This is a genomic window from Saccharophagus sp. K07, assembly GCF_014336955.1.
Lineage (GTDB): Bacteria > Pseudomonadota > Gammaproteobacteria > Pseudomonadales > Cellvibrionaceae > UBA5868.
In genome coordinates, this window is the sequence record NZ_QRAI01000001.1 from 748,891 (window position 1) to 979,576 (window position 230,686).

Genomic DNA, 230,686 nt, shown 5'->3' on the forward strand with positions numbered 1-230,686 from the left:
TGCTGGAAAAAGAAGGTGTGGCTTATGACATTGGCGCCTATCGCGACGCGCCTCCCGGAATCCGCATCTGGTGTGGTGCTACAGTCGATACAGCCGACATCAAAGCTCTGCTGCCTTGGCTGACCTGGGCCTATCAACAAGTCACTGCGGCTTAATTTCGATAGAACAGAGCCGTTGCGCCGCCTTGTGCGGCGCAGATCCAAAAAACGGGCAAAAAAAACCCCGGAAAACCGGGGCTGAATCGAAGAAACAAGGTTTTACCATTCTGAAAAACGCAGCAATTGTTTTTCAGCAAGGTAATTTCCTTAAAGCAGAAATTAGGCCAACTCGAAAAACCTAATAAAATCAAACGACTGTATCTTTGCTGGTGTGCGAGTGTAAACAATCTCGACAGGCAAATTCCTCTGCTGCCAAGCAGGTCTTGTGATTGGATACGCTCCAAAAAAGTTTTGGCAAAAACAGTCTTGGCAGAGACAAATCATGTCCGCTGACTCGGACTTTGGAGTGTGTATGTTTCACGTCAGAACCTATAACAAAATCGCCCCTAAAGGGCTGCGTCGCTTTAGCGCGGATAAATATGAAGTCGGACCGGAAATTCAGAGTCCGGACGCCTACATATTGCGCAGTCATAAATTGCACGGTGAAGAAATTCCGGCCTCTCTGCTGGCGGTTGCCAGAGCGGGAGCGGGTGTTAACAACTTGCCTGTTGAGGACTACACCAAGCGCGGCATAGTGGCTTTCAACACCCCAGGCGCTAATGCCAACGCTGTAAAAGAATTGGTCCTTGCTGCCATGCTGCTCGGCTCGCGGGACATTATCGGCGGTCGCCAGTTTGTCGAAACTCTCGGTCATATGACCGACGCCAACGAAATGTCCAAGCTTCTGGAAAACGAGAAAAAGCGTTTTGCCGGTAACGAACTCAAAGGCAAGGTTCTCGGTGTTGTAGGTCTGGGTGCTATCGGCTCCATGGTTGCCGATGTCGCTCTGGCGATGGGAATGGAAGTGCTCGGTTACGATCCAGCGCTGTCTGTGGAGGCCGCTTGGCGTGTATCCAACCAGGTGCAGCGTAAAGAAAGTCTCAATGCGCTGCTGATGGCATCGGATTACATAAGCCTGCACGTGCCTGCGATTCCTGCTACCAAGCATCTGATCAACAAGGACACGCTGGCACTGATGAAGCCGCACGCAGCGCTGATCAACTTTGCCCGTGAATCCATCGTCGATCCGGATGCAATCGTCACTGCGCTGGAAGCTGGCAAACTGCGTCAATACGTTTGCGACTTCCCTGAGCCTGTATTGATCGGTCGCAAAGGCGTGATCGCTCTGCCGCACATAGGCGCGAGCACGGAAGAAGCGGAAGAAAACTGCGCGGTTATGGCGGCGGATCAGATCCGCGACTTCCTGGAGAACGGCAATATCACCAATTCAGTGAATTTCCCGCAAATCTCTATGGGACGTGTGGAAGGTACAACTCGCATCACCTTCAGCAACGAAAACGTTGCCGGTGTACTCGGCGATGTGTTGTCCATCTTTGCGGAACACAATGTCAACGTGGTCGACATGATGAACAAGAGCCGCGATTCTGTGGCCTACAATATTCTTGATCTCGCGGTTGCGCCGTCCGAGCAAGCGTTGGAGGCTTTGCGCAAAGTCAAACATGTTATCCGCGTAAGAGTTATCCCGGCGTAATTCACGCGCACCCGGAGTCTTAGAAACTCCGGTTTTTTACCTTGTCTGCAAACGGGGTGTTCGTGGTATCGACAAAGTGGCTAAAAGTGGTGGTTCTGCTGGTGTTTTTTGCCCAGACCACTCTGGCTTTGGCGGTACCATGCTCCTCTCATCTTCATTCCCAGTCCCACCTCTCTGATCAGCACTCTCCGAAGGTGGACCATCATCACTGCGATGAAATTGCTCCGGCGGATACGACTTCCGTCGATTCGCTCAGCGACTGTTGCGGCGCTGGCTTTTTATGCCCGTCGGTCAACAGCATTGGGTATGTGCCGCAGGTTGTTGCGGACGTGAATCCCCACGCGGGTTTTTCCCTCGTTTTTAATTTGCATACCTCTTTTGTACCGGATGAGCCGGTCTTCTCGCTGTATCGCCCTCCCATTGTTTGAACCTCCTAAACGTCTGGAATTATTTCCTTTGTAAAAGGCAGGCCTGGCTTGGCCTTTGGATTTGTTAGTGAGGAATGTATGAAGCGATTGTTATCCGTGGGGTTGCCGGCGGAAATTGACCGTGAGCGGCGTCAATTCGTCTTGGGAGCCGCATCGGTATGCGCATTGAGCGCGGTAGCACCTCTGACGCGGGCGCAGGTTTCTGATGTGAAGGTTCAGCAGCCTGAACCGGCGGTATTACGCGACCATCAATTGGAGCTGCAAGTCGGCGAACAGCGGGTCAATTTCACCGGTCGGCCGCGCATTGCCACTACGGTCAACCAAAGTCTGCCTGCGCCGATTTTGCGCTGGAGGGAAGGGCAGGAGGTGGTGGTGCGGGTTCGCAACGGGTTGAAGGAAGATACCTCCATCCACTGGCACGGGATTATTTTGCCGAGCGAAATGGACGGTGTTCCCGGGCTGAGTTTTGCCGGTATCAAACCGGGAGAGACCTTTGAATACCGCTTTAAACTGCGCCAGAGCGGCACCTATTGGTATCACAGCCATTCGCATTTTCAGGAACAGAGCGGGCTGTACGGCGCAATTATTATCGACCCGGCAGAGCCGGACCCGGTGCAATACGACCGCGACTACGTAGTGCTGTTGTCCGACTGGAGCGATACCCCGCCGCAGCAGATTTACACCACCCTGAAAAAGCAGAGCCACTACTACAACCGCCATCGCCGCACGCTGGGAGATTGGTGGCGGGATGTGCGCCAGAAGGGCTTTGGGCAGAGCGCCAGGGATCGGGCCATGTGGAATCACATGCGCATGAGCGAGACCGATCTCGCCGACGTCACAGGTTTTACCTACACCTATTTGATGAACGGCATTACCCCGGACAGCGGCTGGGTCGGGCTATTCAATGCCGGAGAAAGGGTACGGCTGCGAATCATTAACGGCTCGGCCATGACCTTGTTCGATGTGCGTATACCTGGTCTGAAAATGACGGTAGTGGCGGCGGACGGGCAGAACATCAAACCGGTGGAGGTGGACGAATTCCGCATAGGAGCGGCGGAAACCTACGATGTGATAGTGGAGCCTGCGGCGGATCGCGCTTATACCATCTTCGCCCAGAGTATCGACCGCTCTGGTTATGCGCGCGGCACACTTACGCCCGATCTCCTTCTGCAGGCGGAAATTCCCTCGCTGGACCCAAGGCCGGTTTTGTCGCATGCGGATATGGGGATGGGACATTCCCATCATGTGCAGGATGCGCGTTCGGATCATCCAGGTGATCATCAAGAACATTCGGCCCATCAGCATCATTCGCCAATTGACCATTCCGCCCACACAGGTCATTCCTCTCATACGGATCACTCGTCCCATATCGATCAATCGTCACATCAGCAGCATGAAAATCATGGGCACCATCACGGCACTCATCACGACCATGCGCAGACTGTTTCTGGCAAAACCCTCGCGCCCGCCGGTTTCGGCGCGAATTTTGGCGAGGCGGTTGCGGTGGTACACCCGCGAAGTGAATTCGGCCCGCAGGTGGATATGCATAGCTCCCAACCGGTCAGTGGTATTGGCGATCCGGGCGTGGGTTTAAGGGATAACGGACGGCGAGTATTGACCTATGCGGATCTGCGCAGCCTTCAGCCGACACGGGACAAGCGCGAACCCTCGCGTGAAATTGAGCTGCATCTCACCGGCAATATGCATCGCTATATGTGGTCGGTGAACGGCATCAAACATGCGGAAGCGCCGCCGATTGTGCTGCAGCACGGTGAACGGGTGCGGTTTATTCTGGTGAACGACACCATGATGACCCACCCATTTCATCTGCACGGTTTGTGGAGTGAGCTGGAGACCGGCGACCGGGATTTTATTCCGCGCAAACACACTGTGTTGGTGCAGCCGGGGTCGAAGGTCAGTTATCTGGTGACTGCTGATGCCAAAGGCCGTTGGGCGTATCACTGTCACTTGCTTTATCACATGGCAGGTATGATGAGGGAGGTGCGAGTTATATGAACAAGTTACTCGCGTTAGGAATGTCTCTGAGTGCGCTTCTGGTAACGCCAGTATTCGCTCATGAAGATGATGATCCGGTGATCGTTAGTGTGACAGTGGATCAGCTCGAGCGGCGGTTCCGGGATGGTGACGACTCCTGGGCGCTGGATGCAGAAGCTTGGGTGGGTACCGATCTCAACAAATTGTGGTTAAAGCTGGATGCGGAACGTTCCCGCAGTGATACCGAGGCGCTGGAGTTGCAACTTCTCTACGGCAGAGCCTTTTCGCCTTATTGGGAGTGGTTGGTCGGCGTGCGGCAGGATATAGATCCCGATCCTTCACGTACCTGGGGTGTTGTGGGGGTGCAAGGATTAGCCCCGTATTTTGTTGAAACGGAGCTATCGCTATTTATCGGCGACGATGGCGATGTGGCCGCACAGCTGGATCTGGAATACGAGCTCTTGTTCACCCAGCAACTGATTTTGCAGCCAGAATTGTCTTTGAAAGCATACGGGCAGGACGACGAGGACTCGGGGCAGGGTTCTGGACTTGCAGATATTTCCTTCGGTCTTCGCTTGCGCTACGAAATCCGCCCTGAGTTTGCACTTTATGTGGGTTGGCAGTGGAGCAAACAATACGGCGATACGGCGGATTACAGTCGCGCTGCCGGTAGCCCAACAGAGCAGGGTATGGCGGTGGTAGGGCTGAAAATCTGGTTTTGAGCGCTTTCTGAGCAGTTCCGCAAGGGCGAAAACTATGCCCTTGCATTGCGACGCAAAAACCGGATAATGCGCGGCTCGGCAAAAACGCTTGCCGCATCGCAATGGTGGCCCTGTCCGGTCCCCTCGCAATGGTCAACCGCGAACCCCGCCAGGCCCGGAAGGGAGCAACGGTAGTGACTTGATCGTGTGCCGGGGTGTGGCTGGGTGGGGTCATCTCCATCCTTCCCCGTTTTATATTTCTGATTTCCCTCTGAAATAAGCAAACTTGCCGACGATTTGTCATGGTGTTTGCCAGCTTGTCCCGTCAGTCCGCTATAATCCCGCGCTTCATTGAGCAGAGATCTTTCGAGTGAGTTATCAGGTATTAGCCCGCAAATGGCGTCCGCGCACGTTTCGCGAAATGGTGGGGCAAGAGCATGTGCTCAAGGCCCTGATCAACGCGCTCGACCACAATCGCCTGCACCATGCCTATCTGTTTACGGGTACTCGCGGGGTCGGTAAAACCACCATCGCGCGTATTCTCGCCCGTTGTCTCAATTGTGAAGTCGGCATCAGCTCAGCGCCTTGTGGCGAGTGTTCGGCGTGTCGGGAGATCAACGAAGGCCGGTTTATCGATCTGATCGAAGTGGACGCGGCGTCGCGCACCAAGGTGGAGGACACCCGCGAACTGCTCGATAACGTGCAATACGCGCCCACCCGGGGTCGCTTTAAGATCTATCTGATCGACGAAGTGCACATGCTCTCCAACCACAGCTTTAACGCGCTGCTGAAGACCCTGGAAGAGCCGCCGGCGCACGTCAAATTCCTGCTCGCTACCACTGATCCGCAAAAACTGCCCATCACCATTCTGTCCCGCTGTTTGCAGTTCAATCTGAAGAACATGAGCCCGGAGCGCATAGTGCAGCACCTGCATTACGTGCTGACGCAGGAAATGGTGCCGTTCGACGAAGCAGCTTTGTGGCAATTGGCGCGTTCCGCCGATGGCAGTATGCGCGATGCCTTGAGCTTGACCGATCAGGCGATTGCTTTTGGCAGTGGCAAGGTGTCATCCGAAGATGTCACCGCTATGCTCGGCACCATCGACCATCGGTTTATCGAAAAACTGATGCTGGCGTTGATCGAAGGCGACGGCGCAACGCTACTGCAGGCCGTGGCCCAGTTTTCCGAGCAGTCGCCGGATTACTACAGTGCGCTCGGCGATCTGATCACTTTGTTGCACCGTATTGCCATAGCCCAGGCTCTGCCGGAGGCGGTGGACAACAGCTATGGCGATCGCGAGCAGATTTTGAAATTTGCCCAGATGCTGACGCCGGAAGATGTGCAGCTGTTCTATCAGACGGGTTTATTAGGGCGGCGCGACCTGCCCTTGGCGCCCGATCCGCGCAGTGGTTTTGAGATGACGCTGCTGCGCATGCTGGCGTTTAAGCCGCAGGGTTTGGTGGATATACCGACGCGTCCGTTGGCGAAGCAAGCGGTTGCCTTGCCGGATCACGAAGGGGGACAACCCGCAAAAAAGTTTGAACCGGAGCCAAAAGAGTCGCCCGCACGGGCGGCTCTGATGTCGGCATTGCAGGCTCCACCGGCGCCCCGGGCTTCCAACGATTTGCCCGCTGAACCTCCCAAGCCAGCACCAGCGCCTCCACCACCACCGGTTGCGCCTCCAGTGTCAGCGGAACCGCCGGTACACCAAGCAGCGCCTGTGCAACCAGCATCAGTAGCTGCGCAATCAACACCAGTATCTGCGCCGCCAAAAGCGCCGACGCCGGTCTTTTCTGCGCCTGGCGCGGTCAAAACCTTAGGAGAATTGGAGCCGGAAAATTGGATCGCGGTGTATCAGGCGCTCAACGTGCGCGGCATTTTGCAAAGCACTGCGGCGAACTGCATTTTGGCCGAGCGCCGTGGCAACCATTTGTTTTTTGCGCTCGACCAGGACAAAGGCAGCCTGTTTGATGCATCCCATCGCCAGCGGTTGGCGGATTTGCTGCAGGAATATTTTGCTGAGCCGGTGCAGGTAACTATCGAAGTCCGCGAATTACCGGCCGGTGTGGAAACGCCGGCTATGTGGCTTGAGCGGCAAAAACGTGAAGCGCGCGAAGCAGCCATTCAGCGCCTGCGCGACGATCCGCTGGTGCAACAATTGGAGCGCGAATTAGGCGCGACGCTGGACGAAGAGTCCGTAACTTATTCATGAGCCTTTTAGGTTCGTAACGAAGTGAGGTGTAGCCATGTTTAACATGGAAGACATTATGAAGCAGGCTCAGGCCGTGCAAGAGAAAATGCAAAAAATGCAGGAAGATCTCGCCAATGTTGAAGTGGTAGGCGAGGCCGGCGCAGGACTTGTGAAAGTCACTATGACCGGACGCAACGACGTGCGCCGCGTGACTATAGATCCGAGCGTGCTGAGCGAAGAGAAAGAATTCCTCGAAGATCTGCTGGCTGCCGCAGTCAATGATGCTCTGCGCCGTGCCGATGAAGCCAAAACCCAGAAAATGGGCAGTCTGGCCGCCGGGTTCAATATTCCACCTGGATTCAAGATGCCGTTCTAAGCTTCTTTGGATCTTTGCTTCTTGGACCTTTCTGTTGACGCATTTCCATTCTGAGACTTCGCTGTGCTGAGTCCCCTGATCGACCACCTGATCCGCTCCCTGCGCATTCTGCCGGGAGTAGGACCTAAATCCGCCCAGCGCATGGCGCTGTATTTGTTGGAGCGCAATCGCGAAGGCGCCCTGGCGCTCGCTCAGGCCATTACCAATGCTGCGGAACATGTTAAACACTGCGTCAGCTGCCGGACTTTGACCGAGCAGAACCAGTGCAGCATCTGCGCGAATCCACGGCGCGATGCGAGCCTGCTGTGTGTGGTGGAAAGTCCCGCCGATATTTTTGCGCTGGAGCAGTCAGCGAGTTTCAACGGCAAATACTTTGTGCTGCATGGGCGACTTTCGCCAATTGATGGCATAGGTCCCGCAGAACTGGGAATGGATAAATTGCTGGAACGTCTGAACGGCGTTACCGAAGTGATTGTCGCCACCAATCCCACCATGGAAGGGGAGGCGACAGCGCATTACATAGCCGAAAAGGCCAAGCAGCGCGGCATTAAAGTGACGCGTATTGCCCACGGAGTGCCGATCGGCGGCGAGCTGGAATATATCGACGGCGGTACCCTGGCGCATGCCCTCGCCAGTCGGCGGGAGTTGTGATGGAAAAACAAGATTCTGAAAGCACTGTGGCCTTGGGTGAGTGCCGCCAGCCAATTGTCTGGGTTGCCGATTCCGCGCAATTAGATGTTTTGTGTGAGCGTTGGAAAAGCTTGTCGTGGCTGGCGCTCGATACGGAATTTATGCGCATCGACACTTTTTATCCGGTGCCTGCATTGCTGCAGATCAACGACGGCACGGCGAGTTATTTGATCGATCCGCTTTCTCTCGACGATGTCACTTCGCTGCGAGCTTTGATGGAGTCGCCGGACGTGCAGAAAGTGTTGCACGCCTGCTCGGAAGATCTGGAAGTTTTCCAAATTCTGCTCAACTGCCTGCCGGTCAATTTGCTCGATACCCAAGTCGCCGCAGCTTTTTGTGGTTACGGCTATTCCGTCGGTTACGCCAACCTCGTGCGCGCTGTGCTCGGCGTGCAGCTTCCCAAAGATGAAACCCGCTCCAACTGGCTGCAGCGCCCACTGACCGATGCGCAGCAGCGCTACGCGGCATTGGATGTGGAATATCTCTATCAAATCACCCTGCACCTGAAAGAGCAGCTTGCGAAATTGGGCAGACAATCCTGGGTGCAGGAAGAGTGTGATTTGATGGTGCCGGCTTTTCTGGAAAGCCAGAAATTAAGCAATGCCAGCGCGAGATTTCGCGGTGCCTGGCGCTTGAACCAGCGGCAGCTGGCGGTGCTGATGGAGTTGGCGGCGTGGCGCGATCAGACCGCACAGAGCCAAAACATTGTGCGCGGCCATGTGCTGCGCGACAAAAGCGTTTTTGCCATAGCGGAAACATTGCCCACGCATATTTCCCAGCTGCGCAAAGTGCCGGAGCTGTCGGACAAATTGATTCGTCGCTACGGTGATCGCGTAATTGAAATCGTTGAGCAGGTGCGCGCCATGCCGGAAGAGGATTTACCACCGCGCTTGCCGCGTCCGCCCGGTACTGCGCAGCAAACACGTATCAACGAAATGCGCGATGCACTGGCGCAAGTGGCAGAAGAATTAAAGGTTGCCCCGGAATATCTCGCCCGGCGCAAAGATTTTGAGTTTATTATGCGCGCCCTCCAGGAGGGCAAATCCGGTGATGATTTGTTTCCGGCGAGTTTGAGCGGTTGGCGCTCTGAATTCGTCAAACCTTGTTTGCAGAAATTTTTATGAACGGCGTTCTTTGCAACATTTATCGCAGCTCCAAAAAAGACGAAACCTATTTATATGTGGAAAAAAGCCGCGGTCTCGCCTGCGTGCCCGAAGCATTATTGGAACTGTTTGGAAAACCCGAGTTGGTGATGACGCTGTTGCTAAATGAACAACGCCGTCTCGCCAGAGCGGATATCGCCAAAGTATTGGAAGCGCTGGCGGGGCAGGGCTATTACCTTCAATTGCCTCCGCCGCCCGAAACCTATATGCAGGAAATCAATAAACACAATGACAAACTCATCTGAGCTTTCTCCGGTTGAACTGACGGAACACATACAGGATCTGCAAGCTCGTTTGGCTTTTCAGGAAGATGCGCTGCAGGTGATGAGCGAGCAGATGGCTTTGCAAGCACAGGAATTGCAGATGGTGCGTGAACAGATGCAGGTGCTGAATAAAAAACTCAACGATCTGTTTTATCAGATGGAACAGCGTGCGGAAGCTCCTCCAATCGAGCGCCCCCCGCATTACTAGGAGCTATCTCAAAATCAGTCGAGCGCAGGCGTTTTGGTGATGACTTCTAATAGATCGAACCCTTACACGGATACGACATGTACACACAAGAAGAATATTTGTACGGCTGGTTGATGTATGCAGGTGGAGCATTACTGCTGATTGTGTGCGGCTGGGTTTTGACGGCTCGCATTCCCTGGAATTCATTGCGTCAAATCATCCGAGCCTTGGGCATTACAACCCTGTGTGTGCCCTGGTATGCCGACGCCGATAAGCAATACCTCGCCCCGGCGTGGATCATTGCCGCGTTTGAAGGACTTTTTGATAAAAATTTCTGGCGTGCTGGCGGACCCCTGTTATCAGCACTCGCTGTAGCGTTTGCGATGGCGGTATTGATTTTAGTGATCGCTCGTTTTTCCGGACGTGGAAAAGCGGAACAAGCCGATAACGAATAGGTTTATGTCTTTCGCGCTTCGTATCCTTTCCTTGATTTCCAAGTAAATTAATTCCCTGGCTTTGGCCAGGGAATGTCCCTCCTTCGATAACGCCTTTCCCCAGCTATAACCACCTGCCTCTGCTATAACTAATCAAAGCTTTTTCTCTGAAAAGAACGGTGTCATCCCGGTAAAGGAAAAGCCACGACTGACGGACCAACTTTTAAAGCGGGAAGCCAAACACAATCAGTCGCACTCCGGACGGATGACTATGTCGTCGCACAAACGATTTTTCTCATTACATGCTTATCTGACCTGGCTGCTATGGCTGTGCTGTGTCAGTGCGGGCGCCTGGGCACAGGGCGACCAGAAGCCAGATGTGCGTTTAGTCATAGATGTGTCCGGCAGCATGAAGCGCAATGACCCCAACAATCTGCGTCAGCCAGCGGTGGAGCTATTGGTGCGGATGGTGCCGGACGGTGCCAAGGCTGGGGTGTGGACCTTTGGTCAGTCCGTCAATATGTTGATTCCCCATCGCACGGTAAATGCCGAGTGGCGCGCAGTCGCCGCACGCAAAGCGGGCGATATCAATTCTGTAGGCTTGTTCACCAACATCGGCGGCGCCTTGGAAACTGCGGCTTACGACCTGCAAAAGCGCGATCCGAGTTATCTCACCAGTGTAATTCTGCTGACCGACGGCATGGTGGATATTTCCAAATCCGCGGCCGAGAACGAGGCGGAACGGCGGAGGGTGGTGGAGCAGGTTTTTCCGAGTCTCAAGCAGGCGGGATATAAAGTGCATGCGGTGGCGCTTTCGGACGAGGCGGACATGGCGCTGATGGAAAAGCTGGCGCTGACCACCGGAGGTACCTTTGCTGTGGCGAATACCGCAGATGATCTGATGAAGATTTTTTTGCGCGCGTTCGATCAGGCCGTGCCGAGTCAAAAAGTCCCTCTGCAAAACAACCGCTTTTTGGTGGATTCCAGCATTGATGAATTCACCGCGCTGATTTTCCGCACAGATCCAGCTGAGCAGACCCGCTTGATCGGCCCTGATCAGCTCGTCATGCGCTCGGACAAATTCCCCAAAGACGTCAGCTGGCTGCGGACGCGGACATATGATCTGGTGACAGTAAAAGATCCTTACGAGGGCGAGTGGCAGATAGTGGCGGCCTTTGGGCCGGAAAGCCGCGTGACCGTGGTCAGCAACTTGGCCCTGCGGGTAAAAACTCTGCCGAACAACCTGTTTCTGGGGGCCTCCGAAACCTTGAGCTTTGTTTTATATGCCGATGGCAAAGCGGTAACTGATAGAACCTTCCTGGGTTTGCTGCAGGTTAACGCCAGCCTGAGATACGGCAGGACCGAAGACGCGGTGGCGGAACCTGTATGGTCGACGACGGTGGCAGGCGACAGTGCCGATGACAAAGGTGTATTCACCATCCCCTTGCCGACCCTGGAAAAAATGGGGGTGTACGATCTGCAGCTGAGCGTCGACGGCAAAACCTTTCAGCGGCAGTTTTCCCATCGCATCTCGGTGCGCGAACCTTTCAGCGTCCATCTGGAAGATAAATACGACAGCAACGGCGTTCTTCAGCATCTCCTGACCGTACGGGCCCATAGCGAACAGATTGATCCGCATCAAACTCAGGTTGCGGCCTCTGTTATCAATCCCATCCGCCGCCGGTTGGTGCGCCCAATGGAGCTGGTTGACACAGGCGAGTGGCGCACGACTGTGCCCATGGATTATCCGGGCGAATACAAAATTACCGTGCAGGTGAGCGGTACGGATACATTGCGCGAGCCCTTTAATTACGAATTGACCCCGGTTACTTACACCCGGGGAGACGAAGACCCTTTGTTTGCGCCGGAACCGAAAATTTCAGAACCAGAGCCGCAACCCCAGCCACAGCCAGAACCGCAACCCGTGGCGCCTGAACCGGAAGTTGTGGCCGAACCGGAACCCGAGGAGGAATCCGGAGCCTTGCGCTGGTTGTGGTATGCGCTTTTAGGTTTAGGCAATTTTGCGATTCTTGCCGGTGGCTATGGGCTGTGGCGCTGGTGGCGCCGCCGCAAGTCCGAAGGTGAAGGAAATCTCTTGATACCGGAGACTGCTGCCGCGTCGGGCACCCCGCCTTCTGAATCCCGTAAAAAGCAGCCTGTGAGTGCAGCCCCGGCGCGTGAAGAAGAACCGCCTATGGAAGATTTGGAAGATGACTCCGAAGATGACTATGACATGATGGCCATGGACGACTTCGAGCGGGATCTGGTCGATAAGGTAATGGCTGGAGAGCCGCAAAAGGCCAAAGATGATTTTGCCGCGGAGATTCGCCGTGCTCAGGGCTTGGATATGGGCGAGAAGGAACTGGACGAGGCGATTACGACGCTGATTGATGAGCTGGATGGCGAGCGCCCTGAAGTGACGCTGCCACCGGACGATTTGGATGACTTTCCTATGGACGACAATCCATAAAGGCTGCCGTCCGGTGATGGCGATTGGCTCCTGGTGACGCTCCTTAATGGACGAGGACGAAATAGATCACTGCACCCAGGATCAAGCGGTAGATGACATAGGGCATCATGCCGAAACGGTTGAGCCACTGCAGGAAGTAATGAATCGCCAGTATGGCCGTCACGAATGACACGAACCCGCCGATCAAGAAAAGACTCCAATCGACCGCTATATCGCTCTGCGCCAATTCGGAAATTTTGGCTGCAGCGGCCAGAGTCGTGATCGGAATTGCCAGCAAGAATGAAAAACGTGCGGCTGCTTGACGATTCAATCCCAACAACAATCCGGCAGTCAGGGTAATGCCGGAGCGGGAAGTGCCGGGAATCAATGCCAGCGCTTGCGCCACGCCTATCACCGCCACATCCAACCAGCGCAGTTTGCTCAGATCGCGAGTGCCTTTATTGGTGAGATCCGCAAACCCCAACAGCAGACCGAATACCACTGTAGTGATCGCGATAACGGCATAGGACCTCAAGGTGGTGTCGACTAGATCCATCAAGGCGAGGCCGGCTAGCCCAGTAGGAATCGTCCCTAATACGACCGCCCACGCCAGGCGGCTCTGACCAACCTGCTGGCGCCGGGCAATCGAAAGCAATCCGTCTTGTACTATGGTGATGAGGTCTTTGCGGAAATAAATCACCACTGCCAATAAGGTGCCCACGTGAACGGCCAGATCGAACGCTACCCCTTGGTCCTGCCAGCCGGTAAACACCGGCACCAGAATAAGGTGGGCTGAGCTGGAAATAGGCAAAAATTCGGTCAGTCCCTGGATAAGGCCCAGGATAATCGCTTGAAGAGTCGTCATAGAGACTGTCTGTCGCTGGTTGAAGTCGGTTGGAGATCGGAGGACATAAAGAGAAGCAGCTTCCTGTCCGGCTAGAGGTTGTGCTTAGGGTGTAGAATGCTGCGTTTGACGCCGTATGCAGCGGCGGCGAGTTTAACAAAAAACTCATGCCCGACCACCAGTTCGCGAGGTGATTTTGCTTAACGCCTTCCAGAAACTGCGCCAGGAATTGTTGGCGCGCTCCACCCGGCCCTTTCTCGCACGCGGAAAATCCGTAGCTCGCTGTGACCAATGTCAGCTGGCGCAACAGGCGTGCATATGCCCATGGCGCAGGTCATTACAGTCCTCGGTGGACTTTGTATTGCTGCTTCACCATGACGAAGTCTTCAAACCGACCAATACCGGACGCTTGATTGCCGATATTTTTCCCGCCAATACCTTTGCCTTTGAATGGTCGCGCACGGAACCGCCGCAAGAGCTGTTGCATCTTTTAGCGGACCCGGCGCGTTTTCCGGTCATTGTCTTCCCTGCGGAAGGCGGTTCGGGCCGCATTGTCTACCAGGATGCTCCACCAGCCACAGATGGGCGACGTCTGACCATGGTGTTATTGGACGGCACCTGGCGGCAGGCGAGCCGGATGTTTCGGGCAAGTCCATGGCTCAGCCATTTGCCGGCATTTACCTTTGCTTCACCGAGAGAAGGGCAATACGCCGTCCGCCAGGCGATTCGCGAAGGCCAACTGGCGACAGCGGAAGCCGCTGCGGAGATTTTGCGTCTGTGTGGTGATGAAAATGCGGGGCAGGTGTTGAGCGATTATTTCGCCGTGTTCAACGAACATTATTTGGCCACCCGCGGCAGCCGGCCGGTCCGTCCGCTCGCGGAACATGATCGACTCGCTGGAGCTATGGAGCCGGTATGAATTTGTCGTCCCTGGAATTAAAAATCCCACCGGCTGCGCAGGTGGTGGTGATCGGCGGTTTGATGTGGTTGATGGCCGCGATCAGCCGCGAATTTCTTCTGCCATTGGCGGTGCGCTGGTGGGCGGCATTCTTGTTTATAGGTTTGGGGATGGTGTTGATTCTCGCCTCGGTTTGGCAATTTCGTCGCGCCCACACCACGCTGACTCCCTTGGAACCAGATGCGGCATCGGCTCTGGTGACATCCGGCGTCTACCGCGTCAGCCGCAATCCTATTTACGCGGGTTTTTTGCTTTGGTTGTGCGGCTGGGGTTGTTATCTCGCCAATCCTTATGCCTTTATCGGTCCCGTGATCTTTGTGATCTATATGAACCGCTTCCAGATACTGCCGGAAGAGCGCGCACTGCGTGAACGCTTCGGTGCGGAATACGACAGTTATTTTCGCTTGGTGCGGCGCTGGCTTTAGCCGTCCACCGCAGCCATGGCCGCCAATTCTCCGCCGCGTTCTTCAATGTCCAAACCGGTGCTGCACTTCAATATCTCGTTGATCTCATGCGATTCCATCGACCCCCAGTTGTAGCGCAGCAGGGCATCTTCCAACTGTGTAATGTAAGTGGCGATATCGTTGATTTCGCTGGGGCTGAGGGCGATTTTGGGGGCGTTGGCTGTATGAATAACACCGATAACCCGGTTGCGCAGACCTGGATCGCAAGCGTTTAGATCGAGAATGCCGTAGTCGGAAACCTGTGACTGAATATCATCGTCGGGATTCATAAAAAGCTCCGTAAGGAGAAGAGAAGGCGAGTTTTTAGCAGATTTATTCGTCCGCGTCTCGCTTAAATAAATGAATCCTCACTTGGTTATTTCGTCCAAGTACGACAAAGAGAAAGCCAGTTACAACCAAGAGAGCGCAAGGCGAAACATTTAGGAGACAATATGAAACTTAAAAATCCTGAATTATTTCAGCAAGCCAATTATTGGAATGGCCAATGGCGCCAATCCTCCACAGGAGAGGTAATTGAGGTCGACAACCCTTCAACCGGAAAAATTATTGGTCAGGTCCCTTCCGTGAATCGCGCGGAAGTCGCAGACGCAATCGATGTGGCCGAGCGCGCTTTTCAATCCTGGCGGCAAGAACCCGCGCACACGCGCGCTAAAGTGCTGCGCAAATGGGGCGATTTATTGCTGACACATGTGGATGATCTCGCAGAAATTCTCACTACAGAGCAGGGCAAGCCTCTCGCAGAAGCAAAAGGCGAGGTGCGCTACGCCGCGTCCTATTTGCACTGGTTTGCCGAAGAAGCGCCGCGCAATTACGGCGATACAATTCCCGCTCCCAAAACCTCGCAAAAAATCATCGTACAAAAACAACCCGTAGGTGTATGCGGTTGTATAACGCCGTGGAATTTCCCTATCGCGATGCTCGCACGCAAAGTCGCCGCTGCACTCGCAGCGGGTTGTACGGTAGTGGCAAAACCGGCAGAGGCGACGCCTTTTTCCGCTTTGGCTTTGGCCTACCTCGGTGAATGCGCTGGTGTGCCTGGGGGTGTTTTTAATATTGTTACCGGCGATTCCGCCATGATTGGCGATGAATTTACCGAAAATCCCAAAATCCGCAAAATCAGCTTTACCGGCTCCACTCGGGTTGGTCGTTTATTGCAGGAAAAAAGCGGGCGCAATTTAATCAAATTATCCTTGGAGCTCGGCGGCAATGCGCCTTTGATTGTGTTTGATGATGCGGATTTGGATTTGGCTGTTAAAGGCACCATTGCCGCGAAATTTCGCAATGCGGGGCAGACCTGCGTGTGCGTCAACCGCTTATTTGTCCAGCGGTCGATTTACGATGAATTTATAAAAAAATTAAAAGTTGCTGTGGAAGCTTTGGTGGTGGGAGATGGTCACGACGAAGGTGTCACCATCGGCCCTCTGATTCATCAAAAAGCCGTGGAAAAATTTCAAAAACATTTTGATGATGCGGTAGCGCAGGGCGCGCGAGTCATTTGCGGAGACGGAAAAGCCAACGGCAATTTCGTCAAGCCTGTATTAATGACCGATGGCAAACCGTCGATGATGTTTTGCCAGGAAGAAACCTTCGCGCCTTTGTTGGTGGCTGTCCCCTTTGATACTGAGGAAGAGGCCATTCAACTCGCCAATGATACACCCTACGGACTGGCCTCCTATTTTTACTCCAATAATATTTCCCGCGTAATGCGTGTAACCGACGCGCTGGAAAGCGGCATGGTCGGCGTCAACGAAACCGCCATCTCCAACGCCACAGCTCCTTTTGGGGGTGTTAAGTGGTCTGGGTATGGCAGGGAAGGGTCGAAGTATGGGATGGATGAATATTTACAGGTTAAGTACGTGTTGTTGGGTGGTTAGGCAAATAAACGATCGTCAAGTCGTTTGGTTTAATCTGTTGACGCATTAAATATCCTTTTTATGACGTTCGTCGGTCGAATATATTTTTGGTCGACCAATTTACTCTTGTCCCAACAAATTCTTATTCCCTGTCTACACTTGTTTTTGCAGATCGCTCGGCTGCGCTTTATCGGCGTTCTGCAAAAGGTCTCGGTTGACGGTTCTACCGGGACAAACTAAACCCAAACAGGAATTTAAGATGATAAGAAAAATTACAATCTCTGTTTTAGCTGCTCTATCTTTATCCGCATGTAATCAAATTCCCCGGGATGCGAGTGGGACGGAAAAGCCTAGTGTATTGGTGGGGTCGTCTATAAATTGGTCAACTTGCACGGGCGCATATCCCAGTTATTTTCAGGATCCTGCGTTTACCAACACCGGCATGTGGGAAAATCAGGCGATCATTAATCAGCCACCTGCTGGTTGGACAGGGCCTGTATTTAAGTTGAGTGATGCTTATAGCAGAGCTGTGCCAGAGAGCAATTATCCTTGGGAAAAATTTAATCCCTTTGATCAAAAATTAAGCTCGCAGCAAAAGATCGATCAGACCGAAAAATATATTTGGTCTGTAATGAATTACATTCAGGAAGGCAATATAGGTAATTCTGATATCAGCAAGGATTGGCAGTTGTGTAATAACACAGCGCGTCAGTGGTTCCATATTCCATATCAAACCTACGAACCGCTGAGCGGCCGCGAATATGTTCACGGTTTGACTCGCGAAGCGCCGGTTACCTTTACTATCGACGGAAATAAACAAATCAATACTACGGTTTGGGCGGTTGGTTTCTATAACCCTGCAGCCGCGAAAAGTATTTCCGCAATCTGGACTGGTGCACCAGATCCGCAAATTCCTGCACAAAACTTCAGTTTTAACGAAGGCAGTGTAATTGGTAAGTTGTTATTTACTACAGCTACGCCCGACCAGATGCCATTTTTGAAAAACGTACCTTCCTGGAAAGCGAATATTAGCGATCCGCAATATTGCAAATGTGAAGGGAAAAATGGCAACGCCTGCACATTTGAAGAAGAAACCAAACAATGTCCTCGCCAAGTGCGCGATGTCTATCTCATGCAATTTGATATTGCGGTGAAAGACAAGCGTTCACCCATTGGTTGGGCCTACGGAACCTTTGTTGCTGACGGTGAAAGAAAAGCTACGGAAAAAAACCCCTGGAACCGTATTTCGCCCTTGGGATTAATGTGGGGCAATGACACTCCGCCGCTTGGAACCGGGGCGATCAAATATCCTGCGAACAGCCATGCAGACTTGAAAGAGAGCGTGATTTTCTGGGACGTCGCAGACATGTTGAATCAAAAAACCAATGCCGGTCATCTGGGTTGTAACAGCCGGTTGAATGGACCTGCGGATAATGCGAAGAGCAGCTGCTTGTCATGTCACCAGACCGCGTCCGTGCCAGATAAAAACAACAAAACGCCAGCGATTTTGTATCAGTTCGGCGGATTTGGTAACAACAATGGCCAGTGTTTAACAGGTAGTGACCCGCTTAATTTGGCTATTGACCAGGTTTATTTTAAGAACTTTAGTTGCGCCGAATCTTTTACCGGTCCCACTGCCATAGTGCCACCTCCGGTTTATGCTGGCGGTCAAAAGCAATGGATATCCACTGACTTCTCGCTGCAAGTTTCCATCAGCTTGACGCAATGGCAAGAATGGAACGAGGACAAAAAGAAAGGCTTAAAACTTCGAGTGTTTGATGGAGTGTTGCCGAACCGTGGCGAATAAGCTCAATAAGATAGCGCTACAATAAAAATACAAGAAGCAGCATGCGTAAATTACGAATGCTGCTTTTTTTAATAATTTTTATCGACTGTATCCCTTCTTGGGTTCCTGTATTTCGCCGTTTTTGATGATTTTGATATGCGCGCGCAGCCACTCGGCGAATTCGGCTTCGGTGACGGAGCCTTCAGCAAGCCCGATATATTGTGGATAGAGCTCTAAATCATCCGCCGTCAGAATGCCGCCGTTTAGCTCAATAAATACCTCGGATACGACAGCGGCTGTGCGCTTATTCCCATCAACAAACGGATGGTTGCGTGCTATCCCAAAAGCCAAGCTTGCAGCCAGGTCTGCCAGGTCCGGTGGCGGTTCACCATAGGCATACAGTTGTTGTGGACGAGCGAGCGCAGAATCCAAAAGTCCTTCATCGCGCACACCATTGCCGCCGCCATGCTCCGAGAGCTGGCGGTCATGTATTGCTAAGGAAAGCTTCTTGCTAATCCAAACAATCATGTTCCACCTCTACTGAGCTAACTTGTGCAACAAATTGCGTCGTTTATGCATGACCTTCTCCGCCACCTCCATCTGCTCTGCCAGAGTAGGGTCGTATACGGTCAGTTTGATGCCGTCCGGGGTTTCCAGCAGATAGAGTTCATCGCCTTTATCCAGGCGCAGGCGCGACAAGACTTCTTTGGGCAGTATGACGCCTGCGGAATTGCCAATAGATGTGATCTTGAGTTTCATAAGACACCTGCCTGTTGTGTTATAACGTTTGGTATAACGAGGGAGTTTAGCACCGGGATCGGGTTTAGGGGAAACTCTTTGGATTAAGGAAGCATAAAAAAGCCCGGAGAGTTCCGGGCGGATGGGAGAGCAGGGAGGGAAGAATTGGAGGGAGGACAGTTCGTTAAGGACGCGCTTCCAGAATGATGTTGAAGGGAGTTTCCGCAGCGCGGCGTACATGCTTGAAGCCGGCGTCGCGCAACACCGCACCCAGCCGTTGCTCCCCGGCCTGTGCGCCCAATGCCAGCCCCACTTCTTCGGACAGAGAGTGAGCGCAACAAAGCGCAGTGGAGGCGGAATAGTAGATACGCCCAACCGGGTTGAGGTTTTCTTCCACTTTGTCATTGGCGAAGGGTTCCACCAGCATCAAAGTGCCATCCTGCGCCAGGATCTGACGGGCGCGGGCGGCAGCTCCAATGGGGTCGCCCAGGTCGTGCAAACAATCGAAGAAACAGACGAGGTCGAATTGCAGATCCGGCACTTCCTTGCCTGACGTCACATGGAATTCGACTCGGTTCGTCAGCCCTTCGGCCTCCGCATTGGCGCGGGCGGCTGCGATGGATTCTTCATGGGTATCAAAGCCATAGAATTTCGCATTGGGAAATGCCTTCGCCATAATCAAGGTGGAGTGGCCATAGCCGCAGCCGATATCCGCAACTTTCCCGCCTTGTTGCAGTTTTTCGCAAACACCTTCCAAACTGGGCAACCAGTTTTGCACCAGGTTGGCGGCGTAACCGCTGCGAAAAAATGCCGCTACACCGCAGAACAGCCGCCCATTGTGGGCACCCCAGGGAATTCCCGCGCCGTTTTTAAATGCGTGCAGAATTTTGTCTTCGTCGAACCACATGGAAGCTGACACTTCCAAAGCGGGCGGAAAAAAGCAGGGGCCATTTTCGTCAGCTAGCACAAGTGCTTGTTCGGGTGGCAAATAATATTGTTGTGTTGCCGGCAGGTACTCCACATATCCGCCAGCCGCCTGACTGTTAAGCCATTCCCGCGTATAACGTTCGTGACATTGGGTTCGTTTGGCGAGTTCTTGTGAAGTGATGGGGCCAGCGCCAGTCATGGCGCGATACAAGCCGAGCTTGTGGCCGAGATTTGTCATAAAACCTGCAGAACAGGCGGCGAGATCGCCAGCGATTTGATGCAGAAATCCATGTAGTTTTTGTTCATCGATCTGTCCGTGATTTACAGTTGTCTGGTGTGCCATTGGTGCCTCCAAAGTGCAAAAAAAGTCCGTGCAAATATTTGCGAAACTCACCGGCTCATGTCTGATTATTTGCAATAAAAAGTCATGCGGTGAGGGTTTCAGCTTAAGTGTGGTGTCGGATAGGAGTAAGATCGGGATCTGCCAAAACCGGGTGAAAAAAGCCATTCACATGTAAAAATTCGTAAAAGCCCGGTATCTAAAATGCGAGGTAAGAAGGAACTATGCAGTCGCTCAAAACCGATATTCGCGTCGGCCTTGTGGTGTTGCCCGAGGCCGGTGCATCAACCGTCGTCAGTCTGTACGACATATTTAATATGGCTCATTTGGTAGCGCCTAGCGACGTACGCTTTGTGCCCTATCTGGTGGGAGAAAGTGGCGGCTCGGTCATGACCGTCAGCAATATTTCGCTAGAAACCAAAGCTATTTCCGAAATTAAACCGCCGCACGTCATTATTATTCCGTCGCTTTTGCTTCCTGAAGATCACTGGCCATTAGGAAAACATCAAACACTCATTGACTGGTTGCGCGCGTCTTATGAAGCGGGAAGTATTTTGTGTTCCGCATGCACCGGTGTATTTCCGTTATTGGAAACGGGATTATTCGATGATGAAGTGGTGACATGTCATTGGATTTACGCCTCCAGTCTGCGCCGCACTTATCCCAAAATAAAACTTTGCATCGACAAAACTTTGGTTGTCACGGGGCAGAATCAAAATCTCATAATGTCCGGTGCTTCCGGCTCCTGGCAGGATTTGGTTCTCTATTTGATCGAGCGATTTAGTGGTCCCGCGACTGCGAATGCGGTAGCAAAATTTTTTCTTTTAACTCGCCATCCGGATGGGCAGGCCGCATACATCACCTTTACGGAAGACACCAGTCATGGCGACGCGGAAATCGCACGCATCCAAGCGTGGTTGAGTGATCGCTGGCGCGAGATGGAATCGGTGGAGCAATTGGCGCAGGTGGCTCAGATGAGCGAGCGCACCTTCAAACGCCGTTTCAAACTAGCCACCGGTTACACCCCAAAGGATTATTTGCAACACCTGCGTGTGGAAAACGCCAAACAATTTTTGGAAACCTCCGCTATGCCTGTTGATGAAATCGCCGCGGCGGTTGGTTACCAGGAGCCGGCGTTTTTCCGCGCCCTGTTTAAGCGCATTACAGGGCTTACTCCCAGCGCCTATCGCGCAAAATTCCGCAGCAGTTCGTTAGAAGTTGCCTCTTAATTAGATCTCAGTGATCCACTGGCGGATATCACTCAATAGATAACAAATCAATTATTTTGGCGGCGAATTTTTGTGTATCGGTGCGCCAAGAATATTTCAAGTGTGCGACCTGGTTGGGTTAAATCAGCGAAAAATTGCAGTAAACTTCGCGAACTTTTTTGTAGGAAGAGCGAGCTGAACGTTAGCTTCTCTCAATTGAGACGATTCTTAGTAGTACGTTGCCATTAGGACTTTATATATGCTTCCAAACTTTTCGCTGAAAAACTCTCCGCGCAGCTGCTTAAAAATATTAGGTTTTGCCAGCCTTGCTTTAATACTTTCGGCTTGTGGCGGCAATGGCGGAAGCTCCAGCAGTAATTCATCGTCCAGTTCTTCTTCGAGTTCTAGTTCTTCATCAAGCTCGTCTTCCAGCTCAAGCTCCTCGTCAAGTTCCAGCTCTTCTTCGAGCTCAAGTTCGTCGTCCAGTTCTGGCGATGTAAGCCAGGTATTGCCGTCGGAAAATCACTACTACGCTAAACGCGCATCAACTGCACCTGTGATTGATGGTGAGATTGATGCGGTATGGAACGATGCGCCTTGGATGGAAATGACCGTTGCCTGGACCGGTTTTGAAAACCTGAAACAACCGAGCGGCCCGCAAGATTTCAGCGGCAAATACAAAGCGATGTGGACTCCAGAGCATCTGTATTTGCTGTTTGATATCACCGACGATGTCATCAATACCAGCGGCCAGTACTGGCAGCAGGACACGGTGGAAATTTTTATCGACGAAGATAAAAGCGGTGGTCAGCACAATTACAGCCACAATGCCTTTGCCTATCACATCAGCCACAACCTGGAAGTCGTCGATAACGGCGGTGATCCGGCCCTGATCGCGAGCCACATCAACGCCAAGATCAAAAGCCAAGGTACACGCCATATCTGGGAAATCCGCATAGAGATTTACGCTGACCACAACGGTTACGTTAAGAACGAGCAGGACGCGGCTCGTGTGACGCTGACCGCTGGCAAGATCATGGGCTTTACGCCAAGTTACATCGACAACGACGGCAACGGTACCCGTGAGCACTTTATGAGTTCCGTCAATACGCCAGGGCATCAAAGCAACCAGGGCTACTTGAACGCGGACTCCTTCGGCACCCTGGAACTGGTCGAATAACCTCCCACTCCCTCGTAACACTGCCCTATGTCACGGCGATATAGGGCAGTGTTGTAGAATCGGCTCTTTGCTATTTACCGCTTAGAGCCATGTCGCAACACCCTCCGTCATCTCAATCCCGCCCGCGACGTATCGCCCATTTGGATATGGATGCGTTTTTTGCGTCGGTTGAGTTATTGCGCTACCCGGAATTGCGCGGCATGCCGGTGGTGGTAGGTGGGCGGTCGATACACAAGCCGGTGGAGCAGCCGGACGGTACGCGGGTATTTTCCCGTCTGCGCGATTATGTCGGTCGCGGCGTTGTGACCACATCCACTTATGAGGCAAGAGCGCTGGGTGTGTTTTCCGCCATGGGCACCATGAAGGCGGCTAAATTGGCTCCGGACGCGATTTTGTTGCCCGCCGATTTCGAAGCCTACCGCCATTACTCCTCACTATTTAAACAAGCTGTCGTGCGTATTGCTCCGGTTATTGAGGATCGCGGAATCGACGAAATTTATATCGATCTCACCGAACATCCGGAAACCGACACGCGCGAACTGGCAACGCAAATCAAAAAAGCGGTGCGCGATGCAACGCAGCTGACCTGCTCGATTTGTGTTGCCGAAAATAAATTGCTTGCGAAATTGGGCTCGGAATTGGACAAGCCGGACGGTTTGACGATTTTGACGCGCGCCGATATTCCAACGCGAATTTGGCCGCTGGCGGTCGGTAAAGTGAATGGCATAGGACCAAAATCCGCCGCTAAATTAAACGCTTTAAATATTCTGACGGTTGGCGATTTGGCGCGCGCGGATAAATTATTGCTGCGCGAACATTTCGGCCAAAACTATGCCGAATGGTTGCATGCCGCTGCGCATGGCGAAGATGACAGGCCGATTTCCACTGGTGGACAATCAAAATCCATCAGCCGCGAAACCACATTCGAGCGCGATTTGCATGCACGCCAGGATCGTGAACAGCTGACGCCAATTTTTACGCAACTGTGTCAGCGTTTATCGGCGGATTTAAAACGCAAAGGTTATTTGGCGCGTACCATTGGCATCAAACTGCGTTACACCGATTTTCGTCGCATTACACGCGACCTCACTTTGTCGACGCCAACGGATGATCCGGTTGTGATTCGCAAAACTGCAGGAGAATGTTTGCGCAGGGTGGATTTGGAACGAAAGTTTCGCTTGCTCGGGGTTAAAGCGAGCGGCTTAATCAAATCGGAAGATTGGAATAAACAGGAAGAGATAAGGGAGCAATATCAGCCCGATTTATTTGATGAAAATGGTGGCTCCGGAAGCCTTTAGCGAAAAGCATCACCTTAATTTTGAGAACTTCGTCCAAACTAATTCCGATTCAGTTCTCCTTCTTTGCAGGCAAACCTTGAGGAAGCCGCGTAATCGGCTTACCATCTGCACAATTTTCGACCGAACAGGCAGAGCGACCATGGAATTTCTCAACAAATCTTGCCAAAACTGTCACAAACCCATGAACGGTGGCGTCTATCGCGCCTCACATGTTTGCCCTCACTGCTTGTTCGAACATGAGGGTGGGAAAAAATCACGCAAGCGCTATAAAACTGCGTCTGCGGTTTCTTCCGTCAGCAATGACCAAGCCTATGCCGGTCAACCCGCTGACGAACATACCGATCAGCAATACGCCGCTGAGGCCTACGCTTCCAATGAATCCCAAGAGCTGGAAGATACAGAGAAGCGTCAAGCCATAGTGCGCGCAGTTCCCACTCCAGAGGCCTCTGCAGGCGTTTCTGAGACAGCCACCGAAGCTCCTCAGACACCCTCTGTCACCCTGACCACCAAACCCGCCACTGATCATTCCATCCTGGAAGACATGGGTGATGTCACTGCCGAATGTGTGCTGAATTTAAAAGTCACTCCGGATATGTTCATCGACGGCAAATTTGTCGGCACCAAGAGCGACAAAGTAAAAGCCGCATTGGAGCAGGGCAAAAAACACGTGCTGAACCAACTGCGTCAAAAAGCTCAGGAAAAAGGCGCCAACCTAGTAGCCAACATCACCATGAAAAACGCCGTTAAAAGTGCTGATGCCCAAAACGTCAAAATGCTGGTACAAGCCGCTGGTTTTGCCGTAGTGGCTGAGTTGGCTGGGGAAGTGGCTGAGGTTTAATCTCGGTTAGAGAACCGACAAGGTTGTTATGCCTAAACGCCCGATGGAAATCATCGGGCGTTTTTGTTTGATAACAAATATGCCCTCACCTCAACCCTCTCCCAGTGGGAGAGGGGGACTTAAGATCTGTCCAATGTGTTACCCAGTGGTCGGTTGTACTTCCTTGCTCATACCATAACTTGTGTAACCCATGTTCCCGGTTTGAGTTGTTACCTATGTTGCCGGTTTGCACACGGCCGTCCCCTCTCCCTCCGGGAGAGGGCTAGGGTGAGGGCTGTTGGAAAGTGGTGGTGTTTTATTAGGATGGGGCACAAAACAAAAAGGCCAACCATATCGGTTGGCCTTTTCGTTGCGAGAATTTTTCTCTTAATCGATTCGCGCGTGTAATCCCAAATAAGTACCCACAAAGCCTCCCGCTTTTTGCGTACTCAGGATTTTACCGTCGAGAGTTTTGCCAACAGGCTTCCATTTTTTGTCGCCATCCGCGCGGTAATAAAACGCAATTTTTCCTTCATCACCTTCCACTTTAAAATCCACATGGCTGCGGACTTTGGGGATTTCGATGATGTGGATCGCAGCTGGTGCGGATTGTTCGGCTTTTTCCAAAACTACGCGATATTTTGGTTTTTTACCCGGCACTTTTTGTGCGGCGATAAAATAATGTGCTTGTTCGCTTTGGAAAACCACAAGTCCAGCAGTCACATTCTCTTCCAGCGGAAGTGCCAAACGAGTGGACGCTTCATAAGTGTGGTGCTGCTGACGACGGCCAATAAATGCTGGCTGGACAGAATCTGCCATGCTCACCTTACGCGCTTTCAACAATACGCCTTTGCCATTTCCTAATTCATACGGGTTGCTATCGGAGGTGCGCAACACGTTCCATTCAAAGCCCAAAGCCGGTTTGCTGAAATCGTCAACCCATTTGAAATTGCCGGTCAAAGTAACGGCATTTTCTGTAGTAGGCAGGCCTTTGGGTTTTGGCAATTGATAAGGAATTTCCGTTTTTGCAGGCAAAATATGCGGCCAGCCGTCTTTCCAGGTAACGGGCAATAAAAAGGTCTCACGGCCGATATTGAAATAATCCTGGTCGTAATTGCGCGTGGCCAAAAATACCGCCCACCATTCGCCTGCAGAAGTTTGCACCATATCTGCGTGGCCAGCGGTAGCAATCGGATTTTTGCGCGCAGGGTCGAGATCGCGTTGAGTCAGGATCGGATTATTTTCGTAAGGAACAAAAGGCTCGGCCAGAGAACGGGTACGGAAAATGACTTCCGAATGCTGATCTGCCGTGCCGCCTTCGGCGCACATCAGGTAATACCAACCATTAATTTTGTAAATGTGTGGTGCTTCGATCCAAATGGGTTTTTTGGCGAGATCAGTTCCGCCATTAACCAATAATTTCGCGGAATTTTTCACGACTTTTTGTTGTTTAACGTCGTATTCCCACATCCAGATTGCGCGGTGGCCATCGTACAGAGGTTCACCCGGCGGTGGACCGTTATGAGTGATATAAACTTTGCCGTCGTCATCAAAAAACATCGACGGATCTATACCGTCAATTTCCGGCAGAAAAATCGGGTTCGACCAATCGCCCGCGGGGTCGGTGGCCGTCACAATAAAATTACCGCCGCCGTCCACATTAGTAGTGATCATGTAAAAAGTGCCGTTGTGGTAACGAATCGCCGGTGCAAATACACCGCGTGACACGCCCGCATCTTTGATATTGAGTTGTTCCGGGCGGTCCAATATGTAGCCCAGTGGCTGCCAATTCACCAAATCCGTACTTTTAAAAATCGGCACGCCGGGGAAATAGGCGAAAGAAGAGGTCACCATATAAAAGGCATCGCCCGCGCGGGTGATGCTGGGGTCGGGGTAAAATCCGGAAAAAATCGGATTCTGGAAATGACCCTCCGCCGGTTTTTTTTCATATACCGCATCTTTTCCCTGATATTCGAACCAAGCGAAGCGAGCAGTTGGATCACTCGCGAATGCATGACTGCATAGAAGAGTTAAAACAGTGCAAAAAAAAGCGGAAATTTTCATAAGTTATTAGCTCTTTGGGTAAATTTGCTTTCTTATTAAGTTAAAGCGCCCGCCATTCAAACCTCATATCCGCCTTTCGACAAGAGGGTTATGCCAGACGTGCTATTAAGCCGACGGGCACCCGCACAAATTTTAGGCAAAAGCTGATCAGGCTTATGCAACAAGCCCATCTCGTTTATGCACCAAAGCCATCTAGCGTATGGACCTCGTATTCGAATAGGGAAGGGCACGGCCCCTATGTGACCACATTGAACCGGGTGAAGGTTCCGTTAAACTAGCGGCTTTTCCTCAAGGACATCCACCAACACGAGGTTTCCATGCCTGAATTTGGCCTAAAACTGATTTACGCCCTGTTGATCTTCCTCGCTGCCTATACCTTGCAACGCCTGGCCCGCCGTGGCGCAAGGATGGTAAAGGCGCGTCATTGGCTGCCACCCACGGTAGCGGTGCTGATCGGCAACCTGGTGCGGTGGGGTATTTGGATCTGCGCGGTGCTGTTCGTGCTGGAGCTGTTCGGCATGCCGATCCGCGCGCTGTGGGCTGGGCTGTTATCGGTGGCGGTGTTGGTTGCCGTAGCTTTTGTGGCCTCCTGGAGCATCCTCGCCAATATTCTCAGTGCCGTGGTACTGCTCGCGTTTTCCCGCGCGCGCATCGGCGACATAGTGGAGCTGCGCGATACCAAACAGGACGAAGTCGGCATGCGCGGCAAAATCATCGACATCAATTTATTTTTCGTCACCATTCAAGAATTAAAACCCGAACTCTCTATTAGCGAAACTCCTCCCTTCACCCAAATTCCCAACCATTTATTTTTCTTCCGCGTCAGCCGCTGCTGGCGTGGCGAACATACCAAGCCGCTGAAGCAGGCTTTTAAAGAAGAAAAAGTTGTGGAATTACCAGAGGATAAAGCGGAAAGCAAATCTCCATAAAACCGAGTGCATTAAGAAAATATGTGGTTACAAAAAAGCCCGGCAATAACGCCGGGCTTTTTGCATTTACAGAACTCTATTTGATGCCAAAGCTTGGTCCCCCTCTTAAAACGAACCCCAACCTGGCACGAATATCGCTAACCTGTGACCTAAATGAGCTGAGCCCCGCGCGCGGCTCAGTCGCAGATGTGAGCTGTTGCGATTCCAAGAATAACGATCAGAATTCGGAACAGCCCAATGCCAAAAACGCCTATCCAACGGATTTTTATAGCTTTTTTCTCCCCAAAGGGGATTTCACCCGAGCCAACTCCAGCAATCGCTGCTAACCTCGCCATAAGTTTCTTCCTGAAAGATTTATAGGAGTCTGGCGCTTGGCACGCTTTCTACACACAGCCGATTGGCAAATTGGTCGACACTCATTATTAAGCTCGGGCCGCATGAGTACAGGCCGCTTTACAGAAGATGAAGCCGCACTTCTGGCGGAAGCGCGATTTACCGCGATTGAACGCATAGCCGCCGTGGGAATGGCGGAAAAAGTCGATGCGGTTTTGGTGGCGGGCGATTTATTCGACGCGCAAACCGTATCCGACAAAACCATTCGCCGCGCCTTTCAGGCGATGGCTTCATATATAGGCCTTTGGCTGGTAATTCCCGGCAATCACGACGCGGCCTTGTCAGAAAGCGTCTGGACGCGCGCTCAGCGCCTCGGCGCAATTCCGCAAAACGTCCAATTATTGCTGCAGCCAGAGCCAGTGTTATTTGCCGACAAAGGTTTTGCCGTACTGCCCGCACCACTTACACAACGGCAGACCTATCACGACCTGACCCAATGGTTTGAAAGCGACAGCGCGCAAACACCGCCACATTTACTGCGCATTGGCCTTGCTCACGGCAGTGTGGAAGGGCAATTGCCGGAATCCGCCGACTCATCCAATCCCATTTCCGCCGAACGCGCACACACCGCCAAATTGGATTATTTGGCCCTTGGCGACTGGCACGGCACCAAACAAATCAACTCGCGCACTTGGTACAGCGGCACGCCGGAGCAGGATCGATTTAAAGATAACGGCGCAGGCAACGTATTAATTGTCGATATAGAAAAGCCGGGCGCGGAGCCGCAGGTAAGCGTACATTCCATCGGCCAACATCAATGGGTCAAACGCGAATACACCCTCGCCGTGGATGCCGATTTGGATCACCTGCGCACCGAGCTTGGGCAAATTGCGGATAAATCCGTTATCGCTTTAACCATTCGCGGCCAAGTCAGCCTGCACAACCACCAACAATTAATGCAGATATTGGGCGACGCCGAAGCTCGCCACCGCAGCTTTCAATGCGATTTCAGCCAATTGCGTTTGCAACCGACGGCGGATGATATAGCCGCACTGCATGCGGACGGCTACGTGGGCGAAGTGATCGAAGAATTGCGGCAGCGGCAGGAGCAAGCCGATGGCGAAACCGCACACGAAGCGCTTGCCATTCTGGCGGACCTGTTGCGCCAGCAAAACGCGGAGGCATCCGCATGAAACTTACGCGCTTAACCGTCAACCAAATCCGTCAATTCCGTCAGCCGCTGACCATTAGCGATCTCACCGACGGTATTAATTTATTTGTCGGTCCCAACGAATCCGGCAAAAGCACCCTGGTGCGCGCCATTCGCGCTGCTTTTTTTGAGCGCTACACCTCCAACAGCGCAGAAGACTTGCGCCCCTGGGGCGATTCCTCCGCCGCGCCGGAAATCGAACTGGAATTTGAATGGCAACAGCAAAAATGGAAATTAAATAAACGCTTTCTCAATAAAAAACGCTGCGATCTGCAAATCAACCAACAACATTTGAGCGGCGCAGAGGCGGAAGACAAGCTCGCAGAATTATTAGGCTTTGAATTTTCCAGTCGCGGCGGCAGTAAACCAGAGCACTGGGGAATTCCCGGTCTATTGTGGGTGGAGCAGGGCAGCATTCAGGATATTCAAAAGTCCGTCGAGCACGCAGGCCAACACCTTAAAACCGCTTTAAGCAATACCCTGGGTGAAGTCACCAGCACCGCCGGCGATGCATTGATTGAGCAAGTGGAAAACGAACGCGCAATTCTGCTCACCAAAACCGGCAAGCCCACCGGTCAATACCAAAAAATTCTGCTGGACTGTGAGCAATATCAAATCCAACTCAAAGACTTGGACGAAAAAATCCAACGCTATCGCAGCGATGTCGACCGGCTCGGCCAGTTGCAGCGCCAACGCCAGGAGCACGACAGTCAAAAACCCTGGCTGGAATACTGCCAAAAAGCGGAGGAAGCCAAAAATGCACTCGCCACCGTGCAGGATATGCAGGCCAAACAGCAAAGCGACCTGCAATTACTGCAAAACTGCCAAAACAATTTAAACCTCTGTCTTGAGCAACTGCGCGACTTCAGACAAGGTGAAGAAAAACTCGCCCAGCGCGCGCAGGATAAAACCAAAGCAGCAAAAGCGCTGGAAGACTGCAAAGAACTGAGCGCACAAATCACCCAGCGCCTCCAGCAAGCGCAGGCGGATTATCAAAAAGCCAAAGATGCATTAAGCCGCGCGCGTTTAATCGACCGCAGACAAAACCTCCAGCGCGAGCACGACCAACTCAATGCGCAATTAAATGCCCAACTGGACAATCTGCAAAAAGCCCAACAACTGCAAAACGAGCTGCAGGCACTGCGTGCAAAGCTCCAAGCGCAAACCCTGGATGAAAAACTCCTCGCCAAACTCAAACAACTCCACAACGAACTGACTGAAATCCAAATTCGTCAGCAATCCCTCGCCACACGGTTGGAATACGATTTAGAAGCCGGCAAATCCATCACCATCAGCGGACAAGAGCCTATTCAAGGCAAAGGCGAACGCCTGTTATTGGAAGCAACCGATTTATTCATTCCCGGCATAGGCAAATTGCGCCTACTACCGGGCGGTACCGATATCAGAGAACTTGCCCGTAAACAAGAGCGCCTGCGGCTGGACTACACCAACCTGCTGCAAACACTCAAGGTGCAAAATTTGGAACAGGCGGAAAATCGCCTTGCCGAAAACAAACACCTCGCCCAGCAAATCACTCATCTGCAAGCTCAACTGCAAATGCTCGCACCCAAAGGCGTGGACGAGCTTAACGTTAGTGTACAGCTGATCAAACAGCGCGTTGCGAGCCTGCAAACTGAGCTGGAAAAATTTCCGGCAGAAGGCGGAGAACAAAGCGATTTTGCCAATGCAGACTTAAAAACCTGCGAAGCCCATCTGGAAGCTAAAGACGCAGAATTAAAAACCGCCGAACGCGCCCACCAACAACATCAAAGCGATTTGCTCGTGCTGCAAAACGCGTATGAAGCTGCCAATCTGGAATGGCAAAAGCAAAATAACGAACTGCAATCCCCCGAGCGCCAAGCCCGCGAGCGCGATGCGCTGGATCGACTCTCCAATTTAAACGCGGAAGAAGCAGAGCTGCATAAGCGTATTGACGAACGCAAACAGCAAATTGAAGCCGCTAATCCGGAAGCTTTACAAAAAGAAATCGAACGCTTGTCCAAATCTGCCGATGCCTTGGAAAAAGAGGCATTGCAGCGGGAAGGGGAAATTACTAGACTCAAAATTCACTTGGAGTCGATAGGTGCAGAAGGGGCAGAAGAAAAACGAGCCTCTATTCAGCAAGAATTAGAACGCCTGCAACGCCACCGCGACGAAATGCAAAACCGCGCTGCCGCCCTGGATTTATTACTAAATCTACTAAAACAAAAACGCCAGGAACTCACCCGTCAACTGCAAGCGCCTTTGCAAAAACACCTTAACCACTATCTGAAACTCCTATTTCCCGGCGCCACCCTAACCGTAGACGAAAACCTCCGCCCCCAAATCCTCACCCGCGAGCAGGAACACGGCGATGTTATTTCCCTAAGTTATGGAGCACGCGAACAAATAGGTCTTTTAAGCCGACTCGCCTACGCCGATTTGCTAAGAGAAGCAAGCCGACCTACGCTAATAATTTTGGATGATGCACTTGTTCACTGTGATGGTGAGCGGCTGGAGCAAATGAAGCGGATTCTGTTTGATGCGGTGGAGAGGCATCAGATTTTATTGTTCTCCTGCCATCCGGAGAGGTGGAGGGGGTTGGGGGTTGTGGGGAGGGGTGTGGTGTAGCACATAGCCTTCAATCCTCGAAGAGTATTGGATAAGAAGTGCGGGAGAAGCAGATCCTTTGTCTCAAGTGGATATCGGGACTTGTGTGTTGGGCATTCAATGGAAGCTTTGTGAGGCCTTCCACCGGAAATGTAGTTTGTGTACTGGCTGTTTTATAAAAGGCATTGCTTAGATTTGAAGCGAAAGCATATTTTTTTAACCTAAATTTCTTACATCTCGATCTGGGCGGCAGCTTGATCTGCTTAGGCTGATTATTTTCGCCTAATAAACTGTTATGAAATTTGGAGTAGGAGGTGGCGACAGATGATAACTGAAATTCACATGGATGCAGTGGCAAGCTTTAAGAAAGCTACGTCGCTCGTTACAGATAAAAAAATAAATCTCATTTACGGCCTAAATGGCACCGGTAAATCAACAATCTCCCGTTTTCTTTATGACCCAAGCGATCCGGCATTTAGCTCGTGCAAAAAGGTGTCTGCAGCATCGATTCCAGTTCTGGTTTATAACCAAAATTTTATACGAGATAACTTTTATGTCGCGGACAGATTGAAAGGCATATTTTCCCTGTCTAAAGAGAATAAAATAGCTGAACGAAAGATTGCCGAAGCGACGAAGAAGCAAGGGGAGCTAGAGCAAGAACTACAAAAGAAGCGCACTGAAAAGGAAATAGCAACACAGGAATTTTTCCAAAAAGGACATCAGGCTATAGATAAAGTTTGGAGCATAAAGCAGACCTACGCGGGCGGTGATCGTGTTCTTGAGTACTGTCTCGAAGGACTGAAAGGACATAAAGACAAGCTCTTTTCCTATCTCGTGGACATCCCGAAACCAGCCAGTAAACCAAAGAAAGACGTTCAAAAGATCCGACAGGAGGTGGAGGCGCTCCAAGGTGATGCTCAGATTCAACCGCGCTTGGCAGTGCTGTCTTTTTCGGCTCACGGTGTCGAGGCAGACCCAGTTTTAGGAAAATCCATCCTTGGGAATGCCGATACCGAGGTTGCGACTCTAATCGAAAAGTTGGGGAATTCGGATTGGGTAAAGCAGGGTCTTTCATACTTGCCAGAGAGCGTAGGTGATTCAAATGCGCAATGTCCCTTTTGCCAGGAAACAACAATTTCGGAGAAGTTTATCTACCGCATAAAGGCCTACTTTGACGTGACCTATGAGCGGCAACTAGATGAGCTTGCACAACTTCTAAAGTCATATCGATCGGGGATTGATTCGTTGCCAGCGCTGATGTCTTTTACCGACCATCTATTTTCCCAAAAGTGTAAGGACTCTATAACCGACAAATATCGATTACTTTTAGATGCGTTCCAGAGTAATGCCCGCAATATTGAAGCAAAGTTAAAGAGTCCAAAGGTTCCAACTACGTTATCCGATACGACTGGTTTGATCGCCGATTTCAACTCAGTAATCGATCAGATTAACTCGGAAATCGATGAGTACAACGACAGGATCAAGAATCGTAAATCTGCGCTCGAAAACTTACGCAACGAATTTTGGCAGGAGATGCGGTGGCAATATGATCAAACAATTGCGAGCTTCGACGCCGACCAACAAGCTGCTAATCAGCGATTTCGAGGCCTAGATCTTGAGATAGAAAATATCAATGCTGACTTGGACAAGGTCAGAGGAGAAATTGCGGAGGTACAAAAGCAGACAGTGAATACTGATCAAGCTGTTACTGCGATTAATGCAGGTCTTATTGATCTCGGTATAGATGGCTTCAGTATAAAGAAGCACTCTGACAATCACTATCGTGTGGTGCGCACAGGTGATTCCAAAGACGCTTTCCACTCGCTAAGCGAGGGAGAGAAAATGATGATCAGCTTCTTGTATTTCTGCGAGCTGTGTAAAGGGAAGGCTAGTGCAGAGGACACTCATGCTCAACGCATAGTGGTGATAGATGACCCGATCTCTAGCCTTTCTCATATGTTCATCTTCAATGTCGGGCAGCTCATTCGTTCCGTTTTCTTCAGGGGAGATCGGTTCAGTCAGGTCATTGTCCTAACCCATAGTCTCTACTTCTTCTACGAGATGACAGATCCGAATCACGAGCGACGAGAGAAAATACAGAAATTGTTTAGGCTTTCAAAGCCCTCTACTGGCAGTGTCATCCAGGAGATGAAGTACGAGGAAATTCAAAATGACTATCAAGCATACTGGTCTGTTGTCAATGATCAGACTCAGCCGCCGGCACTTATCGCAAATTGTATGCGTAACATAGTCGAGTATTTCTTCAACTTTGTTCGCAAGAAAGACCTGAGTAACGTTTTCCAGATGCCGGAACTCAGGGATGCAAAGTTCCAGGCATTTTGCCGATATATCAATCGGGAGTCACACTCACTTGGCCAGAATATCGTAGATATGAAGGAGTTTAACTACGAGGCCTTCAAGGAGGGATTGAAACTGGTTTTTGAGAAGACGGGCTACACGGACCACTACAAGGCTATGTCTATATGTTAGAAAAAATCGAGGAAGGTCCTAATAATTCTACATCCGCTTTGGGTTCCAGAGGCGTCAGCTGTAATATCGGACGCCTAAAAAATTTCCGTCGTTTTTGTTTTATAGGTGAAATTATCTGCATTGAAAATAGCTTTTTTGGTCGGCCACAATTGGCTTGTTTAACTTAGGCTAAAGCTTGTTCCAAATGGGTGGATTATTTCCGCTTCATTTGCGGTTTGTGCCACATAAGGTCATTTTATGTCGTCTGAAGAAGATCAGAAATCCAATGAGCGTCGTGCTAAGGCGCGAAAACGATTGATCAAAGACATGAATATGATTTTTGATGCTGTCAATAAGATCATGCAACTTGTTTTTGGCTCTCGCGACTATGTTTTACCGGTTAAATTAATCGATGCCGATAGCTCGTTGGATGAAAGACTAAAGAAGTTGGACGTGGCTAAAGAAAGTCTCGAAGAAAGCCTTTCTGCCATAGAAGACCTAAAGCTGGAGGCAAGCAGAAATAAAGTTGAGTTAGAGGTCGCTTTGGAGCGATTAAGCTTTCTTGAAAGGGAAAAGGCTAGCGCTGAAGAGGAGCTTAAAGAAATACGAAAAATTGCTGAATCTGATTCTCAAGTGTTTAGAAAGCTAGCCGGTGTGCCTGGTCAGAATGAAATCTTCAGAGAACGTATTATTGGTCTGGTTACTGGTGTGTTTGCTTCGGTATTGGCTGCTGGCTTGCTGGCTCTATTTAGTTGGCTTCTCTAAAGAGAGGTGCGAGGAGGGGTGGGGCAGAAATCAAGGGGTCAGAGTATACTTGAAAATGGTAGGCCATAGGACGCAAACCAATGATCAAGATCTATAACCTCTGATTTGTGATCGGATGGACTATCAGCATATCTGAGGTAAATGGCCGCCCTCAGATGTTATAGACATTGGCCACCAACCAAGAGGGACGCTTATGTCATCTACAGGCGAAAAGCCCGGTATCGGCATCTACATTTGTGTTAAATGTGGTCAATCAATTTTTTTGAACGATCGGAGCGATAAACTTCCTCCTTGTCCTAAATGCCAGGGAACAACCTATCGCCCTTAATGCTGATTAGTTGTTGGCTGTTTCTCAGTGATGCGGCCAGTGCTCAACTCCTATCAAATCTTGGTTCGAAAAAATATGTTCGTCGTTTTAGCTCTGACATCGTCCATCACGCCGGCTGTTCTCGCCATTCAATCAAGGGGTCAGAGTATTTGAAAATGGCAGGTTATTAGCCCGAAAACCAGTGATCAAGGTTTCTGACTCCTTGATTTGTGAAATGAAAATGTTCGGAGAATAAAATGACGTTTTTCGGAAAACCTCCCGACAATGACGACAAGTTCGCGACCTTTACGATTTATTCAGGCCAGCAAGAAGTCAAAAGCAAAAATCGGACGGCGGGAAGTTGGATTCCGTTAGCCAGCGCTGCCAGTATCAAGAATTACACTTGCAATAGGGGAGGAATCTACTGCGGGGGGCGACTTCCTTCTTTAGATGGTTACGGAACAGAAGCGTCTCTTATAGATGACTCATTGAGTGTCACCTCAGAGTCCATGGAGTATAAAGACGAAAGTCTTGGATACTGGCCAAAATACATCACTATTTCTGACCGCTGCCGTGGTGCCTTTCTAAGCTGGCTCGCGAGTGAGCGTAGCAATCCGTCTGTACCTCTAGGATATGTCTTTATCTATTTTTACGGATTGGAACGTCGAGTTGTTGTTGATTCAATTCAGTCAAATGTGCAAGACGACGAATTTCGATCGATATTTGAAGAGATAATCCGATTGCAGAAAATTTATGGGCGATCGGGATCCTTCCGTAGTTATTCCAACCGTTTGCTCGAAATCATGTGCCTTTTGCGCCCTGGAGTTGTTACATGTCCAGAATTGGAGAGAAATCCGAAGCAGGATTCCGTACTGCTGAAATATCGGCTGGCAAAGATTGTCAATGAGAACAAGCCGGTGCCTGCCAATTTGGCTTTGGCATGGCTCAAAACTGTTCCCGGATACAGCCTTAAAAAGCCGGCTCGTAGATGTGTATTTGAGTTTGGCCAGTTATTTTCCCGGCTATATAAGACTCATTACGGAGAGGGAATAATTGTCAAGCCAAACAAAACCCGATTAAGAATTGACTATAGACCTGCAAGCTCATCGCTGAGAGGCATAAAAATTCCTCTTGAGGATCTTCCAGATCCCAGTGGACTTAGCGGCCCAGCAAATAAATTGATTGCATTGGCCGAAGAGTGTACCAATGCGCTGGAGCCGTATAGTCGATATTTGGGCAAGGAGGGCAGTTCTAGAACGGACTTGGCTGCAATTCTTTTGCTTCCCGAGCAATTAAATGATATTGCTTCGACTCTTGGATTGGGCAAGCTGAAGAGATGGGCCAAGGAGGTTATTTCGAATAGAGGTGGGCTTTGTAATGTTAAAGAATTATGGACGTTTACCAAAACTCCGTGTCCCGCCAAGCTATCCAAACGGGATTTAGACTTACTGCAATCCTTGATCGATAAAATTGGCGTTGGAATGGCGCCAGACGCGAGGTTCCACCATGCAAAATTGACTATTGATGGCAAGATTGTTCTTTTTGCGGATGGGCATGGGAGCCAGTTTGTTCCATCTAAGGCCTTCGACGAGATGTCAATGGCATTAAGATTGGGAGCGATGATAGCGGCGATCGATTTTCATATCCACAATGCTGAATACGCAATGCTAAATCAGTTCGTTGAGTCAGATTCAAGTTTATCGCCTATAGAAAAAACGTCCTTGAAAGCGTATCTGTTGTGGCAACTTGAAACTCCCGCAAATATAACCGGTATTAAAGCTCGGTTGGATAGATTTGGCACAGCTCACAAAACAGCTATCAGTCAAATGCTTGTTCGTATCGCGGTGGCAGATGGAAAAATAATGCCAAGCGAAATAAAACAGCTGGAAAAGCTTTACGGAATGCTGGGTTTGGATAAGGCGTTTGTGACGCGAGATATCCACGCATTGACGGCGACTAAGACATCTAAGGTTATGACGACAGATGTAGGCGAACCACTAGAAGCACAAACTGAAAATGGCAAAGGATTTAGCTTGGATGAGAGCATACTTGCTATCCACGATTCGCAGACGAAAGAGGTTCAAGAAATGTTGAGTGCGATATTTGCCAGCGATGACGAGCCTATTGAAAATGCATCCGTTGTCGACGATGCTCAGGATTCAACGTCTGAATCGCAAGGAATTGATTCGCAGTACTACGCTCTTTATGAAATGTTGATTGGCCGAGATCGATGGTCAAGGAAGGAAGTGGAGGAGCTTTGTCGCAATTTAGGTTTGATGCTTGCTGGGGCTATTGAGGCCATCAATGATTGGGCGTATGAAAAAGTCGCAGCGCCCGTATTGGAAGAGCATCCAGATTCAATATATGTAGATCAAGTAACCGTGGAAGAGTTAGAGGGTTAATCACTGTGGAAAAGAGAATTCGGCCCAAAGAGAGAGACGCCATTATTCAGTCTCTAAAATCAGGCGTCACACCCAAGATCGGCATTCAGCATATCCAAGTTGGCAGAATCAACGAAATCCAAGCACTTTATAAGGATATTGAGCGAATTAGTGATGGAGGGTCTGCGTTTCGTTTGATCATAGGTGACTATGGATCGGGGAAAACTTTTTTTCTCAGCGTTATACGTTCAATTGCATTAGAAAAAAAGCTCGTCACGGTAAATGCTGATTTATCACCATCTCGTAGAATTCATGCCTCGTCTGGACAAGCCAGGAGCCTTTACTCTGAGCTAATGCGGAATCTTTCAACCCGAAGTAAGCCGGACGGCAGCGCATTGCCCAGTGTGGTGGAGAAGTTTATTGCAGATGCGCAAAAGGAGGCAGATCAGAAGGGGCAAGACGTATCTCAAGTGATTCACAGCAAGCTTGCGAAACTTTCTGAATTGGTCGGTGGATATGACTTTGCCAAGGTTATCGAGGCCTATTGGAAAGGGCATGAGACCGAGAATGAGGCTTTAAAGTCGAGTGCTATACGTTGGCTTCGCGCAGAGTACACCACAAAAGCAGAAGCCAGGGCCGAATTGGATGTGAGAACGATTATATCGGACGCATCTTTCTATGATTCATTGAAGTTAATGAGCCTGTTCGTTCGGCAAGCCGGTTATGAAGGCTTGCTAGTGACTTTGGATGAGATGGTTAATCTCTACAAACTCAGCAGCACCCAGGCCAGAGTTTCTAACTACGAACAAATACTTCGGATGCTCAACGACTGTCTGCAAGGATCGGCTGAGTCCATCGGATTTCTTCTCGGCGGCACGCCTGAGTTTCTACTGGATCCCCGTCGAGGATTGTACAGTTATGAGGCACTACAATCTCGACTAGCTGAAAATAGTTTTGCGCAAAAAGCAGGTGTGATCGATTATTCTTCACCGGCTCTGCACCTCTCCAGCTTAACACCAGAAGAACTCTACATTTTGTTGAAAAATTTGCGGCACGTTTTTTCTGGGGGGGATGCATCGAATTATCTTGTGCCTGATGAGGCGTTGAAGGCCTTTTTACATCATTGTAGCCAAACCATTGGAGATGCATATTTCCGAACTCCCCGGAATACCATCAAGGCATTTCTCGATATGCTTGCCGTATTGGACCAAAATCGCAATATGCAGTGGTCCGATTTACTCAGTCAAATCACCATTGAAGAAGAGCGAAGCAGCGACGTGGAAGACATTGATCATAATGAAGGAGAGGATGAGCCGGGTCTGGATGGGCTCACTGATTTCAAATTATGATTGATGCTTATAAAGATCTCGATATACGTATTCAAAAATGGGTTTTTAAACAGGGTTGGCCGAACCTTCGGGAAATTCAAGCTAAAGCGGTCAAACCTATCTTGGCTGGCAATACCGATGTATTGATTAGTGCGTCTACTGCTGCGGGAAAAACTGAAGCCTTCTTTCTTCCGGCTTGTACTGCTATTGCGAGACAGGAGAAAGGGTTCGGAATTCTGTATGTAAGTCCGTTAAAGGCGCTCATCAATGACCAGTATAGAAGGCTAGAAGGGTTATGTGAGACACTCGATCTCCAAGTGACTCCTTGGCATGGAGATAGTTCGCAGTCCAATAAGAAGAAAGCAAAAGCGAGTCCGTCCGGTATCCTGCTGATTACACCGGAGTCTCTGGAATCACTAATGGTTCGTGAATCTGGCTGGGTTAAGAAAGCCTTCTCTCAGCTTCAGTATGTTTGTATTGACGAATTCCATGCTTTTATCGGAACTGAACGGGGGCAACAATTGCTCTCTCTGCTGAACAGGCTCGAGCATCTTCTAGATCGGTATGGAAATCCGATTCCCCGGGTTGCGTTAAGTGCCACCTTAGGGGATCTTGAAAGTGTTCCGGTTTCGTTGCGGCCAAATAAAAGCATGCCGTGCACAATACTCACCAGTAGCAGAAACGAAAGCACATTAAAGGTTCAAGTAAAAGGCTACATAGATCCCTCTAATTTGATTGGATCAGAAAATTTGCGGAACGCCGAATATCAAATTTGCGAGGAGATTTATCAACGTTGTAGAGGTGGTAATCATTTGGTTTTTGCTAATAGCCGAAACCGAACTGAAATGCTCGCTGCGCAACTCACCGATTTTTGTGAACACGATTTCGTACCTAATGAGTTCTTTCCGCATCACGGCTCACTGGCAAAAGAGTTGAGAGAAAAGCTTGAATCAAGACTGCAAAAAGAAAATTTACCCACAACGGCTATTTGTACCATGACGTTAGAGCTGGGTATTGATATTGGCAAAGTTAATTCAGTGGTTCAGGTAACCGCTCCCCATTCAGTATCAAGCTTAAGACAGAGAGTGGGTCGATCAGGTAGAAGACAGGATCCTGCGATACTGCGGATGCTGATTGCTGAGCCCGAGCTTACATCAAACTCTCATTTTGTTGATAAATTTCGACTAGAGCTCTTGCAGTCGTTGGCAATGATACGCTTACTGATTGTCGGTAAGTGGTTTGAGCCAGCTGACACTAAGCAAATGCATCTTTCGACATTTCTGCACCAAATTCTGTCGGTTATTGCACAATGGGGAAGTATTAGGGCCGACCAGCTATTTTCATTGCTTTGTGATCATGGACCATTTAAGCAAATTTCCATCGATCATTTTAAACAGATCTTGAAGCATCTAGGTGCGACTGATCTTCTTCAGCAGTTGCACAGTGGCGAGCTAGTGCTGGGGCGGGAAGGCGAGCGCTTAGTAAACAGTTATACGTTTTACGCAGTATTTAGCACTCCTGAGGAATTTCGAGTCATCGCTGGTAGTAAATCATTGGGTACCTTGCCGGTAGATTCCCCGGTGGTTAAGGATCAGCATATAGTTTTTGGTGGGAAACGCTGGAAGATTATAGACATAGATGATCTTAAAAAGGTTATCTTTGTCACCGCTGCTAAAGGTGGGAAGGCCCCGACGTTTTCAGGTTCGGGTATTTCGATACACGATGTGGTGCGCCAGGAGATGTATAGAATTTATGTCGAGGGAGACTATAGGATCGAAGTGGGACCGCAGAAAGTTGACTTTATCGATGATACGGCAAGGAATCTTTTTCAAGAGGGATTGGGTTTTTTTAGAAAATCCGGTCTTAGCGACAGCGCTTTTGTAGAAGACGGCAGAGGCTGCTTTATATTCCCTTGGAGGGGAGACAAGATAGTAAATACGCTGGCGAATATTCTTATCCGAGCGGGACTTAAATGCAGCACCTTCGCAGGCGTAGTTGAGGTTGAAGATGCGTCAGCAGAGACCACGAAAAGTATTCTCCTAGATGTTTCAAAAAATAGTTCTTTATCAGATGTTGAGTTAGCTAATGCATTATCCGCTGGCCAAAAGCGCATAGACAAATATGATGAATTTTTACCGGAATCGGTATTGTCTGAAGGATTTGGAAGGCGTGTGTTTGATGTTAAAAACACTTTGAATTGGATTTCGCAAACAATTAAGTGATGATTAGTCCGCAGTCGAAATATGGTAATCCCAACCAATTTCGAAAAATTCACCTAAGCGACGATCCACAAACACCATGAAGAAAAAGACACTAACCCTGAATCGCAAAACGGATCAGAGCGCTAAACCAATCGACCAAAAATCCGGACCTTTTGTTGAGGCTGATCCAGAGAAGCGGCTTTTGAACGGTGTGGCCGTCCATCCATCACCGGGCATTCGCTTGGAATTGGGTTCTGCGCAACCCTCTGCGCGGGCAATGGACTTGATCACGCCAATTGGAATGGGGCAGCGGGGCTTGATCGTGGCTCCTCCGGGGGCCGGAAAATCGACCCTGTTGAAGCACATATGCCAAGCAATAGAGAAGGAGTATCCCGAAGTTAAGCTTTACGCACTGTTGATCGATGAGCGGCCCGAAGAGGTCACGGATTTTAAACGCAGCGTCCCAGCTGAGGTTACGGTAGCACCGCCCGCCGCCAAGCGGGCGAGGGGCATAACGTCATGATCGTGATTGATTCTCTTACGCGGCTTGCGCGCGTTCACAATGCGCAGCAAAAGAGCGGTGGTCGTACTATGTTGGGCGGGGTTGATACTCGCGCGATGGATATCCCGCGAAAGTTGTTTGGCGCTGCGCGGAAAATCGAAAATGGTGGCTCGCTCACCATTTTGGCAACGGTTTTGGTCGATACTGGTAGCCGCATGGATCAAATGATATTTGATGGAATTCACAGGCACGGGGAATATGGAGCTGGTTTTATCAAGGGATGTTGCCAATCAAAGAATCTTTCCTGCGATTGCCCCCCCCCAAAAGCAGTACGCGCCGCGAGGAGCTGCAGTTAGATCCGAAAGACCTGGAAGCAACCAGAACATTGCGCTGGGGGCTGACTGTGCTCAAGCCGATAGAGGGCCAAAAAACTGGCTGAACTGCTACAGAAGTACCCAACAAATGCCGATTCTGAACGCCATGCGCGGAACGCTAAACGATTGAAAGCGCGCGAGCGTTTTGAATTTTATATTCGATTTTATTTCCGATAAAACGCTTCTGAAGTGCTGACTAGGATGGAGAACCTGTCAACGCCACTCGAAAACTGACCCACTTTAGGTGCTAAAACGCCAAAGTAAAACTGACCCACCCGGTTAACGAACCTTGATCGCCGGCGGGGTTATGCCGGCGGCTTTTTTGTCTTTAAGTCGATAGCTTTCTCCTGTGATTTGAGTGATGTGGGAGTGATGCAGCAGCCGGTCGAGCAAAGCGGCGGTGAGAGTGGTGTCGTCGGCGAAGGCTTTGGACCATTGTGAGAATGGCAGATTGCTGGTGACGATGACGCTGCCTTTCTCGTAGCGTTTGGCGATGACGTTGAAAAAGAGATTGGCCTCTTCGCGACCAAATGGCAGGTAGCCGATTTCGTCGATGATCAGCAGGCTCGGCGCCAACACCACACGCTTGAGATAGGTTTCCAAGCGGCCTTGAGCTTTAGCTGCTGATAGCTGCAGCATCAAATCCGCAGCGGTGATAAAGCGGATCTTAAAGCCGTTGAGCGTCGCCTGATAACCTAGACTGATGGCCAGATGACTTTTACCGACGCCGCTGGGGCCGAGGAAGACGATGTTTTCCTTGCGCTCGATAAAGCTGAGGTTGAGAAAACCCTGCAACTGCTTTTTTGGGGCGCCGGTGGCGAAGTTGAAATCGTAGTCTTCAAATCGTTTGACGGCCGGCAAGCCGGCGAATTTCAGCAGGGCCGATTGAGTCCTGCCGGTTCGGGCGGAGATTTCGATTTTCAACAAAGCTTCCAGAAAATCCGCCAGGCTCTGGTCTTTGGCCACAGCGTTATCGGCAATGGCCGACCATTCGGTGGCGATGGCGCTGAGCTTCAAATCCTCGCAGGCGAGTCGAATGCGCTCGTATTGGAGGTTCATGCGTGAGCCTCCAACAACTGATCATAAATGGTCAGCGAATGCTGAAGGCTTTCAAACGGAATGACGGACAGATCGGGGCCTTTCGGTTGGATTGGCGGTGCAGAGGGCGACGTTGCGGGCAGTGGCATAAAAGCTTGGCGCTCCTCTTCCAGGCGCACGGCGGGTTTCACTTTGGTGGTGCCATGTTCGCGCTGATGTGCCACTTCCGCGAGCCAGGGGCCTATATGGGCATTGGCTAAATCGGCGGTTAATTCCAGTCCGGCTTGACGTAGAGAAGCTGCCAGGGGCGTGATAAAACTTTCTTTCAGGTACCGATTAAACCGCTCCACTTTACCTTTGGTTTTGGCGCGGTACGGCTGGCACGCCTTGGGCTTGTAGCCATAGTGCTTGGCCTGATTCAGCAACAGGGGGTTCCACTTGTGCTGGCCGTCGCCGTAAGCGTCCCGCTGGATCATGATGCACTTAGCGTTATCGAAGAGGATTTCCCGGGCTACACCGCCGAAGAAACTCAACGCCAGCGATATGCCCTCCAGCCAGTCTTCCTGCCTCTCGGATTCGGTGAAGCGAACAAAGCTGGCGCGACTGTAGCCCAGCGTGGCGACAAACGCTTTGAGCGCATGGCGACCGCGCCGGATGGTGGTGAAATCGACTTGGAGCTGCACGCCGGGAGCGGTTTCAAATCGTGTTACGGCCTCGGTCGACTTTGGCTTCTGCTGGCTGACGTAGGCTCTCACCAGCGTGACACCGCCGCCGTAGCCCTGCGCCTTGATCTCGCGGAACAATACCGCCGCCGGTATCCAGTGCGGCTTGGCGGCGTCGATTCGCTGGAGCAGATAGGGCTTGAAAGGCTCCAGCTTGGTGGGACGCTTGGCCCTGGGTGAATAGCTGGGCATAACGATGGGCTGACGCAGATAGCGCCTGACGGTGTTTTTGGAGAGGCCCAGTTTGCGAGCGATGGCCCGTATGCCAAAGCCCTGTTTATGTAAAACATGAATGTCCACGAATGTCTCCTGAGTAATCATCTACGGCCGCCTGTCTATTCAGTCGGCCGCCATGCTGGCTCAGGTGGGTCACTTTTCGATTGGCATTAGTGGGTCAGTTTTACATTGGCGGTAACAGCTAGACTCAATATCCAGTTACATCTCATATCTGCTTCAGAATAATCGCGAGAACCACAAGCCCAATTAAAATACCTAAAGCAACGTAAATGTGCTGTGTTGCTAATGATAAGCCGAATACAATTACTAAACATCCAACTAAAGCCCAGAAAATCACTGATGCAAACTTAGATAACAGCGAGAACCACAGATCTTCCTCCACCAAATTTGAGGGTTTACTTGTCCCGTCTCCCTGCGCCAAAAATCTTGCGATGTTTGGCAAATTATCTTCACTCAAGGCGGCGCTGTGCCCTCCTTTATGAAACCAGTATTGAAATACGTTATCATCATCATGATGAAAACCTTCGTAGCCCCCCGTTCCAATATCGTTCCGAAAGATACCGGAAAGGCCTTTACACAAAATACCGACCGGCCAATCTGCATTAGCACAATCATTTCTTAATTTCTTCACCTGCGGACTCGTTCCTTTCATAAATTCACGCCATTCGAAGTCGCGCGGTAAAACACTCCCCGTCAAAACAACATTGTCGAATTTCATAGCGCTTAAGGCGCGAAGTGAATGACCAAGAATGTAAGTTCCATTACTATGCCCAACAAAATCAACTCTAGCATTCGGGTTTTCAATAATAGAGTCGCAATAAAGCTGTTGAAAAACTCTAATAGGCCGTCGATGCAGGAAGGGAACAACAAACTCTAGTGCAGAAAGGTATCCATAACTCGGTGTAATAACACTTGCGTCCGGCAATACATCCCGAATCCGCTCTTCAAGCGCCTGAACCCAGCCACGATTGCCAGCACGAATCCCATGCAGCACAAAAATAATATGCTGTTTATCTGAATTAATCGGTATTGGGTCGGAATTTCCTGTAACAGTTCCAACCAAGGCATCTTTGATAAATCGGTATCGCATTTCGGCATTGGGTCCCTCGTCCATCAGCGGCAACTGCCTATGATTAACATCGGGAATTGAAACGTGCGTCGCATTGGGAAATTGTTCCAGATCCATACTGTCTCTGCGCGTAACCAGAGAATCAACAGTGCCAAGAATCTGCGTGATTGAAGGACGCTGATTTGCTGGCAAACTTGCCATATGCTTAATCCAGGCAAGTCGAAGGTTAATCATTGAATCACTTCCGGAAATGAGATCCTCGCCGATTAGAGGCCGAAAACGCATAACTCCCAAAAAGCGTGTTATCAGATCATAAAGTCTGATCCGGAACTTAGATTGGTCTATGCCACGGTTTGGGGATGCTAGTAAAACTATACGCTTTATATTTTTTGCCCAGGCGCATTTAGGTTCATTTTTATAACATCCGCTAGCAATCAAATAACACTGCCGCACCAATATCCCGCCCAAGCTATGGCCAACTAGTATTATCTCATCGAACCCCTCAGCCAACTTCCATTCCGAATCTATAACAGCACAAAGCTCTACCGCCTTGGACATAACTGAATGTGTACTAAATAACCCGATATCGTGATCCCAACCCTTCCATTTTGTATCAACAAAATCCGACTCGGCTTGCAATCTCTTTATTAAAGGATCCCACCTTTGCAGGGTCATTCTAAATCCGGGTACATACACCACCAAACGAGATTTCATAGGGTTCTTGTTACCGCCAATGTAAAACTGACCCACTAATGCCAATCGAAAAGTGACCCACCTGAGCCAGCATGGCGGCCGACTGAATAGACAGGCGGCCGTAGATGATTACTCAGGAGACATTCGTGGACATTCATGTTTTACATAAACAGGGCTTTGGCATACGGGCCATCGCTCGCAAACTGGGCCTCTCCAAAAACACCGTCAGGCGCTATCTGCGTCAGCCCATCGTTATGCCCAGCTATTCACCCAGGGCCAAGCGTCCCACCAAGCTGGAGCCTTTCAAGCCCTATCTGCTCCAGCGAATCGACGCCGCCAAGCCGCACTGGATACCGGCGGCGGTATTGTTCCGCGAGATCAAGGCGCAGGGCTACGGCGGCGGTGTCACGCTGGTGAGAGCCTACGTCAGCCAGCAGAAGCCAAAGTCGACCGAGGCCGTAACACGATTTGAAACCGCTCCCGGCGTGCAGCTCCAAGTCGATTTCACCACCATCCGGCGCGGTCGCCATGCGCTCAAAGCGTTTGTCGCCACGCTGGGCTACAGTCGCGCCAGCTTTGTTCGCTTCACCGAATCCGAGAGGCAGGAAGACTGGCTGGAGGGCATATCGCTGGCGTTGAGTTTCTTCGGCGGTGTAGCCCGGGAAATCCTCTTCGATAACGCTAAGTGCATCATGATCCAGCGGGACGCTTACGGCGACGGCCAGCACAAGTGGAACCCCCTGTTGCTGAATCAGGCCAAGCACTATGGCTACAAGCCCAAGGCGTGCCAGCCGTACCGCGCCAAAACCAAAGGTAAAGTGGAGCGGTTTAATCGGTACCTGAAAGAAAGTTTTATCACGCCCCTGGCAGCTTCTCTACGTCAAGCCGGACTGGAATTAACCGCCGATTTAGCCAATGCCCATATAGGCCCCTGGCTCGCGGAAGTGGCACATCAGCGCGAACATGGCACCACCAAAGTGAAACCCGCCGTGCGCCTGGAAGAGGAGCGCCAAGCTTTTATGCCACTGCCCGCAACGTCGCCCTCTGCACCGCCAATCCAACCGAAAGGCCCCGATCTGTCCGTCATTCCGTTTGAAAGCCTTCAGCATTCGCTGACCATTTATGATCAGTTGTTGGAGGCTCACGCATGAACCTCCAATACGAGCGCATTCGACTCGCCTGCGAGGATTTGAAGCTCAGCGCCATCGCCACCGAATGGTCGGCCATTGCCGATAACGCTGTGGCCAAAGACCAGAGCCTGGCGGATTTTCTGGAAGCTTTGTTGAAAATCGAAATCTCCGCCCGAACCGGCAGGACTCAATCGGCCCTGCTGAAATTCGCCGGCTTGCCGGCCGTCAAACGATTTGAAGACTACGATTTCAACTTCGCCACCGGCGCCCCAAAAAAGCAGTTGCAGGGTTTTCTCAACCTCAGCTTTATCGAGCGCAAGGAAAACATCGTCTTCCTCGGCCCCAGCGGCGTCGGTAAAAGTCATCTGGCCATCAGTCTAGGTTATCAGGCGACGCTCAACGGCTTTAAGATCCGCTTTATCACCGCTGCGGATTTGATGCTGCAGCTATCAGCAGCTAAAGCTCAAGGCCGCTTGGAAACCTATCTCAAGCGTGTGGTGTTGGCGCCGAGCCTGCTGATCATCGACGAAATCGGCTACCTGCCATTTGGTCGCGAAGAGGCCAATCTCTTTTTCAACGTCATCGCCAAACGCTACGAGAAAGGCAGCGTCATCGTCACCAGCAATCTGCCATTCTCACAATGGTCCAAAGCCTTCGCCGACGACACCACTCTCACCGCCGCTTTGCTCGACCGGCTGCTGCATCACTCCCACATCACTCAAATCACAGGAGAAAGCTATCGACTTAAAGACAAAAAAGCCGCCGGCATAACCCCGCCGGCGATCAAGGTTCGTTAACCGGGTGGGTCAGTTTTACTTTGGCGTTTTAGCACCTAAAGTGGGTCAGTTTTCGAGTGGCGTTGACATTTAAGATAGTAGAGCAGGATTCTGTATATGATATTCGGGAGTAAATTATGCCATTGGATTCAATCGTTGAAGGATTTTTTGGTGGACTTTGGCGAGCTGTTTTGTGGGTGGTGGTGGAGATCGTTTTTGAATTACTGATCAAAGGATTGGGATATACAATATGCCGGCCGTTTGGCAAGGTAGATATTGACAATGGTCGCTGTGCCCTTGTAGGGATTTTGGCCTGGGTCATTCTTATTTGGGCGCTGCTTTATTTTTTGATTTAGAAGCTGAACATTAATGGGCTGATCAATGCTGCCACTGCCTGTTATCCGAACTGTTTGCCTCGGAGATAGGTAGATATTTGCCACACATCAATCATCTATCGCACATCTATCGTAAAAGGACCATTCAAGACAGGTTCCTCTCATCAAACATCCCCCAGAGTGCCTCTACAGGCACTAGAAGTTGACGTCCCAGCCTTAAAAGCCCCGGTCGACGAGCGTCTGGTGAGTCATGGTAACAGCTTACCCCTTGACCTCCCCACTCGTGTCTTGAATCCAGGTGACTAGAGTAGTCGAGGTCGGTTTCTTTTATGTCCAGAGCATGGGAAGTTCGGTGTTCTGGTGTGAACGAAGGAAATTTTTATTTAGCTTGCTATATTTATGTTAGTTGGATATCTGTCAGATTCATTGGGTGGTGAAATTTCAGCCAATAAGATATGAGGAAAATATCTAGGGAAGCTCTGATTAAGTTCAAATTTTTTCACTCATATTTTTTGAATAATTCTCAATTTCATTCATGGCGGAAAAGGCATGATTTTTCCCGTTTTTCCTACTTGTTTTGCCTTAAATCTGGCCAATTGCCAGATTTAAGGCGCACTGACCCTAGGTCAGCAAGAATTTCTTGCAGGTAAGCAGGTTTGCAAAACCCGCTAAAACATAAAGCCGGTTGGTATTTTTGGCGAGTCCCCGGTAACGCACTTTGGCATAGCCAAACTGCTGTTTGATCTTTAAAAATACGTGCTCTACTTTCGCTCGCACTTGGGCCTTGGCTTTTTCTGCCCGTGCGGCAATTCCTCTTAATGTTTTGCGAACACCGGGACGCTGACTAATTAGCCAATCCACTTCCACATCTTTTAGATCGGGTCTTTTTTCTGCGCCGCGATATCCCGCGTCGCCCCAAACGGTACCCTCTTCGCCGTGCAGCAGTTCCGACAATTGCGTTATATCGTGCTCATTGGCAGACGTGGTAGTTAGCGTATGAACAACACCCAAAGTATCATCCACGCCAATATGCATTTTCATCCCAAAATGCCATTCGTTGCCTTTCTTGGTTTGATGCATTTCGGGATCACGCTCACCATTTTCATTTTTGGTCGAGGTGGGCGCTTCGATAATAGTGGCATCAACAATACTACCTTCTTTCAGTATTAATCCCTGTTTGTCGAGATGGCGGTTCACTTCTTTAAAAAGGGCTTCGCCTAAATTGTAGCGCTCTAACAAATGGCGGAATTTCAAAATAGTGGTTTCGTCCGGTATGGAACCGCTCAAGCTCAAGCCTGCGAATCTGCGCATGGATTCGATCTCGTACAGTGAATCCTCCATAGCTGGGTCGCTGAGATTGTAAAACAGCTGCATGCAGTGAACTCGCAGCATGACATTTAACGGGTAGGGATGGCGCCCTTGGCCATTTTTGGGGTAATGCCGCTGGATCTTGCGCTCCAATTGCTTCCAGGGAATCAGCGTATCCATTTGTTCGAGAAACTTTTCCCGCCGGGTTTTGCGCTTCTTTGCGTTATATTCGGCTTCGGCAAAAGTGAGCTGATTCATAATCGATTACCCTAAGAGTTGAGCTGTGCTAATTATGCCAAATTTTTGGACTTAACCAGAGGCTCCCTAGTTATGCCATTAAGAGTGTTAATAATCTTTATTGTTTCCCTTCTACTTGCGGCGTGTCAGAGCTATCCGATGTTGGGATCTGTAGGGGCAGCACCAGTTGGAGTAGAGCCACATATAAACGATGAGGACGGTGATTCTGTGCCAGATGTATATGATCAATGCCCCGGAACCAAGGTTGGTGCGCCTGTTAATAAATTTGGGTGTGAGATTGAGGATATTTCCTCAATGCCTAGTTTTCATTGGCCGCCGCCTCAGCCCAGTGCTTATTACCGACTTTCTGGGATAACGGGGGCTACATTTGGCGAAGTATCTAATATGCTCCAAGACAAGTTGTTGGATGCAGGATATTCACAGTTTTCTTTCTACTCTGTCCCGACTGGTATAGCAATGGTCACGGAATTTGAAAGAATTAGAAAAAACGGCGTTCCGTATCCTGTGCCTCACAGGTGGAGCGATCCTGACAAGAGGTTGAAGCTTGAAGAGTGGAGTCTTCAGGCTTACCTCAATGCGCTATTAACATCAAATCCAGGATATTACCGCTCGATGGTTTTTTTGATAACTCATGAAGCCCATGCTTTTAAACTAGGTGATCCACCAAAAGATGAGAACGCAGTGAGAAGTTTCAAGCTGGATGGCGCAGTCAATCTTCCTGTATTGATTCAAGACGCACTTTTTACAAAAAATCATAAAGTAACAGTATTGGTTTATGAAATGAAAAAAGTCGAAGGTCACGAAGCCATGCTAACCAAGTTGGGCTTAACAGTGAAAGATCATTTCAAAGCGAGCAAGATAGACATTGGCGGTAACCATGACTAATTTATATCGTGTAAGAGTTAGAACCACATTAATATGGCTTTCTCTATCCGCTCTGCTGTTTATTATTTTAATTATAAAGACCGTGAATGACCCCGATTCTGCCAAAAGCCTATGGTCTTGGTATTCGGCCCTGGTTGTCCCAGGTGGGGGATTGATTATTGGGTTGTGGGTGGCTGTTGCCGATAAAGGCGTGAATAAGCAGGAAATTCCAGCATTTTCTGGAGCGCTAACATTAGGATTCACGGCAGTATATTTCCTTTGTGCGTTGACTACTGTTTTGGTTGAACCATTTGTCTCATCGACCGAAGAAGAGTGGTTAAAAGCTTCGCAAATTTGGATGGTGATTATTCAAGCTCCTACACTTGCGCTAGTAGGAAAAATTTTTGCCCAAGGGTGACTGGCGGAATTGAGACTAAAGTGGAGAAAGCGGTACGTGGGTTTTGTGATCAAGATAAATTTGATTTTAACCCTCGTATTTTTAACGCAGGCTTGCTCGTCCATTACAAATGAAACTGTAAAGAACAAGCCTGTATGGCGCTTTGGGATTGTCAGAGTAGATGTTACAGGAGACGACCGAGGAGCGAAAATAAACGAAATAACAACAGTAGGTTTATGGGTTGGTGAGACTGGTTCTGGCGTTGGCTTCAGTAAATCGAAAATGATATCTCTCGACGATTCATGCCGACTGGTCATAATAGTGAAAAATAGCGATCAATTGGAGAATCTAATGGATTTCCTCGGGAAAAGCGAAATTTTGAATGGTAACCAACTGTGCACAGCAATCGAATAAAAAACATTTTTTTGTTAATGGCGTTTATTTTTATTTCACAGGGTTGTGTTTTGCATGGAGAAAAAAATCCCCACAACGATGTCCTTGTATTCGGTACAAGCACGAAGTTTGCGCTGGATGTATCGGCGCCTATTCAGAACGGTGGGATCCCGGAGTTTACCCTCGGATATAAGCGATTAGAAGCAGTTTGGATGCCCCTTAAACCTAATGGATCAGTAGATGCTGCGCCGAGTGATGGAGTGTCAAAATTAATTAAGGATATTCAGGAATGCGACAATGGTTTGAAGGCAACCATAACGGATCAGGCCAAAAGGGCCAGCTTTTGTTTAACTGCGGCTCTTCCCGCAGGTAAATATGTATCTTTGTCTTCAGGTATAGAGGAAACAAAAGGGGGGAGGGAACTGGAAATAGATACCTACTCTGTTTTCGCTAGTTTGGGAGCCAAAGGAACTTTAGGATTTAATTCCGGTTCCGGAAATCTGGCCCAGTTTTTCGCAACAGGGGTGGCTGCCCAGCGATTAGGTTCCAATCACGCTATCGGCATGGCACTTAATGCGTCGGCGCCAGAGGCCGAAATAGAATCGGTGAAATTGGAGAAAACTAAGCTAGAGTTGCAAATCGAAAAAGAAAAAGAGAACGCAGCAGCTTATAACGATGCCATTGGAAATGGGAAATTAGTGGCGAAATCTATTCTTGGAAAAAAAGACGATCCTGTAGATTCCGCTAAGCGGAAAGCTCTTGCAGGAAAGATTGGGATTCCGGCATGTAATGATGCTTTTTTGGCGACACTTGATCAAACTTCAGTACAAATATTTATCGAGGATTTGAATAATAAAAGGTTTCAATGTTTGGCAAAAATCGGCAGAGAAATAGATCAATAGGTAGATTGTATGGCTAGAATTGAACTTTATGATAACGCAGATGAGGCTAAGGGTGCGCGGGACCATTATAACCATAATTTAAACCGGAGAGCTGTTGTTGCTAAGGTTCCTGATGATCCGGTGGATGACTTTGGTGGTGGTCCGAGAGAAGAAGTGTTTCAAGCGGACATTACGTCGTCTCGTTGGATGTTGATTGTTGAGGACTAAATCTAAACCATCTTTAGGGCTGCATGTTCCACCACTCCAGGTTTATACCCTGGAGCGGGTTTAAATGCAGTTTTAAGTAAGCTTTATCCTTCCCGGAAATGCGGCGAGACAACGCTGATCCCCGTTTTTGCAAAAACTCCCTTAAAGCCGATAAATAACCCGTACTTACAGCGCTTTCACTGCCTGCCCTAAAAACTTCTTCAATCTGTGCAAATTTTCTATTCAGTTCTTCGGTCCGTATTTGCAAATTTCTTCATCACTCGGGCGTGCACAGCGAGTGTGCTGCCTACCAGCAGCCACAGTGCGATGGAAGTGATTGTCAAACACAATGGGTAATCCCATCCGCCGCCTGTGCGGGTGTGAACCTAACCGTTATCAATATGGACCAGTGTTGCTCCCACCATAATCGGAACCTGGGCAAGGGCAATATGGCGAGCGAGCGTAATTGTCCAGCACCAACGCTATACAACCAATGAATTCTGCGAAAAATACCGGGTAGGCCAACCATCCTGCCAAGCCAGGCATTAGCGGCCGAATAAATACGGTTCTTCGCATTTGGCGAAGAATGTGGTGCTGAAGTGATTTCCATGGATTCTAATAAGTCGCGTGTGAGCGGTTTATATGATCTGATGCTTTTGATTTTTCGATGGATCCGGACTGCCTATTGGATCTAGAGATATACCTGGTTTTATAAAGAAGTCAGGATGTGTTTCTGATGGGAAGCTTGCTGATGCTGAAGATTTGAGCACACTTTGAGTTGCAATCAGCTCTGTAGCCATAAGTTGATCAGTGGGTAACACCACCGAATCCTAAGCCTGTTGGGCCCAGATTGTTGCGGTGGGGCGCAGCTGGGCGCTCCAATAATGGGGATAATTTTTATGTGGTGGAATAAACTCGTTTTTATATTAGCGACAGCCATTATTTCTGGCTGTTCAACGACTTCAAATCACTCAAACAGCATCTGCCCCGAGCGCCCAAATACCTATGTAAAAGCCATAGGTGTATATGATGGGCCTATAGCCGATCTGGCGCTATTGCTGCCGGATGAAGCAAGTGAAACGGATGGATTCTGGAATTTGGCCTATGTATATGATGCGGGCCGGACGGTGAATGTTCGTTGCCAGTATTCAGACAAAACGAATCTGGACATACATCTGGAACAGCCGGTAGATCAATGTCGCTTTCAGATCGTAAATGAGACTTCCACAATTTTTCGTTGCCGTTAATTTTGGGGGCGGTGGCATTGGTGTTGATGTTGTCGCCCCAAAAAATCCACCATTCTCCTTCTTATTTCTCTTTTGTAATGTGGCTCTTCTGACTTTGCCAACAAAGGCTAGTCGACTAAGCTAATAACTTTTAGCGGCCTTTACTTTGGGTAACACAATGGTTCCTGCACAGACTCGATCTGGCCCCAGCTGGGAAAAGTTGCTCAACCCCAATCGCCTTGGAAGGCGCAGCCCCAAGAGTGAGCTGGGGCGGTCGCCTTTTAATTCCGATCACGACAAGATCATTTTCTCCGGCGCGTTCCGCCGTTTGGCGCAGAAAACCCAAGTCCATCCCCACGCGAAAAACGATCATATCCATAACCGCTTGACCCACAGTCTGGAAGTCGCCTGCGTCGGTCGCAGTCTGGGGGTTAACGTGGGGTATCTGCTGATGGAGCAGGGGAGTTTGCCGGATGGGGTTTCGCCGACGGATATTGGCGATATTGTTCAAGCGGCCTGCTTGGCGCACGACATTGGCAACCCGCCGTTTGGGCATACAGGGGAGGAGGCAATCCGCTACTGGTTTCAGAACGACGGGGCGAAGTACCTGGAAGGGCTCGATCCTGCGCAGCGCGCCGACCTTATGCAATTTGAGGGCAACGCACAGGGATTACGCGTGCTGACCACGGCGGAATACTATCCCCACGAAGGCGGTATGCGTCTGACCTATGCGACCCTGGCTTCGTTTATCAAATACCCCTGGACATCAGTAAGCCCTGCGGAAAATCAGCGTCCCAAGAAAAATAAATACGGCGTTTTTCAAAGTGAACTGAGCCTTTTTAACGAAATTGCCGAAGAAGTAGGGCTGACCAAACGGGCAGAAGGCGCCTGGTATGATCGGCATCCGCTGGTTTATCTGATGGAGGCGGCGGACGACTTTTGCTACGGCCTGATCGATCTGGAAGATGGCTTGCAAATGGGAATATTAAATTGGGAGCAAATTTATTCGATCCTCGAACCCATTCTCGAATTGAAGGACCGCACAGGTTTTGAAAAATATCTTGGCGACGCGCCCGATGGCAGACGCCCGTCCATTATCCGCGGGAAAATTATCGAAAAATGTGTGGAATCAGCTGCCTCTGCCTTTCGCAAATACGAAAAGGAAATTCTCAACGGCGAGCATGTGGATTTGATCTCGCTGTGCGATCCGGAAATTAAAACCTATGTAGCGCAAGCCAAAGAATTGGCCAGAAGAGAAATATTCAACCACCGGCGCAAAATCGAACTGGAATTGGGTGCGTATAATTGCATCGCCTCATTGCTCAATTCTCTGTGCGATTCCGTATACGAAATCGTCAACAAAAATAACCAGTCCATCAGCTTCAGAGCGCAAAGGGTAGCGGCGCTGCTTGGCGAGAAAAATTTATATTCCAATAATCCGAGCGCTAGTGAAGCGGACAAAAAATACTTCGCCCTGATGAAAGTGATCGACTTTGTCAGCGGCATGACGGATCGGTATGCGTCCTATCTTGCGAAGCAGTTGAGTGGGACGGCGACCTAACCGCCGCTGTTCTACACTGATTAAGTGAGTTGTTACTTATCAGGTGGGATATGCGAACCCAAGGTGTAATAAAAAATTGGAATAACGACCGCGGGTTCGGCTTTTGAACTCTCGTGCTGAAGCGGAGTTTTTTATTCGTAACTGCCCCAATACCAAAATGGACAGTGATAGGGATAGGATTCCCTGTGAGAACGATTCGCGGTTTTAAAAGGCTTGATCTACAGCACATAGGAAGATAACGAAGCGGCAAGGCTTAATGACACCATTTAATGCATAAGTGTATCCTTGCTCGACTGGCGCACCACACCAAATTGAAGGGAAATAATACCATGCCCGATCAGAACACCTCACCGCTAAAAATCCATGCAACTCTGGTCGAGAAAATCAACTTTGCCTGTCATCAAAGCGCGTTAGCCATTTTGCCCGAGCTGAAAATTGAAAATCTAAGCGACACGGATTTTCAAGATTTGTCGGTTACTTTGGAATCCTCTCCTGCGTTTATCAAACCCAAAATATGGCGGGTGGATAAACTTGCGGCTGGCGGTTTATTAAATATTAGTGATCGGGATCTGCTCCTTGATGGCGGCTTTTTGTTTGCTTTGACGGAGTCTATGAGTGGCACTGTGACGATTCGTGTGCTCGGAGCTGGTGAGGTGTTGGGTGAGCAGGTGCTGCAGGTCGAACTGCTGGCATGCAATGAATGGGGCGGCGCAGGTTATATGCCGGAGCTTTTGGCGGCGTTTTGTATGCCGAATGACCCGGCGGTAGATCGTTTGTTGAATCAGGCGAGCCAGATTCTACGCAAAGCCGGTAAACCCGATTCCATGAATGGCTACACGTCAAATTCGCGCGAGCGGGTGTGGATGATGGCATCGGCTATTTATTCGGCCATCGTCAAAATGCAGGTGAGTTACGCACTGCCACCTGCCAGTTTTGAGAAAAACGGGCAAAAAATACGGCTGCCGGGAAAAATTGAATCCAACAAGGTGGCGACGTGTTTGGACACAACATTATTGTTTGCCGCCGCATTTGAACAGGCCGGATTGAATCCTTTGGTGCTGGTTACCAAGGATCACGCTTTGGTGGGACTGTGGTTGGAGCCGGAAGATCTCGCCAGTGTGGTGATGAGTGAGGCGGAAGTGCTGCGGCAGCGTATACCGCTTAAAGAATTGATTTTGATCGAAACCACCTTTGTAGCTCAGCACCCGGCGCCGCCGTTTTCTCAAGCGGTGAAGGTTGGCGAGCAGGTTATCTCTCGCGACAGAGAGCACGAATTTGTCGCTGCCATTGATATTCGCCGCGCACGAGCGCATCGCATTAATCCCATCAGTCTTAAAGTTCAGTCCGACCAGACGGCTATCGCAGGGGAATCCTTTGCGTACGAGCCTGTCCTGGAAAGCGCTCCTGATCTTCCAACATCTGTTGTTGTAGAAGAAGTGGACAACACGCCAAGTGGACGGCTGGACCGCTGGCAGCGGAAATTGCTGGATTTGTCTGCGCGCAATCCTTTGCTGAATCATAAATCGGGTAAAACCAGCCTTACCTTTGTCAGCACAGATCCTGGTTTGCTGGAAGACATGCTGGCATCTGGTGCGCGCATTTCCATTGCACCTTTCCCTAAATTGCAGGGTTTGGAACAGGATGAGCAACTTTATCGTCAACGCACCGGGCAGGCTTTAAAAGCCGAATATGCGCGCGATGCCCTAACCAAAAAACAATTGTTGGTGGAATTAAATTCCGAGGAGTTGGATAAGCGGGCAGTCGAAATTTATCGTAAAGCGCAGACCTCTTTAAAAGAGAGCGGCTCCAATACCTTATTTTTGGCGATTGGATTTTTGCTGTGGAAACAAAATACCAAAGAGGAACGTCGCTATCGCGCGCCACTGATTTTATTGCCGGTTTCCCTAGAGCGAAAATCCGTGCGCAGTGGTATTCAAGTCACGGCGAGCGATGATGAGCCCATGTTCAACACTACCCTGGTTGAAATGCTCAAGCGGGATTTCGCCATCGAACTGACCGGCCTGAATAGCGTATTACCGCAAGACCAGAGTGGTATTGATGTCGCAGGCATATGGAACCGGGTGCGGCACGCAATTAAAAGCGTACCGGGATTTGAAGTTGTCGAGGATGTGGTGCTCGGTCACTTTTCCTTCGCCAAATATTTAATGTGGAAGGATCTGGTTGATCGTTCGGAGGATTTAAAGCGCAATCCGGTGGTAAAACATCTGCTGGAAACGCCGCGAGAGCCTTATGAAAGCGATATTCGTTTTGTGGAACCAGCGGATATCGATAAACAATATTCTCCATCCGATTTGTTAACGCCATTGCCTGCTGACTCGTCCCAGATGGCTGCCATAGCCACGGCGGATCGCGGTAAGGATTTTGTGATTATAGGTCCGCCCGGTACAGGTAAGAGCCAAACCATCAGTAATCTGATTGCCCATATGCTGGGCAAAGGGAAAAAAGTTCTTTTTGTGTCGGAAAAAACCGCAGCCTTGGAGGTTGTACATCGCCGCTTAAAAGATATTGGTTTGGGCCACTTCTGTTTGGAATTGCATTCCAATAAAGCGAAAAAAGCCGATGTATTGGAGCAGTTGCGCACATCCTGGGCGACTTCATCCAAGCTTGATGCCTCCAGTTGGGAAAAAGAAGCTGCGCGTTTGAAAGCCTTGCGCGATCGTTTGAATCGGGTTGTCGATGCACTGCATACCCCTCGCCGCAACGGTTTGACGCCTCACTATGCGATAGGCATTAAAGTGAGGGATGCGGATCTTGCCGCAAAGATAAAACTCTTCTGGCCGAATGCCGATTATCACGACACGCAACAATTGCAGAGATTGCGGGAAGTTGCCCAATGGTTGGAGGTTCAGTCCAAGGCTGTCGGCAATCTCAAAAATCATTCCCTGCGCATTATTGCCAATCATGATTGGCGACCTCAATGGCAAGAAGAGGTCGTCAACAGCGCCCGTCAATTGCAGGTGCAGGCAAAACATATGGAGCGTGCATTTCCCTCTTTATGGAATGCTCTGGGTTTAAGCCTAGGCAATGTTCCACTGCATAAATTTGACGCGGTGGCTGAATTGGGTCAGGTGTTGCTGGATTCTTATCGCAAGCAGTCCGCATTCGCGCTGGAACCGGGTGCAACCGAACGTGTGGACGCTCTGGAAGAGGCGATTAACTATCTCAAAAAATATATCCAAGCCCAGGCCAAATTAAGCTGTCAGTACGCGCCTTTGGCGTGGCAAAAACTGGATGCAGATGTATTGGGCGAGCGTTGGCGCGAGGCGAACAATACTTGGTGGCCCAAAAGCTTTTTTACCAAACGCGCTGTTATTAAAGAGCTGAAGCAGGGCGGTGCCTTAGGCAACCCTGATCCCAATAACGATATTGAAGTATTGAAACTACTGCGCGATGCCGGTCGCAATATTGATCGTTTGGATCGAGCTCTAAAAGGTCTGCGTGATTGGAATTCCTACGATTCCAATCCTGAAGCGATTACAGCACTGAAATCACTTGCCATTCGTTTGCGCACTGCCGTTGGCAAACTGGCTGACGATATGGAATCCATGACGGCCATGCGTGGCAAAATTCGCGCTTTGCTTTACGACGCCAATGATCTGCTAGCGCCAGAAGCTGCCGTAGGGCGCGTGGTAACGGATTTCCTTGCATCGCTGGACGCTTTCAATTCTGCCAAACAAAAATTCGAGGAATTGATCGGCAATACATTGGTTGCTCATTTGGAGAATCATTCTGCTGGCCTGGCAGAAATTGATGTGCTTTGCAGCGGCATTATCGAAAATCAAACCGCATTAAAAGAGTGGTGTGGCTGGGTGCGCAGACGTTCCGAAGCGCTGGATTGTCAGCTTGCCCCCTTGGTTGAAGCAATTGAAAACGGCAGTGTGACTCCGGATGAAGTGACAGAGGTTTTTGAAGCCGCCTATTGCGCATGGTGGTCTGCTGCCGTGATCGGCGAAGACGAAGTGTTGCGAACATTTTCCTCGCCGGAGCACGAGGCGGATATCAAAGCCTTCCGTAAATTGGATACCGAATTTTGCCAGCTCACCGCGCGTTATATTGCAGCAAAACTCTCCGGTCAGATTCCCAATGCGGACGATATCAAGCGCAGTTCGTCCTGGGGAATTTTGCGTCATGAATTGCAAAAGAAAACGCGGCACAAGCCGGTGCGGGAGTTGATGGAAGAAATTCCGGATGTGATTACTTCTCTATCGCCCTGTTTAATGATGTCACCCTTATCAGTCGCGCAATTTCTATCGGCCAGTCAGACTTTGTTCGACGTCATTATTTTTGACGAAGCTTCGCAAATTACCGTGTGGGACGCGGTGGGGGCTTTGGCGCGTGGACAGCAAGTGATTGTCGCGGGCGATCCCAAACAAATGCCGCCGACCAATTTCTTCGCCCGCTCTGAGGATGATCCGGATGGCGAGGTGGATTATGAGGGCGATCTGGAAAGTATTCTGGATGAATTGATTGGCTCCAGCATTCCGCAGCGAGTTTTGAATCTGCACTACAGATCCAGACGTGAAAGTTTGATTGCGTTTTCCAATAGCCGTTATTACGACAGCTCGCTGGTGACTTTTCCAGCGCCTGTGCATCCGGATAAAGGTGTGTCTCTGGTCAAATGCGAAGGTTTTTATGCGCGCGGCAAAGGCCGACACAATTTGGGCGAAGCCAAAAGCATAGTGGCGGAAATTGTTAGACGACTAACCTCTCCAGATCAGGCAGTTCGCTCCCGCTCTATCGGCGTTGTCACATTTAAGGAAGCTCTGATTAAGTTCAAATTTTTTCACTCATATTTTTTGAATAATTCTCAATTTCATTCATGGCGGAAAAGGCATGATTTTTCCCGTTTTTCCTACTTGTTTTGCCTTAAATCTGGCCAATTGCCAGATTTAAGGCGCACTGACCCTAGGTCAGCAAGAATTTCTTGCAGGTAAGCAGGTTTGCAAAACCCGCTAAAACATAAAGCCGGTTGGTATTTTTGGCGAGTCCCCGGTAACGCACTTTGGCATAGCCAAACTGCTGTTTGATCTTTAAAAATACGTGCTCTACTTTCGCTCGCACTTGGGCCTTGGCTTTTTCTGCCCGTGCGGCAATTCCTCTTAATGTTTTGCGAACACCGGGACGCTGACTAATTAGCCAATCCACTTCCACATCTTTTAGCTCGGGTCTTTTTTCTGCGCCGCGATATCCCGCGTCGCCCCAAACGGTACCCTCTTCGCCGTGCAGCAGTTCCGACAATTGCGTTATATCGTGCTCATTGGCAGACGTGGTAGTTAGCGTATGAACAACACCCAAAGTATCATCCACGCCAACATGCATTTTCATCCCAAAATGCCATTCGTTGCCTTTCTTGGTTTGATGCATTTCGGGATCACGCTCACCATTTTCATTTTTGGTCGAGGTGGGCGCTTCGATAATAGTGGCATCAACAATACTACCTTCTTTCAGTATTAATCCCTGTTTGTCGAGATGGCGGTTCACTTCTTTAAAAAGGGCTTCGCCTAAATTGTAGCGCTCTAACAAATGGCGGAATTTCAAAATAGTGGTTTCGTCCGGTATGGAACCGCTCAAGCTCAAGCCTGCGAATCTGCGCATGGATTCGATCTCGTACAGTGAATCCTCCATAGCTGGGTCGCTGAGATTGTAAAACAGCTGCATGCAGTGAACTCGCAGCATGACATTTAACGGGTAGGGATGGCGCCCTTGGCCATTTTTGGGGTAATGCCGCTGGATCTTGCGCTCCAATTGCTTCCAGGGAATCAGCGTATCCATTTGTTCGAGAAACTTTTCCCGCCGGGTTTTGCGCTTCTTTGCGTTATATTCGGCTTCGGCAAAAGTGAGCTGATTCATAATCGATTACCCTAAGAGTTGAGCTGTGCTAATTATGCCAAATTTTTGGACTTAACCAGAGGCTCCTTAATTCAGAACAGCAGACATTAATCGAAGACTTATTGGATAAAGCGCGCTCGGATGATCCATCCATAGAATGGGCTTTTTCCGAAGAAAGTACTCTGGAACCGGTTTTTGTCAAAAATCTGGAAACGGTCCAAGGTGATGAGCGCGATGTGATTTTATTTAGCATTACCTTTGGCCCGGACGAAGCCGGTCATATGACCATGAATTTTGGTCCTCTCAATCGTACCGGTGGCGAGCGGCGATTAAACGTGGCTCTGACGCGCGCAAGACACGAGATGATGGTGTTTTCCACAATGCCATCGGACCGCATAGATTTATCTCGCACACAAGCGCGCGCGGTTGCCGATTTAAAACATTTCCTCGAATACGCCGAGCGCGGCCCCGTTGCTTTGGCCGCTGCCGTGCGCGGTTCCATGGGGGATTTTGAATCACCTTTCGAAACTGCCGTTGCGCGCGCCTTGCAGGAAAAAGGTTGGACCGTACATCCGCAAATCGGTGTATCCGCCTATCGTATTGATTTGGGCATAGTACATCCGGATAAACCTGGATTGTATTTGGCCGGTATTGAATGCGACGGCGCCATGTACCACAGCTCTGCATACGCCAGAGAGCGCGACAAAATTCGCCAATCCGTATTGGAAGGCTTGGGGTGGACGTTATTTAGAGTCTGGTCCACCGATTGGTGGACCAATCGCGCGAAAGCGTCAGAAACTATTGATGCGGCATTAAAACGCCGTTTGGAACAAACGAAATAAAATTGATCGTCGGCAGACGCTTGGTGATTAGCTTGGTTTCTGCTGGCGCAAAACAATTATTCGTTATTGTTGGCCGATAATAGCTGTTCCGCCCGCGCCAATGCGGTATCCAAGCTTGATTTAAGCCGTTTAATCTCTTCGGCATACTTTTCACGTACTTCGGCATCCGCACGACGTTCAGCTTCGCGTTGTGCAATGTCCAACTTTGCTGATTGAAAGCATTGTGCGTCCTGTGTGGCGATTTGGATTTCTTTTTCAACTAGAGCTGCGCGATCAAGTTCACCTTTTTGAAATTGCCGTCGCAATGAAACGCTCGGTTCACCCGGGTAAGTAAAAGTCAGGCCCTTTTCCGCCATGCAATTTTGCCAATCCTGAAGCGCCTTTTGATAATCCGCGTCCTCAACAACAATATTGTCAATTTTTTTTCGAATCTGCGTTTCCAGAACTTCCGCTTTCATCTGCTCTATATCGTTCCCATAAACCGAGCGCTGCGCGTCTGACAGGCAAGACTCTGTGTCCCAGACGACAGTGCCAAAGCCGGGCACTTCGACATTAACCCAAGAGCCTTCTTGTGGAACGGCGCTAAGATCAGGCTTTTTTCCTCCAAACGCTTCATCCCACGCAACTTGTGTTGCTTCATCGAGTTGGGCAAGCAAATCCTCATTTGCATCGGGTGGCAGAGGTAGTCCTTCACTGTCCAAGCCCGCGGAAATTCCGTAGCCTATTTCGCTTGCCGCTTTTATATCGCCAGAGCTTATGGCTTCACCCCAGGGGTCAAGCTCTTCGTTAGCAAAATAGCGGTTAGGAATATATTCAAATCCTCTTTCATTCATACAGCGCGAAATAGCAATTTCCTCCGCATCATGCAGCATGCGAGACTGTTCATCGTTGGGAATAAGTTCTTGCAAGGGGGCCTCGAATTCTTGTTCTTCATCGAGTTCTGCTTTGCTTATTTCGGGCGTTTTCATCGAAATCAGTATTTCAGTCGCAATCTCTGGGTATTGAGCTGCTTGGGCTTCTGCTATTTGAGCAACTTTCTCCGTATTTAGATCCGAAGCGGAAAGTAATCGATAAGAGATAAAGATTAAAGATATTCCGGCAAAGCTGTATCCGAGCCGTCTTAAAATTTTGCGTCGCTGCAGCATCCACAGTCTCATTACTTAAATGACTAAAGTGATTTAAATATAGATAAAATAGTCCCGCCTAAGGCGGGACTTGGAAAGAGTTATTGTTTGGGGCATTTTTCCACTTTTGTTGCGTCAGTCCATTTGTTAGATGAGACGACGTCTTTCCATTCGTGAAGCACATGCACTGTGCTAACCGGAATGACTGGTCCCCAAGTGTAAAGGGTATGTTTTTTCTTCAGCAGAAATACGTCCTCTTTTTTTTGCCCGTAGTTTTGATTGTAGCCTGTATACAAGCAATTATTCTGACTTCTTCCGTTGTTATAGAACGAATCTGCCTTGTTATCCCATTTAAAATCGCCCCAGTCATCATTGTTGTATTGGACGCTCCCCGATTTTCCTGTTTCTCTATCACTAAAACAGGTGTAGCCAGCACTACAAGCAGATGCAGTTGGGGCGCCAATAAAAGCTGAGAAAAAAGTAGCAGAAAATAGAACCTTTAAAGAATTTTTCATTTTTGTTTCCCTCCATTTGGGTGGAGGCGATTCTAAGGAAGCTCTGATTAAGTTCAAATTTTTTCACTCATATTTTTTGAATAATTCTCAATTTCATTCATGGCGGAAAAGGCATGATTTTTCCCGTTTTTCCTACTTGTTTTGCCTTAAATCTGGCCAATTGCCAGATTTAAGGCGCACTGACCCTAGGTCAGCAAGAATTTCTTGCAGGTAAGCAGGTTTGCAAAACCCGCTAAAACATAAAGCCGGTTGGTATTTTTGGCGAGTCCCCGGTAACGCACTTTGGCATAGCCAAACTGCTGTTTGATCTTTAAAAATACGTGCTCTACTTTCGCTCGCACTTGGGCCTTGGCTTTTTCTGCCCGTGCGGCAATTCCTCTTAATGTTTTGCGAACACCGGGACGCTGACTAATTAGCCAATCCACTTCCACATCTTTTAGCTCGGGTCTTTTTTCTGCGCCGCGATATCCCGCGTCGCCCCAAACGGTACCCTCTTCGCCGTGCAGCAGTTCCGACAATTGCGTTATATCGTGCTCATTGGCAGACGTGGTAGTTAGCGTATGAACAACACCCAAAGTATCATCCACGCCAACATGCATTTTCATCCCAAAATGCCATTCGTTGCCTTTCTTGGTTTGATGCATTTCGGGATCACGCTCACCATTTTCATTTTTGGTCGAGGTGGGCGCTTCGATAATAGTGGCATCAACAATACTACCTTCTTTCAGTATTAATCCCTGTTTGTCGAGATGGCGGTTCACTTCTTTAAAAAGGGCTTCGCCTAAATTGTAGCGCTCTAACAAATGGCGGAATTTCAAAATAGTGGTTTCGTCCGGTATGGAACCGCTCAAGCTCAAGCCTGCGAATCTGCGCATGGATTCGATCTCGTACAGTGAATCCTCCATAGCTGGGTCGCTGAGATTGTAAAACAGCTGCATGCAGTGAACTCGCAGCATGACATTTAACGGGTAGGGATGGCGCCCTTGGCCATTTTTGGGGTAATGCCGCTGGATCTTGCGCTCCAATTGCTTCCAGGGAATCAGCGTATCCATTTGTTCGAGAAACTTTTCCCGCCGGGTTTTGCGCTTCTTTGCGTTATATTCGGCTTCGGCAAAAGTGAGCTGATTCATAATCGATTACCCTAAGAGTTGAGCTGTGCTAATTATGCCAAATTTTTGGACTTAACCAGAGGCTCCTTAGATTGGGTGCAGCACTGCCGGAATCATTCACGAGATCCGCCAATGCAAAATATTATGTGCCGCACAATGATACCAGTTTGCAGCTTCTGCGATTTTCGATTCGTTATCTGGATGGTCAGGACTGGATATCCGATATTCGGACTACTACTTCTTCAGTGCCTCCTTTTGAGCGCTCTATCTATATCACCGTTAATAATGCAATGAAGGATCTGCCCGGATTATATAGAGCTGATATAACGGCAACTTCCGCTGTGGGCGGTCAGGATACTTTTCGAGTTGTCCGCGATCTTTACACCGGTTTTGATGACCACTTTGTCGAATTTATATTAGGTGGGGAGTCGGATGAGAGAGTGACCAGCCGCATTGTTGGAGTAAATGTTTTGAACTCTCAGCCATTTCAATGGTGGGCGGAGAAAGATGGTGATTGGTTCGATATAGACACTAAAATCACAGACATTGTTATCAGTGTTGGCTATGAAGCCATAGTCAATATGCAGAATGGTGAGGCCGCTAGAGGTTCTATCACTCTCAAAAGTGATCATCCGGAAATCGCTGATTACACTTTCCCTGTTACAGCGCAAAAAAGATTTACCGAAATTCAATTTTTTGAACCTGCAGAAGTGGTTGCTGGGCAGCCTTTTATTTTGACGGTGAGAGGAAAGTTTCTGCCAGACCCTGGCACTACTGCGTGGATTGCTTTCTCTGACGGTTCCTTTGGAACGCTTTCATACAATAATGAGTTAGCGACTTACCAAATTACTCATGATGGAATAAGTCTTCCGGGAGAATATAAATTTCATGCCCCATCCTCTCTGGAGTGGAAGGCGGACAATGATGGATTCCCTGGATTGCGTTTTGTTCCGGATTCGAGCTTGAGAGTCGTCGATGAAAGTCAGGCAAAATCCGCAGAAAAATTGCAGTGGCGTATCCAGCCCATTAAGTGAATTTCCAGCCTCGTTGTATGGAATCCGGCGAAAAATCGTCGGATTCCTTACTTCAATCATCCGTAACCAATCTTGTTTTATTTTTGATCGCCGTTTGAGCAAAAAATGGCGATTGCCTCTTCTGTTCAGTACCTCGCACATAGGCATGTAAAGGGAGCATAGAGGCGCACGCCTTTTTATGGCAGAATCCCGCCCCACTTTTATTTACAATCTTAGGGATAACACCGTGTTAGAAACGACGCTTACCACTCTTAATGGTCTTCCTCCATTTCTTGCCTATTTTGCGGTTGCAGTAGCGCTTTTTGTCGCTTTTTCGTTCATCTATTCATGGGTGACGCCGCATCACGAGTTCGAGCTGATTCGCGCCAACAACGTCTCCGCTGCGCTGGCGTTCGGTGGGGCACTGATCGGTTTTGCGCTTCCGCTTTCCAGCGCGATTAGTCACTCACTGTCCATTTTGGATTGCGCCATTTGGGGTGCGGTGGCATTGGTCGTGCAGGTTTTAACGTTTGTGGTGTTGCGTGTGTTGGTCCGGCAATTGCCGGAACGCATCACCAAGGGAGAAGTTGCAGCAGGCGCGCTGTCTGCTGCTGTGGCCATAGCGGTAGGACACATCAATGCCGCTTGTATGACCTATTAATTGGGAGATAGCAGATTATGAAACGCAGTAAAAAAGCCGCACTGGTACTTATGGCTCCTGCCGCTTCACTGTTGGTTGCAGGATGCAGCACAAATAAAGATCCGGCATTGGTATACGGGTCCTTGCAGGAGTGCATCAGTTCCGGCATCAACAGCGAAGAACAATGCCGTTTGGATTATGCGAAGGCGGAGCGACTACATCCAACTGTAGCGCCCAAATATGTCAGCCGCGCAGAGTGCGAAGCGGATTTTGGCCCGGGCAAATGCGAAGAAGCGCCGAAAGCCGGTGAGGGCGGTAGTCACAGCAGCGGCTTTTTTATGCCGATGATGATGGGCTTTTTGGCCGGTCAAATGATGAACGGCTTGAAAGGCGGTGGTGCGCAGCAGGCGAGTGGATTGGCTCCCAATGCGAATACCAACCATGTGCCACAACCCTTGTATAAAACGCGCAATGAGGATGAATACCGCACGGCGAGCAACCAGTCCGTGGGCGCCAGCAGCTACTATACCGGGGCCAAGAATATATCCCCCTCCAAGGTGGCGCCCCAACAAGGCACAGTAGTAAGACGTGGCGGATTTGGTCAGGCCAGTAAAGTCTACTCTAGCGGTGGCTAATTAATATGAGACGGATTTGTTGTCCCGAGCGCGCCCATTGGCGCGCTTTTGCTGAAGAAGTCGGATTTGGCTTTCACACCATCGATGATGAGCCTTACTGGGATGAAAGTGCGTATTACCAGTTTCGCATGCAGCAAATCGAAAATGATTTGGAAGCTCCCACCGAAGAACTCCATGAGATGGTTCTGGATATGGTGGGAGATATCACGCGCAGCGAGGAAATGCTCACCCAATTAAATATCCCGCGCGACTACTGGAGTTACGTTTGGAATTCCTGGAATAACCGCGATCCCCACCTATATGGCCGCATGGATTTTGCCTACCACGGCGTTGGTCCGGCCAAATTGCTCGAATTAAATTACGACACACCTACCTCGCTGTTTGAAACAGGTTTTTTCCAGTGGGTGTGGCTGGAAGAGCAAATGCAAGCGGGGGTTTTGCCTGCCGGTGCGGATCAATTCAATTCTCTGCAGGATAAATTGGAGCAGGCATTTCGGGAATTGTATTTGCCCAATCCCTTCCATTTTGCCAGCGTGAGAAATAGCGCAGAAGATAAAGGAACTGTCCATTATTTAATGGACTTGGCAACCCAAGCTGGTATCGATGCGCGTTATTTGGCAATAGAGGATATTGGCGAAATCGACGGGCAATTGGTGGATTTGGACAATACTCCGATTGCGGGTTTGTTCAAGTTGTATCCGTGGGAATTTTTGCTGCAGGAAGAATTTGCCGGTGTGTTGTACACCAGCGCCACCAAAATTATCGAACCCGGCTGGAAAATGCTGTTGTCCAATAAAGGCATTTTGCCGTTGTTGTGGCAGCGTTATCCCAACCATCCCAATTTATTGCCCGCGTTTTTCGAAGATGCCGCCAATGCACCTTTAACCTCAGGCTGGGTGCGCAAACCGCTGTTTTCCCGCGAAGGCGCCAATATTCAATTGGTCGATAATGAAGGTCAGCGTTTGGCTGTTGATGGTCCCTACGGCCAAGGCCGATTTATTCGCCAGGAATTTTGTCCATTGCCAAAATTCTACGACGAAAATCGCAACCAAGAGGTGTACACGCTGATCGGCAGTTGGGTTGTTGGTGATTATGCCGCGGGAATTGGTATTCGTGAGGATTCCTCATTAATTACCAAAGATACCTCACGCTTTGTGCCGCATATTATTTTGGATTGACGCAGCGCCAGGCGTGCACACAGAAATCGCAATGTGAGTTGGGCTGTTTAGAGTGGAGAGAGCGATGAGTACATATATAGAGCGGCTTTACGGTACGACTAATCCAACTCACGCGGTGATCTGGCTGCACGGGCTTGGGGCAAGTGCGGATGATTTTGTTCCGGTGATTCCTTATTTAGGTTTGAACGAGAAACTCGCGATTCGTTTTATCTTCCCCCAGGCACCGGATCGCCCGATTACCATCAACGGCGGTTATATCATGCCCGGTTGGTACGACATCAAAGGCATGGATATTACCGACAAAGAAGATCTCCCCGGCATGACGCAATCGCGCAATGCCTTGGAAGCTTTGATAGCCGAACAAATAGCAAAGGGAATTCCCAGCCAAAATATCCTGCTCGCAGGTTTTTCCCAGGGTGGGGCGGTTGCTTATTACACCGGCATTCGCAGCCCACATAAGTTGGCTGGAATATTGGCCTTATCGACCTATTTGCCATTTTTAAGCTTAGCCAAACAAGAACACTCCGGCATAAACAAAAATTCTCCCATACTCGCCATGCACGGCAAATACGATACTGTTGTGCCTTTGTCATATGGAAAAATGAGTGCGGATGGTCTGTCAGCTTTAGGCTATAACGTCGATTGGCGTGAGTACGATATGGAGCATGAGGTAGTGCAGGAGCAGCTTTTGGATATTGGAAACTGGATTAATAATCTTTTTTGAGTATCGATAAATAAAAAGGCCGCTGCGCGGCCTTTTGCGAAAGGCATAAATGTCCGGGTTATTCGGACGCAACGAGTTGAATATGTCTTTCGCCGTCAATTTCTACTAATTCAAACTCGGTATTGCCTGGGATATACAGCGGAGTGCCAGCGGCAGCCTGCCCACAGATGTCATCCTCGCAATAAACCTTCTTTGTGTAACCCGCTAGAGAAAACCAGTTTTCGCCGTCTGCCACCCGATACATTATAAGTCCGCCCCCGCTGGAACCGACGCCATTTTTATATCGCGTTCCCACTGGGTCTTCGACTTCATTATCCACGCTGATAAGAGATATTTCGTAATCGCAACCGTCCGCCACAAAAGGAGGCGTTTTTCTTTTGGATGCGGTGATCTGACGGGTGGTGCCCCAAATGATATCAAGCTGCGGACCTCCACATCCGCTGCCAGTCCTTATAACGTAGTCATTGGTATCTTCGATATTTTCGCAGAAATAGGAGTTGTTGCCGAATGACTCAACACAAAAGGCTGGAGTGCTTTGGATAGTGAGTTGCTCAATTGTTACCTCCGATCCTTGCTCACTCCCGCAGCCGCTAAAAAAAGAGCTAGGCCAGCTAGGGCAACATATTTTTGTGGTTCCATTTTTTTAGGCCTCTCTGCCATGACATTATTTTGGATGAAACACATGACAACAGATTCTTGAATTATGCTTCTAAAATCTGTATCTAAGTGTCGGAAGTATAAAATCTTTAGAGATCTTAGTAACGCCGGATCTTGTTTAGAGGCGAATAATTTGAAGTTTGTCACGGAATCTCTATGGGTGAAAATGCATGAAAACGCGAATTTATTGGGTTTTTAATGAATTATTTTAACTTGTTGATAAATACTGCGTTAATTTGAATTAAAAAGCGACATTTATCCAATGGTTTGATGGATTTCATGTTTTATTGGGTGATTTGGCACTTTGTTTCCATTGTTGTGGTCCTGGATTAGCACTTTTCTACTGGAAAATTTCGACATCCAACGCCTTTTTAAAGTGGGTGAAAAGCTCTGCCATGTGTGTTGAGTAAATATCAATATGTAAGATTTTTCAGAATTTAGTAAAGGAGGAAGTACAGTGGTGGATGCGTCCATAGCTATGATGCGGTGCTGGATAATTGTTTTTCTAATTCTGCTCTCAGCATGTGTTGATGGTTCAAAAAAAAATCCCATTGATCCAGGTTCATCATCTAGTAGTTCATCAAGTTCTAGCTCGTCGAATTCTTCTAGTTCGTCCAGCTCTTCAAGTTCCAGCTCATCTGGCGGTTCTAATCCATCCCTTGCCCTATGTTTGGCCACCGAATACGAACAACCAGCGGCGATTTCTCTGCAGGAAATAGTGCCCCAGCAGAAATTCACCTTGCCGACCGGGCTCACATTTTTCCCGGGCAACAACAAAATTATGTACTTGCTTCAGCAAGATGGGATGATTTGGCGTTTGGTTGATGACGGCGGAGAGATAATAGTAAACCCGTTTGTCGATTTGCGTGAATATTACAATGTGGTTTATTTACCTGAAGGACTGGGTGGTTGTAATGAATGCGGTCTATATAGCATGGTCTTTCATCCAAACTTCAACCAAAACGGATACATCTATATATCGTTCACTACGGATGGGGCGAATGGAAGACCGTTGCAAACACATATTAAAAGATTTCGATCATCGGATAATGGTGTTTCGTTGGCTCAGGATAATTCTGGAAAGCTGGAAGAAACGGTAATTTTTGAAATTCAGCAGCCTGCCAACTTGCATAACAATGGACAAATACGATTTGGGCCAGATGGCTATTTGTATATTGGTATGGGAGACGGTGGCTATTCTCTTGACGCACAGAACGTCCATAATCCATTCGGTTCTATACTGCGCGTAACTGATGAGGGGGAGCCTGCTCCAGGAAATTTGGTGCAAGGAGGCTTGCCTGAGCTTTATGCCATAGGGCTACGTAATCCTTGGTTTTGGAGCTTTGACCGATTAACGGGTGATTTATGGGCGGGTGATGTTGGTCATGCCAAAATTGAAGAGGTCAACCGCATTTTTAATGGCGGTAATTACGGCTGGCCGTGTTTTGAAGGTAATGCCACATATATCAATTGCGGTTCATCAGGGCCTTTTGAAAATCCCGTTTGGGATTATGGAAGAGTAGACGGCTCGTCAGTAACAGGTGGATATGTCTATCGAGGTCGAGTGATCGAGTCACTGTACGGGACCTATCTATTTAGTGATTTTCTCAGTGGAATTATTTGGGGGTTGAGAGAAATTCCTGGGGAATCCGGCTATGAGAGGGTTCAGTTGATCGCGAGTGGTAAAGCAGTGTCTGCATTTGCAGAAGATAATGATGGTGAGCTTTACATCCTGGACTATACAGAAGGTGGCATATATCGGTTGGTCCCTACGATCAATGATTCGACCAAAAAACCTTTGCCCGTCCGATTATCCGAAACCGGTTGTATGAATATACGCGATGTGACTCAGCCGGATTCGAAGTTGTTGCCCTATAGCATTAACGAGCCATTTTGGTCGGACGGAGCTGATAAAGAACGATTTATTTCGCTGCCGGAAAAAAGCCAAATAGAAGTAGACGATCAAGGCGACTTTCATTTTCCTGTCGGCACTATCCTGCTAAAAAATTTCCGTTTACAAGGTAAATTGATAGAAACGCGATTGTTGCTTAATCAAGAAAACTCAGGTTGGAGTGGTTACAGCTATGCCTGGAACGATGATGTCACGGAAGCGATTTTGCTAGAGACCAGTGAGGACAGGGAATTTGGCGGACAGATATGGCACTACCCCAGCCGCGCAGAATGTCGGCAATGTCATACCTCCGCCGCCGGATTCAGTTTAGGGCTCGAAATTGCTCAGCTCAATCGAATTAGTCCGAATACTGGGCAAAACCAGCTGGATTGGTTTGTTGAGCGAAATTTATTTTCCAGTGAACTAGGACCACATCAATTAGCTCTGAAATTACCAGGCAGCAAAGATTTATCCGCTTCTTTAGGTGAGCGAGCACGTGCCTTTTTACACAGCAACTGTTCTTATTGTCATCGCCCGGGCGGTACTAGCCAGAGTAATATGGATTTGAGATTCGGCACGGAATTGATATTTACCAATACATGTGGCGTGGAACCAATTCAGGGTGATTTGGGAATAGCATCTGCTCTTTTGCTGGCACCGGGTGTGGCTGACAGGTCTTTAATTTGGCAGCGCATATCCGCCAACAATGAAAATAAAATGCCTCCATTGGCGCGCAATCATGTGGATATGGAAAGCGCGGAATTAATTCGGGATTGGATTAATAATATGGACTTTTGCCGCACCATTGCGGGGCCTTTGGACGGCAAGTATGCACTGCACAAAGATGAAAACACTATTCTAGGTCGAACCAATTCCTTACCTGCGTTGGTCAATACGGATTCAGAAAATAAAGTGGAATGGCAGATCAAGCCTGCAATCGAAAATTTCTACCATATCAGTCTTGTTGGCGACGATGATCTATTTTTACATTACGAAAACCTCAAATTAAGTATTGGCCCTATCAGACCGGAGTGGTGGAGTGCGCACTGGGAATTGATCGCCGAAGAGGATTATTTTCTGGTTCGTAATCGCTGGTATGGTCACTACCTTAGAGTCGTAAACGACAGTGTGGGTATGGCTCCCTTATCTGACGAAGGACAGTACAAATGGCGTATTGTGCTAAACCCTAACCACGGAGGGTGAGGGCGAAAGCTGCTCGATAAGGGCGGCTTTCAATGCGTTTTCAAACAACGGTCTTAGAACTGCCTGTCTTTTAATATGCGGGATAAAAATTGGCACTTTTTTAACATGAAAGTACCAGTTTTTATCTTGCCGATTCTCGGAATAATTCTTTAAAAACCGGAATCTACGGCACAACTTTTTGCCGGAGAATGGGATAAGGTTTGGCTCCCAATCATCATATGATTATGGTCAGAACGCATATTTGGAATAAAACCTATGACAAGCAAAAAGCGGAATCTGCTCTCATTTCTTATACCAGCACTCGCATTACTTACACTCGTAGGATGTGGCAGCGGCGGCGTGAGCCCCACGTCGTCTTCCAGCTCATCCTCGAGTAGCTCTAGTTCCAGTTCTTCATCGTCCAGTAGTTCCAGTTCCTCATCATCGAGCAGCTCAAGTTCCAGCTCTTCTGGCGCAGCTGAGCTTCCGTTGGTAGTTGCCATTAATGCAGGTAGTAATTCAGCCGTAACCTTTGAAGGGGTGGAGTATCAGGCGGATAAATATTCTCGCGGTGGTACGCCCAATAGTACTCAAGACTTCGTCATGGGCGGGGCTTTGTACCAAACAGAACGTTATGGAACTTTCAGTTATGAAATTCCCGTGACAGCAAACGGTCGATATACAGTACAACTGCACTTTGCCGAAATTTATCAAAACGCTGCAAACGCACGTAGTTTCAGTGTCGCAATTGAAGGCAACACCGTAATCCGTGATCTGGATCTCTTTTCCGAAGTGGGTCACGACGTCGGTTACACCGAAACCTTCCGAGATATTCAGGTTAATGACCGCAGCGTGACGATTGAAATGATCAAAGGGGTGGAAAACCCGACTCTCGCAGGGTTTGCGATTTTTTCCGCTGATGGAAAATTGGATACAACCGTTGTTCCTACTCCGGATCTGACGAAGTTTTCCGCCTACACCGGCAAGAAAACCAGCAGAACTGTCATGACGTCAAACCATGCTACCGGTCATGTTGGAGATTTCTTCTTCACCCACTGGAAAGATGGCGGTTCCACTTCTTTAACTCTGGATACAACCGGAGATTTTAGTGTCAGCTGGCAAGGCGGTGGTTATAACTACGTCGGTGGCCCTGGTTGGCACTATGGGGATTTGAATCGTGTGATCGGCTTCCGTTTTGCGAGCGATAGCGGCGCAAGCTATATCGCTCTGTACGGTTGGGGATACGACAAAGATATGCCCAAGTCGAACCCGGCTCACTTGGTTGAATACTATATTTTGCAGCGTTGGACCTATGACCCAAGCCAGGGTGCAACCTATGGTAAAACCTTCGTGAGTAATGGCGTGGAGTATTCCACCTATCGCTCAACACGAAACCAGCAGCCTTCGATCAACGGCCGCTCGACCTTCTACCAATATTGGAGCAAGCCGACTCGCCAAGCTGCATTTGGACAGGATCACAAAATCATATTTGCTGATCACGTGAAGGCATGGGCGGATACAGGTTGGGTTCTGCCGAATACGAATAATTTGGATGCGAGCGATGACCCCACCTATCAGGTAATCGCGGTCGAAGTGTTCAACCCCGGTAGCAGTGGAACTGCATCGGGACGAGTGTGGGACGCGACTGGCCAATAATCCTAAAAAAATTGCGGATTTAAAAGGGCGCCCAAATGGCGCCCTTTTTCTTTTGCGGCGCTTCATGTTGTCGCTGCAAATTCTTTATTGTGCGCTATTTCAGGATTTATAACGAAAAGCCATATAACCTACGTAGTTTTATGGTGGCCTGCTCGTTATAGCATTTGAGAAGGCTCTCTTGCACGCTCAATAAATAAGGAGCTTGTGATGGAAATATTCAGATCCAGACTGCGGGCCTATAGTTTTTTCCCGCTGGTTGCCTGTCTGGCTGCACCTTTGCTAAGCCATTCTGCTGATGATGGCACGCAAATGAGTGAACCATTTCGCATTAATTATGCGGGCTATTTACCGCAAGCGAGCAAGTTGGCGTTTTATCTGGTCCCGAATCGCGGAACGATTCAGTGGCAAATTCAGGGCACTAATTGCGCAGGGTCTTCCAATCGTTATGTGAGCAACGATAAAAGCTCTGGCGACAGTTTTTATGTCATAGATTTTACCGACTGTACTCAGCAGGGAAGAAACTTGCGCGTACAAGTTGGTCAGCATGTATCTCTGCCTTTTGATATAAGTCCGGATCCTTACGGTGGCATAAAGTACGAATTTTTTGATTATTTTCGCGACCACGAAACCAGTGCCACATTTACCAATGCCAAAAATAACTGGGCGACCGGACTTTCGCTGCAATTTCGTTACGTGCGAGATGCGGGTGACAATGGCGCTTATCCGACAAATACCGCAGAAGCATCCTGGGCGCTGATCAATTTGTTGGAAACCTATCCGAACGTAAATAATTACTACGCCAATGGTTTGCCGGGCGCGCGCACTGTTTACGATCAGCTGAAAATTCTGACTGAACAATTCCATTATGTGCTGGCGCACGGCGGCGCTTTGGCGATTCCGAAATTTCATACCAATGTCAATCCGTTTTGGGCAGATTGTTCGCCGCACAGCAGCGGCACTTGTATTTCTGAACCTGAAACCAAGGCGACATTTGCCACTGCGCGAGCCATGGCTGCTATGGCGCGAGTGCATCATAGATTCAATGCACAAAGTGATGCAGAGTCAGCTTATTCATTGGCGCAACGCGCCTGGAATGGCGCGCGCAATAATCCGCTGAAATGTAATCAGGCGGATGCGTTTGGCGGTGAGGGCGGTTTTTATCCGGATAACGATCCCTACAGTTTGTGGCGCGATCCGAAAAAGAATCGCGATAATTGTTACCCGCACAAAAACAATACGGAAGACGATGAATACTCTGCAGCAGTAGAGCTGTATCTTGCGGCTTTAAAATTAAATCGCAGTAATGATGCCAATCACTATCGCAGCATAGTCGTCGGTCATCCGCGTTTTGATGAAGCAAGTTCCTACTGGTGGGGAGCTGTGGCAGCGGAAGGCAGTTTGTCTTTGTTGACCAACGAAGCTCTGCACGACATTGATTTGTCCAATTTAAAATCCAAACTGACGGACAAAGCCAACGCTATTTTGGGCTTTCAAAATCTCGGTTATCCCGGTGTCACCTGGGATCCAAATTCCTCTCAGTGGAATACCGGCGATCAAGACCATGTGGACAACAATGTCCGTTGGGGATCTCATCGCATGGCATTAAATGATGCGCGCATTTTAATGGCGGTTGCGGAAATTCACCGTGCGCGCAGAGATAGCGAATCAGCCATTAAATACGCTCGCGGTGCCTTGAAAGTAATGGACCATATTTCCGGGCTTAACCCCATTGGCCTTGCAATGTTTACTGCGAATGGTTATTCACAGTTCGAACATGCCATAGAGCGCACCCACGACGGTGCCGATGATAAAGACACTTGGCCCGGCAAAATGGTGCTCGGTCCCAATAACTGGACTAATGCCGATGATTCCGAGATGCCGGAATTTGGTTCTCAGCCCGGTTTGAAGATGTTTGCTGTAACTGGGACGGGATGGGCATCGAGAGAGATCTCCATCGACGGTAATGCCTCACTGGTGCCAGTTGCTTACTTCACCACAGAAGTGGCGCCAGCGATCCTCGCAGGAGAGCTGCCCCAGGAGCCAGAACCCCAAGAACCACAGCAGCCGGAGCCTGAGCAGCCTTCGCAACCAGAACAACCTTCACAGCCAGAACAGCCTGCTGCAGGAGCTTTGAGTCGCTTGCATCTGTTTGGCTTGATCGCATTGCTGTTTGCGGTGCAGTGTCGCCGCTTCGGCTGTCGTTTCTAACTCTCGATTAGTACGCTCTGGCATTTCCGATTAGCGCTCCGGCTTTTCGCTTAGATTGCTAGCTTTTTCCCGCAGGAGAATAGGGTGTTCTCCTGCGGAATTTTCCTGATCCTGCCAAAGTTGCTGCGCTGCCGCAATCCTTTTGTCTCCTTTTTCTGTACATACACCTCATTTGCCTTATGCTGCCCGGCCACCTAGGCTGAAATTCTATGCAGTCCTGGTGAAGGCATAAGGTAAATAATAAAAAACGATGTTTTTACTCGTTGGAGGTGTTTTATCCATCGAGTGTCATGAATGTAGGTCTTTTAGATCTGAGTTGTCTGCTTTACGGATACGCATCTTACGTTGATTAATTTTGATGGGACACTATGTATAAATTTAATAAAACTCTGTTTGGAATTTGGCTACTCTTGACTCTAATCGCGTGTAGCAGCGGTGGTGGAAGCGGCGGCAACAGCAACAGCTCGGGCGGAAGCAGTGGTGGGAGCGGGGGCGGGAGCGGGAACGAGCCACCAAAATCCAATTATTCGGTTGCGCTGAATGCATCAAGCATTACTCTGGAATTGCCTTATGGAGGAACAGCTGAACCTAAATTGGTATCGGTGAATTTTGTTGGCGATGGTCTGGTTGTTGGTTATCCGCCAGGCAACTCTAATGATCAACCGGTAACAGCAGAAATTCTCAGTAATTCCGGCAAATCCGCTGTCGTGGCTCTTGCTGCAGCTCCGGGACTGTCATATCCGGAGTTGGGAACTTACTCCACCGTTATCCGGTTTGCCACTGGCAGCGCGGATGGAACCGAATATGTGTACAAGGATTTGCAAGTCAGAATTGTCCAGCTGGATGGGTTTGATATTCAGCTTGCCTCGAGCCCTGTCTATAGCGGAATTTGGGGGGACGGTGGTCACTCAGCTTTTGTTGTACGAACTTTTGAGAAATCCTGGTCGGTCAGTTCGTCATCACCAGGCGTTCGTTTTACTCCTGAATCGGGAAAAGGAACCGAAACCGTTCTGGTCACCCACGATCCGGATGAGACTCCGGTAGGATCATCTGAAAAAACCATTACTTTCACAGCGGGTTCCGGTGAATCCATATCCAAAACGATTTCATATCAGTTACGGTTGCCTGAACTCTCGCAATTGAATGATCTGATCCATTTGCCGAATCATGATAAAGGACAGAGTTTGTCGCCTGTGGCGCTCAGCTTGAATTTCCAGAATGGTGTAGCCGTTCCATGGACAGCGACAGCCAGTCCATGGATTAGTTTGACTTCAGCGGAAGGTGTCACCGGTCAAAATGATATTGAGTTTTATGTCAGTAATGAGGTTTTTCCTGGTGAAGCCGAAAACATGAATGGGGTGATCACTGTTGAATTCGACATTCCTGGTGCATCATTCAGTCGTGAAATCCAAGTGAATTTTCCCTTTGAACCCTTTTATATTCAGGCTGCACCCTCGGCGATAGCCCATTCGGATTACAATACTTGGGAAAACCACGACGGAAAAATCATCGTAAACCTACCGCTCAATAATATTGAAGGGGTAACAAGCTCAGCGCCTTGGTTGATCATCCATGACGTGTCAGAAAAGTTTATTTTTTATCGTTTAGAGACGACGGATCTGCCATTTGGATATCATGAGGCCACGATATCTGTGGCGCAGCCACAACTAAATGGCGTGGTTGCAACACAAATTAATGTGGGTTACTACAAGTCTGAATTGCCTGCCACTTATGGTGAAAATGGTGAATGGAGTAGTGATGCATTCGCGGTGGCAGACAAATTGGGTCCCTGGTTATACATCGGCCGCTCGGATTCCCCGAACAGTATCGCTAAATATAATTTCATCACTAAATCAGTTGAAGAAACGGTGGTAGTGGAAGAGCTGGAGAAAATTGGCGCTTTAACCATAAGTGATGATGGCAAAACCTTATATGGTTTGTCCTACGATTGGGGGACAGGATGGGGGAAATTGCTCCAAATCCATTTGGATGATTTTGCCAACTACTCAATCGTGAATATTGATGGACCTCAATCACCCGATTTTTTGCGTTACGCGCGATTTAACGGCAAAAGTATGGTGAGCGATGGTGGTGGCTGGTTTGATGCGGATTCTGGTTCGCTGATTTTATACAGCGGCGATTATCATCCCTATAAATACAGTAAAACCGGTGAATATTTCCTGACGCCGAGTTCATATACTCCCGGTGGAATTTTTTATTCAAAATACACCTACAGCTATTTGACCAACGAACTGGCGAGAACGTCATTAGGCAGTCTCGAAATGGATATGCGCACCAATTCGCTTAATTTGTCTACGAATGAGGATTGGATGGTTCTCGTTACGGCGAATATGGAAGAGACTGAAAAAACGGTCACATCCTTTCGTCTTGCAAACGAGCTTGACTATACGCTTGAGACCTCGGGAAGAATGCATCTCCATTTCAATGATATCGAGGGATATCCCTGGGCTGATGTAAGTGGTAGAGGCGTTATAGCGGTGCAGGTTGATCGATTTCGCACGACCGATGAAGATGAAAGGGTATTATCTTTGTTTACAGCGAATCTTGAACTTATCGCCGAACATAAAATCGACTGGTTTCATTATTTTGCAGCCGATTGGCGAACATTTACCGGCGATGGAAAACTCTTTTCATCTTTTGTAAAACAGCCAGGCCGTGAGACAGGAACAATGTACCTATATTCCTCCAAATAAGAAAAATTCCGGCAAATAAGCAAAAAGGGCTAGTCATTGGACCAAATGACTGGCCTTTCTGCATCACATCTATCCTCAAATCTCGCTCCAATCCTCCGTGTCTTATTAAACGCACACTTCGCAAAGTGGTTCTATACTCAAAAGCGGACGAAATATACGAAAAAGGATAATAAGCTCCGCTGATGGGCTTGAAATTTATAACAATTGTGCATCACAGCATGCCTGTAGTCCGGCATGACGGTTAGAGGATCACTATGAGAATCCATTCTGGTTTTAAAGCAGCAATATTAATGACGGCGTGTAGCCTGGTGAGTTGCGTGTCTGCGCAAAAGTCGGTTGACGCTCAAGCAGCAGTTGTCCCCGGTATCGAGAAATTCCAGGCTTACACCCAGGTATTTCCGGAAAAAGCGCTGATCACCCAAAACCATGCGACTGGCCATGTTGGCAAATTCTTCTTTACCCATTGGAAGGATGCCGGTGCGGCTTCTTTGAGCCTAGATGCGACTGGTGCCTTTAGCGTCAGCTGGCAGGGTGGTGGTTACAACTATGTCGGTGGGCCAGGTTGGCACTACGGCGATAAAAACCGCGTTATTGGCTATCGCTTCGAGGAGGATAGTGGGGCGAGCTATATCACCCTGTACGGCTGGGGATACGACAAAGCCATGCCAACATCAGATCCCGCGCATCTGGTGGAGTACTACATTCTCCAGCGCTGGACCTATGACCCAAGTAAAGACGGTGTCTATGGCAAAACCTTTGTCAGCGACGGGGTCGAGTATTCCACCTACAGGTCTGTGCGTGAGGTAAAACCCTCGATCAACGGCCCCACGACCTTTTACCAATACTGGAGCAAGCCGACGCAACAAAGACCTCTTGGTCAGGATCACAAAATCATCTTCGCCGACCATGTGAAAGCCTGGGCCGATACGGGTTGGATTCTTCCGAATATGAACAACTTCGACGCTAGCGACGACCCGACCTATCAGGTTATGGCCGTCGAGGTATTTAATCCGCCTAAGGACGGTACTGCATCCGGACGAGTCTGGGACGCGACACCTCGCTAACACGCCCATGGGAGTGGTCAACCACCACTCCCTTGCTCGCACTTTTTTCTGGTCATTTTTACCCAATATTCCCTTGTCCTGCGCCCCTTTCCTGGTGATTTGCTACTTAATCACCGTCAAATCTCCGTCTTTTTGACTGCGTCACATTAGTTTCTTTGAAATCATTGTCACAAATCGGTTAATTGTTAGCGCCTGCACACCCTGAGATTTTGTAACATCAATGGTCATATGAAATGACAACAAAAAGTGGGTTTAACCATGATCGGAGTAGCAAGGTTTTGTCGGACAAGAAGCCACTGGCTCTTGGCCTTTTATCTAATTTTTAACTTGGCTGCCTGCGGTAGTGAGGGCGATGAGCCTTCATCAGGCGGTGCTAGTTCATCCAGCAGTTCCAGCTCTTCGAGCAGCAGCTCCAGCTCCTCAGGTTTTACGTGCTCCTCCTGCGTTGGCCTGATTCTGAATGAAGCGGTTTCGTCGAATTCGGAATTCAAAGACGAGGATGGGGACAGCGAAGACTGGTTTGAGATACATAACCACAGCAACAACCCAGTCCGGTTGGCGGGTTGGAGTGTGTCCGATGACGAGCTTGAACCGCAAAAATGGCAGTTCCCCGATATCACTTTGGACGCGGGCGGCTATCTGGTGGTGTGGGCTTCGGATAAGGACCGATCTGAGCCTGGTCGACCTTTACACGCCAACTTCAAAATCTCTTCCTCTGGCGAAACCCTGTACCTGTTTGAAAACGGAACCCTCAAGCAATTTCTGCACATTGAAGGATTGCGCACAGGCACCTCCGTTGGTCTGTCTGAGGTGAGCAAGTCGACGGTTTATTACGATCAGCCGACGCCCGGTGCGGCCAATAGCGCGCGCGAGTATCGCGGCGTTCTTAATGGTTTGGTGGAGTTTTCCGATAAAGGTGGAATAACGGAAGCCTCAATGGTGATGCTAAATGGCGCTGAGGCCAATCAAACCATTCGTTACACGCTCGATGGCAGTGTGCCCAATGAGAATTCACCGGTTTATCAGGGCGCAATTTTTCTGACAAAAAATACCGCGATTCGCGCGCGTATTTTTGCCGATGGTTATATTCCCTCGGTTGTGCAATCGCGCACCTTCCTGGTTGGTGCCCGACACGATATTCCGGTGGTTACTTTGGAAGCGGATCCATTGGATTTTTTTGATACGGAGTACGGCATCTATGTACTCGGTCCAAAATACGAGCCTATGCCACCCAACTATGGAGCTAACTTCTGGCAGGATTGGGAGCGGGAAATTCACTTTGCGTTTTACGAGCCGGATGGTGCTCTGGGAACAGAATTCAGCGCCGGTGTGCAGATCTTTGGTGGATACACACGATCATTTGCGCAAAAAGCCTTGGCTATATATGCGCGCAGTCGCTATGGCGTGGACAAATTTGACTATCGCTTTTTCCCCCAGCTGAGCTACAAAAAATTCGAACATTTAGTGTTGCGCGCATCGGGCAACGATTGGATGCGTACTATGCTGCGGGATCGCGCATTCACCACCTTGATGGAGGGAAGTGGCCTCGATTATCAAGCGGGACGCGCTGTCGCGGTTTATTTAAATGGCGAGTACTGGGGCTTGCATAACCTGCGCGAAAAAGTCAACGAAGCTTTCTTAAACTCTAAACATGATGTCAAGAAAAAAGATGTCACCATCTTGGAGGCGAATGCAGAAGTTGTCGAAGGCTCCAACGAAGAGTATTTGGCGTTAATCGATTATGTGTCGAAAACGGATCCAGAGTTGCCTGAGTTCTACTCTACAGTTGCAGAGCAAGTTGATATCGAAAACTTTATCGCCTATCAGGTTGTGCAAATATTTATCGCCAACGACGACTGGCCGGTAAGGAACATCAAGTATTGGAAAACTCCGAAAACCAAATGGCGTTGGATTTTGTACGACACCGATTTTGGTTTCGGTCTGTACGAACGCAATGTGCAGAAAAATTCCCTGGCTTACGCGACAGCTGCGAACGCCATGGGCGCTAATGTAAATAATCCGCCCTGGTCGACCTTGTTGCTACGTCGCCTGCTGCAGAATCCACAATTCCGGCAGCAATTCATCAATTATTTTGCGGACCAATTAAATACTCGTTTCCTACCCTCGAATGTAGCAGCTGTTGTAGAGCGTCTGGCAGACGAAATCCGCACGGAAATCCCACTGCAAAAAGCTCGCTGGGGAGGTCAGCGCAGTACCTGGAATTGGGAAAGCGAAATTCAAAGCCTGATCACCTATGGCAACGCCAGACCGAATTATGTGTGGCAGCACCTGCGCCAATATTTTGGGTTGTCTGATCCTCATAATCTGTCCGTAACAGCTCTCAATACGGCGATGGGCAGTGTCCAGGTCAATTCTGTTGCAGTCGCGCAGGAGAGTTGGAGTGGGCAATATTTTGCGGAAGTTCCTATAACGGTAACCGCTGTTCCCAAAGCGGGTTATCGCTTCTCTCATTGGGAAGGGGATATAACTTCAGCAGACAGAACGCTCAGCGTGTCCTTGGTTGAAGATTTGAATCTGACGCCGGTTTTTGTGGCGGAGTAATCGCGTAAAAACCAAAAACCCGGCCTAGGCCGGGTTTTTTATTTAGAAGAGAGAACTGCCGGATTATTGGATGGTTACGTCCCAATAGAACTCACGTACTTGTTCATCCGGAACAGATACTCTCAAAGTGAGAGTGCCAGTAGTTGCGGTAGAGCCTCCTTTCAAAGTTACGCCGTAGGGGCCAGTAGGCGCACCAACAATATCTTCCACTGTCCACGAGGTTATGCCTTCCAGAGTTCCCGCAGTAGTACTAAAGGAGATTTGCGTTCCTGACGGAAGTGGGTTGCCAATAGCACAGCCGGCTGGTGCTTGATTTTCTGCATTAATATTGCCGTCTGATAAATACAACCCGGTCAAACTCCTGGTTGAGTTAATTGGAACAACCACGGGTGAAGCGAAAGTTCCGGTGGAGCAAATTGTCGGATTGTTGCCTTGAGAGATAAACAACTGCGTAATCGCGGCCAAGTCAACATACTTCACGTCTGGTGAACACAAGCTGGTGTGTTGGCAGTTCAAGCCATTCCAAAGGCCATCCCCATCATCGCGAACCTTGTTGCGATTGGTATCGATAAAGTAATCGTCGGGCTGATAGTTCTCTGAATAGTCACGACTTAAGAAGGGCTCGCCTAGATCGTGCGTTGCATCGAAAGTGTCGCCATCATCAAAGATATTGTTGCCATTTCTATCGATAAAATCTTCGGTGCCTTTTACTGTAGCGAAAATACGCGCGCGACCGTTGGCGGGTTCTCTGCCGTCGGGCTTCCATTGAACAGAGCAGGTGCCGTTCTCCGTTGTACAAGATGGTGTGACATAGCCGCCGTCGATGCTAACGAAGTTAATAGCTGTGCCATCCACGACCGGGTTGCCCACGCGGTCTGTCGCGACCACGGTTACAGATGCTTCGGGGGTGTTCAATTTATTCCAGGCGTTGAGGCTATTTTTGTCCAGGCCAATATGGAAGTGATTGGCAGATGGCAATCCAGTGGATATCACAAGCCCTCCTGACAGCGCTTCGGCACCACTTTCTTCATGGCGTGCTACAACCGTAACAACGTTGGGCATAGAGCCAGACAATACGTGAGCGCGTACAAGGCCGTCACTCCCGGAAATGCCGGTTGTTTCAACGAGACGAATTGTATCGCCTGCAAGACCTTCAATGCGGAAGGTTACGCGCTGTCCGGCAACGGAAGAACCGTAAATGCCATTCAGTCGGAATGTGATCGTCGATCTTTCAGGGCCGCCGCTGCCTGCAATTGCGATATTTCCAGGTTCGGTTGATTCCCATGAAATAAAGGAAACCTTATCTTCGATGAAGATCTCAGAAGAGTAGGAGAACGATGGGAAATCGGGCGTAGTGAAGGTGACAACATCGCTACCGACGCATCCAAATGTGGTGTAGGAAAAGCTGATCTGATTTTCGTTGGTAATGGGGCCAACAATCTCGGCTAAACCGTCTCGTATACATTCAGATGTGGCTTTCCACCCGGTTCCTACTGGTTGGACCGTATTGCCATTGCGGTTGGTGAAGTTCAAATGAACGGCTGTTGAAGCGTGAGGTTCTAGTGGTTGGTTAACAATATTGGCTTCAACAAAAACCGGGTTTCCTTGTGCGTCTCGAAGAGGGCTGGTGACGGTCGTTCCGCTAGACGAACTGGCCGACGAGCTGGAGCTAGACGAAGGAGAAGAGGGAGTAAGTGTGCCTATTTTAGTTGGTCCTGAGCGATTATTGTCAGAACTCGAACAGCCCACTAGACCGATAAAACAAGCGAAAACCAACGAAGGTGCCGCCCACCGAAGTTTAGGCGAAGGATTAACAAATTCCATGATGATTCCTTTTGCGATAACAGAGCTGGTACTTAGCGAGTCCCGTGCGACCCGCCTTCATTATTGTGATCGGTTCGCTCTTCTTACGAATCACTTCATGCGGAAAATGAGCAAACCGCCGCAACTTTAATCAAAAAAAGCTTATGCAGCAAATGGCGGTTCTTCAAGCTTGCGGCAGGTATTTTTTGAGTTGCGGGGTATTGCACCCCGGCAAAAAGTCCCATCCATGCCTTAATAAGAGGTAAGGGAAGAGCAACCTTGAAATCCTGGAGAAGGTTATTTGGTTAAGTTATTGAAAATCGATAACCTATTCCCGGCCAGTCAACAAGCGACGGTTTGAGTTGTTAGTTCAAAAACTCGCAAGTATCGGACATGTCCATTGGGCAGGGTCCATTTTATGTGGTCGCCGATTCGGCTCCCTAGCAGGGCGATCCCCAGGGATGATGTCACGGAAACGACCTGTAGTTTGTCATCTCCAGTGGGTTGCTTCTTGGGATTGTCGCTCAATAAAAGCCTTGTAACAGAGCCGGTGCCCATGTCTTTCAGACTAACGATTGCCCCAATCCTGGCGATGTCATCCGGAAATAGATGATCATCGATAACTTTTGCAGTATCGAGCTTGGGATAGGCCTTACCGTAACCCTGCGCATTTCCGTTAAGCTGGGATCTTACTCGGGTGAGTTTTTTATAATCGGTTTTGCAGAGCAAAGTAATTCTGGTGCTCGATTCGAACATGATTTCTTACCAAATAAAAAAGTGGCGGATCAACCGCCACTGACCTGTTGTAAATTTGACCAATCCTTTTGCGCTGCCCGTTGTATTAGCTGGGCATTTGTTATCAGTCCTTCCCGTTTTTCTTCTCCCTTTTTTCCTTGCGCTTTTCTTTAAGAGATTTTTGTGGTGGTTTCTTGGCTTTTTCTTTACTCATAAAGTTTCCTCCTGAGTGAAAATTTCCAGAAAAATCGCGACTGCAATTTTCCTGGGCGATGCAGCAGAGCTGCGAATCTTTGATGTTTCACTCGCCGACTTAAAAATGACGCTAAGTCAGGATTTTGAGCTCAGCATCAGCCTGGTTTTCCAGGAGGCGAGCAAATGAGGAAATTAGCCGAGCGCAAGCAGCGCGCCCGGTTTAGGCGGGACAGGCGGGAGACTTTCTCCAGATAAACAAATGACTATCTCTAATCATGTCTGGTTCGGAAAATTGGGAGTAAATGTCATCATACCCAAGCAAATATTAAAGTCAAATATACGATTGGATATTGCGAATTGCAAAAAAACGGAATTTCTTTTTTTTGAAGGTTGGGAGGTTTTGGGGGGAAATATTGTGAAAAAAGGATTTTTTATGAGGGGAAATATGAAATCCGCTGGACCGAATTTGGGTCCAGCGGAAAAAGGAAATTAAATAATGCCGAATGCGAGCATTGCAACCGCTACACGCTTGAGGCCTACGATATTGGCACCGGCAACGTAGTTGTTGGCCATGCCATATTCTTTGGCTGTTTCGTAACAGTCGCGGTGAATATCTCTCATGATGGTCTGGAGTTTTTGGTCAGTGTATTCAAAAGTCCAGGCGTCTCGGCTGGCATTTTGTTGCATTTCAAGAGCTGAAGTTGCAACACCACCTGCGTTAGCGGCTTTGCCGGGACCATAAGAAATGCCGGCATCCTGGAACACTTTAATGCCGCCAGGAGTGGTAGGCATGTTGGCGCCTTCGCTCACAGCGATACAGCCGTTGGCGACCAGAGTGCGTGCGGATTCTTCGTCCAGCTCGTTTTGGGTCGCGCAGGGCAGGGCGATGTCACAGGGGACATTCCAGATATTGCCGCCAGCTGTGTAGGTGGAGTCTCTGTGAATCGCTTGGTAAGCGCTGATGCGACCGCGCTCAACTTCCTTGATCTGCTTGATGGTGTCGAGGTTCAGGCCGTTAGGATCGTAGATGAAGCCGGCTGAGTCAGAGCACGCGACAACTTTCACGCCGTACTCTTGCAGTTTTTCAATGGCATAGATGGCAACGTTACCGGATCCAGAGACTACTGCGGTTTTGCCTTCCATATCAATGCCGCGAACTTTCAACATTTCGCGCGCAAAGTAGACCGCGCCGTACCCGGTTGCTTCTTTACGTACCAAAGCACCGCCCCAAGCTGGGCTTTTGCCGGTAATGACGCCGGATTCATAGCGGTTGGTGATGCGCTTGTATTGACCGAACAAGAAGCCGATTTCGCGCGTGCCCACGCCTATGTCGCCTGCGGGTACGTCGGTGAGTTCACCGATATGGCGATAGAGTTCTGTCATGAAACTCTGGCAAAAACGCATGACTTCGCCTTCGCTCTTGTTTTTCGGGTCGAAATCCGAACCGCCCTTGGCGCCGCCGATCGGCATGCCGGACAGAGCATTTTTGAAGGTTTGTTCAAAGCCCAGGAATTTGATGGTGCCCAGAGTTACCGATGGGTGGAAACGGAGACCGCCCTTGTAGGGACCCAAAGCGCTATTAAAGCCAACGCGGAAGCCGCGGTTGATTTGGACCTCTCCTTTGTCGTCTTGCCAGGGCACGCGGAAGATGATTTGTCGTTCCGGTTCGCAAATGCGCTCGATGATCTTGTACTCGGCGTATTCGGGATGCTTTTCCAACACGGGCCCCAGCGTTTCGATCACTTCCCTAACGGCTTGGTGGAATTCTGGTTCCCCCGGGTTGCGTTTGATGACCTGATCGAAAATGGATTCGATGCGCGCTTTGATAGTCCCATTCATTTCGGTAAATACCTCATTGGTGCAGTTGTGATGTCCTGTTAATCGCAGTTGCCTGCGTGGGTTTCCGAAACATAAGGCCTCAAAGCAACAGATCGGCTCGCCACTAAATTCAAGGTTGGTCCATCGAGAGAATTTGCTGAGTCGGAGGTGAAGACTGTCCTTTTGCCACCGCCGAATGGGCGGCTAAAAAGAGACCAGGCCTTTTTAACCGCCCTTAATTATGAAAGGCGATAGCAACGGTGTGCAGCCGTCGCGGGACCGGCAGGAAGAGGCTTATGTGAGTCGGGGTCATAATCATCACCACATCATAACATGAAATTTTCGTTAAGCGATCTTAAATGGCGCAAAAGTGGCGATAAACGGTGCGTAATGGTGCATATGGCGCGTGAAATTGTATTCAGTGAAACAATCGATGATCTGATTTGGTGCGTGGATTTTTATAACTTGCGATAGAAGTCTTCTTTGGAAGAGAAAAAATGACTATAAGTCGATGTAGGTGCGAACCTTATCACGGTCTCCTTGGCGCTATTTACTTAGAATCGGTCATCGGAACATTCCAACCTAAGCTGCGTGTGCATATATAGGGCATGTAGCGAGCGCCAAACGGGGAGCAATAACGATAATGCGTAAGATACTAGTCATAGGAATGCTGAGTTTGATGTTGGCAGCGTGTGGGGACGACGAGACCTCATCCGGCGACGTCACCAGCAGTTCATCGAGCAGCAGCTCGTCAAGCAGCAGTTCTTCAAGTAGCAGTTCGTCGTCCAGCAGCACTTCTTCAAGCAGTAGTTCATCATCAAGCAGTTCATCGAATGGTGGGATGTCGAGCGGTGACGCCGTGAGAGGCAAGGCGACTTTCGCCGCTCGCTGCACCACCTGTCACAAAGACGATAACGACGACGGTTATTTTGGAACCAACGACGGCATATCCGGAGATACAGGTGTCTACAAAATTGACCCTGATGACCTGGGTTCACCCTCGATTTATCCGTCTTACAACGGCGCTTCTCGAGATGGCTTGGCAGCGTTTATCCAACAGTACATGGGGCCAGCCGCAGGCTGTGACGCTCAGTGTGCCTTGGATACCGCCACTTACATTTGGTCACTGAAAGATGGTGTTAAGGGACCAACTGCTGGAGTCATCGCGTGTACCAATCCTAATGCCATTCATTACGGCAAACGCACGCTCCATATCCTGAGTTCTTACGAATATCACAACTCTTTGAGCCAGCTGTTCACCCTCCCGTTACCAGACGACTATTCCTCTCCGGCTAAGTTTGGTCTCGACGTTACCATTGCGCGTTTGCCAAACCACGTGAGTGAAACGCTCAACGAAACTCGCGTTAACAACTTCTATGACAACGCAGTAGAAATTGCTGACTGGGCAATCTCTTCCAATGCGTTGCCGTTCTCTTGTGACGACCCTATCCAGTGCGCCACGGATTTCATTAATGAATTCGCGTACGTAGCGTATCGACGTGCGTTGACCGAGGTGGAGCAGGCTGATATCAACCTGATTTTCACTGAAGCTCCTAGCCTGGAAGATGGCTTGAAGTGGGCGATCCGCACAGTGTTGATGTCGCCTAACTTCCTGTACCGCTCAGAATTGGGAACCAAGGTTTCCGATCTGCTGGCCAATCCAGTTGTCGCGCCTGGCACCAAGTATGAATTCCAAGGTACGCCTACGACTTTCAGAAACCTGAAAATCGAGCGCTATAACCGCATTAGCGTTGATAACTCCGGAACTTACTCCTATCGCTGGACAGGCAAAGACCTGATTGCTATCAGCGTCAAAGGTGCGAAGAGTGAATTCGATCGCTGGCCGGTTCTGACTATTGGTGCAGGTTACGGCGATGGCGGCGTTCTGCAGCGCATCACTGTTAACCACAGTGGTTATCGCACTTACTACATAGTGGTCGACAAAGTTCCGAATGGTCCGATCTACTTCCTGAATGACGCCAACTACGCTGGCAACGACTACCTGATGCCGCCGATCGAAGTTGCCACTTTGAGCATCGGTGTTCAGGGTGAAGCCAAGCCGGTACAAGACGATGTCACCAAGTTGCGTGCAGCGGATCAGAACGCTTATGCGTTGGATCCTTATGAATACGCATCCGCACTCTCTTTTGCATTGACCGGTTCTGGTCCTTCCAAAGCTCTGTTGGATGCAGCGGTGGCAGGTGAGCTGGTTGATCTTGCTAAACGCGAAGCTCACGTCGATGCCTTGATCGATTCTCCGCTCGGTAAGAAACACATCGAGCGCCTCGGCGGTAAATGGTTCAGCACAGATGGTCTGACTGAGAAGACTCGTAACGTAGCCGAGTTCACTCCTGAAGTGCGTCAATCCATGATGCAAGAGATTCGCGAGATCTTTAAACACGTGTTCTACAACGGCGACTTCCCGAGCATGTACCGCGGTGACTTTACCTATCTCGACAAGACCTTGTCAGATTTCTACAAGTTGCCTGGTGGCGGTTCCTCTCACGGTGACTTCCGTTATGTCGATACCACTGGCACTCCTCGTGGTGGTGTGATCGCGTCCGGTGCTTACATGGCATACAACGCACATATGGATTACACCTCTCCGATTCAGCGTTCAGCTCACTTCCGTCAGGACGTGTTGTGTCAAGCGATTCCGCTGCCAACCAACTTGGAAGACTCTGAAGAGCGTGCCGCCGCTGCCAAGATGTTGGAAGCTCGCTTACAAGCAGGCGATATCACCACTGCGGACTGGTATGACAAGCAAACCAATATTCCAGGTTCTTCTTGTGCCGCATGCCATAACGCCATCATCAACCCCTTGTTCGGCATTGATGACTTCGACAACGTAGGCCGTCTGCGTCCTCGTGTTAACGGTAAGGTGGTACAGGACGGTCTGATCGCGATCAATGGTGTTCCAGTGCCACAAGGTGTGCGCAACTTGGAAATCACCCAGGTCAGCGAAGGCTATCTGTATGGCTATGATGCAGTGGGAACCCTGTCTGGTGCGAAAGCGGATGCCGCCAAAGCTTCTGGTGATGGCTTGAGATTCTCCGGTGCGAAAGAGCTCAGCCGCCTGGTTGTGGACAACGATTTGCCTGGCGTATCTGCTTGCTTGATCGAGAAGACAACTCGTTATGCTCTTGGATACACGCTGAACAAGGTTCTGTTGGATCCTGCAGAGAATGGATATTACGGTATCAGCAATGCACAAGCGGCTGAATTTGCCTGTGTTAAGCAGGAACTTGAAGCTGCCTACGCTAAAAACAAGAGCCCGCGCGACGTGCTGAAAGCCGTTGTTATGTCTGACTCTTTCCGATTCCGTAAATAATAAGTTTCGCGGCGGGACATAAACCGCCGCGTAGCCAAAACAGGTTATACGACCATGACAGATATAAAGAAAATGAAAGAACCCGATCAGAAAGTTGCAGAAGCTCAGCGCAAAGATGTGCAAAGATCCCGTCGCAAGTTTCTCGATCTTGTTGCCAAATCCGGTATCGCTTCATCCACCTTGCGTTTTTCCAGCCTGCTGGGCGGTATCATGACCGCACGATATGCGCATGCGCAGGAAACGCCAAAGCGCGTAGTCTATTGCTACATTCACAGTGGCTCGCCTGAAGACTGGCGTCCATCTTCTGCTTCCAACATCTCCAGCTCGGCGTCTTCTTTCCACTATGGTCCTGGCAGCTACAACGTTGCGCAGATCTGCCACTTCCGCGGTGTTGATACCGAGGTTGCGGGGCACGGTGGTGCTCGGCAGGCGCTGGGGGGCGACTACACCCGCAATACCGTGGACGTAGATCTCGGACCTATTTTGGGACCGCGTAGTTACTACACCACTATCTTCCTTGGCTCCAATGCCGCAGATGCGGGCTCTGGTCCCGGCATGATCATCAGTAAAGGTGGTTTGCCGATTGAGGATCCCAAACAAGCGTTGGGCCGCTATTTTGGTGCTCTGCCGGAAGTTGGCAAAGACGACACCTATAAGTTGTCTTTTGAAGCGCAAAAACGCGCAATCGACAGCATCAAGAAAAAGCTCAGCACTGAAGAGCATGATCGTTTGGCGAAGCACTTGACCGCGATCGAAAAAATCGAGGCTCGTATTGCGGATTTGGCGAACGCTGCGGCGCCGGACCTCAACGCTTGCAAACCAACTATTCCTGGCACTTACGATGATTCAACCAATGCGGGAATGGTGGAGCACTCCAAATTGCAGGCGGACATCATCGTCGCTGCATTCCAGTGCGACTTGACCCGAGTTGCGGTGCTGCAGATCGGTAACCACAACGGCGGTGGCTGGACCTATCGCGGTTTTGACGGACACAGCGCGGCTCACTCTGGTGGTGCTTCCGTGTGGAACCCAATGATGCGCGAGAAATTCGAGGTACCTGCGTATTTCATCAAGAAATTGATGGATACCTTGGACTCTGATGGTCAACCACTGATCAATAGCACGGCGTTCTGTCAGGTGACTTGCTTCGGTAACGGCTTGTCACACGCATCGACGGATGCGCCTTTCTTGTTGGCAACCAAGATGCCTGGATTCAAATCCGGTTTTTCATCCAAAGGCACAGCCTCGACTTCAAGAGACTTCCATGCGGAAGTTGCAAAAGGTCTGGGTATAGATCCGAAAGGATTGCACTTGGGTGGTGCAACCGGCGGCGATGTCGGCTTGACCTGATAGACGCAGATCCATCTATAGAAGTAAAAAGCCTCGCCATTGGCGGGGCTTTTTTTTGCTGCCCGAGATAGAAGGGTGGGAATCTTTGCCGAATGAGGTTCTAGGCGAACTGAGTGGAGAGTGATACCTTCCGGATCTCTAACGAGACGTCCAAGTTTATAAACGTTGGTGAGCGATGACTGAAAAAGCCGATTTTATTTTTCCTTCAGGGGTATTGATTTGCCCTATATGTGCTCAGGAATTGAGTTCATTTCACTGCCATGGGTGCAACAGCGAATTTTTTCCCTTGGGAGAAATACCTTGCGTATTCACCACCGGAATCCAGCAAAAAAATCTTTGGCAGCATCAAATGGCCATGATGGAAACCCAGGGTGCAGATGCGCTGGAGCATTTGGATTACATCCTTCAGGGATATGATGTGTCGCCGCGCAGCCGGGAGCGGTTGGAGCAGGCCTATGATGCGATGAAAGAAAGCCTGGAAATGATCATGGGCTTGCTGAAAGACGGGGGATTGCGCAGTCAGCGCAGTGAGTTATTTGAAAAAATGACCGTCGATAACCCCACCGAGTATTACCACCACATTCTGCGCGACTGGGCGTGGGATGCAGAACCGAGCAAACACTTTAAAACCCATGTGAACGACGCGAATTTGCAGCGGGTGCTCGGAATCTGGCCGGAGTTGCAGCCGGAGAAAATGTTGTTTCTTGGCGCCGGGGCAGGGCGCTTGAGTTGGGATTTGCACAAAACGTTTAAACCGCAATACACCATTGCATCGGATATCAATCCCTTTCTTTTGATTTGCGCTCAAACGCTGATCAAGCGTCGCCACTCCATTACCTTGCCAGAACTCTATACCTATCCGCAGATCGGCTATCCCTATTCCAAATCCTGGGTTATGAATCCGCCGGACGACCCAGAGGGATTGCACAAAAACTGGTTTGCCTTGGGGGCTGATGTCTGGAATATGCCGCTCAAAGAAAGCAGCGTGGATACGATAGTGACTTCGTGGTTGCTGGATGTGACGGGCGGAGATGTTAAAGACCTTATTGCGGTGATCGATTATTTGCTGAAACCTGGCGGTTACTGGATCAACACTGGGCCTTTATTATATTCCGGGCAGCTGAGTTTTGAATTGAAATACTCCGCCGAGGAAATTTTAGATTTTGCCCAGATGGCGGGTTTCGAGGTGGAAAAACAAAGCGTCGAAGAAGTTGCCCATATGGCTTCGCCCTTGAATGCGCGCTATCACCATGAGCAGGTATTTTCCTTTTCGGCCCGCAAGCGCACGGAGCCACGACCTGTGGCGAAGCCTGGAAAGACAGCTGAATGGTTGACGCCCGCCTGGCTCGTAATGCACCACCAGCCAGTTCCGCAGATCGATTTCCAATGTGAAATGGGCCACGACTTTATTCGCAATGTATTGAGTCTTGTCGACGGAAAAAGAAGCATTTATTTGATTGCGCAACTGGTGCAGCCAACTTTGCCTCCCGGTGTGGATGCAAAAGAAGCGGTGGTGGCTTTATTCGGACAAATCTTGGAACAGATGGCTGATGCGCCTGAAAAAGAGTGATTAGCTTGTTTCAGGAAGTTGGCGGGTTGAAAATCACTTGCGGGGAAGCAGGAAGGGTATTTGCTGCTATCTAGAGCATGCCAGCAGTACTCTCGGTTTGAGGCTCGTGTGTGTGGCTTGCCGAAAGGGCGCAAGCCACTGATTTATGCAACTGATTGGGTCGCTATGAACAGGGAAAAGCCACCTAAGGAGAGCGGAGATAGCTTATGAACCGTAAGATAATCTCTGCACTCGTTATTTTCTTGATGTTGCAGGCGTGCACAATAACTAAGAAGGGTTGTCAGTTTCAGTACACCGATGAGTTTAAAGAAACTTATGTCTTGCCGTACTTAAGGGAAAACGTCGGCGCTGAAATGCTGCCCTTTTTTAATGTTGACGATCCGGTTTTAACTGATAAAGGAGGCGTCACGAGACTAGTGGTTTCTCCCATCAAGGTTGTCGATGGTCGAATAGTTATGTACGAAAATAGCTTTGTGTTTATCGTCAAAAATTGTACGAGAGAGCTGGTTGATTCATTCACGGTGGTTAGGAATTAAAGTACGAAGAAGTCGAATCGAACTTTGGGCTTTGCCCCTTGCTTGATGAGCCTGGCCGGTACTCCAGCCGGGCATTTCTTTTTAACCGCCAGCCCGGCCTTATCGAGCCAATGGCCGCATTTGCTCAAGGGTCGGTTGGTATGGCGACAACTACGGTAATGAAAAGGGCATTTGGGTTGAAGTTATTTTCAAGAAAAACTGGTGCGTTATATGCCACAGTTTGGGTTGGAAGCGCTGCTAGTTTGTTGACAATATCCTCTTTGGGTAGAGGTCATAATTTGTATGATCAGGGTGTCTGAGATCCGGTATCGCTCTTATCTGGATTGGTAATTGGAACAAATTGATATGCAGTTATTGAATTGCCCGAATTGTGGAAAACATGCAATTCCCCTGGTTGAGAAACTAAAAATCGCGGTAGATGGAGAAGGCTTTCAGTGTAGTGAGTGTGGTGTAACGTTTGGAGTCTTCGCAATAGTAAGGCTTTTAATAGGCGTTGTTGCTACAGCAATGTTTTTCTTTTCTTTTGCCTATTTTTTTGGACGTTTTGGCTTTTTATATGGATTGCTGTGCTCGGTGGTAAGTTCTTTTTTTACACTCATTTTTCTGTCTTCTGCGTGCCCTTTATTCAAGTTGAAGCAGGATAATCGGAGACAGACCCCAATTAAAAAGTTGTAAATGCCTTCAGAAAGCCCTTCACAACGACCTGAATGCAAGCGGCAAGGTTTCAGCTTTAGCCGCTTTCTTTTTAGCCGTTTATCCATGGCCCAACCAATAGCTCGCCGCGAATACAAGTCAATGATTGCCGCCAGGTACAGCCATCCTGCAGTCTAGATGTAATGTCGGCCCCCACGGCAGATTTGGTGCGACTGGGTTAAACCGCCGATCAAGAATGTTCTCCGCTATCGGCAGGCTATGGTTGTTATTAGTGGTCATGCGAAATTTGCGTTTTTGTTTGCCCGTAGCTCCAGTTTATCCAGCTGTAACTGGAGCTACTTTCCCAGCTCTCCGATGCGTTTTGGCTCGGGCGTCATACCTGTTTTTCCCTTAGTAGCTAGCAGCCGGTAATCGACTGAGATTCATGCTCCTTTAGCCAGCAGCGCAGTGATTGATATCTTAAATGAGTCGATTGTAAAACTACTTCACAAATCAAAAGATGTTGTCTGGCGAAAAAACAGCCAATTAAGATTTGTTTCGTTTGGTTTTGTCCGCCATCGAATATATAGAAACTTAGGTAAGCGTCTTTGGTTACCCATATAACGCTGCCTAAGTTAAGATAGCCGGCAAACTCTACGGACTATGTTGTGATACCGAAAGATCTTCGCATTCCTGGATACGATATCGAAGCTTTGCTGGGCAAGGGCGGCATGGCTGCTGTTTATCGTGCGCGGCAACAGAACTTTGGTCGCGATGTTGCGCTGAAGGTGTTGAACCCCGCCGTCGACGATCTCGAGGAATTTAGTCGGCGGTTTTTGCAAGAGTCTGTCATTGCTGCGAAGTTACATCACAGCAATATAGTGCAGGTTTACAACGTCGGTCAGCACGAGAATTTTTTCTACATTTCAATGGAGTACCTGGACGGCGGCGACTTGAGCAATCGCTTGCAACAGGGCTTGTCGATCAGAGAAACACTGCGCATCATCACCCAGCTCGCCGATGCTCTGGATTTTGCTCATCGAAAAAATATCATTCACCGCGATATCAAACCCGCCAATATCATGTTCAGGGAGGATGGTGCTGCGGTTCTGACCGACTTTGGTATCGCCAAAGAATTGGAGAGCCAATCGGACCTCACTCAAACCGGGTTGATTCTCGGCACACCCAAATATATGAGTCCCGAACATCTGCGCGGTGAAGAGGTGGATCACCGGGCGGACATCTATGCATTGGGCATAGTTTTCTATCGTTGCTTAACCAATTATGTGCCGTTCGACGGGAAAGACATGGTGACCACGGCCTATTTGCAGGATTGTGAGCCGGTGCCCGCCTTGCCGCCGGAGGTCGCGTGTTTTCAGCCTGTGATTAACCGGATGCTGGAAAAATCGCCGCTGGATCGCTTTCAGCGCGCCAGGGAGGTGATAGAGGCCCTGGAGCAGATCGACAAATCGCAATATTCTCCGGATTTAACCAACCTTGATGTGGCTGCTGCACATAAAGCTGCGCCTCCGACTGTGACACGCAGTACTAGCGGACGTCATTCCGTTACCGGTTCCCATTCAGCCAGTGGGCGAATCGAACCTCGAATTGGCTCTGATCAAACGGTGTTTCATTTCAAGCCTGGGCTTAACGAAACGATTCGTGCGGAGCACATGACGGATTCCGGTTATGGTGCATCTACGAAGCTCGCCGTGAAGCGGAAGTCAGGCGTTAAAGCTGTTGTGTTGGGGGCGGTTGTTTTCGGTGGGCTGGTGATTCCGGCCAATCAATTGCTTCAAAGCGAAACCAATTTTGGCGGCGTTGCGGCGACGATTTGGGAACAACTGGTTAATGGCACTCTAGGTAAACAGCTTGCGCCATTAAGTGAGGAAATCTCATCTGCTCGTACAAATAATATTTCTGGTCCGGTAGATGTCCACTTGGTCAGGGCAGCGGCAGAGAAATTGGGTTTGGATTCTCATCCGGTTGTGTCGAAGATCTTGCCGCTCAATAAGGTCGAAATTGAATATGCTCCAGGCGAGCCTGCAAGCTCCGAGGATATGCTTGCTCGTGCGAAACAAAAAGAGCAGTTGGCGGCAGAGGCTGCAGCGCGAGCTGCGGCGGTCGCAGAACAAGTTTCTATTTTGTTGGCAGAGGCGGAATCCTTGCGAACAAGCTATCGCCTGCGCAGACCTGCAGGCCAAAATGCTTACAGCAAATATCAGGAGGTTTTAGCGTTGCAACCTGATAATGCCGAAGCTTTAGCCGGCGTGGAAAAAATTGCGGACGCCTATATTGCGATGATGGAACGCGCGCTCAATGAAAAAAAACTCGATGCTGCACGTTCATATCTTGATGAAGCACGAGAGATCTCGCCTCATCGCACCGTGTATGAAAATTTGGAATCCAAGCTTGCATTTGCCATTGAAGCAAAACGAGAACAGGAACTGTTATTGGCTGCGGAACAGCGCCTGACGAGAATTCAAGAATTGTTGCTTGCCGCAAAGCAGGATGAAGAAGCCGGGCGAATTCGCTCGCCTGTCGGCAACAATGCCCTAGAAAAATATCAGCAAATACTCGATCTGGATCCAAATAATATACAAGCGATCAATAAATTGATCGAGTACGGCCGATAAACCTTTAAGCCACGCTTTTCTAGAAACAAGCCAGTGTTCGTTCAGCAAAACGTTCGCGCAGCTTGCGAATGCGTTCAATTATCCTTTCATTCTTAGGATCGCGATCAAGCTTGAGTTGTAACAGGGCGACGGATTTGGCCAAATTTTCCACTTCCAGTGGACAGTTGTTCTGTGCCGCAAAACGATCGGCCATCTTCAGATATTCGTTTTCCTGATTGCGCAAAACCGCTGCCAAATTACCAGCCACGGTTCGGGCTGCCTCTGTAGTAAGGTTTTGCAAAATTTCTGCATTATTTGGCAATTTTGCCACTTTATAGGGAATCACCAATTCGCCCACTTCCAACCCTTCGCTGCTCTCGTCTTCGTGTTCGGATTGCAGTGTGATGCTGTCGGGGAAAATCACTCGTTCATTTTTCGCATCCATTAAGCGATAACTGACGGCAAGTACGCCCACCTTTCGATGCAGCGTATTGGTGATATAAATACTTTCCTGCTTGGCTTCTTTAAGCGTTTCTTCCGGCATTTCTTGTTTGGCGCGCTCTTTCGGCGGTAGTTTGAGCCATTCGATATAGGCTGGGTTGGGGCGTTCATATTCTCCGACCGTAACACGCATCTGTTTTTTATTGCGCGTCTGGGTTTCATCTACTTTGGCTTCCAACACACTGCCGCGAATAACTGCGTCCGTAGGTAGTGCGTCAGCTTCGACTATGTGAATTTGATCGCCGACAGAATCTTGCAGATGTTGCACGACCAGCGATGTGATCACATCTCCATAATTTTCGACTTCGCTGCGCGAGCGAAATTGTGTAACTCGCACACTCTTCAAGGTAGTGCTCTGTACTTGGGTAAGTTGCCTGAAAAGGTCAGCACTATTGGGGGCAATGATTTCTTGTGCATAGAGCAAGCCGAGGCCAGCGTATGAATTTTTAGGGCTCACCTCGTCATATTTTTGTGCGATTTGTCGGATCAGGTCGGGAGTGCGTGGGTTGACCTCCTGCGGTAGACCCAATATGCGTCGAACCTCAATCTCCTGGTGATACAACTGAAACAATTGGGAGAGATTGCGCCTTGAATGGATGTTGTCGGCTACATAAGCGGAAAACATGGCGGCAATTCCCGGAGCATCGGGGCGCAGTTTTTCGACAATTTTTTTGTAATCGGATTTTTCAGTGAGATCCTGCAGAACCTTATAGGCTGCATCCATATTGCCGCGTGCTTGAGCGCGAATATACCGGCCTTTAAAAAGCTTGGCGTAGGCGGCCTGCATTGCATCGACAATGTTGGTTGGTTCATCGGGGTATATGGAACGGACGAAGTCGATTTTTTCTTCCAGATTTTTACTTAAGTTGTTTTTTTCTTGCGCAGCGTAAATGGCTTTGATGATGACATCCATTTGCATGTCACGAGCATTTTGCCACTGGTTCTCGCCGGTGAGGACATGCAATTGATGATAGATGGTGGCGCGTCGCTCAGCTTTTAAATCGGAGCGATTAGATTCTGTTTTCAAGCGGGTAATTAAATTTTCTGTGGCGAATTGTTCGCGCACAATGGGAGTGTTGATCTGCGGCAGCAGTGAAGGCGAAATCTTATTGTCTTTGCTTAGTTCTTGTTTGAGAGTCTCAATATCTGGCAGTGGAATTTTGCCTTGATAATCGCCATTGGCTTTGATGCGTTTTTTATTTAGATCCCTTTCGAGTTGCTGCGTCTGCAACTCGATGGTTCGGTGATTTAATTCCTGCAACAAGGCAAATTCGTTGGGATGCTGCTGCGTATCTGTGTTTGCGAGAAAAGTCTCGAGGGAGCGTTGCCACTCTTTAATTTGCTCCACATCAGTTGTGCTCTGCACTTGTTCGGCAGTTAAACCGGCCAAAGATTGGTCGTAGGTAGGTCTGCTGCTGCAACTCGCCAGAAATATCCAGCTGATCACAATGATCAGTTTCACGTATTCACGCATAATGTTTTGTGTTTCGTTATTCGTGGTTGGAATGCCCCGGGTTGCAAACGATAGAGGGGTCAGCTTGCCGCTACTCTATTCAGTTTGATGCGCGGGTTCAAGGATTTACCCGCCATAAGAAAAAAGGCTTTATTGTAGTTGTTTCGTTCGGGTGTGTTGAGAAATTGCGCAATAAAGGTGCGGTGAGTTGGTTAAACGATCAACGAAATGTGACGCGGTTGATGGAGCAGCGGCTCCATCAACCGGAATTATTTATTGATAAGACTCAATCGGCGGACAGCTGCACACCAGGTTTCGATCGCCGTACACGTTATCAATGCGATTTACGGATGGCCAAACTTTATGTGCTCTTAAGTAGGGCAGAGGTCGGCCGGCTACATCGCGACTGTAGGGACGGTCCCAAGTTTCATCCATCACGTCATCCAGAGAATGTGGGGCGTGCTTCAACGGGTTGTTATCGCCCGGCCATTCCCCGCTTTCCACTCTGGCAATTTCCCGGCGAATTTCGATCATGGCGTCGCAGAAGCGATCAAGCTCAACCTTGGACTCGCTCTCGGTCGGTTCGATCATCAACGTGCCAGCAACCGGGAATGACATGGTCGGCGCGTGGAAACCGTAATCCATCAAGCGCTTGGCAATGTCTTCTTCACTGATGCCACTGGCTTCTTTCAACGGGCGCAAATCCAGCAGACATTCGTGGGCGACAAAGCCGTTGCGACCGGTGTAGAGCACGGGATAGTGATCCTGCAGTCGTTTGGCTATGTAATTCGCGTTGAGAATGGCGTACTCCGTAGCTTTTTTCATGCCTTCGGCGCCCATCATGCGAATGTACATCCAGCTTATCGGCAAGATGCTCGCCGAGCCCCAGGGGCCGGCGGAAATAGTGCCGTTGCGCGCATCGGTTTGCGGAATTGGTTGCACCGGATGCCCAGGGAGGTAGGGCGCCAGGTGAGCTTTCACACCAATCGGGCCCATGCCGGGGCCGCCACCGCCGTGTGGGATACAGAAGGTTTTATGGAGGTTCAGGTGCGACACGTCACCACCGAATTCCCCTGGGGCCGCGAGTCCAACCAGTGCGTTCATATTGGCGCCGTCGATATACACCTGCGCCCCTACGCTATGCACCAGCTCGCAAATTTCGCGAATCTGTTCTTCGAACACCCCGTGAGTGGAAGGGTAGGTGGCCATAAGGGCTGCGATATTGGTGCCGAACTGTTCGACTTTCGCGCGCAGATCGTCGATATCCACGTTGCCTTCACTGTCGCAGCCCACCACAACGACTTTTAATCCAGCCATTTGCGCTGATGCGGGGTTGGTGCCGTGGGCAGAGGCGGGAATCAAACAAATCTCGCGCTGTTCGCCTTTGGCTTCGAAATAACGCTTGATCACCACCAGACCAGCGTATTCACCTTGAGAGCCGGCATTGGGTTGTAAACTGATGGCGTCATAGCCGGTACAGGCTTTCAGCATCTCCTGGAGCTCATTGAACAATTGCACGTAACCGGCGGCTTGCTCGATGGGCGCAAACGGGTGCATGCGGCTGAATTCCGGCCAAGTAACCGGGATCATCTCCGCAGTGGCGTTGAGTTTCATGGTGCAGGAACCGAGTGGAATCATCGCGTGATTGAGAGCGATATCCCGCGACTCCAGGCGCTTCAAATAGCGCAGCATCTCGGTTTCGGAGTGATATTGATTGAAGACCGGGTGCGTAAGGAAAGGCGAGTTGCGGCTGCACTGGGCCGGAATGGCTTCCGTCTGCTGCGCGCGCGATTCCAGAACGCCGAGATCTTGGGCGTGCGGTGCGGATGCAAAAATCTCTAGCAGAGTTTCGACATCGCTGCTGGTGGTAGTCTCATCAACGCTGATGCCGATGGCGTTTTTGTCTACCCGGCGCAGATTGATTTTGCGCGATTCCGCGCGCTCAATCAGCGGGTTTTGGTTATCGCCAACTTCTACTGTGAGCGTATCGAAAAAGTTTTCGTAGCGCAGTTTATAGCCTTGCGCTTTTAGCCCTTGCGCCAGAATCTTGGCTGACAAATGCACGCGGTTGGCGATGCGTTTCAGGCCTTCAGGTCCGTGGTAAATCGCGTAGAAGGTGCTCATCAACGCCAACAGTACCTGTGAGGTACAAATGTTGGAATTGGCTTTTTCGCGGCGGATATGTTGTTCGCGGGTTTGCATCGCCATGCGCAGCGCTTGTTTGCCACGCGCGTCTATGGAAACGCCAATGATGCGGCCGGGTGCGGAGCGTTTGTAGGCGTCGCGGAACGCGAAGAATGCGGCATGGGGACCGCCAAAGCCCATAGGGATACCGAAACGTTGATTAGTGCCGACCACAATATCAGCGCCCATCTCTCCTGGAGCTTTGAGTACTACTAGGCTCAGAATGTCGGCGGCCACTGTGACCAGCGCGTCTTTCGCGTGCGCCACTTCGATGATCGGCGTCAGGTCGCGCACTTGGCCAGTGGTGCCGGGATATTGCAGCAGAACGCCGAAACAATCGCAGTTGGCCAGATCAGTTTCGGGATCTCCCACAACGATTTCAAAGCCGAAATATTCCGCGCGAGTGCGCACAACGGCCAGCGTCTGAGGATGCACGTCGCGACTGACAAAGAAGGTATCAGAGCGGTTTTTCTTGGCGACGCGCTTGCACATGGCCATGGCTTCGGCAGCAGCCGTGCCTTCGTCCAGCATACTGGCGTTCGCCAGTTCCATGCCGGTCAGATCGATGATCATTTGCTGGAAGTTCAAAAGGCCTTCCAGTCGGCCTTGAGCGATTTCTGGCTGATATGGGGTATAAGCGGTATACCAGCCCGGGTTTTCCAACACGTTACGCAGGATGACGTTAGGTACATGAGTGTCGTAATACCCCTGACCGAGATAATTTTTGAAGATCTGATTGCGTGCGGCGATGGACTTCAGTTCGGCCAGAGCGGCTTGCTCGGAAATAGCGGGGCGCAGCGCGCGAGTGGTTTCGCAACGAATCGCAGCGGGAACAGTGCGGTCAATCAGTTCTGCCACAGAGGCTACCTTGAGTGTCTCCAGCATCGCGGAGGTCTGGGCGCTATCCGGGCCTATGTGACGTCGGATGAACTCGCCGGAGTCCTGAAGCTGGGCAAAGGTATCAACGGGGTTGGTCATAGCAGGGGTTCCGTACTTTAAAAAATAGGGACAAAACGAAAGCAGACTGTACTTGGTCAGTTGAGGCAACACGATCAGTTGAGGGAGCAACAAGATCAGTTGTAACCGAACTGGAGGCAAGGAATCGCCGTCGGCCAAAACTAGATGCCGTATAGTAGCAAACTTCCTGGCAGTGGCGGGATGCTACGCTATGTTAGGTATACATTGTTGAGGCGATTGTTTTTGCAAAATACGAGGGGAAACTGGTGGATTACTTCACGATAGGAGCAATCATTTGGGTGGGAATTTTTCTCCTGCTCGGAATACTGAAAGGCTTTTGGAAATCCGTTGCGGCTGCAGCAAGCCTATTTTTAGGCTATTTCGCCTCTGTGTATTTCGGGGCATGGACGGCAGATTATTTCGTTGAGCAGTTTGCCTCGCTAAAAATCGGCAGAAGTGTCTGGTGGGTCATGGGAGCCACGCTCATTTTTATCGTGGTGAGTCTTGTCGTTAGATTGCTTATTTTGGCGGTCGGAAAATCTTTGCCGATTGGCAGTCGTCTTTTTGATCGCCTCGGAGGAGGGGTAATCAGCGTTGGCTACGGTGCAGTATTAGGCGCAGTGTTATTGTGGGGTGCAGCCTTTTTGGCGGACAGCTGGAATCTACGCCAGGAACGAGCGGGCGGAGAAAATGCCGCCCGTATTGATACCTCATCGCCAGCGGTGACCTGGTCGCGCCGTCTAATGGCTTATTGGGTGAATTGGAATGTCAAACAAAGCGGCGGCTCTGAGACCTTGGCTGGTATTTCGAGGGCAGTTGCTGAAAGTCCAGCACGTGTTATGGCCGAAGTTCAATCCACTGTGCGATCATCCGAATTCAAACAATTAATACAAAGTGAACATGTACAGGAACTTGTTGCGCAGCAGGATTCCGCGGCGTTACAACGCTCACCAGAATTCCAGCAATTATTGCAACAGCCCGCGGTACAAGAGTTGCGCAAAGTGATTGCGCCAGATTCCGCTGGATGGAGCGAAGAAAAAATCGCTCAGGAAGCCGTAGATATTTGGAATCGTGTAGAACAATTGAAATCCCACCCTCAGGTAGCTCAGTTATTGAATGACACGGAACTGCAAGCTTTTATGCAGGGAAGTGGAAATATCACGCCATCTCTTCTCAGCAAAGGACAAGAATTATTTTCGCTGTTGGGGCGCGACACGGCACTTATTCAGGAGTTGAATGCGCAACGCTTGTACCAGTGGCGCGATGCGGAAGGTGATGTGCATGTTACGGGCGAGCAAGATGTGCCAGAGGATAGAAAAGCCTCAGCAGAGCCACTCGATTTTTAATTCACAAGGCGTCTTATTATGAGCGATAAAAAAACAGACGATCCAGAACTCAGAGTTGGCGGATGGCAGCGCCTTAGTTCCCGTGTGGCTTATGAAAATCCCTGGATCAAGGTTTTTCATGAGGAGGTTAAAACTCCCAACGGCACCGACGGAATTTACGGTTTGGTCCATTTCAAAGGAACCGCAGTAGGAGTGGTTCCTGTTGATGACGAAGGCAACACCTGGCTTGTGCGCCAAAGTCGCTACACGCTCAATCAATTTACTTGGGAAATTCCGGAAGGCGGCGCGAAAGAGGGTGAGTCGACGCTGGAATGTGCCAAAAGGGAATTGGCGGAGGAAGCTGGCTTGCAAGCGTGCGAGTGGCAGGAGTTGCTGAGAATTCACACGTCCAACTCGGTAACGGATGAGGCCGGAGTGCTGTATCTGGCCAGAGGATTATCGCCCTGTGCGCAGAATCTTGATGCAACGGAGGATATCGAGGTGCGCAAACTGCCGTTGCAGGAAGCCATTCAAATGGTGGTGAATGGCGAAATTACCGACGCGCTCAGTATTGCGGCTCTCTTGCGCTTGGCGATTGACAAGCGTTATCTCACTACCTGATTTGTAATAAATGATGCTGAGCCGATTTTTTTGCGTTGTTGTTCTCCTCTTGTTGCAAGCCTGTGCCACGCAAACTAAATCGTTTATTACCTACGATGGATACAGGTATCTGGACGGAAAAAAAGAGTTCCAATTGGCGGAACTGTCTGCTTTGGAATTGCATCAAGTGGAGCACGCTGACGGTGTATGTAAGCCCGTAACGGAAAATCAGATTAAATCCCTGATTAATGCCGGTCATAATGCCGTGCGGGTTGTTGCATTGTCGGTCAGTACACTTGCTGATGAAACCTGCGAAGGAGAATTCCATATTCTGCCGCCTGCGCTTCCCGGAGGTCTTCCCCGCGTCAATGAAAATGCCATGCTGCATTACGACCGTATGATTGTGTTGGCGGATAAATATGGTTTGCGCCTGCTGTTGTCTTTTATTGATCGCGAAGGGAGTAACCGGCTGGCAAGGTTTTATGAGGAAAATGGTGAGGATCTGTACGATATTCACAGCAAAACCTACGTGGCCTATACCCACGTTATCAAGCAGATCCTTCAGCGACGCAATTCCATGAGTGGGCGGCTCTATCGCGATGAGCCCGCCATTATGGCCTGGGAAATTCGTGAACAGCCTGCCACCGGGGAATTTTTCACGCGTACCCTCGCATTTATCAAAATACTGGATCCGAATCATCTAGTGCTGGGCGAAACTGCGAGCCAAAATGACCCATTAATTCCTTAAAAAAAAAGCCAATCGATAAGAAAGATTTATTTAATTGGAGGACCGGTGCGATTACGCGCAAACTGACTGTGATGATGGGAAGAAGGCTCAATCTCGAGATGGTAATGTTTCGCGATAGGAGGCCAAACGGGTCTATCATTAATCAAAGGGTGGGGCGCCAATGTTGTCTTGGTAACAGTGCCCGCAAAGGTTCGGTGTGACAATCACCGCAAACGCTTAACAACGATGTTTATGCGAAGGCTGGTAAATCGCGCAAACTGCAGAACACATTTGGTTTTGTTTTAACCTGCTGAGGAAAGAGACATGCTCAAGATTGATATAGGTATCAACGAGAACGATCGTACAAATGTCGCGGAAGGCTTAAAAAAGTTGCTGGCAGACACTTACACACTCTATTTGCAGACCCATAATTTCCACTGGAACGTTACCGGCCCTCAGTTTCGCGAACTGCATTTGATGTTTGAAGAACACTACAACGAACTCGCCACGGCGGTGGATGATATTGCCGAGCGTATCCGCACCTTGGGTGTACACGCGCCGGGCACTTACAAAGCATTTGCTGCGTTGAGTTCCATCGAAGAAGTGGAAGGTGTTCCGCCTGCGGAAAAAATGGTGGAACTCCTGACCCACGGGCATGAGCAAGTCGTCAAGACTGCACGCCAAGTACTGAAAACTGCACAAGACGCGGCGGATGAATCCACCATTTCTCTGGTGTCGGATCGTATGAGAGTGCACGAAAAAACCGCTTGGATGCTGCGCTCGACCCTGCGCCAATAGTCAGCCAGCAACATCAAGCAATAAAAAAGCCCCAGAAGGGGCTTTTTTATTGGAGCGGGGTGAATTAAACCGACGGCGCCGGTTCCCTTTCCACCGGGTGGCGCGACCTCACACACATACGGTCATAAGCCAGAACAAAGATAAGCATGGCTGCCGCTAGTATCACCACAGGCAAAGAACCCCAGATGATAAACGGAGTTGCGCCGGACGCTGCGAAAACCTGGCCGACAATTGCTTCGCGGGTACTTCGCCCCCCTTTAACCACCACTTCACCTTTGGGATTGATAATGCCGCTGACGCCGTTGTTGGTCGCTCGGACCAGATAACGACCGGTCTCAAGTGCGCGCATCTGAGCCATTTCAAAATGCTGCAAAGGACCTATGGATTGGCCGAACCAAGCGTCATTGCTGACAGTAAGGAGAACATTAGCTGTGGCGGCGCGTTCCGCGACCAGATCGGGGTAAACCACTTCGTAACAAATCGACGGAGCGATCGTCACATCCTTGGCTTTCAAGCCCTGAGAATAGGGCGGACCGGGATGAATAATGGAGGTCGGCAGATTGAAAAACTCAATCAGGCCGCGCAACCAGCGCTCAAAAGGGACATATTCGCCAAAGGGCACTAAACGGGTTTTGAACGTGATTCCCGAACCTTTGCCGACGGCGACCATGCTGTTGTAGTACTCCTGTCTGTCATGGTCATCGTAAAGAATGCCGGTGATAAAGACCGTGTCCGTTTTGTTGGCTTGTTCCGCCAGCGACTCCAGATCAGCCAAGGCGTCGTGATACAGCAAAGGAATGGCTGCCTCCGGCCAGATCACCCAATCGAGATCCCAAAGGGGCGCAGAGATGCCGTGGAAAATACGGAAGGTTTCGTCCAGGTAGAGCGGGTCCCACTTGCGCTCCTGCGGAATATTGCCCTGCGCCATGCCCACGGAAATAGGCTTCTCATCCAGTTGCGTCCATTCAACAGGGCGCAGAAACGCGCCGCTGAGCCAGAGCAGAACGGCTACCGCAACTGCAGCAATCTGCCCTTTGGTCGACAAGGTTTTTGCCTGCAGTTCGAGCAGTACCGCCGCGCAATATGCAACCACGTAGCTGACGCCAAACACACCGAGGATCGGTGCCCAGCCTGCAAGGGGTGTTTCCAGATGGGCGTAGCCTACGTACAGCCAGGGGAAACCGGTGAAAATCCAGCTGCGAAACCACTCATTGATCACCCATGCTGCCGGAAATCCTATGAGCAGACTCCAGCGACGGGCGCTGAACCAGCGACCGTACGCAGCAAACGGTGTGGCAAACGCTAAAGCCAAGCCTGTGACGAACAGGCTTGTTAACAAGAGCGAAAGGGGAACCGAGGTTGAGCCAAATTGGCTGATGCTGATGTACACCCAGCTGGCGCCAAAGCCATACATGCCTAGGCCAAAGGCTGTGGCCAGAGCAAAGCAGCGACGGCCGGTCTCGCGATAGGTGACAGCTCCGAGGTAGGCCACACTGAGTAAGCCCAAGCCCCACCAGTTATAGGGCGCAAGGGAAAATGGGATAAGAGCGCCCGCAACTGGGGCTAGCAATACTCGCAGCCAGAAAGGAACGTGACGGGTTAGAGTCATACAGTGGGTTTTTCAGGAACCGTAAGGCGTACCAAATGAATTTGGCGACTATCGGCGTAAAGTACCCTGAATGTAAAGCCATCCAGTTCCACAACCTCATTGCGTGTGGGCATGTGGCCAAACGCATGGGTGAGAATTCCGCCGATGGTGTCGAATTCATCGTCGCTGAATGAGGCATTGAAGAATTCATTGAACTCTTCGATAGGGGTCAGCGCCTTGAGGATAAAGTCCCTTTCCGCCACTTGGCGGATGAAATCCTCTTCTTCGTCATCCGTTTCGTCTTCGATATCGCCAACGATCTCTTCGAGAATATCTTCGATGGTCACCAGACCGGACACGCCGCCGTATTCATCAATCACCAGCGCCATGTGATAACGCTTCTCGCGGAATTCCTTCAGCAACACGTTCAGGCGCTTGCTTTCCGGAATGATATTGGCCGGGCGCAGAATTTCGCAGAGATTGAAGTTTTCCCGCGGCTCCAGGATAAGCGGTAACAGGTCCTTCGCCAGCAGGATGCCTTTGACTTCATCCATGGATTCGCCGATCACCGGAAAGCGGGAGTGACCAGATTGGATGACTTTGGGCAGGAACTCGCGCGGTTTTTCTTCGTGATTGATCACGACCATTTGCGAGCGCGGCACCATGATCTCCCTGACTTGCAGGTGAGATACGCCTAGTGCGCCTTCAATGATTTCCAAGGCTTCTGGATCGACCACCCGGTTCTTGGCTGCTTCCTTGATGATTTTCAGCAGCTCTTCCTGGGATTTAGGCTCCGAATTGGAGAAACTCTGCAGCAAACGATCGAGCCAGGAGCGTTCATGAGACCGCCCGTGGTTTGCTGCAGAATGACTACTCGACGGATCATCCGACATGGCTGGGTCCTGTAAGGGCATTTTTCATGAGTGAGATAAAAAACGTCATGGTAAATCAAAGGGGCTCGTAAGGAGCCGGGAAACCGAGGGTACCCAAAATGCGGGTCTCCAAAGCTTCCATAACTTCAGCATCGGCATCGGTTTCGTGGTCGTAGCCGAGCAAATGGAGCGTGCCGTGCACCACCATATGCGCCCAGTGGGCGAGCAGGGTTTTGCCTTGCTCGAGCGCTTCACGCTCAACCACGCCCGCGCATATCACCAGATCCCCTAAAAGAGGGATCTGCAGTTCCGGGGGGAGTTCACTGGGGAAAGACAGAACGTTGGTTGGCTTGTCCTTCTGGCGATATTGAGCGTTGAGAGAGCGGCTTTCATCGAAGCCGACTACCCGGATGGTGAGCTCGCTGTTGATTTTGTCCGCCGGCAGGGCGGCAGCGACCCAGCTCCGGAAATCCTCTTCAGAAGGGATGTTTTTGTCAGCGGTGGCGATTTGTACATCGACCTCCGGCATGGAGGTCGAGGAAGGAGTGTTCATAAACCAAAATCAGTCGTTGGTTCTGGGTTCTTCGGCGGCATTGTAGGCTTCTACTATGCGTTGCACCAGTGGGTGTCGGACCACGTCTTTGGCATCGAAGTGGGTAAAGCTGATGCCTTGAACATGCGACAGTACCTCAACCGCATGGCGCAATCCGGACGGATGGCCGCGCGGCAGGTCAATCTGGGTCGGATCTCCCGTGATGACAGCAGTAGAGCCAAATCCAATACGAGTAAGGAACATCTTCATTTGTTCCCGCGTCGTGTTCTGACTTTCGTCCAGAATAATGAACGAATTATTTAGCGTCCGACCGCGCATATAAGCGAGCGGAGCAACTTCAATAACATGGCGTTCAATCAGCTTGCCCACGTTTTCGAAACCGAGCATTTCGTACAGAGCGTCGTACAGAGGGCGCAGATAAGGGTCAACTTTCTGTGACAGGTCCCCTGGCAGAAAGCCGAGTTTTTCGCCCGCTTCCACCGCTGGGCGTACCAGCAGAATTCTCTCGATTTCATCCTTCAACAAGGACTCAACCGCGCAGGCAACTGCCAGGTAGGTTTTACCTGTACCCGCCGGCCCTATGCCGAAGTTGATGTCGTGGTTGCGCACTGCATTGACGTATTTTTGCTGATTGCGTCCGCGCGGTTTGATGGTGCACTTTTTGGTTCGGATCAGGACAGAGGCTTCCTGGGCTTGGCCGTTCTCGGGGGCGGCTATGGCCTCCGCTCCAGCTTCCTGAAGTGCCAGATGCACTTCCGCTGGAGTGATCTCGGTATCGCTGGAGGTGTCGGAGTACAACTGGCGCAACACATTAGCGGTAACCTGAGTGCGCTGTTCTTCGCCGTGAATTGCGAACACATTACCCCGGTTGTGGATTTCCACGTCCAGGCGCTTTTCGATGTGTTTCAAATGGCTGCCAAACTGGCCACAGAGATTGGCCAATCGTCGGCTGTCGTCGGGTTCAAGAACAACATTGAGGGTGGTAGAGACTGAAGACGTGTTTTGTGCTGTATCCAAGAGGCTTGTCCATTGGTTTGATAACGGTGGCTGAGCTGGACGGGCCAGATCAACCTCGATGCAAATAAGCCTAACCCAAAAGAGGATCTATAGAAAATACTGGATATTTTTCTGCGTTCGTCAAGCTGCAATGCAGCATCGGGCTGGCAATGGCAAGCCCGATGATAATCGCGCCATGGAACCCTATTAATCCAATTCGGAGCCTAACAGTGTTCCGCGCAGAGAGTTAGGCAAGGCTTCTTCAATAAGAATGTCGGCGAAGTGACCGATCAAGGCAGGGTTGTCGCAGCGGAAGTTCACCACGCGGTTGTTTTCCGTGCGGCCGCTGAGCTGTCCCGGATCTTTCTTGGAATAGCCGGTTACCAGCACGCGCTCGGTATTGCCCACCATTCTGCGGCTGATTTCCTGCGCCTGTTGGGTGATACGTTGCTGGAGAATCGCCAAGCGCTGCTTTTTCACTTCTTCCGGGGTGTCATCCGGCAGGTCTGCTGCAGGCGTTCCTGGGCGGGGGCTGTAAATAAAGCTGAATGAGGTATCGAAGCCTATGTCCTTGATCAGGTTCATAGTGGCTTCAAAGTCCTTATCCGTTTCGCCCGGGAAGCCGACGATAAAGTCGGAGGAAAAGCTGATATTGGGGCGAATCTTTTTCAGGCGGCGCAGTTTGGATTTGTACTCCAACACCGTGTGGCCGCGTTTCATCGCCATCAGAATTCGGTCGGAACCGCTTTGGACCGGCAGGTGAACGTGGCTGACCAGCTCTGGCACTTCGGCGAACACGTCGATCAGGCGATCGGAGAATTCCACCGGGTGCGACGTGGTGAAGCGGATGCGGTCGATGCCGTCGATCTTGGCGACCAGGGTAATCAATTCTGCCAGGTCAACCACGCCATTGGGGCCTTCGCCGCGATAGGCGTTGACGTTCTGGCCGAGCAGGTTGACTTCCCGGACCCCTTGGCGCGCCAAGTGGGCGACTTCATCCAAAACGGACTGCAATGGGCGGCTGACTTCTTCGCCGCGGGTATAAGGTACGACACAGAAGGTGCAGTACTTGGAGCAGCCTTCCATGATCGAAACGAAAGCTGTAGCGCCGTCTGCTTCCGGCTGGGGCAGGCGGTCGAACTTCTCGATTTCGGGGAAGCTGATATCGACAATCACCACACCATTGGGGCGTGGCGTTTCGATCATCTCCGGCAGACGGTGCAATGTCTGTGGTCCAAAGATCAAATCCACGTAGGGCGCTCGTTTGGCAATGGCTTCACCTTCCTGGCTCGCCACACATCCACCCACGCCTATGATAAGATCCGGCTTTTTTTCCTTCAGGCGTTTCCAGCGGCCAAGTTGGTGAAAGAGCTTCTCCTGGGCCTTTTCACGAATGGAGCAGGTGTTGACCAATAGAACATCCGCTTCTTCCGGATCGTCCGTCGCTACCATGTCGTGAGACTCTCCCAGCAGATCGCGCATACGGGATGAATCGTATTCATTCATCTGGCAGCCGTGTGTTTCGATAAACAGTTTTCTGCTGCGCTTTGGCGCAATGGATTGCTCTGACATGATGATTCCGTTGGATGGTCTAACAACAGTGGGCTTGGCAAATGGGCCAGCCGGACAGCTAAAAAAGGACCTGTTGAGTCGTGGAGGTCAAAAAACGTGCGCGCATTATACTGATGCGTTACTGCATTGCCCATAAGTGGCGCAAATCCTTTGTGCTGGTTCTTGTTTCGCTGCAAAGCGCCCCCACTTAGGCGGGCCGACCAAAGATAACGGGCAGCGGTCCGTGGTAATGAGAAGGAAGTGATGGGACAGACCGGAGACGGTCAGAATTCATAAGTCGTTTGCTGAGCAAATAGCGTGGCGGGCGAATAGGTGAATAACGTAGTTTGAAGCGGCGACGAAGGTCAGCCGATTATTTTCGAGAGTGATATGGCAAAGAATCCGATTTACAAAGTTATTTTTTACAACCAGAACCAGGTGTACGAGGTTTACGCCCGCGCAATTTATCAGAGCGATATGTACGGCTTTATCGAACTGGAAGAGTTTGTGTTTGGTGAGCGCAGTCAAGTCTTGGTCGATCCTGCGGAAGAGCGTTTGAAAGCGGAATTTACCGATGTAAAACGTTCCTATATTCCGTTGCATTCCATCATTCGCATAGATGAAGTGGAAAAAGAAGGCGCCGTGCGCGTGACCGAATTGAAGTCCGGGGAAAAAGTTACCCCATTTCCATTTCCAACCCTTATTCCCACTCCGAAAGGCGATTGATGCTTCATTACAAAGTCTCGGGCGAGGGAAAGCCCTTGGTTCTGGTGCACGGGCTGTTCGGCTCCCTGGAAAACGTCGGTGCCATTGCCCGTCTCCTGTCTTCTGATTTTAAGGTTTATTCCGTCGATCTTCCCAATCACGGCCGTTCACCCCATAAAGCGGGGATGGACTTGGCGCATATGGCTGAGTGCGTTTCCAATTGGATGGGAAGCGTTGGTTTGTCCCAAGCGTTCTTGGTGGGGCACTCGCTCGGCGGCAAAGTCGCTATGGAAATTGCTTTGTCGCAACCCGAGCGAGTCGAGAAAGTGGTGGTGATCGATATAGCCCCCGTCACTTACGCGGCGCGGCATCTCGATGTTTTTGCCGGGATCAATGCGGTTGATCCGGCGGCAATAAGTAGTCGCGGGGATGCCGAGGCTATCGCCAGTGCCTATATAAAAGAACCTGCCGTTCTGAGTTTCATATTAAAAAATCTCGTCCGAACCGAGACGGGCTTTGAGTGGCGGATGAATCTGCAGGATTTGCAGGAGCAGTACCCCACGTTGATTCATGAGAATCTTTCGGGTGCCGTTTTTGCAAAACCAGTGCTATTTTTGAAAGGTGGTGATTCTGACTATATCCGTCCGGACTACCGCAACAATATTTTGCAACGTTTTCCGCAAGCTCAGTTAAAGGTCATCCCCAATACGGGGCATTGGCTGCACGCGGAAAAACCGGATCTTACCGCGACTTTGATCCGAAAATTTCTTTTGGCGGCGACAGGTGTTGGGTCGGATGCCTCAAATCCTGAATGACGGAGACAGTCTATGGCCACAACAAAACTTGAAAACTTGATGACGGAATTGCACGAGCGTTTCGGTGAAGTGGAGCCAAGTCCACAACAGCAACAACTGTTAGAGGATTTGCAGCAGCGGATTCACAATGTTTCCGCAGGTGGTGCGGCGGAACCGACGCCGCTGGACACCATCGAGGTGATGATCGAAAGTCTGGGTGAAAAACACCCAAATGTGACGGCGTTACTACGTGAGCTTCTTGACACCCTGAAAAACATCGGCGTCTAATGACGGCCTTTTTACGGTCACAATAAAAAAGCCGACCTGCGATTTTTAACTTATTTTCAAGTTAAAAAACGGGTCGGATAAGCAAAAAAATTCTGTCTGAGGTGAATGCTTTTATTTGCCCAGAATTGCTATTCGAGAGTCGTTTTACACGGGTGGTCCAATAGACCATAAGCGGGGCGAACTATAACTTGGTGCGGGATGAATGGCATTCCGTAAAAGTTAAAAATGTGACGCATTTAAAGAGAGTTTTTAACCGAGTGCAATTTCTGTCACGAAGACGAGCAGAATCGGACATCCGTTTTTTGCACTTGGTGTTTCTCCTAATTCTCACGCTGAGGAACAGGCTTTGAATAAGAAGTTAGAAGAAGCGCCGCTCACATTTATTTCCGGTGAAATCCGCACGGGACCGGGCGCTATACAAAATCTTTCGATCGACTGTGTCATTTTTGGATTTCACCAGGGACGCCTGAAAGTGTTGTGCGTGAAATACGCTATGGGCGAGCACGCAGGTCGATGGGCTCTGCCGGGTGGTTGGCTGCATAAAGATGAGAGCATCGACGATTCCGCCGCCCGCCATTTGCGCGATCTCACCGGCTTGGAAGACATCTACCTGGAGCAATTGCAGGCTTTCGGCAGCATCGATCGAGTGCCTGGGCAGCGCATTGTGACCATCGCTTATTACGCGCTGGTGCGACCGGAGGATTATGAACTCATCATTGGTTACACCACTGATGATGTGCAGTGGCGCGATGTGGAAGAAACCTCAGGTTTGATCTTCGATCACGATCAAATTCTGCATTGTGCGCTCGACTCACTGCGCCACAAGGTTCGTCATGAACCTATTGGTTTTAATTTGCTCCCCAAAAAATTCACCTTGTTGCAATTGCAAGAGCTGTACGAGGCAATTCTGGACGTCAAATTGGACAAGCCGAATTTCCGGCGCAAAATGATCAAAATGAAATTGCTGGTGCCGTCCGGTGAGAAGCAGCAGCATGTTGCACACAGAGCAGCAGAGTTGTATCGCTTCGACGAGGAAATTTATAAGCGCCTGTGCGAGCAAGGGTTTACGTTTGAAGTGTGATTTGCAGAATTTGAAATTTTTCGCGTGATAAAAAGGGAGCTTGGCTCCCTTTTTTATTTTCCGTGACTTGTTCTGAATATAGCTGACGCTGTTTGCGTACTAAGCGCGGCCAACATGATTTTTCCGCTCGTTTAAATCGGCTGCCATCGAATATGGCCCTCACTGTGCAACCGGAACATAGGTAACACTTTAAACCGGCAACATGGTTTACACCTTTTCTCCTCCATGCCGCTCGCATGCAGGTTCCCGTCGCGCAGTTTTCAGGTTGATATGGCCGAGCCAGTGGAAGCTGGGCAGTGGCAGACGCTCCTTCATCCTGATAACGCGTCACCCACTTATAAACCGTTTTGCGGCTTAAGCCATAACCTCGGGCTAATTCACTGATGCTGCTTTCCTGTCGCAGCCAGTCAGCGATCAACTGCATCTTCAAATCCATCACACAAGTCTCGTTCCAGGGCATAAGCAAGTCCTCCTTGCTCATACGATACTTGTGTAACCCATGTTCCCGGTTTGTTTTGTTACCTATGTTGCCGGTTTGTACATTCTAGCCCCCCTCTCCCTCTGGGAGAGGGCTGGGGTGAGGGCAATGGGGTAGCACCGGCGTTTGGGAAAATTAACGTCAACTTTTTCTGGGTTGGACCCTGGCAAAAAAATCCCCGCATATGCGGGGATTTTTGCAGAGCAGGGAAGCGAAAAATTAGTTTCCTGCTTGTGCCAGAGCTTGGCGCACAGATGCCAGTTTTACGCACAACACAAACACTTGCATGGCGGCGTCCACTTGGCTCACGGTTGGAACGGTTGGCGCGATACGGATATTGCGATCCTGTGGATCCTTACCGTAGGGGTAGGTTGCGCCAGCAGGGGTCAGTTTTACACCAGCTTCGCCAGCCAGACGCACGACTTCTTTAGCGAGACCCGGACGGGTATCGAAGGAGATGAAGTAACCGCCGTCTGCCGTCTCCCAGCTTCCCAAATCGTTATCGCTGAACGCGGCATTCAAGTGCTTCAACACGCTTTCGAAACGCGGCTTGATGATAGCGGCATGTTTTTGCATGTGCTCTTGCAGGCTGCCGGGTTTGGCGAAGAAACGCACATGGCGCAATTGGTTCACTTTATCGGGGCCGATGGTCAGGAAGCTGATGACTTTCTGGAAGCCTTTCAGGTTGTTCTGGCTGGCGCCCATAAAGGCTACGCCGCTGCCTGCGTGGGTGATTTTGGAGGTAGAGGCGAACTGCAGAACGGAGTCTTGCGTGCCCAGTTTTTCACACAGGTTAAAGATGTTGGCCAGTTGCGGCGGATTGCTGGACAGGTCGTGGATCGCGTAAGCGTTGTCCCAGAAAACGCGGAAGTTGGGGCTGGCAATTTTGCCGAGCGCTGCAATGCGCTCAACGGTTGCGTCGCTGTATACCACGCCGCTTGGGTTGGAGTACTTGGGCACGCACCACATGCCTTTGATGCTGGAATCTGCCTTGAGCAGAGCTTCCACTTGGTCCATGTCAGGACCGTTGCTGTCCATAGGAACGTTGATCATCTCAATGCCCATCTGTTCGCAGATGGCGAAGTGGCGGTCGTAGCCGGGAACCGGACAGAGGAATTTGACTTTGCCTTCTTTGCTCCAGGCGCTGTCTGGACCATTGAGGCCGAAGAAATAGGCCGCCATAACCGCTTGGTGCATCAGGGTTAGGCTACTGTTGCCGCCGGCGAGGACGTTGGCCGCAGGAACGCCCATGATCTGCTCGCCCAGCTTTTTGGCTTCTGGAATACCGTCGAGGCCGCCGTAGTTGCGGGTATCTACGCCTGAATCGCTTTCGTAGTTGCCCTGCAGAATCCCATCCAGCGCATCGGACAGGCTCAATTGCTCGGCCGATGGTTTACCGCGGGTCAGGTCCAGATTCAGGTTTTGCGCCTTGATGCGGCTGTATTCTTCCGCGAGTTCGCGCTCCCATTGTTGCAATTGTGCTGGTGTCGCTTGATTGAGTTGCAAGGTCGTATCCTCTGGCGTTAGACGATTGAGAAGAGTCACGTGCGATCGGCACGAAAAAAAGCGCGGCATTATAGCAAGTGCCGCGCAGTCCTTTGAGTGGTTCTGGCGATGAACTTGAAGAAAAAGCACCCAAATCGGGCATATATCCGTTGGGTGCCGGATTTAGATCAACATACCGCGCAGCATAAAGAACATAAGCGCACCTAACACCGCAGATGCAGGTACGGTGATAACCCAGGCCGCGGCAATGCGGTACAGATGTTTGCGCTTGACCAGCTCCTGTTTGTAGATTTTCTTTAAGCGCTTGCGATCTTTTTTGGTCAGCGGCACTTCTTCTGGAAACTTCTTGGCCCGCTTGAGCATGGCGCGCATTTCCTCGACATCCGCAGTCTGGAAATTGCGCAGGTAAGTGCGCAGCTGGTCCTGGTCTTCAGCTTCGTGACGCTCCAGGATGCGATGCAGTTTGCTGGCGTAACGTGTCTTTAAGTATTCGCGCAGAAAACCAACGCCGCAGATGCCTCCCAGGGCAATGTGGGTTGAGCTGACGGGAAGGCCCAATTGTGACGCGATGATGACGGTAATCGCCGCGGACATGGCGATACAGTAGGCGCGCGACTTATCGAGTTCGGTAATTTCACTGCCAACAGTGCGAATCAGGCGGGGGCCAAACGCCGCTAGGCCAATTGAAAGACCGAGGGCGCCAATTGCCATCACCCACACCGGAATAGACGCCTTTTCTGATACGGATCCCGTGACTAGCGCATCCGCGATGGCTGCCAGGGGGCCAATTGCATTGGCCACATCATTGGCGCCGTGGGCGAAACTCAGAAGTGCGGCGGCAAAAACCAGCGGGACGGTGAAAAGATCATTGACCCGCTCGCGGGTGTTTTCCATGACCTGAGTCGCACGGTTGACCGAACGGCGAGTGATTTCGTACACCGCTGCGGCCACGCCCAGGCCGATCAAGGCAGCGGTCAGGGGGCCGGTTTTCCAGATATTGGAGATCCCTTTTAACACTAGGTAGGTGGTAAAGGCCCACGCCATAAAAGCCACCAGCCAAGGTACGTAAACGCGAGCGGACTGCATTACATCATCGCGATAGAGGATGGTCTTCTTGATAAGCATCAGAAGGCTCGCGGCTATAACGCCTCCCATCACAGGGGAAATCACCCAACTCGAGGCGATAGTTCCCAAGTTGCCCCAGTTGGCGATGCCCATGCCGCCAGCCGCTACACCTGCACCCAGAACCGCCCCAACAATAGAGTGCGTAGTCGATACCGGGGCTCCAATCACAGTGGCGAAATTCAGCCAGATTGCCCCTGCGAGCAGAGAGGCGGTCATCAACCACACAAATGTTTGTGTATCACTGATCTCTTGCGGGTCGATAATGCCGGATTTAATCGTTCCCACCACTTCGCCACCGGCGATCAGCGCCCCAGCAGCCTCGAAAATGGCTGCCAATAAAATTGCCCCTCCCAGGGTCAGAGCTTTAGATCCAACGGCAGGCCCAACATTGTTGGCAACATCATTGGCGCCGATGTTCATCGCCATATAACCGCCGACTACTGCAGCAAAGACCAACAAATAGCCGCCACTGGTTGGTGATAGGGTGAGGACATAAAAAAGGGTGAGGAGAAGATAGACAAGGGAGATGCCGTACCGGACAAACCAGTGCAGCTCACCAGATTTTGAGGTGATCATTATTGATGTTCCCAAAGGTTAGCAATTTTGAGGGTCGCTATTGTCACAAAATTGTTGTGAATGCGACACCGTATTTTGTCGACCTTGGGAAAGGTTACCGGTGGAAGGTGGACCTAGAGCAACTTATTGAAGACGTCACTAAAGGCTGCGCCGCCGTTGGACTTCAGTCGGGTGACAGCTTCTTCCAGCAAAGCGTCAGCACGGACCGGCCCTAAATACTCACAGAAGCCGATGTAAAACAAGTTGATCACGCGGCGCAACTCTTGAATCTCCACCCGCGGTACGCGGATGTGCTGGTTGTCATCCTCAAGCCAGCGTTCCATTTGGATGCGGAGATCAGTGTTGATCTTGATACGCGACAGGTTCTTCTTGACGAAGTTGCCTATGTCGATGGCCGCGGCTGATTTCACCAGGCTCAACCATTTATCCACCAGCATACAAAACGCATCAATTTCGGCGAGCGTGTAATTGACATAGGTACTGGTGCCCCGGCGAGTTTTGTAAGCGGCCAAGGCTGCTGACGGATCTGGCAAGAGTTCTTCCGCTGACTTGCTCATGGTCGCCACCAGATTCACAAGCATCTGTTTGTGGTCTTGGGGTCTGCCGATTTTTTTGACGAGATCTGCCACGTAATAACGCAGACCGAATTTTGGTTGGTCGGCGTATTGGCTTTCCCACAAGATCAAGGCTTCCATTAATTCCGTGTCCCGTAGGAAAGGTTGCAATCCCGTGTAAAGGGCGCGTCTGCGCAAACTCATTTCGTTGTGGTTGATGTTCATCGTTCAATATTTTCCAGATTGCTTTTGTTATAGATGGAATGTTGGATGAACTCGGGGTAGGCGACCTCCGCGTGTTCGGTGAGGTCCAACCCGCGTTGCTCGTGCTGAGGGTCAGCGCGCAAGCAGCCGATTACGGCAAGAGCTTTGAAAAGTAAAAACGCCGCCCCGAATGACCATAGGAAACAAGCTCCAACGCCCAGCAGCTGGACCAGCATGATAGAAGGGTCAAACAATTTGCCGGTCAGGAAAGCGCCCGCACATAAAGTCCCCCAGGCACCGGCAAAAGCGTGTACCGCGACAGCGCCGACCACATCGTCCAATCCCAACCGCACTAACAAGCGTTCGCCGCCGTATGCCACAAGGCCGGCACTAGCGCCAGTCACGATCGCCCATACAGGTTCCATGGTGGCGCATCCAGCGGTGATCCCCACCAATCCCGCCAGACTGCCATTAACGGCCGCCGGGACGGTGATGGGAGAGCGACTGAGAAAACAGAAGAGGAGGACGCATGCGACGCCTGCGGAGGCTGCCAGTTGGGTGTTAAGAACTATAAGGCCTATATTGGCATCCGCTTGCAAAGTCGAACCGCCGTTAAATCCAAACCAGCCAAACCAGAGAATAAATCCGCCCAGGGCGACGAAATTGAGGTTGTGTCCTGCAATCAGGTGAGGGCGGCCTTGCGGACCGAATCTGCCGAGTCGTGGACCGAGCGCAATAATCCCTGCCAGGGCGCACCATCCACCAGTGGAATGCACAACGGTAGAGCCGGCAAAATCAATAAATCCCATTTCCGCCAGCCAACCGCTGCCTGAGAAATAGTTGCCCCAGGCCCAACTGCCGAAGATCGGATAAATCACGGCGGTAATCACCACTGAGGCAAATAAATAAGCGGGAAAACGCGTGCGTTCCGCCATGGCACCGCTGGCGATGGTCGCGGCGGTGGCGGCGAACATGGTTTGGAACAATAAAAAGCTGTAATCCCACGGTTCGGCATTGTGCAAGGCGAATCCGGAAAGGCCGATCCAGCCGGAAGGATTTGCACCGAACATCAAGCCAAATCCCACCAACCAAAAAAACAAGCTACCGACGCACACATCGGTGTAATTTTTCATCACCACATTAATGCAGTTTTTGGAACGCGATAAACCGCTCTCCAGCAAGGCAAAACCTGCTTGCATAAAAAACACGAGAGCGCCGGCAATGGCGACCCAGATAACATCCGAGGGTTGTTTTACGGAAGCGTCCGGCTCAGCAAAAGCCGGCATTGCGGAAAATAACAAAGCGACAAATAAACACGCGATAGACGCTTGCAACGAGCATCGGGCCAAGAACATAAATCGGTGATTTCCTGAGCCGGTTGGACGGAATCCATGAGAGAGCTGTTACGACGACGTGCGCCAAGAATAAGCAGTGTTCCATGTTCGGATCTCGTTGGAGCAAGCGATGTGCCACAACGGAGCATGAGGGTAGGCATTAACGCGCGAGTCGGCAAAATATCAGCTGTTTGCCGTAAACAACCGCAAAATGCGTCATTTTGTTTGATGTTGCGAATGCTTCGGTGCACTAGGTTGGGGCGGGTATATTCTGGCGGATAAAAGTTGGTGCAGTCGTTTGCAAGTTCGGCACTGAATAACGCGTTTGCATTAAATGCTGATAACAGATGTACAGGCAAAATAAAACCCGGTGAGCACAGGCTGCACCGGGTTTATTTGCGGGAACGATTTTAGCTAAACCTTGGCACTGCTTGCGCGCAATTCGATCTCCAATTGCTGTTGCTTTTTCTTCGGCGAATCAGCAAATCGACCGAGCAATTGGTAAGTGACGGGTACAACAAACAGCGTAAAAAGGGTTGCGACTATAACGCCAGCAAATAGAGTTACACCCAGTACCGCGCGAGTCTCTGAACCAGCTCCGGAAGAAATAATCAGCGGAATAGCACCGGCCAGGGTTGTAATGCTGGTCATTATGATCGGCCGCAAACGCAGTAAAGATGCCTCAATAATTGCATCGCGAACATTTTTGCCTTCATCGCGCAACTGATTGGCGAATTCCACAATAAGGATGCCGTTTTTCGCGGCAAGGCCGATCAGCATAATCAAGCCAATCTGACTAAATAAATTCAGCGTATTGCCAGTTAACCAGAGACCGAGCAGCCCGCCTGCCATGGCGAGGGGTACAGTCAGCGTAATCACGAAAGGACTGATGTAGCTTTCGAACTGCGCTGCCAATACCAGGAACATCACCAAAATGCCGAGGCCGAACATCAAAATGCTGGAGTCACCGGAATATTTGTAATCGCGCGAACGACCTTTGTAATCGATGATGGCGTAATCCGGTAAATGCTCGCGCACCAGCTGTTCCAAATGTTCCAACGCTGCGCCCAGTGCCAAATGATCTTCCAGATCCGCGCTAATCGTAATGGCGCGAGTGCGGTTGTAACGATTGAGACTTTGCGGCGCCGCCTGCTCGGAAAATGTCACTAGGTTGGCGAGCGGAATCAATTGGCCACTGCGCTCCGAGCGCACATAAATATTGGTCAAATCCTGCGGGCTGCTTTGCTGATCGCGCCGTCCTTCGATAATGACATCGTACTCTTCACCTTTTTCGATAAAAGTCGTGACGCGGCGGGAGGCGAGCATGGATTCCAGCGTGCGACCAATATTTTGCACCGACACTCCCAGCTCTGCGGCGCGGTCATAATCGATGACCACGCGAACTTGTGGCGTATTTTCTTTGTAATCCGAATCGAGTGCGAGGAAACCCGGATTATTCGCGTTGATTTTGCTGAAAATGATATCGCGCCATTCTGCCAATTCTTCATAGGTGCCGCCGCCAATCACAAACTCCACGGGTTTACTCTGGCGACCACCGATACCCTGGCGCATCACCACGAATGATGTAACACCGGGTAAATCCGCGAGCAGGCTGCGGACTTCATTAATAATTTCTTGAGCTGGGCGCCGCTGCTCCCACGGACTTAAAACAACGGTGACCTGTCCGCTATTAAAAGCGGAAATTCCACCAAAACCGCGCGGCGAACGAACCAGCAAACGCATAATTTCTCCGGATTCCACCAGCGGCATCATGCGGCGTTCGACTTCGTCCATATATTCCTTGATATATTCATAGCTGGCTCCCTGGGGCCCATCTATCATCACAAAAAATGCGCCACGGTCTTCCCTGGGAACGTATTCGCCGGGAATTTGTTGGAACAGCCAGTAAGAAAAGCCAATCAATGTGAAAAATGAGGCGAGAATCCAGACTGGGCGTGTCAGGAAAAATTGTAGTGAGACGTTATAACCGCGCCGAAGTGTTTGAAATACACGATCAATAGCAGCCACCAGGGCCGTTTCCTGCGTATTGGGTTTTAAGCAATAGGCCGCAATAACCGGCGCTAATGTGAGAGCTACAAGGCTGGAGAAAAATACCGCCGCACTCATGGTGAGCGCAAATTCAGAAAACAATCTCCCGACATCACCTTGCAGTACAGCAATGGGTGCGAATACCGCGATCAAAACTGCAGTGGTGGCGATAACGGCAAAGCCAACCTGGCGGGTGCCTTTGAACGCCGCCACCAATGGTGTTTCACCATATTCATCCATTCGCCGATGAATGTTCTCCAACACCACAATCGCATCGTCTACCACCAAACCAATCGCCAGCACCAGCGCGAGCAGGGTGAGCATATTGACGGTAAATCCCATCACCATTAACACGATAAAAGTGGCAATGATGGAGACGGGAACGGTAATGGCAGGCGCAAGCGTAGTGCGGGCGCTACCGAGAAACAGATAAATCACCAGAATTACCAGAATAATGGCGATGGCGAGGGTGTAATAAACCTCTTTAATGGCTTCTTCAATAAAGATCGAAGAATCGTAACTCTGTTTAATTTCCATGCCGGGTGGCAGGGTAGGATTGATGCGTTGCGCTACCAATTTGGCTCCGCGTGCAACATCAATGGTGTTGGCGGTGGATTGTTTGGTGATGCCAATGCCCACCATGGGTTGACCATTACCGCGAAAATCCAGACGGTGTTCTCGTGTGCCTTTAACGACGGTTGCTATATCTCCGAGACGTACCAAATGGCCGTCGTCACCGCGCTTGATGACGAGCTCGCGGAAGTTTTCCGGCGCGATAAAAACGCGGTCGAGGCGCACGCTGAATTGCTGTTTGCGCGATTCGATGCTGCCAGCAGGCAGCTCGACATTTTCCGCGCGTAAGGCTTTTTCAATATCTGCGGCTGTTAAATTGTGGGCGGCAAGTTGAACCCGATCGAGCCAGATCCGCATAGCATAACTCTGGCCACCGCTGATACGGATTTGCGCCACACCATTTACCACGGAAAATCGGTCGACCAAATAACGCTCCGCATAATCCGTTAATTCTGGCATGGTCATGGTATCGCTGGTGAGATTCAGCCACATGATTACTTCTTCGTTGGCATCCACCTTGGCGACATCCGGCAGATTCGCTTCATCCGGCAAGTCGTCCAAAACTCTGGCAACGCGGTCTCGTACGTCATTGGCTGCTGCATCTATATCGCGCGATACATCGAATTCGATGGTGATATCCGAGCGGCCATCTTCACTGGAGGATTGGATATAGCGAATACCTTCGATACCAGCAATGCGCTCTTCGATAATTTCCGTGATACGCGTTTCCACCACATTGGCGGCAGCACCTGGATATTCGGTTCTGATGGACACGATGGGTGGATCTATATCCGGATATTCCCGCAAAGGAAGGCGCTGAAATGCCAGCACGCCAAACGCGACCAAAAGCAGTGAAATAACCGATGCAAATACCGGTCGTTTAATGCAGACGTCAGAAATAATCATGGAATATTCCCTGTCTGAAGGGAGGCTTGCCGCAGCAGTTCAGCGAGACTTTCCTGGCCTTTTTGTTCAGCCTGAATGGCAACGCGGCTGCCGTGGCGCAAACGCAGAATGCCGTGCGTAATGATTTGATCGCCGGAATTAAGACCGGCAGTAATCACCACATGTCCATGACGGCGAACGCCGGCTTTCACTTCCTGTTTACTGACGGTAAGTGGCTCACTGCCTTTGTCGACGCGATAGACATAACTGCGAAACCCTTCCTGTAGCAGAGCTTCTTCCGGCAACAGCAAGCTCAGAGTTTCGGCTTTTTGCAATTCAACTGACATCAACATCCCAGGCCGCAATTGCCGTTCCGGATTTTCGATGCGTGCGCGCACGGTGACTGAACGGGTAATGGGATCAATACGCGAATCAACGGCGGTGACAAGACCAATAAATTCACCTTCGCGCTCGCGTGATCGCGCCGTAATACGCAAGCCGGGTTGTACTGCATCGAGGAAAATTGCAGGAATGGTGATGTCCAGTTTCATAACACTGTCATCATCCAATGTGGTGAGGGGAATTCCAGGCGTTACCAAACTGCCTGCGCTGATATGGCGCAAACCGACAACGCCGTCAAAAGGGGCAACGATCAAACGATCTGCCAGGCGGGATTGAGTCGCCAGCAATTTGGCCTGCGCGGAATCAAAAGCTTGGCGTCTCTCATCCAGCAAAGATTCGGTGGCGAGATTGGTTTTGGCCAACGACTGAACCCGTTCGTACTGCCGCTGTGCTTCTCCGAGAGCCGCTTTTGCTTCCTGCAGAAGGGCGTGCTCTTCGTCGTCAGTCATCTCCACCAGCACATCACCTTTGCGCACGCGCTGGCCGTCTTCAAAGTGCACCGCGCGAACCGTATCCGTCACAGTTGCAGAAATCACTACAGCTTCATTGGCTTTGAGCGTTCCCAGTGCTTCGATGGTGTCGGCAAATGGCTCCAGCTGAAGCGTCTTAACCACCACCGGCACAGCAGGCGGAGCCGCCGCCTGGGCAAGGGCGCTAAAAGCGACGCCAAAAACGATGTAACAAAAACGCGGGAGCATAGGCTTTCTCCATCAATAAAACAGAAGCGGAATTTCATGGACGCCGAAAAGCCAAGACGGATGTTCTAATGGGCAGACTGTTGCGTGTTAAGCAGTAAATGAGGGCATAACCACAAGCAAATGCGCGCGCTGCTGTCTTTTCCACAGTCGCGGAGGACGATCTCACGATAGTTGCTTTGGAATCAGTACCCAACTGGCGTGCCAGCAGTTCATCCCGGTATTCTTGTATTTCCGGCGACGGGCGCGCGCAATATTGTTTTTGGGTTCAGGATTTCAGCTGTTGAGGCAGCAACAGATTCGTGTGTAAAACTCAACAATAAAACGCTCGCATGACGGAACGTTGCAAATTGGGTTCCAATATTTCGATGTTAAAAATGGGGCGTTGGAAGAGAGGGGGGAGGTTATTTGGATGTTCGCTGAGTTACCAACTGATAACTCAGCGAATGAGGTTTAGGTATTGGGGATTAGGCGGACTTTTTGGAGATATTCCAGCTGGAGGTCGTCTACTTCCGCTTTGAAAGCCTCGTAAGTTTCTGCAGTTGCACCCCAGTCAAATTCGAGATTCAGAGAGTATTTGGAATTTAACGGTGTCCGGAAATTAATTGAAATTTCAGACCCGCCTTGAATAAAGCCTCTCTTTTCGCCAAACCATTTTCTGTCGTGAGATACAACTGAAAAAATATCGTTAGACGTTTTGGCGTAGTTTAGCAAATGTCTGGAGTCGCATTCTAAACCGCAAAGTTCCCGGTCTTTTTTGATGTCTTCGTTTAATGGTGCATATACCTCTGAATTTCTTGTCAGCATCCAGTCTTTGAAAGAGTCTTCATCCATAAAGTTAAATTTATTCGACCGGTTTTCCATAATGCTGACGCCGAGGAACAGCATGCCCATATAAGAACCGTTATCACTTCGATGAATATTCCAGCCCAGATTATAAATTAAGCTTAGACAGCCCTCTTGATTGGGATACTTGGGGTCAATCCACGGATAATTTTCTATATCCAAATCTGTTGGAGCTATATCGGGTGGGGTGCTTCCAGAATATTCTGGAAGCGGCAACACGATTTGGTGGCCTACTGCATTAAAAATAACGAGCGGGAGTGCATCGTAATTTGGTGGTTTGCTCAGCCGCAAAGTGTCCATGCTTAGCCTCATATTCGTACGCCGTTGGCTTGTTTGAGGATATCGAGGAAAGATGTAGCTCGTCCCTTAGCTGAATTGTTGGCCAATTCAAAGGCGCCAGACTGTTTTGCGGAGTCATTCAAGATCTTACTGACCAATTTTTCACGAGGTTGAAAATGAGGGTGGCCCTGCGCAACCAGAGATTTTATTGTATTTGTGAGTGTTGATCGTTGTGCGAGCAACGAAACAAGTGCCCCTTGAGAAGCGTTGTAGGAAACCACTGTTTCTGCGAGGCCTCCTTGTTTTTGTTTTATGTTGCCTAATAAATTATTCAGGTTGCCAATAGGGTTATGAAACTGAAATTGGTGTTTGGTTAGTTTGGTTGATATTTTTTCCAATGCTTTAGCTAATAGCTGGGCTCCTTCACCTGAAATATTCCAATGAACTCGCCCCGAGCCTTGATTTTCTGTTGTTTGCAAAATCGTGGCGAGTTTTTCTGCAGCGTATCGAGCGTGTTGTCCCTGCTTGGAAGGGGTAAACCAAAGCCCCATTTCATTAATTACATGTGCAGGGTTATAGAAAAATGCTGCACTGGAATCATTGGCTGAGTCTATTGCCTGTGACCCAGCTTGTTTAATGGTGGCGACATTGCCATTTATGAAAACTTTGCTGGACGATACGACAGTGCTAGATGTCTCATTGATTGTTACTTGGTTACCGCTCCTGGTTGCTCGATAAAGGCCAGGTCTTCCAGAGTCCCCCACATACCCCGGCCGAATATCCGTTATATAAACCCCAACCGGCGAACCTGAATCTGCTTGCATAATTTTGTAATGGATACGCACATTGCCTATGTGATCCATAAAGTCGAAAGCGCGGTTGGCGTTTTGGAAGCTGTCGCCGGTGCCGGCTTTGGCTCGCAGGTTTTCGATATGGCGGATAACGGTTTGGCCTTGGTGGCTGGAGGGATCGACCAGGCATAGAAAATGGGGGAGCAGTTGTGGGTCGATTTTTACCGGTCGGCCAAAGGCGCCTTGGGTTTGTGCGGAGAAGTAAACAAACTTCTTGGCTTGTTGCGGCGTAATAACAGTCGTGGAAGGGCTAATAGACGGTTTTGGAAGTGCAACATCCTTCATGGAAAACTCTTTTTTAGAGAAAAGCGGACGGGATGTTAGCACGAGCTAATGCCGTTGCCAAAACCTCAAATGATGTTTTGTTAACGATTTTTAAGGCAGGAAAAGTGAGGCGCCAAATGGCACCTCACTAGGGGTATAAATCAGGCAATTTGCCCGGTGGTGCGCACGCGGCGGCTGGCTTTTGGGGTTTGCGCTTGTTGCGCGGCGCGACGTTTTTCGATGCGGCTGTCGATAATATTTTTTATGGCGATCAATAAACCCGTGACCAAAAATGCGCCAGGTGGGAGAACGGCTACTAAAAAGCCGCGGTAATTTTCGCCAAATACGTGGATTTCCCAATTGCGCGCAAATTCACCAAACAGCAAATGCATATTGGCAAACAGAGTGCCGCCGCCAATCAGTTCGCGCACACCGCCGATTGCCACTAACACCAGCAGAAAACCCAGGCCCATCATTACGCCGTCGACTATGGCGGGAACTATAGAATTCTTGCTGGCAAACGCGTCGGCGCGGCCGAGGATGACGCAGTTGGTCACAATCAGCGGAATAAAAATTCCAAGGATTTGATACAGCTCGTAAGTAAATGCCTGCATCAAAAGTTCGGTGCAGGTGGTAAAGGCGGCGATGATCATCACGAACGCGGGCAGGCGCACGGCGTCGCTGACGGCATTGCGAATCAAGGAGACTGCCACGTTGGAACCGCAAAGCACCAACATAGTGGCCAAGCCGAGACCGAGGGAGTTGACCACTGTGCCACTCACCGCGAGAAGAGGGCAGAGGCCGAGTAATTGCACCAATCCCGGGTTGTTTTTCCACAAACCGTTGATGGTGATCTCACGATAATTCACTTGACTCATATTGGTTGCCTCTTAACCGCTGTTATTCAACCGCTTGTGTGCCGGCGCGGGACAGCAGTTCATCGCGATGGTCCTGCACATATTGCAAAACCGTTTTGACTTGTTTGACGACCGCTCTGGGGGTGATGGTTGCGCCGGCGAATTGATCGAATTCACCGCCGTCTTTTTTCACTGCCCAACCGGAAAGTGAAGGGTTACCCAGGGATTTTCCGTCGAAGCCGAGAATCCAGCGGCTTTTGGCCAGCTCGATTTTGTCTCCCAATCCAGGTGTTTCCGCATGGCGCAAGGCGCGCACGCCAGCCACTGTGCCGTCGACATTGATACCGATCAGCAGGCGGATATCGCCGCTGTAACCGTCGGGTGCGGTGCTGGTGAACAGGAAAGCCACAGGCTCGCCGTCCTGCCGCGCGACGTGTACCAGCGCAGGATCATTCAGGCGCAAGGTGGCGGCGTCTTCAGCGGGGATGGTCAGGGTATCGCTTAACAAGTCGTTGTTATGCCGGCTTTCCGGCACTACCTCGAACAGAGCGCGTTGCGCGGCGCGGCGTTCGGCGTCTGAAATTCTTCCGGCGGTGCTGGTAAACGTGAAGGCAATCAAGCCTGCGGTCGCCGCGGCAAAGGCGGCGAGCAGGGCGCTGTTTTTACTGATGGATCGACCGAGCATGCGCGTCACTTACCTCGTTTTGCAGTGGAGCGCGGCGCCTTGGAATGGCCGTAGGTGCGCGGCACGGTGTAGTAGTCGATAAAGGGCGCAGCGAAGTTCATCAGCAGAACGGCGAAGGCCACTGCATCCGGGTAATTGCCCCAGGTTCGGATGACAAATACCAGAACGCCAATAGCCGCGCCGTAGATCAAACGGCCTTTAGTGCTGACTGCGGATGTTACAGGGTCAGTCACAATAAAAAATGCGCCCAACATGGTGGCGCCGGACAGCCAATGGAAAACTGGCGAGCCTGCGCTGTTGGAGCTGCCGTTGTCATAAAACAGAATGGCGAGCACACCGAGCGCGGTCAGCATGGCGACGGGCGCATGCCAGGTGAACACTTTTTTGTAGAGCAAATAAACACCGCCAGCCAGAAACGCCAGGTTTACCCATTCCCAGCCATTACCGGCCCAGCGGCCGCTGGCAAATATAGGGGCACTGCTGTACAAGTCCGCCACCGTTTGCCCACCGCGTTGTTGCAAGGTTTCCAAGGCGGTGGCGGAGGCGTAGCCGTCCAAAGGTACGCCGGCAAACACTTTGGCGAGCGCATCGCCGATGCCCGGCAGCGATTGTCCATCCGCCAAAGCGCCTGCTGGAGTGGCCCACTGGGTCATTTCCAGCGGAAAGGAAATCAGCAGAACCACATAACCGACCATGGCCGGGTTGAAGGGGTTATAGCCGAGACCGCCGTACAAATGTTTGGCGACGACTATGGCGAAAAATATCCCGACTACCACCACCCACCAAGGGCAGTAAGGCGGTAGCGCCAAGCCCAGCAGAACAGCGGTGACCAGCGCGCTTAAATCGCGCAAATAAAACATCACCGGACGTTTGCGCAGCCATAAAATACCGGCTTCAAAGCCGACTGCCAGGGCGCACGCGAGCGCCACGTTGATCAAACTTCCGGGGCCAAAAAACGCAGTAAGAGCCGCCAATCCAGGGATAGTGGCGAGCAGCACCTGAGCCATAACACCGGATGTGGTGTTGGCGCTGCGGGTGTGGGGAGAAGAGACTCTGATAAACGCCATAACTTACACCTGGCGCTCTCGACGCGTATTCAACAACATCACGCTTGTTGCTCCGCTTCTTGTAATTTGGATTCCAGTTTTTCCAAGGCTGTGCGCAGGGCGGGCAAATGCTCGCTATTGCTGGCTTCAGCCTCTATCACTTTGGCGCGGGCTTTTTCGATGCGCGCTTGCAGTGACTTGATTTGTTCAGCTCGTTTTTCCTCTGGCGACATCTGCGCCGCTGCAGCGGCTTTGGCCTGGGCGCGCGCAATGGCTTCCGCCGCCGCATCCTGTGGTTCACTGCTGCCAGCATTGGCAGTGGGTTCTGCCGTTTGCTGTTGTTCGAGCTGCGCCAATTCCGCCTGGGCTTCGGCGAGTTTTTCCTGCAGTTTTTCTACCCCTTGTTTAAGGGCAGGCAGCGTCGGTTTTTCTTCGCGCTCGGCTTCCTGCATTTTTTCTATGGCCACCGCCAGACGTTTTTCGATGGTAGCAATGGCATTGCGCTGAGCTTCAAGCGGCGACAGCTGAACTTTCTGGGCTACTTTTTCCAGGCGTTGTTCCAGTGGCGCACTGATGCCGCGTTCAAAATCGTCGAGCTTTTTGCGCGCTTCTTCGAGTTTGAGTTCTGCTTGTTTGAGTTGCGCAGTCAGAGCGTCTTTGCGTGCCGGGTCTTCGCATTCCGCAATTTGTTGCGTCAGATGTTCCACGCGGCCTTTTACGCTTTCCAACTGGCGCGTGAGTTTTTTGCCGATGCTGTCTTTATCCTCAAGGGATTCAGCCTTATTTTGCGCAACCGCTACGGGATCAAAGGTTTGCACCGCTGGTGCGGCTTTGGGTTCTTCCATTTGCGCTTTTACAGCTTCCGCCGCTTTTTTGCGCGCTAAGCGTTTGGCTTCTTTTTCCGCCTCGGCTTTGGCGATGCGCTCTTTGCGCTGTTCGAAACGTTCGCGGGCGCGATCGGATTTTTGTTTTTCCGCTTCTTTGCGGCGAATTTCGGTTTTGGCCGCGCGGTAGTACTGCACCAGCGGAATTGCGCTCGGGCACACAAACGTGCAGGCACCGCATTCGATGCAGTCGAACAGGTTGTGATTTTCCAAACGATCAAAATCTTCCGCCTGGGCGTACCAATACAACTGCTGCGGCAACAGGTTGGCAGGGCAGGCTTGCGCGCACATACCGCAGCGGATACAGGCTTGCGCGGGTGGCGCAGGTGGCATTTCGGCGTGGCTCGGCGCCAGTACGCAGTTAGTGGTCTTAACCACCGGCACCTGCAGATCCTCGATGCTGTAGCCCATCATAGGTCCGCCAATAATCACGCGGGCGCAGTTGCGTGCGGCGAAACCGTGTTGCTCCAGCACATGAGCGATGGGCGTACCTATAAGGACACGGATATTGCGTTGGATATCGAGAGATTCACCCACCACCGTGGTAATACGCTCAATCAACGGCTCGCCATAGCGCACCGCGCGCCAGGCTGCGTAGGCGGTGCCGACGTTCTGTACCAGCACGCCGATCTGCGCCGGAATTTTGCCGCTCGGGACTTCTTTACCTGTGAGAATCTGGATCAGCTGCTTTTCGCCGCCGGAAGGATATTTGGTCGGGAACACGACCACTTCAATACCGGTGCCTTGTGCAGCCGCCTGCATGGTGGCGACGGCTTCAGGTTTGTTGTCTTCAATACCGATCAGGATTTCTTTCGGGTTGCCGACGATGCGCGCCAGCAGCAGTGCACCTTGCACAACCTCTTCGGCGTGAACCCGCATCAGCATGTCGTCGGCGGTGATATAGGGTTCGCATTCGGTGCCGTTGAGAATCAGCGTTTCAATTTTGTCGGTCGAGCGCGGATTGAGTTTGACTGCCGTGGGGAAGCCCGCGCCGCCCATGCCCGCCAGACCGGCGCGGCGAATCTTCTCAACCAAGGTTGCGTGATCCAGGGTTTCCGGCGCTTCGCAAGGCGTCAGCTCAGTCCACTGATCCAAACCGTCAGGGCGCAGAACAATACAGGGTGCGCTCAGGCCGGAGGGGTGAGCAATAGGACGATCTTCGATCGCCACAATTTCTCCCGAAGTCGGCGCGTGAATACAGGCGGAGAAAATACCTTGAGCGTCGGCAATCAACTCGCCTTTAAGAACTTTCTGGCCAACCTGGACAACCGGCGTAGCCGGGCTGCCGATATGTTGGTTGAGCGGCAACACCAGAATATTGGGCAGCGCAATAGTCGCCAGCGGATCGCGCAGCGATTGGTGTTTGTTCTCTGGAGGATGAACACCGCCGTGAATATCCCAGATCTTTCTCATGCGGCGTGCTCCTGCGGATTGGTTCTATCCGTCGCAATGATGAAGGGACCTTTGGCGGGCTTGGGCATCTGCCAGCCCCAGTCTTTCAGGGTGGTAGGCACGGGGATCATATCGATGCAATCTACTGGGCAGGGCTCAACGCACAAATCGCAGCCGGTGCATTCGTCGGTGAGCACGGTATGCATTTGTTTGGCGGCGCCGACTATGGCGTCCACTGGACAGGCTTGCAGACACTTGGTGCAACCAATGCACTCGTCTTCGCGGATAAACGCCACTTTCTTCACGTTGCTGTCTTCTTCCGCATCCAAAGTGGGCGGAGAAACACCCAGCAGATCGGCGAGATTATTGACGGTCGCCTGACCGCCCGGAGGACATTTATTGATAAGGTCGCCACCGGCAATGGCTTCGGCGTAAGGACGGCAGCCGGGGTAACCGCACTGGCCGCACTGGGTTTGCGGCAGCAGCTTGTCGATCTGCTCCACCAGCGGATCGCCTTCCACCTTGAATTTAACGGCGGCAAAACCGAGCACCGCCCCGAAAACAACGGATAGTCCGCCCAATGCCACCAGGGCGGAAATGACGGGGTGATTTAGTAATACGTCAATCATGGGTTACACCAAACCTGCGAATCCCATAAAGGCCAGAGACATTAGACCCGCCGTGATCATGCCGACCGCCGCACCTTTGAACGGTACCGGCACATCCGCCGCCGCCAAGCGCTCACGCATGGCAGAGAACAGCACCAATACCAAGCTGAATCCCAAGGCGGCGCCGAAGCCGTAAAGGGCTGATTGGCTGAAGGTATGGGCCTTATTGGTGTTTTGCAAAGCCGCACCCAACACGGCGCAATTAACCGTGATCAAAGGCAGGAAAACGCCAAGTACCCGGTAGAGCAGGGGACTGGTTTTTTCGATAAACATCTTGGCGAACTGCACCACGGCAGCAATCACCAGAATAAAAGAGACGGTGCGCAGAAATGACAAACCCAGGGGATTTAGCACCCAGGTGTTCACCATATAAGTGCAGATACTGGCCAGAGTCAGCACAAACGTAGTGGCTGCGCTCATGCCGATGGCGCTCTCCAGCTTGTTGGAGACACCCATAAACGGGCACAGCCCCAGAAACTGAGCGAGTACGAAGTTATTGACCAAAACGGTGCTAAGCAGAATGACAAAAAAATCCATAGGCCATCATGTCTTTTTGGCAGGCTTGCGGGCGGGCGCAGTTAACAGCATTCGGGCAGAAAATGAAAGGTGTCTTTACGGATATCGTCAAACGGCATTGCCGTTCATCGTGCTTCTATAAGTGCTTTTATGTTTTTTGGTTATAACAAAAGAACCAAAAAGCATTAGAGACGGCATTAAAAAATCGGTAGTCTGCGCCGCCTGTTGATTTTTAAACACCGAATGTTGATTACAGAACAAGCAGCGGCGGAATTATGGATTTTGAAATAGGCTACATCGTAGCCGGTTTAGTGGTGGGTTTTATTGTCGGCATGACCGGAGTGGGCGGCGGCTCACTGATGACGCCAATCCTTTTGCACTTCGGCATCTCTCCCGCCAGTGCCGTTGGTACAGACTTACTCTACGCCGCCATTACCAAAGCTGGCGGCATTCACGTCCATCACAAAAAACGCAATATCGATTGGCGCATTACCGGAGAGCTGGCGCTGGGCAGCCTGCCTGCTGCCGCATTGACGCTTTGGATACTGCACAGCATCAGCGTGGATACAGAGCGTTTGAACAGCTTGATCCGCACCACCCTTGGTTACGCCCTGATCTTCACTGCTGTGGCGATTCTCTTTAAATCCCAATTAATGGCCTACAGCCGCAACAACAACGGCTGGTTGACCCGGATGACCCGGCGCCAGCAGGCGATCGCTACCATTGGTACTGGGGTTGTCCTGGGCGCAGTGGTGACACTGACCTCCATTGGCGCGGGCGCACTCGGTACAGTTGCGCTGTTTATGTTGTACCCACTGCTGCCAACCGTGCGCTTGGTCGGTACCGAAATTGCCCACGCAGTTCCTCTTACCTTGGTGGCGGGAATGGGCCATGCGGGATTAGGTAACGTGGACTGGCCGCTTCTGCTCAACTTGCTATTGGGATCACTCCCTGGAATCTACCTCGGCAGCCATCTCGCCCACCGCGTCGCCGATCATTATTTAAGGCCGGCGTTGGCGGTGATGCTGATCTTTGTTGGGGGGAAGTTGGTTTTTTGATCTACAGGGTGTTGACCGGTAGTGGTGGTCGCAATTAGGCTGTGGCCGCTTCTGCAATTAACTTTCTTCAACAGCCAGCAAGTTAGGGATAACAATGCCTGAGATATTCTTTCCTTCGCAAAATCTTTCCGTTCAAGACATTTTTGGCAACACTCAACCTTCGGCAAGTCTTGTTCAAAACAACGCGTTTTCCTGCTCCAGTTTTGATGCAGGTGTGCCTTATTGCCTTGCAGAAGGCAGCTGTCCTGAGAGCAAAATCATTACCAAACCCTTGGTGACCTCTCTGTACCAGCACGACAGAATTTGGTATCTACCATAGATGTATTTGGTGATTTCACTGTAGCCTTAGCCGCGTTTTATAACGATAACCTTGCGTTTTTAGACCTCCAGAATACCGGCAGCTTGCTTGGCGCTGGTGCAACAGCTAGCGAAGTCCGCCTAAACGAATTTCAAAAAGCGTTACTTCGATATCAGAATGCGTTAATCGCCTTGAACAAACAGAAAGGCGTGGGGCGAGGCGCTAGCGCTTCCAGAATAACTCTCGAAAATGAAGTTCGCTCTGCGTATGCAGAACTACAAAAGAAATATCAGACTGAACTTAAAAAGGTTGCGCCAGCAAATAGCTTAGGTAAAAACCGTGGTAATGCGTTAGCCGGTGCGGATAGAGGTATTACGCTTGCTAGAAGACGTGGTCGAGGAATCAACGTTGCAAGTAACGCACAAGCATTGCAAATCGCGCGCATGGCAAAAGGGATTTCCTACGCAGGAAAAGGTTTGATCGCTCTTGATGCAGGAATACGGGTAAATAAAGTGCGTAATGTTCATAGACAAGGTGGTAATTGGCAGCGAGAAGCCACGATTCAAACCACTGGGTTTGGCCTTGGTGCAGCAACGGGAATGTTCATTGGCAAGGTGGCTGTGGCGGGGTTGACCACGATTGGACTTGGATTTACGCCAGTAGGATGGGTTGTCCTAATTGGGGCAGGTGTTGTGGTCGGGTTTGGAGCAGCAATGGCAATGGATAATGTAGGTCAATCAGTGGCAGCGACAATTTGGGATAGAAAATGGAAACTCCCTCTCAGCCTTTAAGCCTGTTTTTTGTCTGGTTTTTTGTGGCAGGCATGTTCTCGAGTTTTTGTATGTGGCTGCTTTTTGCTCAGATGACAATGCGCCGCATCGAAAAACAGATGAAGGAAGACGGATTGCCCGATAGTTTTATATGGGACGGTGTGGGTGGTCGTATAGTTTTTTATGCCTGCGCCCTTGGTTTCCCCGAGAAAATCGCGTACCGCATTGACAAGCGTTTGATCGATGCTCGCCTTGTCAGATCCTACTCATCACCGGGAGATAGGATTTGCGCCATTCTTTTTCTATTACTTATGAGTTGTTGGATACTGGGTACCTTTGTTGCTGTTTTATTGGGTGAGGTAGAACTTCGTTTTTAAGGCGGCTGGATTTGGCCTTACGCCAATTGGGTGGGTAGTAGTAATAGGGTTAGGCGTGGCAGCCGGATTTGGCGCCGGAAGTTATGTCGACAATAGCGTTAGAGAATTTACCGGGAGTCTTTGGGATAGAAATTTTTGACGGTTTAGGTGCATGAACTATGACCGGCTGGTTTTTCTGGGCGTTTGCGGTAGCGATTTTCCTCCCCCTGTTTTCTTGCCTGTTGTTCGCCAGAATCACCATGGCCGGTATTGACCGGAAAGTGCTCAACTCTACCGGAAAGCATCCATGTGCCTGGGATGAATTTGGGGTTCGCTCGATGTTTTACGCTTACGGAATTGTATTGCCCGAACGGCAGGCAATGAGACTTCAGCGAATCTTTGATGTTGCCAATGTAAGAAAATATGCGACTCGGCGAGATAAGCTGCTCAGTATTTTTTTTCTTTTATCCTGGTTGTTTTTTCTTGGACTTGTTTTTGCGGATGTCGTGTTCCGATCTTGACGTGTTCTGACCTACAAACAAAAACGCCGGACATTGTCCGGCGTTGGTTGATGATTACATCACTTTCATTCCCGGTTCTGCGCCGGTATCGGGTTCCAGCAAGAAAATTTCTTTTCCGCCCGGCCCTGCAGCGAGAACCATTCCTTCGGATAAACCGAATTTCATTTTGCGCGGTTTGAGGTTGGCGACCATAACGGTGTGTTTGCCGACCAGGGTGGCAGGATCGTAAGCGCTTTTAATTCCGGCGAATACATTGCGGGTCTGTCCGCCCAAGTCCAGGGTCAATTGCAGCAATTTATCCGCACCTGCTACAGGTTCTGCCGCGATAATTTTGGCGATGCGCAAATCCACTTTGGCGAAATCGGCGTATTCGATTTCTTCCGCAATAGGATCTTTTGCCAGCCAGCCAGTGGGCGCGGCAGCGGCGGGAGCGGGTGCTTCGCTTTTGCTGGCTTCGATCATTTGATTGACCTTCTCCAATTCCACGCGCCGCATCAGTGGTTTAAATGCATTGATTTTGTGCGAACTCAAAAACAAAGTGGCGTTGCGCCAGGTTAATTCAGTATCGAGAAATTCTTCTGCTGCCGCTGCAGTTTTGGGCAGCACAGGTTTGAGCCATGTCATCAAGGCAGCGAACATATTGATGCCGAGGGTGCAAACAGCCAGAACTTCTTTTTCGCGCCCGGCTTCTTTTGCCATGCTCCAAGGTGCTTGGGTCGCAATATATTCGTTGGCCGCATCCGCCAGCGCCATAATTTCGCGCATGGCACGGCCGAAGTCTCGTTCTTCAAATAATTGTGCGATTGGCTCATTGGCATCGACAAATTTTTGCCACAAAGCTGTATCGGCAATTTCCTGTGACAATACGCCGCCTTGCTGTTGCACAAATTTGGCAGTGCGGCTGGCGATATTGACCACCTTGCCGACCAGATCGGAATTGACGCGCGCAACGAAATCGTCGAGGTTCAAGTCGAGATCATCAACACCAGCGGTGAGTTTGCTGGCGTAGTAATAGCGCAGATATTCCGGATCAAGGTGTTCGAGATAGGTGCGGGCATTAACGAATGTGCCGCGCGATTTCGACATTTTTTTACCGTTGACGGTCAGGAATCCGTGCGCGCAGACCTTGGTCGGCGTGCGGAATTGCGCGGAGGAGAGCATCGCCGGCCAGAACAGAGCGTGGAAATTAATGATGTCCTTGCCGATAAAGTGATAAACCTCAGCATCAGAATCCGGTTTCCAATAAGAGGAAAAGTCGCGGCCTGTGCGATCGCACAGATTTTTCAGGCTCGCCATATAACCGATTGGTGCATCCAGCCAGACGTAAAAATATTTGTCGGGCTCGCCGGGAATTTCAAAACCGAAATAGGGCGCGTCACGGGAAATATCCCACTCCTGCAAACCGCCCTCTAACCACTCAGCCAATTTGTTGGCGACTTCCGGTTGCAAATGGCCGGCGCGCGTCCACTCGCGCAAATATTCGGTAAATTCCGGCAATTTAAAAAATAAATGTTTGGATTCTTTGGCGATCGGCGTCGCACCGGAAATCGCGGATTTGGGATCGATCAAATCCATCGGCGAATAGGTCGCGCCGCAGGCTTCGCAGTTATCGCCGTACTGGTCCGGCGTTTTACATTTCGGACAGGTGCCTTTGATATAACGGTCCGCCAGGAACAAACCTTTTTCCGGGTCGTAGGCCTGCGTGATCATGCGCTCGGCGATATGGCCATTGGCTTTCAGGCGCGAGTAGATCAGCTCGGATAACTCCTTGTTTTCGCTGGAATGGGTGCTGTGGTAGTTGTCGAAGCCGATCAGGAAGCCAGCAAAATCCCGCTCGTGTTCTGCCTTCATATCGGCAATTTGTTGCTCCGGCGTTTTGCCCAGCTTCTCTGCGGTGAGCATGATGGCAGTGCCGTGGGCGTCGTCGGCGCAGACATAGATGCAATCGTGGCCACGCATTTTCTGGAATCGCACCCATATATCCGTTTGTATGGTTTCCACCATATGGCCCAGGTGAATCGAACCATTGGCGTAGGGCAGGGCGCTTGTCACGAGAATCTTGCGTTGTGCGGTCATATTCTGCTTGCTGTTTGATCGGTTGATGGGAGCTTGCGCCAGGGCGCGGAAAGGGCGGGATCATACCAGTTTGGGGGTGCGCGTGCATGTCGCAACCGCATTCGTTCTGGGCACTGGCCGGGTTCGCGGGTAGAATGCCGCCCTTGTCAATCGGGTAGGGTTTGGGGGTGCTATGGCTTCGTTGTTTGAATCGGTCCGCGAGCGTTTGCAGCAGGTGTCTTTGCCTCATGCCGCGGGACTCTCTTTAGCCGATGCCTTGCAAAAGGCCGATAGCAGCGGCACCTCGCTCTCCCTGCAACTTGAATTTGGCTACCCTTTTACGCCGGATGCAGTCGTCGTCGATCAAGTCCAAAGCCTGTTTCGCCCTTCCTTTGAGCGTGTCGAGTTGCAAACCAGCTGGCGCGTAGGTCAAGTGGCGACGGTGAATAACCAGAGCGTGATCCCCGGGGTCAAAAATATCATCGCCGTCGCCTCCGGTAAGGGCGGGGTCGGCAAGTCGACGACCGCCGTCAATCTGGCCCTGGCTTTGGCCCGGGCTGGCGCCAATGTCGGAATGCTGGATGCGGATATCTATGGGCCGAGTCAGGCGTTGATGCTCGGTGTTGCCGACAAGCGACCGGAAATGCACAGCCCCAACAAAATGTTGCCAATTCGCGCGCATGGTCTGCAGATGATCAGCATGGGCAATCTGGTGACCGAAAAAACGCCGGTCGTCTGGCGCGGCCCCATGGTCAGCGGTGCTCTGCAACAATTGCTCAACCAGACGCATTGGCAAGATGTGGACTACCTGATCGTCGATATGCCGCCCGGTACGGGTGATATTCAATTGACCCTGGCGCAGGCGGTGCCGGTTTCCGGTGCGGTGATTGTCACCACGCCGCAGGATATTGCCTTGGCAGATGCGCGCAAAGGCATCGAAATGTTCCGCAAGGTCAATATTCCGGTGTTGGGCATAGTGGAAAATATGTCGCTGCATATCTGCAGCAATTGCGGCCATGAGGAAGCTATTTTTGGCACTGCGGGTGGTGATCGTCTGGCCGCGCAATACGGCGTGGAAATGTTGGGCCGTCTGCCGTTGCAAATGAGCATTTGTGAGCAGACCGACAGCGGCAATCCGCCGGTAGTGGCGGAGCCGGATTCTGCCGTTGCGCGCAATTATTGCGAGATCGCAGCCAAAGTCGGCGCGCTGCTGTGGGAAAAATCCCTGCGCGGAGAAGCGGCTCCCACAATTTCCATAAGCGACGATTGATCGCTGGTGCAGATTTTTATTTTTGATTTCTTCTGGAGTTGTAATACCTATGTCCATCAAATCGGATAAGTGGATCCGCCGCATGGCGGAACAGCACGGCATGATCGAGCCGTTTGAACCCGGCCAGGTTCGCTACGGCGCTGATGGCAATCGCCTGATTTCCTATGGCACATCCAGCTATGGTTACGACGTTCGCTGCGCAAACGAATTCAAGATTTTTACCAACGTTCGTTCCGTGACGGTGGATCCAAAACATTTTGATGAAAACAGTTTTGTCGACGTCGAGAGCGACGTTTGCATTATTCCCCCCAATTCCTTTGCATTGGCTCGCACAGTGGAATATTTCCGGATTCCGCGCAGCGTATTGACCGTCTGCTTGGGTAAATCCACTTACGCCCGCTGCGGCATTATTGTCAACGTAACGCCCTTGGAGCCGGAGTGGGAAGGCCACGTCACCCTCGAATTTTCCAATACCACACCTCTGCCCGCCAAAATTTACGCCAATGAAGGTGTGGCCCAGATGTTGTTTTTCGAAAGCGACGAAGTGTGTGATACCTCTTACAAAGACCGCGGCGGAAAATATCAGGGACAACGCGGCGTGACTCTGCCGAAGACCTGATGGAGACGCAACGTGAGTGACGCGGGAAAATATCAGCAGCTGATGGGGCGAGTGTATTTTGTCGCGATCATTCCCTTTTTCGGTGGCGCCATCGCACCTTGGATTCTCGGTCCGGCGGCTAACGCCGAAGTGCCGATTTTTCTTTTATGGTCATTTACGGTTCTGATTTTTTGTACGGCCGGATGGCTGGGCTTTAACGCCGCAACGCGCCCTAAACTTGCCGTATTGCACACGCTGGTTGGTTTGTTGATAACCGGGTTGGCGGTCAGTGCTTTTCTTGCCGTACAACATCAAAAACAAATTGTTGCTGCCGGTATTTTTACTTTTCTGCATTGGGCCCACTTATGGTGGGTGCGCAAAACCAATAATGTGGAAGGGGATTTTTTAAAAACCCACCAAAAATTTATTTGGACGGTATTGGCGTGTCACATGATGGTGTTGCTGAATATGGTTTACCTGGTTAAAACGGCATAACTTTAATCCTCGTTGCGGCGCGCCAGGCCCACGGTTGTGTATCTCCGCGCCGCAGAAGTCCTTACTAAAAACTTACCAAGGCAAGAAACTCCTACCTTTCGCATACCCTCCAATCATTTCTGTTTTTAAAGGATTTTCCCTAAACGGCAACTTCCGTATGTTCTTCTGACCTCCACAAACACATCAGGAGAACCAAGATGAAATTGCTAAACGAGTTCCATAAAGGTGCTGTTGCGTTTTTTCGGTCTGGAATAAAAGCGTTGTGTTGCAAGATTCTAAATGGCATTTGGATCAGCTTGCTGACGGTCGTCTGTGCGTATGCGGAACCGCGTGCAACAGAGGTGGGAAATTACGATGGCGACCCAACCAAAACGTGGGACGGAGTGGTGAAGGCGGGTGTGCAGGTGCGCACTTTCACTCAGCCCGATCTGCTCAATCCTGACCAGGCGGTGCTGCGGCGCTATTTGCAATATGTGCCGAAAGGTCTGCACCGCCATGGAAAATATCCACTCGTCATTATGCTCCCCGGTGCGAGCCTGAGCGCGGAAGTAGGGCGCGAATGGGATTGGGGTGATCGTGTCGAGCGGCTGGCGGACAGGGAAAAATTCCTGCTGGTCTACGCCAACTCCTATGCTCCGAGTGATTTGACTAACGACAACCCGAACGATCCTTTTTTTGCCAACGGCGGTTACTGGCGCGCCTGTTTCAATAAACCTGGCACTGGACCCGAATTTTTTTCCGTCGATGATGTGGACTATCTGAAAACGGTCATTCGCAAGGTTCAACAAGAAGGTCTGCCGGTAGACAAAAAACGGATTTATTTGATGGGCATGTCCAACGGCGGTGAAATGGTCCAGCGCGCTGCGCGGGAAATGCCGGAGCTGCTCGCGGGAGTGGGGGCCGTTATGCCGGTGTATTCCTTGCCGGCCAATGTGGAGTGGTTCGCCTGTGGTCAGCGCCCGCAGCTTCCATTGGATATGATGTTTATCTACAGCCCCGGAGATACATTGCTGGAGCGCATTTTTGCCGATGCCGGCTTCGCCTACTCCGAGTTGATGCAGGATTCTCTCACCGCTTGGCGTGAGGCGTTAAAAATTCCAGAACAGCGCAAAAAAATAAGCTTCCTTCCCAATCGCCATATCGAAGGCAAAGGTTATTGCCCGTCCGACGATAGTGCTCCATGGGCACAAGCCTCGGTGAATTCCAGCATCATTCGCTATGACTATCCTAGAGGCGCGTCAGGTGCGCGGTTGGCCGTTTTGGAAATTGTTTCCGCCGCTGGTCACGCTTGGCCAAATCATGCCCCACGCCTGTCGATATTGCGGTACAGCCTTACAATGGTTTTCGCAATCAAGATATAGATGCGGAAAAAGTGATCTGGGAATTTTTTAAGAAAGGACGTAAATGATATGGATTAAGCTGCTGCGTAATTCGCTGATATGGCAGTATGCAGCAGCGTTGATTTCATTTTTTATTTGGTGACTCGAATCTCAGAAAGCGAGAATTAGATTTTTCTCGCTCTATATTGCTCAGGAATCTGTTCTGCGGAATTGATAATCGGTGTGAGCTGTTTCAGCAGGCCGTCATGAATGTCGTAAATCCAGCCATGAATGGATAATTCCTGCCCCGCATCCCAGGCGTTCTGCACAATATTGGTATGGGAGACGTTGGCAACTTGTTGCGCGACATTGAGTTCGCACAGCAAATTGACTTTTTCGCGTAAGGTCAGGGAATCATTGAATTGCTCGCGATTGTTGTAATAAACATCGCGAATATTGCGCAGCCAGTTGTCCACCAGACCGTATTGACGATCTCCCAATGCCGCTTGCACACCACCGCAGCCGTAGTGGCCGCACACAATAATGTGTTTGATTTTGAGTACGGATACCGCGTAGTGCAACACGGAGAGACAGTTGAGATCAGTGTGAACAACGGCGTTGGCGACATTGCGATGGACAAACAATTCACCCGGCAGAAGGCCGACGATTTCATTGGCAGGGACCCGGCTGTCGGAGCAGCCAATCCAGAGAAATTCTGGCGATTGTTGTTTCGAGAGCTTTTCGAAGAAGGTTGGATCCTGTGATTTGATGTCTTCGGCCCAGCGGACGTTGTTTTCAAATAGAAAGCGCAAATCAGTCATAGATCCGGTTCCAGATTGGCGAGCTATAGGCAAAACGGCAAAGGACCGCAGTATAACGAAAACGGGTTGGCCATGCTAAGCTTTGTCGCTTGCAAGAGACGAGCCGAGATTATGGGCACATTTTATTGGCATGATTACGAAACCTGGGGAACGGATCCGTCAGTCGACAGGCCGGTGCAATTCGCCGGTGTACGCACGGACGAAGACCTCAATATCATCAGCGAACCTCTGCGGCTCTATTGCCGTCCCGCGCCGGATATTCTGCCCCATCCTGAAGCTTGTCTTGTCACCGGCATAGCGCCGCAAAAAGCTTTGGATGAAGGTGCTACGGAGGCGGAGTTTATTGCGCGCATTCACGCCGAGCTGGCTCAGCCTGGCACCTGCGGCGTAGGTTATAACTCCATTCGCTTCGATGACGAAGTTACGCGCTATACCCTATATCGCAATTTCTATGATCCTTACGAGCGGGAATGGGCCAATGGCAACAGCCGCTGGGACATTATTGATATGGTGCGCTTGTGTTACGCGCTGCGGCCGGAGGGGATCGAGTGGCCGGTGGTCGATGGTCGGGTCAGTTTCCGCCTGGAGCTTCTCACCGCCGCTAATGGCATTGGCCATCAACATGCGCACGATGCGTATTCCGATGTGGAAGCGACCATTCAGTTGGCGCGCTTGATCCGAAGTCGGCAGCCCGCTTTGTACGATTATGTATTGCAGTACAAAGGCAAAAATAAAGTCGCGGAATTGATCGATTTGGTTAATCGCAAACCGCTGCTGCATATTTCGTCAAAATTTTCTTCTGAAAATGGCTGTGCTGGTTTGGTTATGCCGCTCGCCATGCATCCGACGAATAAAAACGCCGTTATTGTATTTAATCTTTCTGCTGATCCAAGCGATTTGATCAATCTGGATGCAGACAGCATCGCTGAGCGGGTTTTTACTTCTCAGGATGACTTGCCGGAAGGGCAGGAGCGCATTCCGTTGAAATGTATTCATTTAAATAAATGTCCGATTTTGGCTACGCCGAAATTATTGAATGACGATGTTGCCCGCCGTTTAAAAATCGACAAGGAAAAATGTGAAAACCATTGGCGGCAATTGCTGGGTGTGGACTTGAAGCAAAAAGTGCAGCAAGTCATGAGCACAGGATTTGCGCCGCGTCGCGATCCGGAGAGGCAGTTGTACGAGGGGTTTATCTCCGATCAGGATAAGCCCGTTATGGCACAAGTGCGTGCAGCGGATGCCAGGATTCTGGCAACACAAAATTTTGTTTTTCGCGATAAGCGCCTGCAGGAAATGCTATGGCGCTATAAAGCGCGCAACTATCCGTCCAGCTTGAGCGAAATCGAAAGGCATCAGTGGCTGGAATTTTGTCGCGAGCGTTTGCAAAACGGTGATGAAGGTATTCTGTCGATCAGCCAGCTGCAGGAAAAAATTCGCCAGATCGACGAAACTCGCGAATTGAACAAAGACCAAAAAATCGTACTTCAGCAATTGTTTCGCTACAGTCGCGCGCTGACGCAGGAGTATCAGATTGGGTCTAAGTGCTGCTGGTAACAAGAAAGAATTTGAGTGATAAGAGTCAATGAAAACAATTGAATTATTAAATGCCAGCGAAGCTGAGTTGGTGCCGCAATTGCGTGACATGAAGCTCAAGGAGCTGGAGCGTCATGCGACAAAATTGTTAAAGAAATTGAATGCGGATTATGCGACGGTTTTGGCTGCAGTTACACGAGCTGTGCCGGATTTGGCAAAAACCGAAAATGCGTTCGCCCGTATTCAGCAAGTGATTCGCGAGCACTCAGGTGGCAATTCGAGTGAAAAAAACGATGTGCAGGATGAGCGGCATATAGTTGAACGCGCGGCTGTCATTATGATTGTGCTAATTAAAAAGCAATTTCTCAAAATCCACGAGCGGTCTTAAAACTGCCGTCTTTCAAATAGGGTGTGATGCCATGAGCAGTGAATCGCCAAAAGATTTTGCCTCGTCTTTGGAATGCCCGGCGGCTGTAAAGCCGGTTCTCGAGCGGGTAACGCCGCATGTCACGGATGTGGGCGGTATTGCGGTCAATCGGGTTTTGCCGAGACGTGCGCGCCGGTTGGTGGGTTCCTGGTGTTTTCTCGATCATATAGGTCCTCTGCGGAATGCCGCGATTGATCTCCATGTTGGCGAGCATCCGCATATTGGTTTGCAAACCTTTACTTGGATGATGGAGGGGGAAATTCTGCATCGCGACAGCCTCGGCAGCGATCAGGTCATTCGCCCAGGGCAAGTGAATTTAATGACAGCGGGCCGGGGTATTGCCCATACGGAAGATGCTTTGCCCGGACAAAATGCGATACACGCCGCGCAGTTGTGGATTGCCTTGCCGAAGGAACAGGCGGATACAGAGCCGCGTTTTGACCATTATGCGGACTTGCCGAAATGGCAGGCGCAGAACGCGGAATTGACCTTGCTGATTGGCGAATATGCGAATAAAACCGCGCCCACTTTGCGCTTTTCTCCCATAGTTGGAGTGGATCTGCAAATTCTTGCTGCGGGCGAAACCATCTTGGAATTGCGCGAGGATTTTGAATACGGACTTTTACCTTTGTCCGGTTCATTGAATATTGAAGGCGAAACCTTTGCTGAAAATGATTTAGCCTATCTCGGCTGCGGGCGGCGCAGTTTAACTATTTCGACAACTGGCCCCAGCCGCGCATTATTGGTCGGCGGTGCGCCGGTAACCGACGAAGTCTTAATCTGGTGGAATTTTGTCGGTCATGATCGCGCGACGATTATCCAGGCGCAGGAAGATTGGTTGGCGAAGAGCGGCCGTTTTGCGCCGGTGCCAGGGGCGACCAAACGGCTCGCGCCGCCCCCGATCCCATGGAGGTCTTGATCAGGAATTTCTGCCGTCGTAGGGAATGCGTGTCAGCTTATCCAAATCAATGCCCTCAATGCAGCGAACATTGATCGCAGCGGTGGTATTTCCTTGCGGATCTTTACCAAATCCAAACGGTGCACAGCCGCATACGGGGCAGAAGTGATGTTGAATAACATGGCGATTGAAGGTGTAAGTCGCCATATCTTCTTCAGGGGTCAAAAGTTTTACCTGATCGCGCCCGGTAAACCACAATAGATAACCTTTGCGCTGGCAATGTGAGCAATTGCACTCAATGACATCGCCGAGTTGGCCTTCCACTTCGAATGAGATTCTGCCGCAGTGGCAACTGCCTTTCTGAGTCATTGGATTTTCCTCGTTATTCAAAAGACGCAATCACCGGCATTAGTATGGCCGGTGACAAATGATTTTCTCGGATGCGGTTGAGATGTGCAATCGTCGGATTGGTGCGTCAGGATGGGATAGCTGCGGGGTCCATATAGGATAATTCCCAAACGTGACCATCCGGATCTTTAAAGCTGTGCAAATACATAAATCCGTAATCCGTTGGATCGCGATAAACAGAGCCGCCGTTGGCAACTGCTTTTTTTACCAGCTCGTCTATTTCTTCTCTGCTATTACAGCTAAGGCAAAGCAGTACTTCGGTAGCCTTGTTTGCATCGCTGACAGGATGAGGTGAAAAGGATGTGAATTTTTCTTCAGTCAGCAGCATGGTGTAAATGTCTTCGCTGATGACAATGCAGGCCGCAGTCGCATCGGTAAAGTGTTGGTTGAGAGAAAACCCCAATGCCAGAAAAAACGCGATTGAATGATCGAGATTTTTTACTGGCAGGTTGACGAAAATTTTGCGGTTCATGGTTCATTCTCCGTAATGTCAATTTTGAATGGGAATCCAGATTTCCGTTCCACCTAATCCGGTCTGCGGATTGTATTCCTCGGTATAACGTTCATATGAAGGTGCATTAGCCGCTTGCAAGCCGGATGCGGGCAGCCATTTTTGCCAAATCGCGCCTATGGTATCGGCAATAGTGGAAATATGGCCGGGGTGGATAAATACGGCGTAGTGTTGCGGTGCTAATTCGAGACGCGTGAATCCGGGTGGCAGGTCGTGTTTGCCATCGACTTCCACTGCGGTTGCATAATCGAAGGAGTCGATATTGGCGAAAGTGCAAATGCCGTAAGAATCCTTGCCAATTTGCCCCGGCACCTTGCCCAAATAAGGGGAAAAATCAATCCATTGTTGCGGAATTGTGTCGCGCTTGCTGAAGGAATAAGTGCGGCTGATTCCGGCAAATGTGCGTGCAGGTTTCTTCTCCCAGCGGTCTGGCTCGGGAACCTGCGCGCGCATTTGATCTTCCCGCTCGCGCAATTCCGGCGTCATGGCATCACCAAAATCCTCCGCAGTAAATATCGGTCGAATTTCGATTTCTGAATCTTCCGGCATAGGGTTGGGGCAGCGTTTTACCCATTCGATGGCTTCTTCCATGGATTTCACCTGCCACAACCAATAACCGGAAATGACTTCGTTGGTGGGAAATGGTCCGTGTTTAACGGAGCGATTTTTTCCGGAAAAAACAACGCGCGCACCTTTGTTGCTTGGGTGAAAGCCGTCCCCGCCCAGCATAATTCCCGCATCAATTAATTGCTGGTTGTATTCCATCATTGCGGTTATCAATTCTTCACTGGGCATCAAGCCCGCTTCGGATGACGCTGTTGCTCTAACAAATACGATAACTTTCATGCCTCTACCTTAATTGCCTAATTGTTAATTACAGGGAGATTATCGAGGTGAAAAATAGGGCGGATTTCCACAGTACCTTTGCGCGCGCCGGGAATTTTGCTAGCGATGTCGATGGCTTCATCCAGATTATCGACGTCGACTATGTAGTAGCCGCCCAGCTGCTCACGCGTTTCCGCAAAGGGACCATCGGTAATTAGCGTTTTGCCATCGCGCACCCGAACGCTGGTGGCAGTATCGACATAATGCAGCGGGGATGCACTGATGAATTTTCCCTGGGTGTGTAATTGATGCGTCAGTTGCACAGATTCTTCCATGCACTTGGCCCTTTCTTCTTCGGTCCAAAGGGACTCGGCGCTATAGATCAACATCATGTATTTCATAAGCTTTACCTTTTGTGCTAACAGGGTGTATAGGTGCTGGTTGTGCTCACTAGTCGAACATGAAGACTGAGAATCGACAAAAGCAAAAAATATTTTTGCCGCTTAAACAGCGTCTATCTCCACAAGCCGTTTTTCGAGAAATCGTTTTTCCACGTCTTGTTGCGCCAACCCTAACGCCTGCTGATAGGCAACACGTGCTTCCCGAAACTGACCGAGCCTTCTATGCAGATCGGCTTTGGCGGCGTAAGCCAGGTGATAACGCCGTAATTCGTCGCCTGCCAAAAGGTTATCTATCAAAGTCAGGCCTGCGTCTGGCCCATCCCGCATAGCAACTGCGACAGCGCGATTGAGCGCCACTATGGGTGAAGGTGTCATGCGATAGAGCACATCGTAGAGGGCGACGATTTGCGGCCAGTCAGTGGCATCGGCCGAAGGCGCTTCGGCATGGACGGCGGCTATGGCGGCCTGCACCGTGAAAGTACCGAATTGGCGGGTCAACAAAGAGCTTTCCAGCAGTTCCTGGCCTTCGCGAATCATGTCTTTGTCCCACTGGCTCCGGTCTTGTTCTTCCAAGAGAAGCAGATCCCCATCCGCAGACACCCGCGTGGCGCGGCGTGCATGGTGAAGCAACATAAGCGCCAGCAATCCGCGGACTTCCGCGTGCGGTAGAAGCTCCAGCAGCAGGCGCCCGAGTCGGATGGCTTCCACCGCCAGATCGACCCGTTCCAGGCTATCGCCGGAGGAGGCGTGGTAACCCTCATTGAAAACCAAGTAGATAACGGTGAGAACGGCGTGCAGGCGCTCGGCCAGATGTTTATGGGACGGTATTTCGTATGGAATGCCAGCATTGCGGATTTTGGCTTTGCCGCGCACTAGGCGCTGCGCCATGGTCGTCGGCGTTACCAGAAAGGCGCTGGCGATGGCCTCGGTGGTCAGTCCGCAGATCTCTCGTAACGTCAGGGCAACTTGCAGTTCGGGGGCGAGGGCAGGGTGGCAACAGGTGAAGATCAGGCGGAGTTGGTCGTCGGCAATGCTGGTATCTTCAGCGTCTTTCGTATCGGCCTCGGGTTCGTGCGGCAAATCCTCCAGAGAGTCGAGGCGAGCTTCCTTGCGCAATCGATCTATGGCTTTGAAGCGCGCGGTCGATACCAACCAGGCGCGCGGATTTCTTGGCAACCCATCCTCCGGCCATTGCTGCATGGCGATGGCGAACGCCTCTTGCAATGCATCCTCCGCCAGATCGAAGTCGCGCACCATGCGCACAACCGTGGCGAATATGCGGCGAAACTCCTGCCGATAGATGGTTTCAATCTGCTCCTGCATCAGATGCCCTCATGAGCCGGAAAGAGGGGTTTCTACCATGAGGCTGGTATCTATGCCACCCCATTTCTGTTCGAATTTGTGCAAATAGGGCAAGAGAGTAGGCGCTCAACACTTTTTGAGATAGCGTCTACATTCTATGAGGCAACAGACTTATTGCGAGGATCACTCTTTATGTCATTTCGTTTACCGCTGATTTTGTCGTCGTTATACCTTGCGTTGCAGATACCCATCAGCCACGCCGCGCCGATTGTATGGCCGGGCAATGCCAAGGCAGCAGTAAGCCTGTCGTACGATGACGCTCTCAACTCGCAGCTGGATAACGCCGTGCCAGCATTAAAAAAATACGGCATCAAAGCCAGTTTTTACCCCATTCTTTCCTCCCCCGTGCTTGCTGCCCGATTACCCGAATGGCGCAAAGTCGCCGCAGACGGTTACGAGCTTGGCAATCACACCTTGTTCCACGCCTGTGCCAAATCCAAACCGGGCCGATCATGGGTGGCAGATCACAATGATCTGGATAAGAAAAATATGGCGCAAATACAGGATGAATTATCCACCGCCAACGCATTTTTATATGCCATAGATGGCAAAACTGAACGCACACTCACGCCGCCTTGTCTGGATTGGGAAGTGAGCGATGGTAATTTCGTGGAACACTTGGCGCATATGTTTGTCGGCATCAAAGGTGCGGAGACCATTCCGTCATCCATGCTGTTGCCAGAGGGTGTCAGTGGCAAAGAGTTAATTAAATTCGTGCAAAAATCCGCAAAAAATGGCGGAGTGGTGAATATTATTTTCCACGGAATTAACGGCGATCATTTGTCCGTTAGCAACGAGGCGCACGAAGAGTTGCTGAAGTTTTTGGCAAAAAATCGGGATATGTATTGGACGGATACCTATATCAATATTATGAAATATGTCAGACAGGCAGGAAAAGTCGGGGTCGGTGAAAGTCCAAATTAATGGTTGATGCAAGATCAATCGTAATTTTTTGTCGACTCAAGGATGAGTCCGATTTATCTAAATAAGATAATTGCCTTTTAATCTTATAAATAATTTAACTTTTAGATGCGTCGGATCGAATCGAAACAAAAGCAAAAGAGGAATATGTTCTCAATTATCACGTTTTTATGAACTTGATCTCGCGGCAAATTTTGAGTGTGGAATAGACTCTGCGGAGTGTTGATGCTCTGACGGTAGAGGCGGTAAGGACGCATCGCCCTCATCACATAGGGTTTATCGGGATATTGATTTCAGATATCCGGAAGGTTTCACATTCAATATCAAGGCGGGATCAGCTATGAATAAAATCTTTGTGGTGTGCGGGTTGGCTACGTTGTCGGCGGCATTGGCAGCTTGCGGGAGTGATGGCGGTGGGGATGTGTCATCCAGTAGCAGTTCTTCCAGCAGTTCCTCTTCTTCCTCAAGCTCCAGTAGTTCATCATCCAGCAGTTCTTCGGCGAGCAGCAGTTCATCGGGTGGGGCAGACTTCACAATTCTCAGTGCATCATTTGATGCAAATGGTTCGTTGCCAGCGGAGTTCAGTTGTGAAGGAAAAGCCTTCGGTGATGGTATTTCACCGGAATTGTATTGGTCTGATGCACCAGACAATACAAAAACTTATGCCATTTCGTTTAAAGATTTGACGGCGTTGAGTGGATCCAATCCGAGCTTGGGATATCACTGGGTGATATGGAATATTCCAGAAAGTATTACCTTGTTACCAAGAAATCTTTCCGCGACTCGTAATCCGAGTGAAATGGGAGGTGCGGAGCAGAAGAGTGCCAACATCAGTAGTCCTTATAAATACTTTGGCCCTTGCCCCAGTTACAATTACTGTTCCAACGGTGGGCACCGAGATCTGCACAATTACACTTTCACTATTTATGCATTGGATCAGGCTTCTATAGAGCATGACGGCTCGGTGGAAGACCTGGATGAATACCTGGGCTCAATTGCGATAGCAAAAGCAGAGGTGAGGGTAAATTCAGATGCTGCTCCCTTGTGTGGTTCCTCGAGTTCTTCCAGCTCAAGTTCTTCCAGCTCGAGCTCGTCAAGTTCATCTAGTTCAAGCTCATCCAGTTCGAGCAGTTCTGGCGGGATAGACGGCGCTGCGTTGTATCAATCTATCTGCTCAAGTTGTCATGGCAGCTTGGCAAACTCAACAAAACGCGGTAGGACCGCACAGCAAATTCGTGCTGCAATGTTCTGGGTCGATGAGGTAGCTAACCTGAGTGACGCCGAGTTGCAGGCGATAGAGGATGCACTCAAATAAAAAGCTGAGTGTTTCATGAGGGCGGGCATTCTATGGATGCTCGCCTTTTTTATGTCCAAATATTTTCATCGTCTCCATAATTGCAATGCATGTTTTGATTTGGGAAAAACCTCTATTCCCTTTTTAATAGCAGAATTCCTAATGGCAACCGCACCGCACTATCGCCAATGGATGGACCATTAGCGCGGATATGGGGCTTCTCGCGTCTAGGTCCGACTGGTAAATGTTTGCCCTGGTTAGATGTTGATCTCGAGCCCTTTGGTTCGATAGTGCGGTATGATTTACGGCTGGGTGATCTCGAGTCAGCGGAGTCTGGTCTGTTCCATAGCTTGGGTGAATGAATTCTTGCGGGAGGACCGTGTCCAGATATTTATCGAGATCGCATATAAAATGAGGTTGCTTTACCCTTGTTGGAGAAAGATATGGCTCTTACACAATCCACAATGATGACTTTAGGCAGTCCCGCACCGGGTTTTAATCTTCCGTCGACAGATGGCGATATGGTCAGTTTGGAAAGTGTTTCGCAGAACAAGATTTTGGTGGTGATGTTTATCTGCAACCACTGCCCCTATGTCATACATATAGCGCCGACTCTGGCCTCGCTTGCAAAGGAATATCAAACAAAAGACGTCGCATTTGTTGCGATAAATAGTAACGATGCAGAAGCGTATCCTGCGGATAGTTTTGAAAATATGAAAATGGAAAAGCAAAAACGTGGTTATACTTTTCCGTATCTGTACGACGAATCGCAAGAGGTTGCCCGCGCTTATGACGCTGCTTGTACGCCGGATTTGTATGTGTTCGATAAAGAAGGAAAACTGGTCTATCGCGGACAATTTGATGATACGCGGCCAAATCGAATTTCTTCCGGTAATTATGACTCTTCGGTAAATCCTGCGACGGGGGAGGCTTTGCGAAAAGCTTTGGATACTCTGTTGAGCGGCCAAAAAATCCCTGAGAACCAATATCCCTCTATGGGATGCAATATCAAATGGAAACCCGGCAACGAACCTCGGTAACGCAGATAATGTTGCAGGCATATCGCGCTAGAATTTTTCACTTCCTTGATGACCCATCAGTGCTGGGGAAAAGTGCCTGGCAATATTTTGAAGACGGAGTTTTATTGATAGAAGATGGTCGCATTCGTGAGGTAGGGGCGGCCAAAGAGCTTATGCCGCAGTTAAACATTCCGGTCCAGCATTTTCCGGACCGTTTAATTGTGCCTGGGTTTGTGGATACCCATATTCATTATCCGCAGATGGAAATGATCGCTGCCTATGGCGACCAGCTTTTGTCGTGGCTGCAGAATCATACTTTCCCCACAGAAGCAAAATTTGCAGATGAGGAATATGCAGCGGGTGTGGCTTCGTCGTTTATGGATGAGCTTCTCCGCAATGGCACAACAACGGCATTGGTGTTCGGTACCGTCCATCCTGTGTCGGTAGATGTATTATTTCGCGAGGCACAGCGGCGCGGTGCTCGTATGATTGCGGGAAAAGTGTTGATGGATCGCCACGCACCAGCTGAATTATTGGATACGCCACAGCAGGGCTATGTCGATAGCCGAAAACTCATAGAAAAATGGCATGGTGTAGATCGCTTGCAATATGCGGTAACACCCCGTTTTGCACCTACCAGTACGGATGCGCAGTTGCAAAGGGCAGGGGATTTGCTGCAGGAATATCCGGGTGTTTATTTGCACACTCATTTGGCCGAAAACGCGGACGAGGTAGAGTGGGTTAAACAGTTATTTCCAGCTGCTCAGAATTATCTAGATGTGTACGATCAAGCGGGATTACTTGGTCGGCGCAGCGTATTTGCTCATGGTGTTCATTTGTGTGATCAGGAGTGCATGCGCTTAAAGCAAACGGATTCGGTTATCGCTCATTGCCCTACATCCAATTTATTTTTGGGGTCGGGTTTGTTCAATTTGGAAAAGGTACAACAGCACCAGGTTCGCGTTGGATTAGGTACGGATGTGGGTGCAGGCACCAGTTTTTCATTATTTCGCACAATGGGTGAAGCCTACAAAATTCAGCAGCTGCGCAATTGTAAGCTTGATCCATTTTATGCGCTTTATTTGGCGACGTTGGGCGGTGCAAAAGCGCTGGATCTTGATCGCCATATTGGCAATTTCTCACGTGGCAAAGAGGCAGACTTTATTGTTCTGGGCGCGCAAGCCACGCCTTTATTGGATTTTCGATTGCGGCACTTGTTGGATCGGCTGAAGCTTGCGGAGCAGCAGGAAGTTGCGTTGCGGGATTTGTTTTTTGTATTGCAAACATTGGCTGATGACCGCGTGGTGGAAGCAACCTATCTGATGGGTAAGTGCGCTTATAGACGAGGAGGAGTTTAATTGTGAGGCTTTGCTGCGGTTGCTCCGGCAGTGCTCAATGTTATGATGCAAAACTATTCAATCTTCGAGACTGGTCATGACTGTTGTGCGACCCACCGGATTTGCCGGTTTGCAGTTTGATAACACATACGCACGCTTACCCCCTGCATTTTTTTCCCGCGTCAATCCCACCCCTGTGGTGAACCCCGCGCTGATCAAAGTCAATCACGCATTGGCGACAGAGTTGGGTTTGGATGCGGTTCAGCTGGAGAGCGAACAAGGGATTCAGATATTTGCGGGCAATGCTATACCGGATGGGGCCGAGCCCATTGCGCAGGCGTATTCCGGGCATCAGTTTGGTTATTTGAATCCGCGTCTTGGTGATGGTCGGGCCATATTATTGGGTGAGGTGGTGGACCGCAGCGGCAATCGTCGTGATATTCAGCTTAAAGGTCCCGGGCGCACTCCCTATTCTCGCAGTGGCGACGGAAGGGCAGCACTCGGTCCGGTGATGCGTGAATATTTGGTCAGCGAAGCCATGCATCATTTGGGTATTAAAACCACGCGTGTGCTCGCTGCGGTGACAACGGGAGAGCCGGTTTATCGGGAAACTGCGTTGCCTGGGGCTGTTTTAACTCGTGTGGCTGCGAGTCATATCCGGATTGGTACTTTTGAGTATTTTTATGTCCGCAAAGATTATGACGGCTTAAAGCAGCTCGCAGATTATGTAATTCAACGTCATTACCCGGCGATTTCTTCGGCGGAAAATCCCTATCTGGCGCTTTTGGAAGTAGTCATGCATGCCCAGGCAAGTTTGGTGGCGAGTTGGCTGCAGGTGGGATTTATTCACGGCGTGATGAACACCGATAATATGACGGTCAGTGGTGAAACCATTGATTACGGCCCCTGTGCATTTATGGACATTTATGATCCGTCCACGGTCTTCAGCTCTATTGATCGCGAAGGACGTTATGCATACGGCAATCAAGGGGCAATAACGCTTTGGAACCTTACGCGTTTTGCCGAATGTTTATTGCCTCTTATAGATTCCGATATCGACCGCGCAGTTGAAAAAGCCCAAACCGCTTTGGGCGATTTTTCCGAGCTATTCAATGATTTCTGGCTGGCGGGGATGCGCAAAAAAATCGGTATTTTAGGCGCTTCTCCAGGAGATGAAGCCCTCGTCGCCGAATTTTTGCAAATTATGCGCGATGGTCGGGCGGATTTTACCTTGGCTTTTCGTTACTTGGCGGATTGCGTTGCGCCCGTTTCTTCGACTTCTCGATTTCATCAATTATTTACCTCGTGCGAATCTCTGCTGGAATCCTGGCTCACGAAATGGCGTGAGCGTTTGGCAAAGGAGAATGTGGGTGCGGAAGAAATTACGGCAAGAATGTTAAAGGTGAATCCTCTCTATATCCCGCGCAATCAAAATGTTGAGGAAGTACTGCGTGCGGCGGTGGAGGACGGGGATTACACACTATTTGAAGAATTTCTTTCAGTGTTGCAGCACCCATATACAGAACAACAAGGCAAGGAAAAATACTCTCGTAGACCAGTGCAAAGTGGCATTCCTTATAAAACGTTTTGTGGCACCTAGCGATTGGCAAGGTAAAGTGGAAGATCAGCCTTCCGGCGGTAGTGCGGATTTTTGGATGTATTGATAGATATTCCTTAAGGTCAGCTGACGACATTTGCAATTAGCGTGTTAGTAAATGTATTGCGTGGCCTGGTGCGAGAGATTATCTTATGCGCCCCTGTGCTATTGGATTGGCCAATTGAGGCTTCTTATGAGTCCTGATAAACACCTTGACCTTGGATGTGGTACGTCTCCAAGAAATCCTTACAACTGTTCCCAATTGTTTGGTGTTGATATTCGCGAAGTTCCTCCTATGGAGAAATTTCAATCGCGAGTGAGTAATTTGTCTTTGGAACCAATTCCATATGACGACAACATGTTTGGCTCTGTATCCGGTTTCGATTTCATCGAGCATATACCGCGTGTGCTTGCAGTTGATAATGGAGAAAAAACAATATTTCCATTTATCCAACTGATGAATGAAATATGGCGTGTATTGGCTCCTGGCGGTCGCTTTTATGCGGTGACACCTGCTTTCCCTCAACCCGAAGCCTTTGTTGACCCGACTCATGTCAACATCATAACGGACAAGACCCATAGCTACTTCTGTGGTGAAGAGTGTTACGGTCGTGCTTATGGATTTATAGGAAATTTCAAGCCTTTAGTGGTCGCGTGGACAAAACCGGAATGGACTTTTAAGCGCCAGGATTTTGAGTTGGAGTTGGAGGCGAGAAAAATCCGCGAGCAGAGAAAAAATCGATGGCATAAGAAAGTTGCGCACCAATTTCGTGATGCGGGTCGTTCTTTGAGGGGTAAACCCTTAATGGAATCTGATGACCGACTGACGCATTTGCTGTGGGAGCTGGAAGCGGTGAAATAAAAAAAGGCCGCATAAAGCGGCCTAGAGGTTTAAGCAAACTATCAAGCAACCTCTAAAGCGTCAGAGGTTTTCTGCTGATACACAGCTGTGAGGTAATCGCCTTCCTTCAGCAGGTATTCGAATGCAGCCAAAGATGCTTTGGCGCCTTCACCCATGGAAATCACAATCTGTTTGTAAGGCACGGTTGTAACGTCCCCGGCAGCGTAAATTCCTTTGATGGAAGTTTCGCAACGCTCGTTGATAATAATCTCGCCGAAACGTGTGCGTTCTACCAATCCGCCGAGAAAATCGCTATTGGGCACCAAACCAATCTGAACGAATACCCCGTCCAATTTCAGCGTGTGTTCTGTTTTGGTTGCCCGGTCCATATATTTAAGACCGTTAACCTTACCGTTTTCTGCCTGAACAGCTTGGGTGGCGACATTTTTCAGAATGGTGATATTGCTTTTGCCATAAGCTTTATCAACCAGAACCTTATCGGCCTTCAATTCCGGGTTGAATTCCAGCACTGTGACGGATTTGGTAATGCCGGATAAATCCAGCGCCGCCTCTATACCGGAGTTGCCGCCGCCGACAACTGCCACATCTTTGCCTTTAAAAAATGGGCCATCGCAGTGTGGGCAGTAGGCGACACCGTTACCGATGTTTTCTTTTTCACCCGGAACACCGAGTTCACGCCATTTGGCACCAGTAGCGATGATGATGGTTTTGGTCGGTATACGTTCGCCGGAAGACAAAACCACAGTTTTAATCTCATCATTTTCTACATTAGTAACCCGCAAGTGCTCCTTGATGGTAATGTCGTACTCGGCCATATGAGCTTGCAATGCACCAGCCAGTTGCGGACCGGTGGTTTTGGTTACCGAAATCAGGTTTTCGATATCCATCGTATCTTTGACCTGGCCGCCGATGCGATCAGCGATCAAAGTCACTTTTAATCCTTTGCGTGCGCTGTAAATCGCCGCGCTCACACCAGCTGGGCCTCCGCCAATTACTGTTACGTCTTGCAGCGGCATTACCGCAGTGGATTTGCGTTGAGTAATTTCTGGATAGCGGTCGATAAGTTTCTGTACCAATTCCGCAGCGGTTACTTTCCCGCTGGCGAACAATTCACCGTTGAGGTAAACGGTTGGCACGCCTTGAATATCGCGCACTTGAATAACGTCCTGGAACAGACCACCATCGATCATTTCAGACTGAATATTGGCATTCAATAAAGCAAATTGATTCAGTGCTTGTACTACATCAGGACAGTTGTGACAGCTTAAGCTGACAAATACTTCAAATTGCAAAGGTTCTGCAATTGCAGCTACCAGGCTCTTGATGTTGTCATCCAGTTTTATGGCGCTGCCACCGGCTTGCAAAACGGCCAGCACCAATGAGTTAAATTCGTGACCACCGGGAATTCCGGAAAAACGAATGCCCGTGTCTTCACCTTCCGCTTCAATTGCGAAGCTAATAGGGCTGCGTAATTGACCTTGGGTATTGCGTTCTACAAAAGCGATTTTGTCGCTGACACCCGCGATATCGGTGAGGAATTTCACCAGCTCCGGGCGCTTCGGATGCTCACCGCTTTGCAGTACAAAAGTCACCGGCTTTTGCAAATTTGCGGTGTAACTTTTCAGTGCATTCAAAATATCGGCATTCAGCATGTCTTAGTCCTGGTGTTAGTAGTGGTAATAGGGTGTAGCGAAAAATTTCGAATTGCTCGGTAATAGAGCCGGCAACTTGAGTTGCCGGCTTGATCGCACATTAGATTTTGCCGACCAGGTCCAGAGAAGGAGCAAGAGTTGCTTCGCCTTCTTTCCAAGCTGCAGGACAAACTTGGCCGGGGTTGGCTGCCACATACTGAGCTGCTTTTACTTTTCTCAGCAGGTCTTGTGCGTCGCGACCAATACCTTCTGCAGTGATTTCTACCGCTTGGATAACGCCTTCTGGGTCAACTACGAAGGTTCCGCGATCTGCGAGACCTTGGTCTTCACGCATTACGTCGAAATTGCGAGTAATGGTTCCAGTCGGGTCGCCAATCATGGTGTAGCGAATTTTGGCGATAGTGTCGGATGCGTCATGCCATGCTTTGTGGGTGAAATGGGTATCCGTTGAGACGGAGTAAATTTCTACACCACGTTTTTGGAATTCTTCGTAATGGTCAGCCAGGTCGCCCAACTCGGTCGGACATACGAAGGTAAAGTCAGCAGGGTAGAAGAAAAATACCGCCCACTTGCCCAGTACATCTTTTTCGGTAACTTGCACGAATTCGCCGTTGCGGAAGGCCGAAGCGGTAAAGGGTTTGATTTTGGTGTTTAAAATGGCCATCGATTGTCTCCTCGAAGGTTGGTGGTTGCTTGATCAGTGAATTCACTATAAAAGCTGGCCAACGATAAATAAAATTGATTTATTTGAACTTTACGATCAGTTATTTAGAATTATGGTTTAATGACAGAAAAAGGCGGCTGCCTATGATCTCCACCAAACAATTGGTTTACGCCCTGGCGGTAGAGCGCACCCTGCATTTCAAGAAGGCGGCGGAACAGTGCAACATCACCCAGTCCGCCCTGAGCACGGCGCTGGCCGAATTGGAAAAACAGCTTGGTTTTCAAATATTTGAGCGAGATAACAAGAAGGTTTTGGTCACCCCTATAGGGGCGGAGGTATTACGCCGGGCCAGGGACATTACGCTGCGCTTGGAAGAGCTTGAGCGCTTGGCTGATACCCTCAAAACGCCGCTCAGCTACCCCATCAGCATCGGCATGATTCCGACGATTGCCCCCTATCTGCTGCCCAAGGTCTTGCCGGAAATTCGCGACCAATACCCTCATTGCCAGCCGGTAGTGGTGGAAGAGCAAACTCATGTGCTGCTGGAAATGGTCCGCAATGGCGAAATCGACACTGCCATCATTGCGCTTCCTTACGATTGTGAGGGATTGTTAACCTTCGAGTTCTGGGCGGAAGATTTTTATTGGATAGCGTTAAAAGGGGAGAAATTTACCAATCGCACGGAAATCACCAGTAAGGAACTCGCGCGCAGTAATCTGATGTTGCTGAAGGACGGGCACTGCTTAAAAGAGCATATTCTTGATGTCTGTAAACTGCCTGAGCCGGAAGGCAATCAGGGATTTGGCACAGTGAGCTTAAATACATTAATTCAAATGGTGCTCAACAATATGGGCACAACGTTAATTCCCGAAATGGCCATAGACCAACTCACCTCCAATTACCCGCAACTCTCCACCATCCACCTAAACGAACCCGGCCCCCACCGCAAAATTGCTTTTGTTATTCGGCCTAATTACACGCGTATGAATAGCATTGAAGCTTTATTAAAAGTTTGTCGGGAAACTTTGGAAAAACTTCGAGATAGAGAAAATGCAGACGCCTAGTTGGCGTCTGCGATAATGGAGACTATATCGTCGATGGTCCAGATGGTGTTGTCGTCGAAGTGGATTTCCTGCAAAGGATTGTATCGATGCAAAGGGCTATCGGAATAAAACACCTATTCGACCAAGATGGTCTCTTTGGATTGTTTAAATGAAACCACCAAATTGTCGTTGACGCCTGCGGGAGAAAAGAGAGTCGCGCATGGGTTAAAGATCCTGTTTAAACCACTGTCCGTCAGGACACGGAGAGTCGCTATTTGCGCATGTTTTCACCGCTTGCATCTGGGCCTTAGCGCAATTCCTCCAGTAGAATTTGCCGCCAACCTTTTCGTGTAGGTTTGATGGGCGCTAGGGCTACATCGGTCGACTTGAGCGAGGCATCGCTGGATTGCGTGATTGCGCGCGAGTCTGCGATGACCGGGGACGAGGTAACGCCGTCGATTACCGTCCCAATGGGGCTCACTTCTGTATAAGTTATTTCACCCACGTTGACCGTATCGCTGCCCATAAACAGGGTGTTGAGGCGGTATTGAGGTAGGCCAGTGAACATATCGAGAATATATTGCGGCGAGTTACCTTTAATCTCACACTTGTCCAAAGCAGATCTATAAGTATTGAAAACCAAAGTTCCCTCGAAAAACGCGGAACGGCTGAAATTGGCTTCTCCTGCAGTGGCGAATTTTCGGTACCAACCACGTTTTGTCGCTATATCAGCTAAATACTTGTCCAATGTTTGATTGCTTGAAGAATTTTGCACCAGTAAACCGCCACTATTATTTACATACAATCGGTCATTACTGATGTTACGTAGATCAGTCAATGCAACACCGGAATTGGTAAGCCAGGGTTTATCTGCGTCCACATCGGTGTCATTGACTTTAATTCCAAAATAAAAATTATCATGATTCAGCTCTACATCGCGTGCGACAAAAAATCGCCCTGTGCCAGCGAATATCCAAAATGTACCTAAACCATCCCGCACAGCGAGGGGGGCTGAGCTGAAGGCCAGGTTGGCATCTGTTGAACTTAACACGGGTGATACTGTATCGGAGGTTAAAATATCGGAACCGTTCGCCGCTATAACCGCCTGTTTTAACGCGCCTTTATAAGCAGGTGTTGATATTGCGCTGCCGCGATTGTTATCTCCGACCAAACCGAAATAAAGCATGTCATCAATATAATCATTATTCCAATCTTTTGCGGTGATGCCACCGACAAATGAGGCCTTATCAGCTGAGTCAACTGTAATGGATGACAATTGTACGTTTCCTTCCACGGCCTTTTTTAAATCGAGATAAAACAGTTTTGCCGGTGCGTTGCTGATGGCTTCACTGACGGCTTTGGGTCCACGGGGCCCGGAACCAAATACCATAAACCAGTCGTTTGTAGTGTGTTTGATAATTTCCGGATCAGCCAAGGTAAAGCCAAGGTCAGGTGCGGATATTTCTGCAATCAACTCCGGTGGCGATTCCGGATCAGTAACGTCAAATAAAATATAGGCCGACCGCAATATGGTTTTGTCATTGGTGGATGGATCTCCGTCGCGATCAATTTCGTATTCACCGCCGCCGTAGCGCATACCTACCGCCAAAATTGTTCCCCATCCGTTGGGATATCTATCCGGATTATTTTTTGCGGCAAAAATTTTTGCATCGAAAATGCGGACATTCGCGTCGACATAATATACGTGTTCGTAATTTTTCTGCGTCAGCCATTTTAGATGGGGCAATAGGTTATAAGGGGCGTAGGCCCACATTTCCGCGCCCAAAGCGGGAGCGGAGGCATTATCACCAGTTGGCGTTGTGGTGAATTTGGCTTTCAGACTATCGAAAAAGCCTGCATTAAATGCGTGAAGCAAACCGTCGTTTGCTCCTACATATACCATATTGCGGCGTTTGGCGTATTTGGACCGGAAAGCCGCGTAGCTGGCGTCCTCATAAATGGTGTCATAACCGGCTGAGGGAGGACCTACAATCGCCGGAGTGGAATTCACTATATCGCCCAAACGCCATACTTTGGCGGAACTATTACTGTCAAACTTGACCGTTCGATTGCGATAACCACTGATTTCTTTGCCGCGAATGTAATTGATGACATTTGCAGCATCAGTATTGTTGGCCACGTCCAGATAAGGGCGTAAAGCGGCGGCAGTGGTATTGTTCGCGACAAATTGCAGGGTTTCGGTTGCGGTGATAATGCCGTCGTATTGATTTTCAGCATTGGGTTTATCTATTCCTGTGATGATAAGGCGCTTCTGATTGGCTGATTCGTTTGCGCCGCGTTGCAAGCCAATATTGGCATCGGTGATGTTGGCTAGTTGATCGCGTGCGTCCCAGAGTGTTTTTAGACGATCCAGATTCAATCCAAGCTCAACAGCATTTGCATCCGATGTATCCTTGCCACGCAATTCCTCACTATAAGGATAACGGTTAAAACCAATGATTTTGCGGGTTTCACTGACACCTTCGGAATTGTTGTTGCGGAAATCCATTGTGATAAATTCGATAACCTTGTCGCTGTTATCGAGGGTTTTATTGCTGTTGCTATCCTCACGGACATTGCCATAACGATCGAGAAATAACGCACTGAGCGTTCCCACCCAGGAGACGGAACTGGAGCCGTCCGGACTGACGTAAACGGGTTGATAAAGTGTTTGTAGAAAAATACCTTCGCCAGTGAAAGTATTGATTGATACAGGTGCCGCAGTCCCTGCGGCGCTATTTTTTCCAATAGTCGTTAAGATTTTGCCCATGCGCTCACGCAAGGTGCTGGGATTGGTCACCACTGCGTAATTCAGTGGATTTTTGCCGTCATCGGACCAAATATCTTTAGTTGGGTCAAATTGGGGATCTTCGTGTTCTGGAGAATTGGTATAGGAGCCCCACTTGGTTGCGTAAAATAGCGGTGGTTGCAAGCTTTCGGCGTCTGAAGAGCCAATGGTGTAGGTAGATGTGTTGTTTGCCACGAGAGGATTTACCTGTGTAACCAGTTTGAGCCCGTCTTGCGTGGTTCCCGAAATAATGTAGCCGAAATGGACGTTAACACCGGTGCTCACTTTAAAAATGGTGGTGGTTACCGTAAGGCTGTTGCCAGATCGGGAAAATTCGATAATGCCGTTGATATCCTGGTCATAGTCCGATCCTTGCTCCGTATCTTCCCAGGTAATGAAATATTTGGTCGGCATTTGGCCTGGCGTTGTGTAAATAGGCTGGAATCCAACCAAGGCGCAGTTGCCAATTTTCTCACTGGGTAGTTGCGGGTCTTGAGAATTATTACGACATGCGGGAACGATTTTGACATTGGTGTCCGGTACGGAGATCACAGGCTGGTTGCCAGCGAGAGTCAATCCCAGCGTATTAATATTTAACGTTTTGCCAGTGGTTGCCGTCACATCCGGGCGCACGTTATTGGCTTTAACGTAATAGGCAAGTCCAGCCGCTAAATAGCCACCTTCCAACCGCGGTGTCTCAGGACAGGTGCCGCGTACCGTAGATAGATTTGTAACTGTTTTGGGCGTGCACAGGCCATCACTTGACGTGGTCGACCCTTGCACGCTGCCAACGAAATATTTTTTGTTGCTATTGAGTTCGCCGTTTCCCACCAAATCTGTCCAGTATGCAATTGTTTGGTCGCTATTGCCGATACCGAGCTGTGCGAAAGTCAGATGACCAATATCACCATCGTAAGAAACACTGCTGGAATTTACGCCCAGCACATTCATATTGATGCAAGCTTTGTCTGTGATCAAATTGATGGGATCTTGCCAATTGGCCACAGTGGCAGATGGTAATGCGGTTCTTTCTGCTTGTATGGCGTTGTTATCCAGACGGGGCGCATTATTATTACCCGCGAGATAGCGGTAGGATTCGGCCAGAATTTCACTGAATGGATTGCCCCAACTGCGACATTTGCCTTCGTCAAATCGGCTCCTGAACCACGGACAGGTAAAATTGTAGGAACCGAAATTGTCGTGATTTGGCCCGCTTTTTTGGAAGTAGTAATCGAAAATTTTCAACGAGTCGATACTAGCGATAATGGAGCCTGTTGATGGTCGCAAAAAAACACCGTTATCAGGATTGACTTCATCACTCATGGGGCCAATATTTTTACGCAATACGCCGCCAGTTTTGTTTTTATTGGAAGCGCCGGTCATTAAACCGAACATCACAGGATTTTCTCTGTGAATACCGTGGGTCTGCAATAAACCTGTTGGTTTATATGAGGCGCCATAACGGCGGCAGTAGTGGATATTATCTTCGGTATTATCGGTGCAAACAGCGACCCTCACGATGTAATCCTCAATCCAATGGGTTCCCCAGCGGTCTTTGCCATCTGGTACATCGCTATAAGCATGAATTCCTGTGATATTAGGATCGTTACCGTTGTTGCCAAAAACACCGAATGCATATTCGTTAAATTCCTTTTGATTGGCAGCATTCAGGCCGAGTAGACATTGATATCGTTCACCGTTTGCCCATAAGGAATAATTACCGCTTACCACGCGCATAACCGGTCTGGTATTGGTTTGGTTTTGCGAGGGGATTTCATGAGCGTGGCCGAGGCTGGTATTACAAAACGTCAGGCCGTTCCTGCGCTTATCTTGATCGTTTGTCGTAAAACGCCAAGAGCTGATGCCCGTGAGTTTGGTGATGTCGTTGCCGTTGTAATATTTCGCGAAGCTGTGCGCGTCATTGGGCAAATAGGCACGTTCCAGAACGGTTCTGTTTGCCGTGTCGGTCGAGCGCATCCCGCCGTATAAAACGCTGCGGACGATATCGATACGGGTCATGGTTGCCCAGTTGAGAAAATTACCGCTCCATTCCGCACTGTTGAGACAATATTGTCTGTTCGCAAGACCAGCCGCAGTAAGCCCTGGAACCGATCCCGCGGTAGGGGCTATTGCGTCGGAGGTGGGATTGAAGCGCCCGTCATTCGCGCTGTATGTATAGCATTTATGCTCATTGAAATATCCCTTGTAGATGACATTGTGGTTGTAAGTAACATCCGGTAACCCATCGCCATCCAGATCGTCATAATCGTTGTAGGCTTTTAGAAAAATCTGGTGGTCGCCTGACAGAGTCAGCATCACCATCGGGTGGGATTTTGCTGGTTCAGACAAAGGTGGATTAATTCGGTAGTCGGCGTTTGTCGGTGTTTGAGCGCGGATTGTGGATGCTGCGCAAATCAAAAGTAGCAAGGCCGCAATCCCGGTAATAAAATTGTTATGAAGATATTGGCTAGCCATGGTTCCACCTCAGCCCGCGGATTTAAATACAGATTGCAACATAACGGCTGCGCGCCCTGCGCCGCCTTGTGCACGCACAGTCACGCGATATAAAGGAACTCCGCCATTGCGGTTGTTTTCATCGTCAGCGGTTTGATTATCGCGAGGCACATAACAGAGAAACTCGACCATATAGGGAACAGCTAGGGTTTCTGTGTCCAAGTCTTCGCTGTTGACGATATCGGTTTTGGCAATTTGGACTTTGGGCAGTGCGGCGCCATTATTTTCCCAATAACTTTTGATGGGCCAGGCTTCTGCCGCCGCAGCGGGTTTTGCGATTTTGCAATCATCTCTATACATCGCGTTGCTCAGATCGCCGGTAAAACACAAGCCATTTTTACAATCGCTGCTGAAACAACGGTTGGATGATGAGTCGCGGCAGATAAAATCTTCATCGGTGTATTTTGCGGTTAACACAAGCTGTTCAGCTTGCGCGAGGGCCGCTTCTGCCGCTTGAAAAGCCACTGCATGATCTCGCGCACTGCTCGCCATTTTTAAAGCGTTGTTGGAAGAGCGCATGCTGGAAATGCCCAGCAGTGTAGCGACGGCTAAAACAACCAGGGCGAAGATTAAAGTTGCACCGGCTTGTTTTCGATAGGGCGATTTTGGATATGGATTATTTTGTCTCATAGACCACCTCATCACAGCGCATTGCGCAGGCGTACCGTCGCCGTGATTAATTGCCGCAAGAATTTATCTTCGTAATTCCGGTTTAGATAAGATTGCGCAGTAACAGCGGGCAGGGATGGTTCGAGGGAACGGAATACCAAACTGATTTGCACTGATCGCACTTTGCTCCAGTTATCCCAGTGAGCAGCGGTGAATACATCAGGTGCGACATAAGTGTCTGGGGCGCCGTCGTTATCGGTATCAACACCGTAGCGCACTTGCAGGTCCTCAACGCCAAGAGCGAGCTCCTCCCGCGTAAGCGCGCCGTTGTCATAAATAACGCGCTGCAATGACGGCTGGCCAGGTAGAGTGGGGGACTCACCGACAAAATATCCAGAAGCGTTATAGGGCATCACATGGCTGCCGACACTGTATGCCTTGGAGCCACCGCCAGAAACACTGTCGCAGGCGCATCCCGGTTTGCAGCGAATATTTTGTTTTTTAGGTGGTTTGATCACATCACCGCAAATAGATGTATCGGAATATTTCAGAATGGTGCTGTTTTCCAAAATATCCGCCATTTTAATTAATGCCACACGCCGGCAATCTTCCGCCACCACAGTCACCAAATCTCCAGTGCTGAAATTATGTTGGCTTTTGAGGGTGAGATTGGTACCTATATGTGATTCCAGTACCGAAGAAACACCAGCAGCATTGCGCACAATCAGCGACTCCGGCGTGCGGTCACCGTCTTTCGTTTTAATTGTCCAAGAGACATAAGAGGCGGGAAAACCTGTTGCAAATCCTGTAACCGGCTGAAGTGGTTCCAAGTATCCAGAATCAGGGTTATATCCCAGCAGCCGGTTGATATCCGTTGAGTTCTCTGTTCGCGCTACCAGGGCGACAGATGGATCTCTTCCGGCACATCCCCAATACCCTGCATTTTGCAGATCCTTCGTCAGTAGATGCATGGCATAGCGGGCGTTATGCTGGATATACGACATATCCTCTTGGGCTAAAAAGGTGGTTTTGCTATTAAAAAAGACTTGCACCACACCTGCCATAATCAAAAGAGAGATCACAATGGCGATCATCAGCTCAACGACGGTCATACCTGTCGAATAGAAAAAACGCTGTTTGGCGGACATATCAAGCCCCTCCAAGTTGGGTGGGATGTTCAACCAAAAGGGTGTATTGCTTTTTCGACGGTGTACTGTCATCGGTCGCGCGACTGTCATCAAACGAGACAATAATTTGGATATAACTTTGCGTTCCCTGGGTTTTTAATGAGATTTCCCCGGAGCCTGCCGGCAAGCTTTTCTGCACGGCGTTACTCCAGTTGAATAAATCCCAGTTCACCAAGTCTGCAGGAGAGCACGCAGGTGTATCGAATGCGGATGTTGAACAAGAGGTGGGAGCGGTTGCCGGAATTGCCGTGGATGCGTAGGCAGTTGCGTTTTTCGGGTTGCCTCTGATGCGCTCGGCAATATCATTCGCCAAGACTATAGCGCGTCCGTATGTATCAGCAGATTGGTTGAATTTCATGGATTTGACCTGCATACCCAAAATCCCGAGCAGGCCGATCGCCAAAACAAAAAGAGATATCATGACTTCTATAAGAGAAGAGCCTTTCTGCTTGTACAGCTTCATGTCCATTGCCCTGCGAAAAGTTGTGTACCTACATCACACGTTCACAACCTTGGTCCAGCGTCCGATAATTCCATGCAGCAGCTCTTATAACTGAACTGTTGGGAATCAGAGGTTTTCGTTGTATTCGTTTATTTCACTATTGTGTTAAGGGGCCGCAATAGTGTTTATTTTTTTGTTGCGGACAGTAAGTGTCTGCCCACTATAGATATCAGCAAATTGATTTATTTAACGCCACCGTTTTTATGTTTTCTCCGATCAGCGGAGCATAAAGGAGATTAATGGATTGCAAATTTTAATTGTCATATCAATTACCTTAAGGTCGTTTTGTAGATTTGTACCTGGCGGCTTAAACCCTTGGGAATCAGCAGATATGCCTGGCTTAAGATGGTCTAAACCTGTAGTCAAAGTGATTCTTAGGAGAGAAGGGGCAATGGTTGGAGGAAAACAATTGTTATAAAGCGTCAGGAATTCAGATGCGAAACATGATTAAAAAATAGTGTGAAATGGGAACAGGCCGTTTGTGTCGCACCGAAATGCGGCGGATTAAAAAACAAAAGCGGACTATTGACAGCCAAAAAAATCGGCGTATTATCGCCGCCCAATTCGGCATTCGCTGGCAACAAATTTTAGAAGGGCACTCAAAATGAACTATGAGGTATATCTAAAGTCTTAAAACCCTTTTGAGTGTTTCACTTGGAAGGGCAGTCGATCCTTCCAGGTCAGAGTCAAAAGCCCTGATCGGGAAACCGTTCAGGGTTTTTTTATGGCGCTTCGGAAGGGTAAATGAATTTACGAAAGTCAATCGACTTTTGAGTGAGTTTTTATGCCTGTCAAAATTGAATTAAATAAGGGCGCTGCGAACGGACATAAGCCGGTAAAAATTTACACCAGCGATATTGAAAATCAGGCGCTGACGCAATTAAAACAAATTGCCGCTTTACCGATCGTCCATTCGCATGTGGCGGCCATGCCGGACGTGCATGCGGGGATTGGTGCAACCGTAGGCTCGGTAATTCCTACGCTGAATGCCATTATTCCGGCAGCGGTGGGTGTGGATATCGGCTGCGGCATGACGGCTGTGCGCTTGTCCGTAAAATCCTCGCAGCTACCGGATAACTTAGCGCCGATGCGCAGCGCCATCGAGCGCGCTGTGCCGGTAGGTATGCAAGCACATAAAACAGTGAGTGTGCGAGCCAGTGCTTGTAAACAGCTGGCGACGGGTGTTGACTGGTTGTTTGAGAAGCATCCTACTGTGATGAAAATGCTGAAACAGCCGCAGGCGCTCTGGACCAAACAATTGGGAACCTTGGGCAGCGGTAATCACTTTATTGAAATCTGTATCGACGAAAATAAAGACATCTGGGTGATGTTGCACTCGGGTAGTCGTGGGATCGGCAATGCCATAGGTCAATATTTTATTAAATTGGCCAAAGCGGATATGGGTAAACATATCCATAATTTGCCGGATAAGGATCTCGCGTATTTCACCGAAGGAAGCGAGCACTTTGTGGACTATGTGACAGCGGTAAGTTGGGCGCAGGAATATGCGCGAATAAACCGTGAGGAAATGCTCGGCTTGGTATTGCGTGCTATTGAGCCTTTTTTACCGGAATTTCGTGCGGATCGACATGCGATTAATTGTCACCACAATTACGTAAGCCGTGAAGTGCATTTTGGTGAAGAGGTTTATTTGACGCGCAAAGGTGCGATCAGTGCACGCGAGGGAGAATTGGGAATTATTCCTGGCAGTATGGGCGCGCGTTCTTACATAGTGCGCGGCAAGGGAAATCCAGATTCTTTCTGTTCCTGTGCTCATGGCGCAGGTCGGCGTATGAGCCGCACAGCGGCTCGGCAGCAATTTCGCCGGGAAGATTTGATCGAACAAACTCGCGGAGTGGAGTGTCGCAAGGATACGGGGGTTTTGGATGAAATTCCCGCAGCCTACAAGGATATAGATCAGGTAATGGAGAACCAGTCCGATCTGGTGGAAGTGGTACACACCTTAAAACAGGTGCTGTGTATTAAAGGGTGATATGTGTATTAAAGAGTTATGTTTAAATGAGGATATTCAATGGGTAAAAAACAAGAGCGACGTAATGGTCATGCGTTTCACCCGATTATGCGAAAGGGTGGGGTGCATGAAAAATCCAACAAGGCTAAACGTGCAGCGGCCAAACAGCAAACGAACCGCAAGGTTCAGGAGTGGTTTGGCCGCTCTTCGTTTTTCAGTTCTTCTTTTTTAATTCTCACTGAAAAAATGCCCGCATTGGCGTGATCGAATTCAGCTTAAGCTGATTTTTCAATTGGCAAGCCTTCTTTTGTTCCCCACTCAGCCCATGATCCATCGTATAAAGCTGTATGGGTGTAGCCACCAACTTGCGCTGCCAGTATTCCAATACAAGCGGTAACACCCGAACCACAACTGAAAATCAGGCGCTGATCTTTTGCGCATCCGGCATTGGCAAAAATATCGTTTAGACGATTTTCTGCTTGAAGATAAATGCCATCGATCAAATTGCCGAAGGGAATATTGACGGAGGAGGGGATATGACCGCCTTTGACGCCGGGTCTCGGTTCTGCTTCCGCACCGGAAAATCGTCCGGTACTGCGCACGTCGATAATACGCGTGGTTGCTTGATTAATTGACTTGAGTACATCTTTCGCCGTGACAACGCGCGTGCTCTCCAGTCGCGCTATAAAATTGCCAGCGTGTTGTGCTGTTTTACACTCGGCAGCAACCTCTCTCTTGCTGGCGATCCAGGCGGGTAAACCGCCGTCAAGTACAACAACCTTTTCATGCCCCATGACTTTGAAATTCCACCAAGCGCGCGGTGCGGAATAAATGCCGATGCTGTCGTAGACAACTATGATGGATTCTTTATTGATTCCCAGCCTGCGCGCTTCTTCTTGGAACAGCGATGGCGGCAGCAAAGTGTGCGGCAGGCCGGAGTCGTGTAACGACAAGGCATCTATATCGAAGCGCAGAGAATTGGGTATATGCCCGGTATTGGCGAATTCTTCTGGTTTTCTTCCTACAGGCGGCAGAGTGGCATCCAGAAGGATAAGGTTATCGTTACGGATATTGTGCTGAAGCCACTCGATCGAGACGAGGTTTGTAGGGTTGGCGTTCGGCATGACATGCTCCTGTAAGTGAAGTCGTGTCTTTGTAGCGAAGGGTGAAGTCTACAGTGCATGGCGCTCCCGCGCTACCGGCATTCCCGTTGCAAAAGCGACAACACAAGGTACTCCTCCCGGTAAAACCCTTTGGGACAATCATCGCCTGTGCATTTTTCCCAATAAGGATGTAATCGACGCTCTTCGTAAAGCTCCAGAATGCTAGGGTGGACATAATATTTTTTACACACGGATCGGGTATTGCCTAAGTGGCTGGCAACCATATCCAGTGCCGCTACCACATTTTTCTTTAGCTGCGTTTGTGTGTCACAAATGCCTATATCACGCAACGCGGTAAATGCGTGGACAGTGCCCGCCCAGGTGCGGAAATCTTTTGCGGTAAAATCTTCTCCAGTGATGTCTTTTAGATAGGCGTTCACCATTCCGGAGTCTATGCCTTTCGGATTGCTGTCTTCATCGTAATATTGAAAAAGTTCTTTCCCGGGAATATCGCGGCAATTTTTACGATTCTCGCCAAGCGTTTATTTTTGAGGGTGACTTTGTGTGCAACGCCTTTTTTGCCTTTGAATATAAAGTGCAAACGATCCTTTTCAATTTTGACGTGTTGATTTTTAAGTGTTGTGAGGCCAAATGAGCCGTAGAGTTTTTCATAGGCGCTATTGCCGATGCGAATGCTGGTCTGATCCATCAGACTGACCACTGCCGCCAACACTTTTTCCACTGGCATGCCGGGGCGGGCGAGATCTTTTTCCAGGTGCTGTCGAATGGCGGGAATTTGCTGGCCGAATTGTAAGAGGCGGTAAAACTTGGTGTGATTGCGCAGTGCTGTCCAGTGCGGGTGATATTTATACTGCTTGCGCCCGCGCACATCTATGCCTGTTACTTGCAGGTGTCCATTCTCTTCGAGACAGATCCATACATTCTCCCAGGCCGGTGGAATGACCAGTTTTTTGATGCGTTCGAGTGTTGCACGGTCGCGAATTTTTTTGTGGCCTGAAACATAGGTAAAACCATCGGCCGAACGGATTCTTTGTATGCCCGGTTGACGATCGTCGACGTAAATAAGATTGACGGCTTCTGCGCTTTTTCTTCCATCATTCAGAATTGCATCGATTTTACGTTTGCTAAGTTTGATTTCCCCATCCAAAAGCATGCGGCCGCACCTAAGTCGCTTTTGTTTAAGGCCATGCAAAAAAAGGGCTCGTTTGATGAAAAATAAGAAATTAAGAGAAGAGGGATGCTAGGTGTCGTTATGTTGAAGGCTTTGATTTTTCAAATTCGATGACGTAACCAGTTTTTCCTGGTACAGCCTGGAACAGCTTGGCTTGAGGATAAAATTCCTGCGCTAAGGCCGCAATTTCAGCCTTTATTGACTCAGGAGTATTAATACCAAAATAGATTGCCGTGATTTGTTCGGCAGCGAAGGGCAGGTCGTCATACCATTCCTGGTAATGGCTGTCGGCAATGGGAATATCCCGCGGGCTTACAGTAATGCAGCGCCATTCCTGCTCGAGTTTGCGATGGGGGCCTTTAACAAAAAAGTGATCGTTGAAACGTTCCGCTGCTGTGTCTTTACGGGTGTGCAGGATTGCTCCCAGCTGCTCGCGAAGACTGGTTAATTGCGGACGCTCTGTTTGGTACACCACGGGTTTGGCCGTGTTAAACGGCGCAGCGTTGGTCAAGGCGAAACGAATTGCAATGCCGCGGTGGCAGTCGGCAAACGTATCCCAGGCAGTCACATTGTCTGGTTTGGCGGAAAAGGAGCAGATGCGAACCTTGCGTACGTATTCCTGCCATTTGGAATGCAGGATTTCCAGCTGTGCCTGCCGGTAATCCACCATTTTGCTGAGCAAATCGCGCAAGGTGCTGTGAGATTCGTCGGCGGAGTGAAAGCGATCTTCATCGCGCCAGCGTCGTATGGCATTAATCAATGGCGATTCCCCTTTCGGTTGTTCAGGGGCAAAAATCATCGACGCTGCCAGTTTGATGGTGGAATCCAGCAAAGAACTCGTATCAAAGTTAAAACCGCTACTGGCGGACAGCTCGAATGGATCGCCAAAACGATCGGGCGAGCTCCAGCGCAGTTTTCGCTCCTTGAGAATAGCTAAAGCACCATCGCAGTCGGTGAATTTGATCAGGCTGTCAAGTTTGTCTGCAGACACTGTAATCCTTTTTGGCGGTTCCGGCTTATGTAATGAGTCTCGGTGCCCTCGTGAGGCAATTGAGGCTTCGTTTATAAGAGTAGTCGGCATCCCGCGAAAAATCTTTTGCCCTAAGTCCTAACATTGGCTTAGTTCTGTTGGAGGAGTAATTGTTATTCCGAATATCCCTAGGACTTTCTGTTCTTATAACTATCTGATGGCCAATGCGGACGAGGAAGCTGTTGGTGTTTCAATCTCCGATTATTATCCGAATGTCTGCAATTTTTTGGTCATTTTTGCGAGACGTTTATTATGGTTGGCGAATTCGCACCATAAAAATTGTTAAGTTCGTAATTGCCGTCCAAAAGGATTTCTCGAGTGACAGGTCTGGCTCTGATTCGGCCGGCCATTCTATTTATTTGCGAACTTCATTTCGCTCGCGTTTTGGTTATGGTTTGCGATTTGGAACACATTTGCTTTCCTCGTCACGAGGAGGGCAAGGGCAATAGGCGTGGCTGCGTTCAAAGAGGGCGTATTCCCTGCCTTTCTAAGTGCTTGGTTACTTACAGCGAAGTCAGTCTCTATGAAACTTAATGTTCCCGATAGTTTGCTTCAGGCAGTGGCGCCGCTAGAATAGCGCCCCAATTTGTCGATCATATTGGGGGTTCTATGGAGTTTGCCGGTGCGCATATCTTGTCGGTTGAGCAGTTCGAACGAAGCGACATAGAGCGAATCTTCGATGTGGCCGATACCATGGGTCCCTACGCGCTGCGCGAAAAGGCGACGCGAGTACTGGAAGGGGCGATCCTCGGCAATATGTTTTTTGAACCGAGTACGCGGACCCGCGTCAGCTTCGGCTGCGCGTTCAACCTCTTGGGTGGTGAGGTTCGCGAAACCACCGGTTTCAAAAGCTCCGCCATCGCCAAGGGCGAATCTCTCTACGACACCGCTCGTGTTCTCTCCGGCTATAGCGACGTCATCTGTATGCGCCATCCGGCGGAAGGTTCAGTGGCCGAGTTTGCCGCCGCCAGCCGTGTGCCGGTGATCAACGGCGGTGACGGCGCCAACGAGCATCCCAGTCAGGCACTGCTCGACCTCTACACCATTCGCAAAGAACTGCGCGGTCGCAACCGCGGCCTTGATGGTTTGCGCATCGCCATGATCGGCGATCTTAAATACGGCCGCACAGTTCACTCTCTGTGCCGTCTCTTGTGTCTGTTTAACAATGTCCATATCACCTTGGTTTCTCCAGCCGAATTGGCGATGCCGGAGTTTTATGTGGAGCTCGCACGCCAAGCCGGTCACAAAGTCACGATTTCTTCTGAACTGACTGCCAGTATCAGCAACGTGGATATCGTTTACTCCACGCGCATTCAGGAAGAGCGTTTCCCCACCAAAGAAGAAGCGGATTTGTACCGCGGACGTTTCCGCTTGAATCAGGCGATCTACACCAAGTTCTGCGAGCCCAACACGGTCATCATGCACCCGCTGCCGCGCGACTCTCGCTCCGACGCCAACGAGTTGGATAACGATCTGAACCAGAACCCTAATCTCGCCATTTTCCGCCAGGCGGATAATGGGCTGTTGGTGCGCATGGCGTTATTTGCGATGGTGCTGGATGTGGTGCATCTGGTTGATCAATACGCGCGACCCGTACATTGGTTTCATCGCCGCGACAAGATATGAAAAAAGGGCACTGAGTGCCCTTTTTTGTGTGACTCTGCGACCCGTCTGCCCTCACCTAAATCGGCGGGGACTTTGGATTCCACTCGCAAGATTTGGATTGTGCCTATCAGGGGGCCGGGCTTTTAAACGCTGGGCGAGGGCCTCTGTATTTCCAGCCCTTAAAAAAGTAAACGATTGAGTTTATCGATCAACTCAACTGGCGATTCGGCATCAGCAAAGCAGCCGTCGATTTCCAGTTCCAGACTCTGCCAGTAATTTACATCCTGACACACAGTCAGAATCGGAATCTGCGCCGTGTTGCTGTCCTCGCGCAGGCGTTTGATGGTGTCGACGGCGTCATCTCCCTTCAAATTTCCATTCATGACGATTACGTCAGGCCGGTTGCGGCTGGCCAGGGAAAGAGTTTCCTGGCCAGAGCGCGCCTGCAGCAGGGCGAAATACTGTTTGAGCTTGCTGTCGATGGAGCGCGCCAGACGCCCGGTATCATCCGCTACCAGAATGCGCACCTTGGGACTGAACAATTTGACGGTCACACGGTTGCGACCGGCTTGTTTGGAGGCGTACAAGGCTTTGTCGGCGGCGTGGATCTGGTCGCGCAGATGGGTACCAGCTGTGTGATTGATAACGGCACCGCCGATACTGACGGTTATGTGGGTGGAAGTAGGAGAGGCGCGGTGGCGGATATTGAGCGCAGCCACGTTTTGGCGGATGCGCTCGGCCACATGGTAGGCGCCATCTTCCCGGGTATTGGTCAACACCACGATGAATTCTTCGCCGCCGTAACGAGCCACTATATCTCCGGGTCGGCCCAGGCTTTGAGTGATGGCATCGGCCACTTTGACGATGCACTCGTCTCCCGCTACGTGGCCGTAGCAGTCGTTGTAGAGTTTGAAGTGATCTATGTCCATGATCAGGATCGCCAGGGCCTCGTGATTGCGCGCAGCCTGTTTCCAGGCATTTTCCGCGCGCTCATCGAAGGTCCGGCGGTTGAATAATCGAGTGAGGCTGTCGCGCTCGCTAAGTTCGATCAAACTCTGGTTCAGACGTTTGAGTTCATTGCGCATGGTGATAATGCGTTCCATAGCGCGGATTTTGGCGAGTAGAATGGTTTCGCTGACAGGTTTGATCAGGTAGTCGTCACCGCCGACATCAATCCCTTTGCGCAGGTCGTCTTCTTCATTTTTTCCGGTGACGAAGATGATGGGCAGCCAGAGATCGTCTTTTTCCAGCCATTCGCGGATCAATCGCGTGGTTTCAAAACCATCCAGGCCCGGCATTTCCACGTCCATGACGATCATATCGACCCGGCTGGCGTCAAACAGCTGCAGTGCTTCTTCACCATTATTGGCTACTATTGGGTTATGCCCGGCGTTGCGAATGTACTGGCACATGGCGTGCCGTAGAGTTGCGCTGTCTTCGACGATCAATATATTCATGCGGGGTGATGGCTCATCCGGGTCTAACGCTTCGACAAAGGCCCTTTGTCGACTATAGCACACGCTTGGTGTCGGCTGATGCAGCACAACTCACACTCTCATTTGTGCGCCAAATGTTTCGGGCCGTCTGGCCATCCAAATCCGGCTGTAAGTGGAAATTACCAGCTGTTTTCTGTATTTTTGTCCGTCATTTTTTCTGGGTCACGCTGTTTATGTCTTCTCTGACCGAATCTCATCTGGCCGCGGCCCAGTCTGCCGAGGCACAGTCCGAATTTGATGATATTCGCCCCTACAAGGATAACGAGGTGCGCCCCACCATCGCCCGCCTGATCGGCGACAACGAATTTGTCGATACAGTGGCGCGCCTCAAGTTTCCAACGCTGAGCAAGTTTGCCGCGCCCTTGCTGCGCCCGGTGGTGCGCGCGGCGTTGCGCCATGAAACCGCAGACGTTGCAACGGTTGATAACTTTCAGCAGCGCATCGAAAAGTACATGCGCCGCCTGTTGGATAGAACGGTGACGGAATTGACTGTCTCAGGTCTGGAATATCTCACCCAAAGCCGCGCTTATTGTTTTGTCAGCAACCATCGGGATATCGCCATGGACCCGGCGTTCGTCAACTGGACGCTCTACCACAACGGCTTCCAAACCCTGCGTATCGCCATAGGCGACAATCTGCTGACCAAGCCGTTTGCATCCGACCTGATGCGCTTGAACAAAAGTTTTATCGTCAACCGCTCCGCAACTGCTCCTAAGGAAAAGCTGCGTGCGGCGCGCAAGTTGTCGGCCTATATCCATCATTCGGTGGTCAACGACAACGCCAATATCTGGATCGCCCAGCGCGAGGGCAGGGCAAAGGACGGTGTGGACAAGACCAATCCCGCCATCATCAGCATGCTGGCGATGTCGCGCGCCAAAACCGAGACCCTGGGCGATTACTTGAGTCGCGCGAATATTGTGCCTGTGTCGATTTCCTATGAATGGGACCCTTGCGACGCGGATAAAGCGCGCGAGCTGACTATCCTCAAACGAGACGGCCGCTACGTCAAAGGTGAGCACGAAGACGTGCGTTCCATTGCCAAGGGCATTTCCGGTTTTAAAGGGCGTGTGCATCTGGCGTTCGGTGAACCCTTGTCGCCTGCGATCACTACAGTCGATGAGGCTGTGGCCGTGATGGACGACGCGATCATCGATAACTACGTGTTACACGCGAGCAACTGCGTGGCCTACGAAATGATTGAAGGCAAAGCGCCTGACGTGATCGTCGGTGTTAAGGGGGTGCCTTTCGCGGAAATCGATGCGTCCGCTGCGCGACGTATGTTGAAGGCACGCCTGGAAGCTTGTGATCCTGAGTGGCGTGACATGATGCTGCGCATCTACGCCAACCCGGTATATACCAAACTCCATACGCTGCAGGAGTCCGACTTTACCGAGTCGGATGATCGTCCGGCGGCGCAGGCCTAGAGATGCTCCCAGATACGGTCAAGCAAGCGATACAGTCGAGTTACTCCCGCTTCCTCAAGACCAAGCAACTCAATCCCCGCTACGGCCAGAAGTTGATGATCGCCGCGATCGCCCGCACCCTAGGGGCGATCCGTTTGGATGACGAGCAAAAGCGTTCCAACGATGGCCATATATGCGTGGTAGAGGCGGGAACCGGTACCGGTAAAACCGTTGCCTACCTGCTCGCCGCCATTCCCGCCGCTCAGGCATTAGGCAAAAAGGTGGTGGTGTCCACCGCAACTGTGGCACTGCAGGAGCAGATCGTTTTTAAAGACCTGCCGGACGTGCGCCAGAACAGCGGTCTGGCCTTTGAATACGGCCTCGTCAAAGGGCGCGGTCGTTATCTCTGCCTCAGCAAACTGGACCGGATTCTGGCGGAAAGCCACGAAGATCTGCTGTTCCTCTACGACGACGTCAGCGGCGGCATTTCCCCGCAGGACAAAACCCTATACCAATCCATGATGGAGCAGCTGTCCACCAATCGTTGGGATGGCGATCGCGACAGCTGGCCGGAAGAACTGCCGCAGGCAGCTTGGAGCCGTGTCACAACCGATCACCGTCAGTGCACCGGCCGGCGCTGCAGCTTTGTTCGCCAGTGTTCGTTTTTTAAGGCGCGGGATTCTCTCGACGATCTCGACTGCATAGTCGCCAATCACGATCTGGTGTTGGCGGATCTCGCCCTCGGCGGCGGCGCGATTCTGCCGTCGCCGCAGGACACCATCTATATCTTCGACGAAGCCCACCATTTGCCGGACAAGGCGCTTAGCCATTTTTCCGCGCACACCCGCGTGGTCTCCACCAGCCGCTGGCTCGGTATGAGTGAAGGACAGTGGAAGGGGCTGATGGAATCGCTGGCGGACGCGGTGCATATCATGCAGATCGCCGCACCCGTCGAAAGCGCGTTGAAAACCACCCGCCAGCTGCTCGATACGGTGCAGCCGCTGCTGGTGCCCTATATGGCGGAGATGGATCGCACAGCGCCGACACCGCGCTACCGTTTTCCCCAGGGACAGGTTCCCCCCGCACTGGAGGAAATTGCTCGACAACTGGCCAGCGCTTTCGGCGAGGTTTATCGTCTGCTGGACAAGTTGTGTAACGAGGTCAGCAAGCTGCTGGAGAGCGACCACTCGCCCGTGCCCATGGACGAACTGGAAGCGGTGTTTCCGCTGTTGGGGAGCTGGTGTTCCCGCGCGGAGGCGAACCAGGATCTGTGGAAAAGTTATTCCGACAGCACGCCCGACCCGAAATGGCCCATAGCCCGTTGGATTTCGTTGATTCAATACGAAGATACGGTGGATTTTGAAGTGGTATCCAGTCCGATTTTGGCCTCCCATACCTTGTCGCAACATCTGTGGCAGGTGTGCTGTGGCGCGGTGGCGACCTCGGCCACTTTGACGGCGTTAGGAAGTTTCGAGCGCTTTAAGTTGCGCGCTGGCACTCCCGCCGATGCCACTTATGAGGTGGTCCCGAGTCCATTCGATTTTGCCAGCCGCGGCGTGCTGCGGGTGCCGAAGGCAGCGGTGGATGGCAACCTCGTGGATGCGCACACCCAGGCCATAGTCGGTATGTTGCCGCGTTTGTTGAATCCAACTCAGGGGTCACTGGTGCTGTTCGCGTCGCGCCGCCAGATGCTGGATGTGCATGAACAACTGGACGATGAACTGCGCGAGCGAATTTTGATGCAGGGCAATGAATCCAAGCAGGTTCTGATCAAAGCGCATCGAGATCGCGTCGACGCAGGGCAGGGAAGTGTGCTGTTCGGTCTGGCGAGTTTTGCCGAAGGATTGGATTTGCCGGGCCGCTATTGTGAACATGTGATTATTGCTAAGATTCCTTTCGCCGTGCCGGACGACCCGGTCGAAGCTGCCATGGCGGAGTGGATCGAAGCTCAAGGCGGAAACGCCTTTATGCAAATCGCCGTACCCGACGCTGCCATCAAATTGGTGCAGGCGTGCGGACGGTTATTGCGGACAGAAGACGACGCAGGTGTTGTCACAGTGTTGGATCGCCGGCTGATCAGTAAACGCTACGGCAAGGCGATTTTGAATTCCCTGCCACCCTTTCGCCTGGAGCTGGACTATGACTGATCGCCATATCTCCGTCGGGGAGATTCTGCTCGATATCGAATGTGAACTGCGCCGTGCGCGTTTATGGGAAGACGAATTACCCAGTGAAGAGGCTCTCGCCAGCGATCAGCCCTTTGCGATCGATACTTTGCAATTTCACCAGTGGCTGCAGTTCATTCTGTTGCCGCGCATGCATATGCTGGTGGAAGAGCGCCTGCCGCTGCCATCTGCCTGCGGTATATCGCCTATGGCCGAAGAAGTCTACAAGGAAGAGATGGAGCGCATGAGGCCGCTGCTGATCCAGTTGCAGCGGCTGGACAAGCTGTTTGCAGGTTTGCCCTCACCCTAACCCTCTCCAGGAGGGAGAGGGAAAAGACAGGTTTTATTTAAACGCGGAACACTCCAAACAGAGCGCATAGGTGGTGTGGATTTTCTCGCGCAGCAACAGCGCTAGCGGTTCCGGCAGGTTGGAACTGATCTGCGCCAATAATCCCTTGTCCAGTCCCAGCCATTGAGTGATTTTGCTCTGCCAGAGCGCGTCGGCATCCGCGCCGAATAATTCGCGCACCAATTGTTCTTGTGGAGTCAGCTCCCGTTCAATCAGTTTCACACTGTAGTCTTCCAATCCTGCGCGCTGTGCTGCAGAGGCTATGGCATCGTTGAGATAGCCGATTTTGTCCACCAGTCCCAGCTCATGTGCGGCGAGCCCTGTCCACACCCGTCCTTGTGCGACTTTGTGAATCTCAGAAGGATCGGATTCGCGGTTCTTGGCCACGACACGCAGGAAGCGGTTGTAGATATGTTCAACGCTCAACTGCATTACTTGCACGGCTTCTTCCGGCATTGATTTGTCCACCCGCATAGCGCCCGCGAGGTCTGTGGTGCCAATGCCATCGGTATGAATGCCGAGCTTTTCCAAACTATGTTCCAGCGTTGGAAACAAGCCGAATACGCCTATGGAGCCGGTAAGGGTAGTGGGTGTTGCCCAGACTTCATCGGCGCCCATGGCCATCCAATAACCGCCGGATGCCGCCAGACTGCCCATGGAAACCACCACCGTTTTGCCCGCTTCGCGCACTTGCTCCAGCTCCTGGCGAATCACTTCGGATGCAAATGCGCTGCCGCCGCCGCTGTCGATGCGCAATACCAGCGCTTGCAGGGATTCGTCCTGGCGCACTTGGCGGATCAACTCGCTAAGTGATTCGCTGCCGATGGAGCCTTCCGGATGGTGTCCGTCCATGATGGTGCCGCTGGCGACGATCAGCGCTATGTTGCCGCTCTGTTTCTCCACCGGTGGCCATACGCGTTTTCCTTTGTAGTCGGCCAGTTCCATATAAAGCGGTTTTTCCGGATTGTCCGGCGCAGCGCCGAAGCGCTCGATCAGGGCTTGGGTGAGTTCCCGGCGCGAGCTGGCACGATCCACCAGACCGTGTTGCACAGCCAGTTGCGCGGTATCTCCCTGGGTGGCCAGAAGATGCTCGGACATATCGTTGATGAAGCGGGTGAGGGTACCGGGCTCCAGCTGGCGCTGCTTTTCCACCTGCTCGGTGTATTCCTGCCACAGAGCTTCCAGCCATTGGCGGTTGTGCTCGCGCGAGGCGCTGGACATTTCATTGCGCACATAAGGCTCAACGAAGTCCTTGTAGTCGCCAACTTTAAAGATGTGGAAATTCACTGCCAGCTTGTCGAGCACATCCTTGTAGTAATTGCGGTACAGGCCAAACCCGGTCAGGAACAGCGCTCCCAACTCGTTCATATGGATTTCGTCAGCGTAGCTGGCGAGAAAGTATTGTTCCTGCGAATAGCTATCGGCCAGAGCAATAATGGGTTTGCCTTGGGCGCGGAAGCGTTCAAGTGCTTGGCCAACTTCCTGCAGTTTGCTCAGACCGCCGCCTTGCAGGTTGTCGAGCTGTAACAAAAGCGCGCTCACGCGGGAATCCTGCGCGGCGCGGTCGATGGTATCCACCAGTTCCCACACAACAGTTTCCGCAGGACCTTCATTGCCAAAGCTTAATAAGCGGGCGGAAGGCGATGTGTAGGAAAGCTGATCAACCAATATGCCCGATGGACTGACCAGCAGAGGGGCTTGTTCCGGCAGCTCAGGTCCGCGCGATCCGAAAATCGCCAGCAGCACAGCAATCAGAATAATCAGGGTCAAAACATTGAGTACTGCGGTGCGCACCCAATTCAAACTGCGCCAAACCAATTTGGCCAGCCGCACTATAGGCGAGTGGTGTCTACGGTGACTCGGCATGAGATGTTTCCGTGGATGAAGAATGTTGTTGCAGCCAGCGGCTGGTGAGCATGGCAGTGATAAACAGGAATACGCTGAAGAAAAGCAGCAGATAATCAATCCAGGCGCGCGCCGGATGGAACACGCCTTCCACTCCCTTGATGAAATACAGCAACAGCACAAAACAAAAGCCGATATAGACTCGCGGTTTGTTGCGGATCAAGCCGGGAATAAAAATCCCCAGTGGGAGAACCTGAATCGCCCAGAGCACAATGTGGCTTCCGCCTGGACGAACGAATTGCCAGAGGGAAAGCGACAGTAGCAATACCGCCAATCCGGCGAGTGTGAGATGCCGCAGCAACGGCAGACGGGTTTGATCAGCCATTAACGCCGCTCCGCAAACTCAGCGCCAGCTGCGCCAGACGTTTTCCCTGGGCAAAGCACAGGCGGATTTCGTCGTCGGTCAGAGTGGGGTCGCTTTTCGCTCCCGCTGTATGCGAAGCACCGTAGGGTGTGCCACCGCTTTTAGTATGGTGCAGACCGGCTTCGGTATAGGGCAGGCCGGCGATGACCATGCCGTGGTGGAGCAGCGGCAGCATCATGGAGAGCAGGGTCGATTCCTGCCCCCCGTGCATAGACGCAGTCGAAGTGAACACGGTCGCGGGTTTATTAACGAGATGTCCGCCCACCCAGAGACTGGCGGTACCGTCCCAGAAATATTTCATGGGTGCGGCCATATTGCCAAAGCGGGTAGGGCTGCCGAGGGCGAGACCTATGCAGTTTTGCAGGTCGGCCGAGCTGCAATAAACATCGCCCGACGCCGGGATGTCTTCTTCAACCGCTTCGCACACAGTCGATACTTTGGGCACAGTGCGCAGACGCGCTTCTACTCCAACACTTTCAACACCGAGGGCGATTTGACGCGCCATTTCGCGGGTGCTGCCGTGCAGGCTGTAATACAACACCAATATGTAGGACATGCTCACCCCAACAATTGCAGGACGTTTTCCGGTGGGCGACCGAGCACTGCGCGACGACCTTTGACCACTATGGGGCGCTCGATCAATTTGGGGTGCTTCACCATAGCGGCGATCAGGTCGTCTTCGCTGAGTTTGGGATTGTCGAGTTTGAGTGCCTTGTACTCGTCTTCCTTAGTGCGCAATAGGTCGCGGGCAGTGAGTTTCAGGGTTTTGAGGAGGGTTTTCAGTGTGCTGGCGTCCGGTGGCGTCTGCAGGTACAGAACTATCTTAGGGGTTACGCCATTGGCTTCCAGAAGCGCCAGGGTTTCACGCGACTTGCTGCAACGTGGGTTATGATAAATCGTGACGGTTTCGGCCATGAGATCTATAGAACGTCTAAGTTAATAAGAAAGGCCACATTCTAGCCCGGATAAATTTTGTGGGCAGCGGGAATTTGGACTTCGCCGATATCAAATAAAAAGACGATCGGACGTCTCCGACATGCTGCGCATTTAATTCGCATGTTAACGACATCCGATCCAGAACTTTGGATGAGTCATGCCTGCGATAACCGATCTGATTCCACTGAAATGGCGTCGCCCTCTGTATACCGTCGGGCGATTTTTCCGCAACCTCTCCACCGACTATGTTGCGCACGACTGCTCCAAAAGTGCCGCCGCATTGACTTATCTTACCTTGTTTGCCCTGGTGCCGCTGATGACAGTGGTTTACGCGGTGTTTTCCTTGATTCCGGCATTCGATGGTGTGGCGGAAAAGCTGCAGAGTGTTTTGTTTGTGCATTTCATTCCGGAGAGCGGCCGGGAACTGCAGAGCTATCTCACGGAATTCTCCGCCCATGCGCGCTCGCTGACCGGGGTGGGGGTAGGGATGCTGGTGGTTACCGCCTACTGGATGCTGACCAGCATCGAAAAGACGTTCAACAACATCTGGGGAGTTGCGCGACCGCGCAAAGGTTTTACCAGCTTCCTGTTGTACTGGGCGGTGCTGAGCATTGGTCCGTTGCTGCTCGGTGTCGGCCTTGCCATCAGTACTTATGTGTTATCCCTGAAACTGGTGTTCAACAAGTGGGACACACTTGGCGTCAGCTCGGTCATATTCAGTGTATTGCCGTTTTGTCTGACGGTTATTGGTTTTGCTTTGCTGTTTGCTGCTGTCCCCAATTGTCGGGTGCCTTTTCGCCATGCGCTGATCGGTGGATTCACTACCGCCCTGGCGTTTCAAATATTGAAAGACGTTTTCAGTGAAGTGGTGGTGAGGTCGTCGATCCAAATCGTCTATGGCGCTTTTGCCGCAGTGCCGCTTTTTCTATTGTGGATCAATCTGGCGTGGACGGTGGTGCTCGCCGGAGCGATTCTGGTCCGCACTCTGGCGGAGCGCAGTTATGTGGTGCAGGAGAACAAGCTCAGCGACATGTTCGCGGCGCTTATGTGTTTGGAGCTATTGCGCGAACGCTGCCGTTCCGGGCGTACGGTATCGGATGGTGATTGTTACCGCATGGGAATAGGGGTAGTACATTGGCAGCGCCTGCGCACAAGCCTGGAAAAAGCCCACTGGCTCTCCCAAACCGCCAATGGCCGCTATGTGCTGATCCGCGATCTGCGCGATTTGACGCTTTGGGATTTGGCGAGTGTATTGAAGATCAGTTTGCAGGATCTGCAGGCCATGCCCTCCAAGTATGCCCTTGGAAACTGGCGCGAACCCTACCTGCAGCTCAGTCGCGAACTGGTTGATGAGGCACAGCGTATTCTGGGACGGTCACTGGAGGATTTGATGGTTGCGGCGAAGTCGTCGGAAGAAACTCAACCTCAGAGCGATTCGGAACACCCCGAGTTGCTGCTGCCACCGGGCAAACCTTAGCGCGGACGATTGTTAAACTGCTGGGTACTGGTGACAGCGCAAAGATTTGTAATAATCCGGCCAAGTTTGTTTCTCCGTCTATACTAAGCAGTATCACAGCGGTCCTGATTTCCCCCGTTCTATGGCAATACCTTTACTGATATGTGATGACTCCAGCATGGCGCGCAAGCAGGTTGCCAAGTCGCTGCCAGAGAGTTGGGACGTGAGCATTACTTACGCCAGCAATGGGGTAGAGGCGCTGGCAGCTATTCGGCAGGGCAAGGGTGAAATCGTCTTTCTGGATCTCACAATGCCGGAAATGGACGGTTTTAGCGTGCTGGATGCCATCCGCAAAGAAGACCTCAAAACCGTTGTCATTGTTATATCCGGCGATATCCAACCCGTTGCGCGCGAGCGAGTGTTGCAGCTCGGTGCGATTGACTTCATTAAAAAGCCTATAGATCAGGACAAGCTGCGCGAAACCCTTCTGGCGTTTGGGCTGCTCTAATACCTGCTTCCCTTTTTTGCGGAGAGGGCGTTCGGTAAGATGCCTGCCCCGTCACTCGGTTAAGCACTATGAACCTTTCTCATTTGGGAAACCTTTCCCATTTTGGCCAGCTTCTGGCACAAGACTCGCCGATCGTGCAACTGATGGAGGATCTGGGTGAAGCTCTGAGCCGCAATCCGGATATCCTGTTTCTCGGTGGTGGCAACCCCGCGCAAGTGCTCGAGGCGCAACAATGTTTTCAGAAGCATCTGCAGGCGCTCGCTGCGGATTCCAAAGCGACCAGTGATTTATTGGGTGTGTATCCAGCACCACAGGGGGCGGATTCCACCTTGCAGGCGTTGGCGGATTTTTTTGCGCTGGAATGTGGCTGGCGGGTTTCGCCAGCGAATATTGCGCTGGTCAGCGGCAGCCAGCTCGCGTTTTTTATTTTGCTCAACCTTTTTGCCGGACAGACATCTGACGGCGGGCAGCGGCAGGTTTTATTGCCGCTGGTGCCAGAGTATCTGGGATATTCCGCGCAAGGCTTGCAACACGATTTTTTTCAGGCGCGCAAACCGCTTCTCAAGCTCACGCAACCGAATCGCTTTAAATACGCACTCGATGCGGAACACCTCGATATAGACGCAACCGTCGGCTCTATGTGCGTCACTCGCCCGACCAATCCTTCCGGCAATTTATTGACCAGCGCAGAAATGGAAAAACTTGCCGCCGCAGCGCGCGCAGCGAATATTCCGTTGATCGTCGATATCGCCTACGGCACGCCATTCCCGGGATTGGTGTACGAAGCCTGCGAAAATCCCTGGCGTCCAGGCATGATCAATGTAATGAGTCTATCCAAACTCGGTCTGCCGGGCGTGCGCACCGCGATCGTGATAGCGGATGAACCCATTATTCACTGGGTGGCCCGCGCCAATACCATTATGAGTCTGGCCAATGGCAATCTCGGGCCAGCTTTGTTGGAACGCTTGATTCGCAGCGGTGATCTGGCTCGTCTCGGACACACAACTCTGCCGGATTTTTACCGCGGCCAGCGCGACTTTCTGGTCGATGCTTTGGATAAAGCGCTCAACGGCTTGCCATACCGGATTCACGAACCTCAGGGGGCATTTTTTGTATGGCTCTGGTTTGAAGGTCTGCCGGTCAGCAGCCAAGTGCTTTACGAGAATCTGAAAAAACTCGGCGTGCTGGTGATGGCGGGAGAACCGTTTTTCTTCGGTTGGGAGAAGAGCTGGCCGCATGCGCGGCAATGCCTGCGTTTGACCTATTGCCAACCGGAAGAAGTTCTTGCGCAAGCTGCGCAGATCATTGCCGCGGAAGCGCGCCGTTTGTTCGGCTGATAGGAGTGGTACAAGCCATTCCTAATCCTCTGATTAACCCTAAACCAAGCCAGGCTCTAAGTTATGGCTGTCGCCTCAATCTACCTCGCGCCAAATAAGACCTAAGAATCTTTTCTATCAAAAATCGCCTTATTTCCTTCGGTTATTAGGAAAAACCTTTCTTATCACGCTTATCGCCACTTTAGCCCGCTGGTCTTTCGCGCCCGTCGGGTGCTGTGAGGCTGCTCTAGTGTTATTTGGCGGGCTTCGTTTTTGCGCGAGGTGCGCCTGAACACCCGATTTGGGTAAGCCCAGAACACCTAATGAGAGTTGGCATCCATGAGCAGTTCCAATAGCAAGCAGCGCGGTTTCACCCTGTTGGAAGTATTTTCAGTGGTGGTTGTAAGTGGGGTGCTGGCGATGGCGAGCATGCCGCTCATCCAGGATTACAAACAACATCATGCTGCTGCGAGCATCCAGCAAAAATTCGCTGAGACTTTGACATTGGCGCGCGAACGGGCGGTTGGTGCTGGAGAAGCCACTTATGTCTGCGCAAGTCGGGATGGCAAAACCTGCGGCGGTGACTGGACCGACGGTTGGTTGGTCTATCAGGGAGGAGCGGCGAAACAGCTCGGTGAAGCTGTGCAAGACGAGGAAGTCATTCTGCAAGTCAAAAACGAAGATGTTTCCATTCCATTTCATGTCTTGAATGAAAATTTTGGTCGCGTAGCGGAAATTCGTTTTGACAATCGCGGATTTAATGCAGCGCAACAGCGCTTGATGGCGTTGAATTGCGATTCCAGCAGTCTGGCTGGAAAAGAAGCCATATTTGTCGAACGCAGCGGACGAGTGCGGATTGGTAAAAATTCCGAGGATGCGGATTTTTCCTGCCCCCAAGTGTGATAGGTGATTTATGAACCGTTTACGCCGTAATGAAGTCGGTTCCTCTCTGGTTGAAGTTGTCGTTGCATTGTTTGTACTTGCGGTGGGAATGCTGGGCGTATTGTCCATGCAAGTCAAATCCATGCAGTTCAATCAAAGCGCTTATTACTACACGCAGGCGGTTTATCTCGCCAACGAAATTCTCGAGCACATGCGTTCCAGTCCTGGTATTGCCAATACCTATTTAATTGGCCTGGAAGAAGCTGCTCCCACCGCCAGTAAAAATTGCAATGACACCAGTGTCACTTGCTCTCCTGCCGAATTGCGCAATTTCAATTTGAAACAATGGCGCGACAACGTGACCAGCACTCTGGTATCCGGCAAAGCATCGGTGCAGCGCGTCGGTGATTTTTATGCGATTACGGTTCAGTTCGACGATTCCCGCAGCTCAACCAAAAAGGACGGGACGCCGGAATTGAGTGAATATGTCTTGATGACGGAGATTTAATGATGAGTATCTCCTGCTATGGCAACCGGTCACGGAGATGCCAAAACGGTCTTTCGGTAGTTGAACTGTTGGTATCGCTGGTTATAGGTATGGCGGTGATCGCCGGCTCTGTTCAAGTTGTCGTATCAAGCAAACGCAATTTTCTCGACCAGGATGAAGTGTCTTTTATTCAAGCCAATGCGCGTTATGCGTTGGATTTGGTGAGTAAAGATATTCGCATGGCGGGCTATCTTGGCTGCGCTACAAAAAATTCTGTACAGCTTGCAAACTCCGTTAAAGATGATGCAGGTGGTTATATTTCTCTTTACGGCATCAAAGGATTTGAAGGCGAAACCAACACCGACGATTTTCCCGCAGATTTTAAAGATTTGGTTAAAGCTGGAACCGACGGAATTTTGATCCGTCGTGCCGCAGATGCTGGCGAGTTGGATGTCAAAAGTCACGTGCCAACTTCGGCCACCATACAACTTTGGGAAAATCACAATTATGCCCCTGGCAGCACTTTGATGATCGCAGATGGAAATTGCAGAAATGTCGGTCTCTTTCAGGTCAGTGGCCCAAGCGGTTTGCCTTCTAATCAAATTATTCACGATATGGGTGCAGGTAATTGCACCAAGCTTATTCGCGGAGATTTTGTCTGTGATGCCAGCTGTACTGCGACCTCATGCGGCACGGCCAATATAGCTACAGGAGAGTATGGCCCTGGTTCAAAAGTGATGGAATTTGTTGCGCACGCTTATTATGTCGGTGAATCCACTATGGTGCCGGGAATGCCAGCGTTATTTCGCCAAGTGTTTAACGCAAATGGAGCGCCAGGCACAGCTGCTGAAGAAATTGCATTGGGCGTTGAAGATATGGAAATTCTCTACGGTCTCGATACCAACAACGACGGCAATGTGGATCAATTGCGCAAAGCCAGTGAGATTGCCAATGATGCCGAATGGGACAAAGTGATCAGTGTGAAACTCAGCTTGGTTTTCCGCTCGCAAATGCCGGTTCTCAACACGGAAGAAACCAGAGTTTTGGCTGATACCGAATACAAAGATCGCTATATGCGGCAAGTCGTCAACTCCACGGTCCGCATTCGCAATAGGGGGTGATCATGTGTTGGCTGCAACAAAAACCAAATATCGTGCATGTTGGCAGAGGTAAACAATCCGGCACTGCATTAATTGTAAGCTTGATTATTCTGGCCGTGGTAACGCTGCTCGGCGTGACCAGCATGAAATCATCCAATACCGATCTGAAATTGGCGGCGAGTCAGCGCGATAGAGGTGTAGCGTTCGAGGCAGCGGAAGCCGCGTTGGTGATTGTGGAAAGCAATCTGGCTAATAGTCCTCCCAACAGAGAAAAATTATTTTCAACCTGCAGCGGGTCCGGGTGTTACAACGAAACCTGCAATGATGGTTTGTGTTTTGCGGGCAATTATCTGGCGACGGATACCGAAATTGATTGTCAGGTGGCGGATTCTTCCGAACGTCGAGTCGATTTCTGGAGTGATGCGACATTGAAAGTGTGGGAAACAGAAGGTCGCTACAAAACTGTCAAAATTGATAATTTGAAAACCGATGTGAAATACATAGTGGAATTTTTGTGTTTTGTTCCGCGGGACGCCGATACTCCTTTTGATGAAGCGGATTCACTGACCTGGAACAACGGAGCGCCTTTATTCCGAATTACGGCATTGGCGCAAGGCAATGGCGGCAGGGCGTCGGTAGCTTTGCAATCCACATACAAAGTATTGAACGGGTTCTGAGGCCGAGGTGCAGTTTATGAAAAAAAGAAAATTATTGGATGCAGCTCGAAAATTTATTGCGTTCAGCGTAGGGTTGGGTGTTGTCTCGCCTATGATGGCAAGTGCACAAACCATTGCGGATTACGCTTCAGTGCCACCTCTGCTGGCGGAAAGCGCTACACCCATGGTGATGTTGGCCATGTCCAACGATCATCAGTTGTTTTATAAAGCCTATACCGATTACGACGATCTGGATGGTGACGGCTATGCCGACACCACCTATAAAAACAGCATTGAATACGTTGGTTATTTCGATAGCAACAAATGTTACGTCTACGATACGACCAACAAGCTTTTTGTCCCTGTTGCACTGACAAATAACAGGTATTGCAATAAAACTACCCACAATCAGTGGAGTGGAAACTTCCTCAACTGGGCGACCATGACGCGCATCGATGAAGTGCGCAAAGTTCTCTATGGCGGATATCGTTCGATAGATTCAGATAGCGCGACGGTTTTGGAGCGTTCATTTTTGCCGAATGACGCCCACAGTTTTGCCAAATATTACAACGGTACGGATCTGAACAAATTAACGCCTTTTGGTACAGCTACGACTGGAATGGATACCGATACCAGCGGCATTACTATTTGTAATACAACGCGAGAATCCAGTGCTGGTGGTGTTATCTCGCAAAGTTCCACCAAACCGCCGTTGGCGCGTGTGGTGAAGGGAAATTATTCGCTGTGGGCTGCCAACGAACGTTACCAGTGCTTGTACTCCGAGGAGCAATCCGCGACCAATAGCAACCAATATTCGGTTACAGGATTGCGGGCAAAGAGTTCGAATCCATCAACCAATGATCGAATGAAAGAGGCAGATGGCACTACTGTGCCGGATTATGTGGTGCGGGTGTCCGTGTGCGTGGATGGTTTGGTCGGTGGTGAAGATTGCAAACAATATCCAAACGGCAATTACAAACCCATAGGCATTTTGCAGCGCTTTGGTGACAACCAATCGGTTATGTGGGGGCTGTTGACTGGCTCCTATAAGAAAAACAAATCTGGCGGTGTATTGCGCAAAAATATTGGTTTTATTACGGATGAAATCAACACAACAACCGACGGAACCTTTAAAAGTGCGCCGGCCACTGGTGGCATTATCAATACAATCGACAAATTGCGCTTGGCGAATTACCGATTCGGTAAAGACAAGTCGTCAGGAAACGATGACGGATCCTATAACTCCACCGACAAGTGCGCATGGGGTAAAAACAGTTTCAAAGACGGCGAGTGTACCAACTGGGGCAACCCGTTTACCGAAATTCTGCTGGAATGCTACCGCTATTTTGCCGGCAAAGGACCGAATAGCTCGTTTGATGCGGACGACAGCTCTCTGATTTCAGGTCTGACTCGGCAGACATCCTGGAAAAATCCACAAAATGCAGATACAGCATGTGCCAGCCTCAACGTTATCGCATTTAATGCCAGTACGGTTTCCTACGATAACGATCAATTGGATGGCGTCAGCGATTTGAATACCAATAAAACAGCGCGCCAACTTACCAAGATCGTCGGCGATGGTGAGGGAATTACCGATCAATACTATTTCGTCGGAACAAATGGTGGCACTGGAGACAATGCCAATCAGCTTTGTACCGCGAAACAAGTCACCGATCTCGGTTTAGTAACAGGTACTTGCCCTGATGCACCGCGCCTTAGTGGTTCTTATCTCGCTGCAGGGCTTGCTTATCACGCCAATACAGCAGATTTGCGCCCTGATATTGACGATAAACAATCGGTTACGACTTATGGTGTGACCCTGGCGCCCGCGTTACCAAATGTGGCTCTGACGGCGCCCGGTGGCAAACGCGTTTCAATTTTGCCTGCCTGCCGCAATTCTGAAATCGGTGGCAATTGCGGTCTGGTGGACTTTAAAGTGGTTTCGCAATCTGTCACACCAGAAAAATTGACCGGTAAGTTCTATGTAAACTGGGAAGATAGTGAGCAGGGCGGTGACTATGACCAGGATGTGTCCGGTGTCCTGACCTACGAGTTAACATCGACTCAACTGAAAATCACCACAGACGTATTTGAGTCTTCAACGCCCTATAAAATGGGGTTTGGATTTATTGTTGCCGGTACTACCAACGATGGTTTCCACAGTCTTTCGGGGGTCAATGGCTACAGCGGTTACGGCTGTACTAACTGCCAAGAGGGTGATTCCGCAAAAAGCAAAACATTTACTCTCGGTACATCAACAGTCGGTTCTTCCATTGTCAAATTGTTGGAACAGCCGCTGTATTACGCGGCGAAGTGGGGCGGTTTTGTTGATATCGATGGCGATGGTAAGCCCAATCTCGCCAAAGAATGGGATCAGCGCAATAACATAACCGGCGAAAGTGGTTCGGACGGTCAACCGGATACTTATTTCTATGCTACCAGTCCCAACCAATTGAAAAATCAACTGACCAATATTCTGGTATCAATTCTGGATCGCACAGCATCTGGAACATCAGCTGCAGTGGTTGCGAATACCGGAACCGGTGAAGGGGCGATTTATCAAGCCCTTTACAATCCGCGTTTCAGTGCGGCCAATGGTGTAGATGCGGTGGATTGGGTGGGTACACTCAATGCACTGTTTATCGATACCTACGGTTTTATTCGCGAAGACAATGCTGAGCCAAAAGGAAAGCTGACTGTTGAAGATAATATCGTCGATATTTTCTATAACCCGGTCAGCCAAAAAACTCAGGTGCAACGTTATTCCGCAATGGCGGATGGTTCTCAAGGCGAAGCTATTGGAGCGCCTGTCGATGTACTCGACATCAAACCCATCTGGAGCGCCCGTGATGAATTAGGCAAAGTCACGGATTACGTTACGCAAAGAGCAAAATATTCCGATATCGCGAACAGTGGTCGTTACATCTTCACGAGTATCGACCTTGATGGCGATGGTCAGATTGGTATGAAGTCGGAATTTGATGAAACCTTTGCTTTTGTTCCTGAGACATTCGCCGACAATGGCGAAAATCAGTATTACCGCCTGTTAGGGCTGAAAAGCGCCAATGCGAGTGATGCGGAAAAAATCGTCAAATATGTTCGCGGTGAAGATATTTCCGGATATCGCAATCGCCGCATCGATGTGGACGGCGATGGCAAGCTTGAACCTGTTCTGCTCGGTGACATTGTGAATTCTTCTCCACTGGCCGTCGGTCGTCCTTCCAGTGGTTATGATTTGGCGTTTGGCGATGAAACCTATCGTGAATTCCGCCAAAAATATCAAAACCGCCGGCAGGTGGTTTATGTCGGCGCAAACGATGGCATGTTGCACGCGTTCAATGGTGGGTTTTATAACGCGTCGACCTTCAGCTATGAATTGAGTCGTTCTGGTGAAACCAAACACGCACTGGGTGCGGAGCTGTGGTCTTATATTCCCTACAATGTGCTGCCGCATTTGCAGTGGCTGACCAAGCCTGATTATCCGCACGTATTCTTCGTCGATGGCACCGTAAAAAGCTATGACGTCAATATTTTCCCGAATGATGCAACGCATCCGAAAGGTTGGGGAACTATTTTGGTGGCAGGTCTGCGTTTTGGTGGCGGCGATTACACGCTAGATCCTGAAAATGATGCAGATAACGATCCGAGCAACGATATTACTTTGCGCTCTTCGTATGTGGTTCTCGACATCACGGATCCGGAGCAGCCACCTAAAGTCCTTGCGGAAATTACCCATCCGGATTTGGGCTTCACCGTGGCGGAACCTGCGCTCATCAAAATGCGCGCTGGCAGCTCTTCGACTGGCTCTTATTTAAACCCGAGCTTGAATAAATGGTATCTCGTTTTTGGCTCCGGTCCTGCTGGCTCTACTGCAGCTGGTCGACAACAAGCACTGACATCAGCTGTCAGTGACAAAACTGCCAAGCTCTTTATTTACGACTTGGCCAAAAAAGAGCTGACTGTTAAAGACACTGATGAAAAATCCAGTTTTATTGGGGGTATTCATTCAGTTGACTGGACCCGCGACTATATCGACGACGCCATTTATTTTGGTTTGGTGTCCGGGAATGTCAGCAATGCAAGCGGCAAATTAATGCGTGGCCTCGTGCAAGACACAGATGGCTCATTGACGCTGACGATTGGTGAAGTGCTGGATGAAACTGCGCAACCTTTCAGCGCGACGCCTCTGACCGTGCGCGATCGCATGGGAGAATATTGGGTTTATTCCGGTACCGGGCGTTTTTATGTAGTGGAGGATAATTTCACTACCGCGCAGCAATCTTATTACGGCATCAAAGAGCCGCAAAAGAATGGCAAGGTTGTAAATGATGTGGTGAAAAAAGCGGATTTGATCAACACCACTGATATTCGGGTATTTACCGATGGCAGCGTGGATTCACGGGAAAAACCCGGCACAGATATTATTTTGAAGGGTTCTGCTCAACCGGCTAAAACCTTCATGGATGTCTACAATGCGGTACAGAGAAACCATGGTTGGTATTTTGATTTCGATCGCCTGCGCTCACGCAATGTGACTCAGGCAGTAGTATCGGATCAGTCTCTGGTATTTACGGAATATCAACCCAGTGGCATGAAATGTCAGCCGGAAGGGTTGGGATTCCTCAATGCGCCGCATTTGCAAGCGGGTATTCCGGGAGCCTTCGCGCCGCTCGGAACTGACTCCAGCTCAGTCAATGAAGATGGAGCGGAAGAGGTGAAATTGAGCGATAACCTTGGTCTCGGCAGTCCCTCATCACCGGCAATACATCAACGCGGTGACGGTAAAAAGGTTGCGGTGGTGCAAACCTCTACAGGGGAACTTTCAACCAATGTTATTGAGAATGGCGCAACTCAAGGACAGCGAGAATCTTGGCGAGAAGTGATTATCAATCGGTAAATGGCCGCATGAAGAGACAAAGTGGATTCTCGCTGATTGAATTTGTATTAGTGGCACTGACAATCGCGCTGTTAATTGCCATCATTTTTAAAAATTATGCGGAAGCGGTGGTGCAGGAACGACGCACCATCGCCCAGCAGGCACTGTATACCGTGGTTGGTTTGCAGGAGCGCTGGTTCGTTCGTATGTCGGAATATGCCCGCAGTATCGACCAGGTTGGCGGCGCAGATGCGGCTGGCGATTATTATGTGCTGCAAATTACTCAGGATCCCTGCGGCAATACCAGCTGTTTTACCGTGACAGCAGTGGCGCAAGGTGAGCAGACTGACGATCGCGACTGCGAAAAAATGTCGATCAATAATCTCGGCGTTAAACGTGCGGTGAGTCGCGATAATCGTGATACCACGGATAAATGTTGGGAGTCCTAGAGATCCGGTTCGTCCTCGGGTAGGGCGTTGCAATTAATTGGCTTTTTGTCGACGTGTGCTACCAAGCCATTTTCCAACGGTCGGGCGACGTAGCTTCGGCCAGACATATTGGCGCTGATGCGGCGAATTAAATATTTATCTTCTTTTTTCGGGCAGAGGTAAAAGCTTCCGTAGGGATGCGCTCTGCCATCGTTGTGGTACCGGATAAAACCCGCTCTGCTGGAGGCTCGCAAATGTAACGAGCCGTCAAATTCCGCAGCCAATTCAAATTCGATTTTTTCCTTTTGATTGACTTTTCGATCGCCATTTTCGTCGACGAATACAACAAACTTTTTGATCTTGTCGCGGGTGCATTTCATGTTGTCATCGACACCGCAGAACAGAACTTCTTTGCCGGAAAATACAGCTAATTCGCGTGCTTTAGTCAAGTGGCGGAGAATTTCCCGGGCGGCAGTATCGGATTCCTGCTTGAGTTTGTAGCTGCGCAGATTGGGAGCGGCAGCTCCGAGTAGAAGCGCTGCCAAAGCGATGGTAACAAGTACTTCGAAGACAGTGGTGCCTTTGTCCTTTTTCATATGCCCTCCATGGCAAGTAAACTCCTGCACGAATCATGACGCGCTCGCGGGCTTTTATCTGTAGGAAATTAACCCTGCTGTCAGTCAGATTCCAACCCGAGTTTTTGCAGGCGATAACGCAATGACCGGAAGGTGATACCGAGTTCCCGGGCGGCGACGGTCTTGTTCCAGCGCACGGCTTCCAGTGCGCCCAAAATCACTTCCTTCTCGATCTCTGCCAGATATTCATCAAGGGATGTGTATTCACCACAGCGGGCATAATGATCGATTTTGCCGCTCTCAGCGGGTTTGCGCGCTGTAGGTGTGATCACTTGATTGCCAGAATGGAGCTGCAGGTCGCGCCCTTTGATCAGGTTATCTTCGCAGAGGGTGAAAGCGCGCTCGAGGATGTTTTCCAATTCGCGCACGTTCCCAGGGAAATCGTACTGGCGCAGCTGTTCCATCGCCTCGACGCTCATTTCCGGTATAGGAACGCCGACCTCTTGGGCGAGTTTACGCAGAATATGCTGAGCCAGGGTCGGCAGGTCTTCCTTGCGTTCGCGCAAGGCGGGGACATTGAGTTGGATAACATTGAGACGGTAAAACAAATCCTGCCGGAAGTGGCCTTTGTCCACTTCCTTGGCGAGATCTTTGTGAGTGGCGCAGAGAACTCGCACATCGGTTTTGACTTCAGCTGGCGCACCCACGGGGCGTACGGCTTTTTCCTGCAGAGCGCGCAGCAATTTCACCTGCATTTCCAGCGGCAGATCCGCGACTTCATCAAGGAAAAGGGTGCCCCCTTCTGCTGCTTGGAAAAGACCTTGTTTATCCTGATGCGCGCCGGTGAAGCTGCCTTTTTTGTGGCCAAAAAACTCACTTTCCATCAACTCGCCAGGAATCGCGCCGCAGTTCACTGGAATAAACGGGCCGGATGCACGGGGTCCTAATTCATGAATTGAACGGGCTACTAACTCTTTTCCGCTGCCGGATTCGCCGGCGATATAAACCGGCGCCTGAGAACGCGCCAGTTTGCGAATACTGATTTCCAGGTTCTGAATAGCTCTGGAATTGCCGATCAAACGCGACGGGCGACTTTGCGTGGCCTGCTCAGGCAGGCGACTCGATTGCACCGCAGCGGATACCAGTTTGCGCAGTGCGGCGAGGTCGACAGGTTTGGAAACGAAATCGAAAGCGCCTGCTTTCATGGCTTCCACCGCGGTATCCATATTGCCATGAGCGGTGATAACCGCTACCGGCACTTCCGGATGCTTGGACTGCATAAACTTCACCAGTTCTATGCCGTTGCCATCCGGTAAGCGCATATCGGTCAGGCAGAGGTGGTATTCGGTCCGGGTAATCAGTTGTTTGGCTTCACTGACAGAGCCTGCGCTCTCAGTTTCAATGTCCATTCGCTGCAAAGTGAGTTCAAGTAATTCACAGATATCTGGTTCATCGTCGATGATCAGCGCTTTGAGTTGAGTCATGTGAGCAGGCTCTGATTAAAACATGCGTTGAAAATGTGAAAAATCGATGCGAAAACAACTCAGCCCTTCTTCCGTTCGGCGATAGTGCAGGCTGGCCTGGTTGATTTCACAAAGCTCCTTGGAAATATACAGCCCTAAGCCGGAACCGCGTTCTTCCGTGGTAAAAAACGGGTCGAAAATATAAGGCAGTCGGTCATTACTGATGCCAGGTCCAAAGTCGATTACTTCAAGATAACTGATATCGTCATTGCGCGATTTATTCACTTTTAGCAGTACCTTGGCAACCCCGGTGTGCTGGCGACTATAGCGTAACCCGTTATCGAGCAGATTGGTGAGCACCTGAGACAAATGCGTCTGGTCCATTTTCACCTTGTGACAGCCCGCGTTCATCTCTATTTCCACTGCGACATTCTGCCCGGTCGTGTATTGCGTGACAAAGCCGGGTAACCATTCGTTGAGATCGAAGGTTTCCGGTTGCGGCTCTTTGCGGCGTGACAGCGCCAAAGTGCTTTCGACAATGTGATTCACCCGCTGCGAATGCTGGTGAATGATTTCCGTCAGGCGTTTGTCAGCGCCGCTGATATGAGGGGATTCTGCCAGCAGTTGAGCCGCATGCGATATGGCGCCCAGAGGATTGCGAACCTCGTGTGCAATGCTGGCGGTTAGTCGCCCTAAGGAAGCCAACTTCAGCTGCTGTGCCTGTTGCGTCATAACGCGGTGATCTTCGATATAAATCACTGTGCGCGTCGACTCTCCCAATTCTATGGAAGACAAACTCACGCGCGCTTGCTGTCCGGCGCGCAACTCTATGACTTGGGGTGGCCCACCTTGCGCACTTTCTTTCCAGTGGGCAATAAATCGGGCGAGAGGAGAGAGTGTGTTGAAGTTGAGGTTGCGATAATCCGTATCGAGCGGCAAATCCAACAGGCGCAGAGCGGAATCGTTAATCAATTCAATGTGATTGTCGTTATCGAGAACTATGATCCCGGTGCGCATACGCGCGACTATAGCCTGCGCCAAGCGCTGCAGGTGAGCAGCGAATGCCGCTTGTGTGGCAGCCTCAAGATTACTGGTGCGCAGTTTTTCGGTCAAAAACTGAAAGGCATAAGCTGTACAAAACAGCAGAACACCGAGAAAACCCGCGGAAAACAGCGCTTGGTTGTTAATGTGCCCCAGTTGGTACAGATACATGGTTTCGGCGATGACGAGCAAACTGGCCATGGCTGCAAAGGCAATGCCCAACTGCCCGCGAATAAAAATGCCGGCCATGGCAACAACCACCAACAGCAAATAGCCAAGCCCGCTTTCAATGCCGCCGCTGGCGTGAATCAATGTGACCAGCGCTACCACATCGGTCACCAGTGACGTGACGACTCGATTAAATGAATGGATCAGTTTGTTGGGCTGGACAATGACCAGAGTCAATAAACAGATGCTGAGGTAAACCAGCACGGCCCAGAGGAACAATTGTGGATAGAGTGTGCTAAGGAAATTTCTTGAAGCCGCAAACAAATAAACGCCCATCAAAAAGAAGGCGAGGATCGCACGGAAATAAAAATAGACCTTTAACAGCGTGGGGTTGTGCTGTACCTGAATAATGTCGGATTCGTGTCTCATCTTATTAGCTCTGGCGGATAGCCTGGATTATTTGGACACAAAAAAGGCAGCCTCAGCTGCCTTGGTTTTTAGCCAGCTTTGTCAGGACGGGGGGCTTCTATTTTTTCAAATTCAGTCTCGTCCTGATATTCGGGGCTATATTGCGCGCGCGTATCGAAGCCGGCAAGTTCTGCCCGCTCGAACAGACCAAAGGTGACATAGCTGAACCAACCGCGTCTGTGTCTCTTTAAATAATAGGTTTGGTCAAATTCGCCATTGTCTTTCAGAGCCGGGTAATCCGGGAAGTTCGCGGCCAATACTTTAACCGCCGTGTCTGCCATGTCTTTCATGTCTAACAGGTAATACGCCTGAGCCATAACTGCCAAACCATCGGGGACTGCCGGGGTTCTCTGAAAATTCTCCACCACAAAACTACCGCGCTTCGCCGCTGCGAGATAAGCACCGCGCTTGAAATAGTAATTTGCTACGTGAATTTCCGAACGGGCCATCACATTGCGCAAATAAACCATACGCTTCTGTGCATCGGATGCATAAGGGGAATTGGGGAAGCGTTGAATAAACAGGGCAAAATGGTCGAAGGCTTCACGCGCACCACCTATATCGCGGTCGGTATTGTCGGCGCCGAAAATTGAACCAACGAAGCCGCTTTCCCGGTTATAGCTGGCGAGACCGCGCATGTAGTAGGCGTAGTCGACATCGCGATGTTGTGGGTGAAGGCGGATGAACCGTTCCGCGTTGGCGATCACATCCTCAAAATTATCGGCCTGGTAATGGGCGTAAATCAGTTCCAGTTGAGCTTGTTCGCCATAGGTGCCGAAGGGGAAGTTTTCCTCCAGCATTTGTAGGGTTTGAATGGCGGCCAGCCAACTGCCGTTATTCAAATGTTTTTGCGCGCTTTCATACACTTCCTGTTCGGTTAGCCCCTTGCGCGACTTTTCTGGAGGTTTGGTGGCACAGGCGCTAAGAAGCGTTAGAATGACGCACATTACGAGGGTGGCAAAACGCATTGAAACCCGCTCTTGACTTCAAGTTGTAGTGAAAATCTAACAGCCAACCAATCCCGGTAAATTCCAAAATTGTGGCGAAATTCGTGGTTCCGGCCCGTAGGGCGGGGAACGGTGCAGTGTAGCCAGTCGTGCAGAAGAACTCAATGAAACAGCAAATCTCCGAGCAGAACCGTATTTCCTTCGAACTATCTGGCCAGCGCTTGGATCAGGTGGCCGTCCACTTGTTCCCGCAATTTTCCCGCGCTCGTTTGCAAGAATGGATAAAAACAGGCCAGATCACCTTGGAAGGCAGGGCCGTCAAACCAAATACCAAGGTCGCTGGAGGCGAAGTTATCCGCCTCGAGGTGGAGCAGAAGAACGAAGGCGAATGGCAGGCGGAAGATTTGGGACTCAATATCGTTTACGAAGACGACGACTTGCTGGTCATAGATAAACCTGCGGATCTTGTGGTTCACCCGGCGGCGGGCAACGAAGATGGCACCTTGTTGAACGGCTTGCTGCACCATTTGCCACAGTTACAGCAGATCCCTCGGGCAGGCATAGTGCACAGGTTGGACAAAGACACAACCGGCTTGATGGTCGTGGCCAAAACATTGGAAGCTCAGAATCATCTGGTGCAACAGCTGCAAGCCCGCACAGTTTCCCGGCAGTACGTGGCAGTAGTGATAGGAGCAATCCCTCCGCACGGCCAAGTCGATGCTCCCGTCGGGCGGGACCCGTTCAACCGGGTCAAAATGGCGGTAGTGAAATCGGGGGGCAAAGAGGCCATCACTCATTTTCGCCGTCTTGCCCGTCTGGGGCCGTTCAGTCTTGTCCGGCTCAAACTGGAGACTGGTCGCACCCACCAGATTCGCGTCCATATGTCCCATCTGGGTTTTCCTTTGGTTGGTGATCCCCTCTACGGTCGCCGCTTGTCCCGCATGGTGGACGTGAGCCCAGAAGTGGTGGAAATGGTGACATCGTTTCCGCGGCAGGCGCTTCATGCGGAGCAGCTGTCCCTAATTCACCCGAGCACCGGCGAAACCTGCAGCTGGAAATCTCCCTGGCCGGAAGATTTTGCCGTATTGGTCGAGGAATTGGGCGGACCGGCTTATGAGGCGGAGTAGAACTTTGCAACTTATACAGCCGGATTGGCCGTGTCCGCCCAACGTAAAAGCGGTCATCTCCACGCGGCGTGGTGGGGTGAGTTCCGGCGCTTACGCCAGCGGCAACTTGGGCGACCATGTGGGCGACGACCCGGCGCTTGTATTGGCCAACCGTCAGCAGTTGGCCAAGCAGACGGGGGTGCCGAACTGGCCGTGGCTGCAGCAGGTTCACGGTACAGATCTTGTGCAGTTCGACGAATCGCTCAGGGAGGGCAGTCCTGCAGATGGGGTCTATACCTCCGCTCCCGGGCGAGCCTGTGCTGTGCTTACGGCTGATTGTCTACCGGTATTGCTATGCAACGACAGTGGTACCCAGGTAGCTGCTGTTCACGCCGGATGGAAAGGCTTGGCGGCAGGCATTCTCAACAAATCGGTGGAAGCGTTTGCCGATAAGCCCGGCTCTCTTATGGCGTTTTTGGGGCCGGCTATAGGTCCTGAGCATTTCGAAGTTGGAGCGGATGTCTACACCGCTTTTGCGGGTTTGTTTGGCCGCATGGAGGTAGGGGATGATTGGCAGTCCGCGTTTGTGCCCGCCAGCCGACCCGGTCATTATTTGGCAGACCTATATGGGCTGGCCAGAAGTGTTTTTTCCCGCCTCGGGGTCGAGCGTGTATACGGAGGCAATTACTGTACGTTTGCCGATCAAGACTCCTTCTATTCCTATCGCCGGGATGGTGTTACCGGAAGAATGGTAAGCGCCATCTGGCTTGAATCCTGATTAGCTGCGCAGGGTGCTGAGATAGTCCGTTAAGCGCCCAGCCCAGCGTTTCGACAATGCTTTGAAATCGCGCAGATTTTCTACCCGATTGGTCCGTTTTAAGTCCCCCGGTCCGCTAAATTGGCTCGTCTCGCTGTAATCGGAAAGTTGCACCAGCGGTTGATTGCCGCTGTCGTTGAGCGAAAGCTCCAAGCGCGCCGCGCCAGTGTATTGAACAAAGTCTTTGGAGATCGGGCGCATCGACAAGTCTGGCGCGAGCAGACGAAACCGGGAAAGGTTGGCGGAAACTATGAGGGTATCGCTGTCTGGAGAATGCGTCTGTTCCAAGCCGAGATCTTTGCTGAGTGCATCTTCCAATGCTTTGCGCAGTGCGTCTGTATAGGACTTGCGAATGCGTTCTTCGTCTCGCTCAGTCATCTGACTTTTAAAATCCCACAGCCATTGTTTGTCGAACTCCAGCGTCGGTTGCTCAACCTGGAATGTTTTGAAACGCTTGAGATCGACCCCTTGAACAAGTCGCACGGAGTCAAAGCCTTTAGCCTTTACGTCGATCCACGCGACTGACGGTTGTGCGTTTAACGAGCTCGCCGCAACAGTCGTTTCCTCGGGCACGACCTTAGGTTTGGGGGTAGCCCAAATGGGAGTGGATATAAAAGGCGCAGTCACAAGTGCAAGGCATAAAGCGTATGTGAGCTTCATAAAACTTCCTCAGACCAAACGAGCGGGGGTGTCGAACCGGATCTTAGCGTCACCAACCATAGTTAGAAGGATTTGGCGAACAAAGATTCCAGGGTTTGAAGAGCGTCTGCTGTTAAAAATTGTAGCCAGAGTCCCTAATTTACCGGGGTGACCGCGAAGTGGTTGAAAAAATCTAGCATTTGTTCTGGATCAAATTTGCTTCACCTGTTTTGAGGGTCGCTTGATTTTGTTGTGACACGCCCAAATCTAGCATCACATCTCATTGCCGAATTGGGGTTTTCCTAAATGCGTATAGACCGCTTTACCAATCAACTGCAGATAGCCCTATCTGACGCTCAATCTTTGGCTGTGGGGCGCGATCACTCTCAAATCGAGCCGGTCCACTTGGCCGTTGCCATGCTCGACCAGCAGGGCGGTTCCGTACGCCCCTTGCTCTCAGCCGCTGGCTTTGATGTCAACGCATTGCGTAATGCTTTGCGCAAAGCATTGGATGATCTGCCGAAAATCCAGAACCCTACCGGCGATGTCAGTATGTCGCAGGAATTAGGGCGTTTGCTGAATTTGGCCGACAAGCAGGCGCAAAAGCAGGGCGACAAATTTATTTCCAGTGAATCGGTATTGTTGGCCGCTCTGCAGGACGGTAGTAACAGCCTGGGCAAAGTGCTGAAGCAACACGGCGATCAGCGCCGTTTGGAGCAGGCAATTCAAAAAGTGCGCGGCGGTGAAACCGTCGACAATCCAGATGCAGAAGGCCAACGCCAAGCGTTGGATAAATACACCGTTGATCTCACTGCGCGCGCGGAAGCGGGCAAACTCGATCCGGTAATCGGCCGCGACGACGAAATTCGCCGAACTATTCAGGTTTTGCAGCGCCGCACCAAAAATAACCCTGTGCTGATTGGTGAACCCGGCGTTGGTAAGACCGCGATTGTCGAAGGCTTGGCGCAGCGCATCGTCAATGGCGAAGTGCCGGAAGGTTTAAAAGATAAACGCCTATTGTCACTTGATCTCGGTGCACTGCTCGCCGGCGCCAAATTCCGTGGCGACTTTGAGGAACGCTTAAAAGCTGTTATGAACGAGTTAAGCAAACAAGAGGGGCGGATTATTCTGTTTATCGACGAGCTGCACACCATGGTTGGCGCGGGTAAAGCCGAGGGTGCCATGGATGCAGGCAATATGCTCAAGCCAGCGCTCGCCCGCGGTGAATTGCACTGCGTCGGCGCCACAACGCTGGATGAATACCGCAAGTACATCGAAAAAGACGCGGCACTCGAACGCCGCTTCCAAAAAGTATTGGTGGATGAGCCTAACGAAGAAGACACCATTGCCATTTTGCGCGGTTTGAAAGAGCGCTATGAAGTCCACCACGGCGTCGATATTACGGACTCAGCTATTATCGCCGCGGCTAAATTGTCGCAGCGCTACATCACGGATCGTCAATTGCCCGACAAAGCAATCGATCTGATCGACGAGGCGGCGAGCCGTATTCGCATGGAAATCGATTCCAAGCCGGAAGAGATGGATCGCCTGGAGCGCAAATTGATCCAGTTGAAAATCGAACGCGAAGCAGTGAAAAAAGACGAAGACGAAGCTGCGCGCAAACGTCTGGATAAAATCAATCAGGATATTGAAAACCTGGAACGCGAATACGCTGATCTCGATGAAATCTGGCGTTCCGAAAAAGCCGCACTGCAAGGTTCACAGGATATTAAAACCAAATTGGAGCAAGCTCGTTTGGATCTCGAAAGCGCCCGCCGCGCCAGCGACCTTGCGCGCATGTCGGAATTGCAATACGGCATTATTCCAGCGTTGGAAAAACAACTCGATATGGCGAGCCACGCTGAAATGCTGGAAATGAAGCTGCTGCGCAATCGAGTGACGGACGAAGAAATCGCTGAAGTGGTTTCCAAATGGACCGGTATTCCGGTTTCCAAAATGCTGGAAGGCGAGCGGGAAAAATTGCTGCGCATGGAAGATGCGTTGCACAAACGCGTAATTGGTCAAAATGAAGCGGTCAACGCGGTTGCCAACGCGGTGCGGCGCTCGCGCGCCGGTTTATCCGATCCCAATCGCCCGAACGGGTCCTTCCTGTTCCTCGGACCCACTGGCGTTGGTAAAACTGAATTGTGTAAATCGCTGGCGGAATTTTTGTTCGATACTCAGGATGCGATGGTGCGCATTGATATGTCCGAATTTATGGAGAAGCACTCCGTCGCCCGTTTGATCGGTGCGCCTCCCGGCTATGTAGGATACGAAGAGGGCGGTTATTTAACGGAGGCTGTGCGGCGTAAGCCTTATTCCGTGGTGTTGTTGGATGAGGTGGAAAAAGCGCATCCGGATGTTTTCAATATCCTGCTGCAAGTACTTGAAGATGGTCGCTTGACTGACGGCCAAGGTCGAACCGTGGATTTCCGCAACACGGTTGTGGTCATGACTTCCAATCTGGGCTCGGACCGAATTCAGGAAATCGCCAATAATCGCTCTTTCGATACGATTAATTTCGATGGTTCACGCGATGATGACGGTCAGAACGAGAACCGCTACCACGCGATGAAGAATGCAGTCATGGAAGTCGTCTCACGCCACTTCCGTCCGGAATTTATCAACCGTATCGACGAAGTAGTGGTGTTCCATCCATTGGCTGCTTCGCAGATCAAAGGTATCGCCGATATTCAGCTCAGCCTGTTGCGCCGCCGCTTAGCGGAGCGCGATCTGAAGCTGGAGCTCGCACCTGAGGTGATGGAACTGTTGGCGGAGGCTGGTTTCGATCCTGTATACGGCGCACGTCCCTTAAAACGCGCCATCACCCAAATGATCGAAAACCCGCTCGCTCAGGAAGTGCTCGCCGGCAAATTCAGCCCAGGCGATACCATTTCCGGGGTCCTGGCTGGCGAAAAAGTAGTATTCAACAGGTCGCGCTGACGGAAACAAAAAGCCCCGCATTTGCGGGGCTTTTTATATCTGCCGTATCTATGTCGATTATTCGGTGTCCGCTGCTGCGGGCTTGCAAAGGCGTGCAATCGCACGACGACTAAATTCGATTTCCGCATTGATTTCTTCTTGCGTGAGCTCTTTTAAGCTGCCGTCCCGTTCTTGCATTTGGATGCGACGGTTGCTTTGCAGCAGTGCCAATCGATCCCGCTCAGCCTGGCATCTGACCGCATCCGGATCATCGTTGGACTCGCTAACCTCGTCAGAACTGATTGTTCCCAAGGATTGCGGTCCTTTTTTCTTGACCCTTTCAGCTTTCACACCCTTTGGTGGTTTGTCGGAGTAGTGAATAACACCCCGTTCGTCCTTCCACTGATACAAATCCGCCGCTGCAGACATCAGTGGCAAACTCAGCAAAAGAGCCAGGCCTACAGTGTGAAAGGGCTGAAGAAACTGTCGTTTTACGGTGCTCATGTAAGTACCTTGTATATCGGTCAAAAAGTCAGGCTCAAACTGCGACCTTGCTTGAGTATAGCGCCACCGCCAGGTTTGAGCTGTGCTGCGTTCATCAGCTGGGTGAATGGCTATTTAGCGGACCTGAATGGGACTACGCAAGGGTAATCAACTTTTCTATAAAGGCGTCTGTAGCCGGATTGATCCGCTGCCGCGCCGGGTCTGCTTCGAACCAAGCAATCGTTCTTTTAATGCCTTCGCGATATGGAATCTCCGCACGAAAATCTGGCACCAAAGCTTTGATCTTGCTGTTATCAAAAATGGCACTGACCGATTTGTCGCCCAGCAGCGTGCCGGTGTAATCGGGATTCAATGCGCAAATCCGCTCGGACGTGACGTGCACTATGCGCGCTTCACATCCTGCCGCCTCAGCGGTCAGCTGATAGATGGTATCCCAGGTCAGAAATTCATCCGAAGTTATATGGAAATCCTCGCCAATTGCTTTGGCGTTGCCGACCAGTCCAGCAAACCCGCGAGCAAAGTCCTCTGCGTGGGTCAGTGTCCAAACGGAGGTCCCGTCCCCCTGCACGACCACAGGTTTTCCCTGTTTCATACGCGCCACGGCGGTGTACTCCGTCCAGCCGCCGATCGTCAGTGGGATAACCGTGGAGTAGGTGTGCGACGGGCGCACTATGGTTGCGGGGAATCCCTCGCGCTCATAAGCCGACATCAATGTTCTTTCTGCGGCAATCTTGTTGCGCGAGTACTCCCAAAAAGGGTTCTCCAGTGGTGTGCGCTCGGTGATATAAGGGGTAGGGCCGGGATTTTGATAACAGGACGCAGAGCTGATGAAGATATACTGTCGCGCTTTTCCGCGGAATAGCTGGATATCGCGCTCTATATGCTCGGGTGTGAAGGCTATCCAGTTAACCACCGCATCCCACTCGAAATCATCAAGGTGCCGGTGCGCCTGCGGAGTATCTATATCCCCGCAAATAAAGTGGGCGGAGGGCAAATCGACATGACTGCCAGTGCGGTTCAATAACCAGAGATCGCAACCGCGCGATAGCAGCAGGCGACTGGCCGATAAACTGATATTGCCTGTGCCACCGATAAACAAAACTTTCATGCAACAAAACCCAAAAGGGGAAATTGTCGCGGAGTATACAAGTAAGCAATAGGGGAGATAAGAATAAGCTGCGAAGCTTATGCCGTATTTAAAACAGAGGGAAAATAAGAGTGCGGAGTTGAAGTTGCGAGACCGCAATTTCGTGCGGCCTCGCTTGAGATTCTTCAATAATGCAATAGGCTTTTCTAAGAGCTGCTTTAAAAAAGCAACTCCCGAAAGTTGGATTTGTTAGATCGCGACGATATTTTCTGCTTGTGGGCCTTTCTTGCCTTGCGTAACAGTGAACTGTACGCGCTGACCTTCGGCAAGCGTTTTGAAACCTGAGCCGCTAATGGCGCTGAAATGAGCAAAAACATCTGGACCGGACTCTTGAGCGATAAAGCCAAAGCCTTTGGATTCGTTGAACCATTTAACGGTGCCGGTGGTGGTATTAGCCATGTGGATTGTCCTGTACTTGATAAAAATGGTGTTCTAGATAGAACGGTTTTGCTGTGTTGCTACTAATGAAGGTCGAGCGAGGAGTATCCAGAAGGGACTGCCACAAGTCTGCGAGACGGCTAACATAAGAGCTAAAAGCGCTTCTAAGATTATAGGGATTCCTGGCGTTGTCAATGAATATTCGTGTGCGGACCTTATTGCGGTGCGTTCGAATGCTTGACTTTGCCGGGTCAGTAGAGAAAATGAGCAATTCGCCAGATGGCTGGTAGACTACGCCCGATAGACCTCGGCGCGACTATTCTACTCAGCGGCAAATCAACCCTTTGCCCGACCATCCTGAAGTGCGGGGGCGCATACCCGAGCTGCCCTACTTGATATCGCGTTGCCGGCTCCAATCGGACATTGCCCGCTTTAAAAAAGCGGCGGTATCAAGTCTGCTTCAACAAATTCGCAACTTTTCCGGTTCAAACTCTGCGCCGTGTCGGCTCGGAGTGCCGTTGTATTTTTATGAACCTGATGATCGTTAATCAGACAGACAGAGGACTGTAACAGTGGAATTACTTTCCGGCGGTGACATGCTGCTACGAGCCCTGGCGGACGAAGGCGTTGAGTGCATTTTCGGCTACCCGGGTGGTGCGGCACTGCACATTTACGACGCCTTGTTCCGTCAGAACAAGGTAAAACATATTCTGGTTCGCCATGAGCAGGCGGCCACTCACGCGGCGGACGGTTATGCCCGCTCCACCGGCCGAGTCGGTGTGGTACTGGTAACCTCGGGCCCAGGTGCCACCAACGCCATTACCGGCATTGCGACGGCCTATATGGACTCCATACCCATGGTGGTGATCTCCGGTCAGGTCGTGTCCGACAAGATCGGCGAAGATGCCTTCCAAGAAACCGACATGGTGGGCATTTCCCGTCCTATCGTGAAGCACAGCTTCCTGGTGAAGGACGCTCGGGATATCCCTTCCATCGTTAAAAAAGCATTCTATATCGCCTCCACAGGCCGTCCTGGACCGGTGGTGATCGATATCCCTAAAGACGTTACCAATCCGAACGACAAGTTCGAATACCACTACCCAGAGCGCATCAAAATGCGTTCATACTCCCCAGCGCAACGCGGTCACGCAGGGCAGATCAAAAAAGCGGTACAACTGCTGCTGTCGGCCAAGCGCCCCATTATTTACGCGGGCGGTGGTGTTATTTTGGGCAATGCCTGCCAACAACTGACAGAATTGGCGCGCCGCCTGGATGCGCCGGTTACCAATACATTGATGGGCTTGGGTGCTTACCCGGGAAGCGATCGCCAGTTCCTCGGTATGCTCGGCATGCACGGCTTCGTCGAAGCCAACTATGCCATGCACCATGCGGACGTCATTTTGGCCGTGGGCGCTCGCTTTGATGACCGCGTAACCAATACGCCGAAGAAATTTTGCCCGAACGCCAAGATCATCCACGTCGATATCGATCCGGCATCCATTTCCAAAACCGTCGTTGCCGATGTTCCCATCGTAGGTCCGGTCGACAGCGTTCTGAACGATATGCTGGAAATCCTCGCGACTGCGGAAGAAAAGCAGGACAGTAAAGCTATCGAAGACTGGTGGAAACAAATCAATGAATGGCGTGAACGCTATGGCCTGCTGGTCAAACCGCGCTATCGCACCGACGGCAATATGATTATGCCGGAAGAGGTGATTCGTACTCTGTACGAAGTGACCAAGGGCGATGCCTTCGTTACCTCGGACGTTGGTCAGCACCAGATGTTTACGGCGCAGTATTATCAGTTTGATAAACCGCGCCGTTGGATCAATTCCGGTGGTCTGGGCACCATGGGTTTTGGTTTGCCGGCCGCTATGGGCGTTCAATACGCAAACCGTGATGCAACCGTCGCCTGTGTAACGGGTGAAGGCAGTATCCAAATGTGTATCCAAGAGCTGTCCACCTGCAAGCAATACCATTTGCCGGTGAAAATCATCTGCTTGAACAACCAGGCGCTCGGCATGGTGAAGCAGTGGCAAGACATGCAGTACAGCAGTCGTTATTCCGAGAGCTTGTACGAAGAATCCCTGCCGGATTTCGTCAAGTTGATGGAAGCCTACGGCCATGTGGGGATGCGTGTGACTAAACGGGAAGAACTGCGCGCGAAAATGGAAGAATGTTTTGCTATGAAAGACAGGGTGGTCTTTATGGATATTTACGTAGATCCGACCGAACACGTTTATCCGATGCAGATTTCTCCTGGCTCTATGCGCGATATGTGGCTGAATAAAACGGAGCGCACCTAATGAGACGAATTATTTCACTTTTGATGGAAAACGAACCTGGCGCACTCTCCCGAGTTGTCGGGTTGTTTTCACAGCGCGGCTATAACATCGAATCGCTCACCGTCGCGCCGACGGAAGATCGCACTCTGTCGCGTTTGACTCTGACCACCATCGGCGATGATCACAAGATCGAACAAATCACCAAGCACCTTAATCGTTTGATTGAAGTGGTGAAATTAGTCGATCTCACAGAAGGTGCGCATATTGAGCGCGAATTAATGCTGGTAAAAGTGCGTGCAACTGGCGCTCAACGTGCAGAAGTCAAACGTTGTGTGGATATATTCCGCGGTCAGATCGTCGACGTGACGGCAACGGTCTACACGATTCAAATTACTGGCACCAGCGATAAATTGGACGCTTTCTTTCAAGCAGTTGGTGAAGCGTCGATTTTGGAAGTGGTGCGCTCAGGTGTATCCGGTATTGGCCGGGGCGAAAAAGTTCTCACCATTTAAATTGATTTTCGAATGCAATCAGCCGGGCAAGTCCCGGCTTTTTTATTTCTGCAAAAATTGAGCGCTCATCAGTAATAAAAAAGCCCCGCAGAGCGGGGCTTTGGGTTTTAGATTTCTACGAATTTAATGTCAGTGTGCAGAACTCTCAACGCGTGCTTTATGGTCAGCCTCTTTCTCCCGGTGTGAAAGACGGAATACCAAGAGGAAGAACAGCGGAATAAAGAAAATGGCCAACACGGTTGCGGAGAAAACGCCACCGAATACACCGGTACCGATTGCGTTTTGGCTGCCTGAACCAGCGCCGCTGCTCAGCACCAGCGGGGTTACACCCAGCATGAATGCCAATGACGTCATGATGATCGGGCGCAGACGCATACGGACAGCTTCCATAGTGGCATCGAACAAGCTCATACCACTCTCGTAAAGGCTCTTAGCAAATTCCACGATCAAAATGGCGTTTTTAGCTGACAAACCTATAGTCGTCAGCAGGCCGACCTGGAAGTACACGTCGTTGGACAGACCGCGCAAGCTGGCGAATACCACCGCACCGAGGATCCCGAGCGGAACTACCAGCATTACCGAAATGGGTACCGACCAGCTTTCATACAGTGCTGCCAGACACAGGAATACGACAAGGATGGAAATGGCGTAAAGCAAAGGTGCTTGAGCTCCGGATTCGCGTTCCTGGTAGGAAAGCCCCGTCCATTCATAACCAAATCCAGGAGGCAGCTTGGCCGCCAGTTCTTCCATGATTTCCATCGCTTCCCCAGAGCTCACTCCGGGTGCGCCAGCTCCTTGGATATTCACGGACGGAACACCGTTATAGCGTTCCAAGCGCGGCGAACCATATATCCAGCGCCCGGTGGTGAAAGCCGAGAAAGGCACCATTTCACCCTTGTTATTGCGCACGTACCAGTCGCCGACATCCTCGGGCATCATCCGATTCGCGGCCTCGCCTTGGACGTAAACGCGTTTGACGCGCCCGCGATCAACGAAGTCGTTGACGTAAGTCGCCGCCCAAGCTGTTGAAAACACGCTGTTGATATCCGCGATCGACACGCCTAAAGCCGCAGCTTTTTCCTGGTCGATATCCAGTTTGAATTGCGGAGTATCCTCCTGACCGTTAGGTCGCACCCCGACCAGGCGAGGGTCTTGCGCAGCCATTCCGAGCAACTGATTGCGAGCATTCATCAAAGCATCGTGACCCAGACCACCCAGGTCCTTCAGCTGGAAGTTGAAACCAGTGGCAGTACCGAGCTGTGGAATGGACGGAGGTGCGATTGCAAACACCATGGCGTCCTGCATGGGCATAAAGCGTCCCATGGCTCTGCCAGCGATGGCTTGGACTTTCTGACTTTTGTCCTTGCGAAGATCCCAGTCTTTGAGCTTCACAAACGCCATACCGTTGTTCTGGCCGCGTCCAGCAAAGCTAAAACCAATAACTGAGAAAATGGACTCTACGTTGGCCTCTTCCTGAGTCAAATAATATTGTTCGATCTCATCCATGACCGCGATGGAGCGTTCTTTGGTGGCGTTAACCGGCAAGGTCATGATGGTGAACATGATTCCTTGGTCTTCATCCGGCAGGAACGATCCCGGCAGACGAGTGAACATCAGGCCAAGTACTCCGACGATGGCGACATAAATCGCAACATAGCGCAAGGGGCGGTGAAGAATATGGCGAACGCCTGATTGATAGCGCTCACTGGTTTTATTGAAAGTGCGGTTGAACCAGCCGAAGAAGCCGCGACGTTCGTAGTGGTGTTCGCTGGGCATTTTCAACAAGCTGGCGCAAAGCGCCGGGCTGAGAGTAAGCGCAACAACTACTGACAGCAGCATCGCCGATACCACTGTGATGGAGAACTGGCGATAAATAACACCGGTAGAGCCGCCGAAAAATGCCATAGGCACAAATACCGCCGACAGCACCAGAGCGATACCGACCAGTGCGCCAGTGATTTGGTCCATGGATTTGCGAGTGGCTTCTTTGGGCGGTAGGCGATCTTCTTCCATCACCCGCTCAACGTTCTCAACCACCACGATGGCGTCATCCACCAGCAGACCAATCGCGAGCACCATTCCGAACATGGTCAGGGTGTTAATGCTGAAGCCAAATGCCGCCAAAATCCCGAAAGTTCCCAGCAAGACTACCGGCACAGCGATGGTCGGAATCAAGGTCGCGCGGAAGTTCTGCAGGAAGAGATACATCACCAGGAATACCAGGATGATCGCTTCGATCAAGGTGTGAACCACACCTTCGATAGAGAGCTTGACGAACGGAGTGGTGTCATACGGAAAAACCACTTCCAATCCGGGTGGGAAAAACGGTTGCAACTCGGCAATGCGTTTGCGGACCGCTTCTGAGGTATTTAATGCGTTGGCGCCTGCCGCCAGGGTAACCGCCAGACCAGTCGCCGGTTGGTTGTTGTACTCGGTTTCGAACTGATAGTTCTCGCCGCCCAGTTCAACTCGCGCTACGTCGCCCAAACGAATTTGCGAACCGTCGCTGTTGACGCGCAGCAAAATATTGCGGAACTGCTCAGGTGTTTCCAGGCGAGTTTGTACCACTATGCTGGCGTTGACTTGCTGTCCGGGAAGAGCAGGAGTACCGCCCAATTCACCGGCGGCAATTTGCGCGTTTTGCGCGCGTATGGCGTTGACAATATCGTTAGTGGTAAATGAATAAGCGGCCAGCTTTTCTGCATCCAGCCACACGCGCATAGCGTACTGCGAACCGAAAATCTGGATTTGACCGACACCGTCAACGCGGCTCAGTGGTTCGCGAATATTCGCCGCCACATAGTCCGCGATGTCGTATTTATCCATGCTGCCGTCTTTGGATACAAATCCCACCACCATCAAGAAACCAGCGGAGGATTTGTTGACCCGCACCCCTTGCTCCTGTACTTCCTGAGGCAAAAGTGGCATAGCAGCTTGCAGTTTATTTTGTACTTGAACCTGAGCGATGTCTGGGTCGGTTCCTGCGCGGAAAGTCAGTGTCACTTCCGCGCGGCCACTGGATTCGGCCGTAGAGGACATGTACACCACATTGTCGACGCCCGTGAGGTTCTGCTCGATGATTTGCACCACTGAGTCTTCCAGTGTTTTGGCAGACGCACCGGGATAAGTAGCACTAATACTTACCGAAGGTGGAGCAACCTCGGGATATTGCGCAATTGGAAGCTGGAATATCGAAAGAACCCCAGCCAGCATAATGATGATCGAGATCACCCACGCAAATACCGGGCGATCAATAAAAAATCTTGCCATGTGGCTTATTCTCCGGAATTAGTGGCTTGGCTGACCTTTGCGGCGGAAGCTTCCATCGGGTTGACGGTGGCTCCTGGAGCAACTTTTTGCAGACCGGCAACAATCACTCGATCCCCTTTTTGCAGGCCGCCTTCAACTAACCAACTGTCACCGATCGCGCGACTAGTTGTCAGCGGGCGCACTTCAACCACATTTTGTGCATTCACAACCATTGCAGTCGCATTGCCTTCGCGATCACGCGTGATGCCACGTTGCGGAACCAGCAACGCGTCTTTACGCACACCTTCCTGAATTTCAGCGCGAACAAACATTCCGGGTAATAACAAATGATTTGGGTTGGGGAAGAGTGCGCGAACAACTACGGTTCCAGTGGATTCGTTTACGTTCATTTCTGCAAATTGCAATTCGCCTTCATGCTCGTAAGGAGTGCCATCTTCCAATTTCAATTTGACGATAGCCTTTTCTCTTGTGGCCAACTCACCAGCCATGATTTGACGGCGCAGCTCAAGCACGCGCGCGGCTGGTTGGGCCAAGTCCACGTAAATAGGATCAAGTTGATGAATGGTGGCGAGAACGCCGGCTTGCTGCGCCGATACCAATGCACCTTCGGTGACCGATGATTTACCGATACGGCCACTAATTGGTGCAAGCACTTTGGTGTACTCGAGATCGATTTGCGCGGTGACCAGTGCAGCTTCCGCCACAGCCACTTCCGCTTCGGATTGGCGAGCGGAGGCGAGTGCATCGTCATACATTTGCTGACTAATCGCTTTTTGCGCCAGCAGATCTTTGTAGCGTCTTTCGCGCGCCTGCGCGGTTGCGGCGTTCGCTTTGGCTTTGGCTAAATTGGCTTTGGCTGTTTGGACAGTAGCGTCATAACGGTCCGCGTTGATTTGATAAAGCTGCTGCCCAGCTTCCACCGTTGATCCTTCCTCGAATAAACGCTTCTGCAGAATTCCGCCAACTTGTGGGCGCACTTCCGCTTTACGAAATGCAATGGCGCGTCCGGGCAGTTCAGTAGTCAAATTGACCGTTGTGGTATCAAGCGTTACCACGGTCACAGCCGCTGGAGGAGGGGTGCCTGCGGCAGTTTGTTGCTCTTTTTGGCAGCCGGTCAGAAAAATGGCAAATAAACTTGCCAGCATTAAATGACGGGACGTGCGGGAGGACTGCATGGATGGCTCCTTTATAAGGGCGGAAGGTTATATAACACGTTAAGACATGTGGGTTTAGATGCGGTTTCTGGTATCCAAGGCGATGGCATGCCAGGTCGCTTCAATGATTTCGTTTACATCCATGTCTTGTTCAGACACCAATCCGAGATGATATTTACGGGCGAGATTGATAAATGTCTCGAAGCCCAAGGTTACCAATATTTCGTCTGGAAGCGGTTTGATCATCCCTTGCTCGCGGCACTTATCGAACAGCACGCGCAGGGGACCAAAGGCCTGCCAGGCGCTCAGGAAATGATCACGCAACACATCCGGGGGAAGATGATCGAATTGTCCCTTACTGAGCAGCATTTCCGGATAGGTTTTACAAAATAGCCAAACATTTTGGCAAAGATCGCGGTATTGCTGCTGTAAAGGTTTGTCAGGATCGTGGCCCGCCAGGACATGTTGAGCAAATGTCTGAATGATCTCCTGATGGAGCTGGCGGATCAAGGCATCGCGATCCTTGAAGTATAGATACAAAGTCCCAGCGGCCACGCCAGCTTCATCGGCGAGCTGCTTCATCGAAAAACCGTGAAAACCACAACCGGCCAGCAATCGCAGCGCGGCGCGCAAAATCAATAAGCGCTTATCGGTAACAGATGGGTCGGTGAGCATGTATTTCGCCTGAATGAACGTTCATTCATTATAAAGGGCGAAAATTTTACAGGTAATCGCCAGTATCTTAAATATCTAAATATCCGACGAATGGTAACCCCAGTGCGAACTGGGGTTAGGGGCGTGATTGGGCAAGAACACCTTGTCGCTTGGGCAGCGGCGGTAGTTTTGGCGTAGGCTGCCATTGGCGAAAACTTTGTACAGGCATATCCCGCCATATTTCCGGAGGAAGTTCTGGGACTGTTTGGGCGTTGATTGGGTTTGCAGACAGGTCGGCAGTTAAAGCCTTGTTCAATTCTTCCAATACCGGGATATGTTTCGTTTCGCTTGGGCAAAGGAATATCCCCACGCGTCGAGTTATGCGGCCCAAGGTAATACTGCTGGAGTAACGCACAGTGGGTGCAGCGAGGATCAAACCGAGCAGCACTGGGGTTAGCCACCAGAAAAATACTGGGGCATAAAAATAGGTTACGCCTCCCCAGGCAATAGCGACACAGCCGACAAATGCTGTCCGATACAAGGCCTGTTTCCACGGGATCATTCGCCCCTCGCGTGATTGCGCATCCCAGCGCACTTTGCGGCCGAGGAACACGCAAATCACAAAGTAGGAGTGAAACACCATCATCAGAGGAGCGATCAATATGGCGAATATCACTTCAGCGACCGCGCTAAGAATTAAGCGCAAAGCACCGCCGAATTCGTGCCTGCGATAACACAGTCCTACGATCAGGCTCATCAATTTGGGCAACAAAAGCAGGGCGACCGTCATATACAACATGGAAAAAATCAGGTCGGTCTTGGCGATGGGCCAATCCGGAAACAGCTGATAACCGCTGCTGAAGAAGACATTGCTGGTCGTCGCGCGAACCAGTGCGTCGACTGTGCTGAGTGCCAACATTAACAACCAGACGAGAGTGGAAATATAAGCAACCGCGCCGAAGAGGAAATGTACGCGGCTCAATGTGCGTATGCCCCGGGCATTCAACAGCGCTAAATGTTGGATATTGCCTTGTACCCAGCGGCGATCCCGGGTGGCGTAATCCAGCAAGTTGCTTGGCACTTCTTCATAACTTCCTTCAACATCGGCGAGCAGAAATACATCCCAGCCCGCACGGCGCAACAGAGCAGCTTCAACAAAATCGTGGCTAAGAATTTCACCGCCAAAAGCCCCTTTGCCCGGCAGTGCGGGCAAACCACAGGACTCTAAAAATGCCTCAATACGAATAATGGCGTTATGGCCCCAATAATTGGCGGTGTCGGTCTGCCAGAAAGCGAGGCCGGTCGCCAGCATAGGGCTGTTTAGTGCTGCAGCGAATTGTAAAAAACGCCCGAATAAAGTTGTCTGGCGGACAGGAATTGGAACGGTTTGAATCAGCCCGGCGGTCGGATTTGCTTCCATTGCAGAGACCAGGGTTAACACACATTCACCAGTCATAATGCTGTCTGCATCCAGCACGATCATATGATCATAATGCGCACCCCAGCGCTGGCAAAAATCCGCCAAATTGCCCACTTTGCGGTGCAGATTTTTTTCGCGCCTGCGATAAAACGCGTGTGAAGCCAATGGGCCTAAGCGTGCAATCAATTGTTGCCAGCCGCTGCTTTCGGCTTCGATCAATTTGGGATCTTGGGTGTCACTCAATAAATAAAAATCGAACGAATCCAGATGACCCGTGTGGGCCACCGAGCGCAGATTGGCTTCGAATCCTGCCAATATCCGTTTGGTATCTTCGTTGTAAACCGGCATTACGATCGCCGTACGGCTTTTTAACTCAGTGATGCGCTGTGTCTCTCTAGGCAACTGATGCTTAAGACTGAGTGGATCCAAGCGGAGCAGTTGCAAAACAAATCCAATGGCACCGCTCCAAAACGCAATCACAATCCAGGTGAAGGTAATTGAAAATAAAAATAAAAGGGTGGCTTCCAATGGAGTGGTTCCGTTGGAACTGAAAATGTCGAACATCAACCAGACACCATTTGCAACAGTGCCGACACATAAGAGCAAAAACACGAGTTGGCGCGCCAGCTTGCCGGGTGCCCTCAAGCGACCGCCAGAGGAAATCTCAGCGGATTTCGGATGGAGACCAGACATAATTCCACACCTCACTTAAACGTTGATCGCGTAGAGCCAAAAAGAGACGCATGTCGACCGGAGTTGCATTATTCGGAGTCAGCTTGAAAGAAACGCGCCAAGTATTGCCATCCGGAAGACGAGTAACCAAAACGTCTTCCGCGCTGCCGTTGTTGATCTGCAGATCGGCGTTGATTTCGATGTTGGGCGGCAAATTGTCCAAAGGGCCGCCGTTAAAATCGACCATGAATAGACGCTTGCTACGAGGGGGCGGGCTACTCTGGCCGGGAAGAGCTGCCCATCCGATACGTGTGCGTTCTACATGAGCTTTGTCGTGTTGGGGGAGGCGTTCATTAAACGTTGTGAGTTTGTAGCGGAAGCGCCAATCGGTCCCGGCTTTGACGGGCAGGGCTGGCACCCAGTAACTTACGATGTTGTCGTTGGTTTCACTCTCGGTGGGAATCTCCACCAACTCCAAACGACCCTCACCCCAATCACCGTCGGGTTCAATCCACAAGCTCGGCCGCAGTTCGTATTTCGCCTCGGTGTCGTGGTAACTCAAAAAATCTCTATCTCGTTGCAGCAGACCAAAACCGCGCGGGCTGCGATCCTGCAGCGATGTCACGCGTAATTCATAGGGATTGGAAAGCGGCCGCCAGATCCATTCTCCCGCTCCTGTTTGCATTAAAAGACCGTCGGAGTCGTGAACTTCGGGGCGAAAATCATCGATGAAACGAGTGCGATTTTCGCCGTAAAAAAACATGCTGGTTAAAGGTGCAATACCCAGTTTTTTAATGTCCGCGCGCGGAAATAAACGCGCTTCGACGTTGATGGAAGTCGGTGCTCCTGGAATAAGTTCGAAACTGTAAGCGCCTGCCAGAGAAGGGCTGTCCAGCAAGGCAATGATCCACATGCGCGATGCATCGGCTGCCGGCTTGACCAGCCAGAATTCACGAAAGGAAGGAAATTCTTCGCCCGAAGATTCCGCGGTATTAATGGCAAGTCCGCGCGCGGAAATTCCATATAGCTGTCCCGGTCCAACCAGGCGAAAATAAGATGCGCCTTGAAAGACCAAAAATTCGTCTTTGTATTTCGGCGTATTTAATGGGTAATGAACGCGCAGACCGGCGTAGCCGATTCGACTAATAGCGTCCGGTGGTATTTGCACGGGATCACCGTGGTAAACAAAAAAGTCCGGATCAAATGGAATAGGCGTATTAGTTCCATCCAGTGTGAGCGCGCGAATTGCTACAGGTTCGCGATATAAAAAACCGGGGTAAAAAAACTGAATTTCAAACAGGGTTTCGTTGCGCCACAAAGCTGCATCGGGGTGAAAGTTGATACGCCGATACTGATCGTAATTCAATCCCGCGAGAACAGGCGGCAAATCTTTTTTGGGTGCTTGGTAAGCTTGCGAAGCCAATGTTTTGGCTCTTGTGGCCATTGTTTCGAGCAGGGCTTCTGCCGATAGTGGCGGTTTTTCCTGCGCGATAGGTGGTTGCTCCTGCGTAGGCGATTCTTCCTGTGCAATAACGGCGGTGGAAATTGCCCAACTGCAAAGAAGAGCTGGCAAAAATTGCAAGATCCTTTGAAGCATTAACACTAGACTCCTGCTTTTTTAATAAAACCTTATGAACAAATAAAGATCGTGTGAACATTTTCTGTTCAACCAATGAATGGAGAAAAGCGCGGCTGTCCGAAACATATTGCTGAACCTCACTGAGTGGGATTCATAACAGCACCAAATCTTTTTCTTCAGCTAAACGTCTGTTCATGCATTGGCTTGAATGGCCAAGGCAATTTATTGGCCAACTTTTGTCCATCAGCTAAAACGAACTTCCACTGCGTGAAAGTGTTCGCCGCAGTAATAGAGCGTTGAGTGAAAATCAATCGGTTGTCGGAAAGCCAAACCAAATGGAGAGGCAAGTTTCTCTGGTTACACATCGTTCGATATAGGTTCGATAGTACAGAGAAGGAATGAAATTATGAGCTTTATATAACGGGCGCTGAGTCTAACATGGAAAAACTTGTTGAAAATCCAAAAAGGCAATTTTTTTTACAATTGGTGAAGCAAACAACTTCTGCAAAAGGCTAGGGAACTAAAATCCGCATTGTGGTAAAACTTATCTTCTGTTCGCAGGTCCGATGCCGCTGCGTTTTGCCTTAGAGGTGTTTGCGAGCGCAGGTTAGTTGACCTCGGAGATAATCCTAAAAACTATGAATCAAGGAAACCTTAGCCTTATGAAATCCATTTTTGTCTCCTTCGCTGCCTGTTTGCTGGCGGCTTGTGCACACAGTCCTCAGACTCAACAAGCCCCGGTCAATGGCGTCGACGACGCCAAATTGCGCGAGGTTTTAGCTTCTCAGGATGACAGTCTCAAAGCTCGTTATTCTGCCCGCCACCCATATGAAACCTTGCAGTTTTTCGGTATTGCACCAGGAATGACGGTTGTAGAACTGCTGCCGGGAGACGGCTGGTACTCCAAGATTCTGCTGCCTTATCTGGGAGAAAACGGCAAGCTGATTGGAGTGGACTACCCATCCACCATCTGGGCCAACTTTCCATTTGCTAACGAAGAATTTATCGCCAAGCGCAAACAGTGGCCGGGCGAGTGGACGGCAAGTGCCCAGCAATGGAATTCGGCGGGAGCAGCTGTAGAAGCCTACGCACTTGATCAGGCGCCACAATCATTGAACGGCACCGTTGATATGGTGCTTTTTATCCGTGCGTTGCACGGCATGGCGAGAGTGGAAGCAAAAGGACAATTTTTAACCAGTTCGCTGGCGCGGACATATCAACTTCTCAAGCCAGGCGGCTTGGTAGGGGTTGTTCAGCATGAAGCGCGTGAAGACAAGAGCGATACCTGGGCTGATGGTAATAATGGGTACCTGAAGCGCTCATATGTGAAGAAAGTGTTTGAGGATGCCGGCTTCGAATTTGTTGGCGAGTCGGAAGTAAATCAAAATCCTAAAGATCAACCGACCGATGAAGAAAGTGTTTGGCGCTTGCCACCTTCACTTTCCGCGAGCAATGCAGATCCGAAATTGGCTGAGCACTATAAATCCATCGGTGAAAGTAATCGCATGACATTGCTGTTTCGCAAACCGAATTGATGCGACCTAAATAAAAAATCCCGGCAAATGCCGGGATTTTTTAAGTTTTATTTTTGCGATATCTTTCTCGCCGTATGGCAATAGTGCCAAACAACAGTGAGATCGCAAGAGCGGCGTAAGAGCTGTCAATTTCCGGAACCGAGTGGGGTTTATTGCGTTTGGCTTTTTGTGCCGCTTTTTCCTGAGCTTTTTTCTTTTTGGCTAAAGCTACAGCATCTCTTTGGCTTTGAGTTGTTTTGGTCTCAAGTTCCACCGCTCTGTTCACTTCATGCTTTGCTGGTTCATCTTCGATTTCCGCACTATAACTAGGTGCTGCACAGACAAGTGCCAGCGCGATACCTATTATTGTGATGATTTTTTTCATATATCTCCCTGATGGCTTTGTTACCTGAAAACAAAACGATGCTTAGGCCCGCAATGTTTACGACTTCATAAGCAGAAATATTGCCATTTTGGAAAAAATCTTTGGCGTCAAGGCTTTATAAAATTGTTTGCGAAGAATAAAAGAAAGATGTAAATCAAACCGACGTGGCGAGCAAAAGGAGAGAGTTGAAAGTGGAGGTGAAAATCAGGGGGATCTCCCCCTGATTCGGTATGAAGAGTTTTATCGCTGATTAATTTGTTGTTCCAGCCACGCCGCTGCACCCACAAATGCCGTTTCCGGATGCACAATCAATTTGGCTGGAATGGTTTCAACGTAGTGACTCATAACGCCTTTGTTGGCGAATCGCTCGCTAAACTGGCTGGCCAGTAAAAAGTCGGTAAAGCGCGGCAATATGCCGCCCGCTATGTAAATACCGCCTTTGGCACCGTAGGTGAGGGCGAGGTTGCCTGCGAATGAACCAGCAAAGCTGCAGAAGGTGGAAAGCGTTTCACCAAAAATGCTGCTTGAATTGGCAAGTGCTTTTTCGGTGATGTCAGCAGGGGTTACTTCTTCAGCAGTTGTGCCGCGGACAGCTGCAATCGCTTTGTACAGATTGACCAATCCAGGTCCGGAAATAAACATTTCTGCGGAGACGTGGCCGTGGGAAGCGATTGCGGCCTTGATAACGTCAGCTTCAAATTCTGATGCAGGCGCTATGTTGACGTGGCCACCTTCGCAGGGAACGGGCAGCCAAGCGCCTTTGTGGTTGACCAAACCTGCAACTCCCAATCCGGTACCTGGACCAAATACGGCCTTTGTTGCAGCTGTCTCTTCTACGCCGGGTTTGACGGTGACCAAGTGGTCATCGCTCAATTGACTGCACGCTGCAGCGACGGCAGCAAAGTCATTCATGGCCACAAAGTGTTCGAATCCAAATTCTTTTGCCATGGCAATGCAGGAGAATTCCCAGCTGAGGTTAGTCATGCGAACGGTATCGCTAACGACCGGACCGGCAATCGCCAAACAAGCGGATTTTGGTTTTATACCACCCAGCTTTTCGATATAGGTGTGCAGCGCCGCAGAGCAGGTGGGATATTCGCGGCCTTGCAGTACGTGGATATGCTCGATGATAAAGTTGTTTTGGGTTTTCCCGGTGATCAGGGCGAAGCGCGCGTTGGTTCCACCGATATCAGCGACTATATAGGGATACATCCTGAGGGTTCTCATAAAGGGTTGGAGAAAAGACCGGTCACTCTAGTAAAGCGCCCGATGAGGGTCAAGGCTTGCTCTCTGGTGCGCTTGTGCTTGGTTTAAGGTTGGCGCGAATGGATCGCTGGCGTAGCATGGCGATTTTTGTTCTACAGGGCGAGATCATGGCGCGTCATATCGTAATCGTGGAAGATGAACTGGCCATTGCGCAGAACTATTGTGATGCGCTGCGGCGTCAGGGGTACAAAGTTTCCCATTACCGCAGCCGGGCCGAGGCCATGGAACAATTTGCCGTTCGCTTGCCGGATCTGGCGATCATTGACGTCGGCCTCGGCGACGAACCCGAAGGTGGTTTCGACCTGTGCCGCGATTTGCGCAGCCGCGCGCCGGAACTGCCCATTATTTTCCTCACCGCACGCGATGACGATTTCGACGTGGTGTCAGGCTTGCGTCTCGGCGCCGATGATTACCTGAGCAAGGACATAGGACAGGCACATTTGATGGCGCGCATAACCGCGCTGTTTCGCCGGGTAGATGCTCTGCGCAAACCTGCGACTGTCGAACAGGTTCTCCAGCGCGGTTTACTCACCATCAATATCGAACGTATGGCCGTGCTGTGGCGCGATCAGCCGGTTGATCTGACGGTCACAGAGTTCTGGATCGTTCATTCGCTGGCTTTGCATCCGGGGCACGTAAAAAATCGTCAGCAGTTGATGGACGCAGCCAACGTCGTGCTCGACGACAACACCATTACCTCGCATATCAAACGCATCAGGCGCAAATTCAAAACGCTGGATGACGGCTTTGATCAGATCCAGACCGCCTATGGCATGGGCTATCGCTGGGTGATCTAAATGGCTCTGCGCCGCCAATTATTGCTGGTTGCCTCTCTCACACTGGCTTTGCCTTGGGCGGGATGTGAATACGTTAAGGAAATGGAAGCCAGTTTGCGCCAAGGGCAGGAGGCAGCGCTGACGGCAACGGTTCAGGCGGTGTCAGCCCGCATTCTCACCGATCCCCAGTTAACAGTCGCGCTGGCAAACAGCGTTGAAAGTCTGGCTCAACATGGATCGGACAATGTCATCTACGCCCATTTGCAGCAAAGTCCGGTGGTGCTGGACGGATACGATGATGAGTGGCGCAATTCAGGAATCCCTTGGCAGAGCCTTTCGCCGCAGATCAAAACCGCCTGGGGTGCACGCGATGAGCAACTCTTCGGCTATATCCAGGTTGCGGATTCCGACCGCCAGTTTTTTGATCCCTCACTATCGCACACATCGGCTGATCACGTGGTGATCGGCTTAAGCGGTCAAGACGCATTGCGTTTTTTCTCGGCGGCACCCGGTGTTTTATCGGTGGAACGGCATTTGGGGGAGGGAGTGTGGCAACGGGAACACAGGGCTGTGGGGGTGTGGAATGAGCAGGTGTCGTCTTACGCCATTGAAGTGCGCTTGCCGCTGTCCTGGGCGCAGCAGGGCATCAGTATTGACGCGCACGATGGCGCTTCCGCATCTTCACTTGAGTCTCGTGAACTACATGCACTGGTGCAAAATGAGCGGATTTACGATGAGGCTCTGTCCATCTTTGCACGCCCAGGAATACGGTTGTCATTGGTTGCGGAAGATGGATGGTTGCTAGGCCGTTCAGGCGAAGTGCTGTTTCGCCACCAAATCCAAGAACGAGCAAGCTTTTCCCATTGGCTATTGCGCCGCATCCTGGGCCAACCCGATTTTCCCCGCTTGCCGGATCAGGAAATTAATGGCCGCTTGAATGGCATATCGAGCACAGCGTCCCTGAATGAAACAGCCTGGTATATCTGGTCGGATTCGCTCCTAGGACGGGTTGCCTTGCCGTTGGAGTTGTTGGGAAAACAGGACTCACCCCGACTATGGCTGGTAGCAGAGCAGACTATGGACTCCCTGGAAGCTCTTACCTCTGGCGCTATGGGGCGACTGTTGTGGTATACAACCGTTGCTATGGTCTTGAGCGGCGCGGCGCTTTTGGCTTATGCGAGTGTGTTGTCCTGGCGGATCCGCCGGCTCAGCCGCGCCGCCCAGCAAGCGGTCGACAGTGACGGACGAATTCGCGGCAACCTGCCCAGCGGGCGCAGCTCTGACGAGATAGGCGATTTAGCCAGAAGCTTTGCCGCGCTCCTGCAACGCTTGCGCGAGTACAACGAATATCTGGAAAGCTTGGCCAGCAAACTGTCGCATGAGTTGCGCACGCCCTTGGCCATAGTGCGGAGTTCTCTCGATAACCTCGAGCAAATCAATGACAGCGGAGAGCAGCGGGTTTATATCGAGCGCGCCAGCGAAGGAGCTTCCCGTCTGTCCAAATTGCTCAATGCCATGAGCGCCGCGGCGCGCCTTGAACAAACCCTTCAGCATAGTGAATTTGAAGAAGTGGATCTGGCGGAATTGCTAGAGCATCTCGCCGCCAGCTATAGCAGTGTTTATGCACCCCGCAACATTTCATATGTCGTTGTGGGTGAGAGACCTATGCGCATCCGCGTGGCCCCGGAGTTGATCGCGCAGTTATGCGACAAACTGGTTGAAAACGCGGCGGACTTTACGGGGGATCACGGCCTTATTGAGCTGCACCTGAGCCGCCACGCCAACGAACTATGTTTGCGAGTAATCAACACCGGACCTCCCTTGCCGGAATCACTGCAGGACCGGATTTTCGATTCGCTGACCTCATCCCGGGCCGGAGACGGTCAACATCTGGGATTGGGCCTGCACGTGGTTAAGATGATTGTCCGCTTTCACAAAGGCAAAGTCCGCGCGTTCAATCTTGCAGAAGAGCAGAAGGTGGTATTTGAGGTGGTGTTGCCGTTGGCCTGAGCCAACGGCTGGTAGAGTGGGATCACGAGCTGCCCATTTTCGACTGGAGATAATTTTCCAGAGTAACCTTGTCGATCAAGCTCAACTGGGTTTCCAACCAGTCCACATGCTCTTCCTCGGAGGTGAGGATGCTCTCCAGGATTTCGCGCGAGCCGTAATCTCTGACCGATTCACAATAGGCGATGGCTTCGCGCAGGTCTGGAATCGCTTTTAGTTCAAGCGTCAGGTCGCACTGCAACATTTCTTTGACGTTTTCCCCGATCAACAGCTTGCCGAGGTTTTGCAAGTTGGGGATGCCATCCAAAAACAAAATACGCTCCACCAGCTTGTCGGCGTGCTTCATCTCATCGATGGACTCGTGGTACTCGTGATCTGCCAGCTCTTTGAGTCCCCAGTTTTTGTACATGCGCGCATGCAAAAAATACTGGTTAATGGCAATCAATTCGTTGGCGAGGATTTTGTTGAGGTGTTCTATGACTTTGGCGTCGCCTTTCATAATCGGATCCCCGTGTTTTTGGGCGTAACGGGGAAGTTTGGCGACGAACGCAGATGCTGTCAAACGCTGCTTATAACAGCCTTATTTTGCTGAAGGAGGGAAGGGGATAAGCTTTACAGCTTACGCCATTACCCAAAATACCCCAGCAGATGATGATTCTTGGCAGGAGCGAACAATGTCTTTGGTGAGGCAGGCGCATTTGCCACATTCGGTCATAACGCCTAATTGATCGCGGATTTCACGTACTGAAGCACCATTTTCTGCCGCTGTGCGGATTTGGCTGTCAGTGACCCCTTTACAAAGACATACGTACATAAATAACCACCGTATTTGCAATGAATTAAAGTTAGTGGGAATGAGAATGGTTGTCAATTAGATATTCATATTCTGGAAGTTGGGTCTCACTTGGCTGGTGAGCCATTTCCGTTCATTTTGTGATCAGAGTGGAGGTGAATTTAAAACACCAATGAGGCTGATATAAAAAAACAATCGGAGACTTAGGGCGGGCAGTGTAGTATCCCGTCGTCAATCGACATGCCTTGTTCATGGATATCCCGAAACCATTTCAACGCGAGATTCCGCTGCGCAGGGGTTTCAGGGGTTGAAATAAGAAAAGGCGCCGCAATACTGGTTGTTCATTCACTCCATACCACTAAATCTATTAGGAGATCATTTATGGGCGTTCTAGTTGGCAAACCCGCTCCCGATTTCACCGCTCCGGCTGTTTTGGGCAATGGCGAAATCGTTGACGATTTCAGCTTCAGCAAAGCAACCAAAGGCAAAAAAGCGGTTGTGTTCTTCTACCCACTGGACTTCACCTTCGTGTGCCCATCTGAGCTGCTGGCTTTCGACCACCGCTATGACGAGTTCAAGAAGCGTGGCGTTGAGGTAATCGGTGTTTCTATCGACTCTCACTTCACTCACAACGCGTGGCGCAACACTCCAATCGACCAAGGTGGTATCGGCGCTGTTAAATACCCTCTGGTTGCAGACATCACTCACGCCATCGCCAAGGCTTACGACGTTGAATCTGCTGGCGGCGTAGCTTTCCGCGGTTCATTCCTGATCGACGAAGAAGGTGTAGTTCGTCACCAGGTTGTAAACGATCTGCCTCTCGGCCGTAACGTTGATGAAATGTTGCGTATGGTCGACGCTCTGAAATTCCACCAAGAACACGGCGAAGTTTGCCCAGCTGGTTGGAAAGAAGGCGACAAGGGTATGACTGCATCTCCAGAAGGTGTTGCTGCTTATCTGAAAGAGAACGCTTCCAAACTGTAATCAGCACTTGCGCGCGATTACAAAAAAACGGCCGGTTTTCCGGCCGTTTTTGTTTGGGCTATTTGCGCAGGCAAGTGCCGTTATTGTGTTGTAGATGCAACCTATTGGTTGATGGTGTAAGGTGAGCCGGGTTTCGTTAGTGGACGCCCGCGTACTGCTGTCATCACGCAGGCATCTTCATTTGCACAGGCATCTTCCATTTGCAAAGGTCGCTTCATGTCGCTCCGTTTCTTTCGATTCTGTGTTTCTGTATTTTTCGCGTTATCGGTTTCGTATGCGGTTGCTGCGGTGCCCGAGGTGCCGGTAGGTAGTCTGCCCGCCAAGCGAACAACCGATTTTCCGTGGATGTCGGTCGCTATGTGGGATCGCATGCATGCAGAAGATGTTTTAGTGGCAGAACACGATAATGTTGACGTGTTATTTATTGGCGATTCGATTACTGCAGGTTGGGATCCTGCTCTTTGGCAACAGCATTTTGCGCCTTTGAAGTCCGCCAATTTTGGTATCGGCGGTGATCATACAGGTAACGTGTTATGGCGTTTGCAACATGGGGCGATTGGCAATATCAAACCCAAGCTGATTATTTTGCTGCTCGGGGTCAATAATTTTGGCCATTTAAACGAAACGCCCATTCAGGTGGCGGAAGGAGTGGCGCGCGTTGTTCAGCAATTGCGCCTGGCGTGGCCGGCTTCCAAAATTTTGTTAAATGGTGTGTTTCCCTTTGAAGAATCTGCTGACTCTCCCCGTCGGCAAGAAGTTAAGGAATTAAATCGGCGACTTGCTGCAGTAGCGGATGGGCGGCGGATTATCTTTAAGGATTATGGCGGCCTCTTCTTGCAGCAGGATGGCAGTATTTCGGCCGAGGTTATGGGCGACTATCTCCATCCCACCAAAAAAGGCTATGAAATTTGGGCAAAAGCCATGCTGCCCGATATGCAAGCGCTATTGCAGGAATAACAAGATTCCTGCACTACAGCGTGTCTGACTCTTCTGGCTCACTTGCCTGCGGCAGCGGCCAGCCTCCCATATGTTTCCAGCGGTTGACGATGCGGCAGAAAAGTTCTGCAGTCTTTTGGGCATCGTATGCGGCGCTATGGGCTTCGCGGTTGGAAAATTCGATGTTCGCCAACTGACAGGCACGGGCCAGCACTGTATGTCCGTAAGCAAGCCCTGCCAAAGTGGCAGTGTCGAAACAGGAGAAGGGATGGAAAGGGTTGCGTTTAATATCGCAGCGCTCTGAGGCGGCGTTGACGAAACTGAGATCGAAGTGCGCGTTATGCGCCACCATGATCGCGCGCGTACATTCATACTGTTTCACTTTGCGGCGAATGGCCTGAAAAATATCTGCGAGCGCCAAGCTCTCGGGCACCGCAATGCGACTTTCGCTATTGAGATCAATGCCGGTGAAATCCAGCGCCGACTGTTCGATATTTGCGCCTTCGAACGGATCGAGATGGAACGAATAGGTTGAATCGATTACAAGATCCCCGTTTTCATCCATATCCAGCGTAACGGCGGCAATTTCCAAAAGTGCATCGGTGCGAGGATTGAAGCCGCCTGTTTCCACGTCGATGATGACCGGCATGAATCCACGGAAGCGCTCGCTGAATGGGGTTGGCGCGCCTTTGTCAGGAGTGCCTTTATCAATAAAAGTCACAGCAATCCTTAGTCATCAAACAGTGGGAATTTCCAAGCGCCAGCGCAGAGTGTCGCCTGTGCGCAGTGGAATCAGGGTGTCAGCGCCAAAAGGCAGCGATTCGGGGGCACGCCATTCCTCTTTGCGCAACGTCACTTTGGCTTGGTTGCGCGGCAAGTTGTAATAATCCGGGCCGTAAAAGCTGGCGAAGGCTTCGAGTCGATCCAGTGCTCCAGCCTGTTCAAAAGCTTCTGCGTAGAGTTCCAGTGCGGCATAAGCCGTATAGGACCCAGCACAACCGCAAGCCGCTTCTTTCTTGCTGCGTGCGTGCGGCGCGGAATCCGTGCCGAGGAAAAAGCGCGGGTCACCGCTGATAGCCGCTTCGATCAAAGCTTGCTGGTGCGTGCTGCGCTTGAGGATAGGCAGGCAGTAGAAATGCGGTCTGACGCCTCCCACCAACATATGGTTGCGGTTGAACAGCAGGTGATGGGCCGTGATGGTCGCAGCCAGATTGCTCGCCGTGCTTTTAACAAATTGCGCTGCATCGGCAGTGGTGATGTGTTCTAGCACGATTCTCAGATTGGGCACTCTTTGAATCAGCGGTGCCAGTATGCGCTCGATAAACACTTTTTCGCGATCGAAGATATCGATTTGTGCATCTGTTACTTCACCGTGAACCAGCAGCAAAATCCCGTGCTCGGCCATGGCTTCCAGCGTCGGCAGGATTTTTTCGATGCTGGTGACTCCGGAGTCGGAATTGGTGGTCGCACCAGCCGGGTAGAGCTTGCAGGCCACCACGCCAGCCTGTTTTGCTGCGGCAATATCGGCAGGTGTCGTGCGATCGGTCAGATAGAGCACCATCAATGGCTCAAATGACAAGCCAGCGGGAACATGTTGTTGAATACGCTGCTTATACGCGAGCGCCTGCTCGGCGTTGAGCACGGGAGGAACCAAGTTCGGCATCACAATGGCGCGCTGGAATTGGCGCGCGGCATCTTTCACGGTGTGGGCGAGGGCTTCGCCGTCGCGCAAGTGGATATGCCAGTCGTCAGGAGCGGTAATGGTGAGAGTTTGGGTCATGCAATTCTGTCAGAAGTCGTTGGGCCGGCGCTAAGGCGCTACGGGCCGACATGCTACCGGAAATGACCGCTAAAGCACAGGCGGCTCTAGCCGATAAACAACAAGCGGCACCGGGTCTTCGCCGGTTGCATCTTATTTATTGGCATTTCGGGTTGGCGGGTATCTATGGGCTTTGCCAGAGTCATTGTGTTGTTGAGCTTGTGGAGTTTCAGCAGTTCCGCGACGGTTTACAGCAGCTTTTTGGAAAATGGGTCCTGGACCTCGAACGCCTCGGTGTTCGAGTGCCGCTTAACGCACACTGTGCCATCCTACGGGAATGCGGTATTTCATACTCGCGCCGGGGAGACATCTGAGTTCTATCTCGAAGGCGATACCGGCCGATTGAAAGAAGGGGAGGCGACCTTGCTTGCCCGTTCGCCCATCTGGGCAGAGGTTCGACGGCAGGTTGAGATCGGTCAGATCCCGATGATCCGGGAAAAGCGGGCGGTGCAGTTGCCCTCGGCAACCACTGAGCGAATGCTTTCCGAGTTATACAGCGGTCAGGAATTGGTTATTGCATATGACCCCTGGTATGGCAGTGAAGACCCATTACAGCTGGCAATAACGACTGTTGGTTTCCGCGCGGCCTATGACAGTTATCTCACCTGTCTAGCAGGGCTATTGCCCGTCAACTTCGATCAAATCCGACGCACATCCATCTATTACGCCAGCGGTCAAGTAGAGGAACTTCAGCTGGCGGAGCGGCGCAAACTGGACAATATAGTGGCCTACGTCAAAGCAGACCCGAGTGTGCGCGAGTTTTTTATTGATGGGCACACCGACAGTGTCGGCACTCGCGAGGTTAACTTGGCGGTGGCGCAGAAGCGGGCAGAGCAGGTAACCAATTATCTGATCAAAAAAGGTGTTCCCAAGGAGGCGATCACCAGTCGCTGGCACGGTGAGCGCTATCCGATTGCGTCTAATGAAACACCGGCCGGGCGCGCTAAAAACCGCCGTGTGACGATTCGCTTGGAGAGGGTTACTTTGGAAGATTGAGGTCAGCTGGAGCGCAGACTCGATTTCTGCTGTTTTCTGCCTTGATCCAACACTTTTTGTGCCCGGGAGCAGATGTCTCCCGAAAAACGCTGTTGGCAATCGGCGGTAATGGATTCGGCCTGAGCAAGATCGCGCGCTTCCACCAGTTCAAGCACCCAATTGTTATAGGCCGAGCCGATGATTTCGCGCGGGTGTTTGGGGTCTTTAACGGCTTCGCTGGGCTGGTTTAGATAATCAGCCAAAATAGTGACGACTTCCTGCCAGTTTTTTTCTTCCCACTGATATTCCGCCCAGCGCAGGTAAAACCAGTTCACCATGTCCGGCCAAGCGCGGGGATCGCTGAGATGTCCTTCGGTAAGTGACAGCACAAGCAGGCCGTCGTCGAAGCGTTTCAGCTCCGCTAGCTTGGTCATCAAAACGCTCACTGCATTGATGACTCTCTGTTCTAGCGCTGCTCTTTCCTGCCCCGCTGCCAGTCCTCGGCTCAAAAGGTCACCCATGATCGCCAGGGTTTGCTCCGTATCGCCCAGTTGCGCGTAAGTGAGCATGGCGCCTGACATATACATCTTCAGTGAGTTCTGCAGTCCGGTCACTGTTAAATGGCGCTGGCTGTCCTGCATCACCGTTGCATAAGTGACGTCAAAAAGGCGTTTCAGAGTTTTCCAATCCTGTTGTATTGCGAGTGCGTGGATTTCACGATTGTAGAAATAGAGGCGCTTTTCCTGAGCCATTGGATTGGACGGATCTATAAAAGCGCTGATTTCGGCTAGGCGTAAGCTATCTTTCTCGTCCATTCGGCTGGAAATGGTGTGCTGATTGAGCATATTACGGGCGGCGAGATGCGTGGCGCTGATTCGTTCCCTCTTTAGATAATCCTGGTAGGTCGCCGGTTGCAGGCTGCGGCTGGTAAACCAGTCGTTGTTGTTGCGTTCGTAAAAGGCTTCGTCGTGCAGCTGGTCATAGCCGTTGGGGCTGGTGGTCTCCACATCAATTTTGCGGCCGTCGCGCAGGTCCAATTGAATGA

196 protein-coding genes, 1 other RNA gene and 1 pseudogene (2 of these 198 running past the window's edge) are annotated in these 230,686 nt (G+C 50.6%); 115 read left to right on the forward strand and 83 right to left on the reverse strand.

From position 1 onward, the window contains the following. The 14 genes from DWB84_RS03155 to DWB84_RS03220 all read left to right on the forward strand — a co-directional run. Positions 1-155 carry the 3' end of a phosphoserine transaminase gene (locus tag DWB84_RS03155; RefSeq protein ID WP_187408289.1) on the forward strand. 964 nt of this gene lie to the left of the window's left edge, so the window shows 155 of its 1,119 coding nt (coding positions 965-1,119); its start codon lies off the left edge, out of view; the stop codon is at positions 153-155. Between the two features lie 355 nt (positions 156-510). Continuing rightward, positions 511-1,689, forward strand: coding sequence for a phosphoglycerate dehydrogenase (locus tag DWB84_RS03160; RefSeq protein ID WP_187408290.1), 1,179 nt, complete (start codon positions 511-513; stop codon positions 1,687-1,689). Between the two features lie 62 nt (positions 1,690-1,751). Further along, a complete protein-coding gene (locus DWB84_RS03165) occupies positions 1,752-2,117 on the forward strand; it encodes a hypothetical protein (RefSeq protein WP_187408291.1) in 366 nt (121 codons plus the stop codon). A 78-nt stretch (positions 2,118-2,195) separates the two neighbouring features. Continuing rightward, entirely contained in the window at positions 2,196-4,133 is a 1,938-nt protein-coding gene (locus tag DWB84_RS03170) for a copper resistance system multicopper oxidase (protein ID WP_187408292.1), read from the forward strand. After that, entirely contained in the window at positions 4,130-4,834 is a 705-nt protein-coding gene (locus DWB84_RS03175) for a copper resistance protein B (protein ID WP_187408293.1), read from the forward strand. The genes DWB84_RS03170 and DWB84_RS03175 overlap by 4 nt, the downstream gene beginning before the upstream one ends. A 112-nt stretch (positions 4,835-4,946) precedes the next feature. Continuing rightward, an RNA gene (ffs, locus tag DWB84_RS03180) (signal recognition particle sRNA small type) lies at positions 4,947-5,043 on the forward strand. Positions 5,044-5,183: 140 nt separating this feature from the next. Beyond that, positions 5,184-7,025: a DNA polymerase III subunit gamma/tau gene (gene dnaX, locus DWB84_RS03185; protein ID WP_187408294.1), complete on the forward strand. Its 1,842-nt coding sequence runs from the start codon at positions 5,184-5,186 to the stop codon at positions 7,023-7,025. A 34-nt stretch (positions 7,026-7,059) separates the two neighbouring features. Continuing rightward, on the forward strand, positions 7,060-7,380 hold the full coding sequence (locus tag DWB84_RS03190; RefSeq protein WP_187408295.1) for a YbaB/EbfC family nucleoid-associated protein: 321 nt from the start codon (positions 7,060-7,062) through the stop codon (positions 7,378-7,380). A gap of 63 nt (positions 7,381-7,443) precedes the next feature. Then, entirely contained in the window at positions 7,444-8,031 is a 588-nt protein-coding gene (gene recR, locus DWB84_RS03195; RefSeq protein WP_187408296.1) for a recombination mediator RecR, read from the forward strand. Then, positions 8,031-9,194: a ribonuclease D gene (rnd, locus tag DWB84_RS03200; RefSeq protein WP_187408297.1), complete on the forward strand. Its 1,164-nt coding sequence runs from the start codon at positions 8,031-8,033 to the stop codon at positions 9,192-9,194. The genes recR and rnd overlap by 1 nt, the downstream gene beginning before the upstream one ends. Beyond that, entirely contained in the window at positions 9,191-9,478 is a 288-nt protein-coding gene (locus tag DWB84_RS03205) for a YcgL domain-containing protein (RefSeq protein ID WP_187408298.1), read from the forward strand. Before rnd ends, DWB84_RS03205 begins: the two co-directional genes overlap by 4 nt. After that, on the forward strand, positions 9,462-9,704 hold the full coding sequence (locus DWB84_RS03210) for a SlyX family protein (protein ID WP_255428798.1): 243 nt from the start codon (positions 9,462-9,464) through the stop codon (positions 9,702-9,704). The genes DWB84_RS03205 and DWB84_RS03210 overlap by 17 nt, the downstream gene beginning before the upstream one ends. Before the next feature lie 77 nt (positions 9,705-9,781). Then, positions 9,782-10,138 (forward strand): hypothetical protein, encoded by a 357-nt coding sequence (locus tag DWB84_RS03215; RefSeq protein ID WP_187408299.1) that lies wholly within the window; start codon positions 9,782-9,784, stop codon positions 10,136-10,138. 250 nt (positions 10,139-10,388) lie between these two features. Continuing rightward, positions 10,389-12,587 carry a VWA domain-containing protein gene (locus DWB84_RS03220; RefSeq protein ID WP_187408300.1) on the forward strand — a complete coding sequence of 733 codons (2,199 nt, stop codon included), beginning with the start codon at positions 10,389-10,391 and terminating at the stop codon, positions 12,585-12,587. 43 nt (positions 12,588-12,630) lie between these two features. Here the strand turns inward: DWB84_RS03220 and DWB84_RS03225 are convergent, their stop codons facing one another. Further along, positions 12,631-13,431 carry an undecaprenyl-diphosphate phosphatase gene (locus DWB84_RS03225; protein ID WP_187408301.1) on the reverse strand — a complete coding sequence of 267 codons (801 nt, stop codon included), beginning with the start codon at positions 13,429-13,431 and terminating at the stop codon, positions 12,631-12,633. 175 nt (positions 13,432-13,606) lie between these two features. Here DWB84_RS03225 and DWB84_RS03230 point away from each other — a divergent pair, with 175 nt between their 5' ends. After that, complete coding sequence (locus tag DWB84_RS03230) at positions 13,607-14,329, forward strand: tRNA-uridine aminocarboxypropyltransferase (RefSeq protein ID WP_187408302.1); 723 nt, start codon at positions 13,607-13,609, stop codon at positions 14,327-14,329. Then, positions 14,326-14,793 carry an isoprenylcysteine carboxylmethyltransferase family protein gene (locus DWB84_RS03235; RefSeq protein ID WP_222867995.1) on the forward strand — a complete coding sequence of 156 codons (468 nt, stop codon included), beginning with the start codon at positions 14,326-14,328 and terminating at the stop codon, positions 14,791-14,793. The genes DWB84_RS03230 and DWB84_RS03235 overlap by 4 nt, the downstream gene beginning before the upstream one ends. Here DWB84_RS03235 and DWB84_RS03240 read toward each other — a convergent pair. Beyond that, positions 14,790-15,101: a hypothetical protein gene (locus tag DWB84_RS03240; RefSeq protein ID WP_187408303.1), complete on the reverse strand. Its 312-nt coding sequence runs from the start codon at positions 15,099-15,101 to the stop codon at positions 14,790-14,792. The two genes, DWB84_RS03235 and DWB84_RS03240, sit on opposite strands and share 4 nt — an antisense overlap. A gap of 162 nt (positions 15,102-15,263) precedes the next feature. On the opposite strand from DWB84_RS03240, the gene DWB84_RS03245 reads away from it, so the two are divergent. Beyond that, positions 15,264-16,706, forward strand: a complete 1,443-nt coding sequence (locus tag DWB84_RS03245; protein ID WP_187408304.1) for an NAD-dependent succinate-semialdehyde dehydrogenase — start codon at positions 15,264-15,266, stop codon at positions 16,704-16,706. A 340-nt stretch (positions 16,707-17,046) separates the two neighbouring features. Beyond that, positions 17,047-18,492, forward strand: coding sequence for a hypothetical protein (locus DWB84_RS03250; RefSeq protein ID WP_222867996.1), 1,446 nt, complete (start codon positions 17,047-17,049; stop codon positions 18,490-18,492). A 78-nt stretch (positions 18,493-18,570) separates the two neighbouring features. On the opposite strand, the gene DWB84_RS03255 is transcribed toward DWB84_RS03250, so the two are convergent. The 3 genes from DWB84_RS03255 to DWB84_RS03265 form a co-directional block, all read right to left on the reverse strand. Beyond that, positions 18,571-18,999: a type II toxin-antitoxin system death-on-curing family toxin gene (locus DWB84_RS03255; protein WP_187408305.1), complete on the reverse strand. Its 429-nt coding sequence runs from the start codon at positions 18,997-18,999 to the stop codon at positions 18,571-18,573. A gap of 9 nt (positions 19,000-19,008) precedes the next feature. Continuing rightward, positions 19,009-19,230: an AbrB/MazE/SpoVT family DNA-binding domain-containing protein gene (locus DWB84_RS03260; RefSeq protein ID WP_187408306.1), complete on the reverse strand. Its 222-nt coding sequence runs from the start codon at positions 19,228-19,230 to the stop codon at positions 19,009-19,011. 163 nt (positions 19,231-19,393) lie between these two features. Continuing rightward, positions 19,394-20,479: a class I SAM-dependent methyltransferase gene (locus tag DWB84_RS03265; protein ID WP_187408307.1), complete on the reverse strand. Its 1,086-nt coding sequence runs from the start codon at positions 20,477-20,479 to the stop codon at positions 19,394-19,396. 221 nt (positions 20,480-20,700) lie between these two features. On the opposite strand from DWB84_RS03265, the gene DWB84_RS03270 reads away from it, so the two are divergent. The 4 genes from DWB84_RS03270 (at position 20,701) to DWB84_RS03285 (ending at position 25,000) form a co-directional block, all read left to right on the forward strand. Beyond that, a complete protein-coding gene (locus tag DWB84_RS03270) occupies positions 20,701-21,705 on the forward strand; it encodes a GlxA family transcriptional regulator (RefSeq protein ID WP_187408308.1) in 1,005 nt (334 codons plus the stop codon). Positions 21,706-21,943: 238 nt separating this feature from the next. Next, positions 21,944-22,864 carry a CBM9 family sugar-binding protein gene (locus tag DWB84_RS03275; protein ID WP_187408309.1) on the forward strand — a complete coding sequence of 307 codons (921 nt, stop codon included), beginning with the start codon at positions 21,944-21,946 and terminating at the stop codon, positions 22,862-22,864. A gap of 89 nt (positions 22,865-22,953) precedes the next feature. Next, positions 22,954-24,162: a DNA polymerase IV gene (dinB, locus tag DWB84_RS03280; protein WP_187408310.1), complete on the forward strand. Its 1,209-nt coding sequence runs from the start codon at positions 22,954-22,956 to the stop codon at positions 24,160-24,162. 139 nt (positions 24,163-24,301) lie between these two features. Further along, positions 24,302-25,000 carry a heavy metal-binding domain-containing protein gene (locus tag DWB84_RS03285; RefSeq protein WP_187408311.1) on the forward strand — a complete coding sequence of 233 codons (699 nt, stop codon included), beginning with the start codon at positions 24,302-24,304 and terminating at the stop codon, positions 24,998-25,000. A 366-nt stretch (positions 25,001-25,366) separates the two neighbouring features. Here DWB84_RS03285 and DWB84_RS03290 read toward each other — a convergent pair whose 3' ends face one another. Beyond that, positions 25,367-27,043, reverse strand: a complete 1,677-nt coding sequence (locus tag DWB84_RS03290) for a glycoside hydrolase family 43 protein (protein ID WP_187408312.1) — start codon at positions 27,041-27,043, stop codon at positions 25,367-25,369. 317 nt (positions 27,044-27,360) lie between these two features. Here DWB84_RS03290 and DWB84_RS03295 point away from each other — a divergent pair, with 317 nt between their 5' ends. From DWB84_RS03295 to DWB84_RS19325, 10 genes are all read left to right on the forward strand, one after another. Beyond that, positions 27,361-27,972 carry a mechanosensitive ion channel domain-containing protein gene (locus DWB84_RS03295; protein ID WP_187408313.1) on the forward strand — a complete coding sequence of 204 codons (612 nt, stop codon included), beginning with the start codon at positions 27,361-27,363 and terminating at the stop codon, positions 27,970-27,972. Positions 27,973-28,343: 371 nt separating this feature from the next. Beyond that, positions 28,344-29,498, forward strand: coding sequence for a DNA repair exonuclease (locus tag DWB84_RS03300; RefSeq protein ID WP_187408314.1), 1,155 nt, complete (start codon positions 28,344-28,346; stop codon positions 29,496-29,498). Beyond that, complete coding sequence (locus tag DWB84_RS03305) at positions 29,495-32,125, forward strand: AAA family ATPase (protein ID WP_187408315.1); 2,631 nt, start codon at positions 29,495-29,497, stop codon at positions 32,123-32,125. Before DWB84_RS03300 ends, DWB84_RS03305 begins: the two co-directional genes overlap by 4 nt. A gap of 321 nt (positions 32,126-32,446) precedes the next feature. Then, complete coding sequence (locus DWB84_RS03310) at positions 32,447-34,594, forward strand: AAA family ATPase (protein WP_187408316.1); 2,148 nt, start codon at positions 32,447-32,449, stop codon at positions 34,592-34,594. Between the two features lie 237 nt (positions 34,595-34,831). Continuing rightward, the gene (locus DWB84_RS03315) at positions 34,832-35,338 is read left to right on the forward strand and encodes a hypothetical protein (RefSeq protein WP_187408317.1); all 507 of its coding nucleotides are present in this window, start codon (positions 34,832-34,834) and stop codon (positions 35,336-35,338) included. Between the two features lie 193 nt (positions 35,339-35,531). After that, positions 35,532-35,666: a hypothetical protein gene (locus DWB84_RS19320; RefSeq protein WP_187408318.1), complete on the forward strand. Its 135-nt coding sequence runs from the start codon at positions 35,532-35,534 to the stop codon at positions 35,664-35,666. A 236-nt stretch (positions 35,667-35,902) separates the two neighbouring features. Continuing rightward, positions 35,903-38,047 carry a TerB N-terminal domain-containing protein gene (locus tag DWB84_RS03325; protein WP_187408319.1) on the forward strand — a complete coding sequence of 715 codons (2,145 nt, stop codon included), beginning with the start codon at positions 35,903-35,905 and terminating at the stop codon, positions 38,045-38,047. A 5-nt stretch (positions 38,048-38,052) separates the two neighbouring features. Then, positions 38,053-39,375 carry an ATP-binding protein gene (locus tag DWB84_RS03330; RefSeq protein ID WP_187408320.1) on the forward strand — a complete coding sequence of 441 codons (1,323 nt, stop codon included), beginning with the start codon at positions 38,053-38,055 and terminating at the stop codon, positions 39,373-39,375. Continuing rightward, complete coding sequence (locus DWB84_RS03335; RefSeq protein ID WP_187408321.1) at positions 39,372-41,576, forward strand: DEAD/DEAH box helicase; 2,205 nt, start codon at positions 39,372-39,374, stop codon at positions 41,574-41,576. Before DWB84_RS03330 ends, DWB84_RS03335 begins: the two co-directional genes overlap by 4 nt. A 256-nt stretch (positions 41,577-41,832) precedes the next feature. After that, the gene (locus DWB84_RS19325; protein ID WP_370589677.1) at positions 41,833-42,078 is read left to right on the forward strand and encodes a hypothetical protein; all 246 of its coding nucleotides are present in this window, start codon (positions 41,833-41,835) and stop codon (positions 42,076-42,078) included. Here DWB84_RS19325 and DWB84_RS03340 read toward each other — a convergent pair. From DWB84_RS03340 to DWB84_RS03355, 4 genes are all read right to left on the reverse strand, one after another. Continuing rightward, positions 41,961-42,347: a hypothetical protein gene (locus tag DWB84_RS03340; protein ID WP_187408322.1), complete on the reverse strand. Its 387-nt coding sequence runs from the start codon at positions 42,345-42,347 to the stop codon at positions 41,961-41,963. The genes DWB84_RS19325 and DWB84_RS03340 overlap by 118 nt on opposite strands. Before the next feature lie 363 nt (positions 42,348-42,710). Further along, positions 42,711-43,490, reverse strand: a complete 780-nt coding sequence (istB, locus tag DWB84_RS03345; protein ID WP_187408323.1) for an IS21-like element helper ATPase IstB — start codon at positions 43,488-43,490, stop codon at positions 42,711-42,713. Further along, positions 43,487-44,512 (reverse strand): IS21 family transposase, encoded by a 1,026-nt coding sequence (istA, locus tag DWB84_RS03350; RefSeq protein WP_187408324.1) that lies wholly within the window; start codon positions 44,510-44,512, stop codon positions 43,487-43,489. The genes istB (DWB84_RS03345) and istA (DWB84_RS03350) overlap by 4 nt, the downstream gene beginning before the upstream one ends. 121 nt (positions 44,513-44,633) lie before the next feature. After that, positions 44,634-46,211 carry a triacylglycerol lipase gene (locus DWB84_RS03355; protein WP_187408325.1) on the reverse strand — a complete coding sequence of 526 codons (1,578 nt, stop codon included), beginning with the start codon at positions 46,209-46,211 and terminating at the stop codon, positions 44,634-44,636. A 104-nt stretch (positions 46,212-46,315) separates the two neighbouring features. Between DWB84_RS03355 and istA (DWB84_RS03360) the strand changes: the two genes are divergently transcribed. The 3 genes from istA (DWB84_RS03360) to DWB84_RS03370 all read left to right on the forward strand — a co-directional run bounded on the left by istA (DWB84_RS03360) (position 46,316) and on the right by DWB84_RS03370 (position 48,452). Further along, positions 46,316-47,341, forward strand: coding sequence for an IS21 family transposase (gene istA, locus DWB84_RS03360; protein WP_187408324.1), 1,026 nt, complete (start codon positions 46,316-46,318; stop codon positions 47,339-47,341). Further along, entirely contained in the window at positions 47,338-48,117 is a 780-nt protein-coding gene (gene istB, locus DWB84_RS03365; protein WP_187408323.1) for an IS21-like element helper ATPase IstB, read from the forward strand. The genes istA (DWB84_RS03360) and istB (DWB84_RS03365) overlap by 4 nt, the downstream gene beginning before the upstream one ends. A 116-nt stretch (positions 48,118-48,233) precedes the next feature. Further along, positions 48,234-48,452, forward strand: coding sequence for a hypothetical protein (locus DWB84_RS03370; protein ID WP_187408326.1), 219 nt, complete (start codon positions 48,234-48,236; stop codon positions 48,450-48,452). A 600-nt stretch (positions 48,453-49,052) separates the two neighbouring features. Here the strand turns inward: DWB84_RS03370 and DWB84_RS03375 are convergent. After that, positions 49,053-49,997: an IS5 family transposase gene (locus DWB84_RS03375; RefSeq protein ID WP_187408327.1), complete on the reverse strand. Its 945-nt coding sequence runs from the start codon at positions 49,995-49,997 to the stop codon at positions 49,053-49,055. Between the two features lie 72 nt (positions 49,998-50,069). Between DWB84_RS03375 and DWB84_RS03380 the strand changes: the two genes are divergently transcribed. The 8 genes from DWB84_RS03380 to DWB84_RS03420 all read left to right on the forward strand — a co-directional run bounded on the left by DWB84_RS03380 (position 50,070) and on the right by DWB84_RS03420 (position 60,481). After that, on the forward strand, positions 50,070-50,882 hold the full coding sequence (locus DWB84_RS03380) for a hypothetical protein (protein ID WP_187408328.1): 813 nt from the start codon (positions 50,070-50,072) through the stop codon (positions 50,880-50,882). Next, entirely contained in the window at positions 50,875-51,279 is a 405-nt protein-coding gene (locus tag DWB84_RS03385) for a hypothetical protein (RefSeq protein ID WP_187408329.1), read from the forward strand. The genes DWB84_RS03380 and DWB84_RS03385 overlap by 8 nt, the downstream gene beginning before the upstream one ends. A gap of 36 nt (positions 51,280-51,315) precedes the next feature. Then, the gene (locus tag DWB84_RS03390) at positions 51,316-51,672 is read left to right on the forward strand and encodes a hypothetical protein (protein WP_187408330.1); all 357 of its coding nucleotides are present in this window, start codon (positions 51,316-51,318) and stop codon (positions 51,670-51,672) included. Beyond that, positions 51,654-52,553 carry a hypothetical protein gene (locus DWB84_RS03395; protein ID WP_187408331.1) on the forward strand — a complete coding sequence of 300 codons (900 nt, stop codon included), beginning with the start codon at positions 51,654-51,656 and terminating at the stop codon, positions 52,551-52,553. The genes DWB84_RS03390 and DWB84_RS03395 overlap by 19 nt, the downstream gene beginning before the upstream one ends. A 9-nt stretch (positions 52,554-52,562) precedes the next feature. Beyond that, positions 52,563-52,760 carry a hypothetical protein gene (locus DWB84_RS03400; RefSeq protein WP_187408332.1) on the forward strand — a complete coding sequence of 66 codons (198 nt, stop codon included), beginning with the start codon at positions 52,563-52,565 and terminating at the stop codon, positions 52,758-52,760. Between the two features lie 878 nt (positions 52,761-53,638). Further along, on the forward strand, positions 53,639-53,986 hold the full coding sequence (locus DWB84_RS03405; protein WP_187408333.1) for an STY0301 family protein: 348 nt from the start codon (positions 53,639-53,641) through the stop codon (positions 53,984-53,986). Positions 53,987-54,143: 157 nt separating this feature from the next. After that, on the forward strand, positions 54,144-55,526 hold the full coding sequence (locus DWB84_RS03410) for a deoxyguanosinetriphosphate triphosphohydrolase (protein WP_187408334.1): 1,383 nt from the start codon (positions 54,144-54,146) through the stop codon (positions 55,524-55,526). A gap of 329 nt (positions 55,527-55,855) precedes the next feature. Beyond that, complete coding sequence (locus DWB84_RS03420) at positions 55,856-60,481, forward strand: DUF4011 domain-containing protein (RefSeq protein WP_187408336.1); 4,626 nt, start codon at positions 55,856-55,858, stop codon at positions 60,479-60,481. Here the strand turns inward: DWB84_RS03420 and DWB84_RS03425 are convergent. After that, entirely contained in the window at positions 60,453-61,397 is a 945-nt protein-coding gene (locus DWB84_RS03425; RefSeq protein ID WP_187408337.1) for an IS5 family transposase, read from the reverse strand. The two genes, DWB84_RS03420 and DWB84_RS03425, sit on opposite strands and share 29 nt — an antisense overlap. Before the next feature lie 41 nt (positions 61,398-61,438). Between DWB84_RS03425 and DWB84_RS19330 the strand changes: the two genes are divergently transcribed. Beyond that, complete coding sequence (locus DWB84_RS19330; RefSeq protein WP_370589678.1) at positions 61,439-62,218, forward strand: AAA domain-containing protein; 780 nt, start codon at positions 61,439-61,441, stop codon at positions 62,216-62,218. Between the two features lie 56 nt (positions 62,219-62,274). Here DWB84_RS19330 and DWB84_RS03435 read toward each other — a convergent pair whose 3' ends face one another. The 3 genes from DWB84_RS03435 to DWB84_RS03445 form a co-directional block, all read right to left on the reverse strand. Continuing rightward, entirely contained in the window at positions 62,275-63,363 is a 1,089-nt protein-coding gene (locus tag DWB84_RS03435) for a hypothetical protein (protein WP_187408338.1), read from the reverse strand. 80 nt (positions 63,364-63,443) lie between these two features. After that, entirely contained in the window at positions 63,444-63,857 is a 414-nt protein-coding gene (locus DWB84_RS03440) for a peptidase inhibitor family I36 protein (protein ID WP_187408339.1), read from the reverse strand. A 185-nt stretch (positions 63,858-64,042) separates the two neighbouring features. Then, positions 64,043-64,987, reverse strand: a complete 945-nt coding sequence (locus DWB84_RS03445) for an IS5 family transposase (RefSeq protein WP_187408337.1) — start codon at positions 64,985-64,987, stop codon at positions 64,043-64,045. Positions 64,988-65,058: 71 nt separating this feature from the next. Between DWB84_RS03445 and DWB84_RS03450 the strand changes: the two genes are divergently transcribed. The 5 genes from DWB84_RS03450 to DWB84_RS03470 all read left to right on the forward strand — a co-directional run bounded on the left by DWB84_RS03450 (position 65,059) and on the right by DWB84_RS03470 (position 69,156). Then, the gene (locus tag DWB84_RS03450; protein ID WP_187408340.1) at positions 65,059-66,000 is read left to right on the forward strand and encodes a hypothetical protein; all 942 of its coding nucleotides are present in this window, start codon (positions 65,059-65,061) and stop codon (positions 65,998-66,000) included. A 226-nt stretch (positions 66,001-66,226) separates the two neighbouring features. After that, positions 66,227-66,640, forward strand: a complete 414-nt coding sequence (locus DWB84_RS03455) for a DUF350 domain-containing protein (protein WP_187408341.1) — start codon at positions 66,227-66,229, stop codon at positions 66,638-66,640. Positions 66,641-66,657: 17 nt separating this feature from the next. Further along, positions 66,658-67,254 (forward strand): DUF1190 domain-containing protein, encoded by a 597-nt coding sequence (locus tag DWB84_RS03460; protein WP_187408342.1) that lies wholly within the window; start codon positions 66,658-66,660, stop codon positions 67,252-67,254. A 5-nt stretch (positions 67,255-67,259) separates the two neighbouring features. After that, positions 67,260-68,432 (forward strand): glutathionylspermidine synthase family protein, encoded by a 1,173-nt coding sequence (locus DWB84_RS03465; protein WP_187408343.1) that lies wholly within the window; start codon positions 67,260-67,262, stop codon positions 68,430-68,432. 64 nt (positions 68,433-68,496) lie between these two features. Beyond that, positions 68,497-69,156 (forward strand): alpha/beta hydrolase, encoded by a 660-nt coding sequence (locus DWB84_RS03470; protein ID WP_187408344.1) that lies wholly within the window; start codon positions 68,497-68,499, stop codon positions 69,154-69,156. Positions 69,157-69,214: 58 nt separating this feature from the next. Here DWB84_RS03470 and DWB84_RS03475 read toward each other — a convergent pair whose 3' ends face one another. Continuing rightward, the gene (locus DWB84_RS03475) at positions 69,215-69,514 is read right to left on the reverse strand and encodes a hypothetical protein (protein WP_187408345.1); all 300 of its coding nucleotides are present in this window, start codon (positions 69,512-69,514) and stop codon (positions 69,215-69,217) included. 554 nt (positions 69,515-70,068) lie between these two features. Beyond that, positions 70,069-70,491, reverse strand: a complete 423-nt coding sequence (locus DWB84_RS03480) for a hypothetical protein (protein WP_187408346.1) — start codon at positions 70,489-70,491, stop codon at positions 70,069-70,071. Here DWB84_RS03480 and DWB84_RS03485 point away from each other — a divergent pair. The 6 genes from DWB84_RS03485 (at position 70,484) to DWB84_RS03510 (ending at position 83,090) form a co-directional block, all read left to right on the forward strand. Then, positions 70,484-72,907 carry a PQQ-dependent sugar dehydrogenase gene (locus DWB84_RS03485; RefSeq protein ID WP_187408347.1) on the forward strand — a complete coding sequence of 808 codons (2,424 nt, stop codon included), beginning with the start codon at positions 70,484-70,486 and terminating at the stop codon, positions 72,905-72,907. The genes DWB84_RS03480 and DWB84_RS03485 overlap by 8 nt on opposite strands. A gap of 339 nt (positions 72,908-73,246) precedes the next feature. Next, a complete protein-coding gene (locus DWB84_RS03490) occupies positions 73,247-74,542 on the forward strand; it encodes a glycoside hydrolase family 11 protein (RefSeq protein ID WP_370589662.1) in 1,296 nt (431 codons plus the stop codon). Between the two features lie 207 nt (positions 74,543-74,749). Beyond that, positions 74,750-76,750 carry a glycoside hydrolase family 9 protein gene (locus DWB84_RS03495; protein WP_187408349.1) on the forward strand — a complete coding sequence of 667 codons (2,001 nt, stop codon included), beginning with the start codon at positions 74,750-74,752 and terminating at the stop codon, positions 76,748-76,750. Between the two features lie 368 nt (positions 76,751-77,118). Next, positions 77,119-79,464, forward strand: coding sequence for a hypothetical protein (locus DWB84_RS03500; RefSeq protein WP_187408350.1), 2,346 nt, complete (start codon positions 77,119-77,121; stop codon positions 79,462-79,464). A gap of 254 nt (positions 79,465-79,718) precedes the next feature. Continuing rightward, a complete protein-coding gene (locus DWB84_RS03505) occupies positions 79,719-80,528 on the forward strand; it encodes a glycoside hydrolase family 11 protein (RefSeq protein WP_187408351.1) in 810 nt (269 codons plus the stop codon). 303 nt (positions 80,529-80,831) lie between these two features. After that, positions 80,832-83,090 carry a CotH kinase family protein gene (locus DWB84_RS03510; protein WP_187408352.1) on the forward strand — a complete coding sequence of 753 codons (2,259 nt, stop codon included), beginning with the start codon at positions 80,832-80,834 and terminating at the stop codon, positions 83,088-83,090. Positions 83,091-83,153: 63 nt separating this feature from the next. On the opposite strand, the gene DWB84_RS03515 is transcribed toward DWB84_RS03510, so the two are convergent. Next, complete coding sequence (locus DWB84_RS03515; protein WP_187408353.1) at positions 83,154-84,623, reverse strand: hypothetical protein; 1,470 nt, start codon at positions 84,621-84,623, stop codon at positions 83,154-83,156. A 94-nt stretch (positions 84,624-84,717) separates the two neighbouring features. Here DWB84_RS03515 and DWB84_RS03520 point away from each other — a divergent pair, with 94 nt between their 5' ends. Beyond that, the gene (locus DWB84_RS03520) at positions 84,718-85,044 is read left to right on the forward strand and encodes a hypothetical protein (protein WP_187408354.1); all 327 of its coding nucleotides are present in this window, start codon (positions 84,718-84,720) and stop codon (positions 85,042-85,044) included. Positions 85,045-85,235: 191 nt separating this feature from the next. Here DWB84_RS03520 and DWB84_RS03525 read toward each other — a convergent pair whose 3' ends face one another. Then, positions 85,236-85,649 carry a GreA/GreB family elongation factor gene (locus DWB84_RS03525; protein WP_187408355.1) on the reverse strand — a complete coding sequence of 138 codons (414 nt, stop codon included), beginning with the start codon at positions 85,647-85,649 and terminating at the stop codon, positions 85,236-85,238. 208 nt (positions 85,650-85,857) lie between these two features. Between DWB84_RS03525 and DWB84_RS03530 the strand changes: the two genes are divergently transcribed. Then, the gene (locus tag DWB84_RS03530; RefSeq protein WP_187408356.1) at positions 85,858-86,010 is read left to right on the forward strand and encodes a hypothetical protein; all 153 of its coding nucleotides are present in this window, start codon (positions 85,858-85,860) and stop codon (positions 86,008-86,010) included. Between the two features lie 302 nt (positions 86,011-86,312). Here DWB84_RS03530 and gdhA read toward each other — a convergent pair whose 3' ends face one another. Then, entirely contained in the window at positions 86,313-87,662 is a 1,350-nt protein-coding gene (gene gdhA, locus DWB84_RS03535; protein ID WP_187408357.1) for an NADP-specific glutamate dehydrogenase, read from the reverse strand. A 622-nt stretch (positions 87,663-88,284) separates the two neighbouring features. On the opposite strand from gdhA, the gene DWB84_RS03540 reads away from it, so the two are divergent. The 5 genes from DWB84_RS03540 to DWB84_RS03560 all read left to right on the forward strand — a co-directional run bounded on the left by DWB84_RS03540 (position 88,285) and on the right by DWB84_RS03560 (position 97,697). Then, the gene (locus tag DWB84_RS03540; RefSeq protein ID WP_187408358.1) at positions 88,285-90,972 is read left to right on the forward strand and encodes a DUF1592 domain-containing protein; all 2,688 of its coding nucleotides are present in this window, start codon (positions 88,285-88,287) and stop codon (positions 90,970-90,972) included. Positions 90,973-91,026: 54 nt separating this feature from the next. Further along, positions 91,027-92,322 carry a DUF1552 domain-containing protein gene (locus tag DWB84_RS03545; protein WP_187408359.1) on the forward strand — a complete coding sequence of 432 codons (1,296 nt, stop codon included), beginning with the start codon at positions 91,027-91,029 and terminating at the stop codon, positions 92,320-92,322. Positions 92,323-92,497: 175 nt separating this feature from the next. Further along, positions 92,498-93,892: a methyltransferase domain-containing protein gene (locus DWB84_RS03550; RefSeq protein ID WP_187408360.1), complete on the forward strand. Its 1,395-nt coding sequence runs from the start codon at positions 92,498-92,500 to the stop codon at positions 93,890-93,892. Positions 93,893-94,098: 206 nt separating this feature from the next. Beyond that, positions 94,099-94,428: a hypothetical protein gene (locus DWB84_RS03555; protein WP_187408361.1), complete on the forward strand. Its 330-nt coding sequence runs from the start codon at positions 94,099-94,101 to the stop codon at positions 94,426-94,428. Positions 94,429-95,729: 1,301 nt separating this feature from the next. Then, positions 95,730-97,697: a serine/threonine-protein kinase gene (locus tag DWB84_RS03560; RefSeq protein WP_187408362.1), complete on the forward strand. Its 1,968-nt coding sequence runs from the start codon at positions 95,730-95,732 to the stop codon at positions 97,695-97,697. A 19-nt stretch (positions 97,698-97,716) separates the two neighbouring features. On the opposite strand, the gene DWB84_RS03565 is transcribed toward DWB84_RS03560, so the two are convergent. Then, complete coding sequence (locus DWB84_RS03565) at positions 97,717-99,651, reverse strand: hypothetical protein (RefSeq protein ID WP_187408363.1); 1,935 nt, start codon at positions 99,649-99,651, stop codon at positions 97,717-97,719. Between the two features lie 252 nt (positions 99,652-99,903). Continuing rightward, entirely contained in the window at positions 99,904-102,792 is a 2,889-nt protein-coding gene (gene gcvP / locus DWB84_RS03570) for an aminomethyl-transferring glycine dehydrogenase (RefSeq protein ID WP_187408364.1), read from the reverse strand. Positions 102,793-103,037: 245 nt separating this feature from the next. Between gcvP and DWB84_RS03575 the strand changes: the two genes are divergently transcribed. From DWB84_RS03575 to DWB84_RS03590, 4 genes are all read left to right on the forward strand, one after another. Beyond that, the gene (locus DWB84_RS03575) at positions 103,038-104,117 is read left to right on the forward strand and encodes a CvpA family protein (protein ID WP_187408365.1); all 1,080 of its coding nucleotides are present in this window, start codon (positions 103,038-103,040) and stop codon (positions 104,115-104,117) included. Between the two features lie 18 nt (positions 104,118-104,135). Beyond that, on the forward strand, positions 104,136-104,717 hold the full coding sequence (locus tag DWB84_RS03580; RefSeq protein WP_187408366.1) for an NUDIX hydrolase: 582 nt from the start codon (positions 104,136-104,138) through the stop codon (positions 104,715-104,717). A gap of 133 nt (positions 104,718-104,850) precedes the next feature. Next, positions 104,851-105,444, forward strand: a complete 594-nt coding sequence (locus DWB84_RS03585; RefSeq protein ID WP_187408367.1) for a hypothetical protein — start codon at positions 104,851-104,853, stop codon at positions 105,442-105,444. A gap of 303 nt (positions 105,445-105,747) precedes the next feature. Continuing rightward, positions 105,748-106,221 carry a Dps family protein gene (locus tag DWB84_RS03590; protein WP_187408368.1) on the forward strand — a complete coding sequence of 158 codons (474 nt, stop codon included), beginning with the start codon at positions 105,748-105,750 and terminating at the stop codon, positions 106,219-106,221. A 64-nt stretch (positions 106,222-106,285) separates the two neighbouring features. Here DWB84_RS03590 and lnt read toward each other — a convergent pair whose 3' ends face one another. The 5 genes from lnt to miaB form a co-directional block, all read right to left on the reverse strand. Beyond that, the gene (gene lnt / locus DWB84_RS03595) at positions 106,286-107,830 is read right to left on the reverse strand and encodes an apolipoprotein N-acyltransferase (protein WP_187408369.1); all 1,545 of its coding nucleotides are present in this window, start codon (positions 107,828-107,830) and stop codon (positions 106,286-106,288) included. Then, entirely contained in the window at positions 107,827-108,702 is an 876-nt protein-coding gene (locus DWB84_RS03600; RefSeq protein WP_187408370.1) for an HlyC/CorC family transporter, read from the reverse strand. Before DWB84_RS03600 ends, lnt begins: the two co-directional genes overlap by 4 nt. Before the next feature lie 55 nt (positions 108,703-108,757). Next, positions 108,758-109,234 (reverse strand): rRNA maturation RNase YbeY, encoded by a 477-nt coding sequence (ybeY, locus tag DWB84_RS03605; RefSeq protein WP_187408371.1) that lies wholly within the window; start codon positions 109,232-109,234, stop codon positions 108,758-108,760. A 9-nt stretch (positions 109,235-109,243) separates the two neighbouring features. Continuing rightward, positions 109,244-110,251 carry a PhoH family protein gene (locus DWB84_RS03610; RefSeq protein WP_187408372.1) on the reverse strand — a complete coding sequence of 336 codons (1,008 nt, stop codon included), beginning with the start codon at positions 110,249-110,251 and terminating at the stop codon, positions 109,244-109,246. A 186-nt stretch (positions 110,252-110,437) separates the two neighbouring features. Then, positions 110,438-111,802 carry a tRNA (N6-isopentenyl adenosine(37)-C2)-methylthiotransferase MiaB gene (miaB, locus tag DWB84_RS03615; RefSeq protein ID WP_187408373.1) on the reverse strand — a complete coding sequence of 455 codons (1,365 nt, stop codon included), beginning with the start codon at positions 111,800-111,802 and terminating at the stop codon, positions 110,438-110,440. A 369-nt stretch (positions 111,803-112,171) separates the two neighbouring features. Between miaB and DWB84_RS03620 the strand changes: the two genes are divergently transcribed. From DWB84_RS03620 to DWB84_RS03635, 4 genes are all read left to right on the forward strand, one after another. After that, positions 112,172-112,507: a DUF1820 family protein gene (locus DWB84_RS03620; RefSeq protein ID WP_187408374.1), complete on the forward strand. Its 336-nt coding sequence runs from the start codon at positions 112,172-112,174 to the stop codon at positions 112,505-112,507. Next, positions 112,507-113,301 carry an alpha/beta fold hydrolase gene (locus DWB84_RS03625; RefSeq protein ID WP_255428801.1) on the forward strand — a complete coding sequence of 265 codons (795 nt, stop codon included), beginning with the start codon at positions 112,507-112,509 and terminating at the stop codon, positions 113,299-113,301. Before DWB84_RS03620 ends, DWB84_RS03625 begins: the two co-directional genes overlap by 1 nt. Positions 113,302-113,313: 12 nt before the next feature. Then, positions 113,314-113,568, forward strand: a complete 255-nt coding sequence (locus DWB84_RS03630; RefSeq protein ID WP_187408376.1) for a DUF4404 family protein — start codon at positions 113,314-113,316, stop codon at positions 113,566-113,568. Positions 113,569-113,914: 346 nt separating this feature from the next. Next, entirely contained in the window at positions 113,915-114,649 is a 735-nt protein-coding gene (locus DWB84_RS03635) for an NUDIX domain-containing protein (protein ID WP_255428802.1), read from the forward strand. On the opposite strand, the gene DWB84_RS03640 is transcribed toward DWB84_RS03635, so the two are convergent. The 15 genes from DWB84_RS03640 to rsxA form a co-directional block, all read right to left on the reverse strand. Further along, positions 114,633-115,109, reverse strand: coding sequence for a helix-turn-helix domain-containing protein (locus tag DWB84_RS03640; protein WP_187408377.1), 477 nt, complete (start codon positions 115,107-115,109; stop codon positions 114,633-114,635). The two genes, DWB84_RS03635 and DWB84_RS03640, sit on opposite strands and share 17 nt — an antisense overlap. 237 nt (positions 115,110-115,346) lie before the next feature. Further along, positions 115,347-116,633, reverse strand: coding sequence for an aminotransferase class I/II-fold pyridoxal phosphate-dependent enzyme (locus DWB84_RS03645; protein WP_187408378.1), 1,287 nt, complete (start codon positions 116,631-116,633; stop codon positions 115,347-115,349). A 162-nt stretch (positions 116,634-116,795) separates the two neighbouring features. Next, the gene (locus tag DWB84_RS03650) at positions 116,796-118,334 is read right to left on the reverse strand and encodes an inorganic phosphate transporter (protein WP_187408379.1); all 1,539 of its coding nucleotides are present in this window, start codon (positions 118,332-118,334) and stop codon (positions 116,796-116,798) included. Between the two features lie 113 nt (positions 118,335-118,447). After that, on the reverse strand, positions 118,448-119,113 hold the full coding sequence (locus DWB84_RS03655; protein WP_187408380.1) for a hypothetical protein: 666 nt from the start codon (positions 119,111-119,113) through the stop codon (positions 118,448-118,450). After that, positions 119,110-120,447: an ammonium transporter gene (locus tag DWB84_RS03660; RefSeq protein WP_255428803.1), complete on the reverse strand. Its 1,338-nt coding sequence runs from the start codon at positions 120,445-120,447 to the stop codon at positions 119,110-119,112. The genes DWB84_RS03655 and DWB84_RS03660 overlap by 4 nt, the downstream gene beginning before the upstream one ends. A gap of 393 nt (positions 120,448-120,840) precedes the next feature. Beyond that, on the reverse strand, positions 120,841-123,954 hold the full coding sequence (locus DWB84_RS03665; protein ID WP_187408381.1) for an efflux RND transporter permease subunit: 3,114 nt from the start codon (positions 123,952-123,954) through the stop codon (positions 120,841-120,843). Beyond that, positions 123,951-125,033, reverse strand: a complete 1,083-nt coding sequence (locus DWB84_RS03670) for an efflux RND transporter periplasmic adaptor subunit (protein ID WP_187408382.1) — start codon at positions 125,031-125,033, stop codon at positions 123,951-123,953. Before DWB84_RS03670 ends, DWB84_RS03665 begins: the two co-directional genes overlap by 4 nt. Before the next feature lie 450 nt (positions 125,034-125,483). Continuing rightward, positions 125,484-126,176: a hypothetical protein gene (locus DWB84_RS03675; protein WP_187408383.1), complete on the reverse strand. Its 693-nt coding sequence runs from the start codon at positions 126,174-126,176 to the stop codon at positions 125,484-125,486. Between the two features lie 8 nt (positions 126,177-126,184). Next, positions 126,185-127,291: a hypothetical protein gene (locus DWB84_RS03680; protein ID WP_187408384.1), complete on the reverse strand. Its 1,107-nt coding sequence runs from the start codon at positions 127,289-127,291 to the stop codon at positions 126,185-126,187. A gap of 140 nt (positions 127,292-127,431) precedes the next feature. Next, positions 127,432-128,148 carry an electron transport complex subunit E gene (locus tag DWB84_RS03685; RefSeq protein ID WP_187408385.1) on the reverse strand — a complete coding sequence of 239 codons (717 nt, stop codon included), beginning with the start codon at positions 128,146-128,148 and terminating at the stop codon, positions 127,432-127,434. Positions 128,149-128,170: 22 nt separating this feature from the next. Next, positions 128,171-128,812 carry an electron transport complex subunit RsxG gene (gene rsxG, locus DWB84_RS03690; protein WP_187408386.1) on the reverse strand — a complete coding sequence of 214 codons (642 nt, stop codon included), beginning with the start codon at positions 128,810-128,812 and terminating at the stop codon, positions 128,171-128,173. A 5-nt stretch (positions 128,813-128,817) separates the two neighbouring features. Continuing rightward, the gene (rsxD, locus tag DWB84_RS03695) at positions 128,818-129,879 is read right to left on the reverse strand and encodes an electron transport complex subunit RsxD (protein ID WP_187408387.1); all 1,062 of its coding nucleotides are present in this window, start codon (positions 129,877-129,879) and stop codon (positions 128,818-128,820) included. 38 nt (positions 129,880-129,917) lie between these two features. Continuing rightward, on the reverse strand, positions 129,918-132,155 hold the full coding sequence (gene rsxC, locus DWB84_RS03700) for an electron transport complex subunit RsxC (protein WP_187408388.1): 2,238 nt from the start codon (positions 132,153-132,155) through the stop codon (positions 129,918-129,920). Continuing rightward, on the reverse strand, positions 132,152-132,763 hold the full coding sequence (rsxB, locus tag DWB84_RS03705) for an electron transport complex subunit RsxB (RefSeq protein WP_187408389.1): 612 nt from the start codon (positions 132,761-132,763) through the stop codon (positions 132,152-132,154). Before rsxB ends, rsxC begins: the two co-directional genes overlap by 4 nt. Before the next feature lie 3 nt (positions 132,764-132,766). Further along, positions 132,767-133,339 (reverse strand): electron transport complex subunit RsxA, encoded by a 573-nt coding sequence (gene rsxA / locus DWB84_RS03710; protein ID WP_187408390.1) that lies wholly within the window; start codon positions 133,337-133,339, stop codon positions 132,767-132,769. 254 nt (positions 133,340-133,593) lie between these two features. Between rsxA and DWB84_RS03715 the strand changes: the two genes are divergently transcribed. The 5 genes from DWB84_RS03715 (at position 133,594) to DWB84_RS03735 (ending at position 136,321) form a co-directional block, all read left to right on the forward strand. Continuing rightward, positions 133,594-134,376, forward strand: a complete 783-nt coding sequence (locus DWB84_RS03715) for a sulfite exporter TauE/SafE family protein (protein WP_187408391.1) — start codon at positions 133,594-133,596, stop codon at positions 134,374-134,376. A 94-nt stretch (positions 134,377-134,470) separates the two neighbouring features. After that, complete coding sequence (locus DWB84_RS03720) at positions 134,471-134,695, forward strand: hypothetical protein (protein ID WP_187408392.1); 225 nt, start codon at positions 134,471-134,473, stop codon at positions 134,693-134,695. Then, a complete protein-coding gene (locus DWB84_RS03725; RefSeq protein WP_187408393.1) occupies positions 134,680-135,465 on the forward strand; it encodes a hypothetical protein in 786 nt (261 codons plus the stop codon). Before DWB84_RS03720 ends, DWB84_RS03725 begins: the two co-directional genes overlap by 16 nt. Further along, positions 135,441-135,821: a hypothetical protein gene (locus tag DWB84_RS03730; protein WP_187408394.1), complete on the forward strand. Its 381-nt coding sequence runs from the start codon at positions 135,441-135,443 to the stop codon at positions 135,819-135,821. Before DWB84_RS03725 ends, DWB84_RS03730 begins: the two co-directional genes overlap by 25 nt. Positions 135,822-135,979: 158 nt before the next feature. After that, on the forward strand, positions 135,980-136,321 hold the full coding sequence (locus tag DWB84_RS03735) for a hypothetical protein (RefSeq protein WP_187408395.1): 342 nt from the start codon (positions 135,980-135,982) through the stop codon (positions 136,319-136,321). A 54-nt stretch (positions 136,322-136,375) separates the two neighbouring features. Here the strand turns inward: DWB84_RS03735 and metG are convergent, their stop codons facing one another. Continuing rightward, complete coding sequence (gene metG / locus DWB84_RS03740; RefSeq protein WP_187408396.1) at positions 136,376-138,397, reverse strand: methionine--tRNA ligase; 2,022 nt, start codon at positions 138,395-138,397, stop codon at positions 136,376-136,378. 172 nt (positions 138,398-138,569) lie between these two features. Here metG and apbC point away from each other — a divergent pair, with 172 nt between their 5' ends. The 4 genes from apbC to DWB84_RS03760 all read left to right on the forward strand — a co-directional run bounded on the left by apbC (position 138,570) and on the right by DWB84_RS03760 (position 142,100). Further along, positions 138,570-139,646 carry an iron-sulfur cluster carrier protein ApbC gene (apbC, locus tag DWB84_RS03745; protein WP_187408397.1) on the forward strand — a complete coding sequence of 359 codons (1,077 nt, stop codon included), beginning with the start codon at positions 138,570-138,572 and terminating at the stop codon, positions 139,644-139,646. Positions 139,647-139,695: 49 nt separating this feature from the next. Further along, entirely contained in the window at positions 139,696-140,265 is a 570-nt protein-coding gene (gene dcd / locus DWB84_RS03750; protein ID WP_187408398.1) for a dCTP deaminase, read from the forward strand. 12 nt (positions 140,266-140,277) lie between these two features. After that, positions 140,278-140,739, forward strand: a complete 462-nt coding sequence (locus tag DWB84_RS03755) for a hypothetical protein (protein WP_187408399.1) — start codon at positions 140,278-140,280, stop codon at positions 140,737-140,739. A 197-nt stretch (positions 140,740-140,936) separates the two neighbouring features. Further along, a complete protein-coding gene (locus tag DWB84_RS03760) occupies positions 140,937-142,100 on the forward strand; it encodes a PHB depolymerase family esterase (protein WP_187408400.1) in 1,164 nt (387 codons plus the stop codon). Between the two features lie 143 nt (positions 142,101-142,243). On the opposite strand, the gene can is transcribed toward DWB84_RS03760, so the two are convergent. Beyond that, a complete protein-coding gene (can, locus tag DWB84_RS03765) occupies positions 142,244-142,879 on the reverse strand; it encodes a carbonate dehydratase (protein ID WP_187408401.1) in 636 nt (211 codons plus the stop codon). Positions 142,880-142,990: 111 nt separating this feature from the next. On the opposite strand from can, the gene sbcB reads away from it, so the two are divergent. The 3 genes from sbcB to DWB84_RS03780 are packed head-to-tail and all read left to right on the forward strand — an operon-like array spanning position 142,991 to position 145,761. Next, positions 142,991-144,436 carry an exodeoxyribonuclease I gene (sbcB, locus tag DWB84_RS03770; protein WP_187408402.1) on the forward strand — a complete coding sequence of 482 codons (1,446 nt, stop codon included), beginning with the start codon at positions 142,991-142,993 and terminating at the stop codon, positions 144,434-144,436. Between the two features lie 28 nt (positions 144,437-144,464). Further along, complete coding sequence (locus DWB84_RS03775) at positions 144,465-144,803, forward strand: hypothetical protein (RefSeq protein ID WP_187408403.1); 339 nt, start codon at positions 144,465-144,467, stop codon at positions 144,801-144,803. 31 nt (positions 144,804-144,834) lie between these two features. After that, positions 144,835-145,761: a pirin family protein gene (locus DWB84_RS03780; RefSeq protein ID WP_187408404.1), complete on the forward strand. Its 927-nt coding sequence runs from the start codon at positions 144,835-144,837 to the stop codon at positions 145,759-145,761. Here DWB84_RS03780 and DWB84_RS03785 read toward each other — a convergent pair whose 3' ends face one another. The 5 genes from DWB84_RS03785 to DWB84_RS03805 form a co-directional block, all read right to left on the reverse strand. After that, positions 145,762-146,109, reverse strand: coding sequence for a GFA family protein (locus tag DWB84_RS03785; protein ID WP_187408405.1), 348 nt, complete (start codon positions 146,107-146,109; stop codon positions 145,762-145,764). A gap of 106 nt (positions 146,110-146,215) precedes the next feature. Further along, the gene (locus tag DWB84_RS03790) at positions 146,216-146,620 is read right to left on the reverse strand and encodes a VOC family protein (RefSeq protein WP_187408406.1); all 405 of its coding nucleotides are present in this window, start codon (positions 146,618-146,620) and stop codon (positions 146,216-146,218) included. An 18-nt stretch (positions 146,621-146,638) separates the two neighbouring features. Next, the gene (locus DWB84_RS03795) at positions 146,639-147,505 is read right to left on the reverse strand and encodes a GyrI-like domain-containing protein (protein WP_187408407.1); all 867 of its coding nucleotides are present in this window, start codon (positions 147,503-147,505) and stop codon (positions 146,639-146,641) included. A gap of 17 nt (positions 147,506-147,522) precedes the next feature. Beyond that, positions 147,523-147,885 carry a YciI family protein gene (locus tag DWB84_RS03800; RefSeq protein WP_187408408.1) on the reverse strand — a complete coding sequence of 121 codons (363 nt, stop codon included), beginning with the start codon at positions 147,883-147,885 and terminating at the stop codon, positions 147,523-147,525. A gap of 102 nt (positions 147,886-147,987) precedes the next feature. Further along, positions 147,988-149,208: an RNA polymerase sigma factor gene (locus tag DWB84_RS03805; protein WP_187408409.1), complete on the reverse strand. Its 1,221-nt coding sequence runs from the start codon at positions 149,206-149,208 to the stop codon at positions 147,988-147,990. 171 nt (positions 149,209-149,379) lie between these two features. Here DWB84_RS03805 and DWB84_RS03810 point away from each other — a divergent pair, with 171 nt between their 5' ends. The 6 genes from DWB84_RS03810 (at position 149,380) to DWB84_RS03835 (ending at position 156,277) form a co-directional block, all read left to right on the forward strand. After that, positions 149,380-150,171, forward strand: coding sequence for a polysaccharide deacetylase family protein (locus DWB84_RS03810; protein WP_187408410.1), 792 nt, complete (start codon positions 149,380-149,382; stop codon positions 150,169-150,171). A gap of 337 nt (positions 150,172-150,508) precedes the next feature. Next, on the forward strand, positions 150,509-151,483 hold the full coding sequence (locus tag DWB84_RS03815) for a YbhB/YbcL family Raf kinase inhibitor-like protein (protein ID WP_187408411.1): 975 nt from the start codon (positions 150,509-150,511) through the stop codon (positions 151,481-151,483). A gap of 407 nt (positions 151,484-151,890) precedes the next feature. Then, on the forward strand, positions 151,891-152,502 hold the full coding sequence (locus DWB84_RS03820) for a thioredoxin family protein (protein ID WP_255428807.1): 612 nt from the start codon (positions 151,891-151,893) through the stop codon (positions 152,500-152,502). A gap of 8 nt (positions 152,503-152,510) precedes the next feature. Then, the gene (guaD, locus tag DWB84_RS03825) at positions 152,511-153,839 is read left to right on the forward strand and encodes a guanine deaminase (RefSeq protein ID WP_187408412.1); all 1,329 of its coding nucleotides are present in this window, start codon (positions 152,511-152,513) and stop codon (positions 153,837-153,839) included. A 76-nt stretch (positions 153,840-153,915) separates the two neighbouring features. Then, positions 153,916-155,418 (forward strand): YdiU family protein, encoded by a 1,503-nt coding sequence (locus DWB84_RS03830; protein ID WP_187408413.1) that lies wholly within the window; start codon positions 153,916-153,918, stop codon positions 155,416-155,418. Between the two features lie 190 nt (positions 155,419-155,608). After that, entirely contained in the window at positions 155,609-156,277 is a 669-nt protein-coding gene (locus tag DWB84_RS03835; RefSeq protein ID WP_187408414.1) for a class I SAM-dependent methyltransferase, read from the forward strand. Between the two features lie 41 nt (positions 156,278-156,318). Here DWB84_RS03835 and ahpF read toward each other — a convergent pair whose 3' ends face one another. Both ahpF and ahpC read right to left on the reverse strand, forming a co-directional pair. Beyond that, complete coding sequence (ahpF, locus tag DWB84_RS03840) at positions 156,319-157,929, reverse strand: alkyl hydroperoxide reductase subunit F (RefSeq protein ID WP_187408415.1); 1,611 nt, start codon at positions 157,927-157,929, stop codon at positions 156,319-156,321. Positions 157,930-158,029: 100 nt separating this feature from the next. Next, positions 158,030-158,593 (reverse strand): alkyl hydroperoxide reductase subunit C, encoded by a 564-nt coding sequence (gene ahpC / locus DWB84_RS03845; protein WP_187408416.1) that lies wholly within the window; start codon positions 158,591-158,593, stop codon positions 158,030-158,032. Between the two features lie 143 nt (positions 158,594-158,736). On the opposite strand from ahpC, the gene DWB84_RS03850 reads away from it, so the two are divergent. Continuing rightward, positions 158,737-159,657 carry a hydrogen peroxide-inducible genes activator gene (locus DWB84_RS03850; RefSeq protein WP_187408417.1) on the forward strand — a complete coding sequence of 307 codons (921 nt, stop codon included), beginning with the start codon at positions 158,737-158,739 and terminating at the stop codon, positions 159,655-159,657. Between the two features lie 286 nt (positions 159,658-159,943). Here DWB84_RS03850 and DWB84_RS03855 read toward each other — a convergent pair whose 3' ends face one another. Genes DWB84_RS03855 through pilV (DWB84_RS03870) form a run of 4 tightly spaced genes read right to left on the reverse strand, consistent with a single transcriptional unit; the run spans position 159,944 to position 167,197 of the window. Further along, complete coding sequence (locus DWB84_RS03855) at positions 159,944-164,899, reverse strand: pilus assembly protein (RefSeq protein ID WP_187408418.1); 4,956 nt, start codon at positions 164,897-164,899, stop codon at positions 159,944-159,946. 9 nt (positions 164,900-164,908) lie between these two features. After that, positions 164,909-165,568, reverse strand: coding sequence for a PilX N-terminal domain-containing pilus assembly protein (locus DWB84_RS03860; RefSeq protein ID WP_187408419.1), 660 nt, complete (start codon positions 165,566-165,568; stop codon positions 164,909-164,911). An 11-nt stretch (positions 165,569-165,579) separates the two neighbouring features. After that, positions 165,580-166,695 (reverse strand): PilW family protein, encoded by a 1,116-nt coding sequence (locus DWB84_RS03865; RefSeq protein WP_187408420.1) that lies wholly within the window; start codon positions 166,693-166,695, stop codon positions 165,580-165,582. Between the two features lies 1 nt (position 166,696). Further along, on the reverse strand, positions 166,697-167,197 hold the full coding sequence (gene pilV / locus DWB84_RS03870; protein WP_187408421.1) for a type IV pilus modification protein PilV: 501 nt from the start codon (positions 167,195-167,197) through the stop codon (positions 166,697-166,699). A gap of 823 nt (positions 167,198-168,020) precedes the next feature. On the opposite strand from pilV (DWB84_RS03870), the gene DWB84_RS03875 reads away from it, so the two are divergent. Both DWB84_RS03875 and DWB84_RS03880 read left to right on the forward strand, forming a co-directional pair. Continuing rightward, complete coding sequence (locus tag DWB84_RS03875; RefSeq protein WP_187408422.1) at positions 168,021-169,229, forward strand: RtcB family protein; 1,209 nt, start codon at positions 168,021-168,023, stop codon at positions 169,227-169,229. Positions 169,230-169,268: 39 nt separating this feature from the next. Further along, positions 169,269-169,472, forward strand: coding sequence for a hypothetical protein (locus tag DWB84_RS03880; protein ID WP_187408423.1), 204 nt, complete (start codon positions 169,269-169,271; stop codon positions 169,470-169,472). Between the two features lie 11 nt (positions 169,473-169,483). On the opposite strand, the gene DWB84_RS03885 is transcribed toward DWB84_RS03880, so the two are convergent. From DWB84_RS03885 to DWB84_RS03895, 3 genes and pseudogenes are all read right to left on the reverse strand, one after another. Beyond that, positions 169,484-170,332 carry a sulfurtransferase gene (locus DWB84_RS03885; RefSeq protein WP_187408424.1) on the reverse strand — a complete coding sequence of 283 codons (849 nt, stop codon included), beginning with the start codon at positions 170,330-170,332 and terminating at the stop codon, positions 169,484-169,486. A 71-nt stretch (positions 170,333-170,403) separates the two neighbouring features. Beyond that, a pseudogene (locus tag DWB84_RS03890) lies at positions 170,404-171,485 on the reverse strand (DNA topoisomerase IB). A 97-nt stretch (positions 171,486-171,582) separates the two neighbouring features. Beyond that, the gene (locus DWB84_RS03895; protein WP_187408425.1) at positions 171,583-172,494 is read right to left on the reverse strand and encodes a DUF2971 domain-containing protein; all 912 of its coding nucleotides are present in this window, start codon (positions 172,492-172,494) and stop codon (positions 171,583-171,585) included. Positions 172,495-173,142: 648 nt separating this feature from the next. On the opposite strand from DWB84_RS03895, the gene DWB84_RS03900 reads away from it, so the two are divergent. Next, positions 173,143-174,159 carry an aspartate carbamoyltransferase gene (locus DWB84_RS03900; RefSeq protein ID WP_187408426.1) on the forward strand — a complete coding sequence of 339 codons (1,017 nt, stop codon included), beginning with the start codon at positions 173,143-173,145 and terminating at the stop codon, positions 174,157-174,159. 158 nt (positions 174,160-174,317) lie between these two features. On the opposite strand, the gene DWB84_RS03905 is transcribed toward DWB84_RS03900, so the two are convergent. After that, entirely contained in the window at positions 174,318-175,595 is a 1,278-nt protein-coding gene (locus DWB84_RS03905) for a diguanylate cyclase domain-containing protein (protein WP_187408427.1), read from the reverse strand. A gap of 212 nt (positions 175,596-175,807) precedes the next feature. On the opposite strand from DWB84_RS03905, the gene DWB84_RS03910 reads away from it, so the two are divergent. Genes DWB84_RS03910 through DWB84_RS03920 form a run of 3 tightly spaced genes read left to right on the forward strand, consistent with a single transcriptional unit; the run spans position 175,808 to position 179,512 of the window. Further along, a complete protein-coding gene (locus tag DWB84_RS03910) occupies positions 175,808-177,058 on the forward strand; it encodes a 1-acyl-sn-glycerol-3-phosphate acyltransferase (RefSeq protein WP_187408428.1) in 1,251 nt (416 codons plus the stop codon). A gap of 2 nt (positions 177,059-177,060) precedes the next feature. Further along, the gene (dinG, locus tag DWB84_RS03915; RefSeq protein ID WP_187408429.1) at positions 177,061-179,184 is read left to right on the forward strand and encodes an ATP-dependent DNA helicase DinG; all 2,124 of its coding nucleotides are present in this window, start codon (positions 177,061-177,063) and stop codon (positions 179,182-179,184) included. Next, the gene (locus tag DWB84_RS03920) at positions 179,177-179,512 is read left to right on the forward strand and encodes a YqcC family protein (protein WP_187408430.1); all 336 of its coding nucleotides are present in this window, start codon (positions 179,177-179,179) and stop codon (positions 179,510-179,512) included. The genes dinG and DWB84_RS03920 overlap by 8 nt, the downstream gene beginning before the upstream one ends. Positions 179,513-179,545: 33 nt before the next feature. Here the strand turns inward: DWB84_RS03920 and sppA are convergent, their stop codons facing one another. The 4 genes from sppA to arsC are packed head-to-tail and all read right to left on the reverse strand — an operon-like array spanning position 179,546 to position 182,735. Then, complete coding sequence (gene sppA, locus DWB84_RS03925; RefSeq protein ID WP_187408431.1) at positions 179,546-181,417, reverse strand: signal peptide peptidase SppA; 1,872 nt, start codon at positions 181,415-181,417, stop codon at positions 179,546-179,548. Then, entirely contained in the window at positions 181,401-181,781 is a 381-nt protein-coding gene (locus DWB84_RS03930) for a DUF2069 domain-containing protein (RefSeq protein ID WP_187408432.1), read from the reverse strand. The genes sppA and DWB84_RS03930 overlap by 17 nt, the downstream gene beginning before the upstream one ends. After that, complete coding sequence (gene wrbA, locus DWB84_RS03935; RefSeq protein WP_187408433.1) at positions 181,774-182,376, reverse strand: NAD(P)H:quinone oxidoreductase; 603 nt, start codon at positions 182,374-182,376, stop codon at positions 181,774-181,776. The genes DWB84_RS03930 and wrbA overlap by 8 nt, the downstream gene beginning before the upstream one ends. Before the next feature lie 2 nt (positions 182,377-182,378). Further along, complete coding sequence (gene arsC / locus DWB84_RS03940; RefSeq protein WP_187408434.1) at positions 182,379-182,735, reverse strand: arsenate reductase (glutaredoxin); 357 nt, start codon at positions 182,733-182,735, stop codon at positions 182,379-182,381. 178 nt (positions 182,736-182,913) lie between these two features. Here arsC and DWB84_RS03945 point away from each other — a divergent pair, with 178 nt between their 5' ends. From DWB84_RS03945 to DWB84_RS03985, 9 genes are all read left to right on the forward strand, one after another. Then, positions 182,914-184,233 (forward strand): YihY family inner membrane protein, encoded by a 1,320-nt coding sequence (locus DWB84_RS03945; protein ID WP_187408435.1) that lies wholly within the window; start codon positions 182,914-182,916, stop codon positions 184,231-184,233. Between the two features lie 121 nt (positions 184,234-184,354). After that, on the forward strand, positions 184,355-184,720 hold the full coding sequence (locus DWB84_RS03950) for a response regulator (protein WP_187408436.1): 366 nt from the start codon (positions 184,355-184,357) through the stop codon (positions 184,718-184,720). A 68-nt stretch (positions 184,721-184,788) separates the two neighbouring features. Then, positions 184,789-186,057 carry a valine--pyruvate transaminase gene (locus DWB84_RS03955; RefSeq protein ID WP_187408437.1) on the forward strand — a complete coding sequence of 423 codons (1,269 nt, stop codon included), beginning with the start codon at positions 184,789-184,791 and terminating at the stop codon, positions 186,055-186,057. Between the two features lie 318 nt (positions 186,058-186,375). Further along, positions 186,376-186,939, forward strand: a complete 564-nt coding sequence (locus DWB84_RS03960; RefSeq protein WP_187408438.1) for a GspH/FimT family pseudopilin — start codon at positions 186,376-186,378, stop codon at positions 186,937-186,939. A gap of 10 nt (positions 186,940-186,949) precedes the next feature. Beyond that, positions 186,950-187,426 (forward strand): type IV pilus modification protein PilV, encoded by a 477-nt coding sequence (gene pilV / locus DWB84_RS03965; protein ID WP_187408439.1) that lies wholly within the window; start codon positions 186,950-186,952, stop codon positions 187,424-187,426. Beyond that, on the forward strand, positions 187,426-188,526 hold the full coding sequence (locus DWB84_RS03970; RefSeq protein ID WP_187408440.1) for a PilW family protein: 1,101 nt from the start codon (positions 187,426-187,428) through the stop codon (positions 188,524-188,526). Before pilV (DWB84_RS03965) ends, DWB84_RS03970 begins: the two co-directional genes overlap by 1 nt. Positions 188,527-188,528: 2 nt before the next feature. After that, positions 188,529-189,182 carry a PilX N-terminal domain-containing pilus assembly protein gene (locus tag DWB84_RS03975; protein WP_187408441.1) on the forward strand — a complete coding sequence of 218 codons (654 nt, stop codon included), beginning with the start codon at positions 188,529-188,531 and terminating at the stop codon, positions 189,180-189,182. A gap of 16 nt (positions 189,183-189,198) precedes the next feature. After that, positions 189,199-194,058 (forward strand): pilus assembly protein, encoded by a 4,860-nt coding sequence (locus tag DWB84_RS03980; protein WP_187408442.1) that lies wholly within the window; start codon positions 189,199-189,201, stop codon positions 194,056-194,058. 8 nt (positions 194,059-194,066) lie between these two features. Beyond that, on the forward strand, positions 194,067-194,486 hold the full coding sequence (locus tag DWB84_RS03985; RefSeq protein WP_187408443.1) for a type IV pilin protein: 420 nt from the start codon (positions 194,067-194,069) through the stop codon (positions 194,484-194,486). Here DWB84_RS03985 and DWB84_RS03990 read toward each other — a convergent pair. The 4 genes from DWB84_RS03990 to DWB84_RS04005 form a co-directional block, all read right to left on the reverse strand. Next, a complete protein-coding gene (locus DWB84_RS03990; RefSeq protein WP_187408444.1) occupies positions 194,483-195,061 on the reverse strand; it encodes a GspH/FimT family protein in 579 nt (192 codons plus the stop codon). The genes DWB84_RS03985 and DWB84_RS03990 overlap by 4 nt on opposite strands. 80 nt (positions 195,062-195,141) lie before the next feature. After that, positions 195,142-196,524, reverse strand: coding sequence for a sigma-54 dependent transcriptional regulator (locus DWB84_RS03995; RefSeq protein WP_187408445.1), 1,383 nt, complete (start codon positions 196,522-196,524; stop codon positions 195,142-195,144). 15 nt (positions 196,525-196,539) lie between these two features. Next, a complete protein-coding gene (locus DWB84_RS04000; RefSeq protein WP_187408446.1) occupies positions 196,540-198,141 on the reverse strand; it encodes a PAS domain-containing sensor histidine kinase in 1,602 nt (533 codons plus the stop codon). Between the two features lie 68 nt (positions 198,142-198,209). Beyond that, on the reverse strand, positions 198,210-199,148 hold the full coding sequence (locus DWB84_RS04005) for an outer membrane protein assembly factor BamD (protein ID WP_187408447.1): 939 nt from the start codon (positions 199,146-199,148) through the stop codon (positions 198,210-198,212). Positions 199,149-199,291: 143 nt separating this feature from the next. Between DWB84_RS04005 and rluD the strand changes: the two genes are divergently transcribed. Continuing rightward, the gene (rluD, locus tag DWB84_RS04010) at positions 199,292-200,254 is read left to right on the forward strand and encodes a 23S rRNA pseudouridine(1911/1915/1917) synthase RluD (RefSeq protein ID WP_187408448.1); all 963 of its coding nucleotides are present in this window, start codon (positions 199,292-199,294) and stop codon (positions 200,252-200,254) included. A 4-nt stretch (positions 200,255-200,258) separates the two neighbouring features. After that, positions 200,259-201,011 (forward strand): peptidoglycan editing factor PgeF, encoded by a 753-nt coding sequence (gene pgeF / locus DWB84_RS04015; RefSeq protein ID WP_255428812.1) that lies wholly within the window; start codon positions 200,259-200,261, stop codon positions 201,009-201,011. Here the strand turns inward: pgeF and DWB84_RS04020 are convergent, their stop codons facing one another. Next, entirely contained in the window at positions 201,012-201,710 is a 699-nt protein-coding gene (locus DWB84_RS04020; protein ID WP_187408450.1) for a DUF3313 family protein, read from the reverse strand. Between the two features lie 285 nt (positions 201,711-201,995). Here DWB84_RS04020 and clpB point away from each other — a divergent pair, with 285 nt between their 5' ends. Next, positions 201,996-204,632, forward strand: a complete 2,637-nt coding sequence (gene clpB, locus DWB84_RS04025; RefSeq protein ID WP_187408451.1) for an ATP-dependent chaperone ClpB — start codon at positions 201,996-201,998, stop codon at positions 204,630-204,632. A gap of 57 nt (positions 204,633-204,689) precedes the next feature. On the opposite strand, the gene DWB84_RS04030 is transcribed toward clpB, so the two are convergent. The 3 genes from DWB84_RS04030 to DWB84_RS04040 all read right to left on the reverse strand — a co-directional run bounded on the left by DWB84_RS04030 (position 204,690) and on the right by DWB84_RS04040 (position 206,661). Beyond that, positions 204,690-205,115, reverse strand: a complete 426-nt coding sequence (locus DWB84_RS04030) for a DUF4124 domain-containing protein (protein WP_187408452.1) — start codon at positions 205,113-205,115, stop codon at positions 204,690-204,692. A gap of 133 nt (positions 205,116-205,248) precedes the next feature. Beyond that, the gene (locus DWB84_RS04035) at positions 205,249-206,223 is read right to left on the reverse strand and encodes an NAD-dependent epimerase/dehydratase family protein (protein ID WP_187408453.1); all 975 of its coding nucleotides are present in this window, start codon (positions 206,221-206,223) and stop codon (positions 205,249-205,251) included. 228 nt (positions 206,224-206,451) lie between these two features. Next, positions 206,452-206,661, reverse strand: a complete 210-nt coding sequence (locus DWB84_RS04040) for a cold-shock protein (protein ID WP_187408454.1) — start codon at positions 206,659-206,661, stop codon at positions 206,452-206,454. A gap of 551 nt (positions 206,662-207,212) precedes the next feature. Here DWB84_RS04040 and DWB84_RS04045 point away from each other — a divergent pair. Next, complete coding sequence (locus tag DWB84_RS04045; RefSeq protein WP_187408455.1) at positions 207,213-208,946, forward strand: acetolactate synthase 3 large subunit; 1,734 nt, start codon at positions 207,213-207,215, stop codon at positions 208,944-208,946. Further along, positions 208,946-209,437: an acetolactate synthase small subunit gene (gene ilvN, locus DWB84_RS04050; RefSeq protein ID WP_187408456.1), complete on the forward strand. Its 492-nt coding sequence runs from the start codon at positions 208,946-208,948 to the stop codon at positions 209,435-209,437. The genes DWB84_RS04045 and ilvN overlap by 1 nt, the downstream gene beginning before the upstream one ends. Positions 209,438-209,566: 129 nt before the next feature. Here ilvN and DWB84_RS04055 read toward each other — a convergent pair whose 3' ends face one another. The 5 genes from DWB84_RS04055 to DWB84_RS04075 all read right to left on the reverse strand — a co-directional run bounded on the left by DWB84_RS04055 (position 209,567) and on the right by DWB84_RS04075 (position 218,204). Beyond that, positions 209,567-212,707 carry an efflux RND transporter permease subunit gene (locus DWB84_RS04055; protein ID WP_187408457.1) on the reverse strand — a complete coding sequence of 1,047 codons (3,141 nt, stop codon included), beginning with the start codon at positions 212,705-212,707 and terminating at the stop codon, positions 209,567-209,569. Positions 212,708-212,712: 5 nt separating this feature from the next. Continuing rightward, on the reverse strand, positions 212,713-213,882 hold the full coding sequence (locus tag DWB84_RS04060) for an efflux RND transporter periplasmic adaptor subunit (RefSeq protein ID WP_187408458.1): 1,170 nt from the start codon (positions 213,880-213,882) through the stop codon (positions 212,713-212,715). Positions 213,883-213,936: 54 nt separating this feature from the next. Continuing rightward, positions 213,937-214,500, reverse strand: a complete 564-nt coding sequence (locus tag DWB84_RS04065) for a TetR/AcrR family transcriptional regulator (protein ID WP_222868000.1) — start codon at positions 214,498-214,500, stop codon at positions 213,937-213,939. Between the two features lie 151 nt (positions 214,501-214,651). Beyond that, the gene (mdoH, locus tag DWB84_RS04070) at positions 214,652-216,628 is read right to left on the reverse strand and encodes a glucans biosynthesis glucosyltransferase MdoH (RefSeq protein WP_187408460.1); all 1,977 of its coding nucleotides are present in this window, start codon (positions 216,626-216,628) and stop codon (positions 214,652-214,654) included. Then, the gene (locus DWB84_RS04075) at positions 216,600-218,204 is read right to left on the reverse strand and encodes a glucan biosynthesis protein (RefSeq protein ID WP_187408461.1); all 1,605 of its coding nucleotides are present in this window, start codon (positions 218,202-218,204) and stop codon (positions 216,600-216,602) included. Before DWB84_RS04075 ends, mdoH begins: the two co-directional genes overlap by 29 nt. Before the next feature lie 644 nt (positions 218,205-218,848). Between DWB84_RS04075 and DWB84_RS04080 the strand changes: the two genes are divergently transcribed. After that, complete coding sequence (locus DWB84_RS04080) at positions 218,849-219,721, forward strand: class I SAM-dependent methyltransferase (protein ID WP_187408462.1); 873 nt, start codon at positions 218,849-218,851, stop codon at positions 219,719-219,721. Positions 219,722-219,761: 40 nt separating this feature from the next. On the opposite strand, the gene DWB84_RS04085 is transcribed toward DWB84_RS04080, so the two are convergent. Together DWB84_RS04085 and glk are read right to left on the reverse strand one after the other, a co-directional pair. Next, on the reverse strand, positions 219,762-220,085 hold the full coding sequence (locus tag DWB84_RS04085) for a hypothetical protein (RefSeq protein WP_187408463.1): 324 nt from the start codon (positions 220,083-220,085) through the stop codon (positions 219,762-219,764). Between the two features lie 240 nt (positions 220,086-220,325). Continuing rightward, on the reverse strand, positions 220,326-221,312 hold the full coding sequence (gene glk, locus DWB84_RS04090; protein WP_255428815.1) for a glucokinase: 987 nt from the start codon (positions 221,310-221,312) through the stop codon (positions 220,326-220,328). Between the two features lie 146 nt (positions 221,313-221,458). Between glk and pdsR the strand changes: the two genes are divergently transcribed. Beyond that, positions 221,459-222,148, forward strand: a complete 690-nt coding sequence (gene pdsR / locus DWB84_RS04095) for a proteobacterial dedicated sortase system response regulator (protein ID WP_187408938.1) — start codon at positions 221,459-221,461, stop codon at positions 222,146-222,148. Next, complete coding sequence (locus tag DWB84_RS04100) at positions 222,149-224,137, forward strand: ATP-binding protein (protein ID WP_187408464.1); 1,989 nt, start codon at positions 222,149-222,151, stop codon at positions 224,135-224,137. A 22-nt stretch (positions 224,138-224,159) separates the two neighbouring features. Here the strand turns inward: DWB84_RS04100 and bfr are convergent, their stop codons facing one another. Together bfr and DWB84_RS04110 are read right to left on the reverse strand one after the other, a co-directional pair. Further along, entirely contained in the window at positions 224,160-224,633 is a 474-nt protein-coding gene (gene bfr, locus DWB84_RS04105) for a bacterioferritin (RefSeq protein WP_187408465.1), read from the reverse strand. 120 nt (positions 224,634-224,753) lie between these two features. Next, on the reverse strand, positions 224,754-224,948 hold the full coding sequence (locus DWB84_RS04110; protein ID WP_187408466.1) for a (2Fe-2S)-binding protein: 195 nt from the start codon (positions 224,946-224,948) through the stop codon (positions 224,754-224,756). 360 nt (positions 224,949-225,308) lie between these two features. Between DWB84_RS04110 and DWB84_RS04115 the strand changes: the two genes are divergently transcribed. Both DWB84_RS04115 and DWB84_RS04120 read left to right on the forward strand, forming a co-directional pair. After that, entirely contained in the window at positions 225,309-225,911 is a 603-nt protein-coding gene (locus tag DWB84_RS04115; RefSeq protein WP_187408467.1) for a peroxiredoxin, read from the forward strand. A 216-nt stretch (positions 225,912-226,127) separates the two neighbouring features. Next, positions 226,128-226,868: a GDSL-type esterase/lipase family protein gene (locus DWB84_RS04120; protein WP_255428818.1), complete on the forward strand. Its 741-nt coding sequence runs from the start codon at positions 226,128-226,130 to the stop codon at positions 226,866-226,868. A gap of 13 nt (positions 226,869-226,881) precedes the next feature. Here the strand turns inward: DWB84_RS04120 and rnt are convergent, their stop codons facing one another. Then, complete coding sequence (gene rnt / locus DWB84_RS04125; protein WP_370589679.1) at positions 226,882-227,559, reverse strand: ribonuclease T; 678 nt, start codon at positions 227,557-227,559, stop codon at positions 226,882-226,884. A gap of 24 nt (positions 227,560-227,583) precedes the next feature. After that, positions 227,584-228,627, reverse strand: coding sequence for a dihydroorotase (gene pyrC, locus DWB84_RS04130; protein WP_187408468.1), 1,044 nt, complete (start codon positions 228,625-228,627; stop codon positions 227,584-227,586). A gap of 165 nt (positions 228,628-228,792) precedes the next feature. On the opposite strand from pyrC, the gene DWB84_RS04135 reads away from it, so the two are divergent. Beyond that, on the forward strand, positions 228,793-229,662 hold the full coding sequence (locus DWB84_RS04135) for an OmpA family protein (protein WP_187408469.1): 870 nt from the start codon (positions 228,793-228,795) through the stop codon (positions 229,660-229,662). 2 nt (positions 229,663-229,664) lie between these two features. Here the strand turns inward: DWB84_RS04135 and DWB84_RS04140 are convergent, their stop codons facing one another. Further along, positions 229,665-230,686, reverse strand: partial view of a transglutaminase family protein gene (locus DWB84_RS04140; RefSeq protein ID WP_187408470.1) — the 3' portion only. Its footprint extends 514 nt past the window's final position; only the last 1,022 of its 1,536 coding nucleotides appear in the window; its start codon lies beyond the right edge, outside the window; its stop codon occupies positions 229,665-229,667.

What these genes read in the sequence shown, in the direction of transcription:
- DWB84_RS03885 (WP_187408424.1), bottom strand. Translation starts at nt 170,332, where the DNA reads ATGCCGAACGCCAACCCTACAAACCTCGTCTCGATCGAGTGGCTTCAG.
- DWB84_RS03435 (WP_187408338.1), bottom strand. Translation starts at nt 63,363, where the DNA reads ATGCTGCAGCGACGCAAAATTTTAAGACGGCTCGGATACAGCTTTGCC.
- DWB84_RS03400 (WP_187408332.1), top strand. Translation starts at nt 52,563, where the DNA reads ATGGCTAGAATTGAACTTTATGATAACGCAGATGAGGCTAAGGGTGCG.
- DWB84_RS03410 (WP_187408334.1), top strand. Translation starts at nt 54,144, where the DNA reads ATGGTTCCTGCACAGACTCGATCTGGCCCCAGCTGGGAAAAGTTGCTC.
- rsxA (WP_187408390.1), bottom strand. Translation starts at nt 133,339, where the DNA reads ATGGATTTTTTTGTCATTCTGCTTAGCACCGTTTTGGTCAATAACTTC.
- DWB84_RS03565 (WP_187408363.1), bottom strand. Translation starts at nt 99,651, where the DNA reads ATGCGTGAATACGTGAAACTGATCATTGTGATCAGCTGGATATTTCTG.
- DWB84_RS03780 (WP_187408404.1), top strand. Translation starts at nt 144,835, where the DNA reads ATGAGCAGTGAATCGCCAAAAGATTTTGCCTCGTCTTTGGAATGCCCG.
- DWB84_RS03335 (WP_187408321.1), top strand. Translation starts at nt 39,372, where the DNA reads ATGATTGATGCTTATAAAGATCTCGATATACGTATTCAAAAATGGGTT.
- DWB84_RS03465 (WP_187408343.1), top strand. Translation starts at nt 67,260, where the DNA reads ATGAGACGGATTTGTTGTCCCGAGCGCGCCCATTGGCGCGCTTTTGCT.
- DWB84_RS03650 (WP_187408379.1), bottom strand. Translation starts at nt 118,334, where the DNA reads ATGATCACCTCAAAATCTGGTGAGCTGCACTGGTTTGTCCGGTACGGC.
- DWB84_RS04120 (WP_255428818.1), top strand. Translation starts at nt 226,128, where the DNA reads ATGTCGCTCCGTTTCTTTCGATTCTGTGTTTCTGTATTTTTCGCGTTA.
- istA (WP_187408324.1), bottom strand. Translation starts at nt 44,512, where the DNA reads ATGATTACTCAGGAGACATTCGTGGACATTCATGTTTTACATAAACAG.
- DWB84_RS03640 (WP_187408377.1), bottom strand. Translation starts at nt 115,109, where the DNA reads ATGCCCTGGAACGAGACTTGTGTGATGGATTTGAAGATGCAGTTGATC.
- DWB84_RS03980 (WP_187408442.1), top strand. Translation starts at nt 189,199, where the DNA reads ATGAAAAAAAGAAAATTATTGGATGCAGCTCGAAAATTTATTGCGTTC.
- DWB84_RS03855 (WP_187408418.1), bottom strand. Translation starts at nt 164,899, where the DNA reads ATGGCTAGCCAATATCTTCATAACAATTTTATTACCGGGATTGCGGCC.
- DWB84_RS03905 (WP_187408427.1), bottom strand. Translation starts at nt 175,595, where the DNA reads ATGAATATATTGATCGTCGAAGACAGCGCAACTCTACGGCACGCCATG.
- DWB84_RS03225 (WP_187408301.1), bottom strand. Translation starts at nt 13,431, where the DNA reads ATGACGACTCTTCAAGCGATTATCCTGGGCCTTATCCAGGGACTGACC.
- DWB84_RS03670 (WP_187408382.1), bottom strand. Translation starts at nt 125,033, where the DNA reads ATGCTCCCGCGTTTTTGTTACATCGTTTTTGGCGTCGCTTTTAGCGCC.
- DWB84_RS04000 (WP_187408446.1), bottom strand. Translation starts at nt 198,141, where the DNA reads ATGAGACACGAATCCGACATTATTCAGGTACAGCACAACCCCACGCTG.
- DWB84_RS04100 (WP_187408464.1), top strand. Translation starts at nt 222,149, where the DNA reads ATGGCTCTGCGCCGCCAATTATTGCTGGTTGCCTCTCTCACACTGGCT.
- DWB84_RS04005 (WP_187408447.1), bottom strand. Translation starts at nt 199,148, where the DNA reads ATGCGTTTTGCCACCCTCGTAATGTGCGTCATTCTAACGCTTCTTAGC.
- DWB84_RS03835 (WP_187408414.1), top strand. Translation starts at nt 155,609, where the DNA reads ATGAGTCCTGATAAACACCTTGACCTTGGATGTGGTACGTCTCCAAGA.
- mdoH (WP_187408460.1), bottom strand. Translation starts at nt 216,628, where the DNA reads ATGTCTGGTCTCCATCCGAAATCCGCTGAGATTTCCTCTGGCGGTCGC.
- DWB84_RS03795 (WP_187408407.1), bottom strand. Translation starts at nt 147,505, where the DNA reads ATGAAAGTTATCGTATTTGTTAGAGCAACAGCGTCATCCGAAGCGGGC.
- DWB84_RS03675 (WP_187408383.1), bottom strand. Translation starts at nt 126,176, where the DNA reads ATGGACACTTTGCGGCTGAGCAAACCACCAAATTACGATGCACTCCCG.
- DWB84_RS03805 (WP_187408409.1), bottom strand. Translation starts at nt 149,208, where the DNA reads ATGCAGGAGCAGATTGAAACCATCTATCGGCAGGAGTTTCGCCGCATA.
- guaD (WP_187408412.1), top strand. Translation starts at nt 152,511, where the DNA reads ATGTTGCAGGCATATCGCGCTAGAATTTTTCACTTCCTTGATGACCCA.
- DWB84_RS04030 (WP_187408452.1), bottom strand. Translation starts at nt 205,115, where the DNA reads ATGAGCACCGTAAAACGACAGTTTCTTCAGCCCTTTCACACTGTAGGC.
- glk (WP_255428815.1), bottom strand. Translation starts at nt 221,312, where the DNA reads ATGAGAACCCTCAGGATGTATCCCTATATAGTCGCTGATATCGGTGGA.
- DWB84_RS03660 (WP_255428803.1), bottom strand. Translation starts at nt 120,447, where the DNA reads ATGTTCTTGGCCCGATGCTCGTTGCAAGCGTCTATCGCGTGTTTATTT.
- DWB84_RS03170 (WP_187408292.1), top strand. Translation starts at nt 2,196, where the DNA reads ATGAAGCGATTGTTATCCGTGGGGTTGCCGGCGGAAATTGACCGTGAG.
- DWB84_RS03205 (WP_187408298.1), top strand. Translation starts at nt 9,191, where the DNA reads ATGAACGGCGTTCTTTGCAACATTTATCGCAGCTCCAAAAAAGACGAA.
- DWB84_RS03495 (WP_187408349.1), top strand. Translation starts at nt 74,750, where the DNA reads ATGGAAATATTCAGATCCAGACTGCGGGCCTATAGTTTTTTCCCGCTG.
- DWB84_RS03600 (WP_187408370.1), bottom strand. Translation starts at nt 108,702, where the DNA reads ATGTCGGATGATCCGTCGAGTAGTCATTCTGCAGCAAACCACGGGCGG.
- DWB84_RS03760 (WP_187408400.1), top strand. Translation starts at nt 140,937, where the DNA reads ATGAAATTGCTAAACGAGTTCCATAAAGGTGCTGTTGCGTTTTTTCGG.
- DWB84_RS03975 (WP_187408441.1), top strand. Translation starts at nt 188,529, where the DNA reads ATGTGTTGGCTGCAACAAAAACCAAATATCGTGCATGTTGGCAGAGGT.
- DWB84_RS04080 (WP_187408462.1), top strand. Translation starts at nt 218,849, where the DNA reads ATGAAATCCATTTTTGTCTCCTTCGCTGCCTGTTTGCTGGCGGCTTGT.
- DWB84_RS03470 (WP_187408344.1), top strand. Translation starts at nt 68,497, where the DNA reads ATGAGTACATATATAGAGCGGCTTTACGGTACGACTAATCCAACTCAC.
- DWB84_RS04110 (WP_187408466.1), bottom strand. Translation starts at nt 224,948, where the DNA reads ATGTACGTATGTCTTTGTAAAGGGGTCACTGACAGCCAAATCCGCACA.
- DWB84_RS03985 (WP_187408443.1), top strand. Translation starts at nt 194,067, where the DNA reads ATGAAGAGACAAAGTGGATTCTCGCTGATTGAATTTGTATTAGTGGCA.
- sppA (WP_187408431.1), bottom strand. Translation starts at nt 181,417, where the DNA reads ATGCCGAGTCACCGTAGACACCACTCGCCTATAGTGCGGCTGGCCAAA.
- DWB84_RS03910 (WP_187408428.1), top strand. Translation starts at nt 175,808, where the DNA reads ATGTCTTCTCTGACCGAATCTCATCTGGCCGCGGCCCAGTCTGCCGAG.
- DWB84_RS03325 (WP_187408319.1), top strand. Translation starts at nt 35,903, where the DNA reads ATGACGTTTTTCGGAAAACCTCCCGACAATGACGACAAGTTCGCGACC.
- DWB84_RS03270 (WP_187408308.1), top strand. Translation starts at nt 20,701, where the DNA reads ATGCAGTCGCTCAAAACCGATATTCGCGTCGGCCTTGTGGTGTTGCCC.
- DWB84_RS03460 (WP_187408342.1), top strand. Translation starts at nt 66,658, where the DNA reads ATGAAACGCAGTAAAAAAGCCGCACTGGTACTTATGGCTCCTGCCGCT.
- DWB84_RS03235 (WP_222867995.1), top strand. Translation starts at nt 14,326, where the DNA reads ATGAATTTGTCGTCCCTGGAATTAAAAATCCCACCGGCTGCGCAGGTG.
- can (WP_187408401.1), bottom strand. Translation starts at nt 142,879, where the DNA reads ATGACTGATTTGCGCTTTCTATTTGAAAACAACGTCCGCTGGGCCGAA.
- DWB84_RS03505 (WP_187408351.1), top strand. Translation starts at nt 79,719, where the DNA reads ATGAGAATCCATTCTGGTTTTAAAGCAGCAATATTAATGACGGCGTGT.
- DWB84_RS03955 (WP_187408437.1), top strand. Translation starts at nt 184,789, where the DNA reads ATGAACCTTTCTCATTTGGGAAACCTTTCCCATTTTGGCCAGCTTCTG.
- DWB84_RS03220 (WP_187408300.1), top strand. Translation starts at nt 10,389, where the DNA reads ATGTCGTCGCACAAACGATTTTTCTCATTACATGCTTATCTGACCTGG.
- DWB84_RS03995 (WP_187408445.1), bottom strand. Translation starts at nt 196,524, where the DNA reads ATGACTCAACTCAAAGCGCTGATCATCGACGATGAACCAGATATCTGT.
- DWB84_RS03625 (WP_255428801.1), top strand. Translation starts at nt 112,507, where the DNA reads ATGCTTCATTACAAAGTCTCGGGCGAGGGAAAGCCCTTGGTTCTGGTG.
- DWB84_RS03860 (WP_187408419.1), bottom strand. Translation starts at nt 165,568, where the DNA reads ATGAGACAAAATAATCCATATCCAAAATCGCCCTATCGAAAACAAGCC.
- DWB84_RS03715 (WP_187408391.1), top strand. Translation starts at nt 133,594, where the DNA reads ATGGATTTTGAAATAGGCTACATCGTAGCCGGTTTAGTGGTGGGTTTT.
- DWB84_RS03315 (WP_187408317.1), top strand. Translation starts at nt 34,832, where the DNA reads ATGTCGTCTGAAGAAGATCAGAAATCCAATGAGCGTCGTGCTAAGGCG.
- DWB84_RS03815 (WP_187408411.1), top strand. Translation starts at nt 150,509, where the DNA reads ATGAATAAAATCTTTGTGGTGTGCGGGTTGGCTACGTTGTCGGCGGCA.
- DWB84_RS04085 (WP_187408463.1), bottom strand. Translation starts at nt 220,085, where the DNA reads ATGAAAAAAATCATCACAATAATAGGTATCGCGCTGGCACTTGTCTGT.
- DWB84_RS03945 (WP_187408435.1), top strand. Translation starts at nt 182,914, where the DNA reads ATGCCTGCGATAACCGATCTGATTCCACTGAAATGGCGTCGCCCTCTG.
- DWB84_RS03175 (WP_187408293.1), top strand. Translation starts at nt 4,130, where the DNA reads ATGAACAAGTTACTCGCGTTAGGAATGTCTCTGAGTGCGCTTCTGGTA.
- metG (WP_187408396.1), bottom strand. Translation starts at nt 138,397, where the DNA reads ATGACCGCACAACGCAAGATTCTCGTGACAAGCGCCCTGCCCTACGCC.
- DWB84_RS03440 (WP_187408339.1), bottom strand. Translation starts at nt 63,857, where the DNA reads ATGAAAAATTCTTTAAAGGTTCTATTTTCTGCTACTTTTTTCTCAGCT.
- ahpC (WP_187408416.1), bottom strand. Translation starts at nt 158,593, where the DNA reads ATGGCCATTTTAAACACCAAAATCAAACCCTTTACCGCTTCGGCCTTC.
- DWB84_RS03790 (WP_187408406.1), bottom strand. Translation starts at nt 146,620, where the DNA reads ATGAACCGCAAAATTTTCGTCAACCTGCCAGTAAAAAATCTCGATCAT.
- DWB84_RS03665 (WP_187408381.1), bottom strand. Translation starts at nt 123,954, where the DNA reads ATGATTATTTCTGACGTCTGCATTAAACGACCGGTATTTGCATCGGTT.
- DWB84_RS03900 (WP_187408426.1), top strand. Translation starts at nt 173,143, where the DNA reads ATGGAGTTTGCCGGTGCGCATATCTTGTCGGTTGAGCAGTTCGAACGA.
- DWB84_RS03970 (WP_187408440.1), top strand. Translation starts at nt 187,426, where the DNA reads ATGATGAGTATCTCCTGCTATGGCAACCGGTCACGGAGATGCCAAAAC.
- DWB84_RS03260 (WP_187408306.1), bottom strand. Translation starts at nt 19,230, where the DNA reads ATGAAACTCAAGATCACATCTATTGGCAATTCCGCAGGCGTCATACTG.
- dcd (WP_187408398.1), top strand. Translation starts at nt 139,696, where the DNA reads ATGTCCATCAAATCGGATAAGTGGATCCGCCGCATGGCGGAACAGCAC.
- ybeY (WP_187408371.1), bottom strand. Translation starts at nt 109,234, where the DNA reads ATGAACACTCCTTCCTCGACCTCCATGCCGGAGGTCGATGTACAAATC.
- DWB84_RS03370 (WP_187408326.1), top strand. Translation starts at nt 48,234, where the DNA reads ATGCCATTGGATTCAATCGTTGAAGGATTTTTTGGTGGACTTTGGCGA.
- DWB84_RS03590 (WP_187408368.1), top strand. Translation starts at nt 105,748, where the DNA reads ATGCTCAAGATTGATATAGGTATCAACGAGAACGATCGTACAAATGTC.
- DWB84_RS03785 (WP_187408405.1), bottom strand. Translation starts at nt 146,109, where the DNA reads ATGACTCAGAAAGGCAGTTGCCACTGCGGCAGAATCTCATTCGAAGTG.
- DWB84_RS03555 (WP_187408361.1), top strand. Translation starts at nt 94,099, where the DNA reads ATGAACCGTAAGATAATCTCTGCACTCGTTATTTTCTTGATGTTGCAG.
- miaB (WP_187408373.1), bottom strand. Translation starts at nt 111,802, where the DNA reads ATGTCAGAGCAATCCATTGCGCCAAAGCGCAGCAGAAAACTGTTTATC.
- DWB84_RS03290 (WP_187408312.1), bottom strand. Translation starts at nt 27,043, where the DNA reads ATGAAAATTTCCGCTTTTTTTTGCACTGTTTTAACTCTTCTATGCAGT.
- DWB84_RS03730 (WP_187408394.1), top strand. Translation starts at nt 135,441, where the DNA reads ATGGAAACTCCCTCTCAGCCTTTAAGCCTGTTTTTTGTCTGGTTTTTT.
- rsxD (WP_187408387.1), bottom strand. Translation starts at nt 129,879, where the DNA reads ATGGCGTTTATCAGAGTCTCTTCTCCCCACACCCGCAGCGCCAACACC.
- istA (WP_187408324.1), top strand. Translation starts at nt 46,316, where the DNA reads ATGATTACTCAGGAGACATTCGTGGACATTCATGTTTTACATAAACAG.
- DWB84_RS03375 (WP_187408327.1), bottom strand. Translation starts at nt 49,997, where the DNA reads ATGAATCAGCTCACTTTTGCCGAAGCCGAATATAACGCAAAGAAGCGC.
- rsxB (WP_187408389.1), bottom strand. Translation starts at nt 132,763, where the DNA reads ATGATTGACGTATTACTAAATCACCCCGTCATTTCCGCCCTGGTGGCA.
- DWB84_RS03960 (WP_187408438.1), top strand. Translation starts at nt 186,376, where the DNA reads ATGAGCAGTTCCAATAGCAAGCAGCGCGGTTTCACCCTGTTGGAAGTA.
- DWB84_RS03850 (WP_187408417.1), top strand. Translation starts at nt 158,737, where the DNA reads ATGATCTCCACCAAACAATTGGTTTACGCCCTGGCGGTAGAGCGCACC.
- DWB84_RS03620 (WP_187408374.1), top strand. Translation starts at nt 112,172, where the DNA reads ATGGCAAAGAATCCGATTTACAAAGTTATTTTTTACAACCAGAACCAG.
- DWB84_RS04075 (WP_187408461.1), bottom strand. Translation starts at nt 218,204, where the DNA reads ATGCTTCAAAGGATCTTGCAATTTTTGCCAGCTCTTCTTTGCAGTTGG.
- DWB84_RS03865 (WP_187408420.1), bottom strand. Translation starts at nt 166,695, where the DNA reads ATGTCCGCCAAACAGCGTTTTTTCTATTCGACAGGTATGACCGTCGTT.
- DWB84_RS04020 (WP_187408450.1), bottom strand. Translation starts at nt 201,710, where the DNA reads ATGAAGCTCACATACGCTTTATGCCTTGCACTTGTGACTGCGCCTTTT.
- DWB84_RS03210 (WP_255428798.1), top strand. Translation starts at nt 9,462, where the DNA reads ATGACAAACTCATCTGAGCTTTCTCCGGTTGAACTGACGGAACACATA.
- wrbA (WP_187408433.1), bottom strand. Translation starts at nt 182,376, where the DNA reads ATGTCCTACATATTGGTGTTGTATTACAGCCTGCACGGCAGCACCCGC.
- DWB84_RS03875 (WP_187408422.1), top strand. Translation starts at nt 168,021, where the DNA reads ATGCCTGTCAAAATTGAATTAAATAAGGGCGCTGCGAACGGACATAAG.
- DWB84_RS03800 (WP_187408408.1), bottom strand. Translation starts at nt 147,885, where the DNA reads ATGAAATACATGATGTTGATCTATAGCGCCGAGTCCCTTTGGACCGAA.
- gcvP (WP_187408364.1), bottom strand. Translation starts at nt 102,792, where the DNA reads ATGACCAACCCCGTTGATACCTTTGCCCAGCTTCAGGACTCCGGCGAG.
- DWB84_RS03680 (WP_187408384.1), bottom strand. Translation starts at nt 127,291, where the DNA reads ATGAAGGATGTTGCACTTCCAAAACCGTCTATTAGCCCTTCCACGACT.
- DWB84_RS03425 (WP_187408337.1), bottom strand. Translation starts at nt 61,397, where the DNA reads ATGAATCAGCTCACTTTTGCCGAAGCCGAATATAACGCAAAGAAGCGC.
- apbC (WP_187408397.1), top strand. Translation starts at nt 138,570, where the DNA reads ATGGCTTCGTTGTTTGAATCGGTCCGCGAGCGTTTGCAGCAGGTGTCT.
- DWB84_RS03405 (WP_187408333.1), top strand. Translation starts at nt 53,639, where the DNA reads ATGTGGTGGAATAAACTCGTTTTTATATTAGCGACAGCCATTATTTCT.
- pilV (WP_187408439.1), top strand. Translation starts at nt 186,950, where the DNA reads ATGAACCGTTTACGCCGTAATGAAGTCGGTTCCTCTCTGGTTGAAGTT.
- pyrC (WP_187408468.1), bottom strand. Translation starts at nt 228,627, where the DNA reads ATGACCCAAACTCTCACCATTACCGCTCCTGACGACTGGCATATCCAC.
- DWB84_RS03265 (WP_187408307.1), bottom strand. Translation starts at nt 20,479, where the DNA reads ATGGCACACCAGACAACTGTAAATCACGGACAGATCGATGAACAAAAA.
- DWB84_RS03920 (WP_187408430.1), top strand. Translation starts at nt 179,177, where the DNA reads ATGACTGATCGCCATATCTCCGTCGGGGAGATTCTGCTCGATATCGAA.
- DWB84_RS03830 (WP_187408413.1), top strand. Translation starts at nt 153,916, where the DNA reads ATGACTGTTGTGCGACCCACCGGATTTGCCGGTTTGCAGTTTGATAAC.
- DWB84_RS03285 (WP_187408311.1), top strand. Translation starts at nt 24,302, where the DNA reads ATGGAATTTCTCAACAAATCTTGCCAAAACTGTCACAAACCCATGAAC.
- DWB84_RS03540 (WP_187408358.1), top strand. Translation starts at nt 88,285, where the DNA reads ATGCGTAAGATACTAGTCATAGGAATGCTGAGTTTGATGTTGGCAGCG.
- DWB84_RS03355 (WP_187408325.1), bottom strand. Translation starts at nt 46,211, where the DNA reads ATGAAATCTCGTTTGGTGGTGTATGTACCCGGATTTAGAATGACCCTG.
- lnt (WP_187408369.1), bottom strand. Translation starts at nt 107,830, where the DNA reads ATGACTCTAACCCGTCACGTTCCTTTCTGGCTGCGAGTATTGCTAGCC.
- ilvN (WP_187408456.1), top strand. Translation starts at nt 208,946, where the DNA reads ATGAGACGAATTATTTCACTTTTGATGGAAAACGAACCTGGCGCACTC.
- DWB84_RS03545 (WP_187408359.1), top strand. Translation starts at nt 91,027, where the DNA reads ATGACAGATATAAAGAAAATGAAAGAACCCGATCAGAAAGTTGCAGAA.
- DWB84_RS04055 (WP_187408457.1), bottom strand. Translation starts at nt 212,707, where the DNA reads ATGGCAAGATTTTTTATTGATCGCCCGGTATTTGCGTGGGTGATCTCG.
- DWB84_RS03655 (WP_187408380.1), bottom strand. Translation starts at nt 119,113, where the DNA reads ATGAACATCAACCACAACGAAATGAGTTTGCGCAGACGCGCCCTTTAC.
- DWB84_RS03310 (WP_187408316.1), top strand. Translation starts at nt 32,447, where the DNA reads ATGGATGCAGTGGCAAGCTTTAAGAAAGCTACGTCGCTCGTTACAGAT.
- DWB84_RS03550 (WP_187408360.1), top strand. Translation starts at nt 92,498, where the DNA reads ATGACTGAAAAAGCCGATTTTATTTTTCCTTCAGGGGTATTGATTTGC.
- DWB84_RS03630 (WP_187408376.1), top strand. Translation starts at nt 113,314, where the DNA reads ATGGCCACAACAAAACTTGAAAACTTGATGACGGAATTGCACGAGCGT.
- DWB84_RS04040 (WP_187408454.1), bottom strand. Translation starts at nt 206,661, where the DNA reads ATGGCTAATACCACCACCGGCACCGTTAAATGGTTCAACGAATCCAAA.
- ahpF (WP_187408415.1), bottom strand. Translation starts at nt 157,929, where the DNA reads ATGCTGAATGCCGATATTTTGAATGCACTGAAAAGTTACACCGCAAAT.
- DWB84_RS03385 (WP_187408329.1), top strand. Translation starts at nt 50,875, where the DNA reads ATGACTAATTTATATCGTGTAAGAGTTAGAACCACATTAATATGGCTT.
- DWB84_RS03810 (WP_187408410.1), top strand. Translation starts at nt 149,380, where the DNA reads ATGTCATTTCGTTTACCGCTGATTTTGTCGTCGTTATACCTTGCGTTG.
- DWB84_RS03215 (WP_187408299.1), top strand. Translation starts at nt 9,782, where the DNA reads ATGTACACACAAGAAGAATATTTGTACGGCTGGTTGATGTATGCAGGT.
- DWB84_RS03500 (WP_187408350.1), top strand. Translation starts at nt 77,119, where the DNA reads ATGTATAAATTTAATAAAACTCTGTTTGGAATTTGGCTACTCTTGACT.
- DWB84_RS03775 (WP_187408403.1), top strand. Translation starts at nt 144,465, where the DNA reads ATGAAAACAATTGAATTATTAAATGCCAGCGAAGCTGAGTTGGTGCCG.
- rsxG (WP_187408386.1), bottom strand. Translation starts at nt 128,812, where the DNA reads ATGCTCGGTCGATCCATCAGTAAAAACAGCGCCCTGCTCGCCGCCTTT.
- DWB84_RS03160 (WP_187408290.1), top strand. Translation starts at nt 511, where the DNA reads ATGTTTCACGTCAGAACCTATAACAAAATCGCCCCTAAAGGGCTGCGT.
- DWB84_RS03305 (WP_187408315.1), top strand. Translation starts at nt 29,495, where the DNA reads ATGAAACTTACGCGCTTAACCGTCAACCAAATCCGTCAATTCCGTCAG.
- DWB84_RS03245 (WP_187408304.1), top strand. Translation starts at nt 15,264, where the DNA reads ATGAAACTTAAAAATCCTGAATTATTTCAGCAAGCCAATTATTGGAAT.
- dinG (WP_187408429.1), top strand. Translation starts at nt 177,061, where the DNA reads ATGCTCCCAGATACGGTCAAGCAAGCGATACAGTCGAGTTACTCCCGC.
- pdsR (WP_187408938.1), top strand. Translation starts at nt 221,459, where the DNA reads ATGGCGCGTCATATCGTAATCGTGGAAGATGAACTGGCCATTGCGCAG.
- DWB84_RS03950 (WP_187408436.1), top strand. Translation starts at nt 184,355, where the DNA reads ATGGCAATACCTTTACTGATATGTGATGACTCCAGCATGGCGCGCAAG.
- istB (WP_187408323.1), bottom strand. Translation starts at nt 43,490, where the DNA reads ATGAACCTCCAATACGAGCGCATTCGACTCGCCTGCGAGGATTTGAAG.
- DWB84_RS03880 (WP_187408423.1), top strand. Translation starts at nt 169,269, where the DNA reads ATGGGTAAAAAACAAGAGCGACGTAATGGTCATGCGTTTCACCCGATT.
- DWB84_RS04060 (WP_187408458.1), bottom strand. Translation starts at nt 213,882, where the DNA reads ATGCAGTCCTCCCGCACGTCCCGTCATTTAATGCTGGCAAGTTTATTT.
- DWB84_RS03990 (WP_187408444.1), bottom strand. Translation starts at nt 195,061, where the DNA reads ATGAAAAAGGACAAAGGCACCACTGTCTTCGAAGTACTTGTTACCATC.
- rsxC (WP_187408388.1), bottom strand. Translation starts at nt 132,155, where the DNA reads ATGAGAAAGATCTGGGATATTCACGGCGGTGTTCATCCTCCAGAGAAC.
- clpB (WP_187408451.1), top strand. Translation starts at nt 201,996, where the DNA reads ATGCGTATAGACCGCTTTACCAATCAACTGCAGATAGCCCTATCTGAC.
- DWB84_RS03580 (WP_187408366.1), top strand. Translation starts at nt 104,136, where the DNA reads ATGAGCGATAAAAAAACAGACGATCCAGAACTCAGAGTTGGCGGATGG.
- arsC (WP_187408434.1), bottom strand. Translation starts at nt 182,735, where the DNA reads ATGGCCGAAACCGTCACGATTTATCATAACCCACGTTGCAGCAAGTCG.
- pilV (WP_187408421.1), bottom strand. Translation starts at nt 167,197, where the DNA reads ATGAAGCTGTACAAGCAGAAAGGCTCTTCTCTTATAGAAGTCATGATA.
- sbcB (WP_187408402.1), top strand. Translation starts at nt 142,991, where the DNA reads ATGGGCACATTTTATTGGCATGATTACGAAACCTGGGGAACGGATCCG.
- bfr (WP_187408465.1), bottom strand. Translation starts at nt 224,633, where the DNA reads ATGAAAGGCGACGCCAAAGTCATAGAACACCTCAACAAAATCCTCGCC.
- DWB84_RS19325 (WP_370589677.1), top strand. Translation starts at nt 41,833, where the DNA reads ATGGACTTGATCACGCCAATTGGAATGGGGCAGCGGGGCTTGATCGTG.
- DWB84_RS03190 (WP_187408295.1), top strand. Translation starts at nt 7,060, where the DNA reads ATGTTTAACATGGAAGACATTATGAAGCAGGCTCAGGCCGTGCAAGAG.
- DWB84_RS03295 (WP_187408313.1), top strand. Translation starts at nt 27,361, where the DNA reads ATGCCTGAATTTGGCCTAAAACTGATTTACGCCCTGTTGATCTTCCTC.
- DWB84_RS03380 (WP_187408328.1), top strand. Translation starts at nt 50,070, where the DNA reads ATGCCATTAAGAGTGTTAATAATCTTTATTGTTTCCCTTCTACTTGCG.
- rnd (WP_187408297.1), top strand. Translation starts at nt 8,031, where the DNA reads ATGGAAAAACAAGATTCTGAAAGCACTGTGGCCTTGGGTGAGTGCCGC.
- DWB84_RS03240 (WP_187408303.1), bottom strand. Translation starts at nt 15,101, where the DNA reads ATGAATCCCGACGATGATATTCAGTCACAGGTTTCCGACTACGGCATT.
- gdhA (WP_187408357.1), bottom strand. Translation starts at nt 87,662, where the DNA reads ATGAATGGGACTATCAAAGCGCGCATCGAATCCATTTTCGATCAGGTC.
- DWB84_RS03525 (WP_187408355.1), bottom strand. Translation starts at nt 85,649, where the DNA reads ATGTTCGAATCGAGCACCAGAATTACTTTGCTCTGCAAAACCGATTAT.
- DWB84_RS03735 (WP_187408395.1), top strand. Translation starts at nt 135,980, where the DNA reads ATGACCGGCTGGTTTTTCTGGGCGTTTGCGGTAGCGATTTTCCTCCCC.
- DWB84_RS04035 (WP_187408453.1), bottom strand. Translation starts at nt 206,223, where the DNA reads ATGAAAGTTTTGTTTATCGGTGGCACAGGCAATATCAGTTTATCGGCC.
- DWB84_RS04135 (WP_187408469.1), top strand. Translation starts at nt 228,793, where the DNA reads ATGGGCTTTGCCAGAGTCATTGTGTTGTTGAGCTTGTGGAGTTTCAGC.
- DWB84_RS03420 (WP_187408336.1), top strand. Translation starts at nt 55,856, where the DNA reads ATGCCCGATCAGAACACCTCACCGCTAAAAATCCATGCAACTCTGGTC.
- rluD (WP_187408448.1), top strand. Translation starts at nt 199,292, where the DNA reads ATGAAACAGCAAATCTCCGAGCAGAACCGTATTTCCTTCGAACTATCT.
- DWB84_RS03275 (WP_187408309.1), top strand. Translation starts at nt 21,944, where the DNA reads ATGCTTCCAAACTTTTCGCTGAAAAACTCTCCGCGCAGCTGCTTAAAA.
- DWB84_RS03255 (WP_187408305.1), bottom strand. Translation starts at nt 18,999, where the DNA reads ATGATTGTTTGGATTAGCAAGAAGCTTTCCTTAGCAATACATGACCGC.
- DWB84_RS04115 (WP_187408467.1), top strand. Translation starts at nt 225,309, where the DNA reads ATGGGCGTTCTAGTTGGCAAACCCGCTCCCGATTTCACCGCTCCGGCT.
- DWB84_RS03720 (WP_187408392.1), top strand. Translation starts at nt 134,471, where the DNA reads ATGCCTGAGATATTCTTTCCTTCGCAAAATCTTTCCGTTCAAGACATT.
- DWB84_RS03685 (WP_187408385.1), bottom strand. Translation starts at nt 128,148, where the DNA reads ATGAGTCAAGTGAATTATCGTGAGATCACCATCAACGGTTTGTGGAAA.
- istB (WP_187408323.1), top strand. Translation starts at nt 47,338, where the DNA reads ATGAACCTCCAATACGAGCGCATTCGACTCGCCTGCGAGGATTTGAAG.
- DWB84_RS03445 (WP_187408337.1), bottom strand. Translation starts at nt 64,987, where the DNA reads ATGAATCAGCTCACTTTTGCCGAAGCCGAATATAACGCAAAGAAGCGC.
- DWB84_RS19320 (WP_187408318.1), top strand. Translation starts at nt 35,532, where the DNA reads ATGTCATCTACAGGCGAAAAGCCCGGTATCGGCATCTACATTTGTGTT.
- DWB84_RS03930 (WP_187408432.1), bottom strand. Translation starts at nt 181,781, where the DNA reads ATGGCTGATCAAACCCGTCTGCCGTTGCTGCGGCATCTCACACTCGCC.
- dinB (WP_187408310.1), top strand. Translation starts at nt 22,954, where the DNA reads ATGTCGCAACACCCTCCGTCATCTCAATCCCGCCCGCGACGTATCGCC.